A 230,686-nucleotide genomic window follows, 5' to 3' on the forward strand; every position below is an offset into this window, starting at 1 on the left:
TGCCGGTGCGCGAGCGTATCCTCGCCGGGCCGCTGGGGCGCACGCTGCTGTTCAATATGGTGGGTAAAAAAACTGAGCAAAAAACCAAAGGGAACTATCCGGCAGCGACGCGCATTCTGAAGGTGATTGAAACCGGATTATCGCAGGGCAGCAGCAGCGGTTATGCTGCGGAAGCAAAAGCCTTTGGCGAGCTGGCGATGACGCCGCAGTCGCAGGCGCTGCGCGGCATTTTCTTTGCCAGCACGGAGGTTAAAAAAGATCCGGGCAGTGAAGCTGAACCGGCTCCGCTGCGCGCCGTTGGCGTTCTGGGTGGCGGGCTGATGGGCGGCGGCATCGCATTTGTCACCGCCAGCAAAGGCAAACTGCCCGTACGTATCAAAGATATCAACCCTAAGGGTATCAACCACGCGTTGCAGTACAGCTGGCAGAACCTTGATCGCAAAGTGAAGCGCCGCCATATCAAGGCCAGTGAGCGCGATAAAACCCTCTCGATGATCACTGGCGCCACTGACTACAGTGGGTTTGCACACCGCGATCTGGTGATTGAAGCCGTGTTCGAAGATCTGGCCCTTAAGCAGCAGATGGTGGCGGACGTTGAACAGCATTGCGCGCCGCACACCATTTTCGCGTCAAACACCTCGTCTTTGCCGATCGGCGACATCGCGGCGAAAGCCGTGCGCCCGGAGCAGGTGATAGGGCTGCACTATTTCAGCCCTGTCGAAAAAATGCCGCTGGTGGAGGTTATCCCGCATGCCACAACCAGCCCGCAGACTATTGCCACCGTGGTGAAGCTGGCGAAAAAACAGGGCAAAACCCCCATTGTGGTCGCGGACAAAGCTGGCTTCTACGTCAACCGCATTCTGGCGCCGTACATTAACGAAGCGATGCGGTTGCTGACGGAAGGGGAGAAAATTGAGCACGTCGATGACGCCCTGGTGAAGTTTGGTTTCCCCGTCGGCCCAATCCAACTTTTGGATGAGGTGGGAATTGATACGGGGACTAAAATTATCCCTGTGCTGGAAGCGGCTTATGGCGATCGTTTTGCGCCGCCTGCAAACTTTGTTTCCGCAATTTTGAAGGACGATCGCAAAGGCAGAAAAAATGAACGCGGTTTCTATCTTTACGCCGCGAAAGGGCGTAAAAGCAAGAAACAGGTCGACCCTTCAGTTTATGCGCTTATTCCTGTCACGGGTCAGGGAAAACTGTCGGCGGTTCAGTGTGCTGAGCGCTGCGTGATGATGATGCTCAATGAAGCGGCGCGCTGCTTTGGTGAGCAGGTGATCAAAAGCGCGCGCGACGGCGATATCGGCGCCGTGTTTGGTATCGGTTTTACGCCATTCCTTGGCGGCCCGTTCCGGTATATGGATACCCTCGGGGCGGGTGAAGTGGTTGCGATCCTGCAACGTCTGGCCTCGCAATACGGTCCACGGTTTACACCTTGTGACGAATTATTGCAGATGGCGGAACGGGGTCAGACATTCTGGCCCGCAAGGGAAACTGATTGCGTAAACTGAAGTCAAAGAAGGGTAAATCCTGAGGTGATGGAACCTGTTCTGGCGAAATTGTAAACAGAGATTGACTATACTTACGCCATTGAGGTAAAAAACAGCGTTTCATTCACCGAATGGATCAGGCACAATGCCCGGCCATCGGGTTTTCTACCTCATAGCATTAATCGCGGGTAGTTAACGCCGGTGATTCTGGTTAACAAAAGCGGTGCAATATGCAAGTTTTTATCATGCGTCACGGCGACGCGGCACTCGATGCCGCCAGTGACTCAGTACGTCCTTTAACCGTCTGTGGCTGCGACGAATCCCGTCAGATGGCGACATGGCTTAAAGGTCAAAAAGTGGACATTGAACGCGTTCTGGTGAGTCCGTTCCTGCGGGCAGAACAGACGCTGGATGTGGTAGGGGAGTGTATGAACCTGCCATCCAGTGTGGATGTTCTCCCTGAACTCACGCCGTGTGGCGATGTTGGCCTTGTCAGTGCTTACCTTCAGGCGCTGTGCAATGAAGGTGTCGCTTCCGCACTGGTCATTTCCCACCTGCCGCTGGTCGGCTATCTGGTATCTGAGCTGTGCCCGGGCGAAACGCCACCGATGTTCACAACGTCCGCCATTGCCAACGTCACCCTCGACGAAACCGGCAAAGGGGTCTTTAACTGGCAAATGAGTCCGTGCAACCTGAAGATGGCAAAAGCCATCTGACGTGACGTGCGATATGGCGGGGTGCAGCGTGCCTCCCGCCTTCCTGTCAGGGCAATTCTGGCGGCTGCCACTCCTCCACCTCAATCAATACCAGCAATGCGGCATCTCCGCCGTACTCTTTTGGCGCCTGATGAAAAGCCATCACGTGTGGATGCTGAGCCAGCCACAGCGGTGTCTGTTGCTTAAGAATATGTTTGCCGTGACCGTGCATTACGCAGGCGCAGAAAACATGTTCGCGACGACATGCCGCGATCAACGCCCCAAGCTCCTGTTTCGCCTGCATCTGGGTCAACCCATGCAGATCGAGGAACAGCTCCGGCGAGTAATCTCCCCGGCGTAATTTTTTCAGTTCAAAATGGCTGACGTCTTCGCGCACGTATTTCACCGCACCCTGAGTATTGAGCAGCGGCTGAAACTCATCTGAAAAATAGTGGCTGTTATCGGCCTGCTCCTGAAGCAACCGTTTGACCGGTACCTCGCTGACTTTTTTACGCTGCGGGCGATGGACAATGGTGTCGTGCGTGATTTGACGCGTCCCGGTCATCAGCTGGCGGAAGAGAGCCTGATCCTCCTCGCTGAGCGATGTTTTCTTTTTCATTCGTCATTCTCATCTCGTATTTCCGATAGTGTACCCGACTAAACGCATTTTTTAACCTCAAGCGGTACGCGTCATTGCTGATTTATCGCCGTCTTCATGGCAAACTAGCCGCCGAAAATTATGCGAGCATGCCCTGGAGGAAAGAGTGGATAAAATTTTTGTCGATGAAGCAGTAAACGAGCTGCATACCATACAGGACATGTTGCGCTGGTCGGTTAGCCGCTTCAGCGCCGCCAATATCTGGTACGGCCACGGTACGGATAACCCATGGGATGAGGCCGTTCAACTGGTGCTGCCGTCTCTCTACCTGCCGCTGGATATTCCGGAAGACATGCGTACCGCGCGCCTGACCTCCAGCGAAAAACACCGCATCGTTGAGCGCGTGATCCGTCGCGTGAACGAGCGTATTCCGGTGGCTTACCTGACCAACAAAGCCTGGTTCTGCGGCCATGAGTTCTATGTTGATGAGCGCGTGCTGGTGCCACGTTCGCCGATTGGCGAGCTGATCAACAACCACTTTGACGGCCTGATTAACCATCAGCCGCAGCACATTCTTGATATGTGCACCGGCAGCGGCTGCATCGCCATTGCCTGCGCGTACGCCTTCCCGGAAGCAGAAGTGGACGCCGTCGATATCTCCACCGACGCGCTGGCCGTCACCGAACACAACATTGAAGAGCACGGTCTGATCCATCACGTCACGCCTATCCGCTCAGACCTGTTCCGTGACTTGCCGACGCTGCAATACGACCTGATCGTCACCAATCCGCCGTACGTGGATGCCGAAGACATGTCCGATCTGCCGAACGAGTACCGTCACGAGCCGGAGCTGGGCCTGGCGTCAGGCTCTGACGGTCTGAAGCTGACCCGCCGCATCCTGGCCTGCGCGCCGGATTATCTGACCGACGACGGCGTTCTGATTTGTGAAGTGGGCAACAGCATGGTACATCTGATAGAGCAGTATCCGGATGTGCCGTTCACCTGGCTTGAGTTCGACAACGGCGGTGACGGCGTCTTTATGCTGACCAAGGCGCAACTGCTTGATGCACGCGAATACTTCAGCATTTACAAAGATTAATCCAGCGGGCTTCGGCCCGTTTCACAACGCTCAAACACAAACAACAACATCGGAGCCGTGATGGCAGGAAACAGTATTGGACAGGTATTCCGTGTGACCACCTTTGGCGAGTCGCACGGTCTGGCACTGGGTTGTATCGTTGATGGCGTCCCGCCAGGCATCGAACTGACCGAAGCCGATTTACAGCATGACCTTGACCGTCGGCGTCCGGGTACCTCTCGCTACACCACGCAGCGTCGCGAGCCGGACCAGGTCAAAATTCTCTCCGGCGTTTTTGAAGGCCGTACCACCGGGACCAGCATTGGTCTGCTGATTGAAAACACCGATCAGCGCTCTCAGGACTACGGCGCAATTAAAGACGTTTTCCGTCCTGGTCATGCCGACTATACCTACGAACAAAAATATGGCTTTCGCGACTATCGCGGCGGCGGACGTTCTTCCGCGCGTGAAACCGCGATGCGCGTGGCGGCAGGGGCAATTGCCAAAAAATATCTCCAGCAGAAATTCGGCATCGTTATCCGCGGCTGTCTGACCCAGATGGGCGACATTCCGCTGGCAATCAAAGACTGGGATCAGGTAGAACTTAACCCGTTCTTCTGCGCCGATGCCGACAAGCTGGACGCGCTGGACGAGTTGATGCGCGGCCTGAAAAAAGAGGGCGACTCCATTGGTGCGAAAGTCACCGTGGTGGCCGACGGCGTGCCGGCTGGCTGGGGCGAGCCTGTATTTGACCGTCTCGACGCCGACATCGCCCACGCGCTGATGAGCATCAACGCGGTGAAAGGCGTTGAAATCGGCGACGGTTTTGACGTGGTCAAGCTTCGCGGCAGCCAGAACCGCGACGAAATCACGAAGGCGGGTTTCCAGAGCAACCATGCTGGCGGCATTCTGGGCGGCATCAGTAGCGGGCAGCAAATTACTGCCAATATCGCCCTGAAGCCAACGTCCAGCATTACCGTCCCGGGCCACACGATTAACCGCTCAGGCGATGAAGTTGAGATGATCACCAAAGGGCGTCACGATCCGTGCGTGGGGATCCGCGCGGTGCCGATCGCAGAAGCGATGCTGGCGATCGTGCTGATGGATCACTTCCTGCGCCAGCGCGCGCAGAATGCGGATGTGACGACCACCATTCCACGCTGGTAATTATGAAAAAAACCGCAATCGCTCTGCTGGCGCTGCTGGCCAGTGGAGCAAGCCTGGCCGCTACGCCGTGGCAGAAAATCACCCACCCGGTAGCGGGGAGCGCGCAGTCCATTGGCGCTTTCTCCAACGGGTGTATCGTCGGCGCGCAGGAACTTCCGCTGCAATCGGATACCTATCAGGTGATGCGCACCGACCAGCGCCGTTATTTCGGCCATCCTGACCTGGTGCTTTTTATTCAGCGTCTTGGCAACCAGGTGCATAATCTGGGGCTGGGGACGATGCTGATTGGCGATATGGGGATGCCTGCCGGTGGTCGCTTCAACGGCGGTCACGCCAGCCACCAGACCGGACTGGATGTGGATATCTTCCTGCAATTGCCGAAAACGCGCTGGAGTTCAGCGCAGCTGCTGAAACCGCAGGCGCTGGATCTGGTCTCGGCCGACGGTAAACGGGTTGTCGCCTCGCGATGGTCGCCGGAAATTTCCAGCATGATTAAGCTGGCGGCAGAGGATAACGACGTCACGCGGATCTTTGTTAATCCGGCCATCAAGCAGCAGCTTTGCCTGGATGCGGGAACGGATCGCGACTGGTTGCGTAAAGTGCGCCCGTGGTTCCAGCATCGTGCCCATATGCATGTTCGCCTGCGCTGCCCGGCGAACAGCCTGGAATGTGAAGATCAGCCGCTGCCACCGCCTGGCGATGGTTGTGGTTACGAACTGCAAAGCTGGTTTGAACCAGCCAAGCCTGGAACCTCTAAGCCTGAGAAGAAGACACCGCCTCCGTTGCCGCCTTCCTGCCAGGCGCTACTGGATGAGCATGTACTTTAATGGATAATTTCGTCGATCTGTTCATGGTGTCACCGCTGCTGCTGGCGGTGCTCTTTTTTGTTGCGATGTTAGCCGGATTTATCGATGCCCTGGCGGGCGGCGGCGGGTTGCTCACCGTTCCGGCGCTGCTGGCGGCAGGCATGAGCCCTGCCCAGGCGCTTGCCACTAACAAACTCCAGGCATGCGGCGGTTCGCTCTCCTCGTCGCTCTATTTCATTCGCCGCAAAGTGGTGAATCTCGCCGATCAGAAGCTCAATATCCTGATGACGTTTATTGGCTCAACGGCGGGCGCACTGCTGGTCCAGCACGTACAGTCCGACATTCTGCGCCAGATCCTGCCGCTGCTGGTTATCTGTATCGGCCTCTATTTCCTGCTGATGCCAAAGCTCGGGGAAGAAGATCGACAGCGTCGTCTTCACGGCCTGCCGTTTGCGCTGATTGCCGGTGGCTGCGTCGGTTTTTACGATGGCTTCTTTGGCCCGGGGGCAGGCTCGTTTTACGCGCTGGCATTCGTGACGCTGGCCGGGTTTAACCTCGCCAAATCCACCGCCCACGCCAAAGTCCTCAACGCAACCTCCAACGTTGGCGGTCTGCTGCTGTTTATCATTGGCGGCAAGGTTATCTGGGCAACCGGGTTTGTGATGATGGCAGGGCAGTTTTTGGGCGCGCGCGCAGGCTCGCGTCTGGTATTAAGCAAAGGACAAAAGCTGATCCGCCCGATGATTGTTGTCGTCTCGGCGGTGATGAGCGCCAAACTTCTTTATGACAGCCATGGACAGGAGATCCTCACCTGGTTGGGGATGAACTAATGAACAGTACGCATAACTACGAACAGCTGATTGAGATCTTCGATAGCTGTTTTGCTGATGATTTTAATACCCGTCTGATTAAAGGCGACGACGAACCGATCTATCTTCCAGCTGATGACGAGGTTCCGTATAACCGCATCATCTTTGCCCACGGCTTTTACGCCAGCGGTTTGCACGAGATCTCGCACTGGTGCATCGCGGGGAAAGCGCGTCGCGAGCTGGTGGACTTCGGTTACTGGTACTGCCCGGACGGGCGCGACGCCGCCACCCAGGGGCAGTTCGAAGATGTGGAGGTGAAACCTCAGGCGCTGGAATGGCTGTTCTGCGTAGCGGCGGGTTTCCCGTTCAACGTAAGTTGTGACAATCTCGAAGGCGACTTCGAGCCAGACCGTATCGTCTTCCAGCGCCGCGTTCATGCGCAGGTGATGGAATATCTTGAGAAAGGCATCCCGGCACGTCCGGCACGCCTGATCGAGGCTTTACAGAATTATTACCACACGCCGGAGATCACGGCGGAATGCTTCCCGTGGCCGGAAGATCTTTAACAGAGGAAAGAAGATGATCGCAGAATTTGAATCACGCATTCTGGCGTTAATTGATGACATGGTGGAACACGCCAGTGATGATGAGCTGTTCGCCAGCGGTTATCTGCGTGGTCACCTGACGCTGGCGGTAGCCGCGCTGGAAGCCGGGGACGATCACTCTGCCGACGCCGTTCACGCGGAAGTCACTCGCAGCCTGGAAAACGCTATTCAGGCCGGGGAACTCTCTCCGCGCGACCAGTCTTTAGTGCTGGGCATGTGGGACAATTTGTTCCAGCAGGCTAAACGCTAAGTATGTGCGCCACCTCCCTCTCCCGTGGGAGAGGGCCGGGGTGAGGGCTCCAGACCGCACCCTAATTGACCCTCTTCCCCTTCAGCAATTTCCGCACCCACAGTCGGTTTGGATTCAGCCCCGCGAGCGTAACTCTGTCCAGCGGAACCGGCTCGTCGCTCATTTGCGCGGCTAACGCTTCAGCCAGCAACGGCGCGGAGCATAATCCCCGCGAGCCTAAGCCACCCAGCATAAACAGCTCGGGATGAACGGGCGCGCTTACCGCCGTTTCTTTGTTGTCAGCAAGATCCTGATAGACTTCAAGCGTGGCGTCATAGTCCGGCACGTTTCCCGCCATCGGCAGGTGATCGCGGGTCGCGCAGCGTACGCCGCAGCGCGCCTTACCCTCACTGACATCCACCTCTTTTGCCCACGACGCATCCGGGAAACAGTCGAGCAGGCGCTGGCGGTTTTGCTGCTGATCCGCTTCGCTGTACTGCATATCTGTTTCACCGCGATGGTAGCTGGCGCCGATGCAGTGATGGCCGTTGGACGGATTTTGCGGCGTCAGGTAGCCGTCGTAACACAGCACCTGACGCAGTTTGCTCAGTTGGGGGGCGGCAGGAATATGGCTCACCTGGCCGCCGACCGGATAAACCGGCAATGACGCTGTCTGGGTGAACTGGCTGATATGATGCCCGTTGGCCAGCACAACGCTGGCATGCTGCGCCTCTTTGCCGTCAGCGAAACGCAGTTTCCAGTGCGTAGTGCGACTTAACGATTGAACCTTATGGGCATAATGCACTGTCAACCCACGCGACTGCCCGAGGGCTATCGCCGCAGAAGTCAGTTCAGCCGGACACAGCCAGCCGCCGAGTGGATACTGAATACCCCCGCAGCCGGTGTCGACGCCAGCGGTCTCTGCAACCTGCTGTGCCGTCACGGCATGGGCGATGGCCTCCGGCAGACCCAGCGACAGCATTTGTGTGATTTTCTGCTGGCTCTTCTCGTCCCAGCCGAGCTGCGTCACGCCGCACCAGTCGTGGTCGAACGCAACCGGCAGGCTATCGTAAAGGCGGCGAGCAAACGTAAACGCTGCCGGGAAGAACTGGAACAGTGCCGGATCGTGTGAACTTAATAAGGGATAAAGCGCGCCCTGGCGGTTGCCTGATGCGCCCGTCGCCGGCGCCTCGTCAGCGCAGTAGAGCGTCACCTGCCAGCCACGGTGTAGCAGCGCCAGAGAGAGCAGGGCGCTGGCGATCCCCCCGCCCACAATGGCGACCTCACGCGAGATGCTGGCGCGACGGGCAAACCAGGGGGCCTGCGCCGGGATCGCCAGATCCTGTTCCATCACCCCGACCAGCATGTCGCGTTTGCGGCCAAAGCCTTTAGTTTTCCGCATGGTAAACCCCGCCTCCTGCAACCCACGGCGGACAAAGCCCGCCGAGGTGAAGGTGGCAAGCGTCGCGCCCGGGCGCGCCAGACGTGCCATGGCACTGAACAGGTGCGGGCTCCACATGTCCGGATTTTTGGCGGGCGCAAAACCGTCCAGGAACCAGGCGTCCACCTTCTGATTCATCGAGTCATCGAGCTTATCGGTCAGGTCATTAATGTCGCCCAGCCACAGGTCGAGGGTGACGCGTCCGTCGTCCAGAATCAGACGATGACAGCCGCCGATAGCCGGTGGCCACTGGGCCTGAAGCTGTTCCGCCCAGTGGGCAAGCTCCGGCCAGCGCTGATGGGCAAGCCGCAGATCGTGCGCGGTAAGCGGAAATTTTTCGAAACTGATGAAATGTAATCTTTGTAAGGTAGCCTCGGGGTGTGCAGCGCGAAACTGGTCGAACGCCTGCCAGAGGGTCAGAAAATTCAGCCCGGTGCCGAAACCGCTCTCCGCTACGACAAACAGGCTGCGCGGATGCTCAGGGAAGCGGGTGCTGAGATGATTTCCTTCGAGGAAGACATAGCGCGTCTCTTCCAGTCCGTTATCATTAGAAAAGTAGACGTCATCAAAATCTCGGGAAACAGGTGTACCCTCAGCGTTGAATTCGAGGTTGGCAGGTTGTATGGCGTTATGTTTCACGTAAGTTACTCGTCTGACAGGCAGTGGCACGATCTTAGCGATGTGAGCCCATCGGTGCAAATTTCCACAGAAAATCGCTGATCGGACTTGTTCGGCGTACAAGTGTACGCTATTGTGCGACTCGAAACTTTTTATAGTGCGACTTACAGAGGTATTGAATGAAACGTGCAGTGATTACTGGCCTGGGCATCGTTTCCAGCATCGGTAATAACCAGCAGGAAGTCCTGGCATCTCTGCGTGAAGGACGCTCCGGGATCACTTTCTCTGAAGAGTTTAAAGATTCTGGAATGCGTAGCCACGTATGGGGTAACGTTAAACTGGACACCACCGGTTTAATTGACCGTAAAGTGGTTCGTTTCATGAACGATGCCTCTATCTACGCCTATCTTTCCATGCAGGAAGCGATCAAGGATTCTGGTCTGAGCGAAGACGTTTACCAGAACAACCCACGCGTGGGTCTGATTGCAGGCTCCGGCGGTTCCTCTAAAGCTCAGGTGTTCGGTGCTGACGCCATGCGTAGCCCGCGCGGCCTGAAAGCGGTCGGTCCATACGTTGTGACCAAAGCCATGGGTTCAGCGGTTTCCGCGTGCCTGGCAACGCCGTTCAAAATCCACGGTGTGAACTACTCCATCAGCTCTGCATGTGCGACCTCTGCACACTGTATCGGTAATGCGGTTGAGCAGATCCAGCTGGGCAAACAGGACATCGTATTTGCTGGCGGCGGCGAAGAGCTGGGCTGGGAAATGGCCTGTGAGTTCGACGCGATGGGCGCACTGTCCACCAAATACAACGAAACGCCAGACAAAGCGTCCCGTACTTATGACGCACACCGCGACGGTTTTGTTATCGCTGGCGGCGGCGGTATGGTTGTGGTTGAAGAGCTGGAACACGCGCTGGCGCGTGGCGCGCACATCTACGCTGAGATCGTGGGCTACGGCGCAACGTCAGACGGCGCTGACATGGTTGCTCCATCCGGTGAAGGCGCGGTGCGCTGCATGAAGATGGCGATGCACGGTGTTGATACTCCAATCGACTACCTGAACTCCCACGGCACCTCAACGCCGGTAGGCGACGTGAAAGAGCTGGGTGCGATCCGTGAAGTGTTCGGCGACAACAGTCCGGCTATCTCTGCAACCAAAGCCATGACCGGTCACTCTCTGGGTGCGGCGGGCGTGCAGGAAGCGATCTACTCTCTGCTGATGCTGGAAAACGGCTTTATCGCGCCAAGCATCAACATCGAAGAGATGGACGAGCAGGCGGCTGGCCTGAACATCGTGACCGAAACCACTGAACGTGAGCTGACGACCGTTATGTCCAACAGCTTCGGTTTCGGCGGCACCAACGCCACGCTGGTGATGCGTAAGCTGAAAGCGTAAGCGTTTGAAGGTATAGTAGAAGGGAGCCGCGCGGCTCCCTTTTTTTATGCCTGAACACGGAGTTATGCATGAAGGCTGTTACCCCTGAGAAGATCGCTCCTTCCGGGAACCTTTCCCTTTTCCGCATCGCCTTTGCGGTGTTTCTGACCTATATGACCGTTGGCCTGCCGCTGCCGGTGATCCCCTTGTTCGTTCACCATGAGCTGGGCTATGGCAACACCATGGTCGGTATTGCGGTGGGCATTCAGTTTTTAGCGACGGTATTAACCCGGGGCTACGCCGGTCGTCTGGCGGATCAGCACGGCGCAAAACGCTCGGCGTTGCAGGGCATGTTTGCCTGCGGGCTGGCGGGGGGAGCCTGGCTGCTGGCGGCGCTGTTGCCGATAGATGCAGCGTATAAATTCGCGCTGCTGGTGGCAGGGCGCCTGATCCTCGGCTTTGGCGAAAGCCAGCTGCTGACCGGCACCCTGACCTGGGGAATGGGGCTGGTGGGACCTGCGCGTTCCGGAAAAGTGATGTCCTGGAACGGGATGGCGATTTACGGCGCGCTGGCGGCAGGCGCACCGCTGGGGCTGCTGATCCACAGCCAGTTTGGTTTTGCGGTGCTGGCAGGCACTACCATGGTATTGCCGCTGCTGGCGTGGGCGTTTAACGGTTCGGTGCGTAAGGTGCCTGCCCATAAAGGCGAGCGTCCTTCGCTGTGGAGCGTGGTGGGGCAAATCTGGCAGCCGGGGCTTGGGCTGGCGCTTCAGGGGGTGGGCTTCGCGGTTATTGGTACCTTTGTCTCCCTCTATTTCATGAGCCGCGGCTGGGCGATGGCGGGCTTTACGCTGACGGCCTTTGGCGGCGCGTTTGTATTGATGCGCGTGCTGTTTGGCTGGATGCCGGATCGCTTTGGCGGCGTGAAGGTGGCCGTGGCGTCACTTTTCATTGAGACCGCGGGTCTGGTACTGCTCTGGCAGGCGCCCTCTGCATCCGTTGCGCTGCTGGGTGCGGCGTTAACCGGCTGCGGCTGCTCGCTGATCTTCCCGGCGCTGGGCGTTGAAGTGGTGAAGCGCGTCGCTCCGCAGGTGCGCGGCACGGCGCTGGGCGGCTATGCGGCGTTTCAGGATATTTCTTACGGCATCACCGGGCCGCTGGCCGGGGTGTTAGCCACCTCGTTTGGCTACCCGTCCGTCTTCCTGGCCGGTGCAGTTTCTGCGGTGGTGGGGATTGTGGTGACGCTGGTGGCGTTTCGCAGGTCGTAGTTTTTTGCCCGGTGGCGGCTTCGCCTTACCCGGCCTACTGTTCGAGCCGTTGTAGGCCCGGTAAGCGAAGCGCCACCGGGCAAATCCTCACGCAACCAGCCAGAAAATCGCCAGCGCAATCACCAACGCGATAAACATCAATCCCGGACGGGCAGAAAGCGTTTTGAACGTATCAACTACGGGGGCAAACAGCGGGTTGTAGATCGGCTGAATGTTTCTTACCTCCGGCACGCCGGCTTCCCGCTCGGCGCGGCGAACGAAGATCTGATTGAGCACATCCTGCACCTGCGCGGTGGTCAGCACCGTTTGCGGCGTAGCCTGCCAGCTCTGCTGAGCGTAATCCCGAATCAGATCGAATTCGTGCGGTTCCAGCGGTTGTTTCAGCGCCGCCTGTACGCTGTGCAGGGTAGGGGCACTCTGGGTGCTGAGCGTCTGACGCGCCTGGAGCCAGGTGACCAGATGGGTAAACTGTTTTGCCGGGATCATCTCGCCCGCTTTCACACCGGAAAGTTCCAGCATGGATTGCCAGATAAGCTTTGTGGGTTCGCCGGTAGCGGCAGCCAGCTTAGTGACCATCTGCTTGAGCGTATTATGCTCCGCAGGCTGCAATGGCCGTTCTGTAGATGGGCGCTGTTGCGGCTGCGGGATAGAAAGCTGATTGCTTTGCAGCAGGGTCAACACGGTTTTCAGCTGTTCCGGAGAAAGCTGGCTCAGGGCGGTATGACCGTACTGTTGACGGATAAAATCACTCACCGCCTGACGATTATTCCCCTGGCCCAACAGCTCGGTCAGCTGCGAGATAATCTGGCGGGTAGTATGTTGCTGCTGTGCGCTGGTAAGACGCTGGTTCAGGTTTTGTTCGGCGGCAGGGAAATGGCGCGACTGTAGCGGCGCATCGTTTCTGACGCCCAAATCGTGCTTAACGCCGGCCCACACCTCTGCGTTTTGCTGTGAGGTTAACGCAATAAGACGCGTGATCAGACGCTCCAGTACGGTGCGTTGCTGCGTGGAGAGCGGTTGTTCGCCTGGCGTGTTGGGCGTTACGGGGCCTTCACCCGGAGGGCGCGGAGGCGTACCTGAAATGGGCTGCATCGTCAAAAATCCTTAAAGTCAAACTCTGCGTAACCGGGCGGAGATATATGCCCGGCGGCGAGATTATGGCACACTTGGCAGGTTTACTTCCTCTCAAACAGGTACTCAGACGTGAAAATCCTCGTTGATGAAAATATGCCTTACGCCCGTGAGCTGTTCAGCCGCCTGGGTGAGGTTAAGGCTGTCCCTGGTCGCCCGATTCCGGTCAGCGAACTGGACGATGCAGACGCCCTGATGGTGCGCTCGGTGACCAAAGTAAATGAGGCGCTGCTCACCGGCAAAGGGGTTAAATTTGTCGGGACGGCAACGGCCGGGACCGATCATGTGGATGACCAGTGGCTTAAGCAGGCGGGGATTGGTTTTTCCGCGGCGCCAGGCTGTAACGCCATTGCCGTCGTGGAATATGTTTTCTCCTCGCTATTGATGCTGGCCGAGCGCGATGGTTTTGCGTTGAAAGACCGCACCGTCGGGATTGTGGGGGTGGGCAACGTGGGTGGACGTCTGCAAAAGCGTCTGGAAGCCTGGGGCATCCGCACCCTGCTGTGCGATCCGCCGCGTAAGGATAACGGCGATGAAGGCGACTTCCGCACGCTGGATGAGCTGGTCGACGAGTGCGACGTCATCACCTTCCATACGCCGCTCTTTAAAGAGGGGCCGTACAAGACGCTGCACCTGGCCGACGAAAAGCTGATCCGCCGTCTGAAGGCTGACACTATTCTGATAAATGCCTGCCGGGGACCGGTGGTGGATAACGCGGCGCTGCTGACATGTCTCGACGAAGGACAAGATCTTAGCGTCGTGCTGGACGTCTGGGAGCCAGAGCCGGATCTCAACGTCGCCTTGCTGAATAAGGTGGATGTGGGTACCGCGCATATCGCGGGTTATACCCTTGAAGGCAAAGCGCGTGGCACAACCCAGGTGTTTGAGGCTTACAGCGCCTTTATCGGCCATCCGCAGCAGGTGGCGCTGGATACGCTGCTGCCCGCCCCGGAATTTGGCCGCATTACCCTTCATGGCCCGCTGGATGAGGCAACGCTGAAAAGACTGGTGCATTTGGTGTATGATGTGCGCCGCGATGACGCGCTGCTGCGTAAAGTGGCGGGTATTCCGGGTGAGTTTGACAAGCTGCGCAAAAATTACCTTGAGCGCCGCGAGTGGTCTTCCCTGTATGTCATGTGCGATGACGCGTCAGCGGCGGGGCTGCTGCATAAACTGGGATTTAACGCCGTTCACCACCCGGCACGTTAATGTCTTCTTAATGCTCCCTGTCGGATACTCCGGCAGGGACGCTTTTTTATTTCTGGAGTAAACCACCATGTCTGAAGGCTGGAACATTGCCATTTTGGGTGCCACTGGCGCCGTGGGCGAAGCCCTGCTTGAAACCCTTGCTGAGCGTCAGTTCCCGGTGGGTGAGATTTACGCACTGGCGCGTACCGACAGCGCAGGAGAACATCTGCGTTTCGGCGGCAAATCCGTGATGGTGCAGGATGCCGCCGCGTTTGACTGGACGCAGGCTCAGCTGGCGTTTTTTGCCGCAGGTACGGAAGCCACGGCGTCTTACATTGAAGAAGCGACAAATTCAGGCTGTCTGGTGATCGACCTGAGCGGTCTGTTCTCCCTGGAGCCGGATGTGCCGCTGGTGGTGCCGGACGTTAACCCGTTTGTGCTGGCTGACTACCGCAACCGCAACATCATTGCAGTACCGAACAGCCTCACCAGCCAGCTGCTGACCGCGCTTAAGCCGCTGATCGACGACGGTGGCCTGTCGCGTATTTCCGTGACCAGCCTGCTGTCAGCCTCCGCTAACGGTAAAAAAGCCGTAGACGCACTGGCAGGGCAGAGCGCGAAGCTGCTGAACGGTATCCCGATCGACGAAGATGATTTCTTTGGCCGCCAGCTGGCGTTCAACATGCTGCCGCTGCTGCCGGATCGTGAAGGTTCGGTGCGGGAAGAGCGTCGTATCGTCGATGAAGCACGCAAAATTTTGCAGGATGACGGGCTGATGATCTCCGCGAATGTCGTGCAGTCTCCGGTCTTTTACGGCCACGCGCAGATGGTCGGGTTTGAAGCCCTGCGTCCGCTGGCGGCTGAAGAAGCCCGCGACGCGTTTGGCCGCGGAGAGGACATTGTCCTGTCCGAAGAGAGCGAATTCCCGACGCAGGTGGGCGACGCCACCGGCAGCGCGCATCTCTCTGTGGGCTGCGTGCGTAACGATTACGGTATGCCGGAGCAGGTGCAGTTCTGGTCCGTCGCCGACAACGTGCGTTTTGGCGGCGCGCTGATGGCGGTCAAAATCGCGGAAAAACTGGTGCAGGAGTATCTGTACTGATGTCAGATGTGGAACAAAAGCCGGTCCACAGAATTGCCCTCGGTATTGAGTACGATGGCAGTAAATACTATGGCTGGCAGCGGCAGAATGAGGTGCGCAGCGTCCAGGAGAAGCTGGAGAAAGCGCTCTCTCAGGTGGCTAATGAACCGATCAACGTCTTCTGCGCGGGCCGGACCGATGCCGGCGTTCACGGCACGGGGCAGGTGGTGCATTTTGACACCACCGCCGTGCGTAAGGACGCGGCCTGGACGCTGGGTGTAAATGCGAATTTACCTGGTGACATTGCTGTGCGTTGGGTGAAAGCTGTGCCGGATGATTTTCACGCGCGTTTCAGCGCGACGGCGCGGCGCTACCGTTATGTCATCTACAACCAGCGCCTGCGCCCGGCGGTGTTAAGCCAGGGCGTGACGCATTTTTATGAACCGCTGGATGCAGAACGTATGCAGCGTGCGGCGCAGTGTCTGATTGGAGAAAATGATTTTACGTCGTTTCGTGCGGTACAGTGCCAGTCCCGTACGCCGTGGCGTAACGTCATGCACATTAACGTCAGTCGTTATGGCGCGTATGTGGTGGTGGATATCAAAGCCAATGCCTTTGTACATCATATGGTGCGGAATATTGTAGGCAGCCTGATGGAAGTGGGCGCCGGACACCAGCCGGAGAGCTGGATTGCAGAACTGCTGGCAGCGAAGGACAGAACGCTTGCGGCAGCAACGGCGAAAGCGGAAGGTCTGTATCTGGTTTCGGTGGATTATCCGGACCGGTTCGACCTGCCAAAACCGCCAATGGGCCCGCTGTTTTTAGCGGACTAAACAAAGGTGCAATTAGGGCTTAGACAATATGGACGTAATACGTTTTCTGATTGATTTCATCCTGCATATTGATGTTCACCTGGCGGAGCTGGTCGCGCAGTACGGCGTCTGGGTGTACGCCATTCTGTTCCTCATTCTGTTCTGTGAAACCGGCCTTGTGGTTACGCCGTTCCTGCCGGGAGATTCACTGCTGTTCGTGGCGGGCGCGTTATCCGCACTGCCAACGAATGACCTGAATGTCCATCTGATGGTGGTCCTGATGATCATCGCCGCGATTGTTGGTGATGCGGTCAACTACACCATCGGGCGGGTATTTGGCGAGCGGTTGTTCAGTAATCCGGACTCGAAGATTTTCCGCCGCAGTTATTTAGATAAGACCCATGCGTTCTATGAGCGCCATGGCGGTAAGACCATTATCCTTGCCCGTTTTGTGCCTATTGTGCGTACATTTGCACCGTTTGTGGCGGGAATGGGTCACATGTCCTATCGTCATTTTGCAATGTATAACGTGGTGGGCGCACTGCTGTGGGTACTGCTGTTTACCTATGCGGGCTACCTGTTTGGCGATCTGCCTGTGGTTCAGGAAAATCTTAAGTTACTGATTGTAGCGATTATTGTGCTTTCCGTGCTGCCGGGTGTGATCGAAATCATTCGTCACAAACGCGCGGCGGCAAAACAAGCGAAGTAAATGCACGCTGGCGGTTCGACCACTTTTTTATCCAAAGTTTCGGGCTGTTATGTTTTAATGTGCAACATTCATGGTCTGTTGGAGGCAAAAATGGCATTATTCGCCTCTTACAGCAAAACTGGCATACGACCAGGTTCAGGCAGAAAGGTTATCAATGAGCTGGATTGAACGAATTAAAAGCAACATTACCCCAACGCGTAAAGCGAGCATTCCTGAAGGGGTATGGACGAAGTGTGATAGCTGCGGCCAGGTTCTGTATCGCGCAGAGCTGGAACGCAATCTTGAGGTGTGTCCGAAGTGTGACCACCATATGCGTATGTCGGCGCGCAACCGCCTGCATAGCCTGCTGGACGAAGGTTCTCTGGTAGAACTGGGCAGCGAACTGGAGCCAAAAGATGTGCTTAAGTTCCGCGACTCCAAAAAATACAAAGATCGTCTGGCCTCTGCACAGAAAGAGACCGGCGAGAAAGACGCGCTGATCGTCATGAAAGGCACCCTGCACGAGATGCCGGTGGTTGCCGCCGCGTTTGAGTTCTCCTTTATGGGCGGCTCAATGGGCTCTGTGGTTGGCGCGCGCTTCGTGCGTGCCGTTGAGCAGGCGCTGGAAGACAACTGCCCGCTGATCTGCTTCTCCGCCTCCGGTGGCGCACGTATGCAGGAAGCGCTGATGTCCCTGATGCAGATGGCGAAAACCTCTGCGGCGCTGGCGAAAATGCAGGAGCGCGGTCTGCCGTACATCTCGGTACTGACCGACCCAACCATGGGCGGCGTTTCTGCAAGCTTCGCGATGCTGGGCGATCTGAACATCGCTGAGCCAAAAGCGCTGATCGGCTTTGCCGGTCCTCGCGTTATCGAGCAGACCGTACGTGAGAAACTGCCGCCGGGCTTCCAGCGCAGTGAGTTCCTCATTGAGAAGGGCGCCATCGACATGATCGTCCGCCGTCCGGAAATGCGCCTGAAACTGGCCAGCATTCTGGCGAAGCTGATGAATCTGCCGACGCCGAACCCGGATGAACCGCGCGAAGGCGTGGTGGTACCGGATCAGGAACCCGAGGCCTGATAACTGAAAAGGGCAGGGCCGAATGGCGCTGCCCTTTTGCTTTCTAAACCGTTAATGACAACCGGGCATCATGGAAAATAAAAGCATTCCTCCAGCCACGTCGCCCCTGGCCGCGTGGCTTTCTTATCTGGAAAACCTGCACAGTAAAACTATCGACATGGGCCTTGAGCGCGTAAGTCAGGTTGCCGCGCGTCTTGATGTGCTGAAACCCGCGCCTTTCGTGTTTACCGTGGCGGGCACTAACGGTAAAGGCACCACCTGCCGCACGCTGGAATCTGTCCTGATGGCGGCGGGGTACAAGGTTGGCGTTTACAGCTCGCCGCATCTGGTGCGCTACACCGAGCGCGTGCGGGTGCAAAATACTGAGCTGGCGGAATCGGCCCATACGGCGTCGTTTGCCGCTATCGAAGCGGCGCGCGGCGAAACCTCATTAACCTATTTCGAATACGGCACCCTGTCGGCGCTGTGGCTGTTTAAGCAGGCGCAGCTGGACGTGGTGATCCTGGAAGTGGGGCTGGGCGGGCGTCTGGATGCCACCAATATGGTGGATGCGGATGTCGCCGTCGTCACCAGCATCGCGCTGGATCACACCGACTGGCTGGGCCCGGACCGCGAGAGCATTGGCCGTGAGAAGGCCGGTATTTTCCGGGCCAATAAGCCTGCCGTGGTAGGCGAACCGGACATGCCGCATACCATTGCTGAGGTAGCGAAAGAGAAGGGCGCTCGTCTGCTGCGTCGCGGCGTGGACTGGCAGTATAAGGTGCAGGACAACGGCTGGCGCTTCAGCGATGCGCAGGGCGTGCTGGCGAGTCTGCCCCTGCCGCAGGTGCCACAGCCTAACGCGGCGACTGCGCTGGCGGCACTGCGCGCCAGCGGATTAGCGGTAAGCGAGCAGGCGATCCGCGACGGCATTCAGAACGCACTCTTACCGGGACGTTTTCAGATTGTGAGTGAGTCACCGCGTCTGATTCTGGATGTTGCACATAACCCGCATGCGGCGGCGTACCTCGCAGGACGTCTCAAATCGTTACCAAAAACCGGGCGCGTGCTGGCGGTTATCGGTATGCTTCATGATAAAGATATCGGCGGCACGCTGGCCTGCATGGAGAGTGTGGTCGATAGCTGGTATTGTGCTCCTCTGGAAGGGCCGCGCGGCGCGACTGCTGAGCAGTTGATGGAACATCTCGGCAAAGGCGAAATCTACAGCAGTGTGGTTTCGGCCTGGCGTGCCGCGATGGCGGAGGCTAAACCAGAAGATACCGTGCTGGTGTGTGGATCATTCCACACGGTGGCACATGTCATGGAAGTGATGGACGCGGGGAGAACCGGTGGCGAGTAAGTTTCAGAACCGTTTAACAGGAACCATTGTGCTGGTCGCGCTTGGGGTGATTATTCTCCCGGGGCTGCTCGACGGGCAGAAAAAGCATTACCAGGATGAATTTGCGGCCATTCCGCTGGTACCCAAACCGGGCGATCGCGATGAGCCCGATATGCTGCCAGCGGCAACGCAGGCGCTGCCTGCCCAGCCGCCAGAAGGTGCAGCGGAAGAGGTGCGCGCAGGTGATGCAGCCGCGCCGTCGCTCGATCCTTCGCGTCTGGCGACGAACAATAACATCGAGATTGATCCGGTGCCGGTAGAACAGCCTAAGCCTGTTGAGAAGCCGAAACCGGTGGAGAAGCCGCAGCCGAAACCGCAGCGGGATAAAGCGGCCGAGCAACTGGCAGCCGCCTCAGAAACGCCACCGCCGGCAAAACAGGACGCAGCCCCTACGGGCAAAGCCTACGTCGTTCAGCTCGGCGCATTGAAAAATGCAGATAAGGTCAATGAGATCGTGAGTAAACTGCGCGGCGCGGGATACCGTGTTTATACTTCACCCACCACGCCGGTACAGGGTAAAATTACCCGTATCCTCGTGGGGCCGGATGCGTCTAAAGATAAGCTCAAAGGTTCGCTTGGCGAGCTGAAGCAAATCTCCGGCCTGAGCGGTGTGGTGATGAACTACAGCGCCAACTGATAGAAATTATCCCCTCACCCTAACCCTCTCCCCAAAGGGGCGAGCGGACGGTTTGCTCCCTCTCCCTTGAGGGAGAGGGCCGGGGGGAGGGGGAGGCAGACGTTCACAGAAACGTCAAAGGTGCGGGGGCGTTGAGCATTTTTTCAGCGCCTTTTTTATTTACGCGTGGGAAGGAAATCCCTACGCAAACGTTTTCTTTTTCTGTTAGAATTCGCCCCGAACTGGATGACAGGGCGTTAAATCGTGGGACACATATGGTCTGGATTGATTACGCCATCATTGCGGTGATTGGTTTTTCCTGTCTGGTTAGCCTGATCCGTGGCTTTGTTCGTGAAGCGTTATCGCTGGTAACCTGGGGTTGTGCTTTCTTTGTTGCCAGTCATTACTACACTTACCTGTCTGTCTGGTTCACGGGCTTTGAAGATGAACTGGTCCGAAACGGAATCGCCATCGCGGTGCTGTTTATCGCGACGCTGATTGTCGGCGCTATCGTCAATTACGTGATAGGTCAGCTGGTCGAGAAAACCGGTCTGTCAGGGACGGACAGGGTGCTCGGCATCTGTTTCGGCGCGTTGCGAGGCGTGCTCATTGTGGCCGCGATCCTGTTCTTCCTGGATACCTTTACCGGGTTCTCCAAAAGTGAAGACTGGCAAAAATCGCAGCTCATTCCGGAGTTCAGCTTCATCATCAGATGGTTCTTTGACTATCTGCAAAGCTCGTCGAGTTTCTTGCCCAGGGCATAAACCCTGAGATGTGGCTTAACGAGGAAAAGACGAATGTGCGGTATTGTCGGTATCGCCGGTTTCATGCCGGTAAACCAGTCGATTTATGACGCGTTAACGGTGCTTCAGCACCGTGGGCAGGATGCTGCGGGTATCATCACCATTGATGCAAACAACTGCTTCCGTTTACGCAAGGCGAATGGCCTGGTAAACGATGTGTTTGAAGCCCGCCATATGCAGCGTCTGCAAGGTAATATGGGGATCGGTCACGTTCGTTATCCTACTGCTGGCAGTTCCAGCGCCTCTGAGGCTCAGCCTTTTTACGTTAACTCCCCGTATGGCATCACGCTTGCCCACAATGGCAATCTGACCAATGCCCACGAGCTGCGTAAAAAGCTGTTCGAAGAGAAACGTCGCCACATTAACACCACGTCTGATTCTGAAATCCTGCTCAATATCTTTGCCAGCGAACTGGATAACTTCCGCCATTATCCGCTGGAAGCAGACAACATTTTTGCCGCCGTTGCCGCGACTAACCGCCAGATCCGTGGCGCGTACGCTTGCGTAGCGATGATCATCGGTCACGGCATGGTGGCCTTCCGCGATCCAAACGGCATTCGCCCGCTGGTGCTCGGCAAACGTGACCTCGGCGATGGCCGTTCCGAGTACATGGTTGCCTCCGAAAGCGTGGCGCTGGACACTCTGGGCTTCGAATTCCTGCGTGATGTCGCGCCAGGCGAAGCGGTCTACATCACTGAGAAGGGCCAGCTGTTTACCCGTCAGTGCGCCGACAACCCGGTGAGCAACCCGTGCCTGTTCGAATACGTTTACTTCGCGCGACCGGACTCGTTCATCGACAAGATTTCCGTTTACAGCGCGCGCGTCAACATGGGGACGAAGCTGGGCGAGAAGATTGCCCGCGAGTGGGACGATCTCGACATCGACGTCGTGATCCCAATCCCTGAAACCTCCTGTGATATCGCGCTGGAAATTGCCCGTATTCTGGACAAGCCGTATCGTCAGGGCTTCGTGAAAAACCGCTACGTAGGCCGCACCTTTATCATGCCGGGCCAGCAGCTGCGTCGTAAGTCCGTACGTCGTAAGCTGAACGCTAACCGTGCCGAGTTCCGCGACAAGAACGTGCTGCTGGTGGACGACTCCATTGTGCGCGGCACGACGTCTGAGCAGATCATCGAGATGGCGCGTGAGGCCGGGGCGAAGAAAGTGTATCTCGCCTCCGCAGCGCCGGAAATTCGCTTCCCTAACGTGTATGGCATTGATATGCCAACCGCTAACGAGCTGATTGCTCACGGTCGTGAAGTAGACGAAATCCGCCAGATCATCGGTGCCGACGGCCTGATTTTCCAGGATCTGAACGATCTGATTGACGCGGTGCGCGCCGAGAACCCGGATATTCAGCAGTTCGAATGCTCGGTATTCAATGGGATCTACGTGACCAAAGATGTTGACCAGCAGTATCTCGACTATCTGGATTCGCTGCGTAACGACGATGCGAAAGCCGTCCAGCTGCAAAACGATCTCGAAAGCTTAGAGATGCACAACGAAGGTTGATGCGTATGCAGGTGAGGGCGCTCGCCCTCACTTGCAACTCCCCGTAAAATCCTGCACAGTCTGCCCTGAAATCAGCAAGGGCGAAAATCATGAAACGACTCATTGTAGGGATCAGCGGTGCCAGCGGCGCGATTTATGGCGTCCGGCTGTTACAGGTGCTGCGTGACGTTGCAGGCGTAGAAACCCATCTGGTGATGAGCCAGGCGGCGCGTCAGACCCTCTCTCTTGAAACCGATCTCTCTCTGCGCGACGTTCAGGCCCTGGCTGACGTTGTCCACGATGCCCGCGACATCGCCGCCAGCATCTCTTCGGGCTCGTTTAAAACGGCCGGCATGGTTATTTTGCCCTGTTCGATTAAAACCCTTTCCGGCATTGTAAACAGCTATACCGACACGCTGGTGACGCGTGCAGCGGATGTGGTGCTGAAAGAGCGTCGTCCTCTGGTGCTCTGCGTGCGGGAAACGCCGCTGCATCTGGGACATCTGCGTTTAATGACGCAGGCAGCCGAACTGGGGGCCGTGATTATGCCGCCGGTCCCCGCGTTCTATCATCGTCCGCAAACGCTGGACGATGTCATCAACCAGACCGTTAACCGCGTACTGGATCAGTTCGATATCGACCTGCCGGAAGATCTCTTTACCCGCTGGCAGGGGGCGTAAAGCTGTGCACAAACAAGGTGCATGAAAAGACAATTTGCCCTGTTTCAGGGCAAAACTGCAACCGCGATCATATCCTCGACATTTAATTCGCTTTTTCCCTTTTTCTCTTTCCGGTTCGTTCGGCAGACCTGCTATCTTTCACCATTAAGGCAGTATCGCAACGTTTTATTAACATATTTAACGTCGTAGTTTTAACCCGACGACAATGTGGCATAAGACCTGCAAGAGCAGCCTGCAACACAACACACAACATAAACCATAATAAAATCACGGTTCTTGAGGGTAAATGTATGAAGAAGACGGTTCTGGCTCTGTCTTTGCTCGTGGGCTTGAGTGCAGCAGCAAGTAGCTATGCAGCGCTTCCACAGACAGTTCGTATCGGTACAGACGCAACCTACGCGCCATTCTCCTCCAAGGATGCGAAAGGCGACTTCGTGGGGTTTGATATCGATCTGGGAAATGAGATGTGCAAACGCATGGAAGTGAAATGTACATGGGTGGGCAGTGACTTTGACGCGCTGATCCCGTCGCTGAAAGCCAAGAAAATTGATGCCATTATCTCTTCTCTCTCCATCACGGAAAAACGTCAGCAGGAGATCGCCTTCTCTGAGAAGCTCTACGCTGCCGACTCACGTCTGATTGCCGCGAAAGGCTCGCCAATCCAGCCGACCATCGACTCGCTGAAAGGCAAACATGTTGGCGTGCTTCAGGGTTCGACCCAGGAAGGTTTCGCCAATGCTAACTGGCGCGAGAAGGGCGTCGATGTGGTGGCTTACCAGAACCAGGATCTGATCTACTCTGACCTTGCGGCAGGCCGTCTGGATGCGGCGTTTCAGGATGAAGTCGCCGCGAGCGAAGGCTTCCTGAAACAGCCTGCGGGTAAAGAGTACGCCTTTGCCGGCCCGTCGGTAAAAGACAAAAAATACTTTGGCGACGGTACCGGTATTGGCCTGCGTAAGGATGATACCGAGCTGAAAGCCGCCTTCGACAAAGCGTTTAATGAGCTGCGTAAAGACGGTACCTACGACAAACTGGCGAAGAAATACTTCGATTTCAACGTCTACGGTGATTAATGCCTGAATGAGATGCACTGAAGTGGTGCGTCCCGGCAGGGTTATGTTCCAGTATGGTGCAACACATGCACCATACTGGATCGCTGTGTGCATAGTTAAGCATTTATAATGCAAAAATTCCCGTTCAAAGGCATTAATCTTTGCCTGAATGAGGGGATTAATGGCACATTAACAACACCCCGTCGTCGTAAAAATCTCGTATTAAGACAGTTTGTTGAGGACAGATATGAAAAAACTGGTGTTGTCACTTTCTCTGGTACTGGCTTTTTCCAGCGCCACCGCGGCATTCGCAGCAATTCCGCAGAAAATTCGTATTGGAACTGACCCAACCTATGCACCTTTCGAATCGAAGAATGCGAAGGGGGAACTGGTCGGTTTTGACATCGATCTGGCTAACGAGCTGTGCAAACGCATTAAAGCGCAATGTACCTACGTTGAAAACCCGCTGGATGCGCTGATCCCGTCCCTGAAAGCGAAGAAAATTGACGTGATCATGTCCTCCCTGTCCATCACAGAAAAACGTCAGCAGGAGATTGCCTTTACGGACAAACTCTACGCGGCGGACTCACGTCTGGTGGTGGCGAAATCCTCTGACATTCAGCCAACCCTTGAATCTCTGAAAGGCAAACGCGTAGGCGTGTTGCAGGGTACGACGCAGGAAACCTACGGCAACGAGCATTGGGCGCCAAAGGGGATTGAAATTGTCTCTTACCAGGGCCAGGAAAACATCTACGCAGACCTGACGGCAGGCCGCATTGACGCGGCATTCCAGGATGAAGTGGCGGCAAGCGAAGGCTTCCTGAAACAGCCTGTGGGTAAAGATTACAAGTTCGGCGGTCCGTCCATTAAGGACGAAAAACTCTTTGGCGTCGGTACCGGTATGGGCCTGCGTAAAGAAGACAACGAACTGCGTGAAGCCCTGAACAAAGCGTTCGCCGAGATGCGCGCGGACGGCACCTATGACAAGCTGGCTAAAAAGTACTTCGATTTTAATGTTTACGGCGGCTAATCGCCCCGTCTGATAACGTGCGGCCCCTCCCGTTGCGGGAGGGGAAAAGACACGGTTCCACCACTCACGAGACGACAGGGCACGCGGTATGCTGTACGGATTTTCTGGCGTTATTTTACAGGGCGCGCTTGTCACCCTTGAGCTGGCTATCAGCTCCGTGGTGCTGGCGGTGCTGATAGGCCTGGCGGGCGCGGGGGCAAAATTATCCGCCAACAGACCGCTGGCGCTGATATTTGAAGGCTATACCACGCTGATTCGCGGCGTGCCTGACCTGGTGCTGATGCTGCTGATCTTTTACGGCCTGCAAATCGCACTTAACGGCGTGACGGATGCCATCGGCATGGAGCAGATCGATATCGACCCGATGGTGGCTGGTATTATTACCCTTGGTTTTATCTACGGCGCTTATTTCACTGAGACCTTCCGCGGCGCTTACATGGCCGTGCCGAAAGGGCATATTGAAGCGGCGACCGCCTACGGTTTTACCTCCTCACAAACGTTTCGCCGGATCATGTTCCCGGCCATGATGCGCTACGCGCTGCCGGGCATCGGTAACAACTGGCAGGTTATTCTCAAGGCAACGGCGCTGGTCTCCCTGCTGGGTCTGGAAGATGTGGTGAAGGCCACGCAGCTGGCGGGTAAAAGCACCTGGGAACCGTTCTATTTTGCGGTGGTTTGCGGCGTAATTTATCTGGTCTTTACGACCGTCTCCAATGGTGTGCTGCTTCTGCTCGAACGTCGCTACTCCGTGGGTGTGAAGAGGGCTGACCTGTGATTGAGATTATTCAGGAGTACTGGAAATCCCTGCTGTGGACGGATGGCTACCGCTTTACTGGCGTGGCGATCACGCTGTGGCTGCTGATCTCCTCGGTGGTAATGGGCGGCATTCTGGCGGTGTTTCTCGCCATTGGCCGCGTGTCGAACAATAAATTTATCCAGTTCCCGATCTGGCTGTTCACCTACGTGTTTCGCGGTACGCCGCTGTACGTGCAGCTGCTGGTGTTCTATTCCGGGATGTACACGCTGGAGATCGTGAAAGGCACCGAGATGCTGAACGCGTTCTTCCGCAGCGGCCTGAACTGTACGGTGCTGGCGCTGACCCTCAATACTTGCGCCTATACCACCGAGATCTTCGCCGGGGCCATCCGTTCTGTGCCGCACGGTGAGATCGAGGCGGCGCGCGCGTACGGCTTCTCGTCCGTGAAGCTCTACCGCTGTATTATTCTGCCTTCGGCGCTGCGTATTGCGCTGCCGGCCTACAGCAACGAAGTGATTTTAATGCTGCATTCGACGGCACTGGCGTTTACCGCCACGGTACCGGATCTGTTAAAGATTGCCCGCGATATTAACTCTGCCACCTACCAGCCGTTTACGGCGTTTGGCATTGCGGCAGTGCTCTATTTGATCATTTCTTACGTCCTGATCAGCCTGTTCCGTAAGGCTGAAAAACGCTGGTTGCAGCATATAAAACCGTCGACGCACTGAGAATTTATGATGGCTGAGAACAAATTAAACGTAATTGATTTGCACAAGCGCTACGGCGAACATGAAGTGCTGAAAGGGGTGTCGCTGGAGGCTAACGCGGGCGACGTGATCAGTATTATCGGCTCATCAGGTTCGGGTAAAAGTACCTTCCTGCGCTGCATCAACTTCCTCGAAAAGCCGAGCGAAGGGTCGATTGTGGTGAGCGGACAGAACATTAATATGGTCCGTGATAAAGACGGCCAGCTTAAAGTGGCGGATAAAAACCAGTTGCGCCTGCTGCGCACGCGCCTGACGATGGTGTTCCAGCACTTCAACCTCTGGAGCCACATGACGGTGCTGGAGAACGTGATGGAAGCGCCGGTTCAGGTGCTCGGCTTAAGCAAGCAGGAAGCCCGCGAGCGTGCGGTCAAATACCTGGCGAAAGTGGGTATCGACGAGCGGCAGCAGATCAAATATCCGGTGCACCTGTCAGGGGGGCAGCAGCAGCGTGTTTCCATCGCCCGTGCGCTGGCGATGGAGCCGGAAGTGTTGCTGTTTGACGAACCGACTTCCGCGCTGGATCCTGAACTCGTTGGCGAAGTGCTGCGCATCATGCAGAAGCTGGCGGAAGAGGGCAAAACGATGGTGGTGGTGACGCACGAGATGGGCTTCGCCCGTAACGTTTCTAACCACGTTATCTTCCTGCATCAGGGGAAAATTGAAGAGCAGGGGCACCCCGATGAGGTGCTGGCGAACCCGCAAAGCCCGCGGTTGCAGCAGTTCCTGAAAGGCTCGTTGAAGTAGGTTTGGCCTTTCTCCCTCTCCCACAGGGAGAGGGCCGGGGTGAGGGCATCAGCCCGCAGAGTCGCCCAATTGCCCGGTGGCGCTTCGCTTACCGGGCCTACAAACCCCGTAGGCCGGGCAAACGCAGTGCCGCCCGGCATTCAACACTCCAGCCGATACACCCAGTCGTCGTAACGTACGCCGTTAATCTCGTACGCCTTCTCCAGCACCTGTGTGCGCACAAAACCCGCTTTCTCAAGGACCCGCACCGACCCGACGTTATCCGCCAGCACGTACGCGTTTATCGCCTTCACGCCCGTCTGGTTAAATGCATACTCACACACCGCGCGCAGCGCCTCGCTGGCAATGCCTTTTCCCTGCGCGGCAGGCACAACCGTGTAGCCAATATCCGCCTCTTCACGGTTCGCCGGGCTGATTTGCAGGCCGATATCCCCGAGCGGCGTAACGTCGTTATGCAGACGGATCACAAAGACATGCTCCGCCATCAGGCGCGCGGCAAATACGCGGCGGGTCTCTTTTTCCGGCGTGATAGCGGCCATATAGCGCATGATGGCGGGGTCTTCGCGCAGAGTGCGGAAGAACGCCCAGTCAGAAGGTTCGAAAGGGGTGAGGTGAAGCCGGGTTGTGGTGATGGTTGCCATAGTTACGCCATATCATCCAGACATGGCGTATAACTCTAACATATTCACTGCACCACATCCCCCAGCGCCTCTTCCAGGTCATACCAGCGGAACGTAAACCCGGCCGCTTCCAGCCGTTTTGGCAGCGCGCGCTGCCCGCCCAGCACCAGCACCGAAGACTCACCCATCAGCAGACGAATCGCCGTCGCAGGCACGCGCAGCACCGCCGGGCGATGCAGGGCATGGCCCAGGGCGTGAGCAAACTGTTCATTACGTACCGGATACGGAGACACCATGTTAAACGGCCCGCGCAGGTCGTTATCCAGCAGCCAGAGAATGCCGTTGGCCATATCGTCGATATGGATCCACGCCAGATACTGACGACCGTTGCCGATGGGCCCGCCAAGCCCCATTTTAAACGGCGGCAGCATTTTACCGAGAATACCGCCCTTCGGCGCAAGTACCACGCCGGTGCGCAGCAGGCAGACGCGGGTACGATCGCTCTGCGCCGCGCAGGCGATGCGCTCCCACTGGGCGCAGAGTTTATGGGTAAACTCGTTGTGCGGCGGCTCCTCTTCGGTCACCACCACTTCACCGAGATCGCCATAGTAGCCTGTAGCAGAGCCGGAAATCAGCACCGAAGGCGGCGTCTCGCTGTTGCGAATCAGCTCAACCAGCCTTTCGGTCATGTTCCAGCGGCTGCTGCATAAACGCTGTTTTTGCTCTTCGGTCCAGCGTTTATCGGCAATAGGTTCGCCTGCGAGGTTGATGACGGCGTCAAAGCCGTTCAGATCCTGCCGTTCCGCCAGGCCTTTCCAGATCTCAACGCTGGCACCCAGCACCTGGCGCGCTTTCTCCGGGCTGCGCGTGACCACGGTAATGTCGTGATGCAACGCCTGCAAGCGTGGAATGAGATGGCGACCAATCAGGCCCGTACCGCCGGTGAGCAGGATCTTCATACAACCTCCAGGTTTACGCCTGGCGCTGCCAGCTTAACGTCATGGAGACGGAGTCGGCGTAGCGCAGGGCGTGAAGTTTATCGATCTCCACTTCAGCATAAGTGACCCAGTGGTGTTCGCGTGCGATGTCGAGCACATCCTGAGTTAATTTTTCCAGTAGCGCAAAACGGTTGTTCTCAACGTACTGGATGATGCTTTTGGTGATCGTGCGATAGTTCAGCGCGTCATTGATGTCTTCGCTGGCGCGCGCCTTGTCTGCCGGGTAGTGGATCACCACATTCACCACGATATCCTGGCGATTCGCGATCTCCTCCTCTTTGATACCAATGAACGTTCGTAAGCGTAAGTTTTTTATGCGAATAATAGCGTCATGCTGGGACATTGCAGGTCTTCTCCGTGTCAGTATTTTCACCTCATCATACATGAGGAGAACACCTGCACCCAACGGGGCGCGGGCTCAAATCTGATGGATTTTTTGCATGGCGCGTTCGGTGGCCGGGCGGGTCCGGATGCGCTCAAACCAGTTGTTCACCGCCGGATAAGTGGCCAGATCGATCCGGTGACGTTCATGGGTGTTGATCCACGGCCAGCAGGCGATATCTGCGATGCTGTAATGCTCACCTCCCAGCCACGGTGATTTTTCCAGCCGACGGTTCAGGACCCCGTACAGGCGCTGGGTTTCGACCTGATATCGCTCAATGGCGTAAGGGATCGTCTGCGGCGCATAGGCGGTAAAGTGGTGATTCTGCCCCAGCATTGGCCCGAGGCCGCTCGACTGCCAGAATAACCATTGCAGCGTGTGATGACGCTCGCGCAACTCCCCGCTCAGGAGCTTGCCGGTTTTCTCCGCCAGATAGAGCAAAATCTCTCCGGACTCAAACAGGCTTAACGGTTTGCCGCCGTCGGAGGGCAGGTTATCAATGATGGCCGGAATTTTATTGTTGGGCGATATGGCCAGAAAAACGGGGCGGAACTGGTCGCCTTTACTGATATCCACGCGAATGATCCGGTAGTCCACTTCGGCTTCTTCAAGAAAGAGGGTGATCTTATGGCCATTAGGGGTGGGGGCATAATAGAGATCTATCATTCTCAACTCCTGTCAGTGCGAATAGTGTTGCCATGAAAAATCAGTATAGGTGCTTGTTGTAAATCGTGAGTTTTCATCAAGTGACAGCGAGGCAAAGAGATTATATGTTGAGTGAAAACCGATCAGCCGATGAGGATGTTATGAGCCAGCCTGTAATAACGTTGTGGTCCGATGCGAACTTTTTTTCTCCTTATGTTATGAGCGTTTATGTGGCGCTGGCAGAAAAGGGGCTTACTTTTAGTCTGAAAACCGTTGACCTGGACAGCGGCGAACATCTGAAGCCTCAGTGGCAGGGCTACGCGCTCACCCGCCGTGTCCCTGTGCTGGAGATTGACGGTTTTGAGTTGAGTGAATCCTCGGCGATTGACGAGTACCTTGAGGACCGCTTTGCCCCGCCTGAGTGGGAACGCATCTATCCTCACGATCTGCAAAAGCGCGCCCGCGCCCGCCAGATCCAGGCGTGGCTGCGTAGCGACCTGGTGCCGATTCGCACAGAACGCTCCACGGATGTGGTGTTCGCTGGCGTTAAAAAGCCTGCCCTCAGCGAGGAGGGCTTATCCAGCGCCCGGAAGCTGATTGAAACCGCGTCATCGCTGCTGGCGCAGGGTAACCCTAACCTGTTTGGCGAGTGGTGTATTGCCGACACCGATCTGGCGCTGATGCTCAATCGCCTGATCCTCAATGGCGATGACGTCCCACAGCGGCTGGTGGATTACGCCACATTCCAGTGGCAACGCGCGTCAGTTCAGCGCTATCTGGCACTCTCTGCTAAGCGCGCGGGCTGATAAGACGGGGCGCTTGAGGTATGATAGGGGCAGTCTGAATTCCCGAGGAGTAACTGATGAAACTGATGTTTGCGTCGGATATTCATGGATCGCTGCCCGCGACCGAACGCGTGCTTTCTCTGTTCGCCCAAAGCGGGGCGCAATGGCTGGTGATCCTGGGCGACGTGTTAAACCACGGCCCACGCAATGCGTTGCCGGAAGGCTATGCTCCCGCGCAGGTGGCGGAAAAACTTAATAATTTTGCCTCGCGCATTATCGCCGTTCGCGGCAACTGCGACAGCGAAGTTGACCAGATGCTGCTGCATTTTCCCATCACCGCTCCCTGGCAACAGGTGTTGATGGAAAACAGCCGTTTGTTCCTGACCCACGGGCACCTGTTCGGCCCGGATAACCTGCCGTCACTCGCCGCTGGCGATGTCCTGGTTTATGGTCATACTCATATTCCGGTGGCGGAAAAACGCGGGGCGTTTTATCACTTTAACCCCGGGTCTGTTAGCATTCCCAAAGGCGGCAACCCGGCAAGCTACGGCATGTATGAAGACGGGACATTAAGAGTTATCGCACTTAATGATCAGCAAGTTATTGCGCAGATAGCGATTAATCCGTAAGTTACACCACAACTGCAAACGCGCCGTAAGAGCGCTTAGACGAGAAGGTTTCCCGATGGTGGAGCAGAATCATTTGGCAAGTACTGAGTGGGTTGACATTGTCAGCGAAGAGAATGAAGTGATCGCGCAGGCCAGCCGCGAACAAATGCGTGCGGAGCGTCTGCGTCACCGCGCGACGTACATCGTTGTTCATGACGGCATGGGCAAGATTCTGGTCCAGCGTCGCACCGACACCAAAGATTTTCTTCCTGGTATGCTGGACGCCACAGCGGGTGGCGTTGTGCAGGCCGATGAAGTATTGCTGGACTCCGCGCGTCGTGAAGCGGAAGAAGAGTTAGGTATCGCTGGCGTGCCGTTTGCCGAGCACGGGCAGTTTTATTTCGAAGATGAGCATTGTCGCGTCTGGGGCGGGCTGTTCAGCTGCGTTTCCCACGGGCCTTTCGCCTTGCAGGAAGAGGAAGTGAGCGAAGTGTGCTGGATGACGCCGGAAGAGATCACCGCGCGTTGCGACGAGTTCACGCCGGATTCCCTTAAAGCACTGGCGCTGTGGATGACCCGCAACGCCAAAAACGAATCCGCTAAACCGGAAAATAAGGCAGAAAAAGAGGAAGAGGCTGAGTAAGCCTTAACAGCTTTCCCGCAGACACAGGCTGGACGCGATGGGTTTATGATCGCGCCAGTCTCCGTCATTCAGACGTTCCAGTAACGCTTTCCCGGCTTCAATCCCAATCTTGCGATGCGGTACTGCCATCGTCGTCAGCGGCGGCTGACAGACGCGGCTGACGTCGCTGTCGCCAAAGCCCACGACCGCTAAATCGTCCGGCACTTTGATGCGCCGACGCTGGCACTCATACAGCGCGCCGCAGGCCAGTTCATCTGACACGCACACCAGCGCATCCAGCTCCGGCCACGCCAGCAGGAACTCTGGCAATTGTGCCGCACCGGTGGAGAAGTTCGGCGGCATGGCGGCATTAATCACTCTGTTCGGCGAAAGGTGGTGGCGCAGCATCGCCTTGTACCAGCCCTGCAAATGCTGCTGAAAAATCCACTGCTCCTGGTTAGCGCACAGCAGGCCGATATTCTGGTAGCCACGCTGAATCACCATCTCGGTAAGTTCATACATGGCGGCGACGTTATCAATCCCGATATTCATATCAATCGGATCGGCACGCATTGCACCCATTTCCATCACCGGGATAGAGGCGTTTTTCAGCCAGTGTCGCACGGTATCGGAGTGCTCGACGCTGAGCAGTATCGCCGCGGCAATATTCGAGGCCAGCAGCGTTTCAAGCAGTTTCTCTTCCTGTTCAAGACGATGCTGAGATTCCGCCAGCATGATCTGATATCCGGCTGGCTGGAGCACCTGCTGTAGCCCGGCGAACATCTCGGAACAGCCAGCTTCGGAAAGATTGGGAACAACCATCGCAATCGTCCATGACGACGCCGATGCCAGTGCGCTGGCGGCAAGATTGGGCATATAACCCAGCTCCTGCACCGCGGCTTCAATTTTTTCACGCAGTTTATCGGAAACCTGTTCGGGCGTGCGGAGGGCACGGGAAACAGTCATCGTGCCTACGCCGGCAAGCTGTGCGACATCCGCGAGCGTTACTTTTCCGGTACTGCGCCGTTTTCGGGTTAAAGACATACATCTTCCTGCTGACAGGACGCGATTCAGTTTCATCCTTCATTTTACGTGACAGGCAGTATACGCCTTAAATCCCTTTTTTTGCTGTGATTTCGCACCATGATAGCAATTTGATAGCGCTATCACAGTTCTGCATGTTAGTCGTTGGTAGCGCTATCTTTGTGATCGCGATCGCAGTCATTGATTGATGGGTTGAATAGAGTTTGCCCATGTCTGGTCTTTAGCGGGAGTGAAAAATGCTCAAAAAGTGGATATATGATACAACCATCATCCTACAGGATAGAGTTGAAAGCTGGCCCCAGGCGCTGGAACTGTGCGCGAAACCGCTGCTGGATTTGCAGGTTATCGCGCCGGAATATGTTACGGCTATCATCGAGCAGCACCACACGTTAGGTCCCTACTATGTGCTGGCTCCAGGGCTGGCAATGCCACATGCGCGACCGGAAGAAGGAGCGAAAGGACTTGGCCTGTCATTATTGAAACTGAAACAGGGCGTCTCTTTTGGTGCCGGTGAGTTTGACCCTGTCGATGTGATTGTGATGCTGGCGGCGCCGGACAAGCATAGCCATATCGAAATGATCTCAGCCTTAGCGGAATTATTTTCCAGCGACGAAGATATGGCTGAATTACATCGGGCGAATACGCTGGAGGAGATAAAAACCATCATCGATCGCTTCTGATTTAATTATTTAATCCGATTCATCTCAACATTACGCGTCAGCGTGATGGGGCGTACTCTACTCTAAAAAGGGGATAACAATGAAAATCATGGCTATTTGCGGCTCCGGCCTGGGCAGCAGTTTTATGGTCGAAATGAATATTAAAAAGGTGCTCAAAAAACTGGAAATTGAGGCAGAGGTTGAACACTCCGATCTCTCCTCGGCCACGCCGGGCGCGGCGGACCTGTTTGTAATGGCGAAAGACATTGCCGCCAGCGCCAGCGTGCCGGAAAGCCAGCTGGTGGTGATCAACAATATCATCGATATCAACGAACTCGAAGCGCAGCTGCGCGCCTGGTTCGAAAGACAATAATCCTGATAAGGCGAGGTGGATATGTTTATCCTTGAAACGCTGAATTTCGTTGTTGATATTTTAAAAGTCCCTTCAGTGCTGGTCGGGTTAATTGCCCTGATTGGTCTTGTGGCGCAGAAAAAAGCCTTTTCGGATGTGGTAAAAGGCACAATTAAAACCATTCTCGGCTTTATTGTACTGGGCGGCGGCGCAACCGTGCTGGTGGGCTCTTTAAATCCGCTCGGCGGTATGTTTGAGCACGCCTTTAATATTCAGGGCATTATTCCCAACAATGAAGCTATTGTGTCCATTGCCCTGGAAAAATATGGCGCTTCCACCGCGCTCATTATGGCCTTCGGGATGGTGGCGAATATTATTGTCGCGCGCTTTACCCGCCTGAAGTACATCTTCCTTACCGGGCATCACACCTTCTACATGGCATGCATGATTGGCGTGATCCTGACGGTTGCAGGCTTCGAGGGGGTCGGGCTGGTCTTTACCGGTTCGTTGATCCTCGGCCTGATTATGGCCTTCTTCCCGGCGATTGCGCAGCGCTATATGAAGCGTATTACCGGCAACGATGAGATCGCCTTCGGTCATTTCGGCACGCTGGGCTACGTGCTGTCCGGCTGGATTGGCAGCAAGGTCGGGAAAGGCTCGCGCTCCACCGAAGAGATGAACCTGCCGAAGAACCTTAGCTTCCTGCGTGACAGTTCAATCTCCATCTCCCTGACCATGATGATTATCTACCTGATCATGGCGGTGAGCGCCGGACGTGAGTACGTGGAGGCCACCTTCAGCGGCGGTCAGAACTACCTGGTGTACGCCATCATTATGGCCATCACCTTCGCGGCAGGCGTGTTCATCATCTTGCAGGGCGTGCGCCTGATTCTGGCGGAAATCGTCCCGGCCTTTACCGGCTTCTCGGAAAAACTGGTGCCCAATGCGCGGCCTGCGCTGGACTGCCCGGTGGTTTACCCGTATGCGCCAAACGCGGTGCTGATTGGCTTCCTGTTTAGCTTCCTCGGCGGGATTGTGGGCTTGTTCATCTGCGGTCAGTTTAGCTGGGTGCTGATCCTGCCGGGAGTGGTGCCGCACTTCTTCACTGGCGCAACGGCAGGCGTGTTTGGTAACGCCACCGGCGGACGTCGCGGGGCGATGATTGGCGCGTTTGCTAACGGCCTGCTGATCACCTTCCTCCCGGTCCTGCTGCTGCCTGTTCTGGGCGCAATTGGCTTTGCGAATACGACCTTCTCGGACGCTGATTTTGGTGCGGTCGGGATTGTGCTGGGCAACCTGGCACGCTTCCTGTCGCCGCTTGCCATCACCGGACTGGTTGTTGTGTTGTTCGCGCTGCTGGTGGCCTACAACGTCTTCGCTAAAAACAAACCTGCCAGCGGTAACGCGCAGGAAAACCCCGGAGCCAAATCATGAATGAGAATGAAATAACCGAACTGGCGCGTCAGATCCGCCTTGAGACGCTGAAATCCCTTACGCAGCTGGGTTTTGGTCACTACGGCGGCAGCATGTCAGTCGTTGAAACGCTGGCCGTTCTGTACGGCGCGGTAATGAAAATTGACCCGGCCGATCCGGACTGGCCAGAGCGCGATTACTTTGTGCTGTCGAAAGGCCATGCGGGGCCGGCGCTGTACAGCACGCTGGCGATTAAGGGCTACTTCCCAATTGAAGAGCTGAGTACGCTGAACCAGAACGGGACGCGTCTGCCAAGTCACCCGGATCGCCTGAAAACACGCGGCGTGGATGCCACCACCGGATCACTGGGGCAGGGGATCTCCATCGCTGGCGGCATGGCGCTGTCGCACAAGCTGGCAGGAAGGCCAAACCGGGTGTTTTGCATCGTTGGCGACGGAGAACTGAATGAAGGACAGTGCTGGGAAGCCTTCCAGTTTATCGCTCACCATCGACTGAACAATCTGACGGTATTCGTGGACTGGAACAAACAGCAGCTCGACGGCGAGCTGGACGAAATCATCAGCGCCTTCGACCTGGAAGGCAAATTCCGCGCCTTTGGTTTTGACGTGGTGACGGTGAAAGGGGATGACATTCCGGCGCTGCTGGAGGTGACCGCGCCGATCCCTGAGGCCGATGCGCGTCCGCGGGTGGTGATCCTCGACAGCATCAAAGGGCAGGGGGTGCCATACCTGGAACAGCTCAGCAACTCGCATCACCTGCGATTAACCGAGGAGAGCAAAGCGGCGCTCAACGAGACGATTCGCCAACTGGAGGCTTCACATGATTAAGGTTGCACCGACAGGACAGAAAGATGCCGTTGAGATGCGTAAGGTCTACGCGGGTTTTGTGGCAAAACAGATTGAGGCCGGGAGCGAGATCATTGCGCTCGAAGCGGATCTGATGAGTTCGATGGCGATGGACGGCGTAGCGCGTGATTATCCACAGCACGTCATCAACTGCGGCATTATGGAGGCCAACGTGATTGGGACGGCCGCCGGGCTGTCGCTCACCGGACGGAAGCCGTTCGTCCATACCTTTACCGCTTTTGCCAGCCGTCGCTGCTTCGACCAGCTGTTTATGTCCCTGGACTACCAGCGCAATAACGTGAAGGTGATTGCCTCGGATGCGGGCGTGACGGCCTGCCACAACGGTGGGACGCATATGTCGTTCGAGGATATGGGCATCGTGCGCGGTCTGGCGCATTCAGTGGTACTGGAGGTGACCGATGCGGTGATGTTCGAAGATGTGCTGCGTCAGCTCATCGACCTGGAAGGCTTTTACTGGGTAAGGACCATCCGTAAACAGGCCCCGAGCGTCTATGCCCCGGGGCAACCTTCACCATCGGCAAGGGAAACGTGCTGCGCGAGGGAACCGATATTACCCTGATTGCTAACGGCATTATGGTGGCGGAAGCGCTGGAGGCGGCGCGCCAGCTGGAGCAGGAGGGGGTAAGCGCAGCGGTCATCGACATGTTTACCCTGAAGCCCATCGATCGGATGCTGGTGAAAAACTATGCCGAGAAAACCGGGCGTATTGTGACCTGCGAAAACCACAGCATTCACAACGGGCTGGGGTCGGCGGTGGCGGAAGTGCTGGTGGAAACCTGTCCGGTGCCTATGCGGCGGGTGGGGGTGAAGGAACGGTATGGTCAGGTGGGTACACAGGACTTCTTGCAGAAGGAGTATGGCCTGACGGCACATGACATTGTGTCGGCGGCGCGAGAGTTGCTGTAATAAAAAAGGCGACCATTTGTGGTCGCCTTTTTGTTGCCCGGTGGCGCTCGCGCTTACCGGGCCTACGGTCCTGTAGGCCGGATAAGCGAAGCGCCATCCGGCAAGACCTTAAAATTACTGCTGCTGGGAAGACTGAATCGCCGTCAGCGCGATGGTGTAGACGATATCGTCAACCAGCGCACCACGGGACAGGTCGTTCACAGGTTTGCGCATGCCTTGCAGCATTGGCCCGATGGAGATCAGGTCTGCTGAACGCTGTACCGCTTTATAGGTGGTGTTACCGGTGTTCAGATCCGGGAAGATGAACACGGTAGCGCGACCTGCAACCGGCGAGTTCGGCGCTTTGGATTTCGCCACGTCAGCCATTACCGCGGCATCGTACTGGAGCGGGCCGTCGATCATCAGATCCGGACGTTTTTCCTGTGCAATACGGGTTGCTTCACGGACTTTCTCTACGTCACTACCTGCACCAGAGGTGCCGGTGGAGTAGGAGAGCATCGCGACGCGTGGTTCGATACCGAAGGCCGTTGCGGAGTCCGCAGACTGGATAGCGATTTCTGCCAGCTGCTCTGCGGTTGGGTCCGGGTTGATCGCGCAGTCGCCGTAAACGTAAACCTGTTCAGGCAGCAGCATGAAGAACACGGAGGAGACCAGAGAGCTGCCCGGTGCGGTTTTGATCAGCTGCAACGGTGGGCGGATGGTGTTCGCGGTGGTGTGAACCGCACCGGAAACCAGACCGTCAACTTCGTCCTGCTCCAGCATCAGCGTACCCAGCACCACGTTGTCTTCCAGCTGCTCGCGCGCAACGGCTTCGGTCATGCCTTTGTTCTTACGCAGCTCAACCAGACGGGCAACGTAGCTTTCGCGGACCACATCAGGATCAACGATTTCGATGCCCGCGCCCAGCTCAACGCCCTGAGACGCCGCAACGCGGTTGATCTCATCCGGGTTACCCAGCAGCACACAGGTCGCGATACCGCGCTCTGCACAGATGGCCGCCGCTTTAACGGTACGTGGTTCGTCGCCTTCTGGCAGAACCACGCGTTTGCCCGCTTTACGCGCCAGCTCGGTCAGCTGGTAACGGAAGGCTGGAGGAGACAGACGACGGCTGCGCTCGGAAGTCGCCGTCAGGGATTCGATCCAGTCTGCGTTGATGTAGCCCGCAACGTATTCCTGAACTTTCTCGATACGCTCGTGGTCATCAACCGGCACTTCGAGGTTGAAGCTTTGCAGGCTCAGGGAGGTCTGCCAGGTGTTGGTGTTCACCATGAAGACTGGCAGGCCAGTGGCGAACGCACGTTCGCACAGCTTGCTGATACGCGCGTCCATTTCGTAGCCGCCGGTCAGCAGAATGGCACCGATTTCCACGCCGTTCATCGCCGCCAGGCAGGCAGCGACCAGCACGTCCGGACGGTCTGCGGAGGTCACCAGCAGGGAACCTGCGCGGAAGTGCTCCAGCATGTGCGGAATGCTGCGCGCACAGAAGGTCACGGACTTCACGCGGCGGGTGTTGATATCGCCTTCGTTGATCACGGTGGCGTTCAGGTGACGCGCCATATCGATTGCACGGGTGGCAATCAGATCGAAGCTCCATGGCACCGCGCCCAGAACAGGCAGCGGGCTGGAATCCTGCAACTTAGCCGGGTCAACTTTGATGACTTTCGCTTTGGAAGAGTCGTCAAAAATTTCGGACAGGTCAGGACGCGTACGGCCCTGCTCATCTACTGGCGCGTTCAGCTTGTTAACAATCACGCCGGTGATGCTGGTGTTTTTCGCACCGCCGAAGCTGCTGCGCGTCAGTTCGATACGCTCTTTCAGCTGCTCTGGGGTATCCGTGCCCTGAGACATCACGAAAACGATCTCTGCGTTCAGGGTTTTCGCGATTTCAAAGTTCAGAGACTGGGCAAACTGGTGTTTACGGGTCGGGACTAGGCCTTCAACCAGCACCACTTCCGCGTCCTGCGCGTTTGCGTGGTAGTTGGCAATGATCTCTTCCATCAGCACGTCTTTCTGGTTGCTGGAGAGCAGAGATTCAACGTGGCTCATCTTCAGCGGTTCAGCCGCTGGCAGATTGGAGTTCTTGCGAACGATGGTGGTGGTCTGGTCTGGCGCATCGCCACCGGCACGTGGCTGGGCGATAGGCTTAAAGACGCTCAGACGAACGCCTTTGCGTTCCATAGCGCGGATCACGCCGAGGCTGACGCTGGTCAGGCCGACGCTGGTTCCGGTAGGGATCAGCATAATAGTACGGGACACGGTTTATCCTCTTTCGTTACCGCCGCGTTGGGCGGGTTACAAAACAGCACCGCCAGCATTGCTGGCGGTGTGGAATCAGGCAGTCAGGCGGTGCGCGTCTTGCGCGATGACCAGCTCTTCGTTAGTTGGGATAACGATAGCAGGGCGGGTGCCTTCTTTGTTGATGAAGCCAGACTTGCCGAAGCGGGCAGCCAGGTTACGCTCATGATCAACTTCGAAGCCCAGAACGCCCAGTTTGCCCAGGGACAGTTCACGTACCATTGCCGCGTTCTCACCGATACCGCCGGTGAAGATAACAGCATCCAGACGGCCTTCCATCAGCGCGGTGTAAGAACCGATGTACTTCGCCAGACGGTGGCAATAAACGTCCATTGCACGTTTAGCGTCAGCTTTTTCTGCGTAGTTGTCTTCAACGTAACGGCAGTCGCTGGTGACCTCGGTCAGGCCCAGCAGGCCAGACTCTTTGGTCAGCATTTTGTTGATGTCGTCAACGCTCATGCCCAGGGTGTCGTGCAGGTGGAAGATGATCGCCGGGTCGATATCACCGGAACGGGTACCCATCACCAGACCTTCCAGCGGGGTCAGACCCATAGAGGTGTCAACACACTTACCGTTGCGGATAGCGGAAACAGAACCACCGTTGCCCAGATGGCAGGTGATAATGTTGACTTCTTCAACCGGCTTGTTCAGCACTTTTGCGGCTTCCTGAGTCACATAGAAGTGGCTGGTGCCGTGAGCGCCGTAACGACGGACGCCGTGCTCTTTGTACAGGCTGTATGGCAGGGCATAGAGGTAAGACTCTTCCGGCATGGTCTGATGGAACGCGGTATCAAACACGGCCACGTTTTTGTCTTTCAGACTCGGGAAGGATTTCAGTGCTTCAGCGATACCGATCAGGTGAGCCGGGTTATGCAGCGGTGCGAAAGACGCAGAGTCTTTGATACCCTGAATCACGGAGTCGTCGATTACCACGGAACTGGTGTATTTTTCGCCGCCGTGGACGATACGGTGACCAATTGCGGTCAGCTGAGCAGACAGTTCTGGTTTTTGTGCCAGAATAGTGTTAACGATAAAGTTCAGCGCTTCACTGTGAGCGGCGCCTGCACCTAAAGCCGCTTCTTGTTTGCTGCCGTCCATCTTCCACTTGATACGTGCTTCAGGCAGATGGAAACATTCGGCCAAACCAGAGAGGTACTCGTCACCGTTGAGCGCATCGATGATGGCGAATTTCAGTGAGGAGCTACCGCAGTTCAGAACCAGTACTAACTTACTCGACATGGAAGTACCTATTATTGATACGTGGCTAAAAAAACGTCAGTGAGTCTAAAAGCGTAACGCATGCTGACCCAGACATTTATGATTAACATCATGCCAAACAAACATTCTGGCAGGATGGAAGAAATACCTATGATTTTAAGCCATTTTGAACATTTTTCAGACAATGGCATAATATGCGATAATTTGACGAGTTAACGCTTATCGTCTACGGCCCTATCAGGCTGGCACAGGATACCCGATACGGGGTAGCGATGACAAAATATTTTGAACGTTGTCATAGCCTGTTGTGGTTTTGCACGAAAATTTTAATTTTTATATGTGAAGTTGAGGTACAGCCATGTCGACACCCGAAATCCCGTCCGTGAACTTTTTTAGTCTGTTTCGTCGGGGACAGCATTACGCAAAGACATGGCCGATGGAAAAGCGCCTCGCGCCCATGTTTATTGAAAATCGCACTATTCGCGCCACGCGCTATGCGATTCGCTTTATGCCCCCGATTGCCGTTTTTACCCTGTGCTGGCAGATAGCACTAGGTGGGCAGCTTGGCCCTGCCGTCGCGACGGCGCTCTTTGCGTTAAGCCTGCCGATGCAAGGGCTATGGTGGTTAGGTAAACGTTCCGTCACGCCACTTCCGCCTTCTATTTTACACTGGTTTTATGAAGTGCGTGGAAAGCTGGAGGAGGCGGGCCAGGCGCTGGCGCCGGTTGAAGGCAAGCCGGACTATCAGGCGCTGGCGGATACCCTCAAGCGTGCGTTTAAACAGCTTGATAAAACATTCCTCGATGACTTGTGATTGATCATCGAAACGACGACCAAAAGAAGGCACAGTAACAATCAGTTACCGTGTCTTTTTTTTACAGTGCAATGCGCTACAGGAGTCGAAAGATGGAAATGACCCATGCTCAACGTCTGATTTTGTCTAACCAGTACAAGATGATGACTATGCTTGATCCCGATAACGCTGCGCGCTACAGCCGCCTGCAAACCATTGTCGAACGTGGTTTTGGCTTGCAGATGCGCGAACTGGATCGCGAATTTGGCGAACTGAAAGAGGAAACCTGCCGTATCGTTATCGACATCATGGAGATGTACCATGCGCTGCATGTGTCCTGGACCAATCTGAAGGACCAGCAGTCCATTGACGAGCGCCGCGTGACGTTCCTGGGCTTTGATGCCGCGACGGAAGCGCGCTATCTGAGCTATGTACGTTTTATGGTGAATACCGAAGGGCGCTACACCCATTTTGATGCGGGTACGCACGGCTTCAACGCCCAGACCCCGATGTGGGATAAGTATCAGCGTATGCTGAGCGCGTGGCACGCCTGTCCGCGCCAGTACCATTTAAGCAGTAACGAAATTCAACAAATCATTAATGCCTGACGGAGGTGCGTGTGCAGTGTAAAGGTTTTCTGTTTGATCTGGACGGTACGCTGGTGGATTCGCTGCCGGTGGTGGAGCGCTCGTGGTGCCATTGGGCCGACCGGCACGGCATCGACCATCAGGACGTACTGAATTTCATCCATGGCAAACAGGCCATTACCTCATTGCGGCACTTCCTGGCGGGACGTTCTGAGGAAGAGATTCAGGCGGAGTTCCGCTATCTTGAGCAGATTGAAGCTACCGATACCGAGGGCATCACCGCGCTGCCCGGTGCGCGTGAACTGCTTGAGCACCTGAATGAAGCGCAGATCCCGTGGGCTATCGTCACCTCCGGCTCGGTTCCCGTCGCGCATGCCCGTCATAAGGCGGCAGGGTTACCGACGCCGGACGTCTTCATTACCGCTGAGCGCGTGAAGCGCGGCAAGCCTGAACCGGATGCGTTCCTGCTCGGCGCACAACTGCTTGGCCTGGCGCCAGCGGAGTGCGTGGTGGTGGAAGACGCGGCGGCAGGGGTGCTGGCCGGGCTGAACGCCGGAAGCCACGTCATTGCCGTTAACGTCCCGGCGGGTTCCCCCCGGCTGGAGGAGTCGGATTTCGTGCTTAACACCCTGACCGCCATCGACGTCTCGAAGGCGTCAGACGGAGTTGTAACCGTCTCGCTAAAAATGTAATCCCATGATATAGCCCCGCATTACCGGGGCTTTTTTATGGCAGAATTGCTTCTCCTCCACTGACAAGGACATGTTGTGAACGGTGAACTGATTTGGGTCCTGAGCCTGCTGTTAATCGCCATCATTCTTTTTGCCACGGGCAAGGTGCGCATGGATGCCGTCGCCCTGTTTGTGATTGTCGCATTCGTTCTGAGCGGTACCCTTTCCCTGCCGGAAGCCTTTTCCGGGTTTAGCGATCCCAACGTTATTTTGATTGCCGCCCTGTTTATTATTGGCGACGGGCTGGTACGCACCGGCGTGGCGACGATGATGGGGTCGTGGCTGGTTAAGGTGGCGGGCAGCAGCGAAACCAAAATGCTGATTTACCTGATGCTGACTGTCGCCGGGCTGGGCGCGTTTATGAGCTCTACGGGCGTCGTGGCCATCTTTATTCCGGTCGTGCTGAGCGTCTGCATGAGGATGCAGATCTCCCCGTCGCGGCTGATGATGCCGTTGAGCTTCGCCGGGCTCATCAGCGGCATGATGACGCTGGTCGCGACGCCGCCGAACCTCGTCGTGAACAGCGAACTGATCCGTGAGGGGCTTGAGGGGTTTAGCTTCTTTAGCGTTACGCCGATCGGGCTGGTGGTACTGGTGATGGGCATTATCTATATGTTATTGACCCGTTTCGCGCTGAAAGGGGAGAAGCAGGATAAAGCCAAAGAGGGCTGGAAGCGACGCTCTTTCCGCGATCTGATTAAAGAGTACCGTCTGACCGGGCGTGCCCGACGTCTGGCTATCCGCCCGGGGTCGCCGATGGTGGGACAGCGGCTGGATGACCTTAAGCTACGCGAACGCTATGGCGCGAACGTCATCGGGGTTGAGCGCTGGCGTCGTTTTCGTCGGGTGATCGTTAACGTGAACGGGGTGTCCGAGTTTCGCGCGCGTGACGTCCTGCTGATTGATATGTCCACCGCGGATGTGGATCTGCGGGAGTTTTGTAGCGAGCAGCTGCTGGAGCCGATGGTGCTGCGCGGCGAGTATTTCTCCGACCAGGCGCTGGATGTGGGAATGGCCGAGGTGTCGCTGATCCCGGAATCGGAGTTATTGGGCAAAACCGTGCGTGAAATCGGCTTTCGTACCCGCTATGGCCTCAACGTGGTGGGCCTGAAGCGCGATGGCGTAGCCCTGGAAGGGGCGGTGGTGGATGAGCCGATCCTGCTGGGGGATATCTTCCTCGTGGTCGGCAACTGGAAATTGATTAGCCAGCTCGGGCAGAAAGGCCGCGATTTTGTGGTGCTGAATATGCCGATTGAAGAGAGCGATGCATCACCGGCGCACAGCCAGGCGCCCCATGCGATTTTTTGCCTGGTATTGATGGTTGCCCTGATGCTGACGGACGAGATCCCTAACCCGGTGGCGGCGATAATCGCCTGTCTGTTAATGGGCAAATTCCGCTGTATCGACGCCGAAAGCGCTTACAAAGCGATTCACTGGCCGAGCATCATTCTCATCGTCGGGATGATGCCCTTCGCCCTGGCGCTACAGAAAACCGGCGGGGTGGATTTGATCGTGAAAGGCTTGATGGACGCGGGCGGGGGGTATGGTCCGTACCTGATGATGGTTTGCCTGTTCGTCATGTGCGCCACCATTGGTTTGTTCATCTCCAATACCGCAACGGCGGTGCTGATGGCGCCCATTGCGCTGGCGATGGCAAAATCGATGGGTGTTTCGCCGTATCCGTTTGCGATGATGGTTGCGATGGCGGCGTCCGCGGCATTTATGACGCCGGTCTCTTCCCCGGTCAATACGCTGGTGCTGGGGCCCGGGAATTATAGGTTCAGTGATTTCGTGAAGCTGGGTGTGCCGTTCACCGTGCTGGTGATGGTGGTGTGCGTGGTATTGATACCGGTCCTGTTTCCGTTCTGAGCATTTTGCCGGGTGGCGGCTACGCCTTACCCGGCCTACAACCCCGCAGGCCCTGCAAGCGCAGCGCCGCTGGGCGAAAATCAGAGTGGCGAATCCTGGCTAATCTCATCCAGCGACAAATGGAAGCTCGGCACAAACACCTGCATAAAGTAATCCATCTCTTCGCTGCGACGAGATTCCAGCGTTTTTTCCAGACGCGTTTTTGCCAGTAAAAATTCGTTATTCCCGGCGGATAATTCTTCCAGACACTTCAGGTAGGCGCACAGCGCATCGGCCTGCTTAACCAGGGATTTCTCCTCTTCCGTATACTGATGCTCGTCGATCAGCGGCCCGAAGATATCGCGCAGCTCTTCAGGCACCATGTCGATCAGCTTCTGCTGGGCAATCTTCTCAATGGCCTTATATTCCTGGGCAATCTGCGAGTTGAAATATTTCACCGGCGTAGGCAGATCCCCGGTCAGCACTTCCGATGCATCGTGGTACATCGCCAGCAGGGCGATACGTTCGGCATTCACCTGCCCGTTGAATTTGCGGTTTTTAATCGCGGCCAGCGCGTGCGCGACCATGGCAACCTGCAAACTGTGCTCAGACACATTCTCAGTGCGCACGTTGCGCATCAGCGGCCAGCGGTTGATGAGTTTCAGGCGGGAGAGGTGGGCAAAGAAATGACTCTGACTCATAGGTTACCTTATGTCTTCACTGCGACAGACTTCATTGTGCGGGGAGGGGAGGGAAGATGCAAATTTGCGGAGGGTGCAGGCCGGGTAAGCGCAGCGCTACCCGGCGGAAAGTCAGCGTTACTGATGGTATCCGGAGAGGAAGCGCCCGAAGCGGCTGATGGCCATTTCGAGATCGTCTTCGCGCGGCAGGGTGACGATACGTACATGATCCGGCCACGGCCAGTTAAACGCCGTCCCCTGAACCAGCAGCACTTTTTCCTGTAGCAGGAAGTCGAGCACCATTTTCTGATCGTCGTGAATATTGAAGCGCTTCGCGTCGATTTTCGGGAACATGTACAGCGCGCCGTTAGGCTTCACGCAGGAGACGCCCGGAATATCATTAATCAATTCCCATGCGCGGTTGCGCTGTTCATACAGGCGGCCGCCTGGAACGATAAACTCGCTGATGCTTTGATAGCCGCCGAGTGCTGTCTGGATCGCATGTTGCGCCGGTACGTTAGCGCACAGACGCATGGATGCCAGCATCTCCAGCCCTTCAATGTAGCCTTTCGCATGTTTTTTCGGACCGTTCAGTACCATCCAGCCCTGACGGAAACCGGCAACGCGGTAAGTTTTAGACAGTCCGTTAAAGGTCACCGTCAGCAGATCGGGCGCCAGCGCGGCGATAGAGTGGTGCTGCGCCGCGTCGTACAGGATCTTGTCGTAAATCTCGTCGGCAAAGATGATCAGGTTGTGCTGGCGGGCGATCTCGACGATCTCCATCAGCAGCTCTTTTGAATAAACCGCACCCGTCGGGTTATTCGGGTTAATGATCACGATACCCCGGGTGCGCGGGGTAATTTTGGCGCGAATATCATCCAGATCCGGGAACCAGTCAGAGGATTCGTCGCACAGGTAGTGCACCGCTTTACCGCTGGACAGGGACACCGCAGCCGTCCACAGCGGATAATCCGGGGCAGGAACCAGCATTTCATCGCCGCTGTTCAGGAGCGCCTGCATCGCCTGAACGATCAGCTCCGAGACACCGTTACCAATGTAGATATCTTCAACGGTGACATCGCGCATACCGCGAGCCTGATAGTGCTGCATGATGGCTTTACGGGCGGAATAAAGCCCTTTTGAATCGCAGTATCCTTGTGCAGTGGGCAGGTTACGGATCACATCCACCAGGATCTCATCCGGCGCTTCAAAACCAAATGGCGCGGGGTTGCCGATGTTGAGTTTCAGAACCTTATTGCCTTCCTCTTCAAGGCGTTTTGCCTCTTTGAGTACCGGGCCACGGATGTCGTAACAGACGTTGTCGAGCTTGCTGGATTTTTCGATAGGGGACATGAACCTTTAACCTTTTCGCTATTATTGCAACTTCCTGCCGTGGAAGTGTGCACGGAACAATGTACTCCCACCGCGCTTCGTTTTGAAGGGCGCACAGAAGAAGATTTCGTTCCACCAGGCAATACCGCTGTGATCGCTTACTCTAACGACGGAGTGATTTTGTGCCTGAATTTATCGTGATAAAGAGGATTGCTGGGTTTTTTATGCTAAAAATTGCATATAACGATGAATATTATTCTGGAGTAAATAAAAAGACGTTTCGGGCTGATGCATTAGTCCCCCAGAGTGACCATTCGTAAAACCTGAATGCTGAGATACCGTTTGCCATATTAGCAAAGCCAGGTTAAAAGTTACTCATGTGAAATTAATGTTAAGGGTTATTAATGAATTGCCTGAATCTAAATTAAACTTTATTATTAACGACGAAAATGCAACTTTCGTTAATTTTAATAAAAAGAGTGTAGTTGCTTATCATTGGCGGTAAATCCTTAATATTGCAATAAGACTTATAAATATAGTGGATTTGGGTTAAGATGTGTTTCGGGAATGCAGCATAGCGATAGGCCTGTTACGTATATCGGATTCTGCTTTCCTGTATTAATCGATTGTTATTGTTAAAGTTATCTCTGGCTGATTGGGTAAGTCACATCTTGCTACGTTGGCAACGCTGCGATATAGATGGCAGAAAACATGTCTTACTTTTTATGGTATTTACATCGACCTGCAAACAACGAAATATCCTGGACGCAAGAGAATAAAAATAACGTCATGAAACGTGATTTCTGACTGGTGATATACCGCAGTACAATAACTATCTGTCAGGCAGTCTGCCGGGCCGGGATGCGAGGGAAACTCTTCAGAAGGAATTGCTTAACTGTTACACACAGCTTCAACCCGGGCAGCTCCGCACGAGCAACCTGAAAGTGAAAAGATATGATAAATGCAAATCGTCCGATAATGAATCTCGACCTCGATCTGCTGAGAACGTTTGTTGCGGTCGCCGATCTCAACACTTTTGCAGCAGCTGCTGCCGCCGTTTGCCGTACCCAGTCCGCCGTGAGTCAGCAAATGCAGCGGCTGGAACAACTGGTTGGTAAAGAGCTTTTTGCGCGTCATGGACGTAATAAGCTTTTAACAGAACATGGTATTCAGCTTCTGGGTTATGCCAGAAAGATACTGCGCTTTAATGATGAAGCCTGTATGTCATTAATGTTTAGCAACCTTCAGGGAGTGTTAACATTAGGGGCGTCAGATGAATCAGCAGATACCATTTTACCCTTCCTTCTCAACCGAATTAGCTCGGTTTATCCGAAGCTTGCCCTGGACGTTAGCGTTAAACGCAATGCCTTCATGGTTGAGATGCTGAAAGAAAACGAGGTTGACCTGGTGGTCACCACGCATCGACCTGGCCAGTTTGACAGCCTGACGCTGCGTACTTCTCCAACGCACTGGTACTGTGCTGCGGAGTATGTATTGCAGAAAGGTGAGCCAATACCCCTGGTCCTGCTGGACGATCCCAGTCCGTTCCGCGATATGGTGCTGGCAGCGCTCAACGAAGCCGGTATTCCATGGCGCCTGGCGTACGTGGCGTCAACCTTGCCCGCAGTGCGAGCGGCGGTGAAGGCCGGGCTTGGCGTAACGGCCCGTCCGGTGGAGATGATGAGCCCCGATCTGCGTGTGCTGGGTCAATACGAGGGACTCCCATCGTTGCCGGATACGGAGTACCTGCTGTGCCATAACGCCGCCAGCAACAACGAGCTGGCGAAAGTGGTATTCGAGGCAATGGAAAACTACCACAATCCATGGCAGTACGCGCCTGTTACTCCCGAAGGAGGGGATGACTCCCTGATCGTGGAAGGGGATTTTGAGTGATCATTCCCTCAAAATTCTCGTAACAAAATGTAAGTGCAAAAAAGAGCCACTCGCATGATTTTTTCCTGCGAGTGGTTTTTTTTGCTATTCATAACCGTGAACGGAGCAGGGATAAAGCAAATACCGCTTATTTATCAATGCAGAAAATGTTTTTGGTTAAGATGTAAACAATACCTGTTCTAACTTACCTCATACCCCGCCGATGTTAAAAAAACAGGAAATATGTTGCTGTTTTTTTGATTGAATTAACAAAAGCGTGTCTCAGATCAAGAAAATACTCCTATTTGGGGGGAGGAATCGTTGGCAAATCCTGTCAAAATAGGAGGGTTATTTTTTTTACTTCCAAAACGGACACGATTCAACAAGATGCATTTGACGGAAAGTCATGTACCCACCAGGGTTAAAGGGCACCAAATGTTAATGAGAATCGCACGTTGTAATTTAATGTGAAGAAACCTTTGTTAAAGTTGACAAAAGGTTATAGAAAGGAGTAAAAAACCCCATCATTTTGCTGTCTATGTCTCATTTCTGACAGTTAGTGTAAGGTTATTTTGTTCCTCCCCATGAATCGATGTGATGCCCATCTGCCAGCAAGAGCAGTGTCGTCGGTATCACTTTTGATGAGTAAGCAATGAGTATGTCAACATCCACAGAAGTCATCGCTCATCACTGGGCATTCGCAATCTTTCTTATTGTAGCCATTGGCCTGTGCTGCCTGATGTTAGTCGGCGGCTGGTTCCTGGGCGGTCGCGCCCGCGCAAGGCACAAAAACACACCTTTCGAATCAGGTATTGATTCAGTAGGTACCGCTCGCTTACGCCTGTCTGCCAAGTTCTACCTGGTAGCCATGTTCTTCGTCATTTTTGACGTGGAAGCGCTCTACCTCTTCGCGTGGTCTACCTCCATTCGCGAAAGTGGTTGGGTGGGCTTTGTCGAGGCCGCAATTTTCATTTTAGTGTTACTGGCCGGTCTGGTTTATCTGGTGCGTATTGGCGCGCTGGACTGGACACCTGTGCGTTCACGCCGTGAACACATCAACCCGGAAAACAGTATCTCTAATCGTCAGCAGTAACAGCGAGGCAATAAGATGGATTATACGCTCACCCGCATAGATCCTAACGGTGAGAATGACCGTTACCCCCTGCAAAAACAGGAGATCGTAACCGACCCCCTGGAGCAAGAAGTCAACAAAAGCGTGTACATGGGCAAGCTCGAACATGCCATGCACGACATGGTCAACTGGGGTCGTAAGAACTCCATCTGGCCATACAACTTTGGCCTTTCTTGCTGCTACGTTGAAATGGTGACGTCATTCACTGCGGTGCATGACGTTGCGCGTTTTGGGGCCGAGGTACTGCGTGCTTCTCCACGTCAGGCTGACCTGATGGTGGTGGCCGGGACCTGCTTTACCAAGATGGCACCGGTTATTCAGCGTCTTTATGACCAGATGCTGGAGCCAAAATGGGTTATCTCCATGGGCGCATGTGCAAACTCCGGCGGTATGTACGACATTTATTCCGTTGTGCAGGGCGTTGATAAATTCATTCCGGTGGATGTGTACATCCCGGGCTGCCCGCCGCGTCCAGAGGCCTATATGCAGGCGCTGATGCTGCTCCAGGAGTCAATTGGTAAAGAACGTCGCCCGCTTTCATGGGTTGTTGGCGATCAGGGTGTCTATCGCGCGAACATGCAGTCTGAGCGCGAGCGTAAACGTGGTGAACGTATTGCCGTCACCAACCTGCGTACGCCTGACGAAATTTAATTTGCGCCTGTGGGCCTGGAGAACACCTTCGCATATCACTACTCAAATAGCGCGAAGCCAGGCTTAACAGTCACCACGGACCATTTGCAATGGTGAACAATATGACCGACTTAACCGCGCAAGAAGCCGCCTGGCAGACCCGGGATCATCTCGATGACCCCGTCATTGGCGAACTGCGCAACCGTTTTGGGCCGGATGCCTTTACTGTTCAGGCCACCCGCACCGGGGTACCCGTTGTTTGGGTGAAGCGTGAGCAATTACTGGAAGTTGTCGATTTCCTCAAGAAATTGCCAAAACCTTACGTCATGCTGTTTGACTTACACGGCATGGACGAACGTCTGAGAACGCACCGCCAGGGTCTCCCTGCCGCGGATTTTTCCGTTTTCTACCACCTGATCTCAATAGACCGCAACACGGATATCATGCTCAAGGTGGCATTGTCTGAAAACGACATGCATCTGCCGACGATCACCAAACTTTTCCCGAACGCCAACTGGTACGAGCGTGAAACCTGGGAAATGTTCGGCATGACCTTCGACGGTCACCCGCATCTGACGCGCATCATGATGCCGCAGACCTGGACCGGCCACCCGCTGCGTAAAGACTACCCGGCACGCGCCACCGAATTCGACCCGTTTGAGCTGACCAAAGCCAAGCAGGATCTGGAGATGGAAGCGCTGACCTTCAAGCCGGAAGACTGGGGCATGAAGCGCGGCACTGAAAACGAGGACTTCATGTTCCTCAACCTCGGTCCAAACCACCCGTCTGCGCACGGTGCATTCCGTATTATTCTTCAGCTTGATGGCGAAGAGATTGTCGACTGCGTCCCTGACATCGGCTACCACCACCGTGGTGCTGAGAAGATGGGCGAGCGTCAGTCCTGGCACAGCTACATTCCGTATACCGACCGTATCGAATACCTCGGCGGCTGCGTGAACGAAATGCCATATGTGCTGGCCGTTGAGAAACTGGCAGGCATCACCGTCCCGGATCGCGTTAACGTGATTCGCGTGATGCTGTCTGAACTGTTCCGTATTAACAGCCACCTGCTGTACATCTCCACGTTCATTCAGGACGTCGGCGCGATGACGCCGGTCTTCTTCGCCTTTACCGACCGTCAGAAAATCTACGATCTGGTGGAAGCGATTACCGGTTTCCGTATGCACCCGGCCTGGTTCCGCATCGGCGGTGTGGCGCACGATCTGCCGCGCGGCTGGGACCGTCTGCTGCGTGAATTCCTCGACTGGATGCCGAAACGTCTGGCGTCTTACGAGAAAGCCGCGCTGCGTAACTCCATCCTGAAAGGCCGTTCTCAGGGCGTTGCTGCCTACGGCGCGAAAGAAGCGCTGGAGTGGGGTACGACAGGTGCAGGTCTGCGTGCGACGGGTATTGATTTCGACGTGCGTAAAGCCCGTCCTTACTCTGGTTACGAGAACTTCGACTTTGAAATCCCGGTTGGCGGCGGCGTATCCGACTGCTACACCCGCGTGATGCTGAAAGTGGAAGAGCTGCGCCAGAGCCTGCGCATCCTTGAGCAGTGCCTCAACAACATGCCGGAAGGCCCGTTCAAGGCGGATCACCCGCTGACGACGCCGCCACCGAAAGAGCGCACGCTGCAACATATCGAAACCCTGATCACCCACTTCCTGCAAGTTTCCTGGGGCCCGGTCATGCCGGCACAGGAATCCTTCCAGATGATTGAAGCGACCAAGGGTATCAACAGCTACTACCTCACCAGCGACGGCAGCACCATGAGCTACCGCACCCGCGTGCGTACGCCAAGCTTCGCGCACTTGCAGCAGATCCCGGCCGCCATTCGCGGCAGTCTGGTCTCCGACCTGATTGTGTATCTGGGTAGTATCGATTTTGTTATGTCAGATGTGGACCGCTAATTATGCACGAGAATCAACAACCACAAACCGAGGCTTTTGAGCTGAGTGAAGCAGAGCGTGCCGCCATTGAGCACGAGATGCACCACTACGAAGACCCGCGTGCGGCGTCCATTGAAGCGCTGAAAATCGTACAGAAACAGCGTGGTTGGGTGCCGGATGGGGCGATCTACGAGATCGCAAAAGTGCTGGGCATTCCGGCAAGCGACGTAGAAGGCGTAGCCACGTTCTACAGCCAGATCTTCCGTCAGCCGGTAGGCCGCCATGTGATCCGCTACTGTGACAGCGTGGTCTGCCACATCACCGGTTATCAGGGCATTCAGGCTGCGATTGAGAAGAAACTCAATATCAAGCCGGGCCAGACCACCTTCGACGGACGCTTTACTCTGCTGCCAACCTGCTGCCTGGGTAACTGCGACAAGGGGCCGACCATGATGATTGATGAGGACACTCACAGCCATCTGACGCCGGAAGCGATTCCTGACCTGCTGGAGCAGTACAAATGAAAACTGTAATTCGTACTGCTGAGACGCATCCGCTGACCTGGCGTCTGCGTGATGACAAACAGCCGGTCTGGCTCGACGAATATCAGAGCAAAAACGGCTATGCCGGCGCGCGTAAAGCCCTTGGCGGCATGGCGCCGGACGACATCGTTAACGCGGTGAAAGAGTCTGGCCTGAAAGGCCGCGGCGGCGCGGGCTTCTCCACCGGTCTGAAGTGGAGCCTGATGCCAAAAGACGAATCCATGAACATCCGTTACCTGCTGTGTAACGCCGATGAAATGGAGCCGGGTACCTATAAAGACCGCCTGCTGATGGAACAGCTGCCGCACCTGCTGGTGGAAGGCATGCTGATCTCCGCGTTCGCGCTGAAAGCGTACCGTGGCTACATCTTCCTGCGCGGTGAATACATCGAAGCGGCTGAAAACCTGCGTCGCGCGATTGCCGAAGCCACTGAAGCCGGTCTGCTGGGTAAAAACATCCTGGGCACCGGGTTTGATTTCGAGCTGTTCGTGCACACCGGTGCCGGGCGTTATATCTGCGGTGAAGAAACCGCGCTGATTAACTCCCTGGAAGGCCGCCGCGCGAACCCGCGCTCCAAGCCACCGTTCCCGGCAAGCTCCGGCGTGTGGGGTAAACCGACCTGCGTCAACAACGTCGAAACCCTGTGTAACGTCCCGGCGATCCTTGCGAACGGCGTGGAGTGGTATCAGGGCATCTCCTCAAGCAAAGATGCCGGTACCAAGCTGATGGGCTTCTCTGGTCGCGTGAAGAACCCTGGCGTCTGGGAGCTGCCGTTCGGCACCACCGCACGCGAAATTCTTGAAGACTACGCGGGCGGCATGCGCGATGGCCTGAAATTCAAAGCCTGGCAGCCGGGTGGGGCAGGGACGGACTTCCTGACCGAAGCCCACCTTGACCTGCCAATGGAGTTCGAAAGCATTGGTAAAGCAGGCAGCCGTTTGGGTACCGCGCTGGCGATGGCCGTCGACCACGAGATCGGCATGGTATCCCTGGTGCGTAACCTGGAAGAGTTCTTCGCCCGCGAGTCCTGCGGCTGGTGTACACCGTGCCGTGATGGTCTGCCGTGGAGCGTGAAGATCCTGCGTGCTATCGAACGTGGCGAAGGCCAGCCTGGCGATATCGAGACACTTGAGCAACTGTGTCGATTCTTAGGGCCAGGTAAAACCTTCTGTGCCCACGCACCGGGCGCCGTTGAGCCGCTGCAAAGCGCGATTAAATATTTCCGCGACGAATTCGAAGCAGGCATCAAGCAGCCGTTCAGCAATACCCATTCGATCAATGGTATTCAGCCGAACCTGCTGAAAGCGCGCTGGTAAAAACAGAATTTTGATTAACGCTCGGTTTCGGCCGAGCCAACTGGAAGCATGCTAATGGCTACGATTCATGTAGACGGCAAAGAATACGAAGTCAACGGGGCGGACAACCTGCTGGAAGCTTGTCTGTCTCTTGGCCTCGATATTCCGTACTTTTGCTGGCATCCGGCGCTGGGCAGCGTCGGTGCTTGCCGCCAGTGTGCGGTGAAGCAATATCAAAACGCGGAAGACACGCGTGGTCGCCTGGTGATGTCCTGTATGACGCCAGCCGCCGAAGGCACTTTTATTTCGATTGATGACGAAGAAGCCAAACAGTTCCGTGAAAGCGTGGTGGAGTGGTTGATGACCAACCACCCGCACGACTGTCCGGTGTGTGAGGAGGGCGGTAACTGCCACCTTCAGGATATGACCGTCATGACCGGTCACAGCTTCCGTCGCTATCGCTTTACCAAGCGTACCCACCGTAACCAGGATCTGGGGCCGTTCATCTCTCACGAAATGAACCGCTGCATCGCCTGCTACCGCTGCGTGCGTTATTACAAAGATTATGCAGACGGACAGGATCTGGGCGTATATGGCGCGCATGACAACGTCTACTTCGGTCGTCCGGAAGACGGTACGCTGGAAAGCGAATTCTCCGGTAACCTGGTAGAAATCTGTCCGACCGGCGTATTTACGGATAAAACCCACTCTGAACGTTACAACCGTAAATGGGACATGCAATTTGCGCCAAGCATCTGCCAGCAATGCTCCCTCGGCTGTAACACCAGCCCGGGTGAACGTTACGGCGAACTGCGTCGTATCGAAAACCGTTACAACGGTACCGTTAACCACTACTTCCTCTGCGACCGCGGTCGTTTCGGCTATGGCTATGTGAACCTGAAAGACCGTCCGCGTCAGCCGGTACAGCGCCGTGGCGATGATGTCATTACCCTCAACGCTGAGCAGGCGATGCAGGGCGCGGCAGATATTCTGCGTCAGTCGAAGAAAGTGATCGGCATCGGCTCCCCGCGCGCCAGTATCGAAAGCAACTTCGCGCTGCGCGAGCTGGTTGGGGCGGAAAACTTCTACACCGGTATCGCCCAGGGCGAGCAGGAACGTCTCCAGCTGGTGCTGAAAGTGCTGCGTGAAGGCGGCATTCATACGCCTGCGCTGCGCGAAATCGAATCCTATGATGCGGTTCTGGTGCTCGGTGAAGACCTGACGCAGACTGGCGCCCGCGCTGCCCTGGCGGTTCGTCAGGCGGTGAAAGGTAAAGCACGTGAAATGGCAGCGGCGCAGAAAGTGGCTGACTGGCAGATTGCGGCCATCCTCAACATCGGTCAGCGCGCGAAGCATCCTCTGTTTGTGACTAACGTCGACAACACCCGTCTGGACGATATCGCCGCGTGGACCTACTGCGCGCCGGTTGAAGATCAGGCGCGCCTCGGCTTTGCCATTGCCCACGCGCTGGACAGCAACTCGCCGGCCGTTGAACTGGATCGCGACCTGCAAAACAAGGTCGACGTGATTGTTCAGGCGCTGGCGGGGGCGAAGAAACCGCTGATTATTTCCGGTACCAACGCCGGTAGCGCTGAAATCATCCAGGCCGCAGCAAACGTTGCCAAAGCCCTGAAGGGCCGCGGCGCTGACGTCGGAGTTACCATGATTGCCCGTGCGGTGAACAGCATCGGTCTGGGTATGATTGGCGGCGGCTCGCTGGAAGACGCGTTAAGCGAACTGGAATCCGGTGCCGCTGACGCCGTTGTGGTGCTGGAAAACGACCTGCATCGCCATGCTTCTGCCGCTCGCGTTGACGCCGCGCTCTCCAGAGCGCCGCTGGTGATGGTTATCGACCATCAGCGCACCGCGATCATGGACAAAGCGCACCTGGTTCTCTCTGCGGCAAGCTTCGCAGAAAGCGACGGGACGGTGATCAACAACGAAGGCCGCGCCCAGCGTTTCTTCCAGGTTTATGACCCGGCCTACTACGACAGCAACACCGTGATGCTGGAAAGCTGGCGCTGGCTGCACTCCCTGCACAGCACCGTGCAGAGCCGGGAAGTGGACTGGACGCAGCTCGACCACGTTATCGACGCGGTTGTTGAGAAACTGCCTCAGCTGGCGGGCATTAAAGACGCCGCGCCGGACGCAAGCTTCCGCATTCGCGGCCAGAAACTGGCGCGTGAGCCGCACCGCTACAGCGGTCGTACCGCGATGCGCGCCAACATCAGCGTGCACGAACCGCGTCAGCCGCAGGATAAAGACACCATGTTTGCCTTCTCGATGGAAGGTAACAACCAGCCGTCTGCGCCGCGTTCGCAAATCCCGTTTGCATGGGCACCGGGCTGGAACTCCCCGCAGGCATGGAACAAGTTCCAGGCTGAAGTGGGCGGTCATCTGCGCCACGGCGATCCGGGCGTGCGTCTGATTGAAGCCTCCGAAACCGGTCTGGACTTCTTCACCACCGTTCCGGCGAGCTTCCAGGCGCAGGAAGGTCACTGGCGTATTGCACCGTACTACCATCTGTTCGGTAGCGACGAAATGTCCCAGCGTTCTCCGGTATTCCAGCAGCGTATGCCGCAGCCGTACATCAAGCTCAACCCGGCGGATGCCGCGAAGCTTGGCGTTAACGCGGGTGCGAACATTGCCTTTAGCTACGACGGCCAGACAATCAGCCTGCCGCTGATTATTTCTGAACGCCTGTCAGCAGGGCAGGTGGGTCTGCCGATGGGTATGCCTGGCATCGCGCCGGTCCTGGCGGGTGCGCATCTTGATAACCTTCAGGAGGCAAAAGCATGAGTTGGTTAACGCCGGATCTTATCGACATCCTGCTGAGCATTCTGAAAGCGGTTGTGATTCTGCTGGTGGTCGTCACCTGCGGCGCGTTCATGAGCTTTGGTGAACGTCGTCTGCTCGGTCTGTTCCAGAACCGTTACGGACCGAACCGCGTGGGCTGGGGTGGTTCACTCCAGCTGGTCGCGGACATGATCAAGATGTTCTTTAAAGAGGACTGGGTTCCGCGCTTCTCGGACCGCGTGATCTTTACGCTGGCGCCGATGATCGCCTTCACCTCGCTGCTGCTGGCGTTTGCTATCGTTCCGGTCAGCCCGACCTGGGTGGTGGCTGACCTGAACATCGGCATTCTGTTCTTCCTGATGATGGCAGGCCTCGCGGTTTACGCGGTGCTGTTCGCAGGCTGGTCCAGTAACAACAAATACTCGCTGCTGGGTGCGATGCGTGCTTCCGCGCAGACGCTGAGCTACGAAGTGTTCCTGGGTCTCTCCCTGATGGGCGTGGTGGCGCAGGCCGGTTCATTTAACATGACCGACATCGTCAACAACCAGGCCGACATCTGGAACGTTATCCCGCAGTTCTTTGGGTTTATTACCTTTGCCATCGCGGGCGTGGCGGTGTGTCACCGTCACCCGTTTGACCAGCCAGAAGCCGAACAGGAACTGGCCGACGGTTACCACATTGAATATTCCGGTATGAAGTTCGGTCTGTTCTTCGTGGGCGAGTACATCGGTATCGTCACCATTTCCGCGTTGATGGTAACGCTGTTCTTTGGTGGCTGGCATGGCCCGTTCTTACCGCCGTTCATCTGGTTCGCGCTGAAAACCGCGTTCTTCATGATGATGTTCATTTTGATTCGCGCAGCGTTACCGCGTCCGCGTTATGACCAGGTAATGTCCTTCGGCTGGAAAGTGTGCCTGCCGCTGACGCTCGTCAACTTGTTGGTAACGGCGGCTGTCATTCTCTGGCAGCAGCCATAAGGGGCTTTGAGATCATGACCTTAAAAGAATTATTGGTAGGTTTCGGCACCCAGGTACGCAGTATCTGGATGATCGGCCTGCATGCGTTTGCCAAACGCGAAACCCGGATGTACCCGGAAGAGCCGGTATATCTGCCGCCGCGCTACCGTGGACGTATCGTGCTGACGCGCGACCCGGACGGTTCCGAGCGTTGCGTTGCCTGTAACCTGTGTGCGGTAGCGTGTCCTGTGGGCTGTATCTCTCTGCAAAAAGCAGAGACGGTAGACGGCCGCTGGTACCCTGAGTTCTTCCGCATCAACTTCTCACGCTGCATTTTCTGCGGTCTGTGTGAAGAAGCGTGCCCAACCACGGCGATTCAGCTGACTCCAGACTTCGAGCTGGGTGAGTACAAGCGTCAGGATCTGGTGTACGAGAAAGAGGATCTGCTGATTTCCGGTCCGGGCAAATACCCGGAATATAACTTCTACCGGATGGCGGGTATGGCAATCGACGGCAAAGATAAAGGCGAAGCAGAGAACGAAGCTAAGCCTATCGACGTCAAGAGCCTGTTACCGTAAGGAGAGGGCAATGGAATTCGCTTTTTATATCTGTGGCCTTATCGCCATCCTGGCTACGCTGCGAGTGATCACGCACACCAATCCGGTGCATGCGCTGCTGTATTTAATCATCTCGCTGCTGGCTATTTCCGGGGTGTTCTTTGCGCTGGGCGCGCACTTCGCCGGTGCGCTGGAAATCATCGTTTACGCCGGGGCCATCATGGTGCTGTTCGTGTTCGTGGTGATGATGCTGAACCTGGGCGGCTCAGAAATTGAGCAGGAACGTCAGTGGTTAAAACCGCAGGTGTGGATTGGCCCGGCGATTCTGTCGGCCATCATGCTGGCGGTGATTGTTTACGCCATTCTGGGCGTCAACGACCAGGGTATCGACGGGACGCCAATCAGCGCGAAAGCCGTGGGTATTACCCTGTTTGGTCCGTACGTTCTGGCGGTTGAGCTGGCCTCAATGCTGCTGCTGGCGGGTCTGGTTGTGGCCTTCCACGTTGGCCGCGAAGAGCGTGCTGGCGAGGTGCTGAGCAACCGCACTGACGACCGCGCGAAAAGAAAAACGGAGGAACGCGCATGATCCCCTTAACACATGGACTGATCCTCGCTGCGATTTTATTCGTTCTGGGCTTAACCGGTCTGGTTATCCGCCGCAATCTGCTGTTTATGCTGATCGGTCTGGAAATCATGATCAACGCTTCCGCGCTGGCCTTTGTGGTCGCCGGCAGCTACTGGGGCCAGACCGATGGTCAGGTGATGTACATTCTCGCCATCAGTCTCGCGGCTGCTGAAGCGAGTATTGGCCTGGCGCTGTTGCTACAGCTCCATCGTCGCCGCCAGAACCTGAACATCGATTCAGTAAGTGAGTTGCGTGGATGAACATGCTTGCCTTAACCATTATTTTTCCGCTGATTGGCTTCGTGCTGCTGGCGTTTTCTCGCGGCCGCTGGTCTGAGAATCTGTCTGCCACCGTGGGCATTGGCTCTATCGGCCTGGCTGCGCTGGTCACAGCGTATGCGGGTATCGACTTCTTTAACAATGGACGTCAGGCCTACAGCGTACCGCTGTGGAACTGGATGTCGGTCGGTAACTTCAACATCGGTTTCAACCTGGTGCTGGATGGTCTGTCTCTGACCATGCTCTCCGTGGTCACCGGCGTCGGCTTCCTGATCCACATGTTCGCCTCCTGGTACATGCGCGGTGAAGAGGGATACTCCCGCTTCTTCGCCTACACCAACCTGTTTATCGCCAGCATGGTGGTTCTGGTGCTGGCCGATAACCTGCTGCTGATGTATCTGGGCTGGGAAGGCGTGGGTCTGTGCTCTTACCTGCTGATCGGTTTCTACTACACCGATCCGAAGAATGGCGCAGCGGCCATGAAAGCGTTCGTCGTGACCCGTGTGGGTGACGTGTTCCTCGCTTTCGCGCTGTTCATTCTTTACAACGAACTGGGCACGCTGAACTTCCGCGAAATGGTGGAACTGGCGCCGGCGCACTTCGAAGCAGGCAACAACATGCTGTGGTGGGCAACGCTGATGCTGCTGGGTGGCGCTGTGGGTAAATCCGCGCAGCTGCCGTTGCAGACATGGCTGGCCGACGCGATGGCGGGTCCAACCCCTGTCTCCGCGCTGATCCACGCCGCGACCATGGTCACCGCCGGTGTCTACCTGATTGCGCGTACCCATGGCCTGTTCCTGATGACCCCGGAAATTCTGCATCTGGTGGGTATTGTCGGTGCGGTTACGCTGGTGCTGGCAGGCTTTGCCGCGCTGGTGCAGACCGACATCAAACGCGTGCTCGCGTATTCCACCATGAGCCAGATTGGTTACATGTTCCTGGCGCTGGGCGTTCAGGCGTGGGACGCGGCCATTTTCCACCTGATGACGCACGCGTTCTTTAAAGCCCTGCTGTTCCTCTCATCCGGTTCGGTGATACTGGCCTGCCACCACGAGCAGAACATCTTCAAAATGGGCGGACTGCGTAAGTCCATCCCGCTGGTTTATGTTTGCTTCCTGGTAGGCGGCGCGGCGCTGGCGGCACTGCCGCTGATTACCGCAGGCTTCTTCAGTAAGGATGAAATCCTGGCGGGCGCCATGGCGAATGGTCATATCAATCTGATGGTTGCGGGTCTGGTCGGTGCGTTTATGACCTCCCTGTACACCTTCCGTATGATTTTCATCGTCTTCCACGGTAAAGAACAAATTCACGCTCACGCAGGGAAGGGGATTACCCACCACCTGCCGCTGATTGTGCTGCTGATCCTGTCCACCTTCGTTGGCGCGATGATTGTGCCACCGTTGCAGGGCGTACTGCCGGCCACAACCGAGCTTGAGCACGGTCGCGTTCTGACGCTTGAAATCACCTCCGGCGTAGTGGCTATCGCGGGCATCCTGATTGCCGCATGGCTGTGGCTGGGCAAACGCACGCTGGTGACTGCCGTTGCCAACAGCGCGCCGGGCCGTCTGCTGGGCACCTGGTGGTACAACGCGTGGGGCTTCGACTGGCTGTACGACATGATCTTCGTGAAGCCGTTCCTGGGCATTGCGTGGCTGCTGAAGCGCGATCCACTGAACAGCCTGATGAATATCCCGGCGATCCTCTCCCGCTTTGCAGGTAAAGGCCTGCTGTACAGCGAGAACGGATACCTGCGCTGGTATGTGGCGTCCATGAGCATCGGTGCGGTTGTCATACTGGCGCTGCTGATGGTGTTGCGTTGATCGTTAAGTGAATTTTATTCGAATTCGTTGAAAATCAGGCCCCTGCTGGGGGCCTTAAAAAGGAATGTAAATCGCCATGTTACTACCCTGGCTAATATTAATTCCCTTCATCGGCGGCTTCCTGTGCTGGCAGACCGAACGCTTTGGCGTGAAGATGCCGCGCTGGATCGCGCTGATCACCATGGGATTGACGCTCGCGCTTGGCCTGCAACTGTGGTTGCAGGGTGGCTACTCACTGACCCAGTCTGCGGGCCTTCCGCAGTGGCAGTCTGAGTTCATTCTGCCGTGGATCCCACGTTTCGGTATCACGATCCACCTCGCGATTGACGGTCTGTCGCTGCTGATGGTGGTGCTGACCGGTCTGCTCGGCGTTCTGGCGGTACTCTGCTCCTGGCGAGAAATCGAAAAATACCAGGGCTTCTTCCACCTGAACCTGATGTGGATCCTGGGCGGCGTGATCGGCGTGTTCCTGGCCATCGACATGTTCCTGTTCTTCTTCTTCTGGGAGATGATGCTGGTGCCGATGTACTTCCTGATCGCGCTGTGGGGCCATAAGGCATCCGACGGTAAAACGCGTATCACGGCGGCCACCAAGTTCTTCATCTACACCCAGGCGAGTGGTCTGGTGATGCTGATTGCCATCCTGGCGCTGGTATTCGTGCATTACAACGCGACCGGCGTCTGGACCTTCAACTATGAAGATCTGCTGAAGACCCCGATGTCCCACGGCGTGGAATACCTGCTGATGCTCGGCTTCTTCATCGCCTTCGCGGTGAAAATGCCGGTCGTACCGCTGCACGGCTGGCTGCCGGACGCGCACTCTCAGGCGCCAACGGCGGGTTCCGTTGACCTGGCGGGTATCTTGCTGAAAACGGCGGCCTACGGTCTGCTGCGTTTCTCCCTGCCGCTGTTCCCGAACGCCTCCGCAGAGTTCGCGCCGATTGCTATGTGGCTTGGCGTGATCGGCATCTTCTACGGTGCGTGGATGGCCTTCACGCAGTACGACATCAAACGTCTGATTGCCTATACCTCCGTTTCCCACATGGGCTTCGTGCTGATTGCCATCTACACCGGCAGCCAGCTGGCGTACCAGGGCGCGGTGATCCAGATGATTGCGCACGGCCTGTCCGCTGCCGGTCTCTTCATCCTGTGTGGTCAGCTGTACGAACGTCTGCATACCCGCGACATGCGTATGATGGGCGGTCTGTGGGGCAAAATGAAATGGTTGCCAGCGCTTTCCATGTTCTTCGCGGTGGCGACTCTGGGTATGCCGGGCACCGGTAACTTCGTCGGCGAGTTTATGATCCTGTTCGGCAGCTTCAACGTGGTACCGACGATCACCGTCATCTCCACCTTTGGTCTGGTGTTTGCCTCCGTGTACTCGCTGGCGATGCTGCACCGCGCTTACTTCGGTAAAGCGAAGAGTGAAATTGCTGCACAAGAACTGCCGGGGATGTCGCTGCGTGAGCTGTTCATCATCCTGCTGCTGGTCGTACTGCTGGTGCTGTTGGGCTTCTATCCGCAGCCGATTCTGGATACCTCGCACTCCGCGATGGGTAACATCCAGCAGTGGTTTGTTAATTCTGCTTCTACTACAAGGCCGTAATTCGCCATGACAATAACTCCACAACAACTGATCGCGCTGCTACCGCTGCTGATCGTCGGATTGACGGTGGTGGTTGTGATGCTCTCCATTGCGTGGCGACGCAATCACTTCCTGAATGCGACCCTGTCCGTTCTGGGTCTGAACGCTGCGTTAGTCTCCCTCTGGTTTGTTGGCCAGGCGGGAGCGATGGACGTCACGCCGCTGATGCGCGTTGACGGTTACGCCATGCTCTACACCGGTCTGGTGCTGCTGGCGAGCCTGGCAACCTGTACCTTTGCGTACCCGTGGCTCGAAGGGTACAACGACAACAAAGAAGAGTTTTACCTGCTGGTACTGATTGCCGCACTGGGCGGCATTCTGCTGGCGAACGCGAACCACCTGGCCGCGCTGTTCCTCGGTATTGAGCTGATCTCACTGCCGCTGTTCGGCCTGATTGGTTACGCCTTCCGTCAGAAGCGCTCTCTGGAAGCGAGTATCAAGTACACGATCCTGTCTGCTGCCGCGTCGTCGTTCCTGCTGTTCGGTATCGCGCTGCTTTACGCACAGACGGGTAATCTCTCCTTCATGGCGCTCGGTAAGAGCCTCGGCGACGGCATGATGCATGAGCCGCTGCTGCTGGCGGGTCTGGGCATGATGATTGTTGGCCTTGGCTTTAAACTCTCTCTGGTTCCGTTCCACCTGTGGACGCCAGACGTCTACCAGGGTGTGCCTGCACCGGTCTCTACCTTCCTGGCGACGGCGAGTAAAATCGCTATCTTCGGTGTGGTCATGCGTCTGTTCCTGTACGCCCCGGTGGGCGACAGCGAAGCGGTTCGCGTGGTGCTGGGTATTATCGCGTTCGTGTCCATCATCTTCGGTAACCTGATGGCGCTGAGCCAGACCAACATCAAGCGTCTGCTGGGCTACTCCTCTATCTCCCATCTGGGCTACCTGCTGGTGGCGCTGATTGCGCTGCAAAGCGGTGAGATGTCGATGGAAACCGTGGGAGTGTATCTGGCCGGTTACCTGTTCAGCAGCCTCGGCGCGTTCGGCGTGGTGAGCCTGATGTCCAGCCCGTACCGTGGCCCGGATGCAGATTCGCTGTTCTCCTACCGTGGTCTGTTCTGGCACCGTCCGATTCTGTCTGCGGTAATGACCGTGATGATGCTCTCGCTGGCGGGTATCCCGATGACGCTGGGCTTTATCGGTAAGTTCTACGTGCTGGCCGTCGGTGTGCAGGCGGGTCTGTGGTGGCTGACTGCCGGTGTCGTTATCGGCTCCGCGATTGGTCTCTACTACTACCTGCGCGTCGCGGTGAGCCTGTACCTGAGCGCGCCTCAGCAGCTCAACCGTGATGCCCCAACCAACTGGCAGTACAGCGCTGGCGGGATTGTGGTGCTCATCTCCGCGCTGCTGGTGCTGATCTTCGGTATCTATCCGCAGCCGCTGATTGAGATTGTGCAGCGCGCGATGCCGCTGATGTAAGGTGAAAGCAAAAAGGCAACGAAAGTTGCCTTTTTTATTGCCCAGCGGCGCTACGCTTGCAGGGCCTACGGGTCTTGTAGGTCGGGTAAGCGAAGCGTCACCCGACTAAGCTAACTGCTTCCTGCTTATAAGCGGCCCTTCAATCTTCTTCATCGAGCGGTCCAGCACCTCTTCAATGACCGACGACAGCTCGTTCAGCTCAAACTTCGCCACATAGCCGTCCGCCTTCACTTTGCGAATATGATCTTCGTTCGCGTTGCCGGAAAGAGACGAGTGGATCACCACCGGAATATCTTTCAGTACCGGGTCGGTTTTGATTTTGCGCGTCAGCGTAAAGCCGTCCATCTCCGGCATTTCGAGGTCGGTTAATACCAGGGCAATCTTATCGGTAACGGGGACGCCTTCAGCCTGAGCCTGCGCGGCCAGCTGAGTGATTTTCTCCCACGCATCTTTGCCGGTGATATGCAGCTGAGCCGGGATCTCCATCGCCTGTAATCCCTTCTCCAGCATTGAGCGCGCCACTTTCGAATCTTCTGCAACAATCGCGACCGAGCCAGGCTTGATGTTGAATTTGGTGGTTTCCAGATGGGTGGCGTGCAGATCGTGATTCGCCGGGGTGATGTCGTACAGGATCTGCTCCACGTCGAGCACCATCGCCAGATCGTTGGTATCGGTCTTCTCGTCCAGGCAGGCAATGCTGGTAATGTAGCGACCGCTGACGGCGGTTTCCGCGGCGTGCACCTGCTTCCAGTCCAGACGCATGATGTTTTCCACCGATTCCACGGCAAATGCCTGCACGCTGCGGGCATATTCGGTAATGAGCAAAATGTTCAGCCCGGTGGCTGGCTTGCAGCCGGCGACGGGGGCCAGATCGATCACCGGGATCACCTGGTCGCGAATGTTCACCATCCCCATCAGCGGAGACTTCATTCCCGCCGGTTTGGTGAAGGTCGGCATCGGCACAATTTCGCGCAATTTGAACACGTTGATGCCGAACAGCTCGGATTTATTTTCGTTCAGAGAGGTGCCAAGACGGAACAGCAACAGTTCAAAACGGTTGGACAGGGTCAGGTTCGCCCTGTCATCAATATCTTTCTGGAAATTATCCATTCTACCCTCAAGAGAAATGCTGGCCTTTTAATCGTTATCGGCACGCTGAGGGAAAAATGAAGGACTAAACGCTGACCTGAGCAAAATCTTCCGCCAGCTCGCATGCCGGAAATACTTCCCGACACTCTGCCAGCAGGGTTTCAGCGCCGCGGACGTCATAGCGTGAGCTGACGTGAGTGACAATCAGTTTCCGGACGCCAGCCTCACGCGCCAGCTGCGCCGCCTGACGCGTTGAGCTGTGCCCCCGGCTGTTGGCTTTTTCTTCCATCGCCGCTTCCAGCGTCGCCTCATGCACCATCACATCCACACCCCCGGCAAGCCTCAGCGCCGAAGGACAGGGGGCGGTATCCCCAAAAATAGCCAGTTTTTTGCCTGGCTGCGGCGGCGCGAGGTAATCCTGACCGTTGATGACGCGCCCGTCTTCCAGCGTGACGGTCTCGCCGTGCTTCAGACGCTGAAACAGCGGGCCAGGTTTCACCCCATCGGCCTGCAACGCGGCGGCGTTCAGCGCCCCGGGCTTGTCATGCTCCTCAACGCGATAGCCGTAGCATTCCACCGGATGGTTAAGCGGGTAAGCGCGCACCTGATAATCTCCGTCATCAAACACCAGACCTTCGCCGATCTCCACCACCTCCAGCGGATAATCGGTCCACGAACCGCTCAGGCGCAGCGTGGTTTCAACAAATTCCTGAATACCCGCAGGGCCATAAATGGTCAGCGGGTTAGCGTTACCGGCCATCGAACGGCTGCACAGCAGGCCCGGCAGGCCAAACAGATGGTCGCCGTGCAGATGGGTGATAAATATTTTATCCACTTTCCCCGGGTGGTAGGAGGTATGCAGCAGCTGATGCTGCGTACCCTCGCCGCAGTCAAACAGCCACAGCCCACCGCGGGTAGGATGCTTAAGATCCAGCAGAATCGCCGTCACGTTTCGTGAGCGGGTTGGCACCCCGGCGGACGTACCCAGAAAAATCAGTTCCATAACGCAATCAGCCCTTTGCCGAATGGGAAGGGGTTTAGTATAACGTGATGAACCCCAGGAAGGAGAAACACATGATCCAGTGGCAAGATCTACACCACAGCGAACTGACCGTGCAATCACTCTACGCCCTGCTCAAGCTGCGCTGCGAAGTCTTTGTGGTTGAACAAACCTGCCCGTATCAGGATATCGACGGCGATGACCTGGTCGGCGAGAACCGGCACATCCTCGGCTGGCGCGATAACGAGCTGGTGGCGTATGCGAGGATTCTGAAAAGCGAAGAGGATTTTGACCCTGTCGTCATTGGGCGCGTCATTATCAGCGGCCGCGCGCGCGGTGAAAAGCTGGGCTATCAGCTGATGGAAAAAACGCTGGACACATGCCAGAAACAGTGGCCGGACAAGGCGTTATACCTGGGGGCGCAGGCGCATTTGCAATCATTCTATGGCCATTTTGGTTTTACCCCGGTCACGGACATTTACGACGAAGACGGCATCCCACACATCGGCATGGCACGCGAAGCGAAACAGGCGTAATAGCAAGACGTTGTCTATAGTTACCGGACTGGTGTACTAACATGGAGAAAAATATGTCATTTCAATCCTGGGATACCCGAGTCGACGACGACCTGACGCTGCTAAGCGAAACGCTGGAAGAAGTGCTGCGCTCTTCAGGCGATCCTGCCGATCAGAAGTACATTGAGCTCAAAGCCCGCGCCGAGCAGGCGCTGCATGACGTGAAAAACCGCGTCAGTAACGCCTCCGACAATTACTACTACCGCGCCAAGCAAGCGGTTTATCGTGCCGACGATTATGTGCATGAAAAACCGTGGCAGGGCATTGGGGTCGGTGCGGCCGTAGGGCTGGTGCTGGGTCTGCTGTTAGCCCGTCGTTAAGCCGGTAAACCACTCCCTACACGTGGGTACTGCTATTTATCGTCAGTACCCCGTATAATATAAGGCTTTAACAGGGAGAGGTTCGCGTGCACTCGATTTTCCTCGCGCTGCAAAGCCTGCGCACTCAGCTTGCGCAAGCATTGCCTGCTACACCCGGTTTACGCCATTTCGATGTCTCTTTCCCGTTAAACGACGCCTTCGATCCGCTGGCCTGGCTGGGCGTGCAGCGATGCTATCCTCAGTTTTACTGGCAACAGCGCAGCGGCGATGAAGAACTTGCCGCGCTCGGAAGCCTCGCCCAGTTTGATTCTCTGGCTTCGGCCTCGCGCTTTTTGCACGCCCACGACGTAGCCAATGACACCCGTATCTGCGGCCTGAACGCCTTCAACCCGGCGCAGGGCAAGCTGTTTTTACCGCGCCTTCTCTGGCGACGGTCTGGCGGGGTCGCCACGCTGCGTCTGCAACTGTGGAGCGAAACGTCGCTGCGGGAAGATGGCCGTGAGGCGCTGAATTTTGTCGATAACCTGCGCGACGCCGCGCCGATCCGCCCGTTGTCCGTGCAGATTGTGCAGGAAACCCATCATCCGGAAAAACCGGAATGGCTGGCGTTGATTCGTCAGGCGACGGATACCCTTGCTCGCGGCGATTTTGAGAAAGTGGTGCTCGCACGTGCTACAGACGTGCAGTGCCAGCAGTCCGTGAACGCCATCGCGCTGATGGCCGCCAGCCGCGCGCTAAACCTCAACTGCTATCATTTTTGTATGGTCTTTGACGCCAGCAACGCGTTCCTCGGCTCGACGCCCGAGCGCCTGTGGCGGCGACGCGGCACGCTGCTGCGCACTGAAGCGCTGGCAGGCACCGTCGCCAGCCATTCTGACGATAAACAGGCCCAGCGTCTGGGCGACTGGCTGATGAACGACGACAAAAATCAGCGGGAAAATATGCTGGTGGTGGAAGATATCTGCCAGCGTCTTCAGCACCATACCCGGACGCTGGAGATCCTGCCTGCGCAGGTGCTGCGTCTGCGCAAGGTGCAGCATTTACGTCGCTGTATCTGGACCGAACTTAAACAGCCTGACGACGAGCAGTGCCTGCATATTCTGCAACCGACGGCGGCGGTGGCCGGACTGCCGCGACAGGCGGCGCGAGAATTTATTGCGAAAGTGGAGCCGTTTGACCGGGAGTGGTACGCCGGATCGGCGGGCTATTTATCGCGCGATCAAAGCGAATTCTGTGTGGCATTACGCTCCGCCCGCGTTCACGACGATGCGCTGCGTCTTTATGCGGGGGCGGGCATCGTCAGCGGCTCCGATCCGGAGCAGGAGTGGCAGGAGATCGAAAACAAGGCCGCCGGGCTGCGTTCCCTTCTCCTAAGGGATTAATACTGATTCGTGCAATCCCGATTCATATCAAAATTCTGACTTTTTCTATTATTTATACTGTGTCGCATTCTTGATACTGGACAATCTCATGTCAGTAAGTTCTTTTAACCGACGCTGGGCGGCGGTGATCCTTGAAGCCCTGACCCGTCATGGTGTCAGGCATGTGTGTATTGCCCCGGGCTCTCGCTCCACGCCGCTCACCCTTGCTGCCGCGGAAAACCGGGCTTTTATTCACCACACCCATTTTGATGAGCGTGGTCTGGGCCATCTGGCGCTCGGCCTGGCGAAAGTCAGCAAAGCGCCCGTGGCGGTGATAGTCACCTCCGGCACGGCGGTGGCGAACCTCTATCCGGCGCTGATAGAAGCGGGGTTAACCGGCGAAAAGCTGATTTTACTCACCGCCGACCGTCCCCCGGAACTTATTGACTGCGGCGCTAACCAGGCGATTCGTCAGCCTGGCATTTTTGCCTCGCATCCTTCACAGACGGTCTCGTTGCCGCGCCCCACCCAGGACATTCCCGCCAGCTGGCTGGTCTCAACCCTTGACCATGCCATGAACGCACTGCGCAGCGGCGGGCTGCACATTAACTGCCCGTTTGCCGAGCCGCTGTACGGTGAAATGAACGATACCGGCCTCGCCTGGCAACAGCAGCTGGGAGACTGGTGGGAGAGCGAAAAACCCTGGCTGCGCGAGCAGACGCATCTGGAAAGCGCAAAACAGCGCGACTGGTTCTTCTGGCGTCAGAAGCGCGGCGTGGTGATTGCCGGGCGAATGAGTGCGGCGGAAGGCAAGCTGGCGGCGGAGTGGGCACAAACGCTTGGCTGGCCGCTGATTGGTGACGTGCTTTCCCAGACGGGCCAGCCGCTGCCCTGCGCCGACCTCTGGCTGGGTAACGCGAAAGCGGTTACCGAGCTGGCGCAGGCGCAGATTGTCATCCAGCTGGGATCGAGCCTGACGGGGAAGCGTCTGCTCCAGTGGCAGGCCACCTGTACGCCTGAAGAGTACTGGCTGGTGGACCCGCTCGAAGGACGCCTTGACCCGGCGCACCATCGTGGCCGCCGCCTGGTGAGCGATATTGACAGCTGGCTGGAATTGCATCCGGCGGAAAAACGCAAACCCTGGGCGGTGGAGATCCCGGCGCTGTCACGTCAGGCGTGGGAACTCACCAAAGCCCAGTGCGAGGAATTCAGTGAAGCCGGGCTGGCGCACCGTATCCGCAAATATCTTCCCGAGCAGGGACAACTTTTTGTCGGTAACAGCCTGGTGGTGCGCCTGATTGACGCCTTTTCGCAGCTGCCGGCGGGATATCCGGTGTACAGCAATCGGGGCGCGAGCGGCATTGACGGCCTGATCTCCACCGCCGCTGGCGTACAGCGGGCCAGCGCGAAATCCACGCTGGCGATTGTGGGGGATCTCTCAGCCCTCTACGATCTCAACGCGCTGGCGCTCCTGCGTCAGGCGTCGGCCCCGTTCGTGCTGATTGTTGTGAACAATAACGGCGGGCAGATTTTCTCGTTGCTGCCGACGCCGCAAAGCGAGCGTGAGCGTTTCTATCTGATGCCGCAAAACGTGCAGTTCGAACACGCCGCCGCCATGTTCAGCCTGAAGTACCATCGCCCGGAAAACTGGGACGCGCTGGAGACGGCGCTGAACACCGCCTGGCGGCAGCCTGGCGCGACGCTGATTGAGCTGGTGGTAAACGATGCTGACGGCGCGCAGAAGCTGCAACATCTGCTGGCCCAGGTGAGTCACCTGTGATCCTCGCAGGCGTCTCCCAGCCAGGAAAACCAGGCTACCCCTGGCTGGTTTTCCTGCACGGTTTTTCCGGCGACTGTCGCGAGTGGCAGGCTGTCGGGGCGTCGCTGCATGACTACCCCCGGCTCTACCTTGACCTGCCCGGGCACGGTGGTTCAGCGGATACGGGCGTGACGGGGTTTGCAGAGGTAAGTGAATTGCTCACGCATACCCTTGTTAGTTACAACATACTAAAATACTGGCTAGTGGGGTACTCCCTCGGCGGCCGCATTGCGATGTTCCATGCCTGCCAGCATCCTGCGGGGTTAGACGGGGTGATTGTGGAAGGTGGACACCCGGGCCTGCAAGACGCCGATGCGCGCCATGCGCGGCTGACCTCTGACCGCCGCTGGGCGTCACGGTTTCGCAGTGAGCCGCTGGAGGCCGTCTTTGCCGACTGGTATCAACAGCCGGTCTTTGCCTCCCTTACGGATGAACAGCGCAAGGTGCTGATCGCGCTGCGCAGCCGGAACAACGGCCCGAGGCTGGCAGAGATGCTGGAAGCCACCTCGCTTGCCGTTCAGCCTGATTTACGTCCCGCGCTCACCGCGCGTGATTTTTCTTTTGACTATCTCTATGGCGAACGTGACGGGAAGTTTGCAGCCATCGCTGCTGAACTCAACGCCACGCGTCATGCTATCCCTCACGCCGGACACAACGCCCACCGGGACAACCCGGACGCGGTTGCCGCGAGTCTGGCTCAGATACTGCGTTATCGAACAAAGGACACGCTATGATCTATCCTGATGAACACATGCTTTACGCGCCGGTTGAATGGCAGGACTGCTCCGAAGGCTACACCGACATTCGTTACCACAAATCCGCCGATGGTATCGCCAAAATCACCATCAACCGTCCACAGGTGCGCAACGCGTTTCGTCCGCTGACCGTAAAAGAGATGATCCAGGCGCTGGCGGATGCCCGCTACGACGACACTATTGGCGTCATCATCCTCACCGGGGAAGGGGAAAAAGCCTTCTGCTCCGGCGGCGATCAGAAAGTGCGCGGTGACTACGGCGGATACCAGGATGATGCGGGCACGCACCACCTGAACGTGCTGGATTTCCAGCGCCAGATCCGCACCTGTCCAAAACCGGTGGTCGCGATGGTAGCAGGGTATTCCATCGGCGGCGGTCACGTGCTGCACATGATGTGTGACCTGACGATCGCGGCGGAAAATGCCATTTTCGGTCAGACTGGTCCGAAAGTCGGCTCTTTCGACGGCGGCTGGGGCGCGTCCTATATGGCGCGCATTGTCGGTCAGAAAAAAGCCCGCGAAATCTGGTTCCTGTGCCGTCAGTACAACGCCCAGGAAGCGCTGGATATGGGGCTGGTTAACACCGTGGTGCCGATCGCCGATCTGGAAAAAGAGACCGTGCGCTGGTGTCGCGAAATGCTGCAAAACAGCCCAATGGCGCTGCGCTGCCTGAAAGCGGCCCTCAACGCCGACTGTGACGGTCAGGCGGGCCTTCAGGAGCTGGCGGGTAACGCCACCATGCTGTTCTACATGACCGAAGAGGGTCAGGAAGGGCGCAACGCGTTCAACGAAAAACGCCAGCCAGACTTCAGCAAATACAAACGGAACCCGTAATGCGTTGCGCGCAGGTTTACCGCTGGCAGATACCGATGGACGCGGGCGTGGTGCTGCGTGAACGGCGGTTAAAAACCCGTGACGGCTTTTGCGTGCATCTCCGGCAGGGCGAGCGGGAAGGGTGGGGCGAAATCGCCCCGCTTCCGGGCTTTAGCCTGGAAACGCTGGATGAGGCGCAGGCTGCGCTGATGGCCTGGACGCACGAATGGTGTGAGGGGGCAGATCCGGCGCTGCCGGACGTTCCTTCCGCCGCGTTCGGTATCAGCTGTGCGCTGGCAGAGCTGGACGGCAGTTTGCCGGATGCGGCGAACTATCGCGCCGCGCCGCTCTGTACCGGCGATCCGGATGAACTTTTCGCACTGCTCTCCGGGATGCCTGGCGAGAAGGTGGCGAAAATAAAGGTTGGCCTGTACGAAGCGGTGCGCGACGGAATGGTGGTTAACCTGTTACTGGAAGCCATTCCCGATCTGCACCTGCGCCTCGACGCCAACCGCGCCTGGACACCGCTCAGGGCGCAGCAGTTTGCGAAGTACGTCAACCCGGCGTACCGCAGTCGCATCGCGTTTCTCGAAGAGCCGTGCAAAACGCGCGACGACTCGCGCGCCTTCGCCCGGGAAACCGGCATTGCCATCGCCTGGGATGAGAGCCTGCGCGAAGCCGATTTCGCGTTTGCCGCCGAGCCGGGCGTCAGGGCCGTGGTGATTAAGCCAACGCTGACCGGCAGCCTCGACAAGGTGCGCGAGCAGGTTGCGGCGGCCCATGCCGCAGGGCTGACGGCGGTGATCAGTTCATCCATCGAATCCAGCCTCGGGCTGACGCAGCTGGCGCGCATTGCTGCATGGTTAACGCCGGACACCGTTCCCGGTCTCGATACGCTAAACCTGATGCAGGCCCAGCTGATTCGCCAGTGGCCTGGCAGCACCTTGCCGTGCCTCGACGTCGGGGCGCTGGAGCCACTGCGATGAGTTTTACCGACTGGCCGTGGCGGCACTGGCGCACCCGGCGTGCCGATAAACCCGCGCTGCGTTTAGACGATATAACGCTCAGCTGGTCTCAGCTGGGCGAGCGTATCGATCGTCTCGCAGCCGGTTTTCAGTCTCAGGGCGTTACGGACGGTGACGGCGTCATGCTGCTCGCCCACAACCATCCGCAGACCCTGCTGGCCTGGCTGGCCCTGCTTCAGTGCGGCGCCCGCATTTTGCCGGTGAACCCTCAGCTTCCCCGTCCGCTGCTGGACGTCCTCCTGCCGCAGATGACCCTGCGTTTTGCGCTGGTACTTAACGGTGAGTATGACGGTCTGCCCGCGCTGGCATTAAGAGAGGACGAGGGGCAGGGCGGCGTGACGTGGCGGGCAGAACGGCTGGCCTCAATGACGCTCACCTCCGGCTCCACCGGTTTGCCAAAAGCGGCGGTGCACACCTGTGCCGCCCACCTTGCCAGCGCAAAAGGGGTGCTGGCGCTGATGCCTTACGGCGATAGCGACGACTGGTTGCTCTCTCTGCCGCTGTTTCACGTCTCCGGTCAGGGGATTTTGTGGCGCTGGTTGCAGGGCGGAGGCCGCCTTACCGTGCGTGAAAAACAGCCGCTGGAGCAGGCGCTACAGGGCTGTACCCACGCCTCGCTGGTGCCAACGCAGCTGTGGCGGCTGCTTAATTCACACCATCCCGTCGCGCTGAAAGCCGTGCTGCTCGGCGGGGCGGAAATCCCCGTTGCGCTGACCGAACAGGCGCGGGAGCAGGGGATCCGTACGTTCTGCGGTTACGGTCTGACCGAGTTCGCCTCCACCGTCTGCGCCAAAGAGGCCGACGGCGCGCCGGACGTGGGTAGCGCGCTGCCGGGCAGAGACGTTCAGGTGGTGAACGGTGAAGTCTGGCTCCGGGCGGAAAGCATGGCGGCGGGCTACTGGCGAGACGGCGCATTATTGCCGCTGGTCAATGAGCAGGGCTGGTTTGCCACCCGCGATCGCGGCGAGTGGCATGACGGACGCCTGACCATTCTGGGCCGAATGGACAATCTCTTTTTCAGCGGCGGAGAAGGGATCCAGCCGGAAGCGCTGGAGCGCGTTATCGCCACGCATCCGCAGGTAAGCCAGGCGTTTGTCGTTCCGCTGGATGATGCCGAGTACGGGCAACGTCCGGTGGCGGTAGTGGAATGCCAGCCGGGCACGGATATCACGCTGTTGCCGGAGTGGGTTCAGGGCAGGCTGGCGCGCTTTGAGCAGCCGGTACACTGGCTGGCGCTGCCGTCAGAACTGAAAAATGGCGGGATTAAAATCTCCCGCCAGGCGTTAAAGCAGTGGGTCAATGCCCTGTTGAGGGGCTAATCAGCCGATATCCGGCTGCGGTTTGTGCTGGCGTCGGCGGACCCAGCGCAGCACCGGCGGCACGACAATCACCATAATCGCCATTGCCAGCAGGATCTTCGTCACGCTGCTTTCCCACAGGATCCCCATGTTGCCGTTGCTGATGGAGAGGGCGCGGCGCAGGTTCTGCTCCAGCATTTCCCCCAGCACAAACCCTAAAATCAGCGGCGACATCGGGAAGTGCATCTTGCGCAGAATGTAGCCCAGCACGCCGAGCAGCACCATCAACACCAGGTCGAAGGTGGTGCTGTGCACCGCGTACACCCCAACCGCAGAGACGGCGGCGATGGCCGGGACCAGGAACCACAGGGGAATGGTCAGCATACGGGTGAACAGGCCGATCAGCGGGATGTTCATTACCAGCAGCATCACGTTGGCGATCAGCAGGGCGGCAATTAAACCCCAGACGATATCGGGCTGTTCGGTAAACATCGCCGGACCCGGGGTGATGTTATAGAGCGTCAGCGCGCCCATCATTACCGCCGTGGTGCCGGAGCCCGGCACGCCGAGGGTCAGCATCGGGATAAACGAGCCGCAGGCCGAGGCGTTATTCGCCGCCTCCGGCGCCGCCACGCCGCGGATATCGCCTTTGCCGAAGCTGTCGCTGTTACCGCTCAGCTTTTTCTCGGTCATGTAGGTGATGGCGCTGGCGATAGTCGCCCCGGCGCCGGGCAGAATGCCGACGAAGAAACCGATCACCGACGAACGCAGGGTGGCGCCAATACACTGCGCCCCCTCTTTGGCATTAAAGAGCATACGTCCGGTTTTACGCACCAGCGTCTGCCCGCTGCTGGTATGCTCCAGCATCAGTAAGATTTCTGAGACAGAGAACAGACCAATCACCACGACGATAAACTGCACGCCGTCGGAGAGGTGAACGCTGTCGAAGGTAAAACGATAAACCCCGGTGTTGGCATCCACGCCGACGGTGGCCAGACTGAGGCCAATCAACGCAGACAAAAACGACTTCAGCGGATTCTGCGCCATCATGCTGCCGAGGCAGGCGATGGCGAACACCATCAGGGCAAAATACTCGGCCGGACCAAACGCCAGCGACCACTGGGCCAGCGCCGGGGCGAAGAGGATGATGCCGCCAATGGCGATCAGGGAGCCAAAAAACGAGCTGACGGCGGAAATAGAGAGCGCCACGCCGCCGCGTCCCTGCTGCGCCATCGGATAGCCATCCAGCGCGGTCATAATGGCGGCGGCATCGCCGGGCACGTTAAGCAGTATCGAGGAAATACGCCCCCCGTATTCGCAGCCGATATAAACCGTCGCCAGCAGGATCAGCGCCGATTCCGCAGGCAGGTGCAGCGCAAAGGCCAGCGGCAGTAAAATCGCCACGCCGTTGATAGGCCCAAGGCCCGGCAGCAGGCCGACGATGGTCCCGACGAAACAGCCGATCAGGGCGATCACCAGGTTTTCCGGGGTCATCGCTACCGCGAACCCCTGAGAGAGATAGATCCAGGTATCCATAGCGTGCTCCGTTAGTTAAACCATGCGCCGAGTGGCAGGGTCACGTCCAGCAGGCGGTCGAAGGCGTACCAGAGTAAAATGCCCAGTACGACCCCGGAGATCCCCGCCGCAGGCAGCGAGGCGTTAAACAGTATGCCAATCACCATCGTCAGCAGGGCGGTGGCAATAGGGAAGCCGAGCCACTCAAAGCCCCACGCGTACATCAGCAGGACAATTACCATTACCAGCAGACGTTGCAGCGTACGGCGTGGCGGCCACTCCACGGTATCCGGATGGCGCAGCAGCAGCGCCACCGAACAGAGCAGCATCAGGCCGACAATGCCGACGGGGAAGGGGCGTGGCCCCACGGGTTCATAGCTGTATTCGCTGTGGATCTGCCAGGCGACGAACATGCCGCCAATGCAGAGCAGCAGCCATATCCCGGCAAAAATGCGATCGCTCATAGCGCCTCCGGTTATTTCGCCAGGCCAAAGGCTTTCGCCTGTTCGCGGTAGTCATTCACCTGTTTTTTGACATACTCGTCCAGCTGCTTGCCGTTCAGGTTGAACTCAAACAGCCCGCGCAGATCGCGCTGTTTTTTGAACTCTTCGGTTTGCTGAAGTTTTGCGAAGGTATCCACCCACCACTGGTATTCGGCGTCGGTCACTTTTGGCCCGACGAAGAAGCCGCGAATGATCGGCCAGACCAGGTTATAACCCTGCTCTTTGGCGGTTGGGACGTCTGCCAGCTGGCCCGGCAGACGGTTTTCCGAGAAGACCGCCAGCACGCGGATCTTATCCCCGCTCAGGTAGGGCACCATTTCGCTGAGATCGCCCGATACCGCCTGGACGTGATTGCCCATCAGCGCCGTCACCGGCTCGCCGCCGCCTTCAAAGGCCACGTAACGCATCTTGTGCGGATCCACTTTGGCCTGCTGCGCCAGCAGCGCGGCTTTCATCCAGTCCTGGCTGCCGATAGAGGCGCCCGCGCCAATGACCACGCTGTTCGGATCTTTTTCCATGGCGGTCAGCAGATCTTTCAGGGATTTCCACGGAGAGTCCGCGCGCACGGCGATCATGCCGTAATCGGTGCCTACGGTGGCGAGCCAGCGCACGTCATTCACGTCATAACGACCAAATTTCCCCTGCGACAGGTTCAGCAGCGAACCGCCGGAGAAGGCCACCACGGTGCCCGCTTCGGCAGGGCGCTGCGCGACAATGGCGTTATAGGCTACCGCGCCCACGCCGCCGGGCATGTAGGTGACGCGCATCGGTTTTTCAATGGCCTTCGTCTCCAGCAGGCTGACCTGAATCAGCTTACAGGTCAGGTCGAAGCCGCCGCCGGGTTTGGCCGGGGCGATACATTCGGTACGGGACGGCGCGTCCTGCGCCTGGACGACAGAGGCACTCAACAGCAATACGCTTGCAGCAAGGGTAGAAAGTAATTGTTTTTTCATCGTTTATCCTCACGCCGGAGAACCCTGAGTACGGGTACGGGTGTCTTTTTTCTGATTATGTGAACCACCTTGTAGCGGTTCCGTTGCGTGATTGTTAAAACAATAACCTTTCATTTCCCTTTCACTGCGACACCAACTTTACAGGATGTGATATGCGTCTCTTACTCGCGGAAGATAATCGTGAGCTGGCTCACTGGCTGGAAAAAGCGCTGGTACAAAACGGATTTGCCGTGGATTGCGTCAATGACGGGCGGGCGGCCGATCACCTTTTGCAGGGGGAAAACTATGCCGTCGCGATCCTTGATATCGGTATGCCCGGCTTCGACGGGCTGGAGGTGGTGCATCGGCTGAGAAAGCGCGGGCAGACGCTGCCGGTGCTGTTTCTTACCGCCCGCAGCAACGTGGCAGACAGGGTGAAGGGGCTGAATGCCGGGGCGGATGACTACCTGCCGAAACCGTTCGAGCTGGAGGAGCTTGATGCCCGCCTGCGCGCGCTGCTGCGCCGCAGCGAAGGACGAACCCAGGAGCGCCAGCGGCTGGGAGAGCTGGAGTACGATGATGAAGGCTTTTTTCTGCTGCGCGATGAACCCCTCTCCCTCACGCCGCGCGAACTCTCTTTGCTGAAGGTGCTGATGCACCGCCGGACCCGTCCCGTCTCGCGGCAACAGCTTTTCGACCAGGTATTCAGCCTGAACGACGACGTCAGCCCCGAGAGCATCGATCTCTATATTCACCGCCTGCGTAAGAAGCTGACCGGCAGCGGCGTGCGGATCACCACCCTCCGGGGGCTGGGCTACGTGCTGGAGTGCGGCGATGAGGTGGGTTAAGCCGCAGTCGCTTTACCTGCAACTTTTGCTTTTTCTGGGTTTGCCGCTGCTGCTGTTATGGGGGCTGTCAGCCTTTAACAGCTACGTTAGCGCGTTACAGGCGGCGACGCAGGCCTATGACCGCACGCTGTTATCCTCGGCGCGCACGGTGTCAGAGCGGCTGGTGGTGCACAACGGTAAACTCCAGGTGAACGTGCCCTGGGTCGTGCTCGACAGCTTCGAGCTGAACATGAACGATCGCCTCTATTACAAGGTCGTGGACCCTGACGGGCGGACGATCTCCGGCTATGACGATCTGCCGAATATGCCCCCCTCCACGTCGCGCACCTCCCACTATCCGGCGCTGGCGTGGTTTTATCATACCGAGTATCGCGGGCAGGCGATCCGCGTGGCGAAGCTGCTCCAGCCGGTTAACGAGGACAGTGTGTTCGGCATGGCGGAAATCTACGTCGCCGAAACGTTGCAGTCGCGGCGCTATCTGGCCACTCAGCTGCTGTTTTCCTCCCTCGTGTCGCAGGGGCTGCTGGTGCTGCTGACGCTGGTCCTGACCGCCTGGCTGCTGCGTCGTGTGCTGCGCCCGATGCGGCAGCTCTCTTCGCTGATGGTGCGCCGTGAGCCCGGGCTGCTGGCCCCGCTGCCGGAGCTGCTGCCCTGGTCGGAAACGCGGCTGCTGATTGTGGCATTTAACCGCTATATCGACAGGTTGCGCGGCGTACTTTCGCGGCAGGCGCGCTTTAATGCCGACGCCTCACACCAGCTCAAAACGCCGCTGGCGGTGCTGAAAACCCAGGTATCGGTTGCCCTGACGCGTAACGATCCGGCGCTGTGGCAGGAGAGCTTACGGGCGATGAACGTCACGCTGGATAACATCATCGTGCTGACGGAAAGGCTGTTGCAGCTTTCGGCGGTGAAGCGAAAAGAGCAGGGGGAGCGACAGTTTGCGCCTGTCGATCTGGTGCAGGTGGTGCAAAACTGCTGCTTTTCCCGGCTGGCGCAGGCGCGCAGCAAGGGTATCGATCTCGGTTATGACGGCGTACAGCAGCCGGTAATGATTGAGGGGGATGACGTGCTGTTGGGCGAACTTTGCGCCAACCTGCTGGAGAACGCGATCAAATACACGCCGGAGCAGGGCGTCGTGACGGTGTACCTGCGCACGGCTAACGATGCCGTTGAGCTGAGCGTGGAGGACAGCGGACCGGGCATCGCTGAAGACCAGATCTCCCAGGCCATGCTGCCGTTTCATCGGCTGGATAACGTGGGCGATGCCGCCGGGTCCGGCATTGGCCTGGCGCTGGCTAACGATATTGCCCGCCTGCACCGCAGCCATCTTCAGCTGATGCCCAGTGAAAATCTGGGTGGGCTGAGCGTGAAAATGCGCTTTCTGATGCTGGTATAAATACCGATATTATCAAATCGTTACAAACTAATTGCCCGCCGCACGCGGAGTCCATTGATCACACAGGCAGTCAGGTTAAAATCTCGCGGTTTTTGGACATCTCTGAATAAATTGTGCGGGATCACGACAATGAAAAAAGTGGCATTAATGGGCTTAAGCGGCCTGATGTTTGTTTCAGCAGCGGCAAACGCAATTTCCTTCAACGGCTCAGCGGGACAAGATTATACCCATCTGGGCTTTGGTCTTGGCACGGATAGCGCAGGCCTGGCAATGACCGGCGGCTGGACGCATAACGACGACGATGGGGATGCGGCAAGCCTGGGCCTCGGCTTCAACGTGCCGTTGGGTCCCTTCCTGGCGACCGTCGGCGGTAAAGGCATTTACACCAATCCGAACGACGGCGACGAAGGCTACGCGGCGGCAGTGGGCGGCGGCTTGCAGTGGAAAATTGGCGACAGCTTTGGCCTGTTCGGTGAGTACTACTACTCTCCGGATTCCCTCTCCAGCGGTATCGACAGCTATCAGGAAGCTAACGCTGGCGCGCGCTGGACCATCATGCGTCCGATCACCATCGAAGCGGGTTATCGCTATCTGAACCTGGCCGGTAAAGACGGCAACCGTGACAACGCCCTGGCAGACGGCCCGTACGTTGGCGTTAGCGCCGGTTTCTAATCCTCTCGGCGCGGCGTTCAGTCGCGCCAGTTTCTCTCTTCCCCCGGTCTTCGATTGCGCTATAGTGTTTTGACCATTGAAATGGGAGAACACAATGATAAACGTGGAAATGTTATCCACTGGCGACGAAGTGCTGCATGGGCAAATCATTGATACCAATGCCGCCTGGCTCGCCGATCTCTTCTTTGAGCAAGGATTACCGTTAACGCGCCGCAACACCGTAGGTGACAATCTTGAGTCGCTGGTCAACGTTCTGCGCGAGCGCAGCGAACGCTGCGACGTGCTGATTGTGAACGGCGGGCTGGGACCCACCAGCGACGATCTCAGCGCGCTGGCCGCTGCCACGGCCAAAGGCGAAGGCCTGGTCCTGCACGAGGCGTGGCTGGCGCAGATGGAGCGCTTTTTCTCCGGGCGTGGCCGCGTGATGGCCCCCAGCAACCGCAAGCAGGCTGAAATTCCCGCCAGCGCGGAACTGATTGATAACCCGGTCGGCACCGCCTGCGGGTTTGCCGTTCAGCTGAACCGCTGCCTGATGTTCTTCACCCCGGGCGTGCCGTCGGAATTTAAAGTGATGGTCGAGCAGCAGATCCTGCCGCGCCTGCGCGCGCGCTTTACGCTGCCTGAACCGCCGCTGTGCCTGCGTCTGACCACCTTTGGTCGCTCGGAAAGCGATCTTGCCCAGAGCCTCGATCACCTGCAACTGCCTCCCGGCGTGTCAATGGGCTATCGCTCCTCCATGCCGATTATTGAACTGAAGCTGACCGGACCGGCGTCAGAGAAAGCCGCCATGCTGGCGCTGTGGCCGGAAGTGCAGCGCGTCGCCGGGGAAAGCCTGATTTTCGAAGGAACGGAAGGGCTGCCGGCGCAGATCGCAGCGCATTTGCAGTCCCGCCAGCTGAGCGTGACGTTAAGCGAGCAGTTTACCGGTGGGCTTCTGGCGCTTCAGCTTACCCGGGCGGGTGCGCCGCTGCTGGCCAGTGAAGTGGTGCCGTTCCAGCAGGAGACGCTGGCGCAGACCGCGCGCTGGGCGTCCGAGCGCAGAGTGAAGCATTTCGCCGGGCTGGCGCTGTTTGTGGGCGGGCTGGATGAGGAACATCTCAACTTTGCCCTGGCAACGCCGGAAGGGACGCACGCCCTGCGGGTCAGGATGAGCATTACCCGCCACAGCCTGGCCGTGCGTCAGGAGGTGTGCGCGATGATGGCGCTGAACATGCTGCGCCGCTGGCTGAACGGGAAAGAGGTCGCCAGCGAGCACGGCTGGATCAACGTCGTGGAATCGCTGTTCGTAGAGTGAGAGTGTGCCGGGGCAGTGTCCCCGGCAACGGTTACGCCAGCGCTTTTGCCAGCAAGGTAATGGGATGTTCACAGCGTTTGCTGGTGGACATCTCGATCTGCCACTTGCAGGTTTCACAGTCCGTCACCACGATATCTGCGCCGCTCTCTTCAATCTGCCGGAACAGCGGCGCGCCAATGGCCTGTGACGTTGGGTAGTTTTCACGCTTGAAGCCGTAGGTGCCAGCGATGCCGCAGCAGCGTGAGTCCAGCACCGTCAGCTCCAGCCCCGGGATCAGCCGCAGCAGCTCAAGCGTATAGATCGACCAGCCCATCTTCTCCATATGACATGGCGTGTGATACACCACCTTCAGCGGCAATTTGCCCAGCGGTAACGTCTGCCCGCTGTCCAGTTTGCGCCAGAGAAAACGGGTCGCCAGCTCAATGTGCTCGCGCAGACCGGTGTTATCCACATCCAGCAGATGCGGATATTCATCGCGCAGCGTGAAGGTACAGGTTGACGACGTCGCCAGTACCGGTATGCCTTTGTCGACGATCGCCTCGCGTAAAGCGGTGACGTTGCTGCTCGCCTGCTTGCGCGCTTTGTTGATGAAACCGTTGGCAATCAGCGGAACGCCGCAGCACTTTTCTTTGCTCAGCAGCTGAACGCCCGTTCCCATGGCGTTCAGCACTTTCAGCAGGTCTTTCCCCAGCTGCGGATGGTTGTAGTTCACGTAGCAGCCGTGGAAGAAGGCGACCTGCTCAGCGAACTGCGCCTGTTCTGCCGCCACGGATTTATACCAGCGGCGGAAGGTGCCGTGAGAATATTTCGGCAGGCTGCGGTGATGGTCGATTTTGAGCGTCGCATCCAGCAGCCTGCGCACCGGCTTCAGGGCGGTGGCGGCATTGACGACCGGCGCGAAAGGCGTCGAGAGGCTGCCCATCAGATCGGTGTGGCTCAGTATCGCGTCACGCAGCGTCGGTTTTTGCGTACTGTAGCGGGCGCGGGCGCGCTGGATGATATCGCCTATTTTCACGTCCGACGGGCAGGCAACTTCGCAGCGTTTGCAGTTGATGCAGTATTTCAGCGCCTCGTCGTAGAGCGCGCCATCCTTCAGGCGCAGACGCTCCCCGTCGGGACCGGCCTGTTTCGGGCCGGGATAGCGCGGATCGACGCCGCTGACCGGGCAAACCGTGGTGCAGACCGTGCATTTGATACAGCTTTCAAATCGGGTGTCGTTCATTGTGCTCCCTCCCTGCGCTGGATAATCTGCTCCGCGACATGCAGCGCAGTGACGGCGCAGACGCCGCCACCGCAGCCCTGCGCCACGGGATCGTACCCGCCCAGAACCGAGCCGATGGCGTAAAGATTGTCAACCGGTTCCCCGCCCAGCCGCGGGCGCAGCTGGCTGTCGACGATCACGCCGAACTGCTGCCAGGGCTGCGGGGTGAAGAAATCGCTTTGATACCAGTCCGCGCGGGAAGCGCTTTGCCGGACGTCCAGACCGAGGATCGCCTCACGCACGCCATCCCGGCTGCTCAGCAGACCGTTGCTGAAGAAACTGCCGCTTGCCAGCACCGTAAAGCGTGCGCGAAGCGGGATGTCGCCGTGGTTGCGGGTCCAGATTTCGCTTACCGCGCCCTCAGCCAGGGTGATTTTTTTCACCTCGTCGCCTGCCATCCAGACGCCACCCTGGGCAACAAACTGACGCTGAAGCTGGGTGTGCAGACGAATGCCGGGCACGGAAGGGGGGAGCGTCGGCAGTAAACCGAGCGTACAGGGCAGGCGCGCCGAGAGCCAGCGCCAGAGCCGGTTGTCCGTTAAGCCAAAACAGGCGGGCATAAACAGGGCGTCGCAGGTCTCGCCGAGCGGTTGAAGCGCCGCGTACAGCTGCGGCCAGTAACTTTCATTATCCAGCAGGCGGGCAATGTTCACCGCACGAAACTCGCTGGGGTTTTCGCGCAGCACATCGAGTTCGGGGAGATCAATCTCCGCCGTATCCACCTGAACACCCTGCTGTCTGAGAGACGCGGCGGCAAGATGCGGCTGGAAATCGAGGAAACCGCTGATCCCCACCACCCGCACGCGCTCGGCAGCGATGGGGGCGACAGGCACCTCTTCCGGGCTAAGCCAGGCGGCGCGCAGGGTGCCGAGCGGCGTGACGCGCTGATGATTTTGCTCGGCGTCACCCTGCATGCGTGCGCCGCAGGCGGTGAGCAGGTGTTCGGTTTCGCAGGCAAAGCGGGCCATATTCTCTGCGCCCGTCAGGCGGTAGGGATGTTCAGGCGGCAGATCGGCGAACGATAGCGCACCCAGTAAATCCAGCGAGCCGGAAGAGAAGTGCAGGGCACTCTGACCGCGAGTGACAATGGCGCAGCGCAGACCCCGCTGCGTCAGTTTGAGGCCGCACAGCAGGCCCGCCAGTCCGCCGCCGACAATCACGGTATCAAATTTCATGGTTGTGCTCCTTCTCCAGACCGCAAAGCCCCTGATAGACCCAGCGGGTAAACTCGCTTTCGCGCAGGGCATCGCCCCAGGCGACGGGCTGAATGCCTTTCCAGCGCTCGTTTAAAAAATCGCTGAGCTGGGCAAGCGACTGGGTTGAGGTGGTGGCGTGAAAACGTTGCAGCAGCCCGGCGGCACGGCAGGCGCAAAGCTCCCCCTGACAGGTGCCCATCCCGACGCGCGTGCGGCGGCGTAAATCAAGCAGGTTGTTCACCGTCAGGTTTTCCACGGCATACTGCACCTCGCCTGCGGTCACGGCTTCGCATTCGCACACCAGGCTGCGGCTGAGTCGCCCTTCACCGAGCCAGGTCGGGGTGCGGTCGCCGTGGCGGTAAATCGCCGAACCGCGAAGCGGGGCAGGGAGTGAAATGATCTTGTGCAGCGTTTTTTCTGTCGATTGCTGCGAGCCGGGCAGGGCCTGTTCCGCCGTCACGCACGGCGCGGTGTTGCCGAGCTTACGGCAGACGGCATCGGTGGCCCACTGGGCCATCAGCCGGTAGGTCATCAGCTTGCCGCCGGTAATGGTGATAAACCCGTCCATGCCGTCACGTTCGGCGTGATCGAGCAGCACGATGCCGCGGCTGACGTTACGCCCGCTCGGATCGTTATCGCTGGCGACGAGGGGACGCACGCCCGCGTAGGCACGCAGAATACGCGTCTGCGCCATCACCGGGGCCAGCTTTTCCCCTTCGCGCAGCAGGATATCCACCTCTTCAGCGGTGACGCGGTTGTAATCAATTTCGCTGTAGTCCACATGCATTGAGGTCGTGCCGATTAACGAAATGGTGTCCCCCGGCACGAGGATATCGGCGTCAGACGGTTTACGGCAGCGGTTGATGACATGGTTATTGATGCGGTGGTCGAGGATCAGCAGCGAGCCTTTCGCCGGGAACATGCGCACCGACAGGTCCGCGTATTCCGCGATGCGCTGGCCCCAGATCCCCGCGGCGTTGACCACGACGGCGGCATACAGCTCGCGGTGTTCGTTGTACTGCGCATCAAACACGCGCACCCCGCGCACGGTATTACCTTCACGAATAAGCCCGGTGACGTGATGACCGGTCAGGATCTGGGCGCCATGTTCCCGCGCGTCGAGCATATTGGCGGCGGTCAGGCGGAAAGGATCAACGGTTCCGTCCGGTACTTTTACCGCGCCCAGTAACGCCGGGTTTACCGAGGGTTCAAGACGGCGCGCCTGCGCAGGATCGATCGCCTCGGCCTGAATGCCTGCCGCCGTGCAGGCGGTGATAAAGGTTTGCTGAAAGCCGAGGTCATCTTCTGGAAGGGTGATAAAAAGACCGTTGGTCGGTTCAACGCAGTGGCGGGCGATGCGCCTGAGGATCTGGTTTTCAGCAATACACTCGCGCGCTGACTCAGCGTCAGTGACCGCATAGCGGGCGCCGCTGTGCAACAGACCGTGGTTACGTCCCGTCGCGCCGGTGGCGATATCGTGGCGTTCCAGAAGCGTGACGCTCAATCCCCGCAGGGCGCAGTCGCGTGCGATGCCGGCACCCGTCGCGCCACCGCCAATGATAATCACATCGCTGAAGCGTGGATCGTGAATTGTCATTGCCTTTCCTCTATGTTCGTTTTTTAGCATTTAGCCACATTGATCGTGTGGTTTGTTTGATTTCGAACATAAACGCGCGAAATTCGAAAGTGAAACGTGATTTCATGCGCTTTTTTGCGCATCCTGTCATATTTCTGTAACAATCTGTGCGTTGATTCACAGTAACATTCACCGTGATTTCTTAACATCGCCGCCTCTGTAGCCGGGCGCGAGATGCCCGGTCATTTTTTGAAAGGCCACGGAGGCTGTTATGCTCAGTATCTTTAAACCTGCGCCACATCGGGCGCGACTGCCAGAGGCAGAGATTGATCCTCTCTACCGCCGTCTGCGTTGGCAAATCTTCCTCGGGATCTTCTTCGGGTATGCGGCGTACTATCTGGTACGTAAAAACTTTGCGCTCGCCATGCCGTACCTGGTGGAACAGGGCTTCTCTCGCGGCGATCTGGGATTTGCGCTGTCGGGGATCTCCATCGCGTACGGTTTTTCGAAGTTCATTATGGGGTCGGTGTCGGATCGTTCGAATCCGCGCGTGTTCCTGCCCGCCGGTTTGATCCTCGCGGCAGCGGTGATGCTGTTCATGGGCTTTGTGCCGTGGGCGACCTCCAGCATTGCCATCATGTTCGTGCTGCTGTTCCTCTGCGGCTGGTTCCAGGGAATGGGGTGGCCGCCATGCGGACGCACCATGGTTCACTGGTGGTCACAGAAAGAGCGTGGCGGCATTGTATCGGTCTGGAACTGCGCGCATAACGTCGGGGGCGGGCTTCCGCCGCTGCTGTTCCTGCTGGGGATGGCCTGGTTTAACGACTGGCATGCCGCGCTCTATATGCCAGCCTTTGGTGCCATTCTGGTGGCGATCATCGCCTTTGCCCTGATGCGCGACACCCCACAGTCCTGCGGCCTGCCGCCGATTGAAGAGTACAAAAACGACTACCCGGATGATTACAGCGAGAAGCACGAAGAAGAGCTGACGGCAAAGCAGATCTTCATGAAGTATGTGCTGCCAAACAAGCTGCTGTGGTACATCGCGGTGGCGAACGTGTTTGTCTACCTGCTGCGCTACGGCATCCTCGACTGGTCGCCAACCTACCTGAAAGAGGTGAAGCACTTCGCGCTGGATAAATCCTCCTGGGCCTATTTCCTGTATGAATACGCGGGCATTCCCGGCACGCTGATCTGCGGCTGGATGTCGGACAAAGTGTTTAAGGGCAATCGTGGGGCGACGGGCGTGTTCTTTATGACGCTGGTCACCATCGCGACGGTCGTTTACTGGCTAAACCCGCCGGGTAATCCGGGTGTGGATATGGCCTGTATGATTGTCATCGGCTTCCTGATTTATGGTCCGGTTATGCTGATTGGCCTGCACGCGCTGGAGCTGGCGCCGAAGAAAGCGGCAGGCACGGCGGCAGGCTTTACCGGTCTGTTTGGCTACCTCGGCGGTTCAGTGGCGGCAAGCGCCATCGTCGGTTACACCGTCGACTTCTTCGGCTGGGACGGCGGCTTTATGGTGATGATTGGCGGCAGCGTGCTGGCTGTTCTGCTGCTGGTTGTTGTGATGATTGGTGAAAAACGTCACCACGCCGAAGTGCTGGCGCGTCGTCAATAAGGAGCATTGCGATGAAATTAACTCAGTTAGCGACAGGCCTGCTGCTGGCGGGTCTGATGACAGGCTCCGCGCTGGCGGCGGATAAAATCGTGATCGCCCACCGTGGCGCCAGCGGTTATCTGCCGGAGCATACGCTGCCGGCAAAAGCGATGGCCTATGCCCAGGGCGCGGATTATCTGGAGCAGGATCTGGTGATGACAAAGGACGACCAGCTGGTCGTTCTGCATGACCACTATCTTGACCGCGTGACGGACGTGGCGGAGCGTTTCCCGGATCGCGCCCGTAAAGATGGCCGCTACTACGCCATCGACTTCACGCTGGCGGAGATCCGCTCGCTGAAGTTTACCGAGGGCTTCGAGATTGAAAACGGCAAGAAGGTGCAGGTCTATCCGGGACGTTTCCCGATGGGCAAGTCTGACTTCCGTATTCACACCTTCGAAGAGGAGATCGAGTTTGTTCAGGGGCTGAACCACTCGACGGGCAAAAATATCGGTATCTACCCGGAAATCAAAGCGCCGTGGTTCCACCATCAGGAAGGGAAGGACATTGCCGCCAGGACGCTGGAGGTACTGAAAAAGTACGGCTACACCAGCAAGCAGGATAAGGTTTTCCTGCAATGTTTCGATGCGGCGGAACTGAAGCGCATCAAAACCGAGCTGGAGCCGAAGATGGGGATGGATCTCAATCTGGTGCAGCTGATTGCGTATACCGACTGGAATGAAACCCAGGAAAAACAGCCGGACGGGAAGTGGGTGAACTACAGCTACGACTGGATGTTTAAGCCGGGCGCGATGAAGCAGATTGCGCAGTACGCCGACGGCATCGGGCCGGATTACCACATGCTGGTGGCTGAAGGCTCAACGCCGGGTCACGTGAAGCTGACGGCGATGGTGAAAGAGGCGCATGCGAGCAAGATGCAGGTGCATCCGTATACCGTTCGTGCAGACCAGCTGCCGGAGTATGCGCCGGACGTGAATCAGCTTTACGACGTGCTGTATAACCAGGCGGATGTGGACGGGTTGTTTACGGATTTCCCGGATAAAGCGGTGAACTTTTTGAAGGATAAACGCTGAAATTGCCGGGTGGCGGCTGCGCCTTACCCGGCCTACGAACTGCGGTTTTGTAGGTCGGGTCAGCGAAGCGCCACCCGACACAATCACATCTCGATCTCGATATCGCCTTTTGCCCGGCAGCAGCAGGGCAAAATTTCCCCTTCGCTGATAAAGGCCAGCGGTTCGGTCAGCCAGTCTACCTGGCCTGCGACCAGACGGCAGCGGCAGGAGCCGCAGTAGCCTTCACGACACTGGTACTCTACTTCAACCTGATGCGCTTCAAGCGCCACCAGCAGAGAAGGGTGCTCTTCCTGGCACAGCACCTCTGTACCAGAAAGGCTCAGCGTTACGCGGCTCATCAGAGCTGGAAATCGCTCAGGTCGTCGGTGTTGACTTCAGAATCAATCTGACCGACCAGATAAGAACTCACTTCCACTTCCTGCGGCGCAACCTGCACGTTATCGGACACCAGCCAGGTGTTGATCCACGGAATCGGGTTAGAGCGCGTCTGGAATGGCAGATCGAGACCCACAGCCTGCATGCGGATGTTAGTGATGTACTCCACGTACTGGCACAGAATGTCTTTGTTCAGGCCAATCATGGAGCCGTCGCGGAACAGGTAGTCTGCCCACTCTTTCTCCTGCTGGGCGGCCTGAACGAACAGGTCGTAGCATTCCTGCTTGCACTCTTCGGCAATCGCAGCCATCTCCGGGTCGTCCGCACCGCTGCGCAGCAGGTTCAGCATATGCTGGGTGCCGGTCAGGTGCAGGGCTTCGTCACGGGCGATCAGACGGATAATTTTGGCGTTACCTTCCATCAGCTTGCGCTCGGCAAAAGCGAAGGAGCAGGCGAAGCTTACGTAGAAGCGGATTGCTTCCAGCGCGTTGACGCTCATCAGGCACAGGTACAGCTGTTTTTTCAGGGTCCGCAGGTTTACGGTGACGGTTTTACCGTTCACGTTGTGCGTGCCTTCGCCCAGCAGATGCCAGTAGCTGGTCATCTCGATCAGCTCGTCGTAGTAGTGCGCAATGCCTTCGGCACGCTTCTGGATCTGTTCGTTGGTGACGATATCGTCAAACACCACCGCCGGATCGTTTACGATGTTGCGGATGATGTGGGTGTAAGAGCGGGAGTGGATCGTCTCGGAGAACGCCCAGGTTTCTACCCAGGTTTCCAGCTCAGGAATCGAGATCAGCGGCAGCAGCGCCACGTTCGGACTACGGCCCTGGATGGAGTCCAGCAGCGTCTGGTACTTCAGGTTACTGAGGAAGATGTGCTTTTCGTGTTCCGGCAGCGCCTGGAAATCGATACGGTCGCGGGAAACGTCAACTTCTTCCGGACGCCAGAAGAAGGAGAGTTGCTTTTCAATCAGCTTTTCGAAGATGTCATATTTTTGCTGATCGTAGCGTGCCACGTTGACCGGCTGGCCGAAGAACATCGGCTCTTTGAGCTGGTCGTTTTTCGTCTGTGAAAAAGTGGTATATGCCATTGCGGTGAGTCCTGTTGAGATTTTATTGCCCGGCGGCACTGCGTTTGCCGGGCCTACAAAACCGTAGGCCGGGTAAGCGTAGCGCCACCCGGCGAAGTGCTTAGATCTTACATGCGCCGCTTTCGCAGCCATCGTCCTGAATTGACGGCGCCAGGTCGTCCTGGGCGTCTTCCGCTCCATCACGGGTGTTGTGATAGTACAGCGTTTTCACGCCAAATTTGTAAGCGGTGAGCAGGTCTTTCAGCAGTTGCTGCATCGGAACCTTGCCTGACGGGAAGCGCGTCGGGTCGTAGTTGGTATTGGCAGAAATCGACTGGTCGATAAACTTCTGCATGATACCCACCAGTTGCAGGTAGCCGTCGTTGTTTGGCATTTCCCACAGCAGCTCGTAGTTGTCACCCAGCGTCTCGTAATCCGGGACCACCTGACGCAGCACGCCGTCTTTCGACGCTTTGATGCTGACGTGGCCGCGCGGTGGCTCAATACCGTTGGTGGCGTTGGAGATCTGCGAAGAGGTCTCGGACGGCATCAGGGCAGAGAGCGTGGAGTTACGCAGGCCGTGCGTTTTAATGGACTCGCGCAGGCCTTCCCAGTCGAGGTGCAGCGGCTCGCTGACAATCGCATCCAGGTCTTTTTTGTAGGTGTCGATCGGCAGAATGCCTTTCGCGTAGGTGGTTTCGTTGAACCACGGGCACGCGCCTTGCTCTTTCGCCAGCTCGTTAGAGGCTTTCATCAGGTAGTACTGGATCGCTTCGAACGTCTGGTGCGTCAGATTGTTGGCGCTGCCGTCGGAGTAACGCTTGCCATTTTTCGCCAGCCAGTAGGCGAAGTTGATCACGCCGATACCTAAAGTGCGACGGCCCATTGCGCCGCGTTTAGCCGCCGGGATTGGGTAATCCTGGTAATCCAGCAGGGCGTCGAGCGCACGAACCGCCAGCACCGCCAGCTCTTCCAGCTCGTCCAGGCTCTTAATCGCACCCAGGTTGAACGCAGAGAGCGTACACAGCGCAATTTCGCCGTTTTCGTCGTTCACATCGTCCAGCGGTTTGGTCGGCAGGGCGATCTCCAGGCACAGGTTGGACTGGCGCACTGGTGCAACCACCGGATCGAACGGGCTGTGGGTGTTGCAGTGGTCAACGTTCTGGATGTAGATACGGCCGGTAGAGGCACGTTCCTGCATCATCAGGGAGAACAGGTCTACCGCCTTCACGCGCTGCTTACGGATGCTGTCGTCTTTTTCATATTTGGTGTACAGACGCTCGAACTCGTCCTGATCGGCAAAGAACGCGTCGTACAGACCCGGGACGTCGGATGGGCTGAACAGGGTGATGTCTTCCCCTTTCAGCAGACGGGTGTACATCAGCTTGTTGATCTGCACGCCGTAGTCCATGTGACGCACGCGGTTGCCTTCCACGCCGCGGTTGTTCTTCAGAACCAGCAGGCTTTCCACTTCCAGGTGCCACATTGGGTAGAACAGGGTCGCAGCACCGCCGCGCACGCCGCCCTGAGAGCAGGATTTTACTGCCGTCTGGAAGTGCTTGTAGAACGGAATACAGCCGGTGTGGAACGCTTCACCGCCGCGGATCGGGCTGCCCAGCGCACGGATACGGCCGGCGTTGATGCCGATACCGGCACGCTGGGAAACGTATTTCACGATGGCGCTGGAGGTCGCGTTGATGGAATCCAGGCTGTCACCACACTCGATCAGTACGCAGGAGCTGAACTGACGGGTAGGGGTACGCACGCCAGACATGATTGGCGTAGGCAGAGAAATCTTGAACGTAGAGACCGCATCGTAGAAACGCTTCACGTAGTCCAGGCGGGTTTCACGCGGGTAATTAGAGAACAGGCAGGCGGCCACCAGAATATAGAGGAACTGGGCGCTCTCGTAGATTTCGCCCGTCACACGGTTCTGAACCAGGTATTTGCCTTCGAGCTGCTTCACCGCCGCGTAGGAGAAGTTCATGTCGCGCCAGTGATCGATAAACCCGTTCATCTGCTCGAACTCTTCTTCCGTATAGTCTTCCAGCAGATGCGTGTCGTATTTGCCCAGCTCGACCATTTTCACCACGTGATCGTAAAGCTTCGGCGGCTCGAACTGGCCGTAGGCTTTTTTACGCAGGTGGAAAATCGCCAGACGCGCAGCGAGGTACTGATAATCCGGTGCGTCGCGGGAGATCAGATCTGCCGCTGCTTTGATAATGGTTTCGTGGATATCAGACGTTTTGATGCCGTCGTAGAACTGAATGTGAGAACGCAGTTCAACCTGGGAGATAGATACGTTGTTCAGTCCTTCTGCTGCCCAGTCGAGAACTCGATGGATTTTGTCCAGATTGATACGCTCGGTGGTACCGTCGCGCTTTGTCACCAGCAGACTCTGATTCATGTGGGTTTTTACCTGTCCGTGAAATAAAAAATATCCCCCGCTTATCCACAGACCCGTCTTGTGACTAACTCTGTGGATAAATACTACATATAGGGGTTTTGCGATAAGAAGAACGCTATATGGTGAGTATTCTAGTAAGGATTCTTTTCAGTACAAGGGTTGATTTTGACGTTAAATTGAGGTTGTGAAAGGGTAAAAAAGCCTAAGTCCTCGTGCCGTAAGGCCTGGAAGAGATGTCAATAATTAAGAAAAAAAATTCAAAATTTGATCGAGTGCTGATTTCTTCAACGGGAGGTCAGAATTGCGCAACATGATGTCGCGCAATCATTATAAGAATAACGGATGACGTTAGTCGTTTTTGGCGGTTGTGTGCAACATATAGTTAACATCCACGCCTGGGGCCAGTTTGAATTTATCCGTCAGCGGATTGTAGTGCAGACCCGTCATGTGCTGCTCCTTAAGCCATGTCTGGTCAACCCAGCCCAGCAGTTCGGCAGGCTTGATGAACTTCTTCACGTCGTGCGTCCCTTTCGGCACCATGCGCAGCACGTATTCCGCACCTACCACGGCCATCAGCCAGGCTTTGCCGTTGCGGTTGATGGTCGAGAAGAAGACCTGTCCACCCGGTTTCACCAGTTTTGCACAGGCGCTGACCACCGACTGCGGATCGGGAACGTGCTCCAGCATCTCCATGCAGGTCACCACGTCATACTGGTGCGCATGTTTTGCCGCGTGCTCTTCCACGGTTTCCTGTACGTATTCAACCTGTATGCCGGACTCCAGCGCATGAAGACGGGCAACCTGTAGAGGTTCGAAGCCCATGTCCAGACCGGTGACGGTGGCCCCTTCACGCGCCATACTTTCCGCCAGGATGCCGCCGCCGCAGCCGACGTCGAGCACTTTCTTACCGAACAGACCGCCGGAACGCTCCGCGATATAGCCCAGACGCAGCGGGTTAATACGATGCAGAGGTTTGAACTCACCTTCGAGATCCCACCAGCGGGACGCCACCGCTTCAAATTTGGCAATCTCTTCGTGGTCAACGTTGTGAGCCACCGGGGATTTTTCGGCATTCATGGGCGCTTTTACTCCTTATTTAGCAAGACAAATGAGTATATCAGGCAATCCCTGTGAATAAAGCGTATAGGTTTACCTGTATCACCGCGGCTGTGTTATAATTTGCGACCTTTGAATCCGGGATACAGTAGAGGGATAGCGGTTAGATGAGCGACCTTGCGAGAGAAATTACACCGGTTAACATCGAGGAAGAGCTGAAAAGCTCCTATCTGGACTATGCGATGTCGGTCATTGTTGGCCGTGCGCTGCCGGACGTCCGCGATGGCCTGAAGCCGGTACACCGTCGCGTACTATACGCCATGAACGTATTGGGCAATGACTGGAATAAAGCCTACAAAAAATCTGCCCGTGTCGTTGGTGACGTAATCGGTAAATACCATCCCCATGGTGATTCCGCGGTGTACGACACCATTGTCCGTATGGCGCAGCCCTTCTCGCTGCGTTACATGTTGGTAGATGGTCAGGGTAACTTTGGTTCTATCGACGGCGACTCCGCCGCGGCAATGCGTTATACGGAAATCCGTCTGGCGAAGATTGCCCATGAGCTGATGGCTGACCTGGAAAAAGAGACGGTTGATTTCGTTGATAACTACGACGGCACGGAAAAAATTCCTGACGTTATGCCAACGAAGATCCCAAACCTGCTGGTGAACGGTTCGTCCGGTATCGCCGTCGGTATGGCAACCAACATTCCGCCGCACAATATCACGGAAGTGATCAACGGCTGCCTGGCCTACATTGACGATGAAGACATCAGCATTGAAGGGCTGATGGAACACATCCCGGGCCCGGACTTCCCGACGGCGGCAATCATCAACGGTCGTCGCGGTATTGAAGAAGCGTACCGCACCGGTCGTGGCAAGATTTACATCCGTGCCCGCGCCGAAGTGGAAGCTGACGCTAAAACCGGCCGTGAAACCATCATTGTTCACGAGATCCCGTATCAGGTGAACAAAGCGCGTCTGATTGAAAAAATCGCCGAGCTGGTAAAAGAAAAACGCGTTGAAGGCATCAGCGCGCTGCGCGACGAGTCTGACAAAGACGGTATGCGCATCGTGATTGAAATCAAGCGCGACGCGGTGGGTGAGGTTGTGCTGAACAACCTGTACTCTCAGACTCAGCTTCAGGTCTCCTTCGGTATCAACATGGTTGCGCTGCACCATGGTCAGCCGAAGATCATGAACCTGAAAGAGATCCTGAGCGCGTTCGTGCGTCACCGCCGTGAAGTGGTGACCCGTCGTACCATCTTCGAACTGCGCAAAGCGCGCGACCGTGCCCATATCCTTGAAGCACTGGCCGTTGCTCTGGCGAACATCGACCCGATCATCGAGCTGATCCGCCGTGCGCCGACGCCGGCAGAAGCGAAGGCGTCGCTGGTTGCGCGTCCATGGGATCTGGGCAACGTGGCGGCAATGCTGGAACGTGCCGGTGATGACGCTGCGCGTCCTGAGTGGCTGGAGCCTGAATTCGGCGTGCGTGACGGTCAGTACTACCTGACTGAACAGCAGGCCCAGGCGATTCTGGATCTGCGTTTGCAGAAACTGACCGGCCTTGAGCATGAAAAACTGCTCGACGAGTACAAAGAGCTACTGGAGCAGATTGCCGAGCTGCTGCATATCCTGGGTAGCGCAGAGCGCCTGATGGAAGTGATCCGTGAAGAGCTGGAGCTGGTTCGCGATCAGTTCGGCGACGAGCGTCGCACCGAAATCACGGCCAACAGCTCTGATATCAACATTGAAGATCTGATCAACCGCGAAGACGTGGTAGTGACGCTGTCTCACCAGGGCTACGTGAAGTATCAGCCGTTGACCGACTACGAAGCACAGCGTCGTGGCGGTAAAGGCAAATCTGCGGCACGTATTAAAGAAGAAGACTTCATTGACCGTCTGCTGGTGGCCAACACCCACGACACGATCCTCTGCTTCTCCAGCCGGGGCCGTCTGTACTGGATGAAAGTCTATCAGCTGCCGGAAGCGAGCCGTGGCGCGCGGGGTCGTCCTATCGTCAACCTGCTGCCGCTGGAAGCGAACGAACGTATCACCGCCATCCTGCCGGTACGCGAGTACGAAGAGGGCGTGAACGTCTTTATGGCGACCGCGAGCGGTACAGTGAAGAAAACCGCGCTGACCGAATTCAGCCGTCCACGTTCCGCCGGGATCATCGCGGTGAACCTGAACGAAGGCGACGAGCTGATCGGCGTGGATCTGACCTCCGGTTCCGATGAAGTGATGCTGTTCTCTGCCGCCGGTAAAGTGGTGCGCTTTAAAGAGAACGCTGTGCGCGCAATGGGTCGTACGGCGACCGGCGTGCGTGGTATCAAGCTGGCGGGTGAAGACTCCGTTGTTTCCCTGATCGTTCCGCGTGGCGAAGGCGCAATCCTGACCGTCACCCAGAACGGCTACGGTAAACGTACAGCGGAAAGCGAATACCCGACCAAGTCTCGCGGCACGCAGGGCGTTATCTCCATCAAAGTGACCGAGCGCAATGGTTCCGTTGTTGGCGCGGTGCAGGTGGACGACGCGGACCAGATCATGATGATCACCGATGCCGGTACGCTGGTGCGTACACGCGTGTCTGAGATCAGCGTGGTGGGTCGTAACACCCAGGGCGTTATCCTCATCCGCACTGCGGAAGATGAAAACGTCGTCGGTCTGCAACGCGTTGCTGAGCCGGTGGATGACGAAGAGCTCGACTCTATCGACGGCAGCGTCGCGGAAGGGGATGATGAAATCGCCCCGGAAGCGGACACCGATGATGAAGCAGCGGATGACGCTGACGAGTAACGTCTCCTGACGCATAAAGGGCCGGTTTCCGGCCCTTTTGTTTTGCGCAAGCAGACAAGTGAACGTTGCGACAAGCCGCGTTTACCGCTACCTTAACCACATTCTTTATGACCCCGACGGCGGAGCCTCGCCCCTTTGAAATACCTCGTCTCCTTTCGTACCACGTTAAAAGTCTCTCGCTATCTGTTTCGGGCGCTTGCGCTACTGCTATGGTTGCTGGTGGCACTGCTCTCGGTGTTTTACATCGTTAACGCGTTACATCAGAAAGAAGCGGAGATCCGCCAGGAGTTTAACTTAAGCTCGGATCAGGCCCAGCGCTATATCCAGCGCACCTCTGACGTGATGAAAGAGCTTAAGTATATTGCGGAGAATCGACTCACGGCGGAGAACGGCATTCTTGCCATCCGCGGTCGGGATGAAAAAACCGAAGTACCTGATTTCGAACCGCTCTTCCCGGACTCCGATTGTTCCGCCATGGGTAAAGCCTGGCGTGGTTCACTGGAGTCCCTGTCATGGTTTATGCGCTACTGGCGCGATAACTTCTCGGCCGCCTACGATCTGAACCGCGTCTACCTGATTAGCAACGAAAATCTCTGCATGGCGGATTTCGGCCTGCGGGATATGCCCGTCGAACGCGAAGACGCGCTGAAAAGCCTGCATGAGCGCATAGTGAAATACCGCAATGCGCCTCAGGAAGAGCGCGGGAACAACATCTTCTGGATAAGCCAGGGGCCGCGCATGGGCGTCGGCTATTTCTATGCCCTGACTCCGGTTTACCTCGGAAACCGCCTGCAAGCGCTGCTGGGGATTGAACAAACCATCCGCATGGAAAACTTCTTCACGCCGGGCAGTCTGCCAATGGGCGTGACCATTCTGGATGAAAACGGCCATCCGCTCATCTCCCTTACCGGGCCTGAAAACCGCCTGAAGGTGGAACCCAGCTGGATGCAGGAGCGGTCATGGTTTGGCTATACCTCCGGGTTCCGCGAGCTGGTGCTAAAGAAAAGTTTACCGCCATCGTCGCTGAGCATTGTCTACTCGCTGCCGGTGGACAAGGTGCTGGAGCGCATTCGCATCCTGATCCTTAACGCTATTTTGCTGAACATCGCGGTAGGAGTCGCGCTGTTTATGCTGGCGAGAATGTATGAGCGGCGGATCTTTATTCCGGCGGAGGCGGATGCTCAGCGTCTGGAGGAGCATGAGCAGTTTAACCGTAAAATTGTCGCCTCGGCGCCGGTGGGGATCTGCATCCTGCGTACTCAGGACGGGACAAATATCCTCAGTAACGAGCTTGCCCATAACTACCTGAACATGCTCACGCATGAAGACCGCCAGCGGTTAACGCAGATCATCTGCGGGCAACAGGTTAACTTTGTGGATGTGCTGACCAGCACCCACACCAACCTGCAAATCAGCTTCGTCCATTCGCGCTACCGCAATGAAAACGTGGCCATTTGCGTGCTGGTGGACGTCTCTGCGCGCGTGAAAATGGAAGAGTCATTGCAGGATATGGCGCAGGCGGCGGAGCAGGCCAGTCAGTCGAAATCGATGTTCCTCGCGACCGTCAGCCATGAGCTGCGAACGCCGCTGTACGGTATTATCGGTAACCTCGATCTGCTCCAGACCAAAGAGCTGCCGAAAGGGGTCGACCGGCTGGTGACGGCCATGAACAACTCGTCCAGCCTGCTGCTGAAAATCATCAGCGATATTCTCGACTTCTCTAAAATTGAATCCGAGCAGTTGAAAATAGAGCCGCGCGAGTTCTCCCCGCGCGAGGTGATGAACCATATCTGCGCCAACTATCTGCCGCTGGTGGTGCGTAAACAGCTGGGGCTGTACTGCTTTATCGAGCCGGATGTGCCGCTGACGCTGCATGGCGATCCGATGCGTCTGCAACAGGTCATCTCAAACCTGCTGAGCAACGCCATCAAATTCACTGATATCGGCTGTATTGTGCTGCACGTCTGTCGGGCAGGGGAGTACCTGACCATTCGCGTGCGCGACACGGGGGTTGGCATTCCGGCAAAAGAGGTCGTTCGCCTGTTCGATCCATTCTTCCAGGTGGGAACCGGCGTCCAGCGTAATTTCCAGGGGACCGGGCTAGGTCTGGCGATTTGCGAGAAGCTTATCAGCATGATGGACGGGGATATCTCCGTCGATACTGAGCCAGGAATGGGCAGCCAGTTCACCATTCGTATTCCGCTCTATTCGGCGCACTATCCGGCGAAAACCACGGTCGACGGGCTGAGCGATAAGCACTGCTGGCTGGCGGTGCACAACGCCTCCTTACATGATTTCCTGACCTCGATGCTGACCAGCAGCGGCGTGCGGGTTTCACGCTACGAAGGCCAGACGCCGGACGCGGATGACATGCTGATCACCGACGTTGAGCCGGAGCAGGCGTGGGCGGGGCGCGGCGTGGTGATGTTCTGCCGCCGTCATATCGGTATTCCGCTTGAGCGTTCGCCTGGGGTATGGGTGCACAGCGTGGCGACACCGCACGAGCTGCTGGGCTTGCTGGCGCGTATTTACAGCGTGCAGCTTGAGGACAGCGATGGCGCCACCGTGCTGGCTTCCCCTGATGAGCTGGCGTCGGTGAACGACGATATGATGATTCTGGTCGTCGACGACCATCCAATTAACCGTCGTCTGCTCGCAGACCAGCTTGGCTCTCTGGGCTATCAGTGTAAAACGGCCAATGATGGCGTGGATGCCCTGAATGTCTTAAGTAAGAACCATATTGATATTGTGCTCAGCGATGTGAACATGCCTAACATGGACGGCTACCGTCTGACGCAGCGTATCCGACAGCTGGGGCTGACGCTGCCGGTGGTGGGGGTCACAGCCAACGCGCTGGCGGAGGAGAAGCAGCGCTGTCTGGAGTCGGGAATGGACAGCTGCCTGTCGAAGCCGGTCACGCTGGATGTACTGAAGCAGACGCTGTCCGTGTATGCGGAGCGGGTACGAAAAGCGAGACAATAAAAAAGGCCCGAAAGGGCCTTTTTTATTTCTCCGGCGGCTGTAGGCCGGGTAAGCGCGAGCGCCACCCGGCGTAGACAGCGAAGATCAATCTTTGTCCGTTGCGCTCAGCGTCACGGAAGAGAGATAGTTCAGCAGGGCGATATCGTTATCCACACCTAGCTTCATCATCGCGGATTTTTTCTGGCTACTGATGGTTTTAATACTGCGGTTCAGCTTCTTGGCGATTTCAGTAACCAGGAAACCTTCAGCGAACAGACGCAGTACTTCACTCTCTTTAGGCGAGAGACGCTTGTCGCCATAACCACCCGCGCTGATTTTTTCAAGCAGGCGTGAGACGCTCTCAGGAGTGAATTTCTTCCCTTTCTGTAGCGCCGCCAGCGCTTTTGGCAGATCGGTAGGTGCGCCTTGTTTCAGCACAATCCCTTCAATATCGAGATCCAGAACGGCGCTCAGGATCGCCGGGTTATTGTTCATGGTCAGAACAATGATCGAAATGTCCGGGAAGTGGCGTTTAATGTATTTGATGAGCGTGATCCCATCACCGTATTTATCTCCAGGCATGGAGAGATCGGTAATGAGCACGTGCGCATCAAGTTTAGGCAGGTTGTTAATAAGGGCTGTGGAATCTTCAAATTCACCGACTACATTCACCCACTCGATCTGTTCAAGTGATTTGCGAATACCGAACAGTACAATCGGATGGTCATCGGCAATAATTACGTTCATATTGTTCATGTATAAGGCTACCTTGCTACAGCAAGCTCTTGACGTAAGCGTCAATGTCGCTGATGTATTTTTCAATGCCAGAGGCATCTTTCTCACGAATTAGATGTTCCAGCGTTTCACATAACTGCTTGCCGGGAACCAGATTAAGCATGGCAAACACCCCTTTAAGCCGGTGTGCTGTCTGTGCCAGCGCTGCAAAATCCTGCGCAGCGGACTCAGTATACAACCGCTTAACATCATCTGGTACTGTATCAACGAAGAGCGAATAATATCCGCTGGCATGGAGTTCGGCATTTTCATCGCCGCCTAACGGTGACTCCAGGATCTCTTCCTGCGCCAGATTCTCTTCAATCAGTTGTAATACAGCTTCCTGCATTGCATTGCTCATATTAAAGTTGACGCGCAGCTGCCCAGGGCCGATTTTCCGCACGCCTGGCTCATCATCGCTTAAAAGCAAGCCTGAGGCAGTAAGATTAGACGGATTATCAGTTAAAAATAGATCAAATTCTTGACTCGCGAGCCTTTCGTCCGGGGTAATGCAGGACGCCCCCCAGTTTTCCAGCTGACGAACGACGATATTTCGGATCTCACTGGAGGTCACATCCACCATCACCACCACATCATCCAGTAGACGCTCTTCATCCTCTTCCTGGGGATTCGCCGCCATTTTTACGTGTAAAGAGTAGCGGGTGCCGAGAGATTCGCGCGCCTTGATGTTCAGATGACCGCCCAGCTTACGCGCCAGCTGATCGCAAAGCCAGAAGGTGAGGGCATTCGCCTTACCGTAGTGGTCGCGCTGGGTATCGTTCAGGAACGGGAAGTGCAGGTTATCAATTTCGCTCACGGTGACGCCTTCGCCCGTATCCAGAATACGGAACGTCAGACGATCGTCGGTGGACTCATCGGTGCTGACTTCAAGGGTGATCTTGCCGATCTGCGTCGTGGTGACGGCATACTGAATCAACATCATCAGGATGCGACGCAGGGCATCGCGATCGCCGTGACGTTCGTCGTTGGCCGGTAAATGGTTGTTGATCAGCAGCTGGAGTCCTTTGCGCTTGATCACCGGCAGCACTTCCGGCACCACCTCATCAATCAGATCCTGGATAGAGAAGAGCGTAGGGGTGCCTTTCCAGATGTCATTCTCTAGCATGTTCGCAAGCTGGATTTCGTCCACCAGACGAACCAGTGAATCAGCCTGGCTGCTTAGCTGTCGGCTTTCCGGCGTGCTCAGATCAGCAATCTGCGTGGCGAGTGACTTCAACGGCTGTTTAAAGGCATCGCCAATATTTTGCATAAACGCGGCGCGGCCATGCTGGTTTTTCTCGTACAGCCTTTGCGCCTGCTTGAGCTTTTTATTCACCAGCACTTCGCGATCCTGATCGCGAATGATGAAGATTTGCGTGCGCGAGGCGACCTGACTGCGGAACTGACGGATCTCATACAGTTCATTATTAATGGTGGCCTGGATGACGCCCTGATGCTGGTCCGCCATGGCCGTAATATTTTGCAGGTTAAGATGCGGCAGAAGGTGATCGGCAATTTTATTGCTCATTACCGTGCGGTTTGCCTCCTGATCGTGAACGAGCACCCCAAGCGGCAACACGGAAATAATCTCTTCATTCAGGGCGCGAAGAATGCGCAGCTCGTTGCTGGTCCCGGCTGACACCGACGTCGAGTCGCTCTGGCGTCCCGACTGGAAACGGAAGGTGCTGTAACCAAACAGCGCCAGCGCCAGCAGGCCGATATTCAGCAGCAGCGGCAGCAGAATGTTTTGCAGGGTATCAAGCATCAGGGTGCCAAAAGGCACCTGCCACACCAGACGCATACCGGTTGAGTTGAGCGATGAGGCAATCTCAATCTTTGAGCCATTAAAGGAGATCGCTACGCTGTCCGCGCCTTCTTTATCCGACGGCGTGCGCATATTTTGGGTGCTGTTGTCTGGCTCCAGACGGAAGCTGTCCAGCGGCATATCCGGTGGGATCAGATCGTTAATCGGCAGGTCGAAGGCAACCACGGTCGCCAGATGGCCCGGCTGGTTAAAGGTGGTTCGCAGCGTAAAGTAGTGGCCATTCTGCCAGGCAAGACGGCGTAATGACGAGAAACTTTCGCGCTCGTCCAGCGCGTTGGCCTGTTGCAGCATTTCTGCCCGACGGGAATCGACAATACTGCCAACGGTGGTCTCTTTAAAGCCGGACGAGAGATCCTTAAGCGGCAGGGTCGAGATCAGGATCATGCTGTTGTCCTGACCGTTCAGGTAATACATGGACCACGGTACGGTCTCTGCGCCCCACAGGGTGTCCAGATAGGAGGAGATCCGCTGCGTCATCTCAAGCGTTGCGCTGTCGTGCGAGCCGAAAATCAGGGCTTCCGTCTTGCGCTGCGGTTTTTCCAGGTAATACACATCCTGCTTAAGGCGCGTTTCCTGCAACCCTTCGCCTGATGAGGTGGCAGGCGCGGCAGCGATATTGTCGTAGATTTGCCAGGTCGCATAGCGCCACGTATCAATGCGCTTGTGCACCGCATGGGTGATATCGACGATTTGATAGCTTTTATCTTTCAGCCAGGTGTTAACGGCGCTCTGGATCATCACTCCCATTGTGACTAACAGCACAACGATCAACAGAAGAAAGAAACGGGTGATGCTGCCCGGTAGAAGGGAGAATTTGCTCGGGGCGGTAGTTTCAGTCTGACTCATCGATGTGTTTAACCCGTAATGGCCGCGCGGTAATGGGATAGGGCAGTATAAAGGGTAATAACTGAATTTCCAGCGTCGTTATCGGTATGACCTTGACTTTTTATCCGGGTAACCGGCTTCAACGTCCCCGGATGAAAGGTGTACAAAACCCCGTGAAATGTATAAATACGCGGTCGCACCGGCAGAAAAATAGCACGAATAAACAAGAAATTAATTTCGATAGCATAAAAACAATTCAGTGCAAGCCGGATGCGGGATTTAGTTAATAGTCGTTATCATTACTGAGCGGTAGCACATTAAATGTAGGCTGACGTAAAGAAAGGTAAAAAAAAACCGAATGCGAAGCATCCGGTTCAATTAGGGATAAACAGACATTCAGAACTGAATGACGGTAATAAATAAAGTTAATGATGATAGCGAGGGTTATTTTAGTGGTGTTGAAGGGAATTTTTTTGTCATTCAGTGCTGTACTGTTTTTTGCTCTAATTGTATGAATTAAATAGAATATATTTTTGTTTTGATTATCCGTGCTATATTTTTAAACTATTTATGCTCTGTAAAAGTTCCTCCAAATTTACAAATTGAAACATCTTGATGGTAAAGTGAAATATCTTCAAAGTTTTCGTATCATATTCTTGTTGGATTATTCTGCATTTTTGAGGAGAATGAACTTGCCGACTGGTTAAGAGGGTTGACCAGTAAGCAGTGGTAAATAATAAGGCATATAACAGAGGGTTAATAAAATGAAAGTTAAAGTACTGTCCCTCCTGGTACCAGCTCTGCTGGTGGCAGGCGCAGCAAATGCGGCTGAAATTTATAACAAAGACGGCAACAAATTAGATCTGTACGGTAAAGTGGATGGCCTGCACTATTTCTCTGATGACGACAGTGCAGACGGCGACCAGACCTACATGCGTCTGGGCTTCAAAGGCGAAACTCAGGTTAACGACCAGCTGACCGGTTACGGCCAGTGGGAATACCAGATCCAGGGTAACTCTGGTGAGAACGAAAACAACTCATGGACGCGTGTGGCGTTCGCAGGTCTGAAATTCGCTGATGCGGGTTCATTCGACTACGGTCGTAACTACGGCGTTGTTTACGATGTGACTTCCTGGACTGACGTTCTGCCGGAATTCGGCGGCGACACCTACGGTTCTGACAACTTCATGCAGCAGCGTGGTAACGGCTTCGCGACCTACCGTAACCAGGACTTCTTCGGTCTGGTTGATGGTCTGAACTTCGCGTTGCAGTACCAGGGTAAAAACGGCAGCCCAAGCGGCGAAGGCCAGACCAACAACGGTCGTGACGCGCTGCGTCAGAACGGTGATGGCTACGGCGGATCTCTCACCTACGATCTGGGCGAAGGCTTCGCACTCGGTACGGCGGTCACCAGCTCTAAACGTACTGCTGACCAGAACGCGCCAGGCTACTTCGGTGAAGGCGATCGCGCAGAGACCTACACCGGTGGTCTGAAATACGACGCGAACAACATCTACCTGGCTGCACAGTATACCCAGACTTACAACGCGACCCGCGTTGGCGATCAGGGCTGGGCTAACAAAGCACAGAACTTCGAAGTGGTTGCTCAGTATCAGTTCGACTTCGGCCTGCGTCCATCCGTGGCTTACCTGCAATCTAAAGGTAAAGACATCGAAAACTATGGCGATCAGGATATCCTGAAGTATGTTGATGTTGGCGCGACTTACTACTTCAACAAAAACATGTCCACCTACGTTGATTACAAAATCAACCTGCTGGATGAAAATGACTTCACCCGTCAGACAGGTATCGGTACCGACGATATCGTCGCGCTGGGTCTGGTTTACCAGTTCTAATTGCTCATACTGCAACAAAGGGGCCATCAGGCCCCTTTTTTCATGCTTTTTTAGGGTCTTCAAATACGCTGTTTTAGTGTACTCTTGCCGCCCTGGCATGAGGATAATAACCAATGGATATGACTTTTTTACGCGCCAGCGTTCTGGCGACTTTTTTATTCCTGACCGCGTGTGACTCTTCCACACAACCCGCAAAAATCGACGCACCCGCCGCGACGGTGCTGGAAGGGAAAACCATGGGGACCTTCTGGCGCGTCAGCGTGATGGATATTGATAAGTCCCGCGCTGAAGAACTACGCGGTAAAATTCAGGCGCAGCTGGATGCCGACGATCAGCTACTCTCTACCTATAAAAATGACTCAGCGCTGATGCGTTTCAATCGCTCCAGCAGCACCTCGCTGTGGCCGGTGAGCGAAGCGATGGCCGATATCGTCACGGAAGCCATGCGCGTGGGCTACAAAACCAACGGCGCAATGGATGTGACCGTGGGGCCGCTGGTGAACCTGTGGGGATTTGGCCCCAACAAGCAGCCGGTGACTACACCCGATCAAGCCGCCATCGACGACGCCCGCGCCCGTACAGGGTTACAGCATCTGGCGGTGATCTCCCAGTACGGTCAGCAATACCTGCAAAAAGATATTCCCGATCTGTTTGTCGATCTCTCCACGGTAGGCGAGGGGTATGCTGCGGATCATCTCGCGGCCCTGATGGCGCAGGAAGGCATTCCCCGTTATCTGGTTTCCGTCGGGGGCGCGCTCGTCAGCCGGGGCATGAACGCCAGCGGCAGGCCGTGGCGTGTGGCCATCCAAAAACCAACCGATCAGCAGAACGCGGTGCAGGCGATTGTCGACATCAACGGGCACGGTATCAGCACCTCCGGAAGCTACCGTAACTATTACGAGCTGGATGGCAAACGTATCTCGCACGTGATTGATCCGCAAACCGGACGCCCGATTACCCACAACCTGGTGTCCGTAACGGTGATAGCCCCAACCGCGCTGGAGGCGGATGCCTGGGATACCGGATTGATGGTGCTCGGCACGGAGAAAGCCAAAGAGGTGGTGCGTCAGGAAGGGCTGGCCGTCTATATGATCACCAAAGAGGCTGACGGGTTTAAAACCTGGAGTTCGCCGCAGTTCAACAGCTTCCTGGTGAGCGAAAAAAATTAAAAAGCAAGGTTGCGGGTTTTTGTTCGGTGGCGTTCAGGCAAGCTGAGCGTATGCTTGTAAGAGGAGCCGATGATGAAAAACACAACCTATCTTACCGATGAGGATCGCTGGCAGGCTGTTCTGGCCCGCGATCCGCTTGCGGATAACCAGTTTGTCTTTGCCGTGCAGACGACCGGCATTTATTGTCGTCCGTCCTGCCGCGCCCGCCACGCGCTGCGTAAAAATGTCTGCTTTTATCCTGATGCTCACCAGGCCGCGCAGGCGGGTTTCCGCCCCTGTAAGCGCTGTAGGCCGGACCAGGTCGACCCTATGGCGCAGAAAAAGGCCAGCATTGCGCTGGCCTGTCGACTGCTTGAACAGGATGCCGCGCTGAACCTGGAGGCACTGGCGCAGCAGGTTGGCATGAGTCCGTTCCATTTCCACCGCTTGTTTAAATCCGTCACCGGCATGACGCCGAAAGCATGGCAGCAGGCCGTGCGTGAACAACGCCTGCGCACCCTGCTTGCACAGGGCGGTAAAATCACCGACGCCGTACTGGCCGCTGGCTTTCCGGACGGCAGCAGCTACTACCGTAAAGCCAACGGCGCGCTGGGCATGACGGCAAAACAGTACCGCAACGGAGAGGCTGCGGTCCGCTATGCCATCAGTGACTGCTCGCTGGGCCGCTGTCTGGTGGCCGAAAGCGAGCGCGGGATCTGCGCAATACTGCTGGGTGATGACGACGCCGGGCTGACGGCTGAGCTGCTGTCACTGTTTCCGCTTGCCGTCCGTGAACCGATGGAAGGCGCGTTTGCCGGGCGTGTTCGGCAGGTTATTGCCTCTGTCGACAGCCGCGCGACGCCGTTGACGCTGCCGCTGGATATCCGGGGTACCGCCTTCCAGCAGCAGGTCTGGCAGGCGCTGCGGGCTATCCCCTGCGGTGAAACGGCAAGCTATCAGCAGGTGGCGAAGGCCATTGGTAAACCCAATGCCGTACGTGCCGTGGCGGGGGCCTGCGGAGCCAACAAACTGGCGATTGTGATCCCCTGTCACCGCGTGGTGCGTAACGACGGTGCGCTCTCGGGCTATCGCTGGGGGGCAGCGCGTAAGGTACTATTATTAAAACGTGAGGCGAACAACCCGGAGGGATAATGCTCGATCTTTTTGCTGATGCTGAACCCTGGCAGGAGCCGCTCGCGCCGGGGGCGACGATCCTGAGACGCTTCGCGCTTTCCCGCGCGGCGGCGCTGTTCGACGGTATTGATGCCGTCACCACCCGTTCGCCGTTTCGCCATATGGTTACGCCGGGCGGGTATACCATGTCCGTGGCGATGACCAACTGCGGCGAACTGGGATGGGCGACGAATGCGCGGGGCTATGTATATGCCGCGAACGATCCGCTGACGGATCAGCCGTGGCCGCCGATGCCGGAGGCGTTTCAGGCGCTGTGTCATGACGCTGCCGTGGCGGCCGGCTATCCTGATTTTCGACCCGATGCCTGTCTTATCAACCGCTATGCCGTTGGGGCAAAGCTCTCCTTGCATCAGGATAAGGACGAGCCGGACCTGCGCGCGCCGATTGTCTCGGTATCCCTTGGGCTGCCCGCTGTCTTTCAGTTTGGCGGCCTGCGGCGCAACGACCCGCTCAAACGGCTGATGCTGGAGCATGGCGATGTGGTGGTCTGGGGCGGTGAATCACGGCTTTTTTATCATGGTATTCAGCCGCTTAAACCTGGCGATCACCCGGTGGCGGGGGCATTTCGCTACAACCTCACGTTCCGTCAGGCGGCATACAGAGAATAAAAATAAGAATTATTCTTGATGTGTGTGAAAGGCAGTTTACACTGCTGGCTGATTTTTCTTGTCCGGATTGCTCTGCATGCAACTACTTCTTCTTGTCTGGCGGCAGTATCGCTGGCCTTTTATCGCGGTGATGGCGTTAAGCCTTGCCAGCGCGGCGCTGGGGATCGGCCTGATTGCCTTCATTAACGTGCGTTTGATCGAAATGGTCGACACGTCACTCTCCGTCCTGCCGGAATTTCTGGGTTTACTGCTGCTGCTGATGGCAGTCACGCTCGGGTCACAGCTGGCGCTGACCGCGCTCGGCCACCACTTCGTTTTCCGTCTGCGCAGCGAGTTCATCAAACGGATCCTTGATACTCAGGTGGAACGCATCGAACGGCTGGGAAGTGCCTCTCTGCTGGCGGGGCTGACCAGCGATGTGCGCGCCATTACCATCGCCTTTGTGCGCCTGCCGGAGCTGGTGCAGGGTATCATCCTGACCTTTGGCTCGGCAGCCTATCTCGCCTGGCTCTCCAGCAAAATGCTGGCGGTGACGGCGTTGTGGATTGTTATTACCATCTGGGGCGGGTTCCTCCTGGTATCACGTGTTTATAAGCACATGGCGGTGCTGCGCGAAACGGAAGACAAGCTCTATAACGATTACCAGACGGTGCTGGAAGGGCGCAAAGAGCTGACGCTGAACCGCGAGCGCGCCGAGCATATCTTCAACCACCTCTATATCCCGGATGCGCACGAATATCGTCATCACATTATTCGCGCCGATACGTTCCACCTGAGCGCCGTGAACTGGTCAAACATCATGATGCTGGGTGCCATTGGCCTGGTATTCTGGATGGCGAACAGCCTGGGGTGGGCGGATACCAACGTGGCGGCAACGTACTCCCTGACGCTGCTGTTTTTACGCACGCCGCTGCTGTCGGCCGTTGGCGCACTGCCAACGCTGCTGAGCGCTCAGGTGGCCTTCAACAAGCTGAAGAAGTTCGACCTTGCGCCGTTTAAGGCTGAGTTCCCGCGCCCGCAGGCCTTCCCGAACTGGCAAACGCTGGAGCTGCGTAACGTCACCTTCCGCTATCAGGATAACGCCTTCTCCGTAGGGCCGATCAACCTGACCATTCATCGCGGCGAACTGCTGTTCCTTATCGGCGGCAACGGCAGCGGCAAATCCACGCTGGCGATGCTGCTGACGGGCCTCTACCAGCCGCAGGCGGGTGAAATTTTGCTGGATGGTAAAGCCCTGAGCGCGGAGAAACCGGAGGACTACCGCAAGCTCTTCTCGGCGGTATTTACCGACGTCTGGCTGTTCGACCGGCTGCTGGGCCCGGAAGGGCAGCAGGCGGATCCGGCGCTGGTGGAGAAATGGCTTGCGCACCTGCAAATGTCACACAAGCTGGAGCTACAGGATGGCAAAATCCTGAATCTCAAACTGTCGAAAGGGCAGAAGAAGCGCGTGGCGCTACTGCTGGCGCTGGCCGAAGAGCGCGACATCATCCTGCTGGATGAGTGGGCCGCCGATCAGGACCCGCACTTCCGTCGCGAGTTTTATCAGGTCCTGCTGCCGCTGATGCAGGCGATGGGAAAAACCATTTTTGCCATCAGCCATGACGATCACTACTTCATTCACGCCGACCGTCTGCTGGAGATGCGCGACGGCAAGCTGAGCGAGCTGACCGGCGATGAGCGCGATGCGGCGTCACGGGACGCGGTGGCGCGTACGGCCTGATTGCAATTGTGCCGGGTGACCCCCGGCACACTAATTTTTCATATATGCCGTTTTTTTCTCCATCCCGACCCGCCGTTTATTCTTATTTACATATCCCCGCGCTATGCTTAACGCCAACTCATTTAATGGATTTATGATTGATGTCGGTATTAAAGAAAAACAGCGCCAGGCAGCGTGACCAGGAGCGTGCGCGGCTCATCTGGCTCCTGACGACCGATAAAGCGGTCACGTCAACGTTATTGGGTAAGCTAACCCTGGCTGAGCAATATGATGTCGGCACGCTGGCCGACGATATTGCTGAGGTAGGTGCGCTGGTTGCACATTTACCACCTCCGGATCTGGCGGACACCCTGGAGGCATTACCTTCCGAAGAGCGCCACGCCCTGTGGCGGCTGGTGCAGGATCACGAGCGCGGTCAGGTACTGCTTGAAGCCTCGGAAAACGTCTGGGATGACCTTATCGATGAGATGAGCGACCGGGACATTCTTGACGCCCTGCAAACGCTGGATATCGATGAGCAGATTTACCTCGTTCAGCATCTTCCGCGCAACCTGACCGGACGCCTGCTGGCTTCCCTGCCTGCTGAAGAGCGGGCGCGCGTGCGTCAGGTGATGCACTACGAGAAAAACAGCGTCGGCGCGATCATGGAGTTTGGCGTCATCACCGTGCGCCCGGACGTCACCCTGGGTACGGTGCAGCGCTATCTTCGTCGCCTGGGCAGTATGCCGGACAACACCGATAAACTGTTCGTCACCTCGCGGGATAAAACCCTGCTCGGGGAGCTGGAGCTGAAAACGATCCTGCTGAACAGCACCCAGCAGCGGGTGAGTGAGGTCATGGAAACCGAGCCGATGGTCTTCTCGCCGGAAGACGATGCCGAAAAAGCCGCGCGTACCTTCGAACGTGATGACCTGGTGAGCGCGGCGGTGGTGGATTCGGTGGGCAAGCTGATGGGGCGTCTGACCATCGATGAGATCGTTGACGTGGTCTATGAAGAGACCGATAACGACCTGCGTGCCCTTGGCGGGATCAGTGCCGAAGATGACGTTCATGCCTCCGTCGGCAAGGCCGTCAAAACCCGCTGGGCGTGGCTCGCCATCAATCTCTGCACCGCGTTCGTGGCGTCCCGCGTTATTGACGGCTTCGAACATACCATTTCCCAGTTGGTGGCCCTGGCGTCGCTGATGCCGATTGTGGCGGGGATCGGCGGGAACACCGGCAACCAGACTATCACCATGATCGTTCGCGCCCTGGCACTGGAAAACATTCAGCCGGGTAATTTTTCGTGGCTGATTTTCAGGGAGATGGGCGTCGCGCTGATTAACGGCCTGGTCTGGGGCGGCATCATGGGCGGCATTACCTGGTGGCTGTACGATGATATGGCGCTGGGCGGGGTCATGATGCTGGCGATGGTGCTGAACCTGCTGGTGGCGGCGATGATGGGCGTGATTATCCCGTTGACCATGACCCGGCTGGGGCGCGACCCCGCGGTGGGGTCGAGCGTGATGATCACCGCCATTACCGATACCGGCGGTTTCTTTATTTTTCTTGGACTGGCGACGATTTTTCTTCTGTAGCCAGCGCTTTTTGCTTAAGTCGGGCAGGGAGGATGAACATCATCACAATCCCGCCCAGCACGCCAACCGCCAGGTTGCCGGTGGAAACCGTTGCCACAACCGTCACCAGCATCACGACGGTTTCAGCCACCGGCGCGTTTTTCAGCGTTCCGGGCTGAACGCTATGCCAGCTAAAGGTCTTGACGGCCACAATGGCCATAATACCCGCCAGTACCGCCATCGGGATTTTGGCCATCACCTCGCTGAGCGCCGTAACCAGCACCAGCAGTACGATGCCCGCCGCAAGGGTGGAGATACGGCTTCTGCCTTTCCCCATCTCCACGTTAACGATGGTCTGCCCAATCATCGCGCAGCCCGCAATGCCGCCGTAGAACCCGGCCATAATATTCCCCACGCCCAGACCGATGCTCTCGCGACGCTTACTCGAGGGGGTAGCAGTCAGTTCGTCCACCAGTTTTGCCGTCAGCAAGGATTCCAGCAGGCCAACGAAAGCGATACTAAGCGCGCACGGCCAGATAATGCTCAGGGTTTCCAGATTGAGCGGCACCAGCAGTTGCGTAAAGCCCGGCAAACCGCCGCCCATGGAACCTTCATCCCCTACCGTCGGCAGGATTTGCCCGCTGGTGACGGTGAACAAAGTCAGCAGCACAATGGCAATCAGCGGGGAGGGCACGCTTTTGATATAGCGTGGCACCCAGAGCACAATCAGCAGCGTCAGCACGAACAGGCCCACAATCAGCGGGCTTCGGCTCCAGAAATGGGGCACCTGGGCAAAGAAAATCAAAATGCCAAGGGCGTTAACAAACCCGGTCATCACCGACTGGGGAATAAAGCGCATCAGCCGCGCCATACCCAGCGCGCCGAACAGGATCTGAATCACGCCTGCCATTACCACCGCGGGCAGAATGTACTGCACGCCGTGTTGATGGACCATCGGGCCAATCACCAGCGCGACGGAACCTGCCGCCGCCGTCACCATGGCCGGACGCCCGCCGAGCAGGGAAAGGGCGAAACAGAGCACCACGGAGGCGATAAGGCTCACTTTCGGATCCACGCCCGCGACCACGGAAAACGAAATCACTTCCGGGATCAGCGCCAGCGCGGTAATCACACCGGCCAGGGTTTCGCGCATCAGACGGTGAGGCGAACGTAAAACAGTGGCGACATGGCCTTCTTCAGGTACAGACGAGTGGGGTAATGACATAACAATTCGCTGGTAGGGGCAGGCTTCCGTGCGCGCGATCACAAAGTGCAGCATCATAGCCAGGAAAATCGCCGGGTGCCAGCCTGTCTGCCAAAACCCTACAAACAATCCATCATTAAATTTCACAATTACAATAATTTCGTAACCTTTAAACAATATTTAAAAGTTGCTACCGTGCCACCGCAGCGTGTTTCACCTGTAATTTCCACGCATCAAGCACTATTCAACTAAGGCATAAATGATGAAAAAAATGACTGCCGTGCTCTTTTCTCTGGCCGTGGGGCTGAACGCCGTCTCGCTGGCGGCGAAGGCTAACGCACCAAAAGAGCAGGAAACGGATGTCCTTTTAATTGGTGGCGGCATCATGAGCGCCACGCTGGGAACGTATCTTCAGGAATTAGAGCCGAACTGGTCCATGACCATGGTCGAGCGCCTTGATGGCGTGGCACAGGAAAGCTCTAACGGCTGGAACAACGCCGGGACGGGGCACTCGGCACTCATGGAACTGAACTATACGCCGCAGAAAAAGGACGGTTCCATTAGTATCGAGAAGGCGGTAGAGATCAACGAAGCGTTCCAGATCTCACGTCAGTTCTGGTCTCACCAGGTGAACAGCGGTGTGTTGCACAATCCGCACTCCTTCATCAACACCGTACCGCATATGAGCTTTGTGTGGGGCGATCAAAACGTCAACTTCCTGCGCGCGCGCTACGCTGCCCTGCAACAGAGCACGCTGTTCCGCGGGATGAAATACTCTGAAGATCACGCTCAAATCAAAGAGTGGGCGCCGCTGGTCATGGAAGGCCGCGATCCGAACCAGAAAGTAGCGGCGACCCGCACTGAAATTGGTACAGACGTTAACTACGGTGAAATCACCCGTCAGCTGGTGTCCTCTCTGAAGAAAAAAGAGAACTTTAACCTGCAACTCAGCTCCGAAGTGCGTGGTTTCAAGCGCAACGCGGATAACAGCTGGAGCGTGACCGTTGCCGATCTGAAAAACAACGAAGCCGAGCATGTGATTAAGGCGAAGTTCGTGTTTATCGGTGCGGGCGGCGCGGCGCTGAAACTGTTGCAGGAGTCCGGTATTCCGGAAGCGGACGACTACGCGGGCTTCCCGGTCGGCGGCCAGTTCCTGGTGTCGGAAAACCCGGAAGTGGTTAACCGTCATCTGGCGAAAGTGTACGGTCAGGCCTCTGTGGGCGCACCACCGATGTCCGTTCCGCATATCGACACCCGCATGCTGGACGGTAAGCGCGTAGTGCTGTTCGGGCCGTTCGCCACATTCTCCACCAAATTCCTGAAAAACGGTTCCCTGTGGGATCTGCTGAGCGCGACCACGACGTCAAACGTCAAGCCAATGATGGACGTGGGGCTGGATAACTTCGATCTGGTGAAATACCTGATTAGCCAGGTGATGCTCTCTGATGAAGAACGCTTCGAGGCGCTGAAAGAGTACTATCCGCAGGCGAAGAAAGAAGACTGGCGTCTGTGGCAGGCGGGTCAGCGCGTGCAGATCATCAAACGCGATCCGAAAGAGGGCGGCGTGCTGCGTCTGGGTACCGAAGTGGTAAGCGATAAGGATGGCACCATTGCCGCGCTGCTGGGGGCATCCCCGGGTGCGTCTACCGCTGCGCCAATCATGCTGCACCTGATGGAAAAAGTGTTTAAGGACAAAGTATCCAGCCCTGAATGGCAGGCGAAGCTGAAAACCATTATTCCATCCTACGGTACGAAGCTGAACGGTAACGTTGAAGCCACGGAACAAGAGCTGGAATACACCAGCCGCGTTCTGCAACTGCAATACGTCAAACCGCAGGCTGCGGATGCTGCGCCACAGGCAGAGCTGAAGCCTCAGGCGGAAAGCAAGCCGGTAGCGGATATCGCGCTGTAAGGTAAACGCAAAACGGTAACATCCGTTACCGTTTTTAGTGTTTTCTCCCTCTCCCGGTGGGCTGAGGGTTCCCCACAAAATAATGCCTGCACAGACGGCCCCCTCTCCCTTGAGGGAGAGGGCTGGGGTGAGGGGGAACATACGGCTCTGGTGGTCATTCCGTTCACGTTATGTTCCTTGCTACTCTGTCACGACATGACCGGTGAACGTGCCAGGGTGGCTCAGTCGCCACCACCCTGGCGACCCGGGCTTCCGGCGGAAAATCGCCGCTTCGCGGTGCCTTCGGCTTATTCCTTCCGGCTTATCGGGGACGGGCGGAGGTAACATCCCTGTAAAGCCCGCCCTCTCGGCGCATCCCTGCGCCTCGCCCCGGCCTACAGGAAACGCCTCAGCGATTTACAGCCGGACCGAGGCATCGCTGAAAGCCCTCAGTGATTCTGAGGCAACGTTATCGCTTTTGCTTTCAAATTACTGGGGAACCCTCTCCCCGGTGGGAGAGGGTTGGGGTGAGGGCACCAGAACGCACCCTTTCCAGGTCGGGTAAGCGTGAGCGCCACCCGACTTATTTTTAACGAACTACCGCTTGTCCTACCGTCTCATCCGCCTTCCATACGCGATATTTCACATCCACGTTTTCCGGGGTGTATACGACGATCGGCAGCTTGCTGTTATAGCGCAGCAGACTGTTATCACCCAGATACGCGGTAATAAATTTCTTCTCTTTCTTGCCGTCCGGGCACGCCATCATAGTGGAGACTGGCGAGGTTACTTTGTCGAAGACATAGTAGTCATAGCCCCAGCCTTCCAGCGTTTTGCTTTCCAGCTGGCCGCCCAGACGATGCTGATTGCAGTCCACTTCCAGCGTCTGGCCGATTAACAGCTCAACTTTGAAATTTGCTTCATCCTGCTGAGCCGGGAGCTGAATAACCTGGCGCTTCATCCCTTTGTCCGCTTGCGGATACGGAGCAACTTTTTCCAGCGGCTGCTCTTTCTGGGTTTCGCTGGCGAAAGCACTGCTGGCGCACGCAGCGGCGATGAGGGCGATGGCAAATTTAGGTGCGTTTTTCACTGTCATTCCTTTTTGTTAAAACGATCCTGGAAAGACTAACATAATGTACGTGAATGGTTGGCGTAATTTACTCACATTTTAATTTTAAGCGGAGTAATGCACTGCTTTTATGCTCTTTTATTGGTTTTTAATGCTGTGTTGGAGTCGGTGCGGCAATCGTGTTATTTTACGCGTTAATTATTGTTATTTATCTGTAAAGGGAGGAGAGATGGTACGGGAAAAACTGAAGACACCTGAAGGCCGCAAGTTCCTGCTGGCGTTACTGGTTGTGTTTATGATTGCTGCTGCATGCGTGGGGCGAGCAACCATTGTCGGTGTGATTGAGCAGTACAACATCCCGCTCTCTGCCTGGACAACCAGCATGTTTGTCCTGCAATCGGCGATGATCTTTGTTTACAGCCTGGTGTTCACCGTGCTGCTGGCGATTCCGCTGGGGATTTTCTTTCTCGGTGGGCGTGAAAAGCACTAAGCATTGTGCATGCGGAGAAGGGCAATAAAAAACCAGCCATAAGCGGCTGGTTTTTTTGTGTAGTTTTGGTCGGCACGAGAGGATTTGAACCTCCGACCCCCGACACCCCATGACGGTGCGCTACCAGGCTGCGCTACGTGCCGACGCATAAAAGGAATACTACTCGATTCCTTTTTGAATGCAAGGGGCAAGCAACGCTAACTGATTCATAAATAATCAGTTAGCGATAAAGCGCTTCTCGTCTGTCAGCACCTGCAACAGCAAACTGAGCTGCGGTTTCTGGTCTTTCAGCTTCTCGCCATCGAGGTTATACGTCTGGTAATTGCCGTTGCTGTTCAGCACCAGGGACAACGTCGGCGTGGTCACCACCAGCGTGTTTCCGCCAGCAGCCGTGACCCAGTTATGACGCCGCGTGGCGCTAAAGAGGTCTTGTCCCTGCGAGTACTCAATGGCCGGTGTGCTGACGTGCAGCAGCCGCTGCATTAACGTGGTCATGACGTCCTTATGGTCGGTGAGCATGTTGATGCGCTGCGCGGGAGTGCCCGGCCAGTGGATCACCAGGGGCACATGCAGGTTCGGACGCGACCAGTCCATGCCCTTCGCCTCGTCGCCGAGCGGCACGCCATGCCCCGCCGTGATAATCACGACCGTATTGTCCAGCTTGCCCGCGTCGCGCAGGGCGGTCAGCACGCGACCGATCTGCGCATCGACATCACCCGCCGCACGGCTATAGCGGCGCGCGAAGCCTTTCTGATTGCTGTCATCAAGCGTTGTGCCGTTAAACGCAACCCAGGAGAACCAGCGGTTATCTTCCTGCGCATAGCGCTTCAGCCAGTCTATCCACTGGTCAGCGGTCCGATCGTCAGACTGGCTCTGCGCGGCGGGTAGTGAGAAATCAGACAGCAGCGCCTGGCGGTACAGCGAGCTGTTGAAACCATCAGAGGCAAACAGCCCCAGCTGGTAGCCCTGCTGATTAAGCCCGGTAATCAATGCCGCCGGAATACGGGCCGACAGCACGCCATCCATATAGCTCGGTGAAATGCCGTAGAACAGGCCGAAAATACCCGCGTCGGTCGAATTACCGGAGCTCATATGCTGAGTGAATACGATGTTGTTCTCAGCGAATTCAGCCAGCGCTGGCATCTGCTTCTCATAGCGGGAATAGTTCAGGCCATCGACGGTAATCAGCAGCACGTTCTGACCGCGGCCCATGTCGCGATATTTCAGATCGCTCAGGGGATACTGCACGCTGACCGCTTCCGGATTACCCTGTTCGACCAGACGACGCTGATACTCCTGCGCGTCCAGCAGGCCGTGTTTTTCGAGGAAACGACGCGCCGTCATCGGATAGGAGAGCGGCAGGTTCGCGCGCTGCATGGTAATCGGGCGGTAGAAGTTCGCATCTGCCCAGATATACATCAGGTGCGAACCGATAAATGAGGCGAAAAAGAGCGCCGCGACGGGCTTCGCATAATGGCGGCGTCGGGTCAGACTGCGGAGTTTTTGCCAGCTCCACGTGGCGAACAGCATTTCGATCAGCAGGATTATCGGCACGCTGATAAACATCAGCTGCCAGTCGCGCGCGGTCTCGTTTTGATCCGGGTTAATCACCAGCTCCCAGACGACAGGATTCAGGTGCAGGTGGAAGCGGGTAAAGACTTCGCTGTCGATCAGCAACAGCGTCATGCCCGCCGTCGCAAGAATGGCGGACAGGAAGCGCATCAGCCGCTGCGACATGACGATAAACGTCAGTGGGAACAGGATCAGCAGATAGGTGGCGAAGACCAGAAAGCTAAAGTGACCAACAAGGCTCATCCATGAGTAGATGCGCCCGGTTAACGTGGTTGGCCAGTCCGCCACAAACAGATAACGGCAACCGAGCACCATCGCCAACAGAATGTTGAACAGGGCAAACCAGTGCCCCCAGCTGACCATCTGGGAGACTTTTTCACGGTAGCGCTGACGATTCGTCACCATAAACTGTTGTTCGTTTCCCTTAGTGTGCCTGGTCGTCGCTAACGGAGGACTGCAAAGCCTGGGCGAAAGATTTGGCGATCGCCTGACGCTGAGCCGGAGCAACGCTGGTATTGATCAGGTTGGTAACCATATTTCCCAAAACCATCAGGGAGAGATCGGTTGGCGTTTTATGTTTTTCCAGTACGTTGACCAGCTCACTGAGCAGTTGTTCAACGTGTTCGTCACTGTAGCGGGAATGTTGTGGCATAAATCAAAATCAGTTTGTTGAGAGAAGGGCGACATATTACCGTAGCAACAGCTTTTTTTCCCCTTTTTTATCTTCTGTTGCACACATGCGTTGGTGGTGGTTGAATACCGCCCGGTCTAAAAGGAGAGTTTATCATGAGTCTGGAAATCAACCAGATTGCCTTGCACCAGCTTATCAAGCGTGATGAGCAAACCCTTGAAGTGGTGCTGCGCGATTCGTTACTGGAACCAACGCCTACCGTTGTCGAGATGATGGCGGAGTTGCATCGCGTCTACAGCGCGAAAAATAAAGCCTATGGCTTGTTCAGCGAAGAGAGCGAACTGGCGGATAGCCTGCGCCTGCAACGTCAGGGCGAAGAGGATTTCCTGGCATTCAGCCGCGCTGCTACTGGCCGTCTGCGTGACGAACTGGCGAAATATCCCTTCGCCGATGGCGGTATCGTCCTGTTCTGCCACTACCGCTATCTGGCGGTAGAGTATCTGCTGGTCACCGTGCTGAATAACTTAAGCAGCATGCGCGTGAACGAGCAGCTGGATATCAGCTCAACGCACTATCTGGATATCAACCATGCGGATATTGTGGCGCGTATCGATTTAACCGAATGGGAAACCAACCCGGAATCAACGCGCTATCTGACCTTCCTTAAAGGCCGCGTGGGCCGCAAAGTGGCGGATTTCTTTATGGACTTCCTCGGCGCCAGCGAAGGGCTCAATGCCAAAGCGCAGAACAAAGGTCTCCTCCAGGCGGTGGATGACTTTACGGCTGAGGCGCAGCTTGATAAATTTGAGCGTCAAAACGTGCGTCAGCAGGTTTACAGCTACTGCAACGAGCAGTTACAGGCCGGGGAAGAGATTGAGCTGGAGTCGCTGTCCAAAGAGCTGGCAGGCGTCAGCGAAGTCAGCTTCCAGGAATTTACTGCGGAAAAAGGCTATGAGCTGGAAGAGAGCTTCCCGGCGGATCGCAGTACGCTGCGTCAGCTGACGAAATTTGCCGGTAGCGGCGGTGGGTTAACCATTAACTTTGATGCCATGCTGCTCGGGGAACGTATCTTCTGGGACCCGGCCACCGACACGCTGACCATTAAAGGCACGCCGCCGAATCTGCGCGACCAGCTCCAGCGTCGCACCTCAGGTGGTAAGTAACAGCCATAAAAAAACCCCGCAAAGGCGGGGTTTTTCTCGACAGGTTTGCGATTACGCGCGAACGAAGTCGATGTGAGTCAGTTTTGGCTTGAACGCGTGACGCTGAACAGCCTGAACTTTCACTTTTTCTTCTTTACCGCCAACAACGATGGTCAGAACTTCGCTGTAGAACTCAGCTTTGGTCTGCATGTTCCATACTTTGTCGTGATCCAGTTCAATAGCAACTGGAGCAGCTTCGCCACCGTAAACGATAGCCGGGAACTTGTTTGCGGTACGCAGGCGGCGGCTCGCACCCTTACCCTGCACGTTACGTACTTCTGCTTCGATAGTGAACATTGATTTCTCTCTGTATTTAAAACCCTACTACAGGCGACCCAGCAGCAGGTGAGTGTTCTGCCTCACGGATGTGAAGCGGGCGGCATTTTATACTCAAATGGCTCGCGCATCAACGAAAAGTCCCGTTAACCGCGCAATTCGTTTGCCCGGCGAAAGCGTCCTTCATAGTCAAAGACCTTCTCACGCACCTGCCAGAACTGCCCTTTTTTACGGGCGACAACAAAATCAGGATGGCGCAGCAACGCCTGCTGGCGCACGATATCGGCCACGGTTATCCAGCGCAGCGGCACGCCAGGCGTGCGGGTATGCGGGCGGATAAAGAGCTGCTCGAACGCGGTGCGCTGGGCGGGCGTCTGGACCCGGAACCGCTCGCTGACGTCTGCGCCATCTTCGTCGTAATAGGTAATTTTTAGCCACTCGCCTTTTTCATCCGCGCCCGGCTGTAAAACCATGCCGGAACAGCGTAGCACCAGCGCATCTTTCAGCTTCAGCGCTGCTTTCAGCATGTCGTCCGGGTCGACCAGGACCGTGTCGCACTCCCGGCAGCGGCGGGCGGCAATGTCGTTTTCGGCATTGCACTGCGGGCAGTTTTTGAAGCGGAAGCGGAAATCACACTGTTCGCGGTGGCCTTCATCGTCTTCAAACCAGCCCTGACAGCGGCGGCCAAAATGTTCGATCAGCGTGCCGTCGGCGGTGGTTTTCCCCCAGAAGGTGTTGGCAAACCCGCAGGCAGGGCAAAAAACCTGAACGGGCACGTTGTCGCTCTTGCCTTTTGGCGTGCCGACTTCCGGCGAATAGAGATCGTGCGGGTTACCGGCGTAATCGAGGATCAGACAGTCGGTTTTGCCCGGCGCCAGGCGCAGCCCGCGGCCAACAATCTGCTGATACAGGCTGACGGATTCCGTCGGGCGAAGAATCGCAATCAGGTCGACGTGCGGGGCGTCAAAGCCGGTGGTTAATACGGAGACATTCACCAGATAGCGGAACCGCTGAGCTTTGAAGGCCTCAATCAGGCTGTCACGCTCCGGGCCGGGGGTTTCACCGGTAATTAACGCCGCGTCGTCGGCGGGCAGCAGCCCCGTAATTTCGCGCGCGTGTTCGACGGTGGCAGCAAAAATCATCACCCCTTTGCGCGTTTGCGCGAACTCTTCAATCTGGCTGATGATATGCGGCGTGATCCGCTTCTGTTTTTTCAGCTCATGGTTAAGATCTGCCTCGCTGAACAGCCCGTTGCTCTGCGCCTGTAAGCGGCTGAAATCGTACTGCACGACGGGCATATCCAGCCGCTCCGGCGGCGTCAGGTAGCCGTGCTTGATCATATAGCGCAGGGGAAGCTCATAGATACAGTCGCGGAACAGGGCCTTTTCATCGCCACGCACCATGCCGTGATAATGAAACTGATAAATCCAGCCCTTGCCCAGACGAAACGGCGTGGCGGTAAGGCCAAGCAGACGGAGGTGAGGATTCACCTTTTTCAGATGAGTGAGGATTTGCTGATACTGGCTGTCGTCGTCATCGCTGATGCGGTGACATTCATCGACAATCAGCAGGGAAAACTCGCTGCGAAACAGCTCCAGGTTGCGTGCAACGGATTGTACGCTGCCAAACACCACTTTTCCGTGGCTCTCTTTGCGCTTCAGCCCGGCGGCAAAAATGTCGGCCTCCAGGCCGAGCGCGCAATATTTGGCGTGGTTTTGCGCCACCAGCTCTTTGACGTGCGCCAGCACCAGCACGCGTCCGCGGGCCAGGCGCGCCAGTTCGGCAATCACCAGGCTTTTACCGGCTCCGGTCGGGAGTACGATGGCGGCGGGCTCCCGATGCTTGCGAAACCAGGCGAGGGTGGCATCAACGGCTTCCTGCTGATAGGGGCGTAATGTGAACGTCATGGCTTCTCTATTCAGTTAACTCGCATATAGTATGCCACGAAACTTTTTCCCTTGAGTGGCGCAACCAGACCATTATACTGAACTGTTTCTGACTGCTTCTTTTTCGGACGCGTAGTCCGACTTCCAGCACCATTAAGGCTAAAAAGATTTCATGCGACTTGATAAGTTTATCGCTCAGCAACTCGGCGTAAGCCGCGCTATTGCCGGGCGTGAAATTCGCGCCAGCCGCGTAACCGTGGACGGCGACATTGTGAAAGACAGCGCTTTTAAACTCCAGCCTGAGCACCAGGTGGAGTATGACGGCAACCCGCTGACCCAGCAGAATGGCCCGCGCTACTTCATGCTCAACAAACCGGAAGGTTACGTCTGTTCAACGGACGATCCGGATCACCCGACGGTGCTCTACTTCCTCGACGAACCTGTGGCGCACAAGCTGCATGCGGCAGGGCGACTGGATATCGATACCACCGGCCTGGTGCTGATGACCGATGACGGCCAGTGGTCGCACCGCATCACCTCCCCGCGCCATCACTGCGAGAAAACCTATCGGGTGACGCTTGAGTCTCCGGTCTCGGATGACACGGCAGAGCAATTCGCGAAAGGCGTTCAGCTGCATAATGAGAAGGATCTGACCAAACCGGCGGTGCTGGAAATCCTCACCCCCACGGATGTCCGTCTGACCATCAGTGAAGGCCGCTACCACCAGGTGAAACGGATGTTTGCCGCCGTGGGCAACCACGTTGTGGGGCTGCATCGTGAACGTATCGGCGCGATTGAACTCGATCCAGACCTGGCGCCAGGGGAATATCGCCCGCTGACGGAAGAAGAGATCGCCAGCGTCGGGCTGCCTTCACGCTAAATTCAGGAGAACCCTGTGACCACCAGGCCACACTCGTCGTTTAAAATTGTATTTATCCTTGGCCTGCTGGCCATGCTGATGCCGCTGTCTATCGATATGTATCTGCCCGCGCTGCCGGTGATTTCCGCGCAGTTTGGCGTACCGGCAGGCAGCGCGCAGATGACGCTCAGCACCTACATTCTTGGTTTTGCCCTCGGTCAGCTCTTTTATGGCCCAATGGCCGACAGCCTGGGGCGTAAACCGGTTATCCTGGGCGGGACATTGATATTTGCCGCGGCGGCGGTGGCCTGCGCGCTGGCGCAGAGTATCGATCAGCTGATTGTGATGCGTTTCTTCCATGGCCTGGCGGCGGCTGCGGCAAGCGTGGTGATTAACGCGCTGATGCGCGACGTTTACCCGAAGGAAGAGTTCTCGCGCATGATGTCGTTCGTCATGCTGGTCACGACCATTGCGCCGCTGGTCGCCCCCATGGTGGGCGGGGCGGTCCTGGTGTGGTTCAGCTGGCATGCGATTTTCTGGATCCTGGCGATTGCCGCGCTGCTGGCCTCGGTGATGATCTTCGTCTTTATCGATGAAACGCTGCCGGTCGAGCGACGTCAGAAGTTCCACATTCGCACCACGCTTGGCAACTTTGCCTCGCTGTTTCGCCATAAGCGTGTGCTGAGCTATATGCTGGCCAGCGGCTTCAGCTTTGCCGGAATGTTCTCGTTCCTGAGCGCGGGGCCGTTTGTGTATATCGAACTGAACCATGTGTCGCCCCAGCATTTTGGCTACTACTTCGCGCTGAATATCGTGTTCCTGTTTGTGATGACCATTATCAACAGCCGCTTCGTCCGGCGAGTTGGGGCGCTGAATATGTTTCGCGCCGGGCTGTGGATCCAGTTCGTAATGGCTATCTGGCTGGTATTGAGCGCGTTACTGGGCGTCGGTTTCTGGGCGCTGGTGGTGGGGGTGGCGGCGTTTGTCGGCTGCGTGTCGATGGTTTCATCCAACGCGATGGCGGTGATCCTCGACGAATTTCCGCATATGGCGGGTACCGCCTCGTCGCTGGCAGGAACGTTCCGTTTCGGGATTGGCGCGATAGTCGGGGCGCTGCTCTCGACGGCGACGTTTAATACCGCCTGGCCGATGCTGTGGGCGATTGCCCTCTGCGCGACCTGCTCTATCCTCTTCTATCTTTACGCCAGCCGGCCGCGAAAGACGGCGCATAAATGACCACTTAAGGCCCGAGACGGGCCTTTTTGTTGACCCATATCAACCAACCCTCCGTTCGTTTAACCTGTGTTTGTTTCTTTTATGTAAAATCTATTTATGTAAAAAGTCACATCATTGTATTTAAAAAGGTTGAGTTAGATCGCAGAAACGGGTACATATAGCGCCGACGCGAGCCTGCAACGCCTATAAAATCCGCTAAACAGTGCAGGTTGGCGATGATGTGTTACTATAAATGTAAATAAATTGTGAAGTAAATTTGCTTCCGGGGATCTGAACGTGAATACATTACAACTCTCCATTGTCCATCGCTTGCCCCAGAGCTATCGCTGGTCGACGGGTTTTGCAGGTTCGAAAGTTGAACCGATTCCGCAAAGCGTTGCCGGGGAGGATAATTGTCTGGTGGCGCTTAAGCTGCTCAGCCCGAGCGATGAAAATGCGTGGCCGGTCATGGAACGTCTCAGCCAGGCGCTGACGGACATCGAAGTGGACAGCTCCGTGCTGGAATGCGAAGGTGAGCCGTGCCTGTTTGTTAACAGCCAGGATGAGTTTGCCGCCACCTGTCGGCTGAAAAACTTCGGCGTGGCCATTGCCGAGCCGTTCTCCGGTCAATATCCTTTCTGAGTGCTAGTCAGCGGACAATAGCTGGCGCGTGTAATCCTGCGTCGGCGCGGTGAATACGCGCTGGCACTCTCCCTGCTCAACGACTTCTCCCTGCCGCAATACCACCACCTGATGGCAAAGCGCACGCACCACCTGTAAATCGTGGCTGATAAAGATATAGGCCAGCCGATGCTTTTCCTGTAGCCCCTTCAGCAGCGCCAGAATTTGCGCCTGCACGGTGCGGTCCAGGGAAGAGGTTGGCTCGTCCAGCACGATCAGCTCCGGTTTGAGGATCAGCGCGCGGGCAATCGCTATACGCTGGCGCTGTCCGCCAGAAAACTCAGCCGGATACCGGTGCCGGGTCTCGGGATCTAAACCCACTTCCGCCATCACCCGCATCACGTCGATTTCACGCTGTTGCGCCGTCATTGTCGGCTGGTGGACGCGCAGGCCCTCCTCAATAATCTGCAAAACGCTCAGGCGCGGGTTAAGCGAAGAGTTTGGATCCTGAAATACCACCTGCATCCGCGGGCGGACGGGGAGCATCATCCGGCGATTCAGGTTTTGCAGCGGCATGCCGTCAAAGACAATGCTTCCCTGAGAGGCGATCAGGCGCAGCAGCGCCAGACCGGTGGTGCTTTTGCCCGAGCCGGATTCGCCCACAAGCCCAAGCGACTCGCCCGGACGCAGAGCGAAGCTCATGCCTTTCAGGACATGATTGTGATCGACCACGCGACGCAAAATGCCTTTGCGGATCGGGAATGACACCGACAGCCCTTCAACCCTCAGCAACGGCACGCTGTCAGCGTTAAGCGGTACCGGGTCGCCAGCGGGTTCGCTATCGAGCAGGCGCTGTGTATACGGGTGCTGAGGCGCGCTCAGGAGGGCGGATGCCCGGTTCTGTTCCACGCAGCGGCCGTTTTGCATCACGGCCACCGTGTCAGCAAGCTTTCTCACGATGCTCAGGTTGTGCGTAATAAACAGCAGGCTCATGTTCAGCTCGTCGCGCAGTTCGCGCAACAGTTGCAGAATTTGTGCCTGCACCGTGACGTCCAGCGCGGTAGTGGGTTCATCGGCAATCAGCAGTTCGGGGCGCGTGAGCAGGGCCATTGCGATCATCACGCGCTGGCGCTCGCCGCCGGAAAGCTGGTGCGGGAAATCGTTCAGCCGTTTCGCGGCATTACGAATACCGGTGCGTTCAAGGCAGTCGAGAATTTCACCCCGCGCTGCCTCTTTACGCATTCCCCGATGAAGGGACAGCACTTCATAGAGCTGTTTTTCCAGCGTATGCAGAGGGTTGAGCGACACCATCGGCTCCTGAAAAATCATGGCGATGTTGTTGCCACGAATGCCGCGCAGGGTTTGCTCGTCAGCGTTCAGCAGCGATTGTCCATGGAACAGAATATCCCCCTGCGGATAGCTGACCGGCGGGGAAGGGAGCAGGCGCAGCACCGACAGCGCCGAAACGCTCTTACCGGAGCCGGATTCCCCGACCAGCGCCAGCGTCTCTCCGCGCTGGATCTGCAACGATAAATCCGTCACCACCGTGCGTGATTCGCCCTGTTTTGAAAACGCAATCGACAGGTTCTCTATGCTCAGAAGAGGCCGGGTCATGTCATACCGCCTTGTTGGGATCGAAGGCATCGCGCACGGCTTCGCCAATAAAAATCAGCAGGGAAAGGAGCACCGCCACGGAGAGGAATGCGGCGATGCCCAGCCAGGGGGCCTGGAGATTGTTTTTGCCCTGCAACAGCAGTTCGCCAAGGGACGGTGAGCCCAGCGGCAAACCGAAACCAAGAAAATCAAGCGACGTCAGGGTGGTGATGGAGCTGCACAAAATAAACGGCAGGAAGGTAAGGGTCGCCACCACCGCATTGGGAAGCATGTGACGGAAGATGATTGCGCCATCGCTCACGCCTAACGCCTGCGCGGCGCGAATATAGTCGTAATTTCGCGTACGCAGAAACTCCGCGCGCACCACGCCGACCAGCGCCATCCAGCCGAACAGGACGGTGATCCCGAGCAGCCACCAGAAGCCAGGCTGTACCACGCTGGACAGCAGGATAATCAGAAACAGCGTCGGCATACCGGACCAGACTTCAATCACGCGCTGTCCCCATAAATCTATTTTACCCCCGTAATAGCCCTGCACGGCGCCCGCCACAACGCCCATTACGCTGCTAAAGAGCGTCAGCAGCAGCCCAAACAGGAGCGAGATGCGGGTGCCATAGAGGATGCGCGCCAGCACATCGCCGCCGTTGGCGTCCGTTCCCAGCCAGTTTTGCGCGGAAGGCGGCGAAGGGAAGGGGGTGGACGTGGCGAAGTTAATACTGTTCGCGCCAAAACGAATCGGCGCCCAGATAGCCCAGCCGTGCTGCGCGATCTGTTCACGTAACCAGGGATCCTGGTACTCGGCTGGCGTCGCAAACGGGCCGCCAAAATCGCTTTCGCTGTAGGTGGTCAGCACCGGCACATACCAGCGGTCTTTGAAATGCACCAGCAGGGGTTTATCGTTGGCAATCAGTTCCGAACACATACTTAAGGCGAACAGGACGGCGAAGATCCACAGCGACCAGTAGCCGCGACGGTTGTGGCGAAAACGCGCCCAGCGGGCCTGATTGACGGGGCTTAAACGCGACATCAGCGGCCCTCAAAATCGATACGGGGATCGACCAGCGTATAGCTGATATCGCTGATGATGTTCAGCAGCAGGCCGATCAGGGTGAAAATGTAGAGTGTGCCAAACATCACCGGATAATCACGGGAGACGGTGGCTTCATAGCCCAGCAGCCCTAATCCGTTAAGCGAGAACATCACCTCTATCAGCAGCGAGCCGGTAAAAAACATACTGATGAACGTGGCGGGGAAACCGGCAATCACCAGCAGCATGGCGTTACGAAAAACGTGCTTCCACATGATCTGCTTTTCACCGACGCCTTTGGCGCGCGCGGTGACGACGTACTGTTTGCGGATCTCATCAAGAAAGGCGTTTTTGGTCAGCATCGTAAGCGCCGCAAAACCGCCGATGACCGTCGCCAGCACCGGCAGCGTGATATGCCAGAAGTAATCGGTGATTTTCTGATACCACGGCAGGGTGCTGAAATCCGCAGAGACCAGCCCGCGCAGCGGGAAGAGGTCGAAATAACTGCCGCCTGCGAAAAAGACAATCAGCAGCACGGCAAACAGAAACGCCGGGATAGCGTAGCCGATGATAATAAACGTGCTGCTCCAGATATCGAAACGGCTACCGTTGTAGACCGCTTTCCTTATCCCCAGCGGAATAGAGACCAGATAAATAATCAGCGTCCCCCACAGTCCGAGCGTGATGGAAACCGGCAGGCTTTCTTTGATCAGGGTTAACACCGAGGCGCTGCGAAACAGGCTGTCGCCAAAATCGAAACGGACATAATTCCAGAGCATCCTGAAATAGCGCTCGTGCAGCGGCTTGTCAAAACCATAGCGATGGGTGATCTCGGCGATCACCTCCGGATCCAGTCCCCGACCGCCCCGGTAGTGGCTTTCGCTGATATTGCCCACGCCCGTCCGGGCATGGCTGGCCCCCATTCCTTCACCGCCGCCGCCCGGCATGCCGCCAGCGTGACCAAATTCTATTGCCGCAATCGCCTGGTCCACCGGGCCGCCGGGAGCGATCTGGACGATAAAAAAGTTAATGGTAATGATGGCCCACAGCGTCGGGATCACTAACAGCAGCCGGCGGATAAGATAAGCGCCCATCATCACTCCTTAACGCCGCTCTGCGGGCAATTTTGCGGCTTTATTCACGTCATACCACCAGGTGTCAAAGCCGAGGGTGTAGACCGGGCGAACGGCAGGCAGGGAGAATTTATCCCAGCGGGCCACGCGATCTTCGCCCATATACCACATCGGCAGCATATAATAGTTCCAGGTTAATACCCGATCGAGCGCGCGGCCAAGCGGCAGAAGCTTGTTCTTATCGCCCTGAGCGGCGACAATTTTTGCAATCAGCGCATCAATCACCGGGCTCTTTACCCCCGGGGCGTTGTAGGAGGAGTCGATATACCCCGATGCCCAGGAGATTTGCAGATCTGAACTCGGCCACGGCTGCGCGGCCCACAGGGCCTGCATCATGTCGTAATCGCGACTGCGCTTGCGGTTGGTCAACTGGGCCATATCGACCTGGCGGATATTCATGGTAACGCCAAGCCGGGCAAGGTTCTTCTTAAACGGCAGCACCCACTGATCGTTTGCGCCGGAGGCAATCAGCAGTTCGAAGCTGAGCGGTTTGCCGGTTTGCGCATTCACCCGTTGCCGGTTTTTCAGCACCCAGCCAGCGTCATCCAGCAGGTTGCTGGCTTTCAGCAGGTTGTCCCGGTCGAACCCGTTTCCGTCGGATTTGGGCGGTTCAAATACGCGGGTGAACACCTCCGGCGGGAGCTCCGCTTTCATTGGCGCCAGCAAAACCAGCTCGTCCGCGTGGGGATAATCACGGGCGGCATATTCAGTATTCTGGAAATAGCTGTTCGCCCGGCTGTAGGCTCCGTAAAACAGCGCTTTGTTCATCCATTCAAAATCAAACGCCAGGGTAATGGCTTCACGCACCCGACGATCGGAAAAAACCGGGCGCTGAATATTAAACGCCAGCCAGCGCGTGTCCTGCGCTGATTCGTTTTTGTGTTCGTCTTTAACGATATAGCCTTTCGCGAAATTTTTTCCGATATAGCGGGTCGCCCAGTTTTTGGCGCTGTTCTCGACACGTAAATCAAACGCGCCCGCCTTAAATGCCTCGAAGGCCACGTTATCATCCAGGTAGTAGTCGTAGCGGATTGTATCGAAGTTCCAGCGGCCCCGGTTTACCGGCAGCGTGGCTGCCCAGTAATCTTTCACCCGGGAATAGATCACGTACTGGCCCATTCGCCAGTCGGTAATGCGATACGGCCCTCCCGCCAGCGGCGGGGTAGAGAGGGGATCGCTCAGCTTATGGTTTTTCCAGAAGGATTCGGGCATGACGGGCAGGGAGAACAGGCTCAGCATATTCTCTTTGTTCGGCTCAGGGAGTTCGATGCGCACGGTCAGCGGGGCGATGGCTTTCACCGTGGTGCCCTTGTACACCAGACGAAACTGCGGCACGCCTTCGGTCATAAATTTATGAAAGGTGAACGCCACGTCACGGGCGCTAACCGGCGTACCGTCGTGAAAACGCGCCCGCGGATTAATCGCGATTTCTGCCCAGCTGAAATCATCGGCGTAACGCACGTTCTCCGCGACCAGGGGATAATAGCTGCCGGGCTCGTCGTCGGAGGTGACGAACAGCGTGTCATAGAGGGATTCGGTACGCGCTGCCGCTACGCCGCGCAGGGCAAAGCGGTTAAAGTTGTCAAACGTTCCCGTGGCGGAAAGCGTCACGTTTCCGCCTTTCGGGGCGGCGGGGTTAACGTAATCGTAATGGTTAAAGTTAACCGCGTACTTCGGCTCGCCAATGACGGCAAAGGCCGTGCTCTCTTTGATGGTCTGCGCCTGGCTCGACAGGCTCACCAGCGCCAACAGCGTCAACACAACGCGCATAATCATAGTGCGGCGGATCCCTTTGTTCACAGGCAGGCTCGGTTGAACAGAATAATAAGGGACAGCGCGGTGATTGTGAAATTATTCCCCGAGCGTGATGTCGGGTTGCCACGTCCTGAACTGCTCCAGCGGCATCGGGCGGCCGATCCAGTAGCCCTGAAGATAGTTCACGCCATGCTCGCGTAGCCACGCCGCCTGCTCCGGCGTTTCAACACCCTCGGCGACGGTTATCATATTCAGACGTTCTGCCAGCGTCAGCACCGCGTCAAGCACTGGCGAGGTGACGGTTTCAGTCCCGATGGCATTCACGAAGCCACGGTCAATTTTCAGGTAATCCATCGTGAAGCGTTCCAGATAGATCAGCGCGCTGTGGCCGGTGCCAAAATCATCGATGGCGATTTCAAAACCTTCTTCGTGCAGCCATTCGAACAGCTGATTAGCCTCGCGGTGGTTGATCATATCGCGCTCGGTTATTTCCAGCACAATCTGGAAGTGATCGGGTGGAAGGGCGGCGGCAAACGCGCGCATATCCTCTTTAAAGCTTTCCGCATGCAGATGCCCGGGCGCGATGTTGATCCCAAACTTGGCCCCAGGCGGGAGCACCGTTTGCAGGACAGGGGCATCGCGGATAATCAGGTCAAAAAGATGCAGCGTCAGCGGGACAATCAGCTTCTGCGCTTCAGCGAAATTAATAAAGGCATCCGGTGGAATTTCTCCCATCACCGGATGCTTCCAGCGCATCAGGACTTCCAGCCCGGTCATTTTGAGCGACTGCGCATCCACGACGGGTTGATAGACCACGTAAAACTGGTCGCGCTTGATGGCCGTGAGGATCTCTTTCCCCGGATTAAGACGGATAGTAAGAATATAGAAATTCAACAGGCCCGCCGCGATCCCGCAGACCAGGCCGAAAAACAGGGCGTACAGCACTTCATCGGTCGTCCAGGCTTCCGCATAAACATGGATGGTCAGAGGCACATTTTTCAGCGTGGCGGTACGGACCGGGATATCAGGCAAATCACGCGCAGGGACCAGCGTTCCGGAATGGGTTGATAACGCATAATCGCCAATAATGATGGAAATACCGGCAAACTCATCCTGTCGTGAGGTGTAGAGAAGGTACGGGGTCAGGTTGAGATTTACGGAGGTAAACACACCGCCGTCTTTCACCAGTGGGTTGCGATACCAGATGGCAATCGCGGGCTTGTCCGGCATCATGGGGGTGCCCGGCAGGAGCGCCATATCAACCTGTTTATTGATGTGCAGTTCAGGAATAAGCGCTTGCAGGGGGACATTCATCGGGCCGGTGGCGGAAGAGCAGTAGGCGTATTTATCCCTGACCAGCAAAAAGGCGCGCACGTTGATGCTAAAGGCCGCCCGGGAGGTCAGGGCGGCACTCACTTCCTCGCAGCTGTTCAGCGTGAGTGGCTGGAGCGTATCAATCGACATTTTGAGCTCATCGAAATAGCTCTCCATATAGACGCGTAAATCGGTAATGAGGGTATCGAATCTGACGTCTCGCTTGTGGTAACTCCAGTAAAACTGTAATGCTCCCAGAAGCAGGGCAGTGAATAACCCCGTAAGGAAACTGAGAAACAGTATCTTGCGGTTGCTGGAGAAGTAGCGGGTAAACATAGATGTCGTAATTCCTGAAATGCCGCTGGATAGTTATCAGTGTAACGGGCAAAAAAAAACACTGCCGGAGCAGTGCTTTTTTTATCGTATCGCCAGCCAAGGGATAACCAACGATACGACAGCAATATTAACTACGGCTCAGAACGCGGCGAGCTTCGTTGTAGCGCTTCTTCCAGTAAGGTTCGTTCATGCTGGAAATCGTCACACCACTGCTGGTGGAAGCATGGACAAACTGATCGTTACCGATATAGATGCCAACGTGTCGACCGGTTGAACCCGCTCTGAACAGGACTAAATCGCCCGTGCGCAGTTTAGTGCGCGAAATGGATTTGCCCATCTCCTGCTGTTCATAAGTAGAACGCGGAAGGTCTAACCCAAACTGCTCACGGAACGTACGCTGTACGAACGCGGAACAATCAATACCTTTCTTGGTGCTGCCGCCCAGACGGTAACGCACGCCTTTCCAGTCAGCATACTGATCCATAATACGCGACTTAACGTCGAGATTACGTACCATATTTTCAAATTCATCCTGAGAGGCTTGCAGTGAGGAGGAATCTTCCATTCCCACAACACGCGTCTCAGGATGCATATTCTTCGCGGTATTCGTCGTACTACATGCCGAAAGCAGAACCGCCACTGCAATCGCCGGGATCCCCCGCAAGATATATCTCAAGATTGGTTGAGATTTGACCATTTTGTTTGTTTTCCCTTGAAGTCCTTAACGAAAATATCGTTATAAAAATGCCAACCGTGACGAGACTAATTATCTGTTCACAATGAGACAATTCTTTATGGTGAAAACTGTGGCTCAACGCACAAAATTATTCACCATGATAATAATTATCTCAGTGGGGCAAAACGAGTTCGAGGTTAACCGATTGCACGGGGTATTGCGAGCAAAAAAGTCCGATTTTTTATAAGAAAATGTGATACACAAAGTTACAGCGCGGAATTGCTCAAAATGCCGCCATTCATACCGGTAATCCCCGCAATTGCTTCATTTTTATCACGAATAGTATGACGGGATGATGACAGCGTTGAATGACGCCGCAAAGAAGTGACTCAGGGATCGAAAACGATCCCTGATGAATGGTGTTAATTTTCGTTATTTATTTGTTTCCGGCTTGTTTAAATTTGCCGGGAAGATAGCGATCAAAAATGGCTATTATGCGATCGCTCAGGGGGGTCATCAGCACCCACGGTAAACCAATTAACACCGCCGTGAGGGAGCCTACGGCGATATCTGTCAGCCAGTGCGCGCCAATCATCACCCGCGGGAATGCAAATACCACCACAATAACCAGGGCGATGGCGAAGGCTTTTTTACCAAAATAGCGCAGCATGAAGCCTGCGAAAATCAGCAGCATCATACCGTGGTCGCCCGGGAAACTGTCCTTCGAGGCGTCTTTGGTTGGAATATGAAGCAGCTCGCTGACGCGGTTAATATTCGGGAAAAAGAGCGACGGACTGGCGCGTTTAACCGGCATCAGATGCTGCGCCAGCTGGTTGATAATCACCGCAGCCAGCAGCATCACCAGACCGATAATCAGAATACGGCGACGACCCGTTTTGTCTTCCTTCAGCCAGAAGGAGAGCATCAGACAGCCCATTGCCAGCAGCGAACAGCCGTCAAACGCGCGGTTGTTGGTGATCGCCACCAGCCACAGGAAGGCTTCACTCTTCGCCAGCGCCTGGTTAAAGAAATGGAACAGCCCGGAATCCAGCGGGAACCAGAAACCGTGATCCGCCGGGATATACCAGGAGAAAAAGATCGCCAGACCGGCGGCGTTGAGCAATAAAATAGCAGGAAGTCGAGTCGTCATAGTCTTCAGCAATGTGTGAAATCAGGGGCAACGTTAGCCGCCCAAACTTAAACGAAGCTTCAACAGGCTTGACTGGAGGGCATTCCAGTCGGTATTAACCGCACTAATTAACTCTATCCGGCTGTCGGGTGGCGCAACGTTCTGGGTTTCAATAAAGAAATCCTCGCCCTGACGGTTAATGCGCACCAGGCCACCCGGGGTGCGCATGATCCCTTTTACCCGCTCAACCGGCGCCAGTCTCGCCCACTCCAGGATACCAATGGTGTTGAAAACCGTATCGGCATCGAAGATCCACCCGCAGGCCTGGTGCCCCTGGCCGCTGTTCAAATTTCGACGCCAGCGCTGATGTTCCGGCAGGCTCAGTGCAGCCAGGCCTTGCTTCGCACCGTGGCTATGCGAATGCTCAGCGCTGGCAGGCAGTTGCGTCTGGTTGAGGCGGGGAAGGTCGAGCAGGGCGCCATCAATGTTGCCCTGGGTGGTCTGCACATACTGACGTCCACCGCCAGCCTTCTGCCACCAGGACTCGAACGCGGCCTGACTCTCAGCCGTCGCGCGATCGGATTTATTCGCCACGATAATATCTGCCGAGGCGAGCTGGTCGCGGAAATTGTCGTTATTGATCGCTTTTTCATCCAGCAGCTGGCGGGGGTCTAACAGGCAAAGCGTCGCACGCAGCTCAAGCCACGGCTCGTATACCGGGGCGGTCAGTAAATCAAGGATTTGCTTAGGATGACCCAGCCCGGTAGGCTCAATCAGCAACCGGTCCGGCTTGCCCTGACGCAGCAGCGTATTCAGCCCTACCTGCATCGGCAGACCATTCACGCAGCACATACACCCGCCCGGGATCTCTTTCACCATCGCGCCGCTGTCGGCGAGCAACGCGCCGTCGATCCCCACTTCGCCAAATTCGTTGACCAGCACGGCCCACTTTTCCGCCGGGTCTTTATTGGCCAGCAAATGCAGAATGGACGTAGTTTTACCGCTGCCGAGAAAACCGGTGATCAGGTTGGTTTTGGTCACGTGCGCTCCGATAAATAATTGTGATGTAGTAACAACTATCTATCATCCTGACGAAAAAATCGGGCATTGAGAAGAGGGAGGGCGAACGGAGCACAAAACCGTTCGCCTTAAACGCAATAATCGCTAAATTTTTAACGTTTCGATAACGGCCTGGCGCGCGCCGAGCCGGACGAGGCGCTGGTACGCGCTGGTGATTGCTTCGACAAAGACAGGGTTTTGCGGCAGGTCGTCGCCAAAGATTTCATTTAGCGTCAGCAGGGTGCTAACGCGTTCTGCGTCGCTGCTGGTAGTGACAATGGCCTGAAACTTGTCGCTCAGCGGATCGCGTACGTCAATGGCGTTGCCTTGTTCGTCCGTACCGCTGACGTAGCGCATCCAGCCCGCCACCCCCAGCGCCAGTAATGGCCAGGCGGTGTGACGCTCAAGATGCACGCGGATCCCATCCAGCATGCGCTGAGGCAGCTTCTGGCTGCCGTCCATGGCGATTTGCCAGGTGCGGTGCTGTAGCGCCGGGTTGGCGAAGCGGTCAAGCAGGCTGTCAGCATAGGCTGTCAGATCAACGTTGGTGATGCGCAGCGTAGGGGCCTGCTCATTCAGCATCAGCCTGCGGGCCGCCTCGCGGAAACTGTCGTCCTGCATACATTCATTTATGTGCGCGTAGCCGGCAAGGTAGCCCAGATACGCCAGGAAGGAGTGGCTGCCGTTCAGCATCCGCAGCTTCATCTGCTCCCAGGGCAGGACATCCTCAACCATCTGTACGCCTGCAACCTCCCACTCCGGACGCCCGGCGACAAAGTTATCTTCCACTACCCACTGAATGAACGGTTCACAGCTGATGGCGCAGGGATCTTCAACGCCAAGTTCCCGGGCGATTTCCGCGAGTGAGGCGTCGGTGGCGGCGGGCACGATTCGGTCGACCATGGTGCCAGGGAAGCTCACGTGCGCTTCGATCCATCCGGCCAACGCTGCGGAACGCTTTCCGGCCATGCCGAGAACGGCATTCTTCACCACGTGGCCGTTGTCGGGAATATTGTCGCAGGAGAGCACGGTAAACGCCGGCAGGCCGCGCTCGCGGCGGCGATGAAGCGCTTCGACCAGAATACCCGGCGCGGAATGCGGCTCAGACGGGTGCTCAAGATCGTGCAGGATGCGGCTGTTCTGCATATCCAGTTTTCCCGTCGCCGGATCGATGCAGTAGCCTTTTTCGGTAATGGTGAGGGAGACAATTGCCACCTGCGGTTCGCAGAATTTCTCAATAATGGCTGCCAGCGAGTCGAGTTTTGCGTTCAGGCACTCTTTTACCGCACCGATAATAATGGGCTGATTGCCTTCGGCGCCTTTCTCCAGCACGGTAAACAGATGATCCTGCGCCCGGAGCTGGCGCATGAGGACATCGCCGCTAAAGAGGCTAATCTCACAAATTCCCCAGTCGCCTCCTCTGGCATTCAGTACCCGGTTTGTTAACAACGCCTGATGCGCCCGGTGGAACGCGCCAAAACCGAAATGGACGATGCGGGAGCGTAACTGCTCGCGATCGTAGCGGGGCTGCTGGACATGAGCAGGAAGCGCGGTGGAGGCAATAGTCTTCATGTAATACACACCTGATTAACCATTAATTAACAATGCCAGTGTAAAGTTATATGACAACAAATTAAATTGGTAAGCCGTAAATATCCCTGTTATGTGAGTTTGATCAATCAATGCCGCGTGCTGTATTGACCACTTCGATTAAACATGTATGGTAGTCGTCATTGAAGTAACACATATTGGTATAACAACTTGAGAGGGTGGGACAATGGAACAAACCTGGCGTTGGTACGGGCCGAACGATCCGGTTTCTCTTGATGATGTGCGTCAGGCTGGCGCAACGGGTGTGGTCACGGCGCTGCATCATATTCCGAACGGTCAGGTGTGGCCGGTGGAGGAAATCCAAAAGCGTCAGGCTCAGCTGGCAGAGAAGGGTTTAACCTGGTCTGTTGTGGAAAGTATTCCGGTTCACGAAGATATCAAAACCCACTCCGGTGAGTGTGATAACTGGATTGCGAATTATCAGCAGAGCATTCGTAACCTGGCAGCCTGTGGTATTGATACCGTCTGCTACAATTTTATGCCAATTCTGGACTGGACGCGTACCGACCTGGAATATGAAATGGCCGATGGTTCGAAGGCGCTGCGTTTCGATCAAATCGCTTTTGCGGCTTTCGAACTGCACATTCTGAAGCGTCCGGGGGCGGAAGCAGACTACACTGCCGAAGAGCAACAGCAGGCGCTGGCGTGGTTCAATGCCGCCAGTGAAGCGGACATTGAAAAGCTGGTTCGCAATATCATCGCGGGCCTGCCGGGGGCGGAAGAGGGCTATACCCTCGATCAGTTCCGCGCGCGCCTGGCGGAATATGGCGATATCGATAAAAACCAGCTGCGTGAAAACATGGCGCACTTCCTGCGCGCTATCGTGCCGGTGGCAGAAGAAGTCGGCGTGCGGCTGGCGGTTCATCCGGACGATCCACCGCGTCCTATCCTAGGCCTGCCGCGTATCGTGTCTACGATTGAAGATATGCAGTGGCTGAAAGAGACGGTCGACAGCATCTACAACGGCTTTACCATGTGTACGGGCTCGTATGGCGTGCGGGCGGATAACGATCTGGTGCGAATGATCGAAACCTTCGGCGATCGCATTCATTTCACCCACCTGCGTGCAACCTGCCGTGAAGAGAACCCAAAAACCTTCCATGAAGCAGCGCATCTTGGCGGCGACGTGAACATGGTTGCGGTGGTGGATGCCATTCTCGCTGAAGAGGTACGTCGTAAGCAGGCGGGAGATGTACGTCCTATCCCGTTCCGTCCGGATCACGGGCACCAGATGCTGGACGATCTGCGCAAGAAAACGAATCCAGGGTATTCGGCAATTGGCCGTCTGAAAGGGATGGCGGAAGTGCGCGGTATCGAGCTGGCGCTGAAAATGACGAAGTATCCTGAACTGCTGTAAAGTTTGTTGCCGGGTGGCGGCTGCGCCTTACCCGGCCTACAAAAACACAAAAACCGGCATCAGAGCCGGTTTTTTGTAGGCCCGGTAAGCGTAGCGCCACCGGGCGAAAAGCACGATCAGTCAGCACGACCCATATAGCGTTTTTCTTCGATATGGATACGGATTTTCTCGCCCGCTGACAGGTACTCTGGCACCTGTACGACCAGACCGGTAGTCAGGGTAGCCGGTTTGTTACGCGCACTTGCAGACGCGCCTTTGATGCCCGGCGCCGTTTCAACAATTTCCAGATCAACCGTCTGCGGCAGCTCCAGCGCCAGCAGCACGCCATCCCAGGTCAGCACCTGCATGTCCGGCATTCCGCCTTCAGGAATAAACAGCAGCTCTTCTTCGATCTGATCTTTGGTGAAGATATACGGGGTGTAATCTTCTTTATCCATGAACACGTATTCGTTGCCGTCGATGTAGGAGAAATCAACGTAGCGACGGGTCAGGGTCACGGTATCAACGATATCGTCGCCTTTAAAACGTTCTTCCACTTTCAGGCCGGTGCGGACATCGGAGAAACGCATTTTGTACAGCGTTGCTGCGCCACGGGCGCTGGGTGCCTGAATGTCGATATCTTTCACAATCAGCAGTTTGCCGTTGTAATTCAGTACCATACCTTTCTTAATTTCGTTCGCTCTTGGCATTGCAGTAATCCTGTTTACGGGAGGTAAAAAATATCGCGCCAAATTACTCGCGCGCGGCCTTTCAGGCAAGCGGAATTCGTGGGTTTTGCTATCAATACATAAAAGGTGTTACTGTGCGCGCAATGCCCGACTGCACGGGCATTTGCCACCAACAGAGAGCATGTATGGATTGTCGTTCCGACTGTGGCGCGTGCTGTACCGCACCGTCCATCTCAAGCCCCATTCCAGGCATGCCGGAGGGCAAGCCTGCCAATACCCGCTGCGTTCAGCTCTCTGACACTAACCTGTGCATGATCTTTGGCTCGCCTCTGCGCCCGAAGGTGTGCTCCGGGCTTCAGCCAACCGCCGAAATGTGCGGCAGTACGCGCCAGCAGGCCATCACTTATCTGCTTGAGCTGGAAACGCTCACCGCACCTTAAACATCTTTGATCCGCGTCAGGCAGCTCAGCGTCAGGACGCACATCACCAGCGCAATCCAGAACACCGTATGATAGTTCCAGATTTCAGCCACAATGCCCGCCAGTGAGCCTGCAATAATCCAGCCCACGCGGGTGGTATTAGTATAAAGGGTGGTGGCAGAGCCTGCCTGACCCGGCATCAGATCCTGGAAGTAGAGCATGCCGATACCGGCCAGAATGCCGATGTAAATGGCGTTCAGCAGCTGTAAAGCCAGAAGCAGGGCTGGCGTATGAACCGTCAGCATACCGACATAAAAAAGCAGCCCGGCTACGGCGGCGACGCGCATCAAAAAGCGCTTGCCGAAGCGCTTCGCGTAATAGCCCGCAATCAGCATGGTGGGGATCTCAAGCCCCGCGGCGGTTCCCATCATGATCCCGGCCAGCTTCTCCGGCAGATGCAGCTCATCAATAATAAATAGCGGCATATTAATGATATAGAGGCTGTTGGTGCCCCACATCAGCGTACAGATAATGAATAACAGCAGCGCGTCGCGGCGGTTGCGTCGCGGAGCTTCCAGCGTACCGGTCGCCACTTTCGGCTCTTTGCGCATGGAGGGCAGGAAGAACCAGACCATTGCGCCGCATACCACGAAGGCCACGGCTGCGCTGAGGTACATCACCGTAAAGCCAAAACCCATCGCCAGCGCGTAGGCGAGCGGGGGGCCAATCACCCACGCCAGCGACACCTGCGCGCGCAGTATCGAGCTGAACATCACCGCTTCCCGCCCGGTGCGGTCGGCATGCTCACGGGCAAGGGCGAACATCTGCGGGTTGGCGGTCGAGCCGAAACTGCTCAGGAAGACGCCCACAAACAGCAGAATGAAGTAGTTACGGTTCCAGGCAAACAGCAGGCAGGCAAACACCCCGAGCAGGCAGCAAAAAACGATCAGGCTTTTGCGATCGCCTTTGCGGTCTGAACGCCCGGCAAGAAACTGGCTGACGAAGATGCCGATGATGGCGCTCCCGGTAAAGAAGAAGCCAACCATCGCCGGGCGGGCGTGGACTTCGTTGGTCAGAAACAGGCTCAGCGTAGGCGTTTGTAACGCACCGGCAATACCGGTGAGAAAAGCAACGATCAAAAACGCCGTTGACGTCAAATCAAAAGGCTTTGGTGAGGCGGCAGCGGGGGTGTTATGCATGTTCAGTCTTTGCGAGTAACAGAGAGAGGCGGAGTTTACGCCGCCTGTCATTAAATAAACAGAGGGCAAAATCAAGATTGCCACAATAAATCAAAATAGCATTTCAGTTTATCGCCGTTTCGCTGAAGCGTGCTGAACCTGTTTGCTGAACATCAGCAAAAACCTCCCGACTGAAGAAGAAATGTGCTGCACTTCTAAATTCTGCAACAAGAAATGTAACTTTTCTTGCAACCTTTTGTAGAAAAGACAAGACTTCTTGAAACGTTTCAGCGCTATCATGCATGTCCTGACGAAGCAGGCTAGCGCTTATTTTCTCAGTTAAGCTGAAACGATTCAATTTCAGCAGGAGAGGAGAATCATGTTCCAGTTATCTGTTCAGGATATTCACCCGGGCGAACAGGCCGGGAATAAAGAAGAGGCTATTCGCCAGGTCGCCGCTGCGCTCGTGCAGGCTGGCAACGTGGCTGACGGCTACGTCAACGGCATGCTGGCGCGTGAACAGCAGACCTCCACCTTCCTCGGTAACGGTATTGCAATTCCGCACGGCACCACGGACACCCGCGATCAGGTGCTGAAAACCGGCGTGCAGGTCTTCCAGTTCCCGCAGGGCGTGCTGTGGGGCGAGGGTCAGGTGGCTTACGTGGCAATTGGCATCGCGGCCAGCGGTGACGAACACCTGGGCCTGCTGCGTCAGCTGACGCACGTGCTGAGTGATGATGCCGTCGCGGAACAGCTTAAATCCGCTACCACTGCTGAAGAGCTGCGTGCCCTGCTGATGGGCGAAAAACAGAGCGAAGCGCTGAAGCTGGATAATGAAACCCTGACGCTGGACGTCGTTGCGTCCGATTTGCTGACGCTCCAGGCGCTGAACGCGGCTCGCCTGAAAGAGGTCGGTGCGGCGGATACCACTTTTGTGACGCGCGCCATCAATGATAAGCCATTAAACCTGGGTCAGGGCATCTGGCTGAACGACAGTGCTGAAGGCAACCTGCGTAGCGCTATCGCGGTCAGCCGTGCTGCGGTTGCCTTTGAGACAGACGGCGAACGCGCCGCCATGCTGGTAACGGTTGCCATGGCGGACGATCAGCCGGTTTCCGTGCTGAAGCGTCTGGGCGATCTGCTGCTGAACAATAAAGCTGAAAAACTGCTGAACGCAGACGCGGCGACGGTGCTGGCCCTGCTGACCAGCGACGATGCGCTGACGGATGACCTGCTGAGCGCAGAGTACGTGGTGCGTAACGAACACGGCCTGCATGCCCGTCCGGGCACCATGCTGGTGAATACCATTAAACAATTTGAAAGTGAGATCACCGTGACCAATCTGGACGGTTCGGGTAAACCAGCCAACGGGCGCAGCCTGATGAAAGTTGTCGCGCTGGGCGTGAAGAAAGGCCATCGTCTGCGCTTTACCGCGCAGGGTGCGGATGCTGAACAGGCGCTGAAAGCGATTGGCGACGCCATCGCGGCCGGTCTGGGGGAGGGCGCATAATGAGCAGACGTGTTGCGACCATTACGCTGAACCCGGCTTACGATCTGGTGGGCTTCTGCCCGGAAATTGAGCGTGGCGAAGTTAACCTGGTGCGGACGACCGGCCTGCATGCCGCAGGGAAAGGGATTAACGTGGCGAAGGTGCTGAAAGATCTCGGCATCGATGTCACCGTTGGCGGTTTCCTCGGTAAAGACAACCAGGACGGTTTTCAGCAGTTGTTCAGTGAACTGGGCATCGCTAACCGTTTTCAGGTTGTGCAGGGCCGTACCCGCATCAACGTTAAGCTGACCGAGAAAGACGGTGAAGTGACCGATCTGAACTTCTCCGGCTTCGAAGTGACCCCGGCTGACTGGGAGCGCTTTGTTGCCGATTCCCTGAGCTGGCTGGGCCAGTTTGACATGGTGTGCGTCAGCGGCAGTCTGCCGTCCGGCGTCAGCCCGGAAGCGTTCACCGACTGGATGACGCGCCTGCGCAGCCAGTGCCCGTGCATTATTTTCGACAGCAGCCGCGACGCGCTGGTCGCCGGTCTGAAAGCCTCGCCATGGCTGGTTAAGCCTAACCGCCGCGAACTGGAGATCTGGGCGGGCCGTAAGCTGCCAGAATTAAAGGATGTGATTGACGCTGCCCATGCGCTGCGCGAGCAGGGTATCGCTCACGTGGTGATTTCGCTGGGTGCAGAAGGTGCCCTGTGGGTTAACGCCTCCGGGGAATGGATTGCCAAACCGCCTTCAATGGAGGTGGTCAGCACCGTAGGTGCCGGGGATTCGATGGTTGGCGGTCTGATCTACGGTCTGCTGATGCGCGAATCCAGTGAACATACCTTACGTCTTGCTACCGCCGTTGCGGCCCTGGCTGTGAGCCAGAGCAATGTTGGTATTACCGATCGTACCCAGTTAGCCGCGATGATGGCGCGCGTTGACTTAAAACCTTTTAACTAACAGCAGGAGAGGAATAATGAAAACGCTGCTGATCATTGACTCCGGTCTCGGACAGGCTCGTGCCTATATGGCGAAGACCCTGCTGGGCGCGGCGGCACAAAAAGCGCACCTGGATATCATTGATAACCCGGGTGATGCTGAAATGGCGATTGTTCTGGGCGACAAAATCCCCGCGGACAGCGCCCTGAACGGCAAAAAAGTGTGGCTGGGTGATATTAATCGCGCGGTGGCACACCCTGAACTGTTTCTGAGCGAAGCGAAAGGTCACGCCACGGTTTACAGCGCCCCCGTTGAGGCGGCGCCGGTTGCCGTCGCTGGGCCGAAACGCATTGTTGCGGTAACGGCCTGCCCGACAGGTGTAGCGCACACCTTTATGGCGGCTGAAGCCATTGAAACCGAAGCGAAAAAACGCGGCTGGTGGGTGAAGGTTGAAACCCGCGGCTCCGTGGGCGCAGGCAATGCCATCACGCCGGAAGAGGTGGCAGAAGCCGATCTGGTGATTGTAGCGGCGGATATCGAAGTGGATCTGGCGAAGTTTGCCGGGAAGCCGATGTACCGCACCTCTACCGGCCTGGCGCTGAAGAAAACTGCGCAGGAGTTTGATAAGGCGCTGGCAGAAGCCAAACCGTATCAGGCAACCGGTGCGGCTAAAACTGCGACCGAAGGGAAAAAAGAGTCTGCGGGCGCGTATCGCCACCTGCTGACCGGCGTGTCCTACATGCTGCCGATGGTGGTGGCGGGCGGCCTGTGTATTGCGCTCTCCTTCGCCTTTGGTATCGAGGCGTTTAAAGAGCCGGGCACGCTGGCGGCCGCGTTGATGCAGATTGGCGGCGGCTCCGCGTTTGCGCTGATGGTGCCGGTGCTGGCGGGCTTTATCGCCTTCTCCATTGCTGACCGTCCGGGTCTGACGCCGGGTCTTATCGGCGGTATGCTGGCCGTGAGCACCGGTTCTGGCTTTATCGGCGGTATCATTGCCGGTTTCCTCGCCGGTTATGTGGCGAAGCTGATTAGCTCGAAGCTGAAGCTGCCGCAGAGTATGGAGGCGCTGAAACCTATCCTGATCATCCCGCTGATCTCCAGCCTGATGGTCGGTCTGGCGATGATTTACCTGATTGGTAAGCCGGTCGCGGGCATTCTGGAAGGTCTGACCCACTGGCTGCAAACCATGGGGACGGCGAACGCGGTGCTGCTGGGCGCAATCCTCGGCGGTATGATGTGTAGCGACATGGGGGGGCCGGTAAACAAAGCGGCATATGCGTTTGGCGTTGGCCTGCTGAGTACCCAGACCTATGCGCCGATGGCGGCGATCATGGCGGCAGGTATGGTGCCACCGCTGGCGCTTGGCCTGGCGACAATCATCGCCCGTCGTAAGTTCGATAAAGCGCAGCAGGAAGGCGGTAAAGCGGCGCTGGTGCTGGGCCTGTGCTTCATCACCGAAGGCGCAATCCCGTTTGCGGCGCGCGATCCAATGCGTGTTCTGCCGTGCTGTATCGTGGGTGGTGCGGTGACGGGGGCTATCTCCATGGCGGTAGGTGCGAAACTGATGGCGCCGCACGGCGGTCTGTTCGTCCTGCTGATCCCTGGCGCCATTACGCCGGTGCTGGGTTATCTGCTGGCGATTATTGCCGGTACGCTGGTGGCAGGCCTGTCTTACGCGGTGCTGAAGCGCCCGGAAGCGGAAGTGGTCGCAAAAGCAGCCTAAAAGCGGTGTCGGGTGGCGGCTTCGCCTGACCCGACCTACAAAAAGAGCCGGGGCGCGTTACGCACCCGGCTTTTTTTATGCCGCCTGTTCAGCGGTTTGCTGTGCCTTCAGCCAGACAATCTCTTCCGCCCAGATATCCGGATTGATGGTTTCCAGCACCATCGGAATGCCGTCGAAGCGGGCATCCTGCATGATAAAGCGGAACGCATCGTGGCCGATGTTGCCTTCGCCCAGGCTGTGGTGGCGGTCAACGCGACTGCCGAACGCGCTTTTAGCATCGTTTAAGTGCATACCGCGAAGGTATTTAAAACCAACAATACGCTCGAACTCCTCGAAGGTATTTTTTGTGGCCTCGGTTGTGCGCAGGTCATAACCGGCCGCAAACGCGTGGCAGGTATCAATGCACACGCCCACGCGGGATTTATCTTCCACGCCGTCGATGATCGCCGCCAGATGCTCAAACTTAAAGCCGAGGTTGCTGCCCTGACCGGCGGTATTCTCAATCACCGCCGTCACGCCCTGGGTTTTATCCAGCGTCATGTTAATTGACTCGGCAATGCGCGCCAGACAAGCGTCTTCGTCGATTTGCATCAGATGGCTGCCGGGATGGAAGTTCAGCAGCGTCAGTCCCAGCTGTTCACAACGCTGAACCTCATCCAGGAACGCTTCGCGGGATTTTTCCAGCGCCTCAGCAACCGGATGGCCGAGGTTAATCAGATAGCTGTCGTGTGGGAGGATCTGGCCAGGTCCATAGCGGTATTTCTCGCAGGCGGCTTTGAAGTCATCAATCACTTCCGCAGTGAGGGGAGCTGCGCGCCACTGGCGCTGGTTTTTGGTGAACAGGGCGAAAGCGGTCGCCTCGATTTCGGCGGCGCGAATGGCGGCATTCGCAAGGCCACCGGCAGCGCTGACGTGCGCTCCAACATATTTCATAAAAAGACTCCTGTTAACCCGAAATGCCTATGATAACGGGTTAACAGGAGAAGGACGAGATGGTTTATGCCAACAGGCTGTGTACCGCAAGGTTAATCGCACCACCGCCAACGATTAGCCAGATGAACAGCACCAGCGCCATCAGCAGCGGTTTCGCCCCGGCTTTTTTCAGCGCGCTGACGTGCGTGGTGACGCCCAGCGCCGCCATTGCCATCGCCAGCAGGACCGTATCCAGCGTGACCAGCATATCCACCATCGCTTTTGGCAGCAGGTGGAAAGAGTTGAAGATAGCGACCACGATGAACAGGATCGCAAACCACGGAATGGTGATTTTGCTTTTCTCGCTGCCGCCTGCCGGAGCCAGCTGTTTAACCCGCGCCGCGAGGAAAATCAGGAACGGGGCCAGCATCATCACGCGCAGCATTTTGGCGATGACCGCCGCGTTTTCTGCTTCCGGATTAATGGCGTGACCAGCCGCCACCACCTGCGCCACTTCGTGCATGGTTGAGCCGATATAAATGCCGTAGGTTTCCGGGCTAAACCAGTGCGCCACCAGCGGATACATGGCCGGATACAGGAAGATCGCCAGCGTACCGAAGATAACTACCGTTGCGACGGCAACCGTGACTTTACTGGCTTCGGCTTTAACGACGGGTTCTGTTGCCAGTACCGCCGCCGCGCCGCAGATGCTGCTGCCTGCGCCGATTAACCAGCTGGTTTGCTTATCCAGGCCAAAGATTTTCTGACCGATAAAGCACGCCAGTAAAAAGGTGCTCGAAAGGGTCAGGACGTCGATGGCGATCCCGCTGACGCCCACATCCGCAATCTGCGAAAAGGTGAGGCGGAAGCCATAGAGGATGATCCCAAGACGTAATAAATGCTGCTTGGCGAAAATCACGCCGCCGTCGCAGGATTTCCAGATGTGTGGATAAACGGTGTTCCCGACCACCATGCCGATCAGAATGGCCAGCGTCAGGGCGCTGAACCCTGCGCTGGCAACCGCCGGTATACTCCCGCCCCATAAAGCCACGCCGGTCACCACGGCGCTGAGCGCGAGACCCGGCACGAAGTGCCACACTGTACGATGATGTTGTAAGGTGATTTCTGACATAACCTTCTCCTTTGTCTGGCTAAAGGTTACGGCGCTCTGGCTTAAAAATAAAATTGATTATATATTTATAATCAATCTTTATAAGTGGTAAGCAACCATGCACATTACATTGCGTCAGCTGGAAGTTTTTGCCGAGGTGCTGAAAAGTGGCTCGACAACCCAGGCGTCACAAATGCTGGCGCTCTCGCAGTCCGCCGTTAGCGCGGCCTTGACCGATCTTGAAGGGCAACTGGGCGTTCAGCTTTTCGACAGGGTAGGCAAGCGGCTGGTGGTGAACGAACATGGCCGCCTGCTGTATCCGCGTGCCCTGGCCTTGCTGGAGCAGGCGACGGAGATCGAACAGCTGTTCCGCGAGGACAACGGCGCTATTCGTGTCTACGCCAGCAGCACGATCGGTAACTACATCCTGCCGGAAGTGATTGCCCGCTACCGCCGGGATTTTCCGACCCTGCCGCTGGAAATGAGCGTCGGCAACAGCCAGGACGTGATCAACGCGGTGATCGATTTCCGCGTGGACATCGGGCTTATCGAAGGGCCGTGTCATAACGTGGATATCATTGCGGAACCCTGGCTGGAGGATGAGCTGGTGGTGTTTGCCTCCCCGGCCTCTTCTTTACTCCAGGGCGAGGTGACGCTGGAGCGGCTGGCGCAGGCGCAGTGGATCCTGCGAGAGCAGGGCTCCGGCACGCGTGAGATTGTCGATTATCTGCTGCTGTCCCATCTGCCGCAGTTCCAGTTAGGGATGGAGTTAGGTAACTCCGAGGCGATTAAGCATGCGGTGCGCCATGGCCTGGGCATTAGCTGCCTTTCCCGACGGGTGATTGCCGAACAGCTGGAAACCGGCTCACTGGTTGAGATCCCCGTTCCGCTGCCGAAGCTGGTTCGCACGCTGTGGTGCATCCATCATCGTCAGAAACACCTTTCCAGCTCGCTCCAGCGTTTTCTGCGCTACTGCGCGATGTAAAAGCGCCCCTCACCCTAGCCCTCTCCCCAAAGGGGAGAGGGAAAAATTATGCTTTACTTATAATCCTGGCCGAGTCATGAAGCTCTCTTATAACTGAGTATTTCTGCCGGAAGCAACGCAGATCGTCTGCTACAATCGCGCCTCATTTATTGAATGGACAGCATTTTCACATGGTTTCAGAAACTAAAACCACACAAGCGCCCGCGCTACGTCGCGCACTTAAGGCGCGTCACCTGACGATGATCGCCATTGGCGGCTCCATCGGTACGGGTCTTTTCGTTGCCTCTGGCGCAACGATTTCGGCAGCCGGCCCGGGTGGGGCATTATTCTCTTATATCCTGATTGGCCTGATGGTCTACTTCCTGATGACCAGCCTGGGCGAACTGGCGGCATACATGCCGGTGTCTGGTTCGTTTTCGACCTACGGACAAAAATACGTTGAGGAAGGCTTTGGCTTCGCGCTGGGCTGGAACTACTGGTACAACTGGGCGGTGACCATCGCCGTTGACCTCGTCGCCGCACAGCTGGTAATGACCTGGTGGTTCCCGGACACGCCGGGCTGGATCTGGAGCGCCCTGTTCCTCGCCGTCATCTTCCTGCTGAACTACATTTCCGTGCGCGGTTTCGGCGAAGCGGAATACTGGTTCTCTTTGATTAAAGTGGCAACCGTCATCATCTTTATCGTCGTCGGTGTGGCGATGATCGTTGGTATTTTCAAAGGGGCTGAACCGGCGGGCTGGAGTAACTGGACTATAGGCGATGCGCCGTTTGCCGGGGGCTTCTCGGCGATGATTGGCGTGGCGATGATTGTCGGCTTCTCCTTCCAGGGCACGGAGCTGATTGGTATCGCGGCCGGTGAATCAGAAAACCCGGAGAAGAACATTCCGCGCGCGGTGCGTCAGGTGTTCTGGCGTATCCTGCTGTTCTATGTGTTCGCGATCCTGATTATCAGCCTGATCATTCCGTATACCGACCCAAGCCTGCTGCGTAACGACGTCAAAGACATCAGCGTCAGCCCGTTCACGCTGGTCTTCCAGCACGCGGGTCTGCTCTCTGCGGCGGCGGTGATGAACGCGGTGATCCTGACGGCGGTACTGTCTGCGGGTAACTCCGGGATGTACGCCTCAACTCGTATGCTCTACACCCTGGCCTGCGACGGTAAAGCGCCGCGTATTTTCTCGAAACTGTCTCGCGGTGGCGTGCCACGCAACGCGCTGTATGCGACCACGGTGATTGCGGGTCTCTGTTTCCTGACCTCCATGTTCGGCAACCAGACGGTCTACCTGTGGCTGCTTAACACCTCTGGTATGACGGGCTTCATTGCCTGGCTGGGCATTGCCATCAGCCACTACCGTTTCCGTCGCGGGTACGTCAAGCAGGGGCATGATCTGAATAATCTGCCGTACCGGTCAGGGTTCTTCCCGCTGGGGCCGATCTTCGCCTTCGTTCTGTGCCTGATCATTACCCTGGGTCAGAACTATGAGGCCTTCCTTGCGGACACCATTGACTGGGGCGCCGTCACGGCCACCTATATTGGCATTCCGCTGTTCCTGATCATCTGGTTTGGCTACAAACTGACGAAAGGAACACGCTTCGTTCGCTACAGTGAAATGGATTTCCCGGAACGATTTAAACAATAACCGCACTTCCTCTCTTTTAGCCCGCTCAGTTGAGCGGGCTTTTTTATGGGCAGATCAGAAGCTGTAGGTCATGCCAACGGTATAGCGACGGCCATCCAGCACGGTGTCATACGTATCGTAGTCAATCTGCTTATCAAGCACGTTATACACACCGGCAGTAACCAGCAGGTTTTTGTTGGCGTTGTAGCGCATACCGACATCAACCTGAGTGTAGGACGGCGTACCCTGGGACATTGACGTGCGGCTCAGGTACTCAGACGTTTTACCGCGCAGGTTCAGACGGCTCCAGAAACCGACGTCGGGTGTCGCCTGCCAGTCCAGGGTGGTGTTGAACATGTGTTTCGGCATTTTGTTCAGTGGTTTGCCGGAGAACTGGCCGCTCTTCTGCTCGGACTCCGTATAGGTGTAGTTTGCAGTCCAGTTCACATCGCGCGTGATTTTCCAGCCGAAGGAGGACTCCACACCCCGCATGTTGGCTTTGTCCACGTTGACGCGATCGCTGACGAAATCATAGCTGTGACCGCCAATCGTACAGGCGGGATCGGCACTGCTGTTACAGCGGCGAACTTCCGTAATTTTGTCCTTGAAGTCGGTATTAAACAGCGTCACCCCGGCATTCAGGTTATCGTTGTTATCCCAGAGCAGGGCGAGCTCTTCGCTCAGGCTCTTCTCTGGTTTCAGATCCGGGTTGCCAACGATGATACCGTCAAGACGGCCGCCACCTGTCACCTGGCCCCAGCTGGCAGACGACTGACGCAGATCCGGCGCACGATAGCCCGCAGAAACCCCACCTTTCAACGTCCACTGATCGGCCAGGTGCCATACGCCGTAACCGCGCGGCGTCCAGTTCGTACCGTAGTTTTGGTCTTTATCCATACGCAGGCCGCCGGTCAACGTAAAGCTTTCCGTCATTGCCCATTCATCTTCGGCAAACAGGGCCCAGCTCCAGCGCGTCAGTTTGTTCAGGCCGTCAGCTGCTTCCAGCTGATTTCCGTTGTCGCGAAGTTTCTCATAGCGATACTGCCCGCCGAGGGTCAACGTATGATCGCCGAGGAAAATCTGGTTCTGGTTGTTGAAGGTGGTGTTATAGGAGCGCATTTCGCGACCTGGATTATTGGTCTCTTCCTGCTGGATATAGCTGGTAGTATTGAAGTCGTCGTAATACCCGCTGTGCGTTAAGGAGTAGGTCGTGTGCTCATAGCGCGAGTCGCTTTTGGTATTTGGCGTACAGGTTGTTCCCCGGCAGGTTTCAGCCGCTTTCGACATCCCTGGGGTGCTGTTTCTGTCCTGAAGCTCGCGAGCAAAGTCGAGGTCGAAATCGTTCTTCTCGTCCGGCGTGAAGTTCAGCGTAATGCCACCGTTACGCATTTTCTGCTCGTTATACCCGTTCACGATTTTATCTTCGGCACGGCGTGACAACAGCCCCGTCACTTTTGCGCCCAGCAGTCCGTCAATCAGGGGACCAGAAGCGTAGGCGTTGGTCTGGAAGATATCGCCGGAATCATGGTTTTCCTGGAAGGTTGCATCGCCGTGCAACGAACCGGTCCAGGCTTTGGTGTTCGAGACTTTTTTGGTAATGACGTTGATGACGCCACCCATCGCATCGGAGCCGTAAAGTGAGGACATCGGGCCGCGGATAACCTCAATGCGCTCAATGGACTCCAGCGGCGGCAGCCAGCCTTGTTCTATACCCGAGTTGTCGCTGTTGGGGCGGGTGCTTCGCGTACTGACGCGTTTGCCGTTCACCAGGAACAGGGTGTACTGAGAGGCCATGCCGCGAATGCTGATATCACTGCTGCTCCCGCCGCCGGTGACGACAACGCCCGGGACATCTCTCAGGGCATCGGTAACATCACGGTAGGCTTTATCTTCAATCTGCTGTTTTGAAATCACAGAGATGGAGGCGGGGGCATTCTGGATCTTTTGTTCAAAACCCGTCGCGGTGACGACAACGGTGTCCTGATCGGCTGCGTGAACGAAGGGGGAACATGTGGCAGCGCCAATGGCGACGGCCAGGAGCTTAATGCGTGGTATTGTCATTTGTACATTCCGTATAAAAATGAAAAAAACTCCATCGGGATAACCCTGAGAACTGTATGTTTTTGTCTTGTAAGAACTCTTTGAGATGGAGAAGAGCCTGGAATTGTACAAAAGAATGTAGAATTGTAAACACAAATGATAATTGAAATCATTTGTGTTTGAGTTGGAGCGGCGGAAAACAGGCTGGATTCAAGCGGATAGAAGTATGTAAAGAAGGGGGAGGGGAAAGACCCGGCAGGCAGGAGGCGCTACCGGGCAAAAGGCGGAACTTACCTGAACAGATGCTCCGCATGGAAGCGGAGATGATCCTCAATAAAGGACGCCATAAAGTAATAGCTGTGATCGTATCCCGGCTGTATGCGTAGCGTCAGCGGCCAGTCCTTCTGGCGCGCGGCTTCCGCCAGCAACGCAGGCTGTAACTGCCCGGCGAGGAACTGATCGGCATCACCCTGATCCACCAGCATCGGGATAGCGTCTTCTGGCTGGCTCGCCAGCATCAGCGCGCAGCTGTCCCATTCCTGCCATTTTTCTGCATCTTCACCCAGATAGTGCGTAAAGGCTTTTTGCCCCCACGGCACCTGCGTTGGGTTCACAATCGGCGCAAATGCGGACACGCTGGTGTATTTCCCCGGATTTTTCAGCGCCATGATCAGCGCCCCGTGGCCACCCATCGAATGTCCGCTTATCGCGCAGCGCTCGCTGACCGCGAACTGAGAGTGCACCAGGGCAGGCAGTTCATCGCGAATGTAGTCATACATGCGGTAATGGCTCGCCCACGGTTGTTCGGTAGCGTTGAGATAGAACCCGGCGCCTTTACCCAAATCGTATCCGGCATCGTCGGCCACGTCCTCGCCACGCGGGCTGGTATCTGGCATCACCAGCGCAATGCCCAGTTCGGCGGCAATGCGCTGGGCGCCCGCTTTGGTGGTGAAGTTTTCGTCGTTGCAGGTCAGGCCTGAAAGCCAGTACAGCACCGGTGGATTGTCCGCAGGGGGCAGGAAAATGCTGAACGTCATAGCACAATTCAGCGTGGTGGAGTCGTGCCGCCAGCGCTGCTGTCGACCTTCAAAACAACGATGCTCTTCGAGCAGTTCCATGCAGGGCTCCTTATACGAAAGACTATTCATAAAACGCATAATACAGAGTTTTCATTGACCTGTGAGCAACTTTCACTTTCGCAGGACGGCGAGATGTTGCATCATAAATTTACTTTTCTTTAACAATTGGAGCGATCATGGCGCTGCGTATCGCGCTCAGCGGATTTGTGGTTCTGGTCGTGGCGATGGGGATAGGGCGCTTCGCCTTCACGCCTCAGGTGCCGCTGATGATAGCCGCCGGGCAACTCACGCTCACCAGCGCGGGGCTGGTGGCGGCAATGAACTATCTGGGCTATCTGGTAGGGGCATGGGATGCCATGCGCGCCCATCGCTTCGTTGAAACACGTCTCTGGCTTGGCATCACTGGCGCGGTGGCGCTGACGCTGCTCTCCGCGGCGGCAGAGAATGCCGTGGTTCACGGCCTGCTGCGCTTTGTGATTGGCTGCATGAGCGGCTGGTCGATGGTGCTGATTGCCGCCTGGACCAACGAGCGGCTGGGGCAGCTGGGCAAACCGGGGCTCAGTGCGGCCGTCTTTGCCGGACCCGGGGCGGGCATCGCCCTGAGCGGCCTGCTGGCGGTCTATATTCAGGCGAAAACCTTGTCCGCCGGGGCGGCATGGCAAATCTACGGCGTACTGGCGCTGGTGCTGATTGTGCTGGTGGCGCGCTACCTGCCGCGCGCGGGTCAGCTTCATCGCCCTGGTACCGCGCCTGAGCCGTTGCTGCTGACTGCGGATCTCAGGCGTCTGGTCTGGAGCTACAGCCTGGCAGGATTCGGCTATATCCTCCCGGCGACCTTTTTATCGCAAATGGCGGCGGTACGTTTTCCCGGCAGCCTGTTTGCCCAGTTCGTCTGGCCGATATTCGGTGCTGCCTCGGTGGTGGGGATTGCGCTCAGCATTGCCCTGCGGCATACATCAAGCGCTAACCGCAGGCTGGCGATAGTTCTGTGGTTACAGGGGATTGGCGTGCTGGCGGCCTGGCTGCTGCCGGGCATAGGCGGCTTGCTGACGGGGGGGCTGCTGGTGGGCGGCGGGTTCCTCTGCGCCGTACAGCTCTCTCTTTTGTACGGTCGCGAGCTGGCACCAGACCACACGCGTTATATGGCGGGACTGCTCACCACCGGGTATGCCATTGGTCAGCTGGTGGGTCCGGTCACGTCGGCACTGTCGACCTGGCTCACGCACCGGCTGGAACCTGCGCTGGGGCTGGCGGGGATCGCGCTGTTCGTTGGCGGAGCGTTAGTCTGGAACCGTCAGGCTGAAAGGCAACAGCAATTGCAATAATTATCGTCGTGAATACTGGATTATGTGCGTCGCCTCACGCACAATGAGCGCACACTTTTGCCACAACGAGGGCAAAAGACGCCACACCTGCAGGAGAAAAGAATGTCATCACTCAGTAAAGAAGCAGCCCTTGTCCATGAAGCGCTGGTTGCGCGCGGTCTTGAAACGCCACTGCGCCCGCCCGTGCAGGAACTGGACAATGATACCCGCAAGCGTCTGATCGCCGGCCATATGACGGAGATCATGCAACTGCTGAATCTCGATCTGAGCGACGACAGCCTGATGGAGACGCCGCACCGCATCGCGAAGATGTACGTCGACGAAATTTTCTCCGGCCTGGATTACGCGAACTTCCCGAAAATCACCGTCATTGAAAATAAGATGAAGGTCGATGAGATGGTGACGGTACGCGATATCACGCTGACCAGCACCTGCGAGCATCACTTTGTGACCATCGATGGTAAAGCGACGGTGGCCTATATTCCAAAAGATACGGTCATTGGCCTGTCCAAGATCAACCGCATCGTGCAGTTCTTTGCCCAGCGTCCGCAGGTGCAGGAGCGTCTGACGCAGCAGATCCTGACCGCACTGCAAACTCTGTTGGGTACTAACAACGTGGCGGTGTCTATCGACGCGGTGCACTACTGCGTGAAAGCGCGCGGCGTGCGTGATGCAACCAGCGCGACCACCACCACTTCGCTGGGCGGCCTGTTCAAATCGAGCCAGAACACCCGCCAGGAGTTCCTGCGCGCCGTGCGTCACCACAACTAATCAGACAGGGCAGGGACCATGGAGCGAAACGTCACGCTCGATTTTGTACGCGGCGTCGCCATTCTCGGTATCCTGCTGCTGAATATCAGCGCCTTCGGTCTGCCGAAGGCCGCCTATCTGAATCCTGCGTGGTATGGCGACATCACGCGCAGCGACGCCTGGACGTGGGCAATCCTCGATCTCTTTGCACAGGTTAAATTCCTGACCCTCTTTGCGCTTCTGTTTGGCGCGGGACTTCAGCTTCTCCTCAAACGCGGTACGCGCTGGATCCAGTCGCGTTTAACGCTGCTGGTTATCCTCGGTTTTATTCACGGGCTGCTGTTCTGGGACGGCGATATTCTGCTCGCGTATGGTCTGGTGGGCCTGATTTGCTGGCGGCTGATCCGCGACGCGCCCGGTGTGAAAAGCCTGTTTAACACCGGCGTGATGCTCTATGTCATGGGACTGGCCGTGTTATTGCTGCTTGGCATGATTGCCGATGATTCCACCCGTCGTTCATGGGTCCCGGATGCGGCCAACCTGCAATATGAGCAGTTCTGGAAGCTGAAAGGCGGCATGGAAGCGATAGGCAACCGGGCCGATATGCTCGGCGATAATCTGCTGGCGCTGGGCGCGCAATATGGCTGGCAGCTGGCGGGGATGATGCTGATGGGCGCAGCCCTGATGCGCACCGGCTGGCTGAAAGGGGAATTTAGCCTGCGACACTATCGTCGCACGGGAGCAGGGCTGGTGCTGCTCGGCGTGATCATCAACCTCCCGGCGGTGATGATGCAGTGGCATCTTCAATGGGATTACCGCTGGTGTGCGTTCCTGTTGCAGGTGCCGCGCGAACTGAGCGCGCCGTTCCAGACCATTGGCTATGCGGCGTTGATCTATGGCTTCTGGCCCCAGCTTTCTCGCCTGTGGATCGTCAGTGCGGTGGCCTGCGTTGGGCGGATGGCGTTAAGCAATTACATTCTGCAAACGCTGATATGCACCACGCTTTTCTACCGATTCGGCCTGTTTATGAAATTCGACCGCCTGACGCTGCTGGCGTTTGTTATTCCGGTCTGGATTGTTAACGTGGTGTTTTCGGTTGTCTGGCTGCGTTTTTTCCGCCAGGGCCCGCTGGAATGGGCATGGCGACGGTTAACCGCCCGTGCTTCGGGCGTGTCATTGCGTAATACATCCAGATAACGATCTGGATCACAATCATTAACAAAACGGATGTAAGCGTTTTCATCTGTGTGAGCTTCTTCACGTAGTCTCCTCTCTCTCGCTGCCAGAATAGCCACCTTGCTAAACACAGGGGGTGTCTGTGAGTTGCTGCAATCCTTTAAAGGGTGGTGAATATGATCACCATTCGTGACGTCGCCCGCCAGGCGGGTGTTTCTGTTGCTACTGTCTCCCGCGTGCTGAACAACAGTGCGCTGGTCAGCCCTGAAACGCGTGAAACCGTAATGAAAGCCGTGACCCAGCTGGGGTACCGGCCAAACGCTAATGCCCAGGCGCTGGCGACGCAGGTCAGCGATACCATTGGCGTAGTGGTGATGGACGTGTCGGACGCCTTCTTCGGCGCGCTGGTCAAAGCGGTGGACGTCGTTGCCCAGCAGCACCAGAAATATGTGCTGATTGGCAACAGCTATCACGAGGCTGAAAAAGAGCGTTATGCCATTGAGGTACTGATTCGCCAGCGCTGTAACGCCCTGATTGTGCACTCTAAAGCCCTGAGCGATGAAGAGCTGGCCGGGTTTATGGAGCAGATCCCCGGCATGGTGCTGATCAACCGTATCGTCCCCGGCTACGCGCACCGCTGCGTCGGTCTGGATAACATCAGCGGCGCGATGATGGCGACGCGGATGCTCATCAGCAACGGCCATCAGCGCATTGGTTATCTGGCCTCCAGCCACGGTATTGAAGACGACATGATGCGCCGCGAGGGCTGGCAAAACGCCCTGAAAGAGCAGGGCATTGCGCCGCTGGAAAGCTGGGTAGGTACCGGTTCGCCGGACATGCAGGGCGGTGAAGCGGCAATGGTGGAACTGCTGGGGCGTAATCTTCAGCTGACGGCCGTGTTTGCCTATAACGACAGCATGGCGGCAGGTGCGCTTACCGCGCTGAAAGATAATGGCATTGCGGTGCCGCGGCATTTATCGCTGATCGGTTTTGATGATATCCCGATTGCCCGTTACACCGATCCGCAGCTGACAACGGTGCGTTACCCCATTGCGTCGATGGCGAAACTGGCGACAGAGCTGGCGTTACAGGGGGCGGCAGGGCTGTTGGATCCTGACGCAACGCATTGTTTTATGCCGACTTTAGTACGCCGCCATTCGGTCGCTATCCGACAAACTGTGGCTCCGATCACTAACTGATAACATCACGTGATGTAACCGTTTTCAATCTGTGAGTAAATTCACAGTATCTTAACAAGCCGCTGTCTATGATGTCAGCGTTTTAGGGGCTGAAACACAATGTAACGGTGATTATTCACTTTTACCGTTACCAGAATGCCTCAAACAACGAATAAAACGCATTTCTGGAGCGTTACCGAACACGGAAGCTGGACATTTTATAAGTGAACTTCGGCGATCAGTAACGTTTTATTAACATCTGCCCGCCGACCGTTTTTCACAAGAACTACCCTGCATAAAAAAAACCGGAGATACCATGAATAAGAAGGTGTTGACTCTGTCTGCTGTCATGGCAAGCATGCTTTTTGGCGCAGCAGCACACGCAGCGGATACCCGTATTGGCGTGACTATCTATAAATACGACGACAACTTCATGTCCGTTGTGCGTAAAGCAATTGAAAAAGATGCTAAATCAGCGCCTGACGTGCAGCTGCTGATGAATGACTCCCAGAATGACCAGTCCAAACAGAACGATCAGATTGACGTTCTTCTGGCAAAAGGCGTGAAAGCGCTGGCTATTAACCTGGTTGACCCGGCTGCGGCAGGCACGGTAATCGAGAAAGCGCGCGGGCAGAACGTGCCAATTGTCTTCTTCAACAAAGAACCTTCCCGTAAAGCGCTGGACAGCTACGACAAAGCGTATTACGTGGGTACCGACTCCAAAGAGTCCGGGATTATCCAGGGCGATCTGATTGCGAAACACTGGGCGGCGAACCCAAACTGGGATCTGAACAAAGATGGTCAGATTCAGTTCGTTCTGCTGAAAGGCGAGCCGGGCCATCCGGATGCTGAAGCACGTACCACCTACGTTATTAAAGAGCTGAACGACAAGGGCCTGAAAACCCAGCAGCTGGCGTTAGACACCGCAATGTGGGACACCGCTCAGGCGAAAGATAAGATGGATGCGTGGCTGTCCGGCCCGAACGCCAACAAAATTGAAGTGGTCATCGCCAACAACGATGCAATGGCAATGGGTGCGGTAGAAGCGCTGAAAGCCCACAACAAATCCGCTATTCCTGTATTCGGTGTGGATGCCCTGCCAGAAGCGCTGGCGCTGGTGAAATCTGGCGCAATGGCCGGTACCGTGCTGAACGATGCCAACAACCAGGCGAAAGCCACCTTCGATCTGGCGAAAAACCTGGCCGACGGTAAAGGCGCCGCTGACGGGACTAACTGGAAAATTGACAACAAAATCGTTCGCGTTCCTTACGTGGGCGTAGACCAGTCCAACCTGGCTGAGTTTATCGGTAAATAAGTTATCTGCATTGTCTTCACTGGGCGCAATTCGTTGCGCCCTTTTATAACGCGATATGCGAGGCCAACAAGGTATAATTATGGTCAGCACAACTACTCAGTCGTCCGGTGAATATTTGTTGGAAATGACCGGTGTCAACAAGTCATTCCCCGGTGTTAAGGCGCTCGATAATGTTAATTTAAAAGTTCGTCCTCACTCTATTCATGCGTTAATGGGTGAAAACGGGGCGGGTAAATCAACATTATTAAAATGCCTTTTTGGGATCTATCAAAAAGATTCTGGCAGCATTCTTTTTCAGGGAAAAGAGATCGACTTCCATTCAGCGAAAGAAGCGCTGGAGAACGGTATCTCAATGGTACACCAGGAATTAAACCTGGTTCTGCAACGTTCAGTTATGGATAATATGTGGTTGGGCCGTTATCCAACCAAAGGTGTCTTTGTCGATCAGGATAAAATGTATCGCGACACCAAAGCCATTTTTGATGAGCTGGATATTGATATCGACCCGCGCGCCCGCGTCGGGACATTATCCGTTTCCCAGATGCAGATGATCGAAATTGCCAAAGCGTTCTCCTATGATGCGAAAATCGTGATCATGGATGAACCGACATCGTCATTAACGGAAAAAGAGGTTAACCACCTTTTTACCATTATTCGTAAGCTGAAAGATCGCGGCTGCGGTATTGTCTATATCTCACATAAAATGGAAGAGATCTTCCAGCTTTGTGATGAAATCACCATCCTGCGCGACGGCCAGTGGATTGCCACCCAGCCGCTGGAAGGGCTGGATATGGACAAGATCATCGCCATGATGGTTGGCCGTTCTCTGAACCAGCGCTTCCCGGATAAAGAAAACAAGCCAGGCGAAGTGATTCTGGAGGTGCGTAACCTGACCTCGTTGCGTCAGCCGTCTATCCGCGATGTCTCTTTCGATCTGCACAAGGGGGAGATCCTTGGCATCGCAGGGCTGGTGGGCGCTAAGCGCACCGATATCGTAGAAACCCTGTTTGGTATCCGTGAGAAAGCCGAAGGCACCATTACGCTGCACGGTAAGAAGATCAACAACCACAACGCCAACGAAGCCATTAATAATGGCTTTGCGCTGGTGACGGAAGAGCGTCGTTCCACCGGTATTTACGCTTATCTGGATATTAACTTTAACTCGTTAATTTCTAATATTCGCAATTACAAAAACAAAGTCGGGCTGCTGGATAATTCCCGCATGAAGAGCGATACCCAGTGGGTGATTGACTCCATGCGCGTGAAAACGCCGGGCCATCGCACGCAAATTGGCTCACTCTCGGGAGGGAACCAGCAGAAAGTCATTATTGGACGCTGGCTATTAACCCAGCCTGAAATTCTGATGCTGGATGAACCTACGCGCGGTATCGACGTGGGTGCAAAATTTGAGATCTACCAGCTGATCGCCGAGCTGGCGAAAAAAGATAAAGGGATCATTATTATTTCTTCCGAAATGCCGGAATTGTTAGGGATCACAGACCGTATTCTGGTTATGAGCAATGGTCTCGTTGCCGGTATTGTTGAAACCAAAACGACAACGCAAAACGAAATTTTGCGTCTTGCGTCTTTGCACCTTTAAGATCAGGGGCTCCTCATGAGTGCGTTAAATAAAAAAAGTTTTCTCACTTATCTGAAAGAAGGCGGTATTTACGTTGTTCTTTTAGTCTTGCTGGCGATTATTATTTTCCAGGACCCTACGTTCTTAAGTCTGCTGAACTTGAGTAACATTCTGACCCAGTCTTCCGTCCGTATTATTATCGCGCTTGGCGTGGCGGGACTTATCGTTACCCAGGGGACTGACCTTTCGGCAGGGCGCCAGGTGGGTCTGGCGGCGGTCATTGCGGCGACCCTGTTGCAGTCGATGGAAAACGCCAACAAGGTGTTCCCGGAGATGGCGACCATGCCGATTTTCGTGGTGATCCTGATCGTGTGTGCCATCGGCGCGGTAATTGGCCTGATTAACGGCATCATCATTGCTTACCTGAACGTGACGCCATTCATCACCACGCTGGGCACGATGATCATCGTTTATGGTATCAACTCCCTGTACTACGATTTCGTCGGCGCGTCTCCAATCTCTGGCTTCGACAGCGGCTTCTCGACCTTCACGCAGGGGTTTGTTGCGTTGGGCAGCTTCCGTCTCTCCTACATCACCTTCTATGCGCTGATTGCGGTGGCGTTCGTCTGGATCCTGTGGAACAAAACCCGCTTCGGTAAAAACATCTTTGCTATCGGCGGTAACCCGGAAGCGGCGAAAGTCTCCGGGGTCAACGTGGCTCTGAACCTGCTGATGATTTATGCCCTGTCCGGTGTGTTCTACGCCTTCGGCGGGATGCTGGAAGCAGGCCGTATCGGCTCTGCAACCAACAACCTCGGCTTTATGTATGAACTGGATGCGATTGCGGCCTGCGTGGTTGGCGGCGTCTCCTTCAGCGGCGGCGTGGGTACCGTGCTGGGCGTGGTGACCGGTGTGATCATCTTCACCGTTATCAACTACGGCCTGACCTACATCGGCGTGAACCCGTACTGGCAGTACATCATCAAGGGTGCCATCATCATCTTCGCGGTTGCGCTGGATTCACTGAAGTACGCGCGTAAGAAATAAGCGCTGGAATGAAAGAACCCGCAGCGATGCGGGTTTTTTTATGAGAAAAGTGAAGCGATAAGCGATTTTGAAACGGGCACTAGTCCGGTTTGAAGCCCAAAGGGTTTAAAGATTTTATTTATAATGTCAGCGGAATAATTGCCTCTGTTATTTTCTACATCCGACAATGTTTTCCGGGATACGCTGACCAGCTTTGCATATTCATCCTGCTTCAGCCCTAACACCTCGACCCTGAGCCTTTTCAGCGCCTCTCCCTGTGTAATTTTCCCCAGCAAAATGTCCCGTATGGCTGCATGCAGTACAGCCTGGCGATCGAGAGTACTAATCCGCGTTAAGCCTTGTGAAACGCGTTGCCTCTTCACTACCGATGGCTTGTCCGGATCTTCCGCCTCGTCATGATGTCGCTTTTTATTTACGCTGCGTACTTGAGCTAATGTCTGTAAAAGCTCTGATTCAGCTTCATTAGATGTTTTCATAATAAACCCCAACGGGATAGTTTATCCGGAATATAGTGAAAACCCATCGCGGGCATTTCCATTATCTGTTCCGGAACGCCTCGCGCCGCCAGCCTTTCCGGGAGATCAATAAGCTGAACGGCTGTTTCATGCAGAGCATCAAGTAATGTTGCGGGAGGGATCCACTCCGCCAGCGTTTGTGCGATAGTGTTGAAATTATAATCCCCCCCTGATTCGCAAGTTAATGACCACTTCAGGGTTCTTGGTATCCCTTCAGGATCGGCTTTCATCGGCGCAAAGTCATATACAGGGGAGAGCATAATTTGATTTTCAGCCTTCACAAAGGCGGTATTTCGCCCATGGTTGTCACTATTTCCAAAAATAATATTTAGCAGATCGCGACGCACCCATTCTGTTACAAATCCCGGAATATCAAAATGATAGCCCTGCTGCTGGACCATATGGCTGGAGGTGATTTTATTAATTAACGCGCGCAACGTTGTCTCATGATCAAGGAGGGTGCCGGGTGCCTTTTGTAATAGCGAATACACCGATTCCATACCCAGCCTGACCAGTTGGTCCTGCTCATTTCTCACTATGTCGAAACGCGGTAACCACAGAGACGGGTAATGGCTACCTTCTTCAAGGCGCATTGTTTCCACTGGGATCGTGGAAAAACCCATCGCGTTAAGCTCATGATAATAATGGAATTCAGCTCGCAGAATATTACAATCAACTTCTGTCCTGTTACCGCGTGGATATTTAACCAAATAATAGCGGTCCCGGTTATCCGGCTCGTTTTGCCAGGTATCGATCCAGATGGCATCAGTTTCACTACAGCGCAGCAAAAGTTTAGGCGCTTCACCGCCAGCACCGGTTGCACCACCCGCCGCCGCGCCTCTTTCCTGGGCATAATCCAGAAAATCGGCCGCACGATCGATGACGTCCGCAACCGTAAACGTTTTAGTGCTGGCGAATTTATTCCATTCTGGGACGGATTCTTTTATGCGCAAATTCCCCACAGGGGACATTGTGCCAAATTTCAGCAATAAGAAATTTTGCTGGCCAACGGGTAATTCACTGATGTCGAGCGCATTAATCCAGTAACGGCGGCTTGCTCCGGCGGGAATAATATCGTCGATAAATCGCAGCCAGCCCGGTTGGCCATGGTCATCAAAAAAGAGTGATACAGGGTGATTGACTGAGACTGCGTGAAAATCATCATAGTCGAGAAAATTAATCGCATACTCAGTGAGATAGTCTAACTGCGTGGTATTCCAGTCATTTTTTTCACTTCCTGGATATTTGATGAGAGCGATATCCGTCCATGTTTCGTTCAGATATGCCTGTACGGTTAACGTCTCCATCTCACCTCCATAACGCGACAATGTGTAAAATATTACTCATAGTCAGTGATAAAAACAAGTATTGCTACTTATATCACTCATTAGGTGTCTAAAAAGAGAGTAATGCGTTTTATATCACGCATTGTAGATCTGAATTACTTCTTCTGAATTTCCAGCAACTGCTCTGGCGTTACCGCCGGATAACCCTGCGCATCCTCCGGCACTTCATGCATCGTTGGGATCGGCACCAGCGGGCCTAAAAAGCGCGGTTCACGTTTGAACAGGTACAGGTCAGCCAGCGCGCCGAAACGGGCGCCAAACTCGCGCACGCGCACGCTCAGCATGTCCTTTGGCGACGGCACCGCATAACACTGCGCCTGAATGCCCATATGCAGGGCGATAAACAGCGCCCGCTCGCAGTGGAACCGCTGGGTAATGATGATGAAATCATTGGTGTCGAACACCTTGCGGGTACGCACGATGGAATCAAGCGTGCGGAATCCGGCGTAGTCGAGCACGATATCGGCCGGGTCGACGCCTGCGGCAATCAGATCTTTGCGCATCGTCACCGGCTCGTTATAGCTTTGCAGAGCGTTATCGCCGCTCAGCAGCAGATAGTTCACCTTGCCGCTGTTATAGGCGTTCAGCGCGCCCTGAATACGATACCGGTAATACTGATTTATGACGCCGGTGCGGTAATACTTGGCGGTGCCAAGCACCACGCCAACCTGACGGTAGGGGAGATCCTGTAGGTCATCAAAAATGTAGGGGGCTGTTTTCCAGCTCATCCAGCGGTCGAGACCCAGCACGATCAACAGCAGTATGCCGACCAGGACAGACAGGCTGTAAAACACGCGCTTTAACATGCAGATGGCTCGTACCGATGATGAAATTTCCCTCAGGCTACTGTACCCGCCTGGTTAGCGCAAGAAACAGCGATTCAACTGAGGGGTTTTTCGTCAGACTGACGGGCAACGCTGCCCGCCGAACAGATTATGCCAGCAGCACGCGGTCGATGGTTGAACAGCCCAGCGCTTTCAGCGTGGCTGCGGTCGCGTCCCACTGGATCAGCGGCGCATCGGACTTTTCAGCCAGAATTGCGCGCTGAATATCCGGGTAGTCATACCCGTTCAGGCTGAGCAGGTTCAGGGCGCCCTGGAGCGGAGGCAGCGTCGGGTTAAACGCGGCGTTCTCTGCATAGCTGCCGGTGAAGATGCGGCCGTCGCGGCACTGAAGGGCGACGCCGCTTGGTGATTTGCTGTATGGCGTGTGGCTTTTATTGGCGGCGGCAATGGCCGCTTCGCTCAGCTCATCCCCTGATAGCGCATAACCGTGGTCCTGCTCGTCCATCAGCAGGGTTTTGATCTCAAGATCTTTCGGGCCGAAAGCATCCGGCAGGTAATCTCCCAGCGTATGCGGTGCGCGTCCCGGCAGGTTGATACGCAGTTCAAGACCGCTGTTCAGCTCATTCATAAACTGGCGGCAGTGGCCGCAAGGGGTATAGTTGACGGTGATGGCGCGCAGGGCTTTTTCGCCGCGCAGCCAGGCGTGACTGATGGCGCTCTGCTCCGCGTGAACGGTTTGTTGCATGGTCGCACCGAGAAACTCCATGTTTCCGCCGAAGTACCAGGTCCCGCTCACGCCGCGCGCAATTGCGCCTACGTTAAAATGGGAAAGGTCAGCGCGGGCGCAGGCAGCCGCCAGGGGCAGCAGGGCGAAAGCCAGCGCGTCTTCGTCCAGCCCCGTTGCCTGTTTAAGGGTCGTGACCTGATCTGCCATCAGCAGGGCGGGGAAATGCGCATCCGCCAGAACCGGAGCCAGGGCTGATTGCAAATTCTCTGCAAGCTGAGAGAAAGCAGCTTGAAAACGTGGATGCATGACGTTGCCTCATCAAGGTTAATGGATCGGTAGTGTACGGAGCCGTACGGCCTTTATATGTGATCCAAATCTCATTATGTGTGCAACTTATGAAATGAAAATGAAATTTGCGCGACGCATCGCAAATTTTAGCCCATGACTGCCAGAATAATCGGGAAGATAAACGGCGCGACCAGGGAAGTGATAATCCCGCAGATCACCAGCGCCAGCGAGCTGAATGCTCCTTCCTGATAATCAAGTTCCGCGCAGCGTGCGGTGCCCAGCGCGTGCGAGGCGGTACCCATCGCCAGACCGCGTGCCGCTTTGGTCCGAATTTTCATGATATTCAGCAGCGTATGACCAAACACCGCGCCCAGGATACCGACGAAAATCACGCACACGGCGCTGATGGCCGGAATGCCCCCGATGCTGCCGCCCACGGCCATGGCAATCGGCGTGGTGACGGATTTAGGCAGGATAGAGGCGGCGATCTGCGGCGACGCGCCCATCAATAAGGCCACCGAGGTGCCGGTGATCATCGCAACAAGGCTACCCACAAAGCAGATGGTAATAATGGATTTCCAGCGCGCGCGGATCTGATGCAGTTGCTCATATAAAGGAAACGCCAGCGCCACCACGGCAGGCTGCAACAAATCATTGAGGATCTTGCTCCCGGCGAAGTAACGTTCATAAGGAATGCCGGTGAGCAGCAGAAAAGGAATAATCACCACCATGGCGACCAGCAGCGGGTTCAGCAACGGCATTTTGAAACGCACCGCAAGCTTACGCGCAGCAAAGAACACCACCAGGGTTAACGGCAGGGACCACCAGATATTCGCCATCATTTTTTTGTTTTCTCCCCGACCACTTTACGTTCGCCATGCACAATATGTGAACTCCAGCTGACGACCATGAAAACCACCAGCGTACTGATGGCGCAGGAGACCACAATCGGGCCGAACTGCGCTTTAAGCACATCGTAATACTGCATAACCCCAACGCCGATAGGCACAAAAAGCAGGGCCATATAGCGAATGAGAACGAAGCACCCTGGGTTGACCCATTTCGCGGGCAGCACCTGTAATGCCAGCAGCACAAACAGGATCAGCATGCCGATAATGCTGCCGGGTATCGTAATCGGCAGCAGCGAAGCGATAAAAATACCGGCGTACAGGCAGGCATAAATCAGGACGAAGGCGCGAAGGTATTGCCAGATAGTATTCAGTGATTTGCTCATGGTGAAAGTCCTTGCTGAGACGTATTCATCATACAATTAAACCTGAAAATGTGCCACGGATCACATCATGAATTTTGGGCATACCAGACATTCCGCAATGGAACGCCGGGCTTTCAACATACATAGAGAGCAGCTACTATAGCGCGTCTTTTTTCACAGGTACTCAGAATGCGTGTTTTACTGGCCCCGATGGAAGGCGTGCTCGACTCTCTCGTGCGCGAGCTGCTTACCGAGGTAAACGATTACGATCTCTGCGTGACGGAGTTTCTGCGCGTGGTCGATATGTTGCTGCCAGAAAAATCATTTTATCGTCTCTGCCCGGAACTGCATCGTCAGAGCCGCACGCCGTCCGGTACGCTGGTGCGCGTCCAGCTGCTCGGCCAGTATCCTGAGTGGCTGGCTGAAAACGCCGCCCGCGCGGTAGCGCTTGGCTCGTACGGCGTCGATCTTAACTGCGGCTGTCCGTCAAAGCTGGTCAACGGCAGCGGCGGGGGGGCAACGCTACTTAAAGATCCGGAGCTGATTTATCGCGGCGCAAAGGCCATGCGTGAGGCGGTGCCATCGCATCTGCCGGTGACGGTCAAAGTCCGTCTGGGATGGGACAGCGGCGATAAGCAGTTTGAAATTGCTGACGCGGTGCAGCAGGCGGGCGCCACCGAGCTGGTGGTGCACGGGCGAACCAAAGAGGATGGTTATAAAGCCGAGCGCATTAACTGGCAGGCGATTGGCGAGATCCGCAAACGGCTTACGATCCCGGTGATTGCCAACGGCGAAATCTGGGATTACGAGAGCGCGCAGGCCTGCCTCAAAGAGACCGGCTGTAATGCCGTGATGATTGGCCGCGGTGCGCTGAACGTGCCGAACCTCAGCCGGGTGGTGAAATATAATGAGCCGCGGATGCCGTGGGCGGATGTGGTGAAACTACTGCAAAAATACACGCGGCTGGAAAAGCAGGGCGATACCGGCTTGTATCACGTCGCGCGCATTAAACAGTGGCTGAGTTATTTGCGTAAAGAGTACGACGACGCGCTGGGATTATTTCAGGAGATCCGTACGTTACAGACGTCTGCGGATATAGCCCGGGTGATCCAGTCGAAGTCCTGAGCGAAGTGTGAAGCGGTTGCCCGGCGCGGAGCCGGGCAACAGAATCAGAAAATCATTTTGAATACGCCGGTTACCACCAGCAGCCCTATCAGAAATATAATCAAAATAACCCACAATAATATTTTCATTCGCCTCTCCTGCGTATGTCTGTCGAAGTAAGTGTAGCAGTCAATTTATAATTAGCATGAATACATGAATTTAAATCATTGCCTTGGGGAATAAATTTCCGGATATGAAAATGTATAACAATATGCGGATTGCCACGCGTTACTAAAAAACGGAACGTCAGTAAGCGTAAGTTGCGCCTTTATTTTTTTTCGAGTTCATGGCGTAATGAAACGTTCTCTTACTTTATCTCTGAGTGCTCCTCTTGTTTTTATGCTGGCCGCCTGCGCGCCGGAACATGCCACGGTGTCTCCAGTAAAAACGCAAGCCGCCGCCGCAGCTGTAAATACCCAACTGCGTCATGCCGACTGGCCAAAAAGCGAATGGTGGAAAGATTTTAACGACCCCCAGCTCAACGCGCTGATCGACAAAGCGCTGGCAGATGCGCCGGATATGCAAATTGCCCGTCAGCGTATCACCCTGGCGGAAGCACAGGCGAAAGCCGCTGTCGCCGCTGAAGGTCCACAGCTGGATTTTTCCGCAGATGTTGAACGGCAAAAAATGTCGGCAGAGGGGCTGATGGGGCCATTTGCCCTGACCGACCCGGCGGCGGGGACCACCGGCCCCTGGTATACCAACGGCACCTTTGGTCTGACGGCGGGTTGGGATCTGGATTTATGGGGTAAAAACCGCGCCCAAATTGAGGCCCGCATCGGTAAGGTGAATGCGCAAAAAGCGGAGCTGGAGCAGACCCGCCAGCTGCTCGCCAGCAGCGTCGCGCGGCTGTACTGGGACTGGCAGACCGAGGCCGCAGTGGGTGACGTGCTCGCGCAGATCAAACGGGAGCAGGAAAATATCATCGGTGCCGATCGTGAGCTTTATCAGCACGGCATTACCTCCTCGGTGGAAGGGGTTGAAACGGATATCAATGCCAGCAAAACCGATGAACAGCTCGCTGACGTACACGGCAAAATGAAGGCCATTGAGGCGCGTCTGAATGCGTTGACCAATACCCCTTCAGTCACGCTCGCCCGGCATGCCTTACCTGACGCAGAGGCATCGCTGCCGTCAACGCTCGATTATGAACTGCTGGCTCGTCGCCCGGATTTGCAGGAGGCGCACTGGTATATCGAAGCCTCCATGAGCGAAGTCGATGCCGCCAGAGCCGCGTTCTACCCTGACATCAACTTGATGGCGTTCTTGCAGCAGGATGCATTGCACCTGAGCGACCTGTTCCGCTCATCTGCGCAGCAAATGGGCGTAACCGCCGGGCTGACGCTGCCAATTTTTGACAGCGGTCGGTTGAATGCGAACCTGGATATCGCCCAGGCGCAAAACAACCTCTCCGTGGCGAACTACAACAAGGCCGTGGTGGATGCCGTAAACCAGGTCGCCCGGACGGCCAGCGAAGTGGAAACGCTGACCGCCAAAAATCAGCACCAGCAGCAGGTCGAAAAAGATGCGGCGCGCGTCGTTGCGCTGGCACAGGCGCGCTTCAGCGCGGGGATCATTGCCGGCTCCCGGGTGAGTGAAGCAAAAATTCCGGCGCTCAAAGAGCGTATTGCCGGGTTGATGCTGAAAGGTCAGTACGTGGATGCCACGCTCCAGCTCACCTCCGCGCTCGGTGGTGGATATCATCACGGCTAACATTGCGCATTATCTATACTTACCTCTTTGCAGATTTTCAGGAGGTGAGTATGACGCGAGTCGCAATTGTTACCGCATCGGATTCAGGAATTGGCAAAACGACGGCCCTGATGCTGGCCGAGCGCGGGTTTGATATCGGGGTGACCTGGCACTCAGATGAGGAAGGGGCGCTGGCAACCTGCCGTGAAATTGAAGCGCGCGGGCAGCGTGCCGAGGCCATTCAACTCAACTTAAGCAATTTACCGGAAGGTGCAAAGGCCATTGAAGCCCTGATTACGCGTTTCGGGCGGCTGGATGTGCTGGTTAACAATGCCGGGGCGATGAACAAAGCGCCATTTCTGGACCTGTCGTTTGACGACTGGCGGCACATATTCACCGTTGACGTGGACGGCGCGTTTCTCTGCTCGCAAATCGCGGCGCGTCAGATGGTGAAGCAGGGGGAAGGGGGGCGGATCGTGAACATCACCTCGGTGCATGAACATACGCCATTGCCGGACACCAGCGCTTATACGGCGGCCAAACATGCGCTGGGCGGGTTAACAAAGTCGATGGCGCTGGAGCTGGTTAAACATAAGATTCTGGTGAACGCCGTTGCGCCCGGAGCGATCGCCACGCCGATGAATGATATGGACGACAGCGAAGTGAAAGAAGGCTCAATGCCGGAAATCCCGCTGGCACGGCCAGGGCATACCAAAGAAATTGCCAGCCTGGTGGCGTGGCTGTGTGACAGCGACGCCAGCTACACCACCGGGCAGTCGTTTATCGTCGACGGCGGTTTTATGCTGGCGAATCCGCAATTTAAGCCGGAAGGGTAGATACCCTTCTCCCTGTGGGGTAGGGTGAGGGCAGCAGGCCGCACTCACTCTTCATCCCGCCGCTTTTCACGATGCTTGAGCCACAGCCGGACCCCAATCACCGCCGCAACAACCAGGATCAACCAGGCCCAGTGTTTAAGATGCTGATCGAGGTTATGCAGCCACGGGCCTATCACTTCGCCACCCACGTAGCCAAGCGTGGTGAAAATCAGCGCCCAGGCAATTGCCCCGAGAATGTTCAGCGGCAGGAAGATTTTCGGCGGTAAGCGGCTCGCGCCAATCAGTATTGGCCCTATGATGCGAAAGCCGTACATAAAGCGGGTGCCAATCACAAACAGCCAGGGACGTCGCTGGATAAGCCGCTGAGCACGGCGAATTTTCTTTTGATGCCTGGCAAAACGTTGCAAAAGGGTCGGGCCAAAGCGCAGCCCCAGGAAGTAGAGCAGCTGATCGCCAATCATACCGCCCAACGCGACGGCGGCGACCACCAGCGAGAATTTCAGCAATCCCTGATGCGCGGCCACCCCGCCCAGCAGCGTGATGGTTTCGCCTTCCGCCACGCTGCCGATCACCAGCGCGGCGTATCCATATTGTTCAATAAGACCGTTGATATCCATTACGTAAACGTCGTCTCCCTTACTGTGCCTGCGTTAATCATATACCCCATCCATTAACCGCGCGGCAATCAACGGAAATTTCCCACTGTACATAAAATAATCTAAAGCCTGCATTATACTTAAGCTATCGCTGACGGGCCGACAACAAGGGGGCGTTATGAACCATGTCTGGGGACTTTTCTCCCATCCCGATCGTGAAATGCAGGTGATCCGAAACGAGAACGAAACGGTCGCGCATCACTATACCCACCACGTCCTGCTGATGGCAGCGGTGCCGGTGGTCTGCGCGTTTATTGGTACTACGCAAATAGGCTGGAACTTTGGTGACGGCACCGTGGTTCAGCTTTCCTGGTTTACCGGGCTGTACCTGGCCATTCTGTTTTATGGCCTGATGCTGGCCGGGGTGGCGGTGATGGGGCGGGTCATCCACTGGATGGCGCGCAACTATCCGCAGCGCCCGTCGCTGGCACACTGTATGGTCTTCGCCGGATACGTCGCGACCCCGCTGTTTTTAAGCGGTATTGTCGCGCTCTATCCACTGGTCTGGCTGTGCGCGCTGATCGGTACGGTTGCCCTCTTTTACACCGGTTATCTGCTGTATGTAGGGGTGCCAACCTTCCTCAATATCAATAAAGAAGAGGGCCTGAGCTTCTCCAGCTCAACGCTTGCCATCGGCGTGCTGGTCCTTGAGGCGCTACTGGCCCTGACAGTTATTCTTTGGGGTTATGGATACCGTCTCTTCTAAGCTCCCTGCATTGCTGGCGTAAATGCCAGCAATGCAGCATCTGGTTATGATTCTCCGCTGGCGACAACGCACGGTGACCGCTATGATGCCGAAGCCAGCCTGTGTTTATCCGTCGACACAGGCGGTGTACGTCATAACGTGCGTGAATCATTATCAGAAGTCTCATCATGCTGAAATTTCGAGTGTCACTCCTTAGTCTAGCGCTGCTGTTGGGCGTCTCCGCTACCGCGCCAGCCATCGCCAAAACGACCGCAGTCGCCACCGCTGCTGCGCAACCCCAGATTGCGTCCGGCAGCGCGATGATCGTAGACCTGAATACCAACAAGGTGATCTACGCCAGTCACCCGGATCTGGTGCGCCCGATCGCTTCCATAACCAAAGTCATGACCGCGATGGTGGTGCTTGATGCACGACTGCCGCTGGATGAAAAGCTGAAGGTGGATATCAGCCACACGCCAGAGATGAAAGGGATCTACTCTCGCGTGCGTCTGAACAGTGAAATCAGCCGTAAAAATATGCTGCTGCTGGCGCTGATGTCCTCTGAGAACCGCGCGGCGGCAAGCCTTGCCCACCATTATCCTGGCGGTTACGACGCGTTTATCCGCGCGATGAATGCCAAAGCCAAAGCGCTGGGGATGAAGAATACCCATTTCGTGGAGCCAACCGGTCTGTCGATCCATAACGTCTCGACGGCGCGTGATTTAACCAAGCTGCTGATCGCCAGTAAGCAATACCCGCTGATTGGTCAGCTCAGCACCACGCGTGAGGAGATGGCGACATTCTCGAACCCGGCGTATACGCTGCCGTACCGCAACACTAACCATCTGGTGTATCGCGATAACTGGAATATTCAGTTAACCAAGACCGGATTCACCAATGCGGCAGGGCACTGCCTGGTGATGCGCACCGTGTTTAACGGTAAGCCAGTAGCGCTGGTGGTGATGGATGCCTTCGGCAAATATACCCACTTTGCGGATGCCAGCCGCCTGCGTACCTGGATTGAAACCGGGAAAGTGCAGCCGGTGCCGGCTTCAGCGCTGGCGTATAAAAAGCAGAAAGCGGAACAGATGGCGACGGCGCAGAACGATTAGGAAAAAGCAAAACGGTAACGCATGTTACCGTTTTTTATGTTTTCTCCCTCTCCCGGTGGGAGAGGGCCGGGGTGAGGGCACCAGACCGCACTGCGTTTACTCAGGCAGCGTCCAGTCCCCGTCGTTGAGCGGACGCTGCATAATTACCGTGTCCCGCCAGTCGCCTTTCTTATATCCCACACTTCTGAGCTGACCCACCATCTCGAAACCGTGCTTTTTATGCAGCCGTAACGACCCGGGGTTATTTTGCCCGTCGCCGACCACGGCAATCATCTGCCGCCACGGTCCTTGTTCACAACGGGCGATCAGTGCCTGGAGTAAGGCCGAGCCAAACCCGCGTCCGGTGGTGCTGGCATCCACATAGATGGATTCCTCAAGGGTGTACCGGTAGGCCTGGCGTGGACGATAAAACGTGGCGTAGCAGTAGCCGACAACAATGCCGCGATACAGCGCAACCAGCCACGGTAAACCGCTGTCGGTCACGCTCTTCATCCGCTGACGCATCTCATCGACGGTGGGGGGAACTTCCTCGAAGGACGCACGGCCATGAAGCACATGCCAGGCGTATATCGCCGAGATGGCATGCGCATCGTCAGGAAGGGCGTCGCGCACCTCGATTTCAGTTTCGGGGAAAGTTTCTACAGCCGACATGTTCTGCCCGCTCCTTGTTTGGAAAGCCAGAGAAACGTTTCTCTGGCAACAGGCAGATACTCTAGTACGTTTGAGGAGAGCTTAACAATCTCTTAAATTTGGCTATATGAGTTCATCAGAGGCTTGCGTATTGTGCTCCTCTGTTTCGGCACTCTCTTTCCAGTATTTCTTCCGCGTTGTCTTACCAATGCCGGGGTTCATACTGTTTGTAGGGTCATTTTCGCGATAAAACTGTTTAAGCGTCTCCGGCGCTTTATACAGGTGTCCCACGTTGTGCTCGGCAGGATATTGCGCGCCACGCTCGTGCAGCAGCGCCAGCATCTGTTCTTTCAGCGCATGCGCATCAACCCCTTTTTTGACGATGTAATCCTGGTGGAAGACATAGCACATAAAGTGGCCGTAATAGAGCTTATGCACCAGCTTGCTGTCGATCTCCGGCGGCAGATGTTCAAACCACTCGGTATCGTTGCGACGCAGGGCAATATCCAGCGCCAGAATATCCTCCACCTCTTCGGAATGCACCGCCTGATAACGGATGGCAGCACCCGCCGCGGCGAAGCGGTGCAGGAACGCTTTGCTGCCTTCTTCCGGCGTACAGGCAAAGAAATCCCCGTCGGCGGTTTTGAAGAATTCGGTGAGCCAGCTCTGCGCTTCGGCAATGCCGTCCCCGGCCATTTTCAGCAACAGGTGGTGCTCATACTTGTCGCGCCAGGTCTTCATCCGCTCCGGTAAATGGGCCGGGAAGACGTTGCCCAGCTTCTGCATAAAGCGGTCGGTGAAGTGCGGTTTGAACAGCGATACTTTCTCCAGCATCGCGTCGGTGCTGCCCTTCATGGTGAAGAAGAACGGCATTTTGTCGGTGCCGAGCTTGTCGATCATCAGGAAGGTATCTTTGCCGTAGCGCTCGGCGATGTCGTAAATGTCCCGGTGCATATACTCGCCCGCCACCGGCAGGTGAGTGAACTCGGCCAGAATATGACGACGGATCTCCGTCAGCACCTCCGGCTGATTGGTGCCGATGTAAAACACCTGCTGCTTTTTCTCTGCCGGGAAGGTATCGAGGCGCACCGCAAAAACGGCCAGCTTGCCCGCGCAGCCGGAGGATTCAAACAGGCGATCCGGATCGGCGTTATAGCGCGCCGGCGTATCGGCATTGATATCGCGCACGCGGGTGATGTAATCGTGGTCATGCGCGTGACGGCCATCGTGCTGAACGTCTTCGTCCTTCACGCGGTCATCGTCAAGTTTGCTGAGGATCTGCTCTGGCGTTACGCCCAGATCGATCCCCAGATGGTTAACCAGCGTCAGCTTGCCGTTTTCATCGATACGGGCGAACAGCGACATTTCCGTGTAAGCCGGGCCGCGCTGCACCAGCGAGCCGCCGGAGTTATTGCAGATCCCGCCGATCACCGAGGCGCCAATGCACGATGAGCCGATCACCGAGTGCGGTTCGCGTCCCAGCGGCTTAAGCGCTTTTTCCAGCGAGTAAAGCGTGGTGCCGGGGAAGGCGAGCACCTGTTCGCCCTTGTCCAGCAGGTGCAGTTTGTCGAGGCGCAGGGTGCTGATAATCACGATGTCACGATCGTAATCGTTGCCGTTCGGCGTGGAACCTTCGGTCAGGCCGGTATTCGCAGCCTGCATTAAAATAATCTTGTCTGCCGCAACGCAGGCGCTGAGCACGCGCCACAGTTCGAGCAACGTACCGGGGAAGACTACCGCCAGCGCGTCGCCCTGGCCGGAGCGAAAGCCCTTACGATAGCGGGCGGTTTTGGCCGGGTCGGTAAGCAGGTGAGAGTGACCAACCAGGCGCGACAGTTCGTTAATAAATGTAGTGTTATCGTCAGTTCGAACAGAAGTCATCTTCCACTCCTTGTGGTGGGGCAAATTTCTCGCTGTAAAGCATAGCGCGATTAGCCGTTGAGCGGTCGGGTATTCATGAGAAAAATCAGAGAATAACCCTGCAAGGTTTTCAGGCTTTGTGGCACACTGCGCTTTTCGCACGGTCTGGCCGGGTGCTTCCCGCGGTTATTGATGAGAGAGAATAACAACATGAAATGGCTATGTTCTGTAGGTGTCGCCGTCAGCCTGGCGCTGCAACCTGCGCTGGCAGAGGATTTGTTTGGTAATCACCCGCTCACGCCTGAAGCCCGCGACGCCTTTGTCACGGATTTACTCAAAAAGATGACGGTCGATGAGAAAATCGGCCAGCTGCGCCTGATCAGCGTCGGCCCGGATAACCCGAAAGAAGCCATTCGCGAGATGATCAAAGACGGGCAGGTAGGGGCCATCTTTAACACCGTCACCCGCCAGGATATCCGCAAGATGCAGGATCAGGTGATGGAACTGAGCCGCCTGAAAATTCCGCTGTTTTTCGCTTACGATGTGGTGCACGGCCAGCGTACCGTCTTCCCGATTAGCCTCGGCTTAGCCTCCTCTTTTAATCTTGATGCGGTGAAAACCGTCGGGCGCGTATCGGCATATGAAGCCGCAGACGACGGCCTGAACATGACCTGGGCGCCGATGGTTGACGTCTCCCGCGATCCGCGCTGGGGCCGCGCTTCGGAGGGCTTTGGGGAAGACACGTATTTAACCGCCACGATGGGCAAAACCATGGTGGAAGCGATGCAGGGCAAAAGCCCGGCGGACCGCTACTCGGTGATGACCAGCGTCAAGCACTTCGCCGCCTACGGCGCGGTGGAGGGCGGTAAAGAGTACAACACCGTCGACATGAGCCCACAGCGCCTGTTCAACGACTATATGCCGCCGTACAAAGCGGGGCTGGACGCGGGTAGCGGGGCGGTGATGGTAGCGCTGAACTCTCTCAACGGCACGCCTGCCACCTCCGATTCGTGGCTGCTGAAAGACGTGTTGCGCGACCAGTGGGGCTTCAAGGGCATCACCGTTTCTGACCACGGCGCGATTAAAGAGCTGATCAAACACGGCACGGCGTCTGACCCGGAAGACGCGGTACGCGTGGCGCTCAAGTCCGGCATCAACATGAGCATGAGCGATGAGTACTACAGCAAATACCTGCCGGGGCTGGTGAAGAGCGGCAAGGTGACGATGGCAGAGCTGGACGACGCCGCTCGCCACGTGCTGAACGTGAAATATGACATGGGGCTGTTTAACGATCCGTACAGCCATCTGGGGCCAAAAGAATCAGACCCGGCGGACACCAACGCCGAAAGCCGTCTGCACCGTAAAGAAGCCCGGGAAGTGGCGCGCGAAAGCCTGGTGCTGCTGAAAAACCGTCTCGAGACGCTGCCGCTGAAAAAATCCGGCACCATTGCCGTGGTCGGCCCGCTGGCCGACAGCAAGCGTGACGTCATGGGCAGCTGGTCTGCCGCGGGCGTGGCCGACCAGTCCGTGACCGTGCTGACCGGTATCAAGAGCGCCGTGGGTGATAACGCAAAAGTGGTTTACGCCAAAGGCGCGAACGTCACCGACGATAAAGACATCGTGACCTTCCTCAACCAGTACGAGGAAGCGGTGAAGGTGGATCCGCGCACGCCGAAAGAGATGATTGACGAAGCGGTTAACGCCGCGAAGCAGTCCGACGTGGTGGTCGCCGTGGTGGGTGAAGCGCAGGGGATGGCGCACGAAGCCTCCAGCCGGACCGACATCACCATCCCGCAAAGCCAGCGTGATCTGATCGCGGCCCTGAAAGCCACCGGCAAGCCGCTGGTGCTGGTGCTGATGAACGGGCGTCCGCTGGCGCTGGTGAAAGAAGATCAGCAGGCTGACGCCATTCTGGAAACCTGGTTCGCCGGTACCGAAGGCGGCAACGCCATTGCCGACGTGCTGTTTGGCGATTACAACCCGTCCGGCAAGCTGCCGATGTCCTTCCCGCGCTCCGTCGGGCAGATCCCGGTCTATTACAGCCACCTGAACACCGGTCGCCCGTACAACGCCGACAAGCCGAACAAGTACACGTCCCGTTACTTCGACGAAGCTAACGGCCCGCTCTATCCGTTTGGCTATGGCCTGAGCTACACCACCTTCAAGGTGTCTGACGTGAAAATGTCGCCCCCGACCCTGAAGCGTGACGGTAAAGTGACCGCCAGCGTGGAGGTGACCAACAGCGGCAAACGCGAAGGCGCGACGGTGATCCAGATGTACGTGCAGGATGTCACGGCCTCCATGAGCCGTCCGGTGAAACAGCTGCGCGGCTTCGAGAAGGTTAACCTGAAACCGGGCGAAACCAGAACGGTCAGCTTCCCGATTGACGTGAATGCGCTGAAGTTCTGGAATCAGCAGATGAAATACGACGCCGAGCCTGGCAAATTCAACGTCTTCATCGGCGTGGATTCCGCCCGCGTGAATAAAGCCGAATTCGAACTGCAATAATCTTACCTTCCTCCCCATCCCCCGCCTGGCGGGGGATGCCTCTCATCTTGTACGAAAAACGGTTAAATTCGCTGTTTTAAGCTACGCTTTTCTCTCAAGCCTATGAAAAAGGCCACAAAATAATGAGGAAAGCAGAATGACGATGATTAAGGGGATAACAGGATCGGCGGTGCTTCTGGCGGCGCTGAGCCTGCCGCTACAGGCCGCAGAGCCGGTTAAGGTGGGTTCCAAAATTGATACCGAGGGCGCGTTGCTCGGCAATATCATTTTGCAGGTACTCGAAAGCCACGGCGTGAAAACGGTCAATAAAGTACAGCTTGGCACCACGCCTGTCGTGCGCGGTGCCATCACCTCCGGCGAGCTGGATATCTACCCGGAATACACCGGCAACGGGGCCTTCTTCTTCAAGGATGAAAACGATCCGGCCTGGAAAAATGCCAAAGCCGGGTACGAAAAAGTCAAAAAGCTGGACGCGGAAAAAAATAAGCTGGTCTGGCTTACGCCGGCACCGGCCAACAACACCTGGACCATCGCGGTGCGTAAAGATATTGCCGAGAAAGGCAAGCTCACCTCGCTGGACGATCTCAGCCGCTACCTGAAAGAGAAGGGCGAGTTTAAGCTCGCGGCCTCGGCAGAGTTTATCGAGCGCGCTGATGCCCTGCCAGCGTTTGAAAAAGCCTATGATTTCAAGCTCGATCAGGCACAACTGCTCTCTCTGGCGGGCGGCGACACGGCAGTGACCATTAAGGCGGCGGCGCAGCAAACCTCCGGCGTCAACGCGGCGATGGCCTACGGCACCGATGGCCCGGTCGCGGCGCTTGGCCTGCAAACCCTGACCGACCCGAAAGGCGTTCAGCCAATTTACGCCCCAACCCCGGTCGTGCGCGAGGCGGTGCTGAAAGCCTACCCGGATATTGCGGAATGGCTCAAACCGGTGTTTGAAAAACTGGATGCGAAAACGCTGCAACAGCTGAATGCCAGCATTGCCGTTGAGGGGCTGGATGCCAAAAAAGTGGCTGCCGACTTCCTGAAACAACAAGGACTTGTGAAGTAACGGGACAAGGCTGTGCCAATAAAATGCCATAACCGCGTTCTGCTGCTGTTGGCCTGTGTGGCCATCGCGGCGGTCGCGTTACCTTTTGTGAATGTCGCGCCAAACCGTCTGGTGTCGGGCGAACCGCGCGCGCTCTGGCAGATCTGGGCATTTACGCCGCTGCTGCTGGGCGCGGCGCTGGCGAGTACCGTTGCCTTAGCCTTCTGGCCGGGGCGAACCGCCCTGTGGCTGACGCTTCTGCTCAGCGAAGCGCTGTTTATCGTGCTGTTCTGGAGCGCGGGACAGGCGGCAACGCAGATGGCCTCGGTTGAAAGCCCGCTGGCGCGCACGTCGATCGGCAGCGGGCTGTGGCTATGGCTGGCACTTTGTCTGCTGGTCTGTAGCGATGCCATTCGCCGTCTGACGCCGCTACCCGTCTGGCGCTGGCTGCTGAACGCGCAATTCTGGGTTATCCCTCTGCTGATCTTCTTCAGCGGCGATCTGAATCAACTCTCGCTGTTAAAAGAGTACGTCAACCGCCAGGAGGTGTTTGACGACGCGCTGGCGCAACATCTGACGATCCTGTTCGGGACGCTGATCCCGGCGCTGCTGCTGGGCGTGCCGCTGGGCATAGGGTGCTACCGGCATCCCAGCCGCCAGGGTGCCGTCTTTACCGTCCTCAACGTTATTCAGACTATCCCTTCCGTCGCCCTGTTTGGCCTGCTGATTGCCCCCCTCGCCGGTCTGGTGAAATCCTTCCCTGCGTTGGCGGCGGCAGGCATTGCCGGAACGGGGCTGACGCCCGCGCTGATCGCCCTTGTGCTGTATGCGCTGCTGCCGCTGGTGCGTGGCGTGGTGGCGGGGTTAAGCCAGGTTCCGCCCGACGTGCTGGAAAGCGCCCATGCGATGGGGATGAGTGCGCGGCAGTGTTTCTGGAAAATACAGCTGCCGCTTGCGCTTCCGCTGCTGGTTCGCAGTCTGCGGGTAGTGACGGTGCAAACCGTGGGGATGGCGGTGATTGCCGCGCTGATCGGGGCGGGCGGCTTTGGAGCACTGGTGTTCCAGGGGCTGCTCAGCAGCGCGCTGGATCTGGTGCTGCTGGGCGTTGTGCCCACGATTGCGCTGGCGGTCGTACTGGATGCATTGTTTGCCCTGTGGCTCGCGCTGCTCAGGAGAAGAGCCAATGATTGAATTTCATGATGTGAGTAAAACCTTTGCGGGCCGTCCGGCGGCAAGCCACCTCAATCTGCATTTTGCCGAGGGGGCGTTCTCGGTATTGATCGGGACGTCGGGGTCGGGAAAATCGACGACGCTGAAGATGATCAACCGGCTGGTGGAACACGACAGCGGGACGATTCGCTTTGCCGGAGAGGAGATCCGCAGCCTGCCTGTGCTGGAGCTGCGGCGGCGTATGGGCTACGCCATTCAGTCCATCGGCCTGTTTCCCCACTGGACGGTGGCGCAGAACATTGCCACCGTGCTACAGCTGGAAAGATGGTCCCGGCGGAAGATCAATGAGCGTGTCGACGAGCTGATGGCGCTGCTGGGCCTGGACGCGTCGCTTCGCGACCGCTATCCGCACCAGCTTTCCGGCGGACAACAGCAGCGGGTCGGGGTGGCGCGCGCGCTGGCCGCTAACCCGCAGGTGCTGCTGATGGATGAGCCCTTCGGCGCGCTGGATCCGGTCACCCGCGGCGCACTTCAGGCAGAGATGAGCCGCATCCACCGTATTCTTGGGCGCACCATCGTGCTGGTGACCCATGATATCGACGAAGCGCTGCGGCTGGCCGACCGTCTGGTACTGATGGATCACGGCGAAGTCGTCCAGCAGGGAACGCCGCTTGAGCTGTTAACCTCGCCGGCAAACGATTTTGTGCGTGAATTTTTTGGCCGCAGCGAGCTGGGCGTCAGGCTGCTCTCGCTGCGCACCGTCAGGGACTATCTGCGTCCGCAGGATGCGCAAATCGGTGGTGAACCGCTGCACGATGGGATGAGCCTGCGCGATGCTCTGTCGGCGTTTGTCGCCCGGCAGTGCGAGGTATTACCCGTTGCGGACGGGCAGGGGACGCCATGCGGGACGATCCATTTTCGCGATCTGCTGGCGGGGGAGGTGACGCGTGAAGTGGGTCCGTGATCCGTTACTCTGGCTGACAGGGCTGTTTATCGCCTTACTCTACCTGATGCCGCACAGCGCGGCGCTGTTTAATGCGCTTATTCCCGGGCTGCCGCGTCCGGTATACCAGCAGGAGAGCTTTGTTAATCTCACCCTGGCGCACTTCTGGCTGGTGGCGGTGTCAAGCGTGATTGCCATCGTGCTGGGCACAGGCGCCGGTATTGCGGTGACGCGGCCTGCGGGCAGGGAGTTCCGTCCGCTGGTGGAGACCATTGCCGCAACGGGGCAGACCTTCCCGCCGGTGGCCGTACTGGCGATTGCCGTGCCGGCGATCGGTTTTGGGCAGGAGCCAGCCATCATTGCGCTGATTTTGTACGGCGTGTTGCCCATTCTGCAAGGGACGCTGGCGGGGATTGCGGCGGTGCCTGCATCGGTGCTGAGCGTAGCGGAAGGGATGGGGATGAGCGCCTGGCAGCGGCTGGTGAAGGTCGAACTGCCGCTGGCCGCACCGGTGATTATCGCTGGCGTACGAACGTCCGTGATTATCAACATTGGTACGGCAACCATCGCCTCGACGGTCGGAGCCAATACGCTGGGAACGCCGATCATTATCGGGTTAAGCGGGTTTAATACGGCTTACATTATTCAGGGGGCGGTTCTGGTTGCGCTGGCGGCGATTGTCGTGGATCGCCTGTTTGAACGCCTGGCCGGATACCTCAGCCAACACCGCCGCGAACAATAAATGAATAACCTGCAAGCATAACGCCACCGATACCGCTGACGGCCATCAGTGCAAAAAGGGTAATTACGGCCAGTTTCGTTGCCTTCATCATGTGCTCCTGTTGTTAACGGAACAATTATACGGTGAAGCGCAGGTGTTAATGAACCATTAAATGCCGTTACGACGCATTTGGCCCCAGCGAGTAAACGGGATAACCATGTTCGCGCCATTCCGTCAGGAGCTGCTGCTGGGAAGCGGAGGGGACTTCGCCGCACCAGACCAGCAGCGTCTGTCCCTCAAACAGTTCCGGCCTGAGCTGGGCCAGGGAGTGGGCAAGCACGTCAACGCGCCAGCCCTGCTGGGTGGCAATCCAGGCTTCGAGCCACAGCCGGGTGGTATCGTGTACGTTCCAGCCGATCACCAGCGCATCTTTGCTGTTTTTATTCCGCGCTGAGGCAAGACAGACGGAAATATAGTTAATCAGCACGCCATCAAGCATGCTAAGCAACGCCTGTAGGGTGGTTTGCTGACACTGAAGCCGACGCCGTAAGGGAATAAAAAGATGGGTGATCAGGGTTTGCGCGGGGTAGTCTCGACCCTGTTCTTTGATCCAGCCGCGCAGACGCTGCAAATTGCCGGTCTGCAACAGCCTCAGCAGCGTTTCCTGCTGCTCGCGCCAGAGATGCTGCGTATCTGGATCGTCCTGGCTCAGAAGCGATTTCACCTTGCCGACCTGTACGCCGTTGTCGATCCAGCTTTTGATCTCGCGGATCCGGTCAATATCCGCATCGTTAAACAGGCGGTGCCCGCCGTCCGTTCTTTGCGGCTTAAGCAATCCATACCGTCGCTGCCACGCCCGTAGCGTAACGGGATTGATATCACACAGGAGTGCCACTTCACCTATTGTGTAAAGCGCCATTTTCGCCCCCAGGCTTGCGCGTCCCCAGCTTAACTGTAGACCCACTTTGCGGAACCAGGAAGATTTGATTCTTTTTTGTACAAATTATACGAAAGACAGGTTATCTGCGGCAAAAGGTGTGATGACGGACACGATTTATCGCTTTTTTGGCACGTTTCAAAGAAAGTTCATCGCCACCAGTGTATGTTACGCGTTTTTAGAATGTGCGGTTTGTGAGTATGTACGAGTTTAATCTGGTGCTGCTGTTGCTTCAGCAGATGTGCGTGTTCCTTGTCATCGCCTGGTTGATGAGCAAAACGCGCCTGTTCATTCCGCTGATGCAGGTCACCGTCCGTCTGCCGCACAAATTCCTCTGCTACGTCGTATTTTCCATATTCTGCATTATGGGGACCTGGTTTGGTCTCCATATCGAAGATTCCATCGCCAATACGCGCGCCATCGGCGCGGTAATGGGCGGGCTGCTCGGAGGCCCGGTTGTCGGCGGTCTGGTGGGGTTAACCGGCGGCCTGCACCGCTATTCGATGGGCGGTATGACGGCGCTGAGCTGCATGATCTCCACCATCGTCGAAGGGCTGCTCGGTGGTCTCGTCCACAGCTATATGATTAAGCGCGGTCGCCCGGATAAAGTGTTCAGTCCCTTTACCGCAGGGGCGATTACCTTCGTGGCGGAAATGGCGCAGATGGCGATCATTTTGCTGATTGCGCGCCCGTTTGACGATGCGTTACATCTGGTCAGCAGTATTGCCGCACCGATGATGGTCACCAATACCGTAGGCGCGGCGCTGTTTATGCGCATTCTGCTCGATAAACGCGCCATGTTCGAAAAATACACCTCGGCATTTTCTGCCACCGCCTTAAAAGTTGCGGCGTCGACGGAAGGGATCCTGCGGCAGGGATTCAACGAGGAGAACAGCATGAAGGTGGCGCAGGTGCTGTATAAAGAGCTGGATATCGGAGCCGTGGCGATTACCGATCGCGAAAAGCTGCTGGCGTTTACCGGCACCGGCGACGACCACCATCTGCCGGGCAAACCGATCTCATCGGCCTATACCCTGCGCGCTATTGAAACGGGTGAAGTTGTGTATGCCGACGGAAATGAAGTGCCGTACCGCTGTTCCCTGCATCCGCAGTGCAAACTCGGCTCTACGCTGGTCATTCCCCTGCGGGGCGAAAATCAGCGCGTTATGGGCACCATTAAGCTCTACGAAGCCAAAAATCGCCTGTTCAGCTCCATCAACCGCACGCTGGGGGAGGGGATCGCCCAGCTGCTTTCGGCGCAAATCCTGGCGGGGCAGTATGAACGGCAAAAAGCGCTGCTGACGCAGTCAGAAATTAAGCTCCTGCACGCTCAGGTGAATCCGCATTTCCTGTTTAATGCGCTCAACACGCTGAAGGCGGTGATCCGCCGCGACAGCGATCAGGCCGCGCAGCTGGTGCAATTTCTGTCGACATTTTTCCGCAAAAACCTGAAGCGTCCCTCGGAGATTGTCACCCTCGCGGATGAGATTGAGCACGTAAACGCCTATCTGCAAATTGAAAAAGCGCGCTTCCAGTCACGTTTACAGGTGTCGTTATCCGTCCCGGACGAGCTGGCGTATCAGCATCTTCCGGCCTTTACCCTGCAACCGATTGTGGAGAATGCCATTAAGCATGGGACCTCGCAGCTGCTGGGAACCGGAGAGATTATGATTTCCGCTTCCCGTTTTAACCACCATCTGGTGCTGGATATTGAAGACAACGCGGGGCTGTATGAAGCTTCCGCGTCAGGCGGTCTGGGCATGAGCCTGGTGGATAAACGCCTGCGCGCCCATTTTGGCGATGACTGCGGTATCACCGTCGCCTGTGAGCCAGATCGCTATACCCGAATTACCTTACGATTGCCGCTGGAGGAGAACGCATGTTAAGAGTGCTGATTGTTGATGATGAGCCGTTAGCACGGGAAAACCTGCGTGTCCTGTTGCAGGAGCAGAGTGATATCGAGGTTGTGGGGGAATGTGCCAATGCCATCGAAGGCATCGGTGCGGTGCATAAACTGCGCCCGGACGTATTGTTCCTCGATATTCAGATGCCGCGCATCAGCGGGCTGGAGATGGTCGGCATGCTCGACCCGGAGCACCGTCCCTATATTGTCTTTCTGACGGCCTTTGATGAGTACGCGGTAAAGGCGTTTGAAGAGCACGCGTTTGATTATCTGCTGAAACCGATTGAAGAAAAACGGCTTGAAAAGACCCTGACCCGTCTGCGCCAGGAGCGTACCGCGCAGGACGTGACGCTGCTGCCGGAGCATCAGCAGCCCCTGAAATTTATCCCCTGTACCGGGCACAGCCGGATTTACCTCCTGCAAATGGACGACGTTGCCTTTGTCAGCAGCCGTCTGAGCGGGGTCTACGTTACCAGCGCTGAAGGCAACGAAGGCTTTACCGAGCTGACCCTGCGCACGCTGGAGAGCCGCACGCCGCTGATCCGCTGCCATCGTCAGTATCTGGTGAACATGGCGCACCTGAAGGAGATCCGCCTGGAAGATAACGGCCAGGCCGAGCTGGTGTTACGTGCCGGGCAAACCGTTCCCGTCAGTCGTCGCTACCTGAAAAGTTTGAAAGAGGCGATAGGGCTGTAAAACTGGTACACTGCGCGCCATTGCATCATCGACATTCGAAGGCTCTATGCTAAGTAACGATATTCTTCGTAGCCTGCGCTACACCCTGAAAGCGAACAATAATGACATGGTGCGCATTCTTGCGCTCTCCGATATGGAATCCACGTCCGCCGGGTTCGACACCTGGATGACAAAAGAAGACGAAGAGGGCTTTGTTCGCTGCCCGGACATTATTCTGTCGGGCTTTCTGAACGGCCTGATCTACGACAAGCGCGGCAAAGATGAATCTGCGCCAGAGCTGGCGCTGGAGCGTCGGATGAATAACAACACGGTGCTGAAAAAGCTGCGTATTGCTTTCTCCCTGAAAACTGACGACATTCTGGCGATCATGACCGAGCAGAAATTTCGCGTGTCGATGCCGGAAATCACCGCCATGATGCGCGCGCCGGATCATAAGAATTATCGCGAGTGTGGGGATCAGTTCCTGCGTTATTTCCTGCGTGGGTTGACGCAGCGGGTGCATAACCAGAAGGGGGGATTTTAAGCCGGGTGGCGCTTCGGCTGACCCGTCCTGCAAAACCCGTAGGCCCGTGCAAGCGGAGCGCCGCCGGGCAAAAAAAAGCCGGAGATTATCTCCGGCTTTTTTGTTATTTCACCTGCTGACCCGGCTTCGCGCCTTCGTCAGGGCTTAACAGGAAGATATCTTTCCCGCCTGGGCCTGCGGCCATCACCATCCCCTCAGAGATGCCGAAGCGCATTTTGCGCGGCGCCAGGTTTGCCACCATCACGGTCTGACGACCAATCAGCACCTGCGGATCGGGATACGCGGAACGAATGCCGGAGAAGACGTTACGCTTCTCGCCGCCCAGATCCAGCGTCAGGCGCAGCAGTTTGTCAGAGCCTTCCACGAACTCTGCGTTTTCAATCAGCGCCACGCGCAGGTCGACTTTGGCGAAATCATCAAAGGTGATGGTCTCCTGAATCGGATCGTCTGCCAGCGGGCCGGTCACCGGTGCGGCAGCCGCTTTCACCTCTTCTTTGGATGCTTCCACCAGCGCATCAACCTGCTTCATCTCGATGCGGTTATACAGCGCCTTGAAGGTGTTCACCTTGTGGCCGAGCAGCGGCTGCTGGATGGCATCCCAGGTCAGTTCGGTGTTCAGGAATGCTTCCGCGCGGGCTGCCAGCTGCGGCAGAACCGGCTTCAGCCAGGTCATCAGCACGCGGAACATGTTAAGACCCATGGTGCAGATCGCCTGCAAGTCAGCGTCGCGACCTTCCTGCTTCGCCACCACCCACGGCGCCTGCTCGTCCACATAGCGGTTGGCCACGTCTGCCAGCGCCATGATTTCGCGAATGGCTTTACCGAATTCACGGCTTTCCCAGGCTTCGCCAACCGCAGCGGCGGCGTCGATGAAGGTTTTATACAGTTCAGGATCGGCCAGTTCGGCAGAGAGCACGCCGTCAAAGCGTTTGGCGATAAAACCTGCGTTACGGGACGCCAGGTTCACCACCTTGTTGACGATGTCCGCGTTCACGCGCTGCACGAAATCTTCCAGATTCAGGTCGATATCGTCGATGCGGGAAGAGAGCTTCGCGGTGTAGTAGTAGCGCAGGCTGTCCGCGTCAAAGTGGTTCAGCCAGGTGCTGGCCTTAATAAACGTCCCGCGAGATTTAGACATCTTCGCGCCGTTAACCGTTACGTAGCCATGTACGAACAGGTTGGTCGGCTTGCGGAAGTTGCTGCCTTCCAGCATTGCTGGCCAGAACAGGCTGTGGAAGTAAACGATGTCTTTACCGATGAAGTGGTACAGCTCGGCATCGGAATCTTTTTTCCAGTATTCGTCGAAGCTGACGGTGTCGCCGCGCTTGTCACACAGATTCTTGAACGACCCCATGTAGCCAATTGGCGCATCCAGCCAGACGTAGAAATATTTGCCCGGCGCGTTCGGGATTTCGAAGCCAAAGTAGGGCGCATCGCGGGAGATATCCCACTGTTGCAGACCGGATTCGAACCACTCCTGCATTTTGTTCGCGACCTGCTCCTGCAATGCACCGCTGCGGGTCCACGCTTTCAGCATTTCGCTGAACGACGGCAGGTCGAAGAAGAAGTGCTCGGAGTCACGCATCACCGGCGTCGCGCCGGAAACCACGGATTTCGGTTCGATAAGCTCGGTCGGGCTGTAGGTCGCGCCGCACACTTCGCAGTTATCGCCGTACTGGTCCGGGGATTTACATTTCGGACAGGTGCCTTTAACGAAACGGTCCGGCAGGAACATGCCTTTTTCCGGATCGTACAGCTGAGAGATGGTGCGGTTTTTAATGAAACCGTTCTCTTTCAGACGGGTGTAGATCAGCTCTGACAGCTCGCGGTTTTCGTCGCTGTGCGTGGAGTGATAGTTGTCATAGCTGATGTCAAAGCCAGCAAAATCGGTCTGATGCTCCTGACTCATTTCGGCGATCATCTGTTCAGGGGAAATGCCCAGCTGCTGCGCTTTCAGCATGATCGGCGTGCCGTGGGCATCGTCCGCACAGATGAAGTTCACCTCGTGGCCGCGCATTCGCTGGTAACGGACCCAGACATCAGCCTGGATATGCTCCAGCATGTGGCCGAGGTGGATTGAGCCGTTGGCGTACGGCAGGGCGCACGTTACCAGAATTTTTTTCGCGACTTGAGTCATAGTAGGCATTACTTCTTTTAACTGTGAAAAGGGTTTTCGATATTACCAAAAGGGGCATTATTAAGTAAGCACAAACCGCGGCCTTTCAGGTAAACTTGTTTGTCTAAGGTCTTATTCACAAGAACAAAGGAGTCGGGATGAGTTCTCAATCCCAGGCCAAATCACCGGAAGCCTTACGAGCAATGGTCGCCGGGACGCTGGCTAATTTTCAGCATCCAACCCTGAAGCACAATCTCACGACGCTGAAAGCGCTTCATCACGTCGCATGGCTGGACGATACGCTGCACATCGAGCTACAGATGCCGTTCGTCTGGACCAGCGCCTTTGATGCCCTGAAAGAGCAAACCAGCTCTGAGCTGCTGCGCATTACTGGCGCAAAAGCAATTGACTGGAAGCTAAGCCACAGCATCGCCACGCTTAAGCGGGTGAAAAATCAGCCGGGCGTTAACGGCGTGAAGAACATCATCGCCGTCAGCTCGGGCAAGGGTGGGGTGGGTAAATCGTCGACCGCCGTGAACCTGGCGCTTGCGCTGGCGGCAGAAGGGGCGAAAGTCGGCATTCTGGATGCGGATATCTACGGCCCGTCCATTCCAAACATGCTGGGGGCGGAAAACCAGCGTCCAACCTCGCCGGACGGCACCCACATGGCGCCGATTGTGGCGCACGGTCTGGCGACCAACTCCATTGGTTACCTGGTCACGGACGATAACGCGATGGTCTGGCGTGGCCCGATGGCCAGCAAGGCGCTGCTGCAAATGTTGCAGGAGACAATGTGGCCTGACCTCGATTATCTGGTGCTGGACATGCCGCCGGGCACCGGTGATATCCAGCTGACGCTGGCGCAGAACATTCCGGTTACCGGCGCCGTCGTGGTCACCACGCCGCAGGATATCGCGCTGATCGACGCCAAAAAAGGCATCGTCATGTTCGAGAAGGTGGAGGTGCCGGTACTGGGTATCGTCGAGAACATGAGCATGCATATTTGCAGCAACTGCGGGCACCATGAGCCTATCTTTGGTACCGGCGGTGCGGAGAAGCTGGCTGCGCAGTATCACACCCAGCTGCTGGGGCAGATGCCGCTGCATATTTCTTTGCGTGAGGACCTGGACAGCGGGAAACCTACGGTGGTCAGCCGCCCGGACAGCGAATTTGCCCAGATGTATCGCCAGCTTGCAGGGCGCGTTGCGGCGCAGCTTTACTGGCAGGGAGAAGTGATCCCGGGTGAAATCGCCTTCCGCGCGGTGTAACACCTCTGCGCGTTAGTGCCGGGTGGCGGCTTCGCCTTACCCGGCCTACCTCGATTTTGTCGGTCAGGTAAGCGTAGCGCCACCTGACTTTACCCAAGCCGATAGTGCATCAAATAATACTCTCCGTCCGGAGAATCCCCCGTCGCCTCAATGTGCCAGCCGTGGCGCTGGTAAAACGCAACCGCCCGCTCATTCTTCACCAGACACTTGAGTGAACCCGTGCTGGTAAACGTCTTCTGTACCTGTTCCAGTAACAAATGACCCACTCCCAGGCTCTGATACTGCGGATCGACAAACAGGTTGTGCAGAAAATTATCGTTCGTCCAGACTGAGGCAAAGCCAAGTCGGTGCCCATCCTGCTCCGCCACCCAAATCTCTTCGTCCAGGGTTGCCGCGTCAAAATCTTCAAGCTGCCACGCAGAACTGTCCAGCCACGGCCAGGCTTCACGCCGGGCGTGGAGGAAGAGCGTACGCAGGAAAGGGCGATCGCTCTCCTGCCACGGACGGATTAGGATCGTATCAGCGGTGATAGAAGATATCTCCGTTATAGGCTTTGTAGATTTTGCCATCGGCATCGCCAATCAGAACATAATTTTCACCCATGTAGGTCCAGTGTGTGCCGGCATCGGGCGCAGGAAGGTTACGCAACTGGTACTGTTTGATGGTGTACTCGGGCGTCTGATACTGCGCGGGCGCGGTGTCGCCAATTTTGAACTTCGTAAAATCGGCAATAAACTCTTGTTCTTCATAGGCCTTGATGCCGGAAGGCGCTGTCGACGCTTGCGGTGCAGCGTGCGCGGCCCCTGCCAGTGACACTAATACACCCAGAAGCAACAATTTACGCTTAGCCATTTTTTCTCCAGTCATATCGTTACTGATACTTTTTGTGTGCAGATCCGCAAACGGATGGCAGACAGTTCATTTTAAGTATCCTCACAGGGTGAGTTTGCAAAAAATGTAACAAAAGCGCACGGTTTTGTGTAGTCGCAACCGGCATTAATTATTTCTTCGATGAATAAATATTGGCTTATGCAGATAACATAATTATTGGTTTATTAATTAATTCTGAAAAAACATTTTCAAAGCAAATTTACAAAGATCCAGGCATGCATTAAACGAATAGAACATTTAAGATTGCCCGAAACCCTCTTTCCTAACCCGTAAGTCAGACGATGCAGGGCTGTTAAAGCCAGGCCGCAGGGATGCTGTGGTTTTTTAAATATTACTGCCATCACTGTTAATTAATTTGACAGTAAAGGATTGTTTTAGAATGGAAATCACCATTTCATCACCTATTCGATAATCAATACTATAAAAAGATATTTTTACTCAATGAAAAACACAACAGTCTTTTCGATATTGTTTTTAATTATTACGCCGTTATCTGGCTGCGTATTTTCACCGGGTCAGCATCTGGATCTTGCTGGAAAACAGGTCATGACCACAGAAGATGCGAACGATCGTCTGGAGAAACGGATTGATGTTTATCCTCTTACGCCTTCGTTAATTGAAAAATTGCTGCCATCGGTCCTGAAATCTCAGGCAAATCCTAAGCTGGATGAACAGGTCAAAAACTGGGAATACCGTATCGGCGTTGGGGATATTTTGACCGTCACCGTCTGGGATCACCCTGAACTGACAACCCCGGCGGGGCAGTATCGTAGCGCCAGCGACACAGGTAACTGGGTTAATGCCGACGGTACGCTTTTCTATCCTTATGTCGGTAAATTGCAGGTGGCAGGCAAAACGGTCGCACGGGTACGCGAGGAGATCACGGCCCGGCTGAACAATGTCATTGAAAGCCCGCAGGTGGACGTCAGCGTCGCCTCTTTCCGCTCGCAAAAAGCCTATGTGACGGGCGAGGTGGTGAAGTCGGGGCAGCAGGCGATCACCAATATCCCGTTAACGGTGATGGATGCCGTGAACGCCGCAGGGGGGCTCTCTGCCGACGCGGACTGGCGCAATGTCGTGCTGACGCATAATGGGAAGGATACGCGCCTCTCGCTGTATGCGCTGATGCAGCATGGCGATCTCACCCAAAATAAGCTGCTCTATCCCGGCGATATTCTGTTTGTCCCCCGTAACGATGCGCTGAAAGTGTTCGTCATGGGCGAGGTCGTTAAACAGAGCACGCTGAAAATGGATCGCAGCGGCATGACCCTGGCCGAAGCGCTGGGCAATGCGGGTGGGCTGAACCAGAATATGGCCGATGCCACCGGCATTTTTGTCATTCGTTCGCTGCCGAAAAGCGAGCGTTCAGAGAAAATCGCCAACATCTACCAGCTCAATGCTCAGGACGCATCAGCTATGGTGTTAGGCACCGAGTTTCAGCTTGAGCCCTATGACATTGTCTATGTCACCACTGCACCACTGTCCCGCTGGAATCGCGTGATATCACAGCTTGTTCCGACTATCAGCGGGGTGCATGACCTTACCGAAACGGTTCGTTACATCAGATCGTGGCCGCAATAATGTTCAAATCAATACTCGTGGTTTGCACCGGAAATGTCTGCCGTTCTCCGATTGGGGAGCGGCTTTTACGCCAGCACCTGCCCGACAGACATATCGCCTCGGCGGGGATATACGGGCTTGAGGGGCGCCCGGCGGATGACAGCGCTCAGGACGTGGCCTGGCGGCATGGGATCTCCCTCGACGGTCATGTGGCGCGCCGGCTGACACGCAATCTGACGCAGGAATCCGATCTTATCCTGGTGATGGAGCCGGAACATCTTCGCTTCATTGCGGCCATGGCGCCGGAGAGCAGGGGAAAGTCGCTGCTTTTTGGGCAATGGCTGGAGCCGAAGGATATCCCCGATCCCTACCGTAAAAGCCGAGAAGCGTTTGAATATGTGTTCGGGCTATTGGGTAAAGCCAGTCAGGAATGGGCACGTCGTTTAGGTCAGAAAGGAATGAAGCATTAATGTCGTCTTACACAACAGACAATTATGGTGCAGCGGCACCCCAACAACATGAAGTCGATCTCGTTCGTCTGCTCGTCGAGATGATCGACCACCGCACGATGATTCTGTGCGTGACGTTCCTGTTCACCCTATGCGCCGGTCTCTATGCCTGGGTTACGCCCCCTGTTTATCAGGCGGATGCCATGGTGCAAATAGAAAGCAAACAGGATAACAGCCTGCTCAAAGGTTTGAGCCAGCTGGGCACCGATGTTTCGCCGGATGTTGCCCCTGAAATTTTACTGCTGAAATCACGCATGATCCTCGGCGAGACCGTCGACAAATTAGGTCTGACGCAGCAGGCAAAGCAGCGCGTTTTGCCTGTGGTGGGGCGTCTCTGGCAGCGTCTGCAAGGGCGCGGGCAGGGTAAAATCACGTTAGGCGAACTCCAGATCCCGCAGGTGGAAGGCAAAGCGCAAGAGCTCACGCTGACGGTACAGGAAGCGGGAAAATATCACCTGACGGGCGAAAACATTGAAGCAGACGGTCGGGTTGGGAAAACGCTGGTCACGCAAGGGATCGTTCTGCTGGTGACGTCGATTGAGGCGACGCCAGGCACGCAATTCTCGCTTAAATCGTTGACGCGGCTGGAGACGATCAATGCCCTGAAGAAGAGTCTCACGGTTGCGGAGTCGGAGAAACAGAGCGGTATCGTGACCTTAACCCTGACGGGCGAAGATCCTGACAAAATCGCCCGGGTGCTGAATGCGATTGCTGACAATTATCTTCAGCAAAATATCGCGCGGCAGGAGGCCCAGGACTCTCGTAGTCTGGCTTTTTTACAGGAGCAGTTGCCGAAAATCAGAGCGGATCTGGATCAGGCCGAAGCGCGGCTGAATGCTTATCGGGCACAGCGTGACTCGGTGGACCTGTCTTTAGAAGCAAAATCCGTCCTGGATCAGGTTGTTAACGTGGAGAATCAGCTAAACGAGCTGACGTTCCGGGAGGCAGAGATCTCCCAGCTCTTTAAAAAGAGTCACCCTACCTATCGTGCATTGCATGAAAAGAGACAGACCCTTGAGCGGGAACGGGATCGCCTGAATAACCGTGTGTCAGCTATGCCCTCCACGCAGCAGGAGATTTTACGCCTGAGCCGAGATGTTGAGTCGGGCCGCACGATTTATTTACAGCTATTGACGCGTCAGCAGGAGCTGAATATTTCCCGCTCCAGCGCTGTCGGGAACGTGAGGATCATTGATGAGGCGGTTACGCACCCGGATCCGATAAAGCCGCGTAAAGCGTTAATCATCATACTTGGCGCGCTGTTCGGGCTAATGCTCGCAATGGGAACCGTGCTGGTACGTCAGGCGTTCAAACGTGGTATCACGCTTTCCGAGCAGCTGGAAGCGCAGGGGCTGCCGGTTCTGGCTACGTTGCCACGTTCCCAGTGGTTGTGGAATAAAACGCATTTGCGCAGAAAAAATCCGTTTTCTCGTCGCTGGAAACACAAAACCTCGGATGTGCCTTTCCTGCCCGTCGATCGCCCTGCTGATATATTTGTTGAAGCAGTACGCGGGCTGCGGACCAGTCTGCATTTCACCATGATGGAGGCTGAGAACCACATTGTGATGATTTCTGGCCCCACGCAGGACTGCGGAAAAACGCTGGTGGCGACGAATCTGGCGGCCGTCGCCGGGCAGAGCGGTCAGCGGGTGCTGTTTATTGATGCGGATATGCGCCAGGGCTATGTTCATAATATTTTTGGCCTGGAGAACCGCCACGGATTGTCCTGCCTGCTCGAAGGGAAACGCGACTTTACGGAGGTCATTCAGCATGATGAAAAAGCGGGGATTGACGTCATCACCTGCGGCCCGGAACCCCTGCGTCCGTTGGAAATGCTGTTAAGTGAACGCTTCCTTGACATCATGTCCTGGGTTAACGAGCAATATGACATTGTCATCATCGATACGCCGCCAGTCCTGGCCGTCACCGATGCCGCGCTGGTCGCCAGAGCAGCCGGAACAACGCTAATGGTTGCCCGTTTCGATAAAACCAGCGTGAAAGAGATGGAGCATACCGTTAAACGTCTCCAGCACGTTGGCGTGAAGGTCAGCGGCACAATCCTCAACGATATTGTTAAATCCGCAGCGCTGTTTTATAGCTCGGGGTACAGCCAGTGTGACTACGGTTATGCTTCGAGGAAAAAAGGGGACAGGGGTTAGATCGGGAAAAATAATCCCTCTCCCGGACGGGAGAGGGATAAGCATTACTTCGCCATCACTTCCTGCGCGGTACGCTCAACCAGAGACAGCAGGACTTTAACATCCTCCAGCGTCACGGTTGGGTTCAGCAGGGTCAGCTTCAGGCAGGTGATGCCGTTATGCTCGGTCACACCGACGTTTGCACGGCCAGACTCCAGCAGCGCATCGCCAATTTTCTGGTTCAGCAGGGCGATACCGGCGTCATCCATCTGCGCCTGCGGACGGAAGCGGAACAGCACGCTTGCCAGCTGGGGTTGCATCACCAGTTCCAGAGCAGACTGCTCTTTCACGTAAGCCGCAACCTGCTGCGCCAGCGTCACGCCGTGATCGATGATTGCCGCGTATTGCTCCTGACCCAGCGCTTCCAGGCTCATCCACAGTTTCAGCGCGTCGAAACGGCGCGTGGTTTGCAGAGATTTGGAGACCAGGTTAGGCACACCCGCTTCTTCATCGAACTCAGAGTTCAGGTAAGCCGCCTGATAGCGCATCAGCTCATAGTGACGCGCTTCTTTCAGCAGGAACGCGCCGCAGCTGATGGTCTGGAAGAACTGCTTGTGGAAGTCCAGGGTGACGGAATCCACCAGCTCGATACCGTCCAGATAGTGACGATACTGCTCAGACATCAGCAGCGCGCCGCCCCAGGCCGCATCAACGTGCACCCAGATAGTGTGTTTCGCAGCCAGCTCAGCAATAGCACGCAGCGGATCGATAGCGCCCGCATCGGTCGTACCGGCCGTGGCCACAATCGCCAGGATCTGCTCGCCGTTCGCGTTGCACTGTTCGATTTTCGCCGCCAGATCGGTGAGATCCATGCGGGAAAATTCGTCCGTTTTCACCTGCACCACGGACTGGTAGCCCAGACCCATCAGCGCCATGTTTTTCTGCACGGAGAAGTGGGCATTTTCCGAGCACAGCACGCGGATCTTACGCAGATCGCCCGTCAGACCGTCCTGCTGAACAGAGTGGCCCTGACGCGCAAAGAAAGCGTCACGGGCCAGCATCAGGCCCATCAGGTTGCTTTGGGTGCCGCCGCTGGTGAAGACGCCTGCGTCGCCAGCCTGATAACCCACGCGGGTACGCAGCCACTCGATCAGTTTGATCTCAATAATGGTTGCGGACGGGCTTTGATCCCAGGAGTCCATACTCTGGTTGGTGGCGTTAATCAGCACTTCCGCCGCCTGGCTAACCACCAGGCTTGGGCAGTGCAGGTGCGCCACGCACTGCGGGTGATGAACGGACAAGCTGTCTTTCAGGAAGAACTCCACGGCGCGTTCAATCGCCGCTTCGTTGCCCAGCCCTTTCGGGTTGAAATCCAGCTTAATACGGTCGCGCAGCTCCGCGACCGTTTTGCCCTGGTACATCTCAGGCTGTTTCAGCCACTGCATTACAGCCTGAGTGCTTTGTTCAATCGCCTGCTGGTAAGCTTCAATGCTCTGCGCAGAGGAGAACAAAATTGGGTTTGAATCAGACATCGTATTCAACAACTCCGGTTACGCCGGGCGAACGCCCGCAGCAAGCAGTGCCTGCTCAAATTTATCCAGGAAGACTTTCAGCTCGTCATCGCTGATCAGCAGAGAAGGCAGCAGACGCAGAACGATACCGTTACGGCCACCACGCTCCAGAATCAGGCCCGCTTCGAAGCATTTCTTCTGGATCAGTGCAGACAGCTCGCCATCGCCCGGGAAGCAACCCATGTGATCGGCGGCTTCATGTGGCTTAACGATTTCAATACCGATCATCATGCCCAGACCGCGAACGTGGCCGATCACCGGATAGCGTTTCGCCATCTCTTTCAGCTGGCCTTTCAGCCATTCGCCCTGTGCAGCCACTTTGCCCGCGATGTTCTGGTCTTTCAGGATCTTCAGCGTCGTCAGACCGGTTGCCATCGCCAGCTGGTTGCCGCGGAAAGTACCGGTATGGTGACCTGGCGCCCATGCATCGAACTGCTTTTTGATACCGAGCACGGCCAGCGGCAGACCGCCACCGACTGCTTTAGACATCACGATGATGTCTGGCTCAATGCCAGCGTGTTCGAAGGCAAAGAATTTACCGGTACGGGCAAAGCCAGCCTGAACTTCGTCGAGGATCAGCAGGATACCGTGTTCCTGAGTGACTTTGCGGATGCGCTGCAACCACTCAACAGGCGCCGGGTTCACGCCACCTTCACCCTGAACGGCTTCGAGGATCACCGCGGCAGGTTTACGCACGCCGCTTTCGACGTCGTTAATCAGATTTTCGAAGTAGTAGGTCAGCGCCTTCACGCCCGCTTCACCACCGATACCCAGTGGGCAACGGTACTCGTGTGGGTAAGGCATGAACTGGACTTCTGGCATCATACCGTCAACCGCTTCTTTCGGAGACAGGTTGCCGGTGACGGACAGTGCGCCGTGGGTCATACCGTGGTAACCACCAGAGAAACTGATGATACCGCTACGACCGGTTACTTTTTTTGCCAGCTTCAGCGCCGCTTCAACGGCGTCAGCCCCGGACGGGCCAGTGAATTGCAGGCAGTACTCTTTGCCCTGACCAGGCAACAGAGAGAGAAGGTATTCTGAAAACGCGTCTTTCAACGGCGTGGTCAGATCCAGGGTATGTAACGGCAAGCCGCTGGTAATGACATTTTGGATGCTTTTCAGCACATCAGGATGATTGTGGCCAAGCGCGAGGGTGCCTGCGCCAGCTAAACAGTCAAGGTATTCTTTATTATCTGCATCGGTGATCCACACGCCTTCTGCTTTCGTGATCGCTAAAGGCAGTTTGCGCGGATAACTCCTGACGTTAGATTCAAATTCGGCCTGACGGGCCAGATAGGTTTCGTTGCTTTTGTGGGCATCTACGGTGTCAATACGGACTTTATCCGTCATCATATCACTCCTACAACCGCCGCTTCGTTATGAGCCACGATTGAATAAAAAGTTAAAAAACAGATGGGGCCTGAAAAAAACGCCGCCAATATAGAGCCTTTTGTCACCGGGCTCAATGGTTAATTTGTTTACTGTTTTGTGACACAGGGCACAGGGCAGGGAAGAACGCCGTTTGTATAGGGAAGATTGCACTTTATGCTAAATAAAAACAGCAGCTTACGTATGTTTTGTCAGCATTGTAAAATCAGACAAAAGAGTGTGACAAATCGTGCGATTGGCAGGCGAAAAGGAGGCGGAGCGCCTCCTTACACTGTTTATTATTGGGTAACGCGTAAAACGCCGTGTTCTCGTCCCTTCGTTTTATTCCACGACGCGTCTGTAATACCGTTTTCATCCAGGCTTAGCGATATCACAAAACCGTTACCACGGATCTCATAGAAATTCGCATTCAGACGTTTAACGCTCGCTTTCTTGCCGTTAACCGTAGCGCTAAAAAAGCCGTTAGAAAGCGTGGCGCTAACCGTATCCGACGAGAACGAGGCTTCACGCAGGGGATCGTGAACGGATGTCGTTGGTTCGTGTTGTGCCGCGTTTTCCGCTTTGGTTTTGCTGATATCGCAAGAGCCATCGCCAGCGCTAATTTGCGTGCATCCCGAACGCTCTAATTGAGCACGATAATGGGCGTTTATGGCGTGCGCAGGCGAGACACAACCTGCAAGCACGGCAGTACTTATGACTAACATCATTAATTTTTTCATTTTATCGCCTTAAAAACGACATAAATACCAGGAGACATACATTACGCCGATCCAGATCCCGACCGAAATCAGCATCAGATACAGGGCTACCGAAATAAAAATATATTTAGACATCTTTTTGTATTAACGAAATGCTCATCCGTTAAAATGAGGCTTTATATTTGTCGCGATGATTGTTTTACGCGTTAAAAGCCCATTCCAATCCCAACCGAAGCGCCCATATTATTCGCAGTATCATCTGAAAAGCTCACTTTCGCGATGACATGGGAATTAAAGTTAACGGACGCACCGACAGCAAGCGCGCTCTCGCCGTTGTAAGTCGCGCCGCCAGCAGAGAACATGACGCGCTGATTGGTTTGCACTTGTGGCAAACCCGCCATCGCCATCGCCCCTGAAATACCGGCATTGGCCTGCTTCTTATTATTGTCCACTTCATCACGCAGAGATTTAAATTGCTGGCTGGTGTTAGTATTCATTGCCTGTAATGTCTGCCTGGTGGCTTGCAGATCCTGCGTGGCGGCAGTAACAGCCAGGCTATTTTTAGCGACCTTCGCCTGGGTAGCCGTATCCAGCTGTCGTTGTGTCACGGTGGTTGTCACACCATCTTTACCGTTATGACCGTCTACACCGTCGCGACCGTTTCTTCCCGCAATGCCTTGTGCGCCAGTATCACCCTTATCACCTTTCATGCCTGTCGCGCCAGCATCGCCTTTTTCACCCTTCGCGCCGGTTGCACCGATATCCCCTTTATCACCCTTTGCGCCAGTCGCGCCGGTATCCCCTTTATCGCCCTTTGCGCCAGTCGCACCGGTATCCCCTTTATCACCTTTCGCTCCATCTGTACCGTTGTTGGGTTTAGATGCATTTTCGAGAGCAGTAAGGCGGCTATCCTGAATATTATCGACGTGTTGAAGGTTGATAATGGCTGCGCCGTTAGTCGCCACACCCTGTAGGGCCGTCTCACTTTTCAGACTGGCGGTATCGGCAAGCGCGCCTGCAAGCAATGCTTTCTGATGTGCGTCATTAGCCATTTTATCCACGACTAACACGCCTAATTTTGTGGACTGAAGGTCGTCATTGACCTGCGTTAAGCGGTTATCCGTTGCGATATCACGGTTAATGCTATCAGCGTTGTTTTGTGCAATCTGATCCTGATGGTCATTGACAATATTAGTGATTTGCTGATCGTCCCAAACCGTATTCGCGGCTTCAGCCTGGCTCATTGTACCCGCTAAGACAACGCCCATTACAAAAATAGCAATAAAGGTTTTATTCATAGATTTCATTTGAAAAGCTCACATCATTAACTGTTGAAAAAATACTGAAGCTGAACAGCTTTATTTTCTGGATTTAAAAAACGGTGAGCGTTGTTTAAATCTTATTTAGTAACGCGAGTAAACTATCAATTAAACGCAAACCAATGATGTTGATCTAAGTCATAAATATTATGAATAGTTCCGACGGCGTAAAAGTCATTTTGCGGTTGTTATTAATGTAAACATTAAGGTGAAAATGAGGTGGTAAATGAGAGAGTTAAATTAAGTGTTTGACAGAGATAAAATTCTGCAAAATAAATGTTTACTTTAATATGTGGATTTATTTCATACGAAAGAAAGTGGACTGTCTTATAAAAGCACTCCCGGTGCGTCATTATAGATACAAATAAAATTTCTCAGCACAGAGAGTGAATAATATTTTTCATGAGTTCTTAACAGATATGGTGGGATAATTAACTGAACAATAATGTATACATATTGAGGGTAGTTAATATCTTGTCGTTTATTGTTCGTTACAGGGGGTTAACGGACAGCCCGAAACTCCTTGCACCCGGGTTACCCCCCGGTTACACTACATGACTACGAAACGCTTTTTCGTAAGCAACTGTTTTATAAGTAATTTGACTCGGGGTGCCCTTCTTTGTGAAGGCTGAGAAATACCCGTATTACCTGATCTGGATAATGCCAGCGTAGGGAAGTCAGATGCCTACCCGGTCATCGCTTCTTCACGCACGGCAGGAGCGAAACCATGCAGCCTGACCTGCTCGACTCACACGTTTTACATCAATTCCGAACCCGTTCCCCGCTCACGCACTGTATGACCAACGATGTCGTGCAGACCTTCACCGCCAACGTTCTGCTCGCGCTGGGCGGTTCCCCGGCAATGGTGATCGAAGCCGAGGAAGCGGAACAGTTTGCCGCGCTTGCCGATGCTCTGCTCATCAACGTGGGTACACTCACCGCGCCGCGCGCCCAGTCGATGCGTCGGGCCATTGAGAGCGCGGTAGCCGCGGGTACACCCTGGGTTCTGGATCCGGTTGCGGTTGGCGCGTTGGCGTACCGTACCCGCTTTTGCCAGCAAATATTGCCCCTCAAACCTGCGGCCATTCGTGGAAACGCCTCCGAAATCCTCGCCCTTGCCGGAATGAGTGCGGGCGGGCGCGGAGTGGATTCCACCGATACGGCGGCGAGCGCGTTGACCGCTGCGCAGACGCTCGCCCGCCAGACCCACGCCGTTGTAGTCGTCACGGGAGAAGTGGATCACATCACCGACGGCCAGCGAACCCGTACCGTCGCGGGCGGCGACCCGCTGATGACCCGCGTGGTGGGAACAGGCTGTGCGCTCTCGGCGGTCGTCGCCGCCTGCTGCTCGCTGCCTGGCGACAGGCTTGATAATGCGACGGCAGCCTGCGGCTTTATGAAGCGCGCAGGGTCAGTTGCCCTGACGCAAAGCCGGGGCCCCGGCAGCTTTGCTCCGGCGTTTCTGGACGCGCTTTACGCGCTGGAGGAGCTGGTATGACACGCATTAATGCCCTGACTATTGCGGGAACCGATCCCAGCGGCGGAGCGGGGATCCAGGCAGACCTGAAAACCTTCTCTGCGCTCGGCGCTTACGGATGCTCGGTTATCACCGCGCTGGTGGCGCAAAACACGCGCGGTGTACAGTCGGTATATCGCATTGAGCCGGATTTTGTCGCCGCACAGCTGGATTCGGTATTCAGCGATGTACGCATCGACACCACCAAAATCGGCATGCTCGCAGAGGCGGACATTGTTGAAGCGGTCGCTGAACGTCTCAAACGTTATCAGATAAAAAACGTGGTGCTCGATACCGTGATGCTGGCCAAAAGCGGCGATCCGCTGCTCTCCGCCTCGGCCGTCGACACCCTGCGTAAAAAGCTGCTGCCGCAGGTGGCGCTGATCACGCCAAACCTGCCTGAGGCCGCCGCGCTGCTGGATGCGCCACACGCGCAAAACGAACGTGAGATGAAAGAGCAGGGCAATGCGCTGCTGGCGATGGGGTGTCGCGCGGTGCTGATGAAAGGCGGTCATCTTGATGATGCAGAAAGCCCGGACTGGCTCTTCACCCGCGATGGCGCGCAACGTTTCACCACCCCGCGCATACAGACCAAAAACACCCACGGCACGGGCTGTACGCTCTCGGCGGCGCTGGCGGCGCTGCGTCCCCGAAACGCGAACTGGGCGGATACGGTGCAGGAGGCGAAGATCTGGCTCTCGGGCGCGCTGGCAAAAGCCGATTCTCTGGAAGTGGGTCACGGTATTGGGCCGGTTCACCATTTTCATGCATGGTGGTAAGCCGTATACTGGCATAAAACCTTATGCCAGAGAAAAACAGAGATGGAACAAGCGCATACCCGGTTAATTGCTCAACTCAAGGAACGAATTGCCGCACCGGACAACACGCCGTTGTACCTGAAATTTGCCGAAACGGTTAAAAACGCGGTACGCAGCGGCGTGCTCGCGCACGGTAATATTTTGCCTGGCGAGCGCGATCTGAGCCAGCTGGCCGGTGTGTCGCGCATTACGGTGCGTAAAGCGATGCAGGCGCTGGAAGAGGCTGGCGTCGTCACCCGCGCGCGTGGATACGGTACGCAAATCAACAATATCTTTGAATATTCGCTAAAAGAGGCGCGCGGGTTTTCTCAGCAGGTGGTGCTGCGGGGCAAAACGCCCAACACGCTGTGGGTTAATAAACGCGTCGTGAAATGTCCGGAGGAGATCGCCCGCCACCTCTCCCTTGCACCGGACAGCGATGTCTTTCTGCTTAAGCGCATCCGCTACGTGGATGACGATGCGGTATCAATAGAGGAGTCCTGGGTACCGGTAGGGTTAATCCCCAACCCGGACGACATCGGCGTCTCGCTTTATGATTACTTCCGCAGCCAGAATATCTTTCCACAGCGCACCCGTTCCCGCGTCAGCGCCCGGATGCCGGACAGCGAGTTTCAGGCGCATATCAAGATGGACGATAAGATACCGGTGCTGGTGATCAAGCAAGTCGCGCTCGATCAACAGCACCGGCCAATTGAGTACAGCATCAGCTACTGCCGCAGCGACCTATACGTCTTTGTGTGCGAGGAGTAGGGCCTCGCGCGTGGGGGCGCAGTCGCCACCGCGATGGCTGACTACCCAGGCGGCTACGGCATTGCCAAGCTGCACCGCCTCTGGCAGTGACCATCCCGCGGCCAGCCCGGCAAGGGTACCTCCCGCATGGCTGTCACCCGCGCCGATGGTATCGACCACGGTAGCAGGAAACGCCGGAACGTGTCCGGAAGCGTCACCGTCATACCAGACCGCCCCGTCTTTATCATGGCGTACGATCAGCGCAGCGCCAAACCTCTGCTGCCACCGTGTGCCGAGCTCTTCCACGTTCACGCCAAGCCATTCGGCGGCAAGTTCCGCCTCCTGACGATTGAGCGAGACGATTGGTTTGCAGGCCATGATGCGTGCCATCAGCGGGTCGGGAATATCCGCGATGCGCGGACCGAAATCGATAAAGAGCGTCACATCCTGAAGACTTTCCAGCCAGGCCGTCAGTAGCTCACCGCTGGGGGACGCCAGCTGGTAGCCGGACAAAGAGATCAGGCTCCCTGCCGGCACGCTTAACCCGTCCAGCCAGCGCGGCTGCCACTGGTTCTCCACGCCGCTAAACGACATAAAGGTCCGTTCACCGTCAGGCTCCACCAGCGCCAGGCACCAGCCGTTATCGCCCGTTTCCGCTTCCACGGCGCTGTGCAGATCCTGCTTCGCCATGGCGTTACGGATAATATCGGCCCACACGCCGTGGCCGACGGGAAGGGCATTTTGCGCAGCAATGCCGAGCCGCTTCAGGGCGATGGCGATATTCAGCGCGCAGCCGCCAATATTCACTCCCTGTTGCTTCAGCTCGATATCACACCCGCGCCAGGGCAGGGCGTAGGCGTCGGCAATCACGTCGATGACCGCCGCGCCGAGCACCGTTACGGGGCGCGTGGCGTGAAGGGTTTCGAGACGGCGGGCAAAAGCACTCATACGCCCTCCCTGTGCTCCCGGAAGTGCAGCAGTTTTTCGCAGTAGTGGCCGAAATCGAGCCGGTTTACGGCATCAAGTTCGTTTTTGAGCGCCGGATCAATGGCCTGTACACCGTGTAGCGCGCCGCAGATGGCCGTTGCCATCGCGCCGATAGTGTCAGTATCACCGCCCAGGTTGGCGCATAACACCGCGCAGCGGTTCGGATCGGTGCCCGCGAGTTCGACCATCGCAATCGCCGCCGGAACGGACTCAAGGGTGCTCGTGCCCGCGCCAATAAGCTGATAGATCTGCTCGCTGGCGGACTCGGTACCGTTGGCTTCGCGCACGGTTTTCAGGGCCAGCTCAATACGAGCGGAAAGCGATGCGCTGAAGGTGGTCGTTTTCGCCTCCTGCGCCGCACGGGCAATACCTGGCAGGGCATCGGCGATGTTCTGCCAGCGCTCGCCGTCGATAGCGCGTGAAACCGCCCACGCGATCACCACCGCACCGGCGATGGCGAGATCCGATTTATGGGTCGGGCTGGAGGCTAACGCAACCTGTTCCACAAAGTGCGCCAGACGCGTGGCCGGCAGCAGACATCCCAGCGGGGAGGCGCGCATCGCCGCCCCGTTGGTGACGCCGTTGTTTTCCAGCTCGCTCACCGGCTTGCCGTCACGGATGGCGTTCAGGGCAATTTTGGAGGTCGGGCCGAGCACATTCTTATTGAACGCGTCAAAATCCAGCGCCCAGTCCAGAATATGCTTACCGATAACGTCAGGGTTAATTTCCCCGTCGCATTCGATAATCGCGTCGGCCAGGCACAGCGCCATCGACGTATCATCCGTAAATTCGGCCTGCTTAAAGTAACAGGCGGCATTATTCTCAGCCGGGCCGGGTAAGAAACGGTCGATCCAGCCGAAGTGCGCTTTCACCCGCTTGCGCGGCCACAGCTCCGACGGCATCCCCATCGCATCCCCTAACGCCTGCCCGTAAAGAGCACCGAGAATACGGTCTTGTTTCATTTAACTTCCCCTCGTGTCAGCGCGGTATCGCCATCAACCACCTCAATTGCGGTGATCTCTTTATCCGATTCGCGGAAAAACAGCATAAACAGCACGGCAATCACCACAATCATGATTGCACCAAACGTCCACATTCCGGCCCAGTTGAAGGTCAGCCCATTCACCGGCTCTTTATATGCGAACATTTTTTCCATCATCACGCCGCCGAGACGGTAACCCAGCAGGCTACCAAAGCCCTGACAGCACAGCGTGATCAAGCCCTGCGCCGCGTTGCGCATATGCACGGGCGCTTTTTTATCCACGTAGATGTACGCGGTGACGTAATAGAAGTCATAGCTTACGCCGTGCAGCAAAATGCCGAGGAACAGCAGGGCGTAGGTGAAGTATTGCTCGGCGCCGCCGTAAACAAAGAAACCGTAGCGAATGGCGGCGGTGATCAGGCCCAGCAGCAAGACCTTCTTAATACCAAAGCGTTTGGTAAAGAACGGCAGAGCGAGCATGAAGAAGATTTCAGAGAACTGGCCGAGAGTCATCCAGCCGGTGGCGTTTTTCATCCCCACTTCGGTGAGATAGCCGTTGGCAAAGATGTAGTAGAAGGCCAGCGGCATGGCGAACAGGAACGAGCAGAAGAAGAACACCAGGAAGTTTTTATCGCGCAGCAGGATCAGCGCATCCAGCCCCAGCATCACTTTGAAATCCAGCTTGCCGGTACTCTTCGGCGGGGTATTCGGCAGGAACAGCGCGAAAACGCCGAGCAGAAGGGAGCTGGCAGCGGTCATCAGCAGCGGGATATTGGTGTCAGAGATGTCGCTATAGCCCATCATCTGCGGCAGGAAGCCGCACGCCAGGCCGGAGGCAATCCAGCCTATGGTACCCATCACGCGGATGCGCGGGAAATCAGCCTCTACTTCATCGACGTTCGCGAAGGCGATGCTGTTGGTCAGCGCGATGGTCGGCATATAGGTCAGGGAGTAGGCCAGCAGCAGCGGGAAGAAGGTGCTGAACTGGGTTTGCTGTGCTGCGAAATACATCAGAATCGCGCCAGCGAACATCAGTACGGCCAGCACTTTCTGGGCGGCGAAGAAACGGTCCGTCAGCGAGCCGACCAGGATGGGAGAGAGGATCGCGGCAATCGCGGTACAGGCATACGACCAGCCAATTTCCCCTGCGGTGAACCCGCTCTTACTCAACCACAGCCACAGCGGCACAAACCATGCGCCCCAGATAAACCATTCAACGAACATCATGAATGACAGTTGGACTTTCGTTTTCATTTTTTAATCCTGCATGTCAGAGGTACGCATGTAACATACCATGTGATAATACCTTTTAAATACCTTTAAGGCGATTGTTTGATCAGTGTAACAAAAATGTTGTACACGAAACGAGCCAGCAGATTGTGCTTAAAAAAGTTGCAAATGGTGGAAAATAGGTTAAGTCGGTACCAGGCTTAGTCTGCCTGCAAAAACGTGGGCTTGGATCACACGCTCCGACATCATGTCGGACTTACGGGAGCATCACTATGACTGATATTGCGCAACTGCTTGGCAAAGACGCCGACAGCCTTTTACAGCATCGTTGTATGACCATTCCAGCCGACCAGCTTTATCTGCCCGGCCATGATTACGTAGACCGCGTCATGGTCGACAACAACCGTCCGCCTGCCGTACTGCGAAACATGCAGACGCTTTACAATACCGGCCGTCTGGGCGGGACCGGGTATCTGTCCATTCTGCCCGTTGACCAGGGCGTAGAGCACTCGGCGGGAGCGTCATTTGCTGCTAACCCGCTCTACTTTGACCCGAAAAACATTGTCGAGCTGGCGATTGAGGCGGGCTGTAACTGTGTGGCATCGACGTATGGCGTGCTGGCCTCCGTTTCCCGCCGCTATGCTCACCGCATTCCGTTCCTCGTCAAGCTGAACCACAACGAAACCCTGAGCTACCCAACTGAATACGACCAGACGCTGTACGCCAGCGTCGAGCAGGCGTTCAACATGGGCGCGGTCGCGGTCGGGGCGACCATCTATTTCGGCTCTGAACAGTCGCGTCGGCAGATTGAAGAGATCTCCGCGGCGTTCGAGCGCGCGCACGAGCTGGGGATGGTGACCGTGCTGTGGGCCTATCTGCGTAACGCGTCGTTCAAGAAAGACGGCGTGGATTACCACGTATCAGCGGATCTGACCGGTCAGGCAAACCACCTGGCGGCAACCATCGGCGCGGACATCGTGAAGCAGAAAATGGCCGAGAATAACGGCGGCTATAAGGCGGTGAATTTTGGCTATACCGACGACCGTGTCTACAGCAAGCTGACCAGCGACAACCCGATCGATCTGGTGCGCTACCAGCTGGCGAACTGCTACATGGGCCGCGCCGGGCTGATTAACTCCGGTGGTGCGGCAGGCGGTGAAACCGATCTGACCGACGCGGTGCGCACGGCGGTGATTAACAAACGTGCGGGCGGTATGGGGCTGATCCTCGGCCGTAAGGCGTTTAAAAAATCCATGGCCGACGGCGTGAAGCTGATTAATGCGGTTCAGGATGTCTATCTGGACAGTAAAGTCACGATTGCCTGACGCCACCGTATCCCTCTCCCTCAAAGGAGAGGGCATTATCGCGCACCCTGTCAAACATCAGCGCAACAGCACGCAGTCCGGCGGCAACCGGCACTGCAACGCGCCGGGCAAGACCTCAATGCGGAATCGCTCGCCGCTGAGCGGCTCTCCGTCGAGGTTAAAGGTCATGCCGTGTGGGGCGATCACTTCAAACCACGCGGATTTCCCGTCGATGATATTGGGGCTCTCCTCTGGCTGCGTCAGCGTCGTAAACAGCGCAGGCAGCAGCCCGTCGCCGGTAAAAATGCGCAGCTGTAGCTGACCGTCATTAATCAGCGCTTCCGGGCAAAGCTGCTGTCCGCCGCCTGCCTGACGCCCGTTGCCGATACCAATCACCAGCGCGTCGCCCTGCCAGTGGAAGTTCTCACCGTGAATTTCACAGCTGTCGGGCTTGAGGGTGTCCATGCGCATCAGGCCGTGAATGAGATACGAGACGCCGCCCAGCGCGGCTTTCAGTTTTTCCGGCGTTTCGCTGGTGATCCGCGTGCCGAAACCGCCCGTCGCCATATTGATAAAGCAGGTTCTTTCATTCACCTGCGCAATGTCGACAGCGGTCGCTTTCCCGAGGATAGCCAGTTGCAGCGCTTTGCCTAAATCCTCAGGTATGCCGGCGCTGGTGGCAAAATCATTGGCGGTACCGAGCGGTAAAATGCCCATCACCGGGCGATGTGCTGTGTCGAGGTCAATAAGCGCGCCAGCGATCTCGTTGATTGTTCCGTCGCCGCCGCCGGAAATGATGGTTTCAGCGCCTAACCTGATGCCTTCGTCGATATAGCGTGCCGCATCACCTTTTTCAAAGGTCACCCGCACGTGAATGCGCGCGCCATCTTCACGCAATTCGGTGATCGCCTGGCGCAACAGATCGTTGCCTGCACTTTTGCCATTGAGAATTAATAAACTGTCTGGATAGGTTGCCATCCGGGTTGCTCCCTTTTTTAACTATAGAAAGAGTGTATCCCAGAGAAGGAAAAAGCGGGTAAGAACAGGATGAAAGGCAAAAAATAAGCCCGCGTAAGGGAGATTACGCAGGCTAAGGAGGTGGTTCCTGGTACAGCTAGCATTTATGGGTTATGTTTTTCAGCGGGGGGATAATACCCGTATTGAACGAAGCGGTATGTGATCCGATTCTAAGAATTATCCCAGCGTGAAAAAATCCCGTTGATTGACTATTTGCCGTGTGGATTTCGGGTATTTTCACCTTCAAAATTACGCATCAGCAGCGCAAACTCCAGCTCCACCTCTTCAGGAACCGGCAGCCAGACCACATGGCCGTCGCCAGGTGCGACCTCAATCGCCTCACCTTTTTTGTTTTCCAGGTGCTCCAGGCGGAAGTTCATATTGCCCTGCGGCGTCATCAGCTCCAGGCTGTCGCCTTTAGTGAATTTGTTTTTTACGGCGACGGCGGCCAGCGGGCCTTTACGCTCGCCGGTGAAGTCGCCTACAAACTGCTGGCGTTCAGAAATCGAATAGCCATGCTCGTAGTTCTGGTAGTCGTCGTGGGTGTGACGACGCAGGAAACCTTCGGTATAGCCGCGATGCGCCAGACCTTCCAGCGTTTCCAGCAGGCTGGTGTCGAACGGTTTACCGGCGGCGGCATCGTCGATGGCTTTGCGATACACCTGTGCGGTACGGGCGCAGTAGTAGTAGGACTTGGTGCGGCCTTCGATTTTCAGGGAGTGTACGCCCATCTTGGTTAAACGCTCGACGTGCGCGATGGCGCGCAGATCTTTGGAGTTCATGATGTAGGTGCCATGCTCGTCTTCAAAGGCGGTCATGTACTCACCCGGACGTTTGGCTTCTTCGATCATAAACACGCTGTCGGTAGGCGCGCCGATACCCAGCGTTGGCTCAACGTTGGTGACCGGGATCGGCTCGTGTTTATGCACGATATTGCCGATGTCATCCTCTTTGCCTTCCTGAACGTTATATTCCCAGCGGCAGGCGTTGGTGCAGGTACCCTGGTTCGGGTCACGCTTGTTGATATAGCCAGAGAGCAGGCAGCGGCCGGAGTAGGCCATGCACAGCGCGCCGTGAACGAAGATTTCGATCTCCATATCCGGCACCTGGGTGCGGATCTCTTCGATCTCTTCGAGGGACAGCTCGCGGGACAGAATGACGCGGGTCAGCCCCATCTGTTTCCAGAATTTCACCGTTGCCCAGTTGACGGCGTTAGCCTGCACCGAGAGGTGAATGTCCATCTCCGGGAAGTTCTCCCGAACCAGCATGATTAAACCCGGGTCCGACATGATCAGCGCGTCCGGCCCCATCTCCACGACCGGCTTCAGGTCGCGAATGAACGTTTTCAGCTTGGCGTTGTGCGGCGCGATGTTCACCACCACGTAGAATTTTTTGCCCAGGGCATGCGCTTCGTTGATGCCGAGCTGAAGATTCTCGTGGTTGAATTCGTTGTTACGCACGCGTAGCGAGTAGCGCGGCTGGCCCGCGTAGACGGCGTCGGCACCATAGGCGAAAGCGTAACGCATATTTTGCAGCGTTCCCGCCGGGGAAAGGAGTTCCGGTTTAAACATGTTTGTTCTCGTTCTGATGACAGGTCAGATCCGCGTGCACCTGGTGCAGCGGTAAGGGGAGATCCCCCACTTTAAGGGCGGGCATTGTAGCGCTGCGGGGCGGGGAGGTAAAGCGCCTCACCCCTTTCAGATGACATAATACTTCGTATCTTTAAACCATTAGCGATATGACATACAAACACAAATATATTAAAGCCAGTAGAATAATACCGGCGATAAGAATGAAACCAATGGCATTCATCGTAGCCGTTCCAGAATACTTGACTGTCCAGATGGCAACTGTTCGAATGTTATGCAGTATTTTTGTGATCATATAGCTGATGAAAACAATAAGCAGCGTCAATTGCGTAAACATGGAAAGGTAAAACATGATAGCCTGCGGAATGAAGTAGTTAGATATTGCCCCTTTTGAGGTAAAGATAATCATGGTTTCGTTATCGATGAAATCCAGTGAAGACCGTATCACTTCCAGCGGGTTCCATGTCATTACAGGTCTGTCTTCAAAATACAGGCCTTGCTGGATATAGAGGTCCTCAATCGAAGCATTTTTAAGATGGGTGATGATAAGTGTAAATGAGAGCATAACACCCAGAACAATTGAAGAAAAATAAACGATCGATTTTACAGACGAAAACCCTTTCGATAGACCTGCGTTAATGTAAGCTCTGATAAGATAAATTGACATCACATCAAGCAGTAAAGAGTACCAAAAGCCAAAATGAATAAAGTCATGTAAAGCAACTTTAATGGTCAATGGCAGATGTTGAGGAATGATGTGCTCAGGATTTCTAAAAGTCAGCACCCAGAGATACCAAACTACAAATAAGATACTGGAATATAAAACCAATAAAAACGGGATGGTAATTAATTGCCTTTTTGAGAATGCATGATTACCGAATGCCAGGAAAAAAGCGCTTACCCATTGCTCGGAAAACTTGGTTATTCTGTTTTTTTTAGGTATGAGGAGTTCTATTTTTTGTATTGCTTTTGTTTTCATTTTTTTATTATAAGTAAATAACCCCAGGAAAAGGCTGGCAACGCTTATAGCTGTGGTGATGATAATGAATAAAATACCAATAAAATTTTGCATTTCTTGAAGCCGTAATATAGTGATTTATTTCGTTTTTAACATCAAACATTACAGTTTGCAATTGTCAAATCAGGTAGGCGTGTTGTTAGAAAGTGAATGTTATGAAGAACGATGATTACCTGGGCAGGTAATCATCGTTAAAGCAAATATTAAGCAATCCTGCACGCATCCGCTTCCCAGCGATACCCCACGCCGTACACCGCGCGAATAAACGACTGGTCGGCATCCAGCGCCTCCAGCTTGCGGCGCAGGTTTTTGATGTGGCTGTCGATGGTGCGGTCGGTCACTACGCGGTAATCATCATACAGATGGTTGAGCAGCTGTTCGCGGGAAAACACTTTTCCCGGCTCGTGGGAGAGCGTTTTCAGCAGGCGGAACTCCGCTGGGGTGAGATCCAATAATTTGCTGCGCCAGCTCGCCTGGAAGCGGCTTTCGTCGACGATCAGCGGGCTTTGCGCATCCAGCACCTGCAATTCACGCTGCGGCTTACAGCGGCGGAGGATGGTTTTCACGCGAGCGACCACCTCCCGCGGGCTGTAAGGCTTGCAGATGTAATCGTCGGCGCCGATTTCGAGCCCCAGCAGACGGTCGATCTCTTCGATTTTGGCCGTCACCATCACGATGGGCACATCGGAGAAACGACGAATTTCGCGGCACAGGGTCAGGCCGTCGGTACCCGGCAGCATCAGATCCAGCAGGATCAGATCCGGCGGCGTCTGGCGCACGTAGGGCAGCACCTGGTCGCCGTGGCTGATAAGCGTTGGCGCGTAGCTCGCAGCGCGCAAATAGTCGATCAGCAGTTGCCCAAGTTTAGGCTCGTCTTCCACGATCAAAATACGCGGTGTGTTGTCGTCAATCGGTAACTCGGTCATGCTTCCCTCGATAAATCCCGTTCCAGAGGTAACTCTACTGTAATGCTAACCCCGCCAAAAGGCGAATGGGCGGCGCGGATGGTGCCGCCGTGGGCCTCCACAATGTTAACGCAAATCGCCAGGCCAAGGCCGGAGCCGCCGCTGGCGCGGTTGCGTGAACCTTCGGTGCGATAGAAGCGCTCGAACAGTTTTTCCAGCTGCGCATCCTTCACGCCAGGGGCAGAGTCCGCAAAGGTCAGCGCAAAGCGCCCGTTTTCCTGCCTGCCGGAAATATGCAGCGCGCCGCCGCCGTCGGTGTAGCGGAGGCTGTTCTCCAGCAAATTATTGAACAGCTGCATCAGGCGATCTCTGTCGCCAAATACCACCGCGCTGTCCGGCAGCGAAAGGTTGATTTTCAGGTCACGGCTGGCGAAGCGTTCGCGGAATGCGCCGGTCACGACTTCAAGGATATTGATCACGTCGACTGGAGCTTTCTGGTAGGCCAGGGCGCCTTCGTCGGACATGGAAAGCTGATGCAGATCGTCCACCAGCTTGGTCAGCGTGCCGACTTCCGCCTGTAGCGAGGCCACGGACTCGGGGGTGAACTGCCGCACGCCGTCCTGAATCGCCTCCAGCTCGCCGCGCAGCACCGCCAGCGGGGTGCGCAGCTCGTGCGAAATGTCGGCCATAAAATCGCGGCGCATCTGCTGGTTTTTCTCCAGCGTGCTGGCGAGCTGGTTAAAGTCCTGCGCCAGCTTGCCCAGTTCATCCTGGCTGCGGGTGTCAACGCGGGTCGAGAAATCACCCGCCGCCAGCTTGTGCGTGCCTTCCACCAGGCGCTTAACCGGCGCCAGCAGGCCGCGCGCCAGTGGGAAGGTGGCGAGCGCCGCAAGCAGGGTTGAGAGCGCGACAATCAGCCAGCTGGTCTGACGCTGCTGGCGGTCAAAGTTAATGTCGGTGTTGCGCGTCAGCCGCTCGACCGGCGAGGCGATAACCCAGCCCACCGTGGCGCCGTTCGAGATGATGGCGCGCTTTGTGCCGTCCGGCGGTACCGGAGCGCGCGGGCCTACGAGCACGCGCATCTCCTGATCTATCACCCAGAACTGGGTGCGCCAGCCGTGCGGCGGCATGCCCGGCCCCGGACGGTCGTCGTCGTTATCGTGCTCCAGCGAGCGCAGGATTTGAAACACAAAGCGATCGTTATTGCGCAGAAAACGCCAGTTACCGTGCAGGCTATACTGTTCGCCCAGCGCGTCGCTTAAGCCCTGTAGTCGCTGTTCGTTACCGTGCTTAATGTAGTCAATAAAGCCGCGCTCAAAGCTGACCCGCACCGCCCAGTGCATGGTAATCAGCAGAACGATACAGGTGGCGAAAATCGCCACAAAAAGCTTGCCGGTGATCCCCGGACGCCAGAATTTCATGGTGCACTCCTTTTGCCGCGTCGGATCACGACGTTTTTGATCGTGTCATTCGGTACTCTGGCAAAGATAAAAGCGGGCAGGGCGATAATTACCGCCATGCTGAGGTAAGTGTATAAAAAGACCTGATGCGCGACGGGGGTGTCGGCGCTGAGATGGTGCTGCCCGTACATGCCGAGCAGCAATCCGGCGACCGTGACCCCCACGCTCATGGAGAGCTGCATGATCATCGACAGCAGGCTGTTACCACTGCTCGCCAGCTCGTCCGGCAGATCTTTCAGCGTCAGGGTGTTCATCGACGAGAAGCGCATGGAGTTGATGATCCCCTGGCAGAACAGCACCAGCGGCAGAATGTAGTACCAGCCCAGCAGCGCCACGGCCATAAACAGCAGGCAGACCAGCGCCAGCCCGATCGTGGCGGCCACCAGCACCCGGCGATAGCCAAAGCGGTTCACCACCTGCACCACAATACGCTTCATCCCCATGCTGCCGAGCACCATCGGGATCATCATCAGCCCGGCGTGGAACGGCGAGAAGCCCATCCCAATCTGTAAAAATACCGGCGTCATAAACGGCAACATGCCGCTGCCGATGCGTCCGGCAAAGCTGCCGAACAGACCAAGACGGTAGGTGGGATTCCTGAACAGATTCAGGCTGAACAGCGCGTTAGCGTTACCTCTGGCATGCCACAGATACCAGAGAATCGCGGTGATCCCCAGCGCCACCAGCAGGGCGAGCGACAGGGAGGAGATCCCCAGCCCTTTTTGCCCGTCGAGGGCCAGGGTGAGCGTCGCCATACCAGCCGCCAGCAGGATAAAGCCAACGAAATCAAAGCGCCGGGTCTGCATTTTATAGTTCGGCATCAGCGTCAGGGTGGCAATCGCGCCGATAATACCGACCGGCAGGTTGATCAGGAAGATCCAGTGCCAGGAGGCATACTCCACCAGAATACCGCCCAGCGCCGGGCCAAGCAGCGGGCCGACCTGACCGGGCAAGGTGACGAAGGTCATCGCCGCCATATACTGCGCGCGCGGAACAATTTTCATCACCGTTAACCGCCCGACGGGCACCATCATCGCGCCGCCGACGCCCTGTAGCACGCGCGCCATCACCAGCTGGTCGAGGGTATTGGCCTGGGCGCAAAACAGCGACCCGGTGGTAAACAGAACAATGGCGGTGAAGAAGATGTTTCGCACGCCGACTTTATCCGCCAGCCAGCCGCTGGCAGGCAGCATCACGGCGACCGTCAGCACGTAGGCGACAATCACCATATGCATGTGCAGCGGGCTCTCCCCCAGGCTTTTCGCCATCGAGGGGAGGGCGGTGTTCACGATGGTCGTGTCCAGCGACTGCATAAAGAAGCCGAACGCGACGATCCACAATTGCCAGCGAACGTTACTGGGTAGGTCGGTCATTTACTCGGTCACCGTGGTTCTCTTTTTACGCGAAAAACGCAGCCGCAGGCGGTCAAAGAACAGATAGACTACCGGCGTGGTGTAGAGCGTCAGCAGCTGGCTCATCACCAGGCCGCCGACAATCGTGATCCCCAGCGGCTGGCGCAGTTCAGAGCCGTCACCGCCGGATATAACCAGCGGTAGCGCACCGAACAGCGCGGCCAGGGTAGTCATCATGATCGGGCGAAAACGCAGCAGACAGGCCTGGAATATCGCCTCGTCCGGCGTCAGGTTGCCGTTACGCTGGGCGTCCAGGGCAAAGTCGACCATCATAATCGCGTTTTTCTTCACAATACCTATTAATAGCATGATCCCGATGAGCGCGATTAGGCTGAATGGGGCACCGAACAGCTCCAGCGCCAGCAGCGCCCCCACGCCCGCAGAAGGCAGCGTGGAGAGAATGGTCAACGGGTGCATGTAGCTTTCGTACAGCACGCCCAGCACGATATACACCGTGGCAATGGCCGCCAGGATCAAAATGACCTGCGAGTTCATGGTGTCCTGGAACACCTGCGCCGTACCGGCAAAGCTGCCGCGCACGGAGGAGGGCACCCCGAGCTGGGTCATGGCGCGGTTGATGGCGTCGCTGGCCTCAGACAGCGACGAGCCGGTTGGCAGGTTAAACGAGACGGTCGAGGCGGCGGAAAGCCCCTGGTGGTTTACCGACAGCGGCGCGTTCGACGGCTGCCAGCTGGCGAAGTACGACAGCGGGATCGCCTTGCCGTCATTATTGATCACAAACATCTTGTCCAGTGCGCTGATGTCCTGGGTATAGCGCGGATCAACTTCCATCACCACCTTGTACTGGTTCATCGGCTGATAGATGGTGGAGACTTCACGCTGCCCGAAGGCGTTGTTAAGCAGGCTGTTGGCCGCTTCAACGTTAATGCCCAGGCGGGACATGGTTTCACGATCGTAGGTGAGCGCCATCTCCGCGCCGTTGTTCTGGCTGTCGGAGTTCACGTCCGCCAGTTGCGGCAGCGCGGCGAGCGCTTTACGGATCTTCGGCTCCCACTCGCGCAGGGCGGCTAAGTCATCCGAGAGCAGGGTGTACTGATAGCTGGCGTTAGCCTGTCGTCCGCCGACGCGGATATCCTGAACGGCCATCAAAAACAGATTTGCCCCCGGCTCTTTGGCAAGCTTCAGCCGCAGGCGGTCAATGATCTGCTGCGCCGTTTCGTGACGTTCACCGCGCGGCTTAAGGGTAATAAACATCATCCCGCTGTTAACGCGCGAGCCGCCGGTAAAGCCGGTGACGTTATCCACGGCCGGATCTTCCCGGATGATTTTCATAAAGTCTTGCAGTTTGCCGCGCATCGCCTGGAACGAAATGCTCTGGTCCGCCTGAATACCGCCCATCAGCACGCCGGTATCCTGCTCCGGGAAGAAGGTTTTCGGGATGGTGATATACATCCAGACGTTGAGCACGATGGTGCCGATCAGCACCAGCCCGACAAGACGCGTGTGGTTCAGCACCCACTTCAGCGATTTGCCGTAACCGGACTGCATCGCCATCAGGACGCGGCCAAAGCCTTTCCTGCGCGGCTGCGAGTGCGGTTGGCTGCGCTTTAGCATCCAGCCGCACATCATCGGGGTCAGCGTCAGCGAAATCACTAGGGAGATACCGATGGCGACGGAAAGCGTGACGGCAAATTCGCGCAGCAGTCGCCCCGGCAGGCCGCCCATCAGCAGCAGCGGCAGGAACACCGCCACCAGCGACAGGCTCATGGACAGGACCGTGAAGCCCACTTCGCGCGTCCCCTGAAGCGCCGCCTGGAGCGGCTTCATGCCCGCTTCCAGATGACGCGAGATATTCTCCAGCACCACGATGGCGTCATCCACCACAAACCCGGTGGCAATCGTCAGCGCCATCAGCGACAGGTTGTTAAGACTAAACCCACACAGGTACATGGCGGCAAAGGTGCCTATCAGCGATACCGGAACCGCCACCGCCGGGATCAGCGTGGCGCGCCCCGAGCGCAGGAACAGGAACACCACCAGGATCACCAGCGCGACGGAGATGATCAGCGTTTGCTCTACCTCCTCAAGCGAGGCGCGGATGGTAGGGGAGCGGTCCTGCGCAATCTGGAGGTCGATGGCCGCCGGAATCGTTTCCTGGAGCTCCGGCAGGCGCGCGCGGATGCTGTTCACCGTCTGGATAATGTTGGCTTCCGGCAGCTTGCGGATCATCAGCAAAATCGCCGGTTTGGCGTTAGTCATCCCGGCGTTACGCACGTCCTGCACCGAATCGGTGACGCTGGCGACGTCGCTCAGGCGCACCGCCGCGCCGTTGTTGTAGTGAATAATCAACGGCTGATACTCGGCGGCGGTTTTCAGCTCGTCGTTGGTCTGGATCTGCCAGCGGTGGCTGTTGTCCTCAATCGCGCCCTGCGGCTTACGCACGTTGGCGTTGCTGATGGCGGAACGCACGTCGTCCAGCGATACGCCCTGGTTAAACAGCGCCTGCGGATTCAGCCCCACGCGCACGGCGGGCAGGGAGCTGCCGCCGACGTCCACGTCGCCCACACCGTCAATCTGGGCGATGGTTTGCGCCAGCTGGGTGGAGGCAAAATCGTACAGCTCGCCCTGGGAGTAGGTCTCTGACGTGAGCGTCAGGATCATGATCGGCGCGTCGGACGGGTTGGCCTTGCGGTAGGTTGGACGGCTCGGCATGCCGCTCGGCAGCAGGCTTTGGGCGGCGTTAATCGCGGCCTGCACGTCACGCGCCGCGCCGTTGATATCCCGGTCGAAGTTAAATTCCAGAATGATGCGCGTGCTGCCCAGCGAACTGCTGGAGGTCATCTCGTTGACCCCGGCAATTCGCCCAAGCGAGCGCTCAAGCGGCGTCGCCACCGATGACGCCATGGTTTCCGGCGAGGCACCCGGCAGCGAGGCGCTGACCATGATCACCGGGAAATCGACCTGCGGCAGCGGGGCCACCGGCAGCAACCGGAAGCCCAGCACACCGCACAGGGTGATAGCGACGGAGAGTAAAATCGTCGCCACCGGACGGTAAATGAAGAGGGCGAAAAACTTCACTTACGCCTCCTCTTCACGTTTCGGGAAGCGACTTTTCGTCCACAGGGCCAGACGGTCAAACAGCAGGTAGATAACCGGCGTGGTGAACAGCGTCAGCACCTGGCTCACCAGCAGGCCGCCCACCATCCCGATGCCCAGCGGACGGCGCAGTTCGGCCCCCACGCCGGTGCTCAGCATCAGCGGCAGCGCGCCCAGCAGGGCGGCGAGGGTGGTCATCAGGATCGGGCGAAAACGCAGCAGACAGGCCTGGTAAATGGCCTCGCGCGGCGCCATACCCTGCTCGCGCTCGGCGGCCAGCGCAAAGTCGATCATCATGATGGCGTTTTTCTTCACGATGCCGATAAGCAGAATGATGCCGATGATCGCAATGACGTCCAGCTCGCTCCCCGCCAGCATCAGCGCCAGCAGCGCCCCTACGCCCGCCGTCGGCAGGGTGGAGAGGATGGTGATCGGGTGGATAAAGCTTTCATACAGCACGCCAAGCACGATATACATCGCCACCACCGCCGCGACAATCAGCCAGACGGTGCTGCCCAGCGCGGCCTGGAACGCCAGCGTACTGCCCTGGAACTGGGTCTGAATATCGGACGGGAAGCTGAGTTCTTTCTCCGCGTCCAGAATGGCCTCCACCGCTTCGCCCAGGGAATACCCGTCCGGCACGTTGAAGGAAATGGTGGTGGACGGGAACTGATCGAGATGGTTAATCGACAGCGGGGTGTGACGCTCTTCCACGCTGGCAATGGCGCTGAGCGGCACAATCCCGCCGTCTTTGCTGGTCAGGCGCACCGTGTCCAGCGCGGCCAGCCCGGGCGTGTTCTCGGTGTTATGTTCCAGCACCACGCGATACTGGTTGGCCTGGGTGTAAATGGTGGAGATCAGTCGCTGACCAAAGGCGTTATACAGGGCGTTATCCACGTCGGACATGGTAATGCCCAGACGGCTGGCGGTGTCGCGGTTGACGTTCACGTACGCCGCCAGCCCTTTATCCTGCCAGTCGCTGCTGACGTCAGAAACCTGCGGCAGTGCTTTCAGCTTGTCCACCAGCTGCGGCACCCAGGTGCTGAGTGCCTCAAGCGAGGTGGCCTGGAGCGTAAACTGGTACTGCGTGCGGCTCACCTGCGTATCAATGGTTAAATCCTGGATCGGTTGCAGATACAGCTCAATGCCCGGCACGCGCGCCACCGCGCTTTGCAGGCGCTCAATTACCGCGTTGACGCGATCGTCGCGGTCATCGAGCGGTTTAAGGTTAATTTGCAGGCGCGCGCTGTTGAGCGACGGGTTGGTGCCGTCCACGCCCACGTAGGCAGTCAGGCTTTCCACCGCCGGATCTTTCATGATGATCTCAGACACCTGCTGCTGGCGCTGCGCCATGTTGGCGAAGGAGACCGTCTGCGGCGCCTGAAGCGTGCCCTGAATAATGCCGTTGTCCTGAATCGGGAAGAAGCCTTTCGGAATGAAAATCCACAGCATGACGCTGAGCGCCAGGGTGCCGAGCGCCACGCCGAGCGTCGCCCACGGATGGTTCAGGACTTTTGCCAGCACGCGGCCGTAGGCGGCGATAATGCGCTCGAACATCCGCTCGGAGGCGCGCGAGAAGCGGTTTTGCTTGCGCAAGGACTCGTGGCTCAGCATGCGGGCGCACATCATCGGCGTCAGCGTCAGCGACACCACGGCAGAAATCAGAATGGCGACCGCCAGCGTCACGGCAAACTCGCGGAACAGCCGCCCGACGATATCGCCCATAAACAGCAGCGGGATCAGCACCGCAATCAGCGAGAAGGTGAGCGAGATAATGGTAAAGCCAATCTCCCCCGCGCCCTTCAGCGCGGCGGCTAACGGCTTTTCACCTTTTTCGATATAGCGCGAGATGTTCTCGATTACCACGATGGCGTCGTCCACCACAAACCCGGTGGCGATGGTGAGCGCCATCAGCGTCAGGTTGTTAATCGAGAAGTCGAGGAACACCATCACCGCGAACGTGCCGACCAGCGAGAGCGGCACGGCGACGGCGGGAATGATGGTTGCCGGGACGTTGCGCAGGAATAGGTAGATGATCATCACCACCAGCGCAATCGCCAGCATCAGCTCGAACTGGGTGTCGGTCACTGACGCGCGAATATTCGTGGTGCGGTCAGAGAGCACTTTCACGCTGACCGATTTTGGCAGGCTTTCCACCAGCTGCGGCAGCATGGTGCGAATGCTGTCGGCGGTATCAATAATATTCGCGCCCGGCTGGCGCTGAACGTTCATGACAATCGCCTGCTGCTTATTGGCCCACGCCCCGAGCCAGCTGTTTTCCGCGCCTTGTTCGACGGTGGCTACGTCGCCCAGGCGGATCGGCGCGCCGTTCTGGTAGGCAATGATCAGCTGACGGTACTCATCGGCAGACTGCATCTGGTCGTTGGCGGAGAGCGTGACCGCGCGGGTCGGGCCGTCCAGCGACCCCTTCGCTGAGTTGACGTTGGCGCTGCTGATGGCGGTGCGAATGGTTTCGCTGGTTAACCCCAGCGCGGCAATGGCCTGGGCATTCAGTTTGACGCGAACGGCGGGGCGTTGACCGCCCGCCAGCGTCACCAGCCCTACGCCGGTCACCTGCGAAATCTTCTGCGCCACGCGGGTTTCAACCATGTCTTCCACCTGGGTCATCGGCATGGCGGAGGAGGTGACGGCAAGGGTCATGATCGGCGGATCCGCCGGGTTGACCTTGCTGTAAACCGGTGGATTCGGCAGGTCAGACGGCAGCAGGTTAGTGGCGGCGTTAATCGCGGCCTGCACCTCCTGCTCGGCGACGTCCAGCGACAGCGTGAGCTGGAACTGAAGCGTGACGACCGAAGCGCCGCCGGAGCTCTGGGAAGACATCTGCTTCAGGCCAGACATCTGGCCAAACTGACGCTCCAGCGGGGCGGTGATGGCGGACGTCACCACATCCGGACTGGCGCCCGGATAGAGGGTGACAACCTGAATGGTCGGGTAGTCCACTTCCGGCAGCGCCGACACGGGCAGAAAACGGTAGCCAATGATCCCGGCCAGCAGGATCGCCACCATCAACAGGGTCGTCGCAACCGGACGTAAGATAAACAGGCGTGATGGCCCACCTGTAGAGCTCGGCGGCATCACCTGCATCAGGCTTTTGCTCCTGTATCCTGCGCTTCCACCACTTCGACCTGCGCCCCTTCGGTCAGCCGGTCAATACCGTCGGTCACGACGCGGTCGCCAGCGGACAGCCCGGCGCTGATCACCACCGTCTGGCTGTCCTGGATGCCGGTTTTCACCAGGTGTTTGCTGACCTTGTTTTCGCTGTTCAGCACCCAGACAAAGTTGCCTTCACTGCCCATTTGCAGGGCCGCCGTCGGGATTACTACCGCGTTTTCTTCGGTCGCGACCAGCATTCGCGCATTAACGAACTGATTCGGGAACAGGGCATCGTCCTGATTGTTGAAGCGTGCTTTTAGCTTGATGGTGCCGGTGGTGGTGTCGATCTGGTTATCCAGGCTCAGCAGCGAACCTTCGCTCAGCTTCTGCTTGTTGGTGCGATCCCAGGCTTCAACCACCAGCGCTTTTCCGGCCTTCTGCGCCTGTATCACCGTCGCAATGTCGCTTTCCGGCAGGGTAAAGACGAGATCGATAGGATGCGTCTGGGTGATCACCACGATTCCCGTGGTATCGCCGCTGGAGATTTGGTTGCCGATATCAACCTGTTTCAGGCCCACGCGGCCGTCAATCGGCGCGGTGATCCGGCTCCAGTCGAGCTGGAGCTGGGCGCTGGCGACCGCGGCTTCGTCGGCCTTGATGGTGCCCTGAGATTCACTGACCAGAGACTGCTGGGTGTCCAGCTCCTGGCGCGACACGAGGTTGGTTTTTACCAGCTGCTGATAGCGGGCTAAATCGCGGCGGGCATTGGCGAGGGTGGCTTTGTCTTTCGCGAGCTGCCCCTGCGCCTGCGCCAGGGCCACCTTAAACTGGCTTGGATCGATTTCCGCCAGCAGATCGCCCGCTTTCACCTGCTGACCTTCCTGGAAGTGGATGGCCATCAGCTGACCGTCCACGCGGCTACGTACCGTCACGGTGTTGGCGGCAGTGATGGTTCCCAGCCCGGAGAGATAACGAGGCACCGCTTTATTCACCGCCGTTGCCGCCTGCACCGGTGCCAGCGCACCGCCGCGCATACCGTGGCGCCCGCCGCCCGTTGAGCGTTGTGAGGGGCTATTAGCGCCAGCAGGTGCCGTGGAGTTCGCGGACTGGCTGTGCCAGTGCCAGGCGGCGGCCAGGACCACCACAATCAGACCAACGGCGATTGCCCAGCGGGATTTGTTACTGCCTTTCATCGTTATACGTTCTCATCCTGAAACTCTTTCGGGGAATGATACTAGTTTAGTCAGCTAACACAGCGGAAAAATGGAGGAAATATGGAAGACTGTCGGGAATTGTCTGAGTGTGGCGCTGCGGTTTCGCCTTCGCCGGGTGGCGCTGCGCTTACCCGGCCTACGGTTGGAGGATCTTGTAGGCCGGGTAAGGCGAAGCCGCCACCCGGCACAACCCCATTAGCTAAACACCACCTGCGCCCAGCGCGCCAGCCCTGCCGTAACGGAGCCAAAGTCATCGCCGCCGGCAATCGGGATCCCCGGCAGCTGTTCCGCCAGCGCTTTCTTGATCAGCGGCGAACGGGCGCTACCGCCAGTCAGGTAAATCACGTCCGGCTTCACGTTGCCGTTCTCAAGCGCCAGCTGCACCTGCTCCAGAATACGCTGAAGCGGCTGAGTCAGCGCCATTTCCAGCCCTTCCTGGGTGATAGTCGTAGCCAGATCGTCACTGATAAACGGCAGCGAAACCGCATGCTCAGGACGATCGGAAAGGGCAATTTTGCTCTCTTCGGCGGTGCGCACCACGCGGTAGCTCAGGCGCTGACGCCACACCTTATACAGCAGTGCGACCTTCTCTGCATCCTGCGCATCACGCACCAGATCGTTGAGGAAACGGCCATTCGCGGTGCTGTAAAAATCACTCTGGGCAGGGACGTCGTTGATGGCAATCGCGTTCCACCACGGCAGGATCGGCAGGGCGATGCCTTTCTCGGTTTGACCGCCCATACCGAGCAGCGGCATCAGGCTCTTGAATGCCAGGGCAATATCCAGATCGTTCCCGCCCACGCGGCAGCCGCTGTGCCCCAGCAGACTGTTTTCACGATCGCGACGGTGATGCCACTGGGGACCCATCAGCAGTAATGAACAGTCCGTCGTACCGCCGCCGATGTCCACCACCAGCACCCGTTTCTCTTCCGTCAGCGTGGCTTCAAAATCCAGCCCCGCCGCAACCGGCTCATACTGGAACACCACGTCACGGAAGCCTGCCCGGTGCGCTGCACGCTCAAGGATCCCCTGCGCCTGCTGGTTGGCTTCGTCGCCGCCCAGCCCCTGGAAGTTAATCGGACGGCCAATCACCGCCTGGGTGATGGCATCCGGCACCTGGGACTGCGCCTGATTGCGGATGTGCAGCATCATTGCGCAGACCAGATCTTCAAACATCGCCACCTGCTGCGGCTTCAGGCCGCTGGCGCCGAGGAAGGATTTCGGCGATTTAACGAAGTAGACCTCTTCCGGGTCTTCAATGTACTGCCCGAGGGAGGAGAGGCCGAACTGCACGCTGGAAGGTGTAACGTCGATATCTTCCTCGCGGTTAAAGCTGACCGCACGGCGCAGCAGCGCCTGGGTCTCTGCCGCCGTGGCCGGAACCTGATGGTGGCGGAACAGCCACTCGCTCACCGCTTCACGCGTGGGCGCACAAAGCATTGACGGCAACAGCGTACTGCCGTTTTCCATTTTCAGGAGCTGCGGTTGTCCGTTTTGCATTATCGCAACCGAGCAGTTTGCGGTGCCGTAGTCGAATCCAATAAACACAATAAATCCCCATGCCGGTGAGAAGGGGCGAGACTTTAGCGAAATGTCTGTCAGGCGACAACAGGAATATGAAAGCAAGGCGCAACGCGATCTTTCGGTTTATGCTGAGGTAAATACAAAAGGAGAGACAATGTACACCCTGAACTGGCAACCGCCCTATGACTGGTCGTGGATGTTTGGCTTTCTTGCCGCGCGTGCGGTCACCGGGGTTGAGACCGTTACGGAGGATTACTACGAGCGCAGTTTTGGCTATGCCGGGCACCAGGGCATTTTCCGGGTTACGCCAGACAGCGCAACCCATACGCTGGCGGTGTCGCTCAGTCCTGGCCTGATCCCGGTGGCGGATATCTGCCTCGACCGCATCGCCCGCCTGTTTGACCTCGATTGCGACCCGCTGCACATTGCGAAGACCCTGGGCGATCTCGGCACGGCGCGGCCGGGGTTACGTTTGCCGGGCGCGATGGATGCCTACGAGCAGGGCGTGCGCGCCATTCTCGGACAACTGGTGAGCGTGGCGATGGCGGCTAAACTGGCGTCACGGGTGGTGGCGCTGTGCGGTGAACCCATCCAGGACGCGCCGGGCTACCTCTGCTTTCCTCCGCCAGAGGTGCTGGCCGCGGCGGATCCGCTGGCGTTGAAAGCCCTCGGAATGCCGCTCAGGCGTGCGGAGTCGTTGATTCATCTGGCGCAGTCGGTGGTGGACGGTGAATTCCCGCTGTTCCCGCCTGAGAACGTTGAGGCCGGGATGAAGGCGCTACAGCAGCGCCCCGGCATCGGGCGCTGGACCGCGAATTACCTGGCCCTGCGCGGCTGGCAGGCGAAGGATGTTTTCCTGCCGGATGACTATCTGATTAAACAGCGCTTTGCCGGTATGACGCCCGCGCAGATCCGTCGCTATGCCGAGCGCTGGCAGCCGTGGCGCTCGTATGCGCTGTTACATATCTGGTACACCGACGGCTGGTCGCCGTCAGTTGATGGCGAAATAGCTGGTATTCAGCAGTAGATCAAGCGGCTGCGCTTCCCCGATGGTGTCGCCGTAAATGAAGTCAACGCCGATGCCCGACAGCGTATCCATCATGATCGACTGATGGCATGGCCCGGCAATAGTTTTTATGCCCAGACGCTGGGCGTGGCCCTGAATGATTGTCACCATCATCTCATCCATCAGATTGCCGTGGACGTTGGTCACCACGTCTGCATCCAGCAGCAGATAATCAGCGGTGTTGGCGCTGAGCTGGCTGAAGACGTTCATATCGCGTCCGACCCGGGTCAGCACCACGCGACAGCCAGCCTGACGAAGCTTTTGCAGACCCTGCTGCACGTTTTCATCCGTATTGCTCAGCACATCAGCGGCGATCGCCAGATGCAGCAGCCGCGCCGGCAGCGGTCCTTTGGTAATGAGGTCCAGCAGCTCATCCACCAGCGTGACGCTGGCTAAACCCGCCTCTGAGAGCGGCAGCGCGACGCCCATTCCTTTAGCCGCCACCTGTGCGGCATAGGTACGGAAAAATTCGCTGAATATCCGTCGGTCCAGGGCGTGCAGCAGCTCCGGCTCCGCCAGCCCGGCGCGGAAGGCATGCTCTTCCAGCACTTCCCCCTGACTGGTCCACAGCCGCAAGGAAATCAGCCAGAAGCTACTGCTCTCGGGAATGCGCGGCGAGGCGACGCTGCGGGCGATCATCAGCAGATGGTTATCTTTAATCATGTCCCACTGCTCATCCAGCGACATCATGCTGCGCGTGCTGTGGATCCGCTCCTGCTGGGGTTCGTAGACGGTGACCACGCCGCGCCCGCTGTTTTTCGAGGCGTAGCAGGCGATATCAGCCTGCGACATCACTTCCGCAGCCTGATAATTGGTGTCGTCAATCAGCGTAATCCCCGCGCTGGCACCAATGCGGTGCAGGCGTCCTTCCCAGGAAAAATGATAGTTGTTGATGGCGTCGATCAACCGGCCCGCAATATAGCGTGCGCTTTCAACGTTGCAGTCCGGCAGCAGCAGGCCAAACTCGTCGCCGCCCAGACGCGCCAGCACGTCGCTGGAGCGCAGCATGGTCAGCATCAGCGAAGAGAGTTCGCGCAGAAGAGCGTCGCCCGCCGCGTGGCCTGCCGTATCGTTCACCGCCTTGAAACGGTCAAGATCGATAAAGACCAGCGCGTGACGCTGATGGGTCTCCTGTACCGTCTGCAACAGACGCTTCAGATGGTTTTCAAAGCTGACACGGTTCGCCAGGTGGGTAAGGGCGTCATGGGAAGCGCTGTAGCTCAGCTGGCGCAGCATTTTGCGCGACTCGGTGACGTCCTGAATCACCAGCACCGAGCCGATGGTGTGCCCTTCCAGAGTGCTGAGGGGGGTAATGCTGTAATGAATGTCGAAACTGCCGCCATTGCGGCAGTTAAGCACCACATCCTGTTCGATATCGGTACGGGACATATCGCCGCTGTGGATGTTTTCCATTAACGGACCGTTCTCGCCGAAGGTAATGTGCAGCACCTTCAGAACGGGCTGACCCAGCGCTTCGCTTTGCGACCAGCCGCTCATCTTCTCGGCGACCGGGTTCATAAAGGTGATGTTCATGTCGATGTCGGTGCACAGCACCGCTTCGCCGATGGAGTCGAGGGTGATATGCAGGCGCTCTTTTTCCTGGAACAGCGCCTCGTTCAGCTGCTTCACCTCGGTCATATCCATGTTGATCCCTAACAGCCGCTCCACTTCGCCCTGTTTGTTCAGCACCCGGTTCGCCAGCGAACGAATGTGGCGGATGCCATCCTTGACGCGAATGCGAAATTCCAGCTTGAAAGGCACCCTGGCCTGGAGTGACTCACGCAGGACCTGTTCGGCGTGCGTACGATCTTCAGGCACCATGGCCGCATGCCAGAGCTGCCAGGTGGGTTTAATGTGCGGGGGGATCTCGTACAGCTCAAACATTCGTTTATCCCAGCTGATCACGTCCGGCTCGAGATCCCACTCCCAAATCCCGATTCCGCCGGCTTCGTTAGCGAGAGTGATACGCTCCATCAGACGCTTATTCACCCACTCGGTCTGTTTCAGATCGTTGATGTCTTCAATCTGGGCAATAAAGTAGAGCGGTGTGCCGTCGGCATGGCGCACAACGGAGACGGCCAGCAGCGCCCACACCACCTCGCCGCTACGGGTGTAGTAGCGTTTTTCGAGGCTGTAGGTGTTGATCTCGCCGTGAATCAGCTGTTGCAACTGCTCCAGGTCAGTATTTAAATCTTCCGGCCAGGTTAACTGCTGGAACGTGAGCGACTGAAGCTCTGACTGGCTGTAACCGAGGAAATTACACAGCGCCTTGTTGGCCTGGAGCCACTGGCCCTCAATGCCCACCAGCGCCATACCAATCGCGGAATATTCCATCGCATTGCGAAAACGTTCTTCGCTTTCCGTAATATGTTTACGCTCGGCCCGAAAGGCATACATTACCATCGTCATAATATTGGCGGGCAGCAGCATCATCAGGAAGGGGAGCCACGGCGCGTTGAAGGTGACGATCATGGTGGAGGGCGTCATGGAGAGCGGATTTCGCGCCATCATCAGGGACACCATCATGATGGTGAATAAAAAAATCAGGAACGCTTCCATACGCGGCAGACGTACCGCGCTCCACATCAGCAGAACGATGATGCAGGTGAATGGCCACGGCAGCCAGGTGATTGCCGTCCAGCTAAGAACCAGCGTGACGACCAGGGTCACCAGCGTTTCCAGCAGCAGTTTCGGGTTGCGGTGGCGCAGCAGATAATGCGGTTTAAACAGCAGACCTAACGGCACCAGCGCCAGCGCGCCAATGGCCTCTGAAAGTACCCAGACAAGGAAATTACGCAGCGGCTCCGCGCTCGGCACCAGAAAATGAACCAGTACGCCCCCCACCAGCGGCGGCACCAGGGCACTCCCGAGGGCAAGCCGGACCCAGTCGTTGAGGTTTTGCAGCGGATTATACCAGGGGAGCAGTTTACGCAATAACAGCGCGCCAACCGTGGCCTCAATGATATTGATCGCCGTGTAGGTGATGTTGAGCGATGCCCATGAGAAGAGCATCCACGAGGCAAAGATATTGCCAAAGGAGCAGGCGAGGGCAATCCCGGGCCACATTTTTCCCGCGTGGCGGTAAAACGCCACCATCATAATTGAAGTCGGGAACCATAATGGCGCCAGCAGCGTACCGAAGCGAGTCAGCTCGAGGGAAAATAAGGTGAAGATGAACGTGACCAGACCCAGACAGACAAGCCGCAGTAAAGGATGTGGGGTAGTAACCAAAACCCGCTGGTATTGTTTATTCATTACCGCTCTATCCAGGGACGCCATGTTGTCAGGAGCCAGGTCCGGACGCGTGAAATTATTAATTTGGTTTATGCTAGTACAAACATTTTACAATTCATATGCTGAGTGGTCAGATTTTGACTTCATAGACTTATAAAATAGTTACTCTGCGAAGAAGGGTGATGAAATGGCGAAAAACCGCGCGTAAAAATTTCGCTAAAGGCGTGAAACGGCGCTTTTCAGCCCGCCTCGCATAACCTGCGCATTCGACTGGTATCACGCCCCCGAAATCCCTATAATTGCCGCGTTTGACGCTCCGGCGTCGTCCTTCCTTACATCCAGGTTAATCAGGTCGCTAAATTTATGACTGATAAGTCTCATCAGTGCGTCATCATAGGCATCGCCGGCGCATCGGCTTCAGGTAAAAGTCTTATTGCCAGTACGCTTTATCGCGAACTGCGTGAACAAGTGGATGATGAGCATATCGGTGTGATTCCCGAAGATAGCTATTACAAAGATCAATCCCATCTCTCGATGGAAGAGCGCGTAAAAACCAACTACGACCACCCCAGTGCGATGGATCACAGCCTGCTGTTCCAGCATCTGGAAGCGCTGAAGCGCGGCGAGGCGATTGAGCTGCCCGTCTACAGCTACGTGGAACATACCCGCACCCAGGAAACGATCCGCATCGAGCCCAAGAAGGTGATTATCCTTGAAGGGATTTTGCTGCTCACCGACGCCCGTCTGCGCGAATCAATGAACTTCTCGATTTTCGTCGATACCCCGCTGGATATCTGCCTGATGCGGCGTATTAAACGCGACGTTAACGAACGCGGCCGCTCCATGGACTCCGTGATGGCGCAATATCAGAAAACCGTTCGCCCGATGTTCCTGCAATTTATTGAGCCTTCGAAACAATACGCCGATATTATCGTGCCTCGCGGCGGTAAAAACCGGATTGCCATTGATATCTTAAAAGCGAAAATCAGTCAGTTTTTTGAATAAGCCGTGTGAATTGTGTACCGTTCAGAGATAACCTGGTTTTGCCCTGACGCCGTAAGGCTTCAGGGCGCGATGCACGAAAGGAGAAAGTGCCATGCGTCTTTGTGACCGCGATATAGAAGCCTGGCTGGATGAAGGCCGCCTGTCTATCACCCCGCGTCCGCCGGTTGAGCGTATTAACGGCGTGACCGTCGATGTGCGTCTGGGGAATAAATTCCGCACCTTCAGCGGCCACACGGCACCGTTTATCGACCTCAGCGGGCCGAAAGACGAAGTCAGCGCGGCGCTGGATCGCGTCATGAGCGACGAAATCGTCATCGAAGAAGGAGAGGCGTTTTATCTCCATCCTGGCGAACTGGCGCTGGCGGTGACCTTTGAATCGGTCACGCTGCCTGCGGATCTGGTCGGCTGGCTTGATGGACGCTCTTCCCTGGCGCGTCTGGGCCTGATGGTGCACGTCACCGCGCACCGTATCGATCCGGGCTGGTCTGGCCGTATCGTGCTGGAGTTCTTTAACGCCGGTAAACTGCCGCTGGCGCTTCGTCCGGGAATGATGATTGGTGCGTTGAGCTTTGAACCGCTGACCGGCCCGGCAGACCGTCCTTATAACCGCCGTCAGGACGCAAAATATCGCGACCAGCAGGGTGCGGTTGCCAGTCGTATCGATAAAGACTGATCTGTGAGTTCACTGAGGAAGCCATGAGAAGAGTTCTGACAACGCTGATGATTTTGCTGGTGGTGCTGGTGGCTGGCCTTTCAGCGTTGGTGCTGCTGGTTAACCCGAATGACTTCCGGGCCTACATGGTGCGGCAGGTGGAAGCGCGCAGCGGGTATGAACTCAAGCTGGACGGGCCGCTGCGCTGGCACGTCTGGCCTCAGCTCAGCATTCTCTCCGGACGTATGTCCCTCACCGCGCCGGGCGCCGCGCAGCCGCTGGTCACGGCGGATAACATGCGTCTTGATGTCGCGCTCATCCCGCTCTTATCCCATCAGCTCCAGGTAGAACAGGTGATGCTGAAAGGGGCGGTGATTCAGCTTACGCCGCAAACCGAAGCCGTTCGTCAGGCGGATGCTCCGGTCGCACCGCGTGAAAACACCTTGCCTGACGTCCCCTCTGACACCGGCTGGTCGTTCGATATTGGTAATCTGAAAGTGGCTGACAGCGTGCTGGTTTTCCAGCATGAGGATGACGAACAGATCACCGTACGCAATATCAACCTCAGGATGGAGCAGGACGCCAACCATCACGCCACCATGGAGTTCTCCGGGCGAATCAACCGCAATCAGCGCGATCTCAACCTGTCGATGAACGCGAACGTGAACGCCTCTGACTATCCGCACCAGCTGACGGCGGACGTTCAGCAGCTCAACTGGCAGCTGACCGGCGCGGATTTACCCGCGAAGGGGATTGTCGGCCAGGGCACGATGCAGGCGGTGTGGCATGAAGAGCGCAAACAGCTCGAACTGAACGCGCTCAACCTCCAGGCCAACGACAGCGCCCTGAAGGGGCAGGCGAGCGTCACGCTTGATGAGAAACCTAAGTGGGTGCTGGATCTGCAATTCGACAAACTGAACCTCGAGAACCTGCTTCCGCCCCAACCAGTGAACGCGACCGATGAGGGAGCCACGCAGGAGGGGCAAAGCCAGGTCACGCAGTCGCGTCCGGTGATCTCCTCAAATCTCGATCTGCCTGACTACAACGGCCTGCGCGGATTTACCGCCGACATTCTGCTGAAAGCGAACAGCGTGCGCTGGCGTGGAATTGATTTTACTGACGTCAGCAGCCAGATGTTCAACCACAACGGCCTGCTGGTCATCTCCGAGCTCAGCGGAAAAATGGGAGCAGGGAACCTCTCCCTGCCGGGCACGCTGGATGTACGCAACGACGTTGCCAGCGCCGCGTTTCAGCCGCGTCTGGAAAACGTTGAGATTGGCACCATTCTGAAAGCCTTTAATTACCCGATTGCCCTCACGGGGCAGCTGTCGCTGGCAGGGGATTTCTCCGGCACGAAGATTGATGCGGACGCCTTCCGTCGTAGCTGGCAGGGGCAGGCGCACGTTGAGCTGAAAGATTCGCGCATGGAAGGGCTGAACTTCCAGCAGCTGGTGCAGCAGGCGGTAGAGCGCAGCAGCAGCGTGAAAGCGAATGAAAACTACGACAGCGCAACCCGTCTCGACAGCTTTACCAGTGAGCTTGCCCTTGACAACGGCCAGCTCTCGCTTGACGACATGCAGGGGACGTCGTCACTGCTGGCCCTGACCGGAACCGGCGCGCTGGATCTGGTGAAAGAGACGGCAGACACCCGCTTCAACGTCCGCGTGAAGGCTGGCTGGGAAGGCGAAGGCCAGCTTGTGGAGTTCCTGAAAGAGACGCCGATACCGCTGCGCGTATACGGAAAATGGCAGGAGTTGAATTACAGTTTGCAGGTCGATCAGATCCTGCGTAAGCACCTTCAGGATGAAGCGAAACGTCGGCTGAATGACTGGGCGGACCGCAATAAAGAGTCTCAGTCAGGTAAGGATGTGAAAAAGCTGCTCGATAAGCTGTGATGCCTGTTGTGCCGGGTGGCATGTGCGGCCTGATGCCCTCACCCCGGCCCTCTCCCACGGGGAGAGGGCGCAACCACTAAAAACGGCAACGAGGTTGCCGTTTTGCTTTTACCTACACCTCAAAATCCATCTCATCTTCACCGGGCAGCGGTATCAGCTGCACCTTCTGCACGCGATGGCTCTCAACCTGCAAGGTTTTGATCATGTAATCCCCCACCTGAACCTCTTCGCCCGGCTGCGGGATACGTTGCAGATATTCCATCAGCAAACCGGCGATGGTGTGGTATTCGCGCTTCTCGTCCAGCGGAAGCGGAACGAACTGCACCAGATCTTCAAGCGGCATGTGGCCGTTGGCGGTCCAGCTGCCGTCGGCGTTTTTCTGAATATCGTGGCGCGCATCGATCTCATCCACCTCATTAGGCAGATTACCGGCGATGGTTTCCATCACGTCGCTGAGCGTCACCAGCCCTTCCACAGAACCAAACTCATCAACGACAAACGCGAAGTGGGTACGCGCGTTGCGGAACTGCTCCAGCGCGGAGAGCAGCGGCAGCGCTTCCGGGAAGACCAGCGGCTGGCGCACCAGCGCCCGCAGGTTGAGCGGCTCGCCGTGAAGCTGCTGTTGCAGCAGGTCAATCACGTGTACCACACCCAGCAGCTCTTCTTCCTCTTCACCGCCGGTGACAACCACGCGGGTGTGCTGGTTTTTATCCAGCAGGGCACGGATCTGCTCTTCCGGCGCCGTCAGGTCAATATGCTCGATGTCATGGCGGGAGGTCATGATACTGCTCACCGAGCGCTGGTTGAGGTTAAGCACGCGCTCTATCATCCGGCGTTCCTGCGGGTTAAAGATCTGCCCGTCGCTGTGGTCGGCAAGCATCGCCGCGGATTCAGCATCCAGCTCGGCATCCTCTTTTTTGCCGCTCAGCAGGCGCATCACCGTATCTGCGGTGCGCTGTCGTAATGTCTGGTTCGCGGAGAGAAAACGGCGACGGTTGAAAATGGCCAGCTGGTTGAGAAACTCAATCAGCACCGAGAAACCAATGGCGGCGTACAAATACCCTTTCGGGATATGGAAGCCAAAACCATCCGCCACCAGGCTAAAGCCAATCATCAGCAGGAAGCTCAGACAGAGGATGACGATAGTCGGATGACTGTTCACGAAGCGCGTCAGGGCTTTACTGGCGAGCACCATCAGGGTGATGGCGATGATCACCGCGGCCATCATCACCGCCAGATGGTCAACCATCCCGACGGCCGTGATCACGGAGTCGAGAGAAAAGACGGCGTCCAGCACCACGATCTGCGCGACCACCGGCCAGAATTTAGCGCCGCGTCGCTGGGTGGGGTTTTCACTGTCTTTTCCTTCCAGCCGCTCATTAAGCTCAACCGTGGCTTTGAACAGCAGGAACAATCCGCCGAAAAGCATGATCAGGTCGCGGGCGCTAAAGCTCAGACCCTGCACGCTGAATAAGGGTTTGGTCAGCGTCACCAGCCAGGAGATTGAGGCCAGTAACAGCAGACGCATCACCATGGCGAGCAGAAGACCCGTCACGCGGGCGCGGTCGCGTTGTGAAGGGGGTAATTTATCGGCAAGGATGGCGATAAACACCAGGTTATCAATGCCGAGCACTAATTCGATGACGACCAGCGTCACCAGCCCGGCCCAGATTGATGGATCGGCAATCCATTCCATAGTAAATGCAATACCTTCTGTTATATGACTAATGTCACACTTCGATCATGGATAAAGCCGACGGAAATTGCAATGCCGGGGTGAGATTTCTCTTAATGCTACACTCTGGTAAACCCCATTTGCCGGGCGGTGTAAATAAGTTAATTGCGAAGATTTAATTACACAAGTCGATATTTAGGAAATATCGCAATAAATGGTCCGGCGAACTATTTTGTCAATATAAAGAAAATCCGAAAACCTTAAAACTTTGCTCTTAATATTAATCTTAAAAACGAATATTAGGACGGTTGTCTCCTTGCCTGCTATTAGGTTAGCTGCAACAATTCTTCCAGCATCAAATGTTAAATCTCCTTGTTGCTATTTTTGTTTCGGTCTTTGGTGAAGGTTATACATTATCAATCGCCCCTGTGAGGCGTTTGATATATTTCGCAAAAGGCCTTATCCAAGAGGGTGTCTAACCATAACGCATTGTTTAGTCAGTGGATTGGTAACTGAAAGCCAAGGGCGGTAGCGTGCCTGAAAGCGTGTGAATCAGCCTCAATTATTCTGTCAATAGCCAATCGATGAATAAGCTTTTTTTAGGACTGATGCCAGTTATATTGCTAAATGATTAACTGCATTCTGATTGTCACCACGACCCGCGCTTATTTTAATTGCACAGGATAATTACTCTGCCAAAGTGATAAATAATCAATGATGAAATCCAAAATGAAATTGATGCCATTATTGGTGTCTGTGACCTTGATGAGTGGTTGCACGGTCTTTCCCGGCAGCAATATGTCGACAATGGGCAAGGATGTGATTAAACAGCAGGATGCTGATTTTGATCTCGACAAAATGGTGAATGTGTATCCATTAACCCCACGTCTGGTAGAACAATTACGCCCACGTCCAAATGTTGCTCAGCCAAATATGTCTCTGG

General features: G+C 56.5%; 199 protein-coding genes, 1 tRNA gene, 1 pseudogene and 1 riboswitch (2 of these 202 only partly in view). Of the genes and pseudogenes, 119 read left to right on the forward strand and 82 right to left on the reverse strand.

Features of this window, described 5'->3' with window-relative positions; all coding sequences use genetic code 11:
- Positions 1–1,514, forward strand: partial view of a fatty acid oxidation complex subunit alpha FadJ gene (gene fadJ / locus RHN82_RS17110; protein WP_047053254.1) — the 3' portion only. 634 nt of this gene lie to the left of the window's left edge; only the last 1,514 of its 2,148 coding nucleotides appear in the window; the start codon falls outside the window, past its left edge; it ends in the stop codon at positions 1,512–1,514.
- Between the two features lie 209 nt (positions 1,515–1,723).
- Positions 1,724–2,209, forward strand: coding sequence for a phosphohistidine phosphatase SixA (gene sixA / locus RHN82_RS17115; protein WP_003861375.1), 486 nt, complete (start codon positions 1,724–1,726; stop codon positions 2,207–2,209).
- Positions 2,210–2,255: 46 nt separating this feature from the next.
- Here the strand turns inward: sixA and smrB are convergent, their stop codons facing one another.
- Positions 2,256–2,807: an endonuclease SmrB gene (gene smrB, locus RHN82_RS17120; protein WP_015572246.1), complete on the reverse strand. Its 552-nt coding sequence runs from the start codon at positions 2,805–2,807 to the stop codon at positions 2,256–2,258.
- 145 nt (positions 2,808–2,952) lie between these two features.
- Here smrB and prmB point away from each other — a divergent pair, with 145 nt between their 5' ends.
- Genes prmB through RHN82_RS17150 form a run of 6 tightly spaced genes read left to right on the forward strand, consistent with a single transcriptional unit; the run spans position 2,953 to position 7,501 of the window.
- Positions 2,953–3,885: a 50S ribosomal protein L3 N(5)-glutamine methyltransferase gene (prmB, locus tag RHN82_RS17125; protein WP_003861381.1), complete on the forward strand. Its 933-nt coding sequence runs from the start codon at positions 2,953–2,955 to the stop codon at positions 3,883–3,885.
- 60 nt (positions 3,886–3,945) lie between these two features.
- Complete coding sequence (aroC, locus tag RHN82_RS17130) at positions 3,946–5,031, forward strand: chorismate synthase (RefSeq protein ID WP_047053255.1); 1,086 nt, start codon at positions 3,946–3,948, stop codon at positions 5,029–5,031.
- A gap of 2 nt (positions 5,032–5,033) precedes the next feature.
- Positions 5,034–5,858, forward strand: a complete 825-nt coding sequence (gene mepA, locus RHN82_RS17135) for a penicillin-insensitive murein endopeptidase (RefSeq protein WP_003861385.1) — start codon at positions 5,034–5,036, stop codon at positions 5,856–5,858.
- The gene (locus RHN82_RS17140; RefSeq protein ID WP_003861386.1) at positions 5,858–6,667 is read left to right on the forward strand and encodes a sulfite exporter TauE/SafE family protein; all 810 of its coding nucleotides are present in this window, start codon (positions 5,858–5,860) and stop codon (positions 6,665–6,667) included. Before mepA ends, RHN82_RS17140 begins: the two co-directional genes overlap by 1 nt.
- Positions 6,667–7,212 (forward strand): elongation factor P hydroxylase, encoded by a 546-nt coding sequence (locus RHN82_RS17145; protein WP_003861390.1) that lies wholly within the window; start codon positions 6,667–6,669, stop codon positions 7,210–7,212. The genes RHN82_RS17140 and RHN82_RS17145 overlap by 1 nt, the downstream gene beginning before the upstream one ends.
- Before the next feature lie 13 nt (positions 7,213–7,225).
- Entirely contained in the window at positions 7,226–7,501 is a 276-nt protein-coding gene (locus tag RHN82_RS17150) for a YfcL family protein (protein WP_006811417.1), read from the forward strand.
- Between the two features lie 61 nt (positions 7,502–7,562).
- Here RHN82_RS17150 and mnmC read toward each other — a convergent pair whose 3' ends face one another.
- A complete protein-coding gene (gene mnmC / locus RHN82_RS17155; protein ID WP_047053258.1) occupies positions 7,563–9,560 on the reverse strand; it encodes a bifunctional tRNA (5-methylaminomethyl-2-thiouridine)(34)-methyltransferase MnmD/FAD-dependent 5-carboxymethylaminomethyl-2-thiouridine(34) oxidoreductase MnmC in 1,998 nt (665 codons plus the stop codon).
- A 158-nt stretch (positions 9,561–9,718) separates the two neighbouring features.
- On the opposite strand from mnmC, the gene fabB reads away from it, so the two are divergent.
- Both fabB and RHN82_RS17165 read left to right on the forward strand, forming a co-directional pair.
- Positions 9,719–10,936: a beta-ketoacyl-ACP synthase I gene (gene fabB / locus RHN82_RS17160; RefSeq protein WP_003861395.1), complete on the forward strand. Its 1,218-nt coding sequence runs from the start codon at positions 9,719–9,721 to the stop codon at positions 10,934–10,936.
- A gap of 68 nt (positions 10,937–11,004) precedes the next feature.
- A complete protein-coding gene (locus tag RHN82_RS17165) occupies positions 11,005–12,183 on the forward strand; it encodes an MFS transporter (protein ID WP_047053260.1) in 1,179 nt (392 codons plus the stop codon).
- An 87-nt stretch (positions 12,184–12,270) separates the two neighbouring features.
- Here the strand turns inward: RHN82_RS17165 and flk are convergent, their stop codons facing one another.
- A complete protein-coding gene (gene flk / locus RHN82_RS17170) occupies positions 12,271–13,275 on the reverse strand; it encodes a flagella biosynthesis regulator Flk (protein WP_047053261.1) in 1,005 nt (334 codons plus the stop codon).
- Positions 13,276–13,386: 111 nt separating this feature from the next.
- Between flk and pdxB the strand changes: the two genes are divergently transcribed.
- From pdxB to hisP, 15 genes are all read left to right on the forward strand, one after another.
- Positions 13,387–14,523: a 4-phosphoerythronate dehydrogenase PdxB gene (pdxB, locus tag RHN82_RS17175; RefSeq protein WP_047053263.1), complete on the forward strand. Its 1,137-nt coding sequence runs from the start codon at positions 13,387–13,389 to the stop codon at positions 14,521–14,523.
- Between the two features lie 67 nt (positions 14,524–14,590).
- A complete protein-coding gene (locus RHN82_RS17180) occupies positions 14,591–15,604 on the forward strand; it encodes an aspartate-semialdehyde dehydrogenase (protein ID WP_047053265.1) in 1,014 nt (337 codons plus the stop codon).
- Positions 15,604–16,416, forward strand: a complete 813-nt coding sequence (gene truA, locus RHN82_RS17185; RefSeq protein ID WP_032648968.1) for a tRNA pseudouridine(38-40) synthase TruA — start codon at positions 15,604–15,606, stop codon at positions 16,414–16,416. The genes RHN82_RS17180 and truA overlap by 1 nt, the downstream gene beginning before the upstream one ends.
- Positions 16,417–16,444: 28 nt before the next feature.
- Complete coding sequence (locus tag RHN82_RS17190; RefSeq protein ID WP_003861406.1) at positions 16,445–17,104, forward strand: DedA family protein; 660 nt, start codon at positions 16,445–16,447, stop codon at positions 17,102–17,104.
- A gap of 154 nt (positions 17,105–17,258) precedes the next feature.
- A complete protein-coding gene (accD, locus tag RHN82_RS17195) occupies positions 17,259–18,164 on the forward strand; it encodes an acetyl-CoA carboxylase, carboxyltransferase subunit beta (RefSeq protein WP_047053266.1) in 906 nt (301 codons plus the stop codon).
- A 70-nt stretch (positions 18,165–18,234) separates the two neighbouring features.
- Positions 18,235–19,503 carry a bifunctional tetrahydrofolate synthase/dihydrofolate synthase gene (gene folC / locus RHN82_RS17200; protein ID WP_047053268.1) on the forward strand — a complete coding sequence of 423 codons (1,269 nt, stop codon included), beginning with the start codon at positions 18,235–18,237 and terminating at the stop codon, positions 19,501–19,503.
- On the forward strand, positions 19,493–20,179 hold the full coding sequence (gene dedD, locus RHN82_RS17205; protein WP_023300639.1) for a cell division protein DedD: 687 nt from the start codon (positions 19,493–19,495) through the stop codon (positions 20,177–20,179). Before folC ends, dedD begins: the two co-directional genes overlap by 11 nt.
- A gap of 254 nt (positions 20,180–20,433) precedes the next feature.
- The gene (gene cvpA / locus RHN82_RS17210) at positions 20,434–20,922 is read left to right on the forward strand and encodes a colicin V production protein (protein ID WP_000262116.1); all 489 of its coding nucleotides are present in this window, start codon (positions 20,434–20,436) and stop codon (positions 20,920–20,922) included.
- A 33-nt stretch (positions 20,923–20,955) separates the two neighbouring features.
- On the forward strand, positions 20,956–22,473 hold the full coding sequence (gene purF / locus RHN82_RS17215) for an amidophosphoribosyltransferase (RefSeq protein WP_008502595.1): 1,518 nt from the start codon (positions 20,956–20,958) through the stop codon (positions 22,471–22,473).
- 89 nt (positions 22,474–22,562) lie between these two features.
- A complete protein-coding gene (locus RHN82_RS17220; RefSeq protein ID WP_015572254.1) occupies positions 22,563–23,132 on the forward strand; it encodes a UbiX family flavin prenyltransferase in 570 nt (189 codons plus the stop codon).
- Between the two features lie 290 nt (positions 23,133–23,422).
- On the forward strand, positions 23,423–24,205 hold the full coding sequence (gene argT, locus RHN82_RS17225; protein WP_003861418.1) for a lysine/arginine/ornithine ABC transporter substrate-binding protein ArgT: 783 nt from the start codon (positions 23,423–23,425) through the stop codon (positions 24,203–24,205).
- 226 nt (positions 24,206–24,431) lie between these two features.
- The gene (hisJ, locus tag RHN82_RS17230; RefSeq protein WP_003861421.1) at positions 24,432–25,214 is read left to right on the forward strand and encodes a histidine ABC transporter substrate-binding protein HisJ; all 783 of its coding nucleotides are present in this window, start codon (positions 24,432–24,434) and stop codon (positions 25,212–25,214) included.
- Between the two features lie 88 nt (positions 25,215–25,302).
- A complete protein-coding gene (locus RHN82_RS17235) occupies positions 25,303–25,989 on the forward strand; it encodes a histidine ABC transporter permease HisQ (RefSeq protein WP_015572256.1) in 687 nt (228 codons plus the stop codon).
- Positions 25,986–26,699, forward strand: coding sequence for an ABC transporter permease (locus tag RHN82_RS17240; RefSeq protein ID WP_003861424.1), 714 nt, complete (start codon positions 25,986–25,988; stop codon positions 26,697–26,699). The genes RHN82_RS17235 and RHN82_RS17240 overlap by 4 nt, the downstream gene beginning before the upstream one ends.
- A 9-nt stretch (positions 26,700–26,708) precedes the next feature.
- The gene (gene hisP / locus RHN82_RS17245) at positions 26,709–27,482 is read left to right on the forward strand and encodes a histidine ABC transporter ATP-binding protein HisP (protein WP_003861426.1); all 774 of its coding nucleotides are present in this window, start codon (positions 26,709–26,711) and stop codon (positions 27,480–27,482) included.
- Positions 27,483–27,622: 140 nt separating this feature from the next.
- Here the strand turns inward: hisP and RHN82_RS17250 are convergent, their stop codons facing one another.
- The 4 genes from RHN82_RS17250 to yfcG all read right to left on the reverse strand — a co-directional run bounded on the left by RHN82_RS17250 (position 27,623) and on the right by yfcG (position 30,148).
- Complete coding sequence (locus RHN82_RS17250; RefSeq protein WP_047053272.1) at positions 27,623–28,123, reverse strand: GNAT family N-acetyltransferase; 501 nt, start codon at positions 28,121–28,123, stop codon at positions 27,623–27,625.
- Positions 28,124–28,167: 44 nt separating this feature from the next.
- The gene (locus RHN82_RS17255; protein ID WP_047053274.1) at positions 28,168–29,061 is read right to left on the reverse strand and encodes a TIGR01777 family oxidoreductase; all 894 of its coding nucleotides are present in this window, start codon (positions 29,059–29,061) and stop codon (positions 28,168–28,170) included.
- A 13-nt stretch (positions 29,062–29,074) separates the two neighbouring features.
- Entirely contained in the window at positions 29,075–29,443 is a 369-nt protein-coding gene (gene folX, locus RHN82_RS17260) for a dihydroneopterin triphosphate 2'-epimerase (protein WP_003861432.1), read from the reverse strand.
- Between the two features lie 75 nt (positions 29,444–29,518).
- Positions 29,519–30,148 carry a GSH-dependent disulfide bond oxidoreductase gene (gene yfcG / locus RHN82_RS17265; protein WP_003861434.1) on the reverse strand — a complete coding sequence of 210 codons (630 nt, stop codon included), beginning with the start codon at positions 30,146–30,148 and terminating at the stop codon, positions 29,519–29,521.
- Positions 30,149–30,288: 140 nt separating this feature from the next.
- Between yfcG and yfcF the strand changes: the two genes are divergently transcribed.
- From yfcF to yfcD, 3 genes are read left to right on the forward strand one after another with little or no spacing between them, the layout of a single operon-like run.
- Positions 30,289–30,933 carry a glutathione transferase gene (yfcF, locus tag RHN82_RS17270; RefSeq protein ID WP_047053276.1) on the forward strand — a complete coding sequence of 215 codons (645 nt, stop codon included), beginning with the start codon at positions 30,289–30,291 and terminating at the stop codon, positions 30,931–30,933.
- Between the two features lie 56 nt (positions 30,934–30,989).
- Positions 30,990–31,541, forward strand: a complete 552-nt coding sequence (yfcE, locus tag RHN82_RS17275; RefSeq protein ID WP_047053277.1) for a phosphodiesterase — start codon at positions 30,990–30,992, stop codon at positions 31,539–31,541.
- 55 nt (positions 31,542–31,596) lie between these two features.
- Positions 31,597–32,163, forward strand: coding sequence for an NUDIX hydrolase YfcD (gene yfcD / locus RHN82_RS17280; protein WP_006811396.1), 567 nt, complete (start codon positions 31,597–31,599; stop codon positions 32,161–32,163).
- Between the two features lie 3 nt (positions 32,164–32,166).
- Here the strand turns inward: yfcD and RHN82_RS17285 are convergent, their stop codons facing one another.
- Entirely contained in the window at positions 32,167–33,186 is a 1,020-nt protein-coding gene (locus RHN82_RS17285) for a LacI family DNA-binding transcriptional regulator (protein ID WP_017383439.1), read from the reverse strand.
- Positions 33,187–33,422: 236 nt separating this feature from the next.
- On the opposite strand from RHN82_RS17285, the gene RHN82_RS17290 reads away from it, so the two are divergent.
- The 5 genes and pseudogenes from RHN82_RS17290 to RHN82_RS17310 all read left to right on the forward strand — a co-directional run bounded on the left by RHN82_RS17290 (position 33,423) and on the right by RHN82_RS17310 (position 37,403).
- Positions 33,423–33,866, forward strand: coding sequence for a PTS sugar transporter subunit IIA (locus RHN82_RS17290; RefSeq protein WP_047053280.1), 444 nt, complete (start codon positions 33,423–33,425; stop codon positions 33,864–33,866).
- Positions 33,867–33,945: 79 nt separating this feature from the next.
- Positions 33,946–34,218 (forward strand): PTS sugar transporter subunit IIB, encoded by a 273-nt coding sequence (locus tag RHN82_RS17295; RefSeq protein WP_003861447.1) that lies wholly within the window; start codon positions 33,946–33,948, stop codon positions 34,216–34,218.
- Between the two features lie 21 nt (positions 34,219–34,239).
- Positions 34,240–35,631, forward strand: a complete 1,392-nt coding sequence (locus RHN82_RS17300) for a PTS ascorbate transporter subunit IIC (RefSeq protein ID WP_017383437.1) — start codon at positions 34,240–34,242, stop codon at positions 35,629–35,631.
- A complete protein-coding gene (locus RHN82_RS17305) occupies positions 35,628–36,458 on the forward strand; it encodes a transketolase (RefSeq protein ID WP_039270261.1) in 831 nt (276 codons plus the stop codon). The genes RHN82_RS17300 and RHN82_RS17305 overlap by 4 nt, the downstream gene beginning before the upstream one ends.
- Positions 36,451–37,403: pseudogene (locus RHN82_RS17310) on the forward strand (transketolase family protein). Before RHN82_RS17305 ends, RHN82_RS17310 begins: the two are co-directional and overlap by 8 nt.
- 114 nt (positions 37,404–37,517) lie before the next feature.
- On the opposite strand, the gene pta reads toward RHN82_RS17310, so the two are convergent.
- Both pta and ackA read right to left on the reverse strand, forming a co-directional pair.
- Positions 37,518–39,659: a phosphate acetyltransferase gene (pta, locus tag RHN82_RS17315; RefSeq protein ID WP_045327763.1), complete on the reverse strand. Its 2,142-nt coding sequence runs from the start codon at positions 39,657–39,659 to the stop codon at positions 37,518–37,520.
- A gap of 75 nt (positions 39,660–39,734) precedes the next feature.
- Complete coding sequence (gene ackA, locus RHN82_RS17320; RefSeq protein ID WP_015572267.1) at positions 39,735–40,937, reverse strand: acetate kinase; 1,203 nt, start codon at positions 40,935–40,937, stop codon at positions 39,735–39,737.
- 337 nt (positions 40,938–41,274) lie between these two features.
- Between ackA and yfbV the strand changes: the two genes are divergently transcribed.
- The 4 genes from yfbV to RHN82_RS17340 all read left to right on the forward strand — a co-directional run bounded on the left by yfbV (position 41,275) and on the right by RHN82_RS17340 (position 44,896).
- Positions 41,275–41,730 carry a terminus macrodomain insulation protein YfbV gene (gene yfbV, locus RHN82_RS17325; protein WP_003861459.1) on the forward strand — a complete coding sequence of 152 codons (456 nt, stop codon included), beginning with the start codon at positions 41,275–41,277 and terminating at the stop codon, positions 41,728–41,730.
- 92 nt (positions 41,731–41,822) lie between these two features.
- A complete protein-coding gene (locus RHN82_RS17330; RefSeq protein ID WP_008502874.1) occupies positions 41,823–42,317 on the forward strand; it encodes a YfbU family protein in 495 nt (164 codons plus the stop codon).
- Positions 42,318–42,328: 11 nt separating this feature from the next.
- A complete protein-coding gene (locus RHN82_RS17335) occupies positions 42,329–42,988 on the forward strand; it encodes a sugar phosphatase (protein WP_047053286.1) in 660 nt (219 codons plus the stop codon).
- 75 nt (positions 42,989–43,063) lie between these two features.
- Positions 43,064–44,896 carry an SLC13 family permease gene (locus RHN82_RS17340; protein WP_045350222.1) on the forward strand — a complete coding sequence of 611 codons (1,833 nt, stop codon included), beginning with the start codon at positions 43,064–43,066 and terminating at the stop codon, positions 44,894–44,896.
- Between the two features lie 80 nt (positions 44,897–44,976).
- Here RHN82_RS17340 and yfbR read toward each other — a convergent pair whose 3' ends face one another.
- Both yfbR and alaA read right to left on the reverse strand, forming a co-directional pair.
- Positions 44,977–45,576: a 5'-deoxynucleotidase gene (yfbR, locus tag RHN82_RS17345; RefSeq protein WP_047053290.1), complete on the reverse strand. Its 600-nt coding sequence runs from the start codon at positions 45,574–45,576 to the stop codon at positions 44,977–44,979.
- Positions 45,577–45,693: 117 nt separating this feature from the next.
- Positions 45,694–46,908 carry an alanine transaminase AlaA gene (alaA, locus tag RHN82_RS17350; RefSeq protein WP_003861471.1) on the reverse strand — a complete coding sequence of 405 codons (1,215 nt, stop codon included), beginning with the start codon at positions 46,906–46,908 and terminating at the stop codon, positions 45,694–45,696.
- A 933-nt stretch (positions 46,909–47,841) separates the two neighbouring features.
- Between alaA and lrhA the strand changes: the two genes are divergently transcribed.
- The 14 genes from lrhA (at position 47,842) to nuoN (ending at position 64,352) form a co-directional block, all read left to right on the forward strand.
- Positions 47,842–48,780, forward strand: a complete 939-nt coding sequence (lrhA, locus tag RHN82_RS17355; protein ID WP_047053292.1) for a transcriptional regulator LrhA — start codon at positions 47,842–47,844, stop codon at positions 48,778–48,780.
- 631 nt (positions 48,781–49,411) lie between these two features.
- Positions 49,412–49,852: an NADH-quinone oxidoreductase subunit NuoA gene (gene nuoA, locus RHN82_RS17360; protein WP_003861475.1), complete on the forward strand. Its 441-nt coding sequence runs from the start codon at positions 49,412–49,414 to the stop codon at positions 49,850–49,852.
- 15 nt (positions 49,853–49,867) lie between these two features.
- Positions 49,868–50,542 carry an NADH-quinone oxidoreductase subunit NuoB gene (gene nuoB / locus RHN82_RS17365; protein ID WP_003861482.1) on the forward strand — a complete coding sequence of 225 codons (675 nt, stop codon included), beginning with the start codon at positions 49,868–49,870 and terminating at the stop codon, positions 50,540–50,542.
- Positions 50,543–50,631: 89 nt separating this feature from the next.
- Entirely contained in the window at positions 50,632–52,434 is a 1,803-nt protein-coding gene (gene nuoC / locus RHN82_RS17370) for an NADH-quinone oxidoreductase subunit C/D (protein ID WP_072189973.1), read from the forward strand.
- 2 nt (positions 52,435–52,436) lie between these two features.
- Entirely contained in the window at positions 52,437–52,937 is a 501-nt protein-coding gene (gene nuoE / locus RHN82_RS17375; RefSeq protein WP_006176513.1) for an NADH-quinone oxidoreductase subunit NuoE, read from the forward strand.
- Positions 52,934–54,271 (forward strand): NADH-quinone oxidoreductase subunit NuoF, encoded by a 1,338-nt coding sequence (gene nuoF, locus RHN82_RS17380; RefSeq protein WP_003861487.1) that lies wholly within the window; start codon positions 52,934–52,936, stop codon positions 54,269–54,271. Before nuoE ends, nuoF begins: the two co-directional genes overlap by 4 nt.
- A 54-nt stretch (positions 54,272–54,325) precedes the next feature.
- On the forward strand, positions 54,326–57,049 hold the full coding sequence (nuoG, locus tag RHN82_RS17385; protein ID WP_003861488.1) for an NADH-quinone oxidoreductase subunit NuoG: 2,724 nt from the start codon (positions 54,326–54,328) through the stop codon (positions 57,047–57,049).
- The gene (nuoH, locus tag RHN82_RS17390) at positions 57,046–58,023 is read left to right on the forward strand and encodes an NADH-quinone oxidoreductase subunit NuoH (RefSeq protein ID WP_003861490.1); all 978 of its coding nucleotides are present in this window, start codon (positions 57,046–57,048) and stop codon (positions 58,021–58,023) included. Before nuoG ends, nuoH begins: the two co-directional genes overlap by 4 nt.
- Before the next feature lie 14 nt (positions 58,024–58,037).
- Positions 58,038–58,580: an NADH-quinone oxidoreductase subunit NuoI gene (nuoI, locus tag RHN82_RS17395; RefSeq protein WP_003861491.1), complete on the forward strand. Its 543-nt coding sequence runs from the start codon at positions 58,038–58,040 to the stop codon at positions 58,578–58,580.
- Between the two features lie 10 nt (positions 58,581–58,590).
- Positions 58,591–59,145: an NADH-quinone oxidoreductase subunit J gene (gene nuoJ / locus RHN82_RS17400; protein ID WP_006811379.1), complete on the forward strand. Its 555-nt coding sequence runs from the start codon at positions 58,591–58,593 to the stop codon at positions 59,143–59,145.
- Positions 59,142–59,444, forward strand: a complete 303-nt coding sequence (gene nuoK / locus RHN82_RS17405; RefSeq protein WP_003861496.1) for an NADH-quinone oxidoreductase subunit NuoK — start codon at positions 59,142–59,144, stop codon at positions 59,442–59,444. Before nuoJ ends, nuoK begins: the two co-directional genes overlap by 4 nt.
- Complete coding sequence (gene nuoL, locus RHN82_RS17410; protein ID WP_047053297.1) at positions 59,441–61,282, forward strand: NADH-quinone oxidoreductase subunit L; 1,842 nt, start codon at positions 59,441–59,443, stop codon at positions 61,280–61,282. Before nuoK ends, nuoL begins: the two co-directional genes overlap by 4 nt.
- A gap of 76 nt (positions 61,283–61,358) precedes the next feature.
- Positions 61,359–62,888 (forward strand): NADH-quinone oxidoreductase subunit M, encoded by a 1,530-nt coding sequence (gene nuoM, locus RHN82_RS17415; protein WP_003861498.1) that lies wholly within the window; start codon positions 61,359–61,361, stop codon positions 62,886–62,888.
- Between the two features lie 6 nt (positions 62,889–62,894).
- A complete protein-coding gene (gene nuoN / locus RHN82_RS17420) occupies positions 62,895–64,352 on the forward strand; it encodes an NADH-quinone oxidoreductase subunit NuoN (RefSeq protein WP_310398403.1) in 1,458 nt (485 codons plus the stop codon).
- A 105-nt stretch (positions 64,353–64,457) separates the two neighbouring features.
- Here the strand turns inward: nuoN and RHN82_RS17425 are convergent, their stop codons facing one another.
- Both RHN82_RS17425 and rbn read right to left on the reverse strand, forming a co-directional pair.
- Positions 64,458–65,462, reverse strand: coding sequence for a chemotaxis protein (locus tag RHN82_RS17425; protein WP_047053300.1), 1,005 nt, complete (start codon positions 65,460–65,462; stop codon positions 64,458–64,460).
- A gap of 64 nt (positions 65,463–65,526) precedes the next feature.
- The gene (rbn, locus tag RHN82_RS17430; protein WP_047053302.1) at positions 65,527–66,444 is read right to left on the reverse strand and encodes a ribonuclease BN; all 918 of its coding nucleotides are present in this window, start codon (positions 66,442–66,444) and stop codon (positions 65,527–65,529) included.
- A gap of 71 nt (positions 66,445–66,515) precedes the next feature.
- Here rbn and RHN82_RS17435 point away from each other — a divergent pair, with 71 nt between their 5' ends.
- The 8 genes from RHN82_RS17435 (at position 66,516) to menE (ending at position 74,427) form a co-directional block, all read left to right on the forward strand.
- Complete coding sequence (locus RHN82_RS17435) at positions 66,516–66,977, forward strand: GNAT family N-acetyltransferase (protein ID WP_047053303.1); 462 nt, start codon at positions 66,516–66,518, stop codon at positions 66,975–66,977.
- 53 nt (positions 66,978–67,030) lie between these two features.
- Positions 67,031–67,336 (forward strand): stress response protein ElaB, encoded by a 306-nt coding sequence (elaB, locus tag RHN82_RS17440; RefSeq protein ID WP_017693006.1) that lies wholly within the window; start codon positions 67,031–67,033, stop codon positions 67,334–67,336.
- Between the two features lie 86 nt (positions 67,337–67,422).
- Positions 67,423–68,718 (forward strand): isochorismate synthase MenF, encoded by a 1,296-nt coding sequence (gene menF, locus RHN82_RS17445; protein ID WP_047053305.1) that lies wholly within the window; start codon positions 67,423–67,425, stop codon positions 68,716–68,718.
- 88 nt (positions 68,719–68,806) lie between these two features.
- Positions 68,807–70,477: a 2-succinyl-5-enolpyruvyl-6-hydroxy-3-cyclohexene-1-carboxylic-acid synthase gene (gene menD / locus RHN82_RS17450; protein ID WP_047053306.1), complete on the forward strand. Its 1,671-nt coding sequence runs from the start codon at positions 68,807–68,809 to the stop codon at positions 70,475–70,477.
- Positions 70,474–71,250: a 2-succinyl-6-hydroxy-2,4-cyclohexadiene-1-carboxylate synthase gene (menH, locus tag RHN82_RS17455; protein WP_047053307.1), complete on the forward strand. Its 777-nt coding sequence runs from the start codon at positions 70,474–70,476 to the stop codon at positions 71,248–71,250. Before menD ends, menH begins: the two co-directional genes overlap by 4 nt.
- Positions 71,247–72,104 carry a 1,4-dihydroxy-2-naphthoyl-CoA synthase gene (gene menB / locus RHN82_RS17460; RefSeq protein ID WP_003859452.1) on the forward strand — a complete coding sequence of 286 codons (858 nt, stop codon included), beginning with the start codon at positions 71,247–71,249 and terminating at the stop codon, positions 72,102–72,104. The genes menH and menB overlap by 4 nt, the downstream gene beginning before the upstream one ends.
- Positions 72,104–73,069 carry an o-succinylbenzoate synthase gene (menC, locus tag RHN82_RS17465; RefSeq protein ID WP_047053309.1) on the forward strand — a complete coding sequence of 322 codons (966 nt, stop codon included), beginning with the start codon at positions 72,104–72,106 and terminating at the stop codon, positions 73,067–73,069. Before menB ends, menC begins: the two co-directional genes overlap by 1 nt.
- The gene (menE, locus tag RHN82_RS17470) at positions 73,066–74,427 is read left to right on the forward strand and encodes an o-succinylbenzoate--CoA ligase (protein ID WP_047053311.1); all 1,362 of its coding nucleotides are present in this window, start codon (positions 73,066–73,068) and stop codon (positions 74,425–74,427) included. The genes menC and menE overlap by 4 nt, the downstream gene beginning before the upstream one ends.
- On the opposite strand, the gene RHN82_RS17475 is transcribed toward menE, so the two are convergent.
- The 3 genes from RHN82_RS17475 to RHN82_RS17485 are packed head-to-tail and all read right to left on the reverse strand — an operon-like array spanning position 74,428 to position 77,377.
- Positions 74,428–75,942 (reverse strand): tripartite tricarboxylate transporter permease, encoded by a 1,515-nt coding sequence (locus tag RHN82_RS17475; protein ID WP_017693012.1) that lies wholly within the window; start codon positions 75,940–75,942, stop codon positions 74,428–74,430. It abuts the gene before it with no gap.
- An 11-nt stretch (positions 75,943–75,953) separates the two neighbouring features.
- Positions 75,954–76,385, reverse strand: coding sequence for a tripartite tricarboxylate transporter TctB family protein (locus RHN82_RS17480; RefSeq protein ID WP_003859443.1), 432 nt, complete (start codon positions 76,383–76,385; stop codon positions 75,954–75,956).
- Positions 76,386–76,396: 11 nt separating this feature from the next.
- Positions 76,397–77,377, reverse strand: a complete 981-nt coding sequence (locus RHN82_RS17485; protein ID WP_006811363.1) for a tripartite tricarboxylate transporter substrate binding protein — start codon at positions 77,375–77,377, stop codon at positions 76,397–76,399.
- A gap of 152 nt (positions 77,378–77,529) precedes the next feature.
- Between RHN82_RS17485 and tctD the strand changes: the two genes are divergently transcribed.
- The 4 genes from tctD to RHN82_RS17505 all read left to right on the forward strand — a co-directional run bounded on the left by tctD (position 77,530) and on the right by RHN82_RS17505 (position 81,566).
- Positions 77,530–78,204 carry a transcriptional regulator TctD gene (gene tctD, locus RHN82_RS17490; protein WP_017693014.1) on the forward strand — a complete coding sequence of 225 codons (675 nt, stop codon included), beginning with the start codon at positions 77,530–77,532 and terminating at the stop codon, positions 78,202–78,204.
- On the forward strand, positions 78,191–79,600 hold the full coding sequence (locus tag RHN82_RS17495; RefSeq protein ID WP_047053314.1) for a sensor histidine kinase: 1,410 nt from the start codon (positions 78,191–78,193) through the stop codon (positions 79,598–79,600). Before tctD ends, RHN82_RS17495 begins: the two co-directional genes overlap by 14 nt.
- A 129-nt stretch (positions 79,601–79,729) precedes the next feature.
- Positions 79,730–80,272 carry a YfaZ family outer membrane protein gene (locus tag RHN82_RS17500; protein ID WP_003859436.1) on the forward strand — a complete coding sequence of 181 codons (543 nt, stop codon included), beginning with the start codon at positions 79,730–79,732 and terminating at the stop codon, positions 80,270–80,272.
- A gap of 94 nt (positions 80,273–80,366) precedes the next feature.
- The gene (locus RHN82_RS17505; protein ID WP_017693016.1) at positions 80,367–81,566 is read left to right on the forward strand and encodes a nicotinamide mononucleotide deamidase-related protein YfaY; all 1,200 of its coding nucleotides are present in this window, start codon (positions 80,367–80,369) and stop codon (positions 81,564–81,566) included.
- Between the two features lie 31 nt (positions 81,567–81,597).
- Here the strand turns inward: RHN82_RS17505 and glpC are convergent, their stop codons facing one another.
- The 3 genes from glpC to glpA are packed head-to-tail and all read right to left on the reverse strand — an operon-like array spanning position 81,598 to position 85,620.
- Positions 81,598–82,788: an anaerobic glycerol-3-phosphate dehydrogenase subunit GlpC gene (gene glpC / locus RHN82_RS17510; RefSeq protein ID WP_047053316.1), complete on the reverse strand. Its 1,191-nt coding sequence runs from the start codon at positions 82,786–82,788 to the stop codon at positions 81,598–81,600.
- The gene (gene glpB, locus RHN82_RS17515; protein WP_047053318.1) at positions 82,785–84,002 is read right to left on the reverse strand and encodes a glycerol-3-phosphate dehydrogenase subunit GlpB; all 1,218 of its coding nucleotides are present in this window, start codon (positions 84,000–84,002) and stop codon (positions 82,785–82,787) included. The genes glpC and glpB overlap by 4 nt, the downstream gene beginning before the upstream one ends.
- Positions 83,992–85,620 carry an anaerobic glycerol-3-phosphate dehydrogenase subunit A gene (glpA, locus tag RHN82_RS17520; RefSeq protein ID WP_015572285.1) on the reverse strand — a complete coding sequence of 543 codons (1,629 nt, stop codon included), beginning with the start codon at positions 85,618–85,620 and terminating at the stop codon, positions 83,992–83,994. The genes glpB and glpA overlap by 11 nt, the downstream gene beginning before the upstream one ends.
- Before the next feature lie 250 nt (positions 85,621–85,870).
- Here glpA and glpT point away from each other — a divergent pair, with 250 nt between their 5' ends.
- Positions 85,871–87,223 carry a glycerol-3-phosphate transporter gene (gene glpT / locus RHN82_RS17525; RefSeq protein ID WP_003859423.1) on the forward strand — a complete coding sequence of 451 codons (1,353 nt, stop codon included), beginning with the start codon at positions 85,871–85,873 and terminating at the stop codon, positions 87,221–87,223.
- Positions 87,224–87,234: 11 nt separating this feature from the next.
- A complete protein-coding gene (gene glpQ, locus RHN82_RS17530; protein ID WP_047053319.1) occupies positions 87,235–88,296 on the forward strand; it encodes a glycerophosphodiester phosphodiesterase in 1,062 nt (353 codons plus the stop codon).
- Between the two features lie 83 nt (positions 88,297–88,379).
- On the opposite strand, the gene yfaE is transcribed toward glpQ, so the two are convergent.
- From yfaE to ubiG, 4 genes are all read right to left on the reverse strand, one after another.
- Entirely contained in the window at positions 88,380–88,634 is a 255-nt protein-coding gene (yfaE, locus tag RHN82_RS17535; protein ID WP_003859419.1) for a class I ribonucleotide reductase maintenance protein YfaE, read from the reverse strand.
- The gene (gene nrdB, locus RHN82_RS17540) at positions 88,634–89,764 is read right to left on the reverse strand and encodes a class Ia ribonucleoside-diphosphate reductase subunit beta (protein ID WP_047053603.1); all 1,131 of its coding nucleotides are present in this window, start codon (positions 89,762–89,764) and stop codon (positions 88,634–88,636) included. Before nrdB ends, yfaE begins: the two co-directional genes overlap by 1 nt.
- 100 nt (positions 89,765–89,864) lie before the next feature.
- Positions 89,865–92,150, reverse strand: a complete 2,286-nt coding sequence (gene nrdA / locus RHN82_RS17545; RefSeq protein WP_003859415.1) for a class 1a ribonucleoside-diphosphate reductase subunit alpha — start codon at positions 92,148–92,150, stop codon at positions 89,865–89,867.
- A 348-nt stretch (positions 92,151–92,498) separates the two neighbouring features.
- Positions 92,499–93,227 (reverse strand): bifunctional 2-polyprenyl-6-hydroxyphenol methylase/3-demethylubiquinol 3-O-methyltransferase UbiG, encoded by a 729-nt coding sequence (gene ubiG / locus RHN82_RS17550; protein ID WP_047053322.1) that lies wholly within the window; start codon positions 93,225–93,227, stop codon positions 92,499–92,501.
- 146 nt (positions 93,228–93,373) lie between these two features.
- Here ubiG and gyrA point away from each other — a divergent pair, with 146 nt between their 5' ends.
- Both gyrA and rcsC read left to right on the forward strand, forming a co-directional pair.
- The gene (gyrA, locus tag RHN82_RS17555) at positions 93,374–96,010 is read left to right on the forward strand and encodes a DNA topoisomerase (ATP-hydrolyzing) subunit A (RefSeq protein WP_015572288.1); all 2,637 of its coding nucleotides are present in this window, start codon (positions 93,374–93,376) and stop codon (positions 96,008–96,010) included.
- A 135-nt stretch (positions 96,011–96,145) separates the two neighbouring features.
- Positions 96,146–98,992, forward strand: a complete 2,847-nt coding sequence (rcsC, locus tag RHN82_RS17560; RefSeq protein WP_047053323.1) for a two-component system sensor histidine kinase RcsC — start codon at positions 96,146–96,148, stop codon at positions 98,990–98,992.
- An 84-nt stretch (positions 98,993–99,076) separates the two neighbouring features.
- On the opposite strand, the gene rcsB is transcribed toward rcsC, so the two are convergent.
- The gene (gene rcsB, locus RHN82_RS17565; RefSeq protein WP_003859405.1) at positions 99,077–99,727 is read right to left on the reverse strand and encodes a response regulator transcription factor RcsB; all 651 of its coding nucleotides are present in this window, start codon (positions 99,725–99,727) and stop codon (positions 99,077–99,079) included.
- 16 nt (positions 99,728–99,743) lie between these two features.
- A complete protein-coding gene (gene rcsD, locus RHN82_RS17570; RefSeq protein ID WP_047053325.1) occupies positions 99,744–102,416 on the reverse strand; it encodes a phosphotransferase RcsD in 2,673 nt (890 codons plus the stop codon).
- A 743-nt stretch (positions 102,417–103,159) separates the two neighbouring features.
- On the opposite strand from rcsD, the gene RHN82_RS17575 reads away from it, so the two are divergent.
- The 6 genes from RHN82_RS17575 (at position 103,160) to mgtE (ending at position 110,498) form a co-directional block, all read left to right on the forward strand.
- Entirely contained in the window at positions 103,160–104,251 is a 1,092-nt protein-coding gene (locus RHN82_RS17575; RefSeq protein WP_006811342.1) for a porin OmpC, read from the forward strand.
- 113 nt (positions 104,252–104,364) lie between these two features.
- On the forward strand, positions 104,365–105,420 hold the full coding sequence (gene apbE, locus RHN82_RS17580; RefSeq protein WP_047053327.1) for an FAD:protein FMN transferase ApbE: 1,056 nt from the start codon (positions 104,365–104,367) through the stop codon (positions 105,418–105,420).
- A gap of 72 nt (positions 105,421–105,492) precedes the next feature.
- Positions 105,493–106,551, forward strand: a complete 1,059-nt coding sequence (gene ada, locus RHN82_RS17585; protein ID WP_047053328.1) for a bifunctional DNA-binding transcriptional regulator/O6-methylguanine-DNA methyltransferase Ada — start codon at positions 105,493–105,495, stop codon at positions 106,549–106,551.
- Positions 106,551–107,201, forward strand: a complete 651-nt coding sequence (alkB, locus tag RHN82_RS17590) for a DNA oxidative demethylase AlkB (protein WP_048983063.1) — start codon at positions 106,551–106,553, stop codon at positions 107,199–107,201. The genes ada and alkB overlap by 1 nt, the downstream gene beginning before the upstream one ends.
- Before the next feature lie 76 nt (positions 107,202–107,277).
- The gene (locus tag RHN82_RS17595) at positions 107,278–108,921 is read left to right on the forward strand and encodes a multidrug ABC transporter permease/ATP-binding protein (RefSeq protein WP_047053332.1); all 1,644 of its coding nucleotides are present in this window, start codon (positions 107,278–107,280) and stop codon (positions 108,919–108,921) included.
- 140 nt (positions 108,922–109,061) lie between these two features.
- The gene (gene mgtE, locus RHN82_RS17600) at positions 109,062–110,498 is read left to right on the forward strand and encodes a magnesium transporter (RefSeq protein ID WP_006811337.1); all 1,437 of its coding nucleotides are present in this window, start codon (positions 109,062–109,064) and stop codon (positions 110,496–110,498) included.
- Here the strand turns inward: mgtE and RHN82_RS17605 are convergent.
- Positions 110,461–111,756 (reverse strand): SulP family inorganic anion transporter, encoded by a 1,296-nt coding sequence (locus tag RHN82_RS17605; RefSeq protein ID WP_047053606.1) that lies wholly within the window; start codon positions 111,754–111,756, stop codon positions 110,461–110,463. The genes mgtE and RHN82_RS17605 overlap by 38 nt on opposite strands.
- Before the next feature lie 187 nt (positions 111,757–111,943).
- Here RHN82_RS17605 and mqo point away from each other — a divergent pair, with 187 nt between their 5' ends.
- On the forward strand, positions 111,944–113,593 hold the full coding sequence (gene mqo, locus RHN82_RS17610; protein WP_047053334.1) for a malate dehydrogenase (quinone): 1,650 nt from the start codon (positions 111,944–111,946) through the stop codon (positions 113,591–113,593).
- A 568-nt stretch (positions 113,594–114,161) separates the two neighbouring features.
- Here mqo and eco read toward each other — a convergent pair.
- Positions 114,162–114,668: a serine protease inhibitor ecotin gene (gene eco / locus RHN82_RS17615; protein WP_047053336.1), complete on the reverse strand. Its 507-nt coding sequence runs from the start codon at positions 114,666–114,668 to the stop codon at positions 114,162–114,164.
- 202 nt (positions 114,669–114,870) lie between these two features.
- Here eco and RHN82_RS17620 point away from each other — a divergent pair, with 202 nt between their 5' ends.
- The gene (locus RHN82_RS17620; RefSeq protein ID WP_006811332.1) at positions 114,871–115,131 is read left to right on the forward strand and encodes a DUF2534 family protein; all 261 of its coding nucleotides are present in this window, start codon (positions 114,871–114,873) and stop codon (positions 115,129–115,131) included.
- A gap of 66 nt (positions 115,132–115,197) precedes the next feature.
- On the opposite strand, the gene RHN82_RS17625 is transcribed toward RHN82_RS17620, so the two are convergent.
- From RHN82_RS17625 to RHN82_RS17635, 3 genes are all read right to left on the reverse strand, one after another.
- A tRNA-Pro gene (locus RHN82_RS17625) sits at positions 115,198–115,274 on the reverse strand.
- A gap of 73 nt (positions 115,275–115,347) precedes the next feature.
- Entirely contained in the window at positions 115,348–117,108 is a 1,761-nt protein-coding gene (gene yejM / locus RHN82_RS17630; RefSeq protein ID WP_047053337.1) for an LPS biosynthesis-modulating metalloenzyme YejM, read from the reverse strand.
- A 19-nt stretch (positions 117,109–117,127) separates the two neighbouring features.
- Positions 117,128–117,355 carry a YejL family protein gene (locus tag RHN82_RS17635; RefSeq protein ID WP_001135586.1) on the reverse strand — a complete coding sequence of 76 codons (228 nt, stop codon included), beginning with the start codon at positions 117,353–117,355 and terminating at the stop codon, positions 117,128–117,130.
- A 134-nt stretch (positions 117,356–117,489) separates the two neighbouring features.
- On the opposite strand from RHN82_RS17635, the gene yejK reads away from it, so the two are divergent.
- Entirely contained in the window at positions 117,490–118,497 is a 1,008-nt protein-coding gene (gene yejK / locus RHN82_RS17640) for a nucleoid-associated protein YejK (protein ID WP_047053340.1), read from the forward strand.
- Positions 118,498–118,548: 51 nt separating this feature from the next.
- Here the strand turns inward: yejK and rplY are convergent, their stop codons facing one another.
- Together rplY and RHN82_RS17650 are read right to left on the reverse strand one after the other, a co-directional pair.
- Complete coding sequence (gene rplY, locus RHN82_RS17645; RefSeq protein WP_003859376.1) at positions 118,549–118,833, reverse strand: 50S ribosomal protein L25; 285 nt, start codon at positions 118,831–118,833, stop codon at positions 118,549–118,551.
- Between the two features lie 125 nt (positions 118,834–118,958).
- The gene (locus RHN82_RS17650) at positions 118,959–120,719 is read right to left on the reverse strand and encodes a DEAD/DEAH box helicase (RefSeq protein WP_047053341.1); all 1,761 of its coding nucleotides are present in this window, start codon (positions 120,717–120,719) and stop codon (positions 118,959–118,961) included.
- Between the two features lie 151 nt (positions 120,720–120,870).
- On the opposite strand from RHN82_RS17650, the gene rsuA reads away from it, so the two are divergent.
- The 3 genes from rsuA to RHN82_RS17665 all read left to right on the forward strand — a co-directional run bounded on the left by rsuA (position 120,871) and on the right by RHN82_RS17665 (position 123,414).
- A complete protein-coding gene (rsuA, locus tag RHN82_RS17655) occupies positions 120,871–121,578 on the forward strand; it encodes a 16S rRNA pseudouridine(516) synthase RsuA (protein WP_045341042.1) in 708 nt (235 codons plus the stop codon).
- A 15-nt stretch (positions 121,579–121,593) separates the two neighbouring features.
- A complete protein-coding gene (locus RHN82_RS17660; protein WP_017383400.1) occupies positions 121,594–122,793 on the forward strand; it encodes a Bcr/CflA family multidrug efflux MFS transporter in 1,200 nt (399 codons plus the stop codon).
- Between the two features lie 276 nt (positions 122,794–123,069).
- A complete protein-coding gene (locus RHN82_RS17665; RefSeq protein ID WP_003859372.1) occupies positions 123,070–123,414 on the forward strand; it encodes a YejG family protein in 345 nt (114 codons plus the stop codon).
- Between the two features lie 3 nt (positions 123,415–123,417).
- Here the strand turns inward: RHN82_RS17665 and yejF are convergent, their stop codons facing one another.
- From yejF to RHN82_RS17710, 9 genes are all read right to left on the reverse strand, one after another.
- On the reverse strand, positions 123,418–125,007 hold the full coding sequence (gene yejF / locus RHN82_RS17670; RefSeq protein WP_047053344.1) for a microcin C ABC transporter ATP-binding protein YejF: 1,590 nt from the start codon (positions 125,005–125,007) through the stop codon (positions 123,418–123,420).
- Position 125,008: 1 nt separating this feature from the next.
- Complete coding sequence (locus RHN82_RS17675; protein WP_015572302.1) at positions 125,009–126,034, reverse strand: microcin C ABC transporter permease; 1,026 nt, start codon at positions 126,032–126,034, stop codon at positions 125,009–125,011.
- Positions 126,034–127,128, reverse strand: coding sequence for a microcin C ABC transporter permease YejB (locus RHN82_RS17680; RefSeq protein ID WP_047053345.1), 1,095 nt, complete (start codon positions 127,126–127,128; stop codon positions 126,034–126,036). The genes RHN82_RS17675 and RHN82_RS17680 overlap by 1 nt, the downstream gene beginning before the upstream one ends.
- 9 nt (positions 127,129–127,137) lie before the next feature.
- Entirely contained in the window at positions 127,138–128,943 is a 1,806-nt protein-coding gene (locus tag RHN82_RS17685; protein ID WP_047053348.1) for an extracellular solute-binding protein, read from the reverse strand.
- Between the two features lie 75 nt (positions 128,944–129,018).
- Complete coding sequence (locus RHN82_RS17690) at positions 129,019–130,572, reverse strand: cyclic di-GMP phosphodiesterase (protein WP_047053349.1); 1,554 nt, start codon at positions 130,570–130,572, stop codon at positions 129,019–129,021.
- 127 nt (positions 130,573–130,699) lie between these two features.
- Positions 130,700–131,269: a bifunctional murein DD-endopeptidase/murein LD-carboxypeptidase gene (gene mepS, locus RHN82_RS17695; RefSeq protein ID WP_003859364.1), complete on the reverse strand. Its 570-nt coding sequence runs from the start codon at positions 131,267–131,269 to the stop codon at positions 130,700–130,702.
- A 415-nt stretch (positions 131,270–131,684) separates the two neighbouring features.
- A complete protein-coding gene (locus RHN82_RS17700; protein WP_047053350.1) occupies positions 131,685–132,398 on the reverse strand; it encodes a phosphatase PAP2 family protein in 714 nt (237 codons plus the stop codon).
- Positions 132,399–132,431: 33 nt separating this feature from the next.
- Positions 132,432–133,418 (reverse strand): GTP-binding protein, encoded by a 987-nt coding sequence (locus RHN82_RS17705; protein ID WP_310398404.1) that lies wholly within the window; start codon positions 133,416–133,418, stop codon positions 132,432–132,434.
- 123 nt (positions 133,419–133,541) lie between these two features.
- Positions 133,542–135,008, reverse strand: coding sequence for a mannitol dehydrogenase family protein (locus tag RHN82_RS17710; RefSeq protein ID WP_047053353.1), 1,467 nt, complete (start codon positions 135,006–135,008; stop codon positions 133,542–133,544).
- 205 nt (positions 135,009–135,213) lie between these two features.
- On the opposite strand from RHN82_RS17710, the gene uxuA reads away from it, so the two are divergent.
- Positions 135,214–136,404 (forward strand): mannonate dehydratase, encoded by a 1,191-nt coding sequence (uxuA, locus tag RHN82_RS17715; RefSeq protein ID WP_047053355.1) that lies wholly within the window; start codon positions 135,214–135,216, stop codon positions 136,402–136,404.
- Positions 136,405–136,520: 116 nt separating this feature from the next.
- Here uxuA and yeiP read toward each other — a convergent pair whose 3' ends face one another.
- Positions 136,521–137,093, reverse strand: coding sequence for an elongation factor P-like protein YeiP (gene yeiP, locus RHN82_RS17720; RefSeq protein ID WP_003859355.1), 573 nt, complete (start codon positions 137,091–137,093; stop codon positions 136,521–136,523).
- 164 nt (positions 137,094–137,257) lie between these two features.
- On the opposite strand from yeiP, the gene RHN82_RS17725 reads away from it, so the two are divergent.
- Positions 137,258–137,512 carry a YkgJ family cysteine cluster protein gene (locus tag RHN82_RS17725; RefSeq protein ID WP_047053358.1) on the forward strand — a complete coding sequence of 85 codons (255 nt, stop codon included), beginning with the start codon at positions 137,258–137,260 and terminating at the stop codon, positions 137,510–137,512.
- On the opposite strand, the gene setB is transcribed toward RHN82_RS17725, so the two are convergent.
- Both setB and RHN82_RS17735 read right to left on the reverse strand, forming a co-directional pair.
- Positions 137,509–138,690: a sugar efflux transporter SetB gene (setB, locus tag RHN82_RS17730; protein ID WP_047053359.1), complete on the reverse strand. Its 1,182-nt coding sequence runs from the start codon at positions 138,688–138,690 to the stop codon at positions 137,509–137,511. The genes RHN82_RS17725 and setB overlap by 4 nt on opposite strands.
- Before the next feature lie 103 nt (positions 138,691–138,793).
- Positions 138,794–138,973 (reverse strand): hypothetical protein, encoded by a 180-nt coding sequence (locus RHN82_RS17735; RefSeq protein WP_139152929.1) that lies wholly within the window; start codon positions 138,971–138,973, stop codon positions 138,794–138,796.
- Positions 138,974–139,048: 75 nt separating this feature from the next.
- On the opposite strand from RHN82_RS17735, the gene fruB reads away from it, so the two are divergent.
- Genes fruB through fruA form a run of 3 tightly spaced genes read left to right on the forward strand, consistent with a single transcriptional unit; the run spans position 139,049 to position 142,819 of the window.
- Positions 139,049–140,179, forward strand: a complete 1,131-nt coding sequence (fruB, locus tag RHN82_RS17740) for a fused PTS fructose transporter subunit IIA/HPr protein (protein WP_045333658.1) — start codon at positions 139,049–139,051, stop codon at positions 140,177–140,179.
- Positions 140,179–141,117: a 1-phosphofructokinase gene (gene fruK / locus RHN82_RS17745; RefSeq protein WP_006811313.1), complete on the forward strand. Its 939-nt coding sequence runs from the start codon at positions 140,179–140,181 to the stop codon at positions 141,115–141,117. Before fruB ends, fruK begins: the two co-directional genes overlap by 1 nt.
- A gap of 16 nt (positions 141,118–141,133) precedes the next feature.
- On the forward strand, positions 141,134–142,819 hold the full coding sequence (gene fruA / locus RHN82_RS17750) for a PTS fructose transporter subunit IIBC (protein ID WP_047053362.1): 1,686 nt from the start codon (positions 141,134–141,136) through the stop codon (positions 142,817–142,819).
- Between the two features lie 75 nt (positions 142,820–142,894).
- On the opposite strand, the gene nfo is transcribed toward fruA, so the two are convergent.
- Entirely contained in the window at positions 142,895–143,752 is an 858-nt protein-coding gene (nfo, locus tag RHN82_RS17755) for a deoxyribonuclease IV (RefSeq protein ID WP_047053364.1), read from the reverse strand.
- Between the two features lie 64 nt (positions 143,753–143,816).
- Positions 143,817–144,863: a YeiH family protein gene (locus RHN82_RS17760; protein WP_047053366.1), complete on the reverse strand. Its 1,047-nt coding sequence runs from the start codon at positions 144,861–144,863 to the stop codon at positions 143,817–143,819.
- 97 nt (positions 144,864–144,960) lie between these two features.
- Here RHN82_RS17760 and yieE point away from each other — a divergent pair, with 97 nt between their 5' ends.
- Together yieE and RHN82_RS17770 are read left to right on the forward strand one after the other, a co-directional pair.
- On the forward strand, positions 144,961–145,827 hold the full coding sequence (yieE, locus tag RHN82_RS17765; protein WP_047053368.1) for a DNA-binding transcriptional regulator YeiE: 867 nt from the start codon (positions 144,961–144,963) through the stop codon (positions 145,825–145,827).
- Positions 145,828–145,997: 170 nt separating this feature from the next.
- The gene (locus tag RHN82_RS17770; protein WP_015572314.1) at positions 145,998–147,467 is read left to right on the forward strand and encodes an amino acid permease; all 1,470 of its coding nucleotides are present in this window, start codon (positions 145,998–146,000) and stop codon (positions 147,465–147,467) included.
- 54 nt (positions 147,468–147,521) lie between these two features.
- Here RHN82_RS17770 and RHN82_RS17775 read toward each other — a convergent pair whose 3' ends face one another.
- Both RHN82_RS17775 and fghA read right to left on the reverse strand, forming a co-directional pair.
- The gene (locus tag RHN82_RS17775; protein WP_047053369.1) at positions 147,522–149,507 is read right to left on the reverse strand and encodes a ligand-gated channel protein; all 1,986 of its coding nucleotides are present in this window, start codon (positions 149,505–149,507) and stop codon (positions 147,522–147,524) included.
- Positions 149,508–149,776: 269 nt separating this feature from the next.
- Complete coding sequence (gene fghA, locus RHN82_RS17780) at positions 149,777–150,604, reverse strand: S-formylglutathione hydrolase (RefSeq protein WP_047053370.1); 828 nt, start codon at positions 150,602–150,604, stop codon at positions 149,777–149,779.
- Between the two features lie 137 nt (positions 150,605–150,741).
- Here fghA and RHN82_RS17785 point away from each other — a divergent pair, with 137 nt between their 5' ends.
- The 7 genes from RHN82_RS17785 (at position 150,742) to mglC (ending at position 158,935) form a co-directional block, all read left to right on the forward strand.
- Positions 150,742–151,890: a YbfB/YjiJ family MFS transporter gene (locus RHN82_RS17785; protein WP_047053372.1), complete on the forward strand. Its 1,149-nt coding sequence runs from the start codon at positions 150,742–150,744 to the stop codon at positions 151,888–151,890.
- Between the two features lie 102 nt (positions 151,891–151,992).
- Positions 151,993–152,661, forward strand: coding sequence for a GTP cyclohydrolase I FolE (gene folE, locus RHN82_RS17790; RefSeq protein ID WP_047053374.1), 669 nt, complete (start codon positions 151,993–151,995; stop codon positions 152,659–152,661).
- An 18-nt stretch (positions 152,662–152,679) separates the two neighbouring features.
- Complete coding sequence (gene yeiB / locus RHN82_RS17795) at positions 152,680–153,837, forward strand: DUF418 domain-containing protein YeiB (RefSeq protein ID WP_047053376.1); 1,158 nt, start codon at positions 152,680–152,682, stop codon at positions 153,835–153,837.
- Positions 153,838–153,992: 155 nt separating this feature from the next.
- Positions 153,993–155,015: an HTH-type transcriptional regulator GalS gene (galS, locus tag RHN82_RS17800; RefSeq protein ID WP_047053378.1), complete on the forward strand. Its 1,023-nt coding sequence runs from the start codon at positions 153,993–153,995 to the stop codon at positions 155,013–155,015.
- Positions 155,016–155,310: 295 nt separating this feature from the next.
- Positions 155,311–156,309, forward strand: coding sequence for a galactose/glucose ABC transporter substrate-binding protein MglB (gene mglB / locus RHN82_RS17805; protein WP_017383382.1), 999 nt, complete (start codon positions 155,311–155,313; stop codon positions 156,307–156,309).
- 79 nt (positions 156,310–156,388) lie between these two features.
- Positions 156,389–157,909: a galactose/methyl galactoside ABC transporter ATP-binding protein MglA gene (mglA, locus tag RHN82_RS17810; RefSeq protein ID WP_003859320.1), complete on the forward strand. Its 1,521-nt coding sequence runs from the start codon at positions 156,389–156,391 to the stop codon at positions 157,907–157,909.
- 15 nt (positions 157,910–157,924) lie between these two features.
- Positions 157,925–158,935, forward strand: a complete 1,011-nt coding sequence (gene mglC / locus RHN82_RS17815; RefSeq protein ID WP_003859318.1) for a galactose/methyl galactoside ABC transporter permease MglC — start codon at positions 157,925–157,927, stop codon at positions 158,933–158,935.
- 38 nt (positions 158,936–158,973) lie between these two features.
- Here the strand turns inward: mglC and RHN82_RS17820 are convergent, their stop codons facing one another.
- From RHN82_RS17820 to RHN82_RS17845, 6 genes are all read right to left on the reverse strand, one after another.
- Positions 158,974–159,411, reverse strand: coding sequence for a helix-turn-helix transcriptional regulator (locus tag RHN82_RS17820; protein WP_047053381.1), 438 nt, complete (start codon positions 159,409–159,411; stop codon positions 158,974–158,976).
- Positions 159,408–160,757: a type II toxin-antitoxin system HipA family toxin gene (locus tag RHN82_RS17825; protein WP_047053382.1), complete on the reverse strand. Its 1,350-nt coding sequence runs from the start codon at positions 160,755–160,757 to the stop codon at positions 159,408–159,410. Before RHN82_RS17825 ends, RHN82_RS17820 begins: the two co-directional genes overlap by 4 nt.
- A 134-nt stretch (positions 160,758–160,891) precedes the next feature.
- Positions 160,892–161,602, reverse strand: a complete 711-nt coding sequence (gene sanA / locus RHN82_RS17830) for an outer membrane permeability protein SanA (RefSeq protein WP_003859314.1) — start codon at positions 161,600–161,602, stop codon at positions 160,892–160,894.
- 127 nt (positions 161,603–161,729) lie between these two features.
- Positions 161,730–162,614 carry a cytidine deaminase gene (gene cdd / locus RHN82_RS17835; protein ID WP_047053384.1) on the reverse strand — a complete coding sequence of 295 codons (885 nt, stop codon included), beginning with the start codon at positions 162,612–162,614 and terminating at the stop codon, positions 161,730–161,732.
- 128 nt (positions 162,615–162,742) lie between these two features.
- Positions 162,743–163,438 carry a CidB/LrgB family autolysis modulator gene (locus RHN82_RS17840; RefSeq protein WP_015572322.1) on the reverse strand — a complete coding sequence of 232 codons (696 nt, stop codon included), beginning with the start codon at positions 163,436–163,438 and terminating at the stop codon, positions 162,743–162,745.
- Positions 163,435–163,830 carry a CidA/LrgA family protein gene (locus RHN82_RS17845; protein ID WP_023295055.1) on the reverse strand — a complete coding sequence of 132 codons (396 nt, stop codon included), beginning with the start codon at positions 163,828–163,830 and terminating at the stop codon, positions 163,435–163,437. The genes RHN82_RS17840 and RHN82_RS17845 overlap by 4 nt, the downstream gene beginning before the upstream one ends.
- Positions 163,831–163,998: 168 nt before the next feature.
- Here RHN82_RS17845 and dusC point away from each other — a divergent pair, with 168 nt between their 5' ends.
- From dusC to RHN82_RS17860, 3 genes are all read left to right on the forward strand, one after another.
- Complete coding sequence (dusC, locus tag RHN82_RS17850) at positions 163,999–164,934, forward strand: tRNA dihydrouridine(16) synthase DusC (protein ID WP_003859306.1); 936 nt, start codon at positions 163,999–164,001, stop codon at positions 164,932–164,934.
- A 333-nt stretch (positions 164,935–165,267) separates the two neighbouring features.
- The gene (mdtQ, locus tag RHN82_RS17855; protein WP_047053387.1) at positions 165,268–166,686 is read left to right on the forward strand and encodes a multidrug resistance outer membrane protein MdtQ; all 1,419 of its coding nucleotides are present in this window, start codon (positions 165,268–165,270) and stop codon (positions 166,684–166,686) included.
- Positions 166,687–166,736: 50 nt separating this feature from the next.
- On the forward strand, positions 166,737–167,501 hold the full coding sequence (locus RHN82_RS17860; protein ID WP_047053388.1) for an SDR family oxidoreductase: 765 nt from the start codon (positions 166,737–166,739) through the stop codon (positions 167,499–167,501).
- A gap of 44 nt (positions 167,502–167,545) precedes the next feature.
- On the opposite strand, the gene RHN82_RS17865 is transcribed toward RHN82_RS17860, so the two are convergent.
- Complete coding sequence (locus RHN82_RS17865; protein ID WP_047053390.1) at positions 167,546–168,118, reverse strand: DedA family protein; 573 nt, start codon at positions 168,116–168,118, stop codon at positions 167,546–167,548.
- A gap of 157 nt (positions 168,119–168,275) precedes the next feature.
- Here RHN82_RS17865 and RHN82_RS17870 point away from each other — a divergent pair, with 157 nt between their 5' ends.
- Together RHN82_RS17870 and pbpG are read left to right on the forward strand one after the other, a co-directional pair.
- Entirely contained in the window at positions 168,276–168,863 is a 588-nt protein-coding gene (locus tag RHN82_RS17870; RefSeq protein WP_003859296.1) for a Yip1 family protein, read from the forward strand.
- Positions 168,864–169,030: 167 nt separating this feature from the next.
- A complete protein-coding gene (gene pbpG / locus RHN82_RS17875) occupies positions 169,031–169,954 on the forward strand; it encodes a D-alanyl-D-alanine endopeptidase (protein ID WP_047053391.1) in 924 nt (307 codons plus the stop codon).
- A gap of 96 nt (positions 169,955–170,050) precedes the next feature.
- Here pbpG and RHN82_RS17880 read toward each other — a convergent pair whose 3' ends face one another.
- Both RHN82_RS17880 and dld read right to left on the reverse strand, forming a co-directional pair.
- Positions 170,051–170,605 (reverse strand): GNAT family N-acetyltransferase, encoded by a 555-nt coding sequence (locus RHN82_RS17880; RefSeq protein ID WP_047053393.1) that lies wholly within the window; start codon positions 170,603–170,605, stop codon positions 170,051–170,053.
- A 102-nt stretch (positions 170,606–170,707) separates the two neighbouring features.
- Positions 170,708–172,465: a D-lactate dehydrogenase gene (gene dld / locus RHN82_RS17885; RefSeq protein ID WP_047053396.1), complete on the reverse strand. Its 1,758-nt coding sequence runs from the start codon at positions 172,463–172,465 to the stop codon at positions 170,708–170,710.
- Positions 172,466–172,654: 189 nt separating this feature from the next.
- Here dld and bglX point away from each other — a divergent pair, with 189 nt between their 5' ends.
- The 5 genes from bglX to RHN82_RS17910 all read left to right on the forward strand — a co-directional run bounded on the left by bglX (position 172,655) and on the right by RHN82_RS17910 (position 178,840).
- Positions 172,655–174,952 carry a beta-glucosidase BglX gene (gene bglX, locus RHN82_RS17890; RefSeq protein ID WP_047053398.1) on the forward strand — a complete coding sequence of 766 codons (2,298 nt, stop codon included), beginning with the start codon at positions 172,655–172,657 and terminating at the stop codon, positions 174,950–174,952.
- A 136-nt stretch (positions 174,953–175,088) separates the two neighbouring features.
- Positions 175,089–176,006: an ABC transporter substrate-binding protein gene (locus RHN82_RS17895; protein ID WP_003859284.1), complete on the forward strand. Its 918-nt coding sequence runs from the start codon at positions 175,089–175,091 to the stop codon at positions 176,004–176,006.
- A gap of 12 nt (positions 176,007–176,018) precedes the next feature.
- Positions 176,019–177,176, forward strand: a complete 1,158-nt coding sequence (locus RHN82_RS17900) for an ABC transporter permease (protein WP_047053399.1) — start codon at positions 176,019–176,021, stop codon at positions 177,174–177,176.
- Positions 177,169–178,119, forward strand: a complete 951-nt coding sequence (locus tag RHN82_RS17905) for an ABC transporter ATP-binding protein (RefSeq protein ID WP_047053401.1) — start codon at positions 177,169–177,171, stop codon at positions 178,117–178,119. Before RHN82_RS17900 ends, RHN82_RS17905 begins: the two co-directional genes overlap by 8 nt.
- On the forward strand, positions 178,103–178,840 hold the full coding sequence (locus tag RHN82_RS17910; RefSeq protein WP_017383373.1) for an ABC transporter permease: 738 nt from the start codon (positions 178,103–178,105) through the stop codon (positions 178,838–178,840). Before RHN82_RS17905 ends, RHN82_RS17910 begins: the two co-directional genes overlap by 17 nt.
- On the opposite strand, the gene RHN82_RS17915 is transcribed toward RHN82_RS17910, so the two are convergent.
- Positions 178,815–178,928, reverse strand: coding sequence for a protein YohO (locus RHN82_RS17915; protein WP_022648678.1), 114 nt, complete (start codon positions 178,926–178,928; stop codon positions 178,815–178,817). The genes RHN82_RS17910 and RHN82_RS17915 overlap by 26 nt on opposite strands.
- 69 nt (positions 178,929–178,997) lie before the next feature.
- Positions 178,998–179,738, reverse strand: coding sequence for an HTH-type transcriptional regulator MlrA (mlrA, locus tag RHN82_RS17920; RefSeq protein WP_045350289.1), 741 nt, complete (start codon positions 179,736–179,738; stop codon positions 178,998–179,000).
- Between the two features lie 218 nt (positions 179,739–179,956).
- Between mlrA and RHN82_RS17925 the strand changes: the two genes are divergently transcribed.
- From RHN82_RS17925 to RHN82_RS17935, 3 genes are read left to right on the forward strand one after another with little or no spacing between them, the layout of a single operon-like run.
- Complete coding sequence (locus RHN82_RS17925) at positions 179,957–181,642, forward strand: sensor histidine kinase (RefSeq protein ID WP_023314534.1); 1,686 nt, start codon at positions 179,957–179,959, stop codon at positions 181,640–181,642.
- Positions 181,636–182,355, forward strand: coding sequence for a two-component system response regulator BtsR (btsR, locus tag RHN82_RS17930; protein ID WP_022648676.1), 720 nt, complete (start codon positions 181,636–181,638; stop codon positions 182,353–182,355). The genes RHN82_RS17925 and btsR overlap by 7 nt, the downstream gene beginning before the upstream one ends.
- A 46-nt stretch (positions 182,356–182,401) precedes the next feature.
- On the forward strand, positions 182,402–182,878 hold the full coding sequence (locus tag RHN82_RS17935) for a DUF1456 family protein (protein ID WP_047053403.1): 477 nt from the start codon (positions 182,402–182,404) through the stop codon (positions 182,876–182,878).
- 103 nt (positions 182,879–182,981) lie between these two features.
- Here RHN82_RS17935 and metG read toward each other — a convergent pair whose 3' ends face one another.
- Positions 182,982–185,015 carry a methionine--tRNA ligase gene (gene metG / locus RHN82_RS17940; protein ID WP_047053405.1) on the reverse strand — a complete coding sequence of 678 codons (2,034 nt, stop codon included), beginning with the start codon at positions 185,013–185,015 and terminating at the stop codon, positions 182,982–182,984.
- 137 nt (positions 185,016–185,152) lie between these two features.
- Here metG and apbC point away from each other — a divergent pair, with 137 nt between their 5' ends.
- The gene (apbC, locus tag RHN82_RS17945; protein WP_003859263.1) at positions 185,153–186,262 is read left to right on the forward strand and encodes an iron-sulfur cluster carrier protein ApbC; all 1,110 of its coding nucleotides are present in this window, start codon (positions 185,153–185,155) and stop codon (positions 186,260–186,262) included.
- An 89-nt stretch (positions 186,263–186,351) separates the two neighbouring features.
- On the opposite strand, the gene RHN82_RS17950 is transcribed toward apbC, so the two are convergent.
- The gene (locus tag RHN82_RS17950) at positions 186,352–186,831 is read right to left on the reverse strand and encodes a GNAT family N-acetyltransferase (RefSeq protein ID WP_047053607.1); all 480 of its coding nucleotides are present in this window, start codon (positions 186,829–186,831) and stop codon (positions 186,352–186,354) included.
- Positions 186,782–187,114: an RcnB family protein gene (locus RHN82_RS17955; RefSeq protein ID WP_003859260.1), complete on the reverse strand. Its 333-nt coding sequence runs from the start codon at positions 187,112–187,114 to the stop codon at positions 186,782–186,784. Before RHN82_RS17955 ends, RHN82_RS17950 begins: the two co-directional genes overlap by 50 nt.
- Before the next feature lie 480 nt (positions 187,115–187,594).
- Here RHN82_RS17955 and RHN82_RS17960 point away from each other — a divergent pair, with 480 nt between their 5' ends.
- From RHN82_RS17960 to RHN82_RS17970, 3 genes are read left to right on the forward strand one after another with little or no spacing between them, the layout of a single operon-like run.
- Positions 187,595–188,734, forward strand: coding sequence for a polysaccharide export protein (locus tag RHN82_RS17960; protein WP_047053407.1), 1,140 nt, complete (start codon positions 187,595–187,597; stop codon positions 188,732–188,734).
- Complete coding sequence (locus RHN82_RS17965; protein WP_059347572.1) at positions 188,734–189,183, forward strand: protein tyrosine phosphatase; 450 nt, start codon at positions 188,734–188,736, stop codon at positions 189,181–189,183. Before RHN82_RS17960 ends, RHN82_RS17965 begins: the two co-directional genes overlap by 1 nt.
- Complete coding sequence (locus RHN82_RS17970) at positions 189,183–191,381, forward strand: polysaccharide biosynthesis tyrosine autokinase (protein WP_047053411.1); 2,199 nt, start codon at positions 189,183–189,185, stop codon at positions 191,379–191,381. Before RHN82_RS17965 ends, RHN82_RS17970 begins: the two co-directional genes overlap by 1 nt.
- A gap of 44 nt (positions 191,382–191,425) precedes the next feature.
- Here RHN82_RS17970 and RHN82_RS17975 read toward each other — a convergent pair whose 3' ends face one another.
- The 4 genes from RHN82_RS17975 to RHN82_RS17990 form a co-directional block, all read right to left on the reverse strand.
- Complete coding sequence (locus RHN82_RS17975; protein ID WP_047053413.1) at positions 191,426–192,892, reverse strand: aspartate aminotransferase family protein; 1,467 nt, start codon at positions 192,890–192,892, stop codon at positions 191,426–191,428.
- 18 nt (positions 192,893–192,910) lie between these two features.
- Positions 192,911–194,287 (reverse strand): diaminobutyrate--2-oxoglutarate transaminase, encoded by a 1,377-nt coding sequence (locus tag RHN82_RS17980; RefSeq protein WP_047053415.1) that lies wholly within the window; start codon positions 194,285–194,287, stop codon positions 192,911–192,913.
- A gap of 314 nt (positions 194,288–194,601) precedes the next feature.
- A complete protein-coding gene (locus RHN82_RS17985) occupies positions 194,602–195,042 on the reverse strand; it encodes a hypothetical protein (RefSeq protein ID WP_047053417.1) in 441 nt (146 codons plus the stop codon).
- A gap of 185 nt (positions 195,043–195,227) precedes the next feature.
- The gene (locus RHN82_RS17990) at positions 195,228–196,319 is read right to left on the reverse strand and encodes a YadA C-terminal domain-containing protein (RefSeq protein ID WP_071886786.1); all 1,092 of its coding nucleotides are present in this window, start codon (positions 196,317–196,319) and stop codon (positions 195,228–195,230) included.
- A 616-nt stretch (positions 196,320–196,935) separates the two neighbouring features.
- Positions 196,936–197,032, forward strand: a riboswitch (TPP riboswitch).
- 35 nt (positions 197,033–197,067) lie between these two features.
- Here RHN82_RS17990 and thiM point away from each other — a divergent pair.
- Genes thiM through RHN82_RS18005 form a run of 3 tightly spaced genes read left to right on the forward strand, consistent with a single transcriptional unit; the run spans position 197,068 to position 199,424 of the window.
- The gene (gene thiM, locus RHN82_RS17995) at positions 197,068–197,838 is read left to right on the forward strand and encodes a hydroxyethylthiazole kinase (RefSeq protein WP_047053419.1); all 771 of its coding nucleotides are present in this window, start codon (positions 197,068–197,070) and stop codon (positions 197,836–197,838) included.
- The gene (gene thiD, locus RHN82_RS18000) at positions 197,835–198,635 is read left to right on the forward strand and encodes a bifunctional hydroxymethylpyrimidine kinase/phosphomethylpyrimidine kinase (protein WP_047053421.1); all 801 of its coding nucleotides are present in this window, start codon (positions 197,835–197,837) and stop codon (positions 198,633–198,635) included. The genes thiM and thiD overlap by 4 nt, the downstream gene beginning before the upstream one ends.
- Positions 198,636–198,677: 42 nt before the next feature.
- Entirely contained in the window at positions 198,678–199,424 is a 747-nt protein-coding gene (locus RHN82_RS18005) for a GntR family transcriptional regulator (protein ID WP_003859242.1), read from the forward strand.
- Here RHN82_RS18005 and RHN82_RS18010 read toward each other — a convergent pair.
- The 3 genes from RHN82_RS18010 to RHN82_RS18020 are packed head-to-tail and all read right to left on the reverse strand — an operon-like array spanning position 199,398 to position 202,626.
- Positions 199,398–200,351 (reverse strand): PfkB family carbohydrate kinase, encoded by a 954-nt coding sequence (locus RHN82_RS18010; RefSeq protein WP_047053423.1) that lies wholly within the window; start codon positions 200,349–200,351, stop codon positions 199,398–199,400. The genes RHN82_RS18005 and RHN82_RS18010 overlap by 27 nt on opposite strands.
- On the reverse strand, positions 200,348–201,352 hold the full coding sequence (locus RHN82_RS18015) for an ADP-ribosylglycohydrolase family protein (RefSeq protein ID WP_047053424.1): 1,005 nt from the start codon (positions 201,350–201,352) through the stop codon (positions 200,348–200,350). The genes RHN82_RS18010 and RHN82_RS18015 overlap by 4 nt, the downstream gene beginning before the upstream one ends.
- The gene (locus RHN82_RS18020) at positions 201,349–202,626 is read right to left on the reverse strand and encodes a nucleoside permease (RefSeq protein ID WP_047053426.1); all 1,278 of its coding nucleotides are present in this window, start codon (positions 202,624–202,626) and stop codon (positions 201,349–201,351) included. Before RHN82_RS18020 ends, RHN82_RS18015 begins: the two co-directional genes overlap by 4 nt.
- Positions 202,627–202,874: 248 nt before the next feature.
- On the opposite strand from RHN82_RS18020, the gene fbaB reads away from it, so the two are divergent.
- Positions 202,875–203,927 carry a class I fructose-bisphosphate aldolase gene (fbaB, locus tag RHN82_RS18025; protein ID WP_000129585.1) on the forward strand — a complete coding sequence of 351 codons (1,053 nt, stop codon included), beginning with the start codon at positions 202,875–202,877 and terminating at the stop codon, positions 203,925–203,927.
- Between the two features lie 57 nt (positions 203,928–203,984).
- Here fbaB and yegS read toward each other — a convergent pair whose 3' ends face one another.
- From yegS to yegD, 10 genes are all read right to left on the reverse strand, one after another.
- Entirely contained in the window at positions 203,985–204,884 is a 900-nt protein-coding gene (gene yegS, locus RHN82_RS18030; RefSeq protein WP_047053429.1) for a lipid kinase YegS, read from the reverse strand.
- 248 nt (positions 204,885–205,132) lie between these two features.
- Positions 205,133–206,494, reverse strand: coding sequence for a tRNA 5-hydroxyuridine modification protein YegQ (yegQ, locus tag RHN82_RS18035; RefSeq protein ID WP_022651495.1), 1,362 nt, complete (start codon positions 206,492–206,494; stop codon positions 205,133–205,135).
- Between the two features lie 151 nt (positions 206,495–206,645).
- Positions 206,646–207,584: a hypothetical protein gene (locus RHN82_RS18040; protein WP_047053432.1), complete on the reverse strand. Its 939-nt coding sequence runs from the start codon at positions 207,582–207,584 to the stop codon at positions 206,646–206,648.
- Between the two features lie 149 nt (positions 207,585–207,733).
- Positions 207,734–208,456, reverse strand: coding sequence for a two-component system response regulator BaeR (baeR, locus tag RHN82_RS18045; protein WP_015572364.1), 723 nt, complete (start codon positions 208,454–208,456; stop codon positions 207,734–207,736).
- Complete coding sequence (gene baeS, locus RHN82_RS18050; protein ID WP_047053434.1) at positions 208,453–209,856, reverse strand: two-component system sensor histidine kinase BaeS; 1,404 nt, start codon at positions 209,854–209,856, stop codon at positions 208,453–208,455. Before baeS ends, baeR begins: the two co-directional genes overlap by 4 nt.
- Positions 209,853–211,268: an MFS transporter gene (locus RHN82_RS18055; RefSeq protein WP_047053436.1), complete on the reverse strand. Its 1,416-nt coding sequence runs from the start codon at positions 211,266–211,268 to the stop codon at positions 209,853–209,855. Before RHN82_RS18055 ends, baeS begins: the two co-directional genes overlap by 4 nt.
- Positions 211,269–214,346 (reverse strand): multidrug efflux RND transporter permease subunit MdtC, encoded by a 3,078-nt coding sequence (mdtC, locus tag RHN82_RS18060; RefSeq protein WP_048982119.1) that lies wholly within the window; start codon positions 214,344–214,346, stop codon positions 211,269–211,271.
- Entirely contained in the window at positions 214,347–217,469 is a 3,123-nt protein-coding gene (locus tag RHN82_RS18065) for an MdtB/MuxB family multidrug efflux RND transporter permease subunit (protein ID WP_047053441.1), read from the reverse strand.
- On the reverse strand, positions 217,469–218,671 hold the full coding sequence (locus RHN82_RS18070) for an MdtA/MuxA family multidrug efflux RND transporter periplasmic adaptor subunit (RefSeq protein WP_047053444.1): 1,203 nt from the start codon (positions 218,669–218,671) through the stop codon (positions 217,469–217,471). Before RHN82_RS18070 ends, RHN82_RS18065 begins: the two co-directional genes overlap by 1 nt.
- A 216-nt stretch (positions 218,672–218,887) precedes the next feature.
- Entirely contained in the window at positions 218,888–220,240 is a 1,353-nt protein-coding gene (gene yegD, locus RHN82_RS18075; protein ID WP_047053446.1) for a molecular chaperone, read from the reverse strand.
- A gap of 130 nt (positions 220,241–220,370) precedes the next feature.
- On the opposite strand from yegD, the gene alkA reads away from it, so the two are divergent.
- Entirely contained in the window at positions 220,371–221,243 is an 873-nt protein-coding gene (alkA, locus tag RHN82_RS18080; RefSeq protein ID WP_047053448.1) for a DNA-3-methyladenine glycosylase 2, read from the forward strand.
- Here alkA and RHN82_RS18085 read toward each other — a convergent pair.
- Positions 221,208–224,537, reverse strand: coding sequence for a diguanylate cyclase (locus RHN82_RS18085; protein ID WP_047053449.1), 3,330 nt, complete (start codon positions 224,535–224,537; stop codon positions 221,208–221,210). The genes alkA and RHN82_RS18085 overlap by 36 nt on opposite strands.
- 342 nt (positions 224,538–224,879) lie before the next feature.
- On the opposite strand from RHN82_RS18085, the gene udk reads away from it, so the two are divergent.
- The 3 genes from udk (at position 224,880) to asmA (ending at position 228,068) form a co-directional block, all read left to right on the forward strand.
- Positions 224,880–225,521, forward strand: a complete 642-nt coding sequence (gene udk, locus RHN82_RS18090) for a uridine kinase (RefSeq protein WP_310398405.1) — start codon at positions 224,880–224,882, stop codon at positions 225,519–225,521.
- A 91-nt stretch (positions 225,522–225,612) separates the two neighbouring features.
- Positions 225,613–226,194 carry a dCTP deaminase gene (dcd, locus tag RHN82_RS18095; protein ID WP_006811250.1) on the forward strand — a complete coding sequence of 194 codons (582 nt, stop codon included), beginning with the start codon at positions 225,613–225,615 and terminating at the stop codon, positions 226,192–226,194.
- 23 nt (positions 226,195–226,217) lie between these two features.
- Entirely contained in the window at positions 226,218–228,068 is a 1,851-nt protein-coding gene (asmA, locus tag RHN82_RS18100) for an outer membrane assembly protein AsmA (protein WP_047053452.1), read from the forward strand.
- A gap of 112 nt (positions 228,069–228,180) precedes the next feature.
- Here the strand turns inward: asmA and RHN82_RS18105 are convergent, their stop codons facing one another.
- On the reverse strand, positions 228,181–229,764 hold the full coding sequence (locus RHN82_RS18105) for a TerC family protein (RefSeq protein ID WP_047053453.1): 1,584 nt from the start codon (positions 229,762–229,764) through the stop codon (positions 228,181–228,183).
- Positions 229,765–230,457: 693 nt separating this feature from the next.
- Here RHN82_RS18105 and RHN82_RS18110 point away from each other — a divergent pair.
- Positions 230,458–230,686 carry the 5' portion of a polysaccharide export protein gene (locus RHN82_RS18110; protein ID WP_003862079.1) on the forward strand. Its footprint extends 908 nt past the window's final position, so 229 of the gene's 1,137 nt are visible here — the first part of the coding sequence; the start codon lies at positions 230,458–230,460; its stop codon lies beyond the right edge, outside the window.

The sequence above is a fragment of the Enterobacter cloacae complex sp. EB5 genome (assembly GCF_031432835.1).
GTDB lineage: Bacteria > Pseudomonadota > Gammaproteobacteria > Enterobacterales > Enterobacteriaceae > Enterobacter > Enterobacter hormaechei_C.

Bases quoted from the DNA above. Each gene is read 5' to 3' on its own strand.
- yfcD (WP_006811396.1), top strand. From the start codon at position 31,597: ATGGTGGAGCAGAATCATTTGGCAAGTACTGAGTGGGTTGACATTGTC.
- RHN82_RS18085 (WP_047053449.1), bottom strand. From the start codon at position 224,537: ATGAATAAACAATACCAGCGGGTTTTGGTTACTACCCCACATCCTTTA.
- folX (WP_003861432.1), bottom strand. From the start codon at position 29,443: ATGTCCCAGCATGACGCTATTATTCGCATAAAAAACTTACGCTTACGA.
- RHN82_RS17500 (WP_003859436.1), top strand. From the start codon at position 79,730: ATGAAAAAAGTGGCATTAATGGGCTTAAGCGGCCTGATGTTTGTTTCA.
- cvpA (WP_000262116.1), top strand. From the start codon at position 20,434: ATGGTCTGGATTGATTACGCCATCATTGCGGTGATTGGTTTTTCCTGT.
- yfcE (WP_047053277.1), top strand. From the start codon at position 30,990: ATGAAACTGATGTTTGCGTCGGATATTCATGGATCGCTGCCCGCGACC.
- mdtQ (WP_047053387.1), top strand. From the start codon at position 165,268: ATGAAACGTTCTCTTACTTTATCTCTGAGTGCTCCTCTTGTTTTTATG.
- nuoL (WP_047053297.1), top strand. From the start codon at position 59,441: ATGAACATGCTTGCCTTAACCATTATTTTTCCGCTGATTGGCTTCGTG.
- RHN82_RS17955 (WP_003859260.1), bottom strand. From the start codon at position 187,114: ATGGCTAAGCGTAAATTGTTGCTTCTGGGTGTATTAGTGTCACTGGCA.
- nuoC (WP_072189973.1), top strand. From the start codon at position 50,632: ATGGTGAACAATATGACCGACTTAACCGCGCAAGAAGCCGCCTGGCAG.
- fruA (WP_047053362.1), top strand. From the start codon at position 141,134: ATGAAAACGCTGCTGATCATTGACTCCGGTCTCGGACAGGCTCGTGCC.
- RHN82_RS18015 (WP_047053424.1), bottom strand. From the start codon at position 201,352: ATGAAACAAGACCGTATTCTCGGTGCTCTTTACGGGCAGGCGTTAGGG.
- nrdA (WP_003859415.1), bottom strand. From the start codon at position 92,150: ATGAATCAGAGTCTGCTGGTGACAAAGCGCGACGGTACCACCGAGCGT.
- nuoM (WP_003861498.1), top strand. From the start codon at position 61,359: ATGTTACTACCCTGGCTAATATTAATTCCCTTCATCGGCGGCTTCCTG.
- RHN82_RS18020 (WP_047053426.1), bottom strand. From the start codon at position 202,626: ATGAAAACGAAAGTCCAACTGTCATTCATGATGTTCGTTGAATGGTTT.
- truA (WP_032648968.1), top strand. From the start codon at position 15,604: ATGTCAGATGTGGAACAAAAGCCGGTCCACAGAATTGCCCTCGGTATT.
- RHN82_RS17965 (WP_059347572.1), top strand. From the start codon at position 188,734: ATGTTCAAATCAATACTCGTGGTTTGCACCGGAAATGTCTGCCGTTCT.
- RHN82_RS17870 (WP_003859296.1), top strand. From the start codon at position 168,276: ATGAACCATGTCTGGGGACTTTTCTCCCATCCCGATCGTGAAATGCAG.
- RHN82_RS17775 (WP_047053369.1), bottom strand. From the start codon at position 149,507: ATGACAATACCACGCATTAAGCTCCTGGCCGTCGCCATTGGCGCTGCC.
- nuoJ (WP_006811379.1), top strand. From the start codon at position 58,591: ATGGAATTCGCTTTTTATATCTGTGGCCTTATCGCCATCCTGGCTACG.
- RHN82_RS17180 (WP_047053265.1), top strand. From the start codon at position 14,591: ATGTCTGAAGGCTGGAACATTGCCATTTTGGGTGCCACTGGCGCCGTG.
- RHN82_RS17825 (WP_047053382.1), bottom strand. From the start codon at position 160,757: ATGGAGACGTTAACCGTACAGGCATATCTGAACGAAACATGGACGGAT.
- fghA (WP_047053370.1), bottom strand. From the start codon at position 150,604: ATGGAACTGCTCGAAGAGCATCGTTGTTTTGAAGGTCGACAGCAGCGC.
- nuoN (WP_310398403.1), top strand. From the start codon at position 62,895: ATGACAATAACTCCACAACAACTGATCGCGCTGCTACCGCTGCTGATC.
- glpQ (WP_047053319.1), top strand. From the start codon at position 87,235: ATGAAATTAACTCAGTTAGCGACAGGCCTGCTGCTGGCGGGTCTGATG.
- fruK (WP_006811313.1), top strand. From the start codon at position 140,179: ATGAGCAGACGTGTTGCGACCATTACGCTGAACCCGGCTTACGATCTG.
- aroC (WP_047053255.1), top strand. From the start codon at position 3,946: ATGGCAGGAAACAGTATTGGACAGGTATTCCGTGTGACCACCTTTGGC.
- accD (WP_047053266.1), top strand. From the start codon at position 17,259: ATGAGCTGGATTGAACGAATTAAAAGCAACATTACCCCAACGCGTAAA.
- baeS (WP_047053434.1), bottom strand. From the start codon at position 209,856: ATGAAATTCTGGCGTCCGGGGATCACCGGCAAGCTTTTTGTGGCGATT.
- RHN82_RS17650 (WP_047053341.1), bottom strand. From the start codon at position 120,719: ATGACGTTCACATTACGCCCCTATCAGCAGGAAGCCGTTGATGCCACC.
- alkA (WP_047053448.1), top strand. From the start codon at position 220,371: ATGTACACCCTGAACTGGCAACCGCCCTATGACTGGTCGTGGATGTTT.
- RHN82_RS18070 (WP_047053444.1), bottom strand. From the start codon at position 218,671: ATGAAAGGCAGTAACAAATCCCGCTGGGCAATCGCCGTTGGTCTGATT.
- RHN82_RS17620 (WP_006811332.1), top strand. From the start codon at position 114,871: ATGGTACGGGAAAAACTGAAGACACCTGAAGGCCGCAAGTTCCTGCTG.
- dld (WP_047053396.1), bottom strand. From the start codon at position 172,465: ATGACTTCTGTTCGAACTGACGATAACACTACATTTATTAACGAACTG.
- RHN82_RS17680 (WP_047053345.1), bottom strand. From the start codon at position 127,128: ATGGGCGCTTATCTTATCCGCCGGCTGCTGTTAGTGATCCCGACGCTG.
- apbC (WP_003859263.1), top strand. From the start codon at position 185,153: ATGAGTTCTCAATCCCAGGCCAAATCACCGGAAGCCTTACGAGCAATG.
- nuoF (WP_003861487.1), top strand. From the start codon at position 52,934: ATGAAAACTGTAATTCGTACTGCTGAGACGCATCCGCTGACCTGGCGT.
- RHN82_RS17285 (WP_017383439.1), bottom strand. From the start codon at position 33,186: ATGTCTTTAACCCGAAAACGGCGCAGTACCGGAAAAGTAACGCTCGCG.
- nuoA (WP_003861475.1), top strand. From the start codon at position 49,412: ATGAGTATGTCAACATCCACAGAAGTCATCGCTCATCACTGGGCATTC.
- mglA (WP_003859320.1), top strand. From the start codon at position 156,389: ATGGTCAGCACAACTACTCAGTCGTCCGGTGAATATTTGTTGGAAATG.
- thiD (WP_047053421.1), top strand. From the start codon at position 197,835: ATGACACGCATTAATGCCCTGACTATTGCGGGAACCGATCCCAGCGGC.
- RHN82_RS17425 (WP_047053300.1), bottom strand. From the start codon at position 65,462: ATGGATAATTTCCAGAAAGATATTGATGACAGGGCGAACCTGACCCTG.
- apbE (WP_047053327.1), top strand. From the start codon at position 104,365: ATGGATATGACTTTTTTACGCGCCAGCGTTCTGGCGACTTTTTTATTC.
- RHN82_RS17760 (WP_047053366.1), bottom strand. From the start codon at position 144,863: ATGTCAGAAATCACCTTACAACATCATCGTACAGTGTGGCACTTCGTG.
- mepA (WP_003861385.1), top strand. From the start codon at position 5,034: ATGAAAAAAACCGCAATCGCTCTGCTGGCGCTGCTGGCCAGTGGAGCA.
- yejF (WP_047053344.1), bottom strand. From the start codon at position 125,007: ATGACCCGGCCTCTTCTGAGCATAGAGAACCTGTCGATTGCGTTTTCA.
- RHN82_RS17990 (WP_071886786.1), bottom strand. From the start codon at position 196,319: ATGAATAAAACCTTTATTGCTATTTTTGTAATGGGCGTTGTCTTAGCG.
- RHN82_RS17935 (WP_047053403.1), top strand. From the start codon at position 182,402: ATGCTAAGTAACGATATTCTTCGTAGCCTGCGCTACACCCTGAAAGCG.
- pbpG (WP_047053391.1), top strand. From the start codon at position 169,031: ATGCTGAAATTTCGAGTGTCACTCCTTAGTCTAGCGCTGCTGTTGGGC.
- RHN82_RS17915 (WP_022648678.1), bottom strand. From the start codon at position 178,928: ATGAAGGCAACGAAACTGGCCGTAATTACCCTTTTTGCACTGATGGCC.
- setB (WP_047053359.1), bottom strand. From the start codon at position 138,690: ATGCATAACACCCCCGCTGCCGCCTCACCAAAGCCTTTTGATTTGACG.
- RHN82_RS18055 (WP_047053436.1), bottom strand. From the start codon at position 211,268: ATGACCGACCTACCCAGTAACGTTCGCTGGCAATTGTGGATCGTCGCG.
- RHN82_RS17880 (WP_047053393.1), bottom strand. From the start codon at position 170,605: ATGTCGGCTGTAGAAACTTTCCCCGAAACTGAAATCGAGGTGCGCGAC.
- galS (WP_047053378.1), top strand. From the start codon at position 153,993: ATGATCACCATTCGTGACGTCGCCCGCCAGGCGGGTGTTTCTGTTGCT.
- baeR (WP_015572364.1), bottom strand. From the start codon at position 208,456: ATGACCGAGTTACCGATTGACGACAACACACCGCGTATTTTGATCGTG.
- RHN82_RS17700 (WP_047053350.1), bottom strand. From the start codon at position 132,398: ATGACGACTCGACTTCCTGCTATTTTATTGCTCAACGCCGCCGGTCTG.
- RHN82_RS17710 (WP_047053353.1), bottom strand. From the start codon at position 135,008: ATGAAGACTATTGCCTCCACCGCGCTTCCTGCTCATGTCCAGCAGCCC.
- RHN82_RS17970 (WP_047053411.1), top strand. From the start codon at position 189,183: ATGTCGTCTTACACAACAGACAATTATGGTGCAGCGGCACCCCAACAA.
- ackA (WP_015572267.1), bottom strand. From the start codon at position 40,937: ATGTCGAGTAAGTTAGTACTGGTTCTGAACTGCGGTAGCTCCTCACTG.
- dusC (WP_003859306.1), top strand. From the start codon at position 163,999: ATGCGTGTTTTACTGGCCCCGATGGAAGGCGTGCTCGACTCTCTCGTG.
- uxuA (WP_047053355.1), top strand. From the start codon at position 135,214: ATGGAACAAACCTGGCGTTGGTACGGGCCGAACGATCCGGTTTCTCTT.
- RHN82_RS17905 (WP_047053401.1), top strand. From the start codon at position 177,169: ATGATTGAATTTCATGATGTGAGTAAAACCTTTGCGGGCCGTCCGGCG.
- fabB (WP_003861395.1), top strand. From the start codon at position 9,719: ATGAAACGTGCAGTGATTACTGGCCTGGGCATCGTTTCCAGCATCGGT.
- nfo (WP_047053364.1), bottom strand. From the start codon at position 143,752: ATGAAATATGTTGGAGCGCACGTCAGCGCTGCCGGTGGCCTTGCGAAT.
- RHN82_RS18040 (WP_047053432.1), bottom strand. From the start codon at position 207,584: ATGCAAAATTTTATTGGTATTTTATTCATTATCATCACCACAGCTATA.
- RHN82_RS18105 (WP_047053453.1), bottom strand. From the start codon at position 229,764: ATGGAATGGATTGCCGATCCATCAATCTGGGCCGGGCTGGTGACGCTG.
- RHN82_RS17190 (WP_003861406.1), top strand. From the start codon at position 16,445: ATGGACGTAATACGTTTTCTGATTGATTTCATCCTGCATATTGATGTT.
- nuoG (WP_003861488.1), top strand. From the start codon at position 54,326: ATGGCTACGATTCATGTAGACGGCAAAGAATACGAAGTCAACGGGGCG.
- rbn (WP_047053302.1), bottom strand. From the start codon at position 66,444: ATGGAACTGATTTTTCTGGGTACGTCCGCCGGGGTGCCAACCCGCTCA.
- rcsB (WP_003859405.1), bottom strand. From the start codon at position 99,727: ATGAACAATATGAACGTAATTATTGCCGATGACCATCCGATTGTACTG.
- RHN82_RS17820 (WP_047053381.1), bottom strand. From the start codon at position 159,411: ATGAAAACATCTAATGAAGCTGAATCAGAGCTTTTACAGACATTAGCT.
- RHN82_RS17785 (WP_047053372.1), top strand. From the start codon at position 150,742: ATGGCGCTGCGTATCGCGCTCAGCGGATTTGTGGTTCTGGTCGTGGCG.
- menB (WP_003859452.1), top strand. From the start codon at position 71,247: ATGATCTATCCTGATGAACACATGCTTTACGCGCCGGTTGAATGGCAG.
- eco (WP_047053336.1), bottom strand. From the start codon at position 114,668: ATGACAGTGAAAAACGCACCTAAATTTGCCATCGCCCTCATCGCCGCT.
- rsuA (WP_045341042.1), top strand. From the start codon at position 120,871: ATGCGACTTGATAAGTTTATCGCTCAGCAACTCGGCGTAAGCCGCGCT.
- gyrA (WP_015572288.1), top strand. From the start codon at position 93,374: ATGAGCGACCTTGCGAGAGAAATTACACCGGTTAACATCGAGGAAGAG.
- asmA (WP_047053452.1), top strand. From the start codon at position 226,218: ATGAGAAGAGTTCTGACAACGCTGATGATTTTGCTGGTGGTGCTGGTG.
- RHN82_RS17895 (WP_003859284.1), top strand. From the start codon at position 175,089: ATGACGATGATTAAGGGGATAACAGGATCGGCGGTGCTTCTGGCGGCG.
- nuoK (WP_003861496.1), top strand. From the start codon at position 59,142: ATGATCCCCTTAACACATGGACTGATCCTCGCTGCGATTTTATTCGTT.
- RHN82_RS18005 (WP_003859242.1), top strand. From the start codon at position 198,678: ATGGAACAAGCGCATACCCGGTTAATTGCTCAACTCAAGGAACGAATT.
- RHN82_RS17435 (WP_047053303.1), top strand. From the start codon at position 66,516: ATGATCCAGTGGCAAGATCTACACCACAGCGAACTGACCGTGCAATCA.
- RHN82_RS17290 (WP_047053280.1), top strand. From the start codon at position 33,423: ATGCTCAAAAAGTGGATATATGATACAACCATCATCCTACAGGATAGA.
- RHN82_RS17735 (WP_139152929.1), bottom strand. From the start codon at position 138,973: ATGCATGATAGCGCTGAAACGTTTCAAGAAGTCTTGTCTTTTCTACAA.
- RHN82_RS17235 (WP_015572256.1), top strand. From the start codon at position 25,303: ATGCTGTACGGATTTTCTGGCGTTATTTTACAGGGCGCGCTTGTCACC.
- rcsD (WP_047053325.1), bottom strand. From the start codon at position 102,416: ATGAGTCAGACTGAAACTACCGCCCCGAGCAAATTCTCCCTTCTACCG.
- hisP (WP_003861426.1), top strand. From the start codon at position 26,709: ATGGCTGAGAACAAATTAAACGTAATTGATTTGCACAAGCGCTACGGC.
- glpC (WP_047053316.1), bottom strand. From the start codon at position 82,788: ATGAACGACACCCGATTTGAAAGCTGTATCAAATGCACGGTCTGCACC.
- RHN82_RS17145 (WP_003861390.1), top strand. From the start codon at position 6,667: ATGAACAGTACGCATAACTACGAACAGCTGATTGAGATCTTCGATAGC.
- fbaB (WP_000129585.1), top strand. From the start codon at position 202,875: ATGACTGATATTGCGCAACTGCTTGGCAAAGACGCCGACAGCCTTTTA.
- dcd (WP_006811250.1), top strand. From the start codon at position 225,613: ATGCGTCTTTGTGACCGCGATATAGAAGCCTGGCTGGATGAAGGCCGC.
- RHN82_RS17220 (WP_015572254.1), top strand. From the start codon at position 22,563: ATGAAACGACTCATTGTAGGGATCAGCGGTGCCAGCGGCGCGATTTAT.
- yieE (WP_047053368.1), top strand. From the start codon at position 144,961: ATGCACATTACATTGCGTCAGCTGGAAGTTTTTGCCGAGGTGCTGAAA.
- RHN82_RS17485 (WP_006811363.1), bottom strand. From the start codon at position 77,377: ATGAAAAAACAATTACTTTCTACCCTTGCTGCAAGCGTATTGCTGTTG.
- RHN82_RS17635 (WP_001135586.1), bottom strand. From the start codon at position 117,355: ATGCCACAACATTCCCGCTACAGTGACGAACACGTTGAACAACTGCTC.
- yfcF (WP_047053276.1), top strand. From the start codon at position 30,289: ATGAGCCAGCCTGTAATAACGTTGTGGTCCGATGCGAACTTTTTTTCT.
- RHN82_RS17150 (WP_006811417.1), top strand. From the start codon at position 7,226: ATGATCGCAGAATTTGAATCACGCATTCTGGCGTTAATTGATGACATG.
- cdd (WP_047053384.1), bottom strand. From the start codon at position 162,614: ATGCATCCACGTTTTCAAGCTGCTTTCTCTCAGCTTGCAGAGAATTTG.
- nuoE (WP_006176513.1), top strand. From the start codon at position 52,437: ATGCACGAGAATCAACAACCACAAACCGAGGCTTTTGAGCTGAGTGAA.
- fruB (WP_045333658.1), top strand. From the start codon at position 139,049: ATGTTCCAGTTATCTGTTCAGGATATTCACCCGGGCGAACAGGCCGGG.
- purF (WP_008502595.1), top strand. From the start codon at position 20,956: ATGTGCGGTATTGTCGGTATCGCCGGTTTCATGCCGGTAAACCAGTCG.
- thiM (WP_047053419.1), top strand. From the start codon at position 197,068: ATGCAGCCTGACCTGCTCGACTCACACGTTTTACATCAATTCCGAACC.
- RHN82_RS18010 (WP_047053423.1), bottom strand. From the start codon at position 200,351: ATGAGTGCTTTTGCCCGCCGTCTCGAAACCCTTCACGCCACGCGCCCC.
- RHN82_RS17980 (WP_047053415.1), bottom strand. From the start codon at position 194,287: ATGATGACGGATAAAGTCCGTATTGACACCGTAGATGCCCACAAAAGC.
- argT (WP_003861418.1), top strand. From the start codon at position 23,423: ATGAAGAAGACGGTTCTGGCTCTGTCTTTGCTCGTGGGCTTGAGTGCA.
- yejK (WP_047053340.1), top strand. From the start codon at position 117,490: ATGAGTCTGGAAATCAACCAGATTGCCTTGCACCAGCTTATCAAGCGT.
- RHN82_RS17475 (WP_017693012.1), bottom strand. From the start codon at position 75,942: ATGGATACCTGGATCTATCTCTCTCAGGGGTTCGCGGTAGCGATGACC.
- RHN82_RS17975 (WP_047053413.1), bottom strand. From the start codon at position 192,892: ATGTCTGATTCAAACCCAATTTTGTTCTCCTCTGCGCAGAGCATTGAA.
- ubiG (WP_047053322.1), bottom strand. From the start codon at position 93,227: ATGAATGCCGAAAAATCCCCGGTGGCTCACAACGTTGACCACGAAGAG.
- nuoI (WP_003861491.1), top strand. From the start codon at position 58,038: ATGACCTTAAAAGAATTATTGGTAGGTTTCGGCACCCAGGTACGCAGT.
- RHN82_RS18065 (WP_047053441.1), bottom strand. From the start codon at position 217,469: ATGCAGGTGATGCCGCCGAGCTCTACAGGTGGGCCATCACGCCTGTTT.
- RHN82_RS17480 (WP_003859443.1), bottom strand. From the start codon at position 76,385: ATGAGCGATCGCATTTTTGCCGGGATATGGCTGCTGCTCTGCATTGGC.
- hisJ (WP_003861421.1), top strand. From the start codon at position 24,432: ATGAAAAAACTGGTGTTGTCACTTTCTCTGGTACTGGCTTTTTCCAGC.
- RHN82_RS17295 (WP_003861447.1), top strand. From the start codon at position 33,946: ATGAAAATCATGGCTATTTGCGGCTCCGGCCTGGGCAGCAGTTTTATG.
- glpB (WP_047053318.1), bottom strand. From the start codon at position 84,002: ATGAAATTTGATACCGTGATTGTCGGCGGCGGACTGGCGGGCCTGCTG.
- RHN82_RS17925 (WP_023314534.1), top strand. From the start codon at position 179,957: ATGTACGAGTTTAATCTGGTGCTGCTGTTGCTTCAGCAGATGTGCGTG.
- mepS (WP_003859364.1), bottom strand. From the start codon at position 131,269: ATGGTCAAATCTCAACCAATCTTGAGATATATCTTGCGGGGGATCCCG.
- yfbV (WP_003861459.1), top strand. From the start codon at position 41,275: ATGTCGACACCCGAAATCCCGTCCGTGAACTTTTTTAGTCTGTTTCGT.
- RHN82_RS17840 (WP_015572322.1), bottom strand. From the start codon at position 163,438: ATGATGGCGAATATCTGGTGGTCCCTGCCGTTAACCCTGGTGGTGTTC.
- RHN82_RS17505 (WP_017693016.1), top strand. From the start codon at position 80,367: ATGATAAACGTGGAAATGTTATCCACTGGCGACGAAGTGCTGCATGGG.
- RHN82_RS17685 (WP_047053348.1), bottom strand. From the start codon at position 128,943: ATGATTATGCGCGTTGTGTTGACGCTGTTGGCGCTGGTGAGCCTGTCG.
- smrB (WP_015572246.1), bottom strand. From the start codon at position 2,807: ATGAAAAAGAAAACATCGCTCAGCGAGGAGGATCAGGCTCTCTTCCGC.
- sixA (WP_003861375.1), top strand. From the start codon at position 1,724: ATGCAAGTTTTTATCATGCGTCACGGCGACGCGGCACTCGATGCCGCC.
- yfaE (WP_003859419.1), bottom strand. From the start codon at position 88,634: ATGAGCCGCGTAACGCTGAGCCTTTCTGGTACAGAGGTGCTGTGCCAG.
- yfcG (WP_003861434.1), bottom strand. From the start codon at position 30,148: ATGATAGATCTCTATTATGCCCCCACCCCTAATGGCCATAAGATCACC.
- RHN82_RS17725 (WP_047053358.1), top strand. From the start codon at position 137,258: ATGGATTGTCGTTCCGACTGTGGCGCGTGCTGTACCGCACCGTCCATC.
- RHN82_RS17845 (WP_023295055.1), bottom strand. From the start codon at position 163,830: ATGAGCAAATCACTGAATACTATCTGGCAATACCTTCGCGCCTTCGTC.
- flk (WP_047053261.1), bottom strand. From the start codon at position 13,275: ATGCAGCCCATTTCAGGTACGCCTCCGCGCCCTCCGGGTGAAGGCCCC.
- yeiB (WP_047053376.1), top strand. From the start codon at position 152,680: ATGGAGCGAAACGTCACGCTCGATTTTGTACGCGGCGTCGCCATTCTC.
- elaB (WP_017693006.1), top strand. From the start codon at position 67,031: ATGTCATTTCAATCCTGGGATACCCGAGTCGACGACGACCTGACGCTG.
- folC (WP_047053268.1), top strand. From the start codon at position 18,235: ATGGAAAATAAAAGCATTCCTCCAGCCACGTCGCCCCTGGCCGCGTGG.
- yegQ (WP_022651495.1), bottom strand. From the start codon at position 206,494: ATGTTTAAACCGGAACTCCTTTCCCCGGCGGGAACGCTGCAAAATATG.
- RHN82_RS17770 (WP_015572314.1), top strand. From the start codon at position 145,998: ATGGTTTCAGAAACTAAAACCACACAAGCGCCCGCGCTACGTCGCGCA.
- btsR (WP_022648676.1), top strand. From the start codon at position 181,636: ATGTTAAGAGTGCTGATTGTTGATGATGAGCCGTTAGCACGGGAAAAC.
- folE (WP_047053374.1), top strand. From the start codon at position 151,993: ATGTCATCACTCAGTAAAGAAGCAGCCCTTGTCCATGAAGCGCTGGTT.
- menC (WP_047053309.1), top strand. From the start codon at position 72,104: ATGCGTTGCGCGCAGGTTTACCGCTGGCAGATACCGATGGACGCGGGC.
- yegS (WP_047053429.1), bottom strand. From the start codon at position 204,884: ATGGCAACCTATCCAGACAGTTTATTAATTCTCAATGGCAAAAGTGCA.
- rplY (WP_003859376.1), bottom strand. From the start codon at position 118,833: ATGTTCACTATCGAAGCAGAAGTACGTAACGTGCAGGGTAAGGGTGCG.
- sanA (WP_003859314.1), bottom strand. From the start codon at position 161,602: ATGTTAAAGCGCGTGTTTTACAGCCTGTCTGTCCTGGTCGGCATACTG.
- lrhA (WP_047053292.1), top strand. From the start codon at position 47,842: ATGATAAATGCAAATCGTCCGATAATGAATCTCGACCTCGATCTGCTG.
- mqo (WP_047053334.1), top strand. From the start codon at position 111,944: ATGAAAAAAATGACTGCCGTGCTCTTTTCTCTGGCCGTGGGGCTGAAC.
- RHN82_RS17960 (WP_047053407.1), top strand. From the start codon at position 187,595: ATGAAAAACACAACAGTCTTTTCGATATTGTTTTTAATTATTACGCCG.
- alkB (WP_048983063.1), top strand. From the start codon at position 106,551: ATGCTCGATCTTTTTGCTGATGCTGAACCCTGGCAGGAGCCGCTCGCG.
- glpA (WP_015572285.1), bottom strand. From the start codon at position 85,620: ATGACAATTCACGATCCACGCTTCAGCGATGTGATTATCATTGGCGGT.
- RHN82_RS17140 (WP_003861386.1), top strand. From the start codon at position 5,858: ATGGATAATTTCGTCGATCTGTTCATGGTGTCACCGCTGCTGCTGGCG.
- mlrA (WP_045350289.1), bottom strand. From the start codon at position 179,738: ATGGCGCTTTACACAATAGGTGAAGTGGCACTCCTGTGTGATATCAAT.
- bglX (WP_047053398.1), top strand. From the start codon at position 172,655: ATGAAATGGCTATGTTCTGTAGGTGTCGCCGTCAGCCTGGCGCTGCAA.
- RHN82_RS17860 (WP_047053388.1), top strand. From the start codon at position 166,737: ATGACGCGAGTCGCAATTGTTACCGCATCGGATTCAGGAATTGGCAAA.
- nuoB (WP_003861482.1), top strand. From the start codon at position 49,868: ATGGATTATACGCTCACCCGCATAGATCCTAACGGTGAGAATGACCGT.
- yeiP (WP_003859355.1), bottom strand. From the start codon at position 137,093: ATGCCAAGAGCGAACGAAATTAAGAAAGGTATGGTACTGAATTACAAC.
- nrdB (WP_047053603.1), bottom strand. From the start codon at position 89,764: ATGGCATATACCACTTTTTCACAGACGAAAAACGACCAGCTCAAAGAG.
- RHN82_RS17865 (WP_047053390.1), bottom strand. From the start codon at position 168,118: ATGGATATCAACGGTCTTATTGAACAATATGGATACGCCGCGCTGGTG.
- RHN82_RS17985 (WP_047053417.1), bottom strand. From the start codon at position 195,042: ATGAAAAAATTAATGATGTTAGTCATAAGTACTGCCGTGCTTGCAGGT.
- menD (WP_047053306.1), top strand. From the start codon at position 68,807: ATGTCAGTAAGTTCTTTTAACCGACGCTGGGCGGCGGTGATCCTTGAA.
- yejM (WP_047053337.1), bottom strand. From the start codon at position 117,108: ATGGTGACGAATCGTCAGCGCTACCGTGAAAAAGTCTCCCAGATGGTC.
- RHN82_RS17255 (WP_047053274.1), bottom strand. From the start codon at position 29,061: ATGAAGATCCTGCTCACCGGCGGTACGGGCCTGATTGGTCGCCATCTC.
- RHN82_RS17305 (WP_039270261.1), top strand. From the start codon at position 35,628: ATGAATGAGAATGAAATAACCGAACTGGCGCGTCAGATCCGCCTTGAG.
- glpT (WP_003859423.1), top strand. From the start codon at position 85,871: ATGCTCAGTATCTTTAAACCTGCGCCACATCGGGCGCGACTGCCAGAG.
- RHN82_RS17605 (WP_047053606.1), bottom strand. From the start codon at position 111,756: ATGCTGCACTTTGTGATCGCGCGCACGGAAGCCTGCCCCTACCAGCGA.
- RHN82_RS17165 (WP_047053260.1), top strand. From the start codon at position 11,005: ATGAAGGCTGTTACCCCTGAGAAGATCGCTCCTTCCGGGAACCTTTCC.
- RHN82_RS17250 (WP_047053272.1), bottom strand. From the start codon at position 28,123: ATGGCAACCATCACCACAACCCGGCTTCACCTCACCCCTTTCGAACCT.
- RHN82_RS17495 (WP_047053314.1), top strand. From the start codon at position 78,191: ATGAGGTGGGTTAAGCCGCAGTCGCTTTACCTGCAACTTTTGCTTTTT.
- udk (WP_310398405.1), top strand. From the start codon at position 224,880: ATGACTGATAAGTCTCATCAGTGCGTCATCATAGGCATCGCCGGCGCA.
- RHN82_RS17690 (WP_047053349.1), bottom strand. From the start codon at position 130,572: ATGTTTACCCGCTACTTCTCCAGCAACCGCAAGATACTGTTTCTCAGT.
- RHN82_RS17330 (WP_008502874.1), top strand. From the start codon at position 41,823: ATGGAAATGACCCATGCTCAACGTCTGATTTTGTCTAACCAGTACAAG.
- menE (WP_047053311.1), top strand. From the start codon at position 73,066: ATGAGTTTTACCGACTGGCCGTGGCGGCACTGGCGCACCCGGCGTGCC.
- RHN82_RS17300 (WP_017383437.1), top strand. From the start codon at position 34,240: ATGTTTATCCTTGAAACGCTGAATTTCGTTGTTGATATTTTAAAAGTC.
- yfbR (WP_047053290.1), bottom strand. From the start codon at position 45,576: ATGAGTCAGAGTCATTTCTTTGCCCACCTCTCCCGCCTGAAACTCATC.
- RHN82_RS17950 (WP_047053607.1), bottom strand. From the start codon at position 186,831: ATGGCAAAATCTACAAAGCCTATAACGGAGATATCTTCTATCACCGCT.
- metG (WP_047053405.1), bottom strand. From the start codon at position 185,015: ATGACTCAAGTCGCGAAAAAAATTCTGGTAACGTGCGCCCTGCCGTAC.
- ada (WP_047053328.1), top strand. From the start codon at position 105,493: ATGAAAAACACAACCTATCTTACCGATGAGGATCGCTGGCAGGCTGTT.
- RHN82_RS17595 (WP_047053332.1), top strand. From the start codon at position 107,278: ATGCAACTACTTCTTCTTGTCTGGCGGCAGTATCGCTGGCCTTTTATC.
- mgtE (WP_006811337.1), top strand. From the start codon at position 109,062: ATGTCGGTATTAAAGAAAAACAGCGCCAGGCAGCGTGACCAGGAGCGT.
- mglC (WP_003859318.1), top strand. From the start codon at position 157,925: ATGAGTGCGTTAAATAAAAAAAGTTTTCTCACTTATCTGAAAGAAGGC.
- nuoH (WP_003861490.1), top strand. From the start codon at position 57,046: ATGAGTTGGTTAACGCCGGATCTTATCGACATCCTGCTGAGCATTCTG.
- mglB (WP_017383382.1), top strand. From the start codon at position 155,311: ATGAATAAGAAGGTGTTGACTCTGTCTGCTGTCATGGCAAGCATGCTT.
- tctD (WP_017693014.1), top strand. From the start codon at position 77,530: ATGCGTCTCTTACTCGCGGAAGATAATCGTGAGCTGGCTCACTGGCTG.
- RHN82_RS17575 (WP_006811342.1), top strand. From the start codon at position 103,160: ATGAAAGTTAAAGTACTGTCCCTCCTGGTACCAGCTCTGCTGGTGGCA.
- RHN82_RS17675 (WP_015572302.1), bottom strand. From the start codon at position 126,034: ATGTCGCGTTTAAGCCCCGTCAATCAGGCCCGCTGGGCGCGTTTTCGC.
- alaA (WP_003861471.1), bottom strand. From the start codon at position 46,908: ATGTCCCCTATCGAAAAATCCAGCAAGCTCGACAACGTCTGTTACGAC.